At 67.5% G+C, this 221,914-nt stretch carries 212 protein-coding genes, 1 tRNA gene, 1 other RNA gene and 1 pseudogene (2 of these 215 running past the window's edge); 95 read left to right on the top strand and 120 right to left on the bottom strand.

Features of this window, described 5'->3' with window-relative positions:
• The 15 genes from ftsZ to rsmH form a co-directional block, all read right to left on the bottom strand.
• Positions 1 to 911 carry the 5' portion of a cell division protein FtsZ gene (gene ftsZ / locus AC07WJ_RS15705; protein ID WP_494935513.1) on the bottom strand. The gene continues 790 nt to the left of window position 1, outside the view, so the window shows 911 of its 1,701 coding nt (coding positions 1-911); its start codon is at positions 909 to 911; its stop codon lies beyond the left edge, outside the window.
• Between the two features lie 123 nt (positions 912 to 1,034).
• A complete protein-coding gene (gene ftsA, locus AC07WJ_RS15700) occupies positions 1,035 to 2,360 on the bottom strand; it encodes a cell division protein FtsA (RefSeq protein WP_494935512.1) in 1,326 nt (441 codons plus the stop codon).
• Positions 2,357 to 3,373 carry a cell division protein FtsQ/DivIB gene (locus AC07WJ_RS15695; RefSeq protein WP_494935511.1) on the bottom strand — a complete coding sequence of 339 codons (1,017 nt, stop codon included), beginning with the start codon at positions 3,371 to 3,373 and terminating at the stop codon, positions 2,357 to 2,359. The genes ftsA and AC07WJ_RS15695 overlap by 4 nt, the downstream gene beginning before the upstream one ends.
• Entirely contained in the window at positions 3,340 to 4,263 is a 924-nt protein-coding gene (locus AC07WJ_RS15690) for a D-alanine--D-alanine ligase (protein ID WP_494935510.1), read from the bottom strand. Before AC07WJ_RS15690 ends, AC07WJ_RS15695 begins: the two co-directional genes overlap by 34 nt.
• Positions 4,264 to 4,273: 10 nt before the next feature.
• Positions 4,274 to 5,209: a UDP-N-acetylmuramate dehydrogenase gene (gene murB, locus AC07WJ_RS15685; protein WP_494935509.1), complete on the bottom strand. Its 936-nt coding sequence runs from the start codon at positions 5,207 to 5,209 to the stop codon at positions 4,274 to 4,276.
• A 4-nt stretch (positions 5,210 to 5,213) separates the two neighbouring features.
• Entirely contained in the window at positions 5,214 to 6,626 is a 1,413-nt protein-coding gene (gene murC / locus AC07WJ_RS15680; RefSeq protein ID WP_494935508.1) for a UDP-N-acetylmuramate--L-alanine ligase, read from the bottom strand.
• Complete coding sequence (gene murG / locus AC07WJ_RS15675; protein WP_494935507.1) at positions 6,623 to 7,741, bottom strand: undecaprenyldiphospho-muramoylpentapeptide beta-N-acetylglucosaminyltransferase; 1,119 nt, start codon at positions 7,739 to 7,741, stop codon at positions 6,623 to 6,625. The genes murC and murG overlap by 4 nt, the downstream gene beginning before the upstream one ends.
• Position 7,742: 1 nt before the next feature.
• Complete coding sequence (ftsW, locus tag AC07WJ_RS15670) at positions 7,743 to 8,888, bottom strand: putative lipid II flippase FtsW (protein ID WP_494935506.1); 1,146 nt, start codon at positions 8,886 to 8,888, stop codon at positions 7,743 to 7,745.
• Between the two features lie 129 nt (positions 8,889 to 9,017).
• Positions 9,018 to 10,424, bottom strand: coding sequence for a UDP-N-acetylmuramoyl-L-alanine--D-glutamate ligase (murD, locus tag AC07WJ_RS15665; protein ID WP_494935505.1), 1,407 nt, complete (start codon positions 10,422 to 10,424; stop codon positions 9,018 to 9,020).
• Between the two features lie 5 nt (positions 10,425 to 10,429).
• Positions 10,430 to 11,512 carry a phospho-N-acetylmuramoyl-pentapeptide-transferase gene (gene mraY / locus AC07WJ_RS15660; protein ID WP_494935504.1) on the bottom strand — a complete coding sequence of 361 codons (1,083 nt, stop codon included), beginning with the start codon at positions 11,510 to 11,512 and terminating at the stop codon, positions 10,430 to 10,432.
• Positions 11,513 to 11,532: 20 nt separating this feature from the next.
• Positions 11,533 to 12,993 (bottom strand): UDP-N-acetylmuramoylalanyl-D-glutamyl-2,6-diaminopimelate--D-alanyl-D-alanine ligase, encoded by a 1,461-nt coding sequence (locus AC07WJ_RS15655; RefSeq protein ID WP_494935503.1) that lies wholly within the window; start codon positions 12,991 to 12,993, stop codon positions 11,533 to 11,535.
• Positions 12,990 to 14,474, bottom strand: coding sequence for a UDP-N-acetylmuramoyl-L-alanyl-D-glutamate--2,6-diaminopimelate ligase (locus tag AC07WJ_RS15650; protein ID WP_494935502.1), 1,485 nt, complete (start codon positions 14,472 to 14,474; stop codon positions 12,990 to 12,992). Before AC07WJ_RS15650 ends, AC07WJ_RS15655 begins: the two co-directional genes overlap by 4 nt.
• A 71-nt stretch (positions 14,475 to 14,545) precedes the next feature.
• Positions 14,546 to 16,321: a peptidoglycan D,D-transpeptidase FtsI family protein gene (locus AC07WJ_RS15645; RefSeq protein WP_494935501.1), complete on the bottom strand. Its 1,776-nt coding sequence runs from the start codon at positions 16,319 to 16,321 to the stop codon at positions 14,546 to 14,548.
• The gene (gene ftsL, locus AC07WJ_RS15640) at positions 16,321 to 16,728 is read right to left on the bottom strand and encodes a cell division protein FtsL (protein WP_494935500.1); all 408 of its coding nucleotides are present in this window, start codon (positions 16,726 to 16,728) and stop codon (positions 16,321 to 16,323) included. Before ftsL ends, AC07WJ_RS15645 begins: the two co-directional genes overlap by 1 nt.
• A complete protein-coding gene (gene rsmH / locus AC07WJ_RS15635; RefSeq protein WP_494935499.1) occupies positions 16,725 to 17,714 on the bottom strand; it encodes a 16S rRNA (cytosine(1402)-N(4))-methyltransferase RsmH in 990 nt (329 codons plus the stop codon). The genes ftsL and rsmH overlap by 4 nt, the downstream gene beginning before the upstream one ends.
• A gap of 465 nt (positions 17,715 to 18,179) precedes the next feature.
• On the opposite strand from rsmH, the gene AC07WJ_RS15630 reads away from it, so the two are divergent.
• The gene (locus AC07WJ_RS15630; protein WP_494935498.1) at positions 18,180 to 18,923 is read left to right on the top strand and encodes a GntR family transcriptional regulator; all 744 of its coding nucleotides are present in this window, start codon (positions 18,180 to 18,182) and stop codon (positions 18,921 to 18,923) included.
• A 1,075-nt stretch (positions 18,924 to 19,998) separates the two neighbouring features.
• Here the strand turns inward: AC07WJ_RS15630 and AC07WJ_RS15625 are convergent.
• The 4 genes from AC07WJ_RS15625 to AC07WJ_RS15610 all read right to left on the bottom strand — a co-directional run bounded on the left by AC07WJ_RS15625 (position 19,999) and on the right by AC07WJ_RS15610 (position 23,058).
• Positions 19,999 to 20,658, bottom strand: coding sequence for an HdeD family acid-resistance protein (locus AC07WJ_RS15625; protein WP_494935497.1), 660 nt, complete (start codon positions 20,656 to 20,658; stop codon positions 19,999 to 20,001).
• 85 nt (positions 20,659 to 20,743) lie between these two features.
• The gene (locus tag AC07WJ_RS15620; protein WP_494935496.1) at positions 20,744 to 21,493 is read right to left on the bottom strand and encodes a M15 family metallopeptidase; all 750 of its coding nucleotides are present in this window, start codon (positions 21,491 to 21,493) and stop codon (positions 20,744 to 20,746) included.
• A gap of 9 nt (positions 21,494 to 21,502) precedes the next feature.
• The gene (locus AC07WJ_RS15615) at positions 21,503 to 22,258 is read right to left on the bottom strand and encodes an N-acetylmuramoyl-L-alanine amidase (RefSeq protein WP_494935615.1); all 756 of its coding nucleotides are present in this window, start codon (positions 22,256 to 22,258) and stop codon (positions 21,503 to 21,505) included.
• Positions 22,259 to 22,326: 68 nt separating this feature from the next.
• Positions 22,327 to 23,058 (bottom strand): TerB family tellurite resistance protein, encoded by a 732-nt coding sequence (locus AC07WJ_RS15610; RefSeq protein ID WP_494935495.1) that lies wholly within the window; start codon positions 23,056 to 23,058, stop codon positions 22,327 to 22,329.
• Between the two features lie 128 nt (positions 23,059 to 23,186).
• On the opposite strand from AC07WJ_RS15610, the gene AC07WJ_RS15605 reads away from it, so the two are divergent.
• From AC07WJ_RS15605 to AC07WJ_RS15595, 3 genes are all read left to right on the top strand, one after another.
• Complete coding sequence (locus tag AC07WJ_RS15605) at positions 23,187 to 23,753, top strand: DUF4337 domain-containing protein (protein WP_494935494.1); 567 nt, start codon at positions 23,187 to 23,189, stop codon at positions 23,751 to 23,753.
• Between the two features lie 38 nt (positions 23,754 to 23,791).
• The gene (locus tag AC07WJ_RS15600) at positions 23,792 to 24,133 is read left to right on the top strand and encodes a DHCW motif cupin fold protein (RefSeq protein WP_494935493.1); all 342 of its coding nucleotides are present in this window, start codon (positions 23,792 to 23,794) and stop codon (positions 24,131 to 24,133) included.
• A 128-nt stretch (positions 24,134 to 24,261) separates the two neighbouring features.
• Complete coding sequence (locus AC07WJ_RS15595) at positions 24,262 to 24,630, top strand: hypothetical protein (protein WP_494935492.1); 369 nt, start codon at positions 24,262 to 24,264, stop codon at positions 24,628 to 24,630.
• Positions 24,631 to 24,653: 23 nt separating this feature from the next.
• On the opposite strand, the gene AC07WJ_RS15590 is transcribed toward AC07WJ_RS15595, so the two are convergent.
• The 4 genes from AC07WJ_RS15590 to AC07WJ_RS15575 form a co-directional block, all read right to left on the bottom strand.
• Positions 24,654 to 25,265: a GNAT family N-acetyltransferase gene (locus tag AC07WJ_RS15590; RefSeq protein WP_494935491.1), complete on the bottom strand. Its 612-nt coding sequence runs from the start codon at positions 25,263 to 25,265 to the stop codon at positions 24,654 to 24,656.
• A gap of 24 nt (positions 25,266 to 25,289) precedes the next feature.
• Positions 25,290 to 26,555 carry a M16 family metallopeptidase gene (locus AC07WJ_RS15585; protein ID WP_494935490.1) on the bottom strand — a complete coding sequence of 422 codons (1,266 nt, stop codon included), beginning with the start codon at positions 26,553 to 26,555 and terminating at the stop codon, positions 25,290 to 25,292.
• 23 nt (positions 26,556 to 26,578) lie between these two features.
• Positions 26,579 to 27,475, bottom strand: a complete 897-nt coding sequence (locus AC07WJ_RS15580) for a hypothetical protein (protein WP_494935489.1) — start codon at positions 27,473 to 27,475, stop codon at positions 26,579 to 26,581.
• Positions 27,476 to 27,633: 158 nt separating this feature from the next.
• The gene (locus AC07WJ_RS15575) at positions 27,634 to 29,052 is read right to left on the bottom strand and encodes an amidase (RefSeq protein ID WP_494935488.1); all 1,419 of its coding nucleotides are present in this window, start codon (positions 29,050 to 29,052) and stop codon (positions 27,634 to 27,636) included.
• Positions 29,053 to 29,351: 299 nt separating this feature from the next.
• Between AC07WJ_RS15575 and AC07WJ_RS15570 the strand changes: the two genes are divergently transcribed.
• The 8 genes from AC07WJ_RS15570 (at position 29,352) to AC07WJ_RS15535 (ending at position 35,899) form a co-directional block, all read left to right on the top strand.
• Positions 29,352 to 30,041, top strand: a complete 690-nt coding sequence (locus AC07WJ_RS15570) for a GNAT family N-acetyltransferase (protein WP_494935487.1) — start codon at positions 29,352 to 29,354, stop codon at positions 30,039 to 30,041.
• A gap of 72 nt (positions 30,042 to 30,113) precedes the next feature.
• Positions 30,114 to 30,440, top strand: coding sequence for a PadR family transcriptional regulator (locus AC07WJ_RS15565; protein WP_494935486.1), 327 nt, complete (start codon positions 30,114 to 30,116; stop codon positions 30,438 to 30,440).
• Positions 30,428 to 31,096: an HAAS signaling domain-containing protein gene (locus tag AC07WJ_RS15560; protein WP_494935485.1), complete on the top strand. Its 669-nt coding sequence runs from the start codon at positions 30,428 to 30,430 to the stop codon at positions 31,094 to 31,096. The genes AC07WJ_RS15565 and AC07WJ_RS15560 overlap by 13 nt, the downstream gene beginning before the upstream one ends.
• Positions 31,097 to 31,155: 59 nt before the next feature.
• Entirely contained in the window at positions 31,156 to 31,773 is a 618-nt protein-coding gene (locus tag AC07WJ_RS15555; RefSeq protein WP_494935484.1) for a hypothetical protein, read from the top strand.
• Positions 31,774 to 31,872: 99 nt separating this feature from the next.
• The gene (locus tag AC07WJ_RS15550; RefSeq protein WP_494935483.1) at positions 31,873 to 33,255 is read left to right on the top strand and encodes an aminotransferase; all 1,383 of its coding nucleotides are present in this window, start codon (positions 31,873 to 31,875) and stop codon (positions 33,253 to 33,255) included.
• A 163-nt stretch (positions 33,256 to 33,418) separates the two neighbouring features.
• Entirely contained in the window at positions 33,419 to 34,414 is a 996-nt protein-coding gene (locus AC07WJ_RS15545; RefSeq protein ID WP_494935482.1) for a flagellar motor protein MotA, read from the top strand.
• 1 nt (position 34,415) lies between these two features.
• Positions 34,416 to 35,444 (top strand): peptidoglycan -binding protein, encoded by a 1,029-nt coding sequence (locus AC07WJ_RS15540; protein ID WP_494935481.1) that lies wholly within the window; start codon positions 34,416 to 34,418, stop codon positions 35,442 to 35,444.
• A complete protein-coding gene (locus AC07WJ_RS15535) occupies positions 35,441 to 35,899 on the top strand; it encodes a GNAT family N-acetyltransferase (protein ID WP_494935480.1) in 459 nt (152 codons plus the stop codon). Before AC07WJ_RS15540 ends, AC07WJ_RS15535 begins: the two co-directional genes overlap by 4 nt.
• Here the strand turns inward: AC07WJ_RS15535 and AC07WJ_RS15530 are convergent.
• Positions 35,865 to 37,676, bottom strand: coding sequence for an ABC transporter transmembrane domain-containing protein (locus AC07WJ_RS15530; RefSeq protein WP_494935479.1), 1,812 nt, complete (start codon positions 37,674 to 37,676; stop codon positions 35,865 to 35,867). The genes AC07WJ_RS15535 and AC07WJ_RS15530 overlap by 35 nt on opposite strands.
• Positions 37,677 to 37,828: 152 nt before the next feature.
• Here AC07WJ_RS15530 and rpmE point away from each other — a divergent pair, with 152 nt between their 5' ends.
• Together rpmE and AC07WJ_RS15520 are read left to right on the top strand one after the other, a co-directional pair.
• Entirely contained in the window at positions 37,829 to 38,062 is a 234-nt protein-coding gene (gene rpmE, locus AC07WJ_RS15525; protein ID WP_494935478.1) for a 50S ribosomal protein L31, read from the top strand.
• Positions 38,063 to 38,320: 258 nt separating this feature from the next.
• Positions 38,321 to 38,926 carry a GNAT family N-acetyltransferase gene (locus tag AC07WJ_RS15520; RefSeq protein WP_494935477.1) on the top strand — a complete coding sequence of 202 codons (606 nt, stop codon included), beginning with the start codon at positions 38,321 to 38,323 and terminating at the stop codon, positions 38,924 to 38,926.
• 9 nt (positions 38,927 to 38,935) lie between these two features.
• Here the strand turns inward: AC07WJ_RS15520 and AC07WJ_RS15515 are convergent, their stop codons facing one another.
• From AC07WJ_RS15515 to AC07WJ_RS15465, 11 genes are all read right to left on the bottom strand, one after another.
• Positions 38,936 to 39,640 (bottom strand): AprI/Inh family metalloprotease inhibitor, encoded by a 705-nt coding sequence (locus tag AC07WJ_RS15515; protein ID WP_494935476.1) that lies wholly within the window; start codon positions 39,638 to 39,640, stop codon positions 38,936 to 38,938.
• A 122-nt stretch (positions 39,641 to 39,762) separates the two neighbouring features.
• Positions 39,763 to 41,100 carry a cell envelope integrity protein CreD gene (creD, locus tag AC07WJ_RS15510; RefSeq protein ID WP_494935475.1) on the bottom strand — a complete coding sequence of 446 codons (1,338 nt, stop codon included), beginning with the start codon at positions 41,098 to 41,100 and terminating at the stop codon, positions 39,763 to 39,765.
• A gap of 180 nt (positions 41,101 to 41,280) precedes the next feature.
• Positions 41,281 to 42,063 carry a succinate dehydrogenase iron-sulfur subunit gene (locus AC07WJ_RS15505; protein WP_494935474.1) on the bottom strand — a complete coding sequence of 261 codons (783 nt, stop codon included), beginning with the start codon at positions 42,061 to 42,063 and terminating at the stop codon, positions 41,281 to 41,283.
• A 104-nt stretch (positions 42,064 to 42,167) separates the two neighbouring features.
• Positions 42,168 to 42,353: a DUF2065 domain-containing protein gene (locus AC07WJ_RS15500; RefSeq protein WP_494935473.1), complete on the bottom strand. Its 186-nt coding sequence runs from the start codon at positions 42,351 to 42,353 to the stop codon at positions 42,168 to 42,170.
• A gap of 123 nt (positions 42,354 to 42,476) precedes the next feature.
• Positions 42,477 to 43,400, bottom strand: coding sequence for a protease modulator HflC (gene hflC, locus AC07WJ_RS15495; RefSeq protein WP_494935472.1), 924 nt, complete (start codon positions 43,398 to 43,400; stop codon positions 42,477 to 42,479).
• Positions 43,397 to 44,539 carry an FtsH protease activity modulator HflK gene (gene hflK, locus AC07WJ_RS15490; protein ID WP_494935471.1) on the bottom strand — a complete coding sequence of 381 codons (1,143 nt, stop codon included), beginning with the start codon at positions 44,537 to 44,539 and terminating at the stop codon, positions 43,397 to 43,399. The genes hflC and hflK overlap by 4 nt, the downstream gene beginning before the upstream one ends.
• 195 nt (positions 44,540 to 44,734) lie before the next feature.
• The gene (locus AC07WJ_RS15485) at positions 44,735 to 45,253 is read right to left on the bottom strand and encodes a dihydrofolate reductase (protein WP_494935470.1); all 519 of its coding nucleotides are present in this window, start codon (positions 45,251 to 45,253) and stop codon (positions 44,735 to 44,737) included.
• Entirely contained in the window at positions 45,250 to 45,561 is a 312-nt protein-coding gene (locus AC07WJ_RS15480; protein ID WP_494935469.1) for a nucleoside triphosphate pyrophosphohydrolase family protein, read from the bottom strand. Before AC07WJ_RS15480 ends, AC07WJ_RS15485 begins: the two co-directional genes overlap by 4 nt.
• A complete protein-coding gene (locus AC07WJ_RS15475) occupies positions 45,561 to 46,355 on the bottom strand; it encodes a thymidylate synthase (RefSeq protein ID WP_494935468.1) in 795 nt (264 codons plus the stop codon). Before AC07WJ_RS15475 ends, AC07WJ_RS15480 begins: the two co-directional genes overlap by 1 nt.
• A 156-nt stretch (positions 46,356 to 46,511) precedes the next feature.
• Complete coding sequence (locus AC07WJ_RS15470; protein WP_494935467.1) at positions 46,512 to 46,832, bottom strand: DUF2853 family protein; 321 nt, start codon at positions 46,830 to 46,832, stop codon at positions 46,512 to 46,514.
• A 163-nt stretch (positions 46,833 to 46,995) separates the two neighbouring features.
• Positions 46,996 to 47,466, bottom strand: coding sequence for a YHS domain-containing (seleno)protein (locus AC07WJ_RS15465; RefSeq protein WP_494935466.1), 471 nt, complete (start codon positions 47,464 to 47,466; stop codon positions 46,996 to 46,998).
• Between the two features lie 44 nt (positions 47,467 to 47,510).
• Here AC07WJ_RS15465 and AC07WJ_RS15460 point away from each other — a divergent pair, with 44 nt between their 5' ends.
• Positions 47,511 to 47,666: a hypothetical protein gene (locus AC07WJ_RS15460; protein ID WP_494935465.1), complete on the top strand. Its 156-nt coding sequence runs from the start codon at positions 47,511 to 47,513 to the stop codon at positions 47,664 to 47,666.
• Here AC07WJ_RS15460 and AC07WJ_RS15455 read toward each other — a convergent pair.
• From AC07WJ_RS15455 to AC07WJ_RS15420, 8 genes are all read right to left on the bottom strand, one after another.
• On the bottom strand, positions 47,656 to 49,164 hold the full coding sequence (locus AC07WJ_RS15455) for a tripartite tricarboxylate transporter permease (RefSeq protein WP_494935464.1): 1,509 nt from the start codon (positions 49,162 to 49,164) through the stop codon (positions 47,656 to 47,658). The genes AC07WJ_RS15460 and AC07WJ_RS15455 overlap by 11 nt on opposite strands.
• 10 nt (positions 49,165 to 49,174) lie before the next feature.
• Positions 49,175 to 49,666 (bottom strand): tripartite tricarboxylate transporter TctB family protein, encoded by a 492-nt coding sequence (locus AC07WJ_RS15450; RefSeq protein WP_494935463.1) that lies wholly within the window; start codon positions 49,664 to 49,666, stop codon positions 49,175 to 49,177.
• Positions 49,667 to 49,817: 151 nt separating this feature from the next.
• On the bottom strand, positions 49,818 to 50,048 hold the full coding sequence (locus AC07WJ_RS15445) for a ribbon-helix-helix domain-containing protein (protein ID WP_494935614.1): 231 nt from the start codon (positions 50,046 to 50,048) through the stop codon (positions 49,818 to 49,820).
• Between the two features lie 8 nt (positions 50,049 to 50,056).
• Positions 50,057 to 50,233, bottom strand: coding sequence for a DUF4169 family protein (locus AC07WJ_RS15440; RefSeq protein WP_494935462.1), 177 nt, complete (start codon positions 50,231 to 50,233; stop codon positions 50,057 to 50,059).
• Positions 50,234 to 50,557: 324 nt separating this feature from the next.
• Positions 50,558 to 51,130 (bottom strand): SspB family protein, encoded by a 573-nt coding sequence (locus AC07WJ_RS15435; RefSeq protein ID WP_494935461.1) that lies wholly within the window; start codon positions 51,128 to 51,130, stop codon positions 50,558 to 50,560.
• A gap of 102 nt (positions 51,131 to 51,232) precedes the next feature.
• Positions 51,233 to 51,589: a transfer-messenger RNA gene (ssrA, locus tag AC07WJ_RS15430) on the bottom strand.
• Positions 51,590 to 51,602: 13 nt separating this feature from the next.
• On the bottom strand, positions 51,603 to 55,214 hold the full coding sequence (locus tag AC07WJ_RS15425; protein ID WP_494935460.1) for an AsmA family protein: 3,612 nt from the start codon (positions 55,212 to 55,214) through the stop codon (positions 51,603 to 51,605).
• Positions 55,215 to 55,314: 100 nt separating this feature from the next.
• A complete protein-coding gene (locus tag AC07WJ_RS15420; protein ID WP_494935459.1) occupies positions 55,315 to 56,091 on the bottom strand; it encodes an extensin-like domain-containing protein in 777 nt (258 codons plus the stop codon).
• Between the two features lie 181 nt (positions 56,092 to 56,272).
• On the opposite strand from AC07WJ_RS15420, the gene AC07WJ_RS15415 reads away from it, so the two are divergent.
• Positions 56,273 to 57,082, top strand: a complete 810-nt coding sequence (locus AC07WJ_RS15415) for a 3'(2'),5'-bisphosphate nucleotidase CysQ family protein (RefSeq protein WP_494935458.1) — start codon at positions 56,273 to 56,275, stop codon at positions 57,080 to 57,082.
• A gap of 18 nt (positions 57,083 to 57,100) precedes the next feature.
• On the opposite strand, the gene AC07WJ_RS15410 is transcribed toward AC07WJ_RS15415, so the two are convergent.
• From AC07WJ_RS15410 to AC07WJ_RS15395, 4 genes and pseudogenes are all read right to left on the bottom strand, one after another.
• Complete coding sequence (locus AC07WJ_RS15410; protein ID WP_494935457.1) at positions 57,101 to 57,529, bottom strand: DUF6691 family protein; 429 nt, start codon at positions 57,527 to 57,529, stop codon at positions 57,101 to 57,103.
• Positions 57,526 to 57,942, bottom strand: a complete 417-nt coding sequence (locus tag AC07WJ_RS15405; protein ID WP_494935456.1) for a YeeE/YedE family protein — start codon at positions 57,940 to 57,942, stop codon at positions 57,526 to 57,528. Before AC07WJ_RS15405 ends, AC07WJ_RS15410 begins: the two co-directional genes overlap by 4 nt.
• On the bottom strand, positions 57,939 to 58,301 hold the full coding sequence (gene bigR / locus AC07WJ_RS15400; RefSeq protein WP_494935455.1) for a sulfite-sensing transcriptional repressor BigR: 363 nt from the start codon (positions 58,299 to 58,301) through the stop codon (positions 57,939 to 57,941). Before bigR ends, AC07WJ_RS15405 begins: the two co-directional genes overlap by 4 nt.
• Positions 58,302 to 58,305: 4 nt before the next feature.
• Positions 58,306 to 59,172, bottom strand: a pseudogene (locus tag AC07WJ_RS15395) (MBL fold metallo-hydrolase); the annotation flags it as partial.
• Positions 59,173 to 59,478: 306 nt separating this feature from the next.
• Between AC07WJ_RS15395 and AC07WJ_RS15390 the strand changes: the two are divergent.
• The 4 genes from AC07WJ_RS15390 (at position 59,479) to AC07WJ_RS15375 (ending at position 63,332) form a co-directional block, all read left to right on the top strand.
• Positions 59,479 to 59,955 carry a superinfection immunity protein gene (locus tag AC07WJ_RS15390; RefSeq protein ID WP_494935454.1) on the top strand — a complete coding sequence of 159 codons (477 nt, stop codon included), beginning with the start codon at positions 59,479 to 59,481 and terminating at the stop codon, positions 59,953 to 59,955.
• A 28-nt stretch (positions 59,956 to 59,983) separates the two neighbouring features.
• Entirely contained in the window at positions 59,984 to 60,304 is a 321-nt protein-coding gene (locus AC07WJ_RS15385; protein ID WP_494935453.1) for a superinfection immunity protein, read from the top strand.
• A 288-nt stretch (positions 60,305 to 60,592) separates the two neighbouring features.
• Positions 60,593 to 61,627, top strand: a complete 1,035-nt coding sequence (locus tag AC07WJ_RS15380) for a Fe(3+) ABC transporter substrate-binding protein (protein WP_494935452.1) — start codon at positions 60,593 to 60,595, stop codon at positions 61,625 to 61,627.
• A 4-nt stretch (positions 61,628 to 61,631) separates the two neighbouring features.
• The gene (locus tag AC07WJ_RS15375; RefSeq protein WP_494935451.1) at positions 61,632 to 63,332 is read left to right on the top strand and encodes an ABC transporter permease; all 1,701 of its coding nucleotides are present in this window, start codon (positions 61,632 to 61,634) and stop codon (positions 63,330 to 63,332) included.
• 6 nt (positions 63,333 to 63,338) lie between these two features.
• On the opposite strand, the gene AC07WJ_RS15370 is transcribed toward AC07WJ_RS15375, so the two are convergent.
• A complete protein-coding gene (locus tag AC07WJ_RS15370; protein ID WP_494935450.1) occupies positions 63,339 to 63,767 on the bottom strand; it encodes a nucleoside deaminase in 429 nt (142 codons plus the stop codon).
• Between the two features lie 131 nt (positions 63,768 to 63,898).
• Here AC07WJ_RS15370 and AC07WJ_RS15365 point away from each other — a divergent pair, with 131 nt between their 5' ends.
• Together AC07WJ_RS15365 and rsmD are read left to right on the top strand one after the other, a co-directional pair.
• Positions 63,899 to 67,123, top strand: a complete 3,225-nt coding sequence (locus AC07WJ_RS15365) for a pseudouridine synthase (protein ID WP_494935449.1) — start codon at positions 63,899 to 63,901, stop codon at positions 67,121 to 67,123.
• Positions 67,124 to 67,126: 3 nt separating this feature from the next.
• Positions 67,127 to 67,681 carry a 16S rRNA (guanine(966)-N(2))-methyltransferase RsmD gene (gene rsmD, locus AC07WJ_RS15360; RefSeq protein WP_494935448.1) on the top strand — a complete coding sequence of 185 codons (555 nt, stop codon included), beginning with the start codon at positions 67,127 to 67,129 and terminating at the stop codon, positions 67,679 to 67,681.
• Positions 67,682 to 67,747: 66 nt separating this feature from the next.
• On the opposite strand, the gene mscL is transcribed toward rsmD, so the two are convergent.
• Complete coding sequence (gene mscL / locus AC07WJ_RS15355) at positions 67,748 to 68,161, bottom strand: large conductance mechanosensitive channel protein MscL (protein ID WP_494935447.1); 414 nt, start codon at positions 68,159 to 68,161, stop codon at positions 67,748 to 67,750.
• A gap of 293 nt (positions 68,162 to 68,454) precedes the next feature.
• Here mscL and AC07WJ_RS15350 point away from each other — a divergent pair, with 293 nt between their 5' ends.
• On the top strand, positions 68,455 to 71,997 hold the full coding sequence (locus tag AC07WJ_RS15350) for a hybrid sensor histidine kinase/response regulator (protein ID WP_494935446.1): 3,543 nt from the start codon (positions 68,455 to 68,457) through the stop codon (positions 71,995 to 71,997).
• Positions 71,998 to 72,023: 26 nt separating this feature from the next.
• Here the strand turns inward: AC07WJ_RS15350 and AC07WJ_RS15345 are convergent, their stop codons facing one another.
• On the bottom strand, positions 72,024 to 72,983 hold the full coding sequence (locus tag AC07WJ_RS15345) for an alpha/beta hydrolase (RefSeq protein ID WP_494935445.1): 960 nt from the start codon (positions 72,981 to 72,983) through the stop codon (positions 72,024 to 72,026).
• 141 nt (positions 72,984 to 73,124) lie between these two features.
• Here AC07WJ_RS15345 and AC07WJ_RS15340 point away from each other — a divergent pair, with 141 nt between their 5' ends.
• Together AC07WJ_RS15340 and AC07WJ_RS15335 are read left to right on the top strand one after the other, a co-directional pair.
• Positions 73,125 to 74,030: a patatin-like phospholipase family protein gene (locus AC07WJ_RS15340; RefSeq protein WP_494935444.1), complete on the top strand. Its 906-nt coding sequence runs from the start codon at positions 73,125 to 73,127 to the stop codon at positions 74,028 to 74,030.
• Positions 74,031 to 74,112: 82 nt separating this feature from the next.
• Positions 74,113 to 74,802 carry an HAD family hydrolase gene (locus tag AC07WJ_RS15335; protein WP_494935443.1) on the top strand — a complete coding sequence of 230 codons (690 nt, stop codon included), beginning with the start codon at positions 74,113 to 74,115 and terminating at the stop codon, positions 74,800 to 74,802.
• Between the two features lie 92 nt (positions 74,803 to 74,894).
• Here AC07WJ_RS15335 and AC07WJ_RS15330 read toward each other — a convergent pair whose 3' ends face one another.
• The 6 genes from AC07WJ_RS15330 to AC07WJ_RS15305 form a co-directional block, all read right to left on the bottom strand.
• On the bottom strand, positions 74,895 to 75,974 hold the full coding sequence (locus AC07WJ_RS15330) for an alanine racemase (RefSeq protein WP_494935442.1): 1,080 nt from the start codon (positions 75,972 to 75,974) through the stop codon (positions 74,895 to 74,897).
• Between the two features lie 53 nt (positions 75,975 to 76,027).
• On the bottom strand, positions 76,028 to 77,143 hold the full coding sequence (locus tag AC07WJ_RS15325; RefSeq protein WP_494935441.1) for an amidohydrolase family protein: 1,116 nt from the start codon (positions 77,141 to 77,143) through the stop codon (positions 76,028 to 76,030).
• A gap of 81 nt (positions 77,144 to 77,224) precedes the next feature.
• Positions 77,225 to 78,097, bottom strand: a complete 873-nt coding sequence (locus AC07WJ_RS15320) for a substrate-binding periplasmic protein (protein ID WP_494935440.1) — start codon at positions 78,095 to 78,097, stop codon at positions 77,225 to 77,227.
• Positions 78,098 to 78,158: 61 nt separating this feature from the next.
• Entirely contained in the window at positions 78,159 to 78,836 is a 678-nt protein-coding gene (locus AC07WJ_RS15315; RefSeq protein ID WP_494935439.1) for an amino acid ABC transporter permease, read from the bottom strand.
• 9 nt (positions 78,837 to 78,845) lie between these two features.
• Positions 78,846 to 79,547 (bottom strand): amino acid ABC transporter permease, encoded by a 702-nt coding sequence (locus AC07WJ_RS15310; protein ID WP_494935438.1) that lies wholly within the window; start codon positions 79,545 to 79,547, stop codon positions 78,846 to 78,848.
• Positions 79,548 to 79,551: 4 nt separating this feature from the next.
• Positions 79,552 to 80,328, bottom strand: a complete 777-nt coding sequence (locus AC07WJ_RS15305) for an amino acid ABC transporter ATP-binding protein (RefSeq protein ID WP_494935613.1) — start codon at positions 80,326 to 80,328, stop codon at positions 79,552 to 79,554.
• Positions 80,329 to 80,389: 61 nt separating this feature from the next.
• On the opposite strand from AC07WJ_RS15305, the gene AC07WJ_RS15300 reads away from it, so the two are divergent.
• Positions 80,390 to 80,518: a hypothetical protein gene (locus AC07WJ_RS15300; RefSeq protein ID WP_494935437.1), complete on the top strand. Its 129-nt coding sequence runs from the start codon at positions 80,390 to 80,392 to the stop codon at positions 80,516 to 80,518.
• A 190-nt stretch (positions 80,519 to 80,708) separates the two neighbouring features.
• Positions 80,709 to 81,677 carry a LysR family transcriptional regulator gene (locus AC07WJ_RS15295; RefSeq protein WP_494935436.1) on the top strand — a complete coding sequence of 323 codons (969 nt, stop codon included), beginning with the start codon at positions 80,709 to 80,711 and terminating at the stop codon, positions 81,675 to 81,677.
• A 21-nt stretch (positions 81,678 to 81,698) separates the two neighbouring features.
• Here the strand turns inward: AC07WJ_RS15295 and mutL are convergent, their stop codons facing one another.
• Positions 81,699 to 83,537 carry a DNA mismatch repair endonuclease MutL gene (gene mutL / locus AC07WJ_RS15290; RefSeq protein ID WP_494935435.1) on the bottom strand — a complete coding sequence of 613 codons (1,839 nt, stop codon included), beginning with the start codon at positions 83,535 to 83,537 and terminating at the stop codon, positions 81,699 to 81,701.
• A gap of 31 nt (positions 83,538 to 83,568) precedes the next feature.
• Entirely contained in the window at positions 83,569 to 85,134 is a 1,566-nt protein-coding gene (locus tag AC07WJ_RS15285; RefSeq protein WP_494935434.1) for an EAL domain-containing protein, read from the bottom strand.
• A gap of 195 nt (positions 85,135 to 85,329) precedes the next feature.
• Here AC07WJ_RS15285 and AC07WJ_RS15280 point away from each other — a divergent pair, with 195 nt between their 5' ends.
• The 3 genes from AC07WJ_RS15280 (at position 85,330) to AC07WJ_RS15270 (ending at position 87,295) form a co-directional block, all read left to right on the top strand.
• Positions 85,330 to 85,716, top strand: a complete 387-nt coding sequence (locus AC07WJ_RS15280) for a RidA family protein (protein ID WP_494935433.1) — start codon at positions 85,330 to 85,332, stop codon at positions 85,714 to 85,716.
• A 97-nt stretch (positions 85,717 to 85,813) separates the two neighbouring features.
• Entirely contained in the window at positions 85,814 to 86,266 is a 453-nt protein-coding gene (locus AC07WJ_RS15275; RefSeq protein ID WP_494935432.1) for a MaoC family dehydratase, read from the top strand.
• A 129-nt stretch (positions 86,267 to 86,395) separates the two neighbouring features.
• On the top strand, positions 86,396 to 87,295 hold the full coding sequence (locus AC07WJ_RS15270) for a bifunctional riboflavin kinase/FAD synthetase (RefSeq protein ID WP_494935431.1): 900 nt from the start codon (positions 86,396 to 86,398) through the stop codon (positions 87,293 to 87,295).
• Between the two features lie 19 nt (positions 87,296 to 87,314).
• Here the strand turns inward: AC07WJ_RS15270 and ubiA are convergent, their stop codons facing one another.
• Both ubiA and AC07WJ_RS15260 read right to left on the bottom strand, forming a co-directional pair.
• Positions 87,315 to 88,256 carry a 4-hydroxybenzoate octaprenyltransferase gene (gene ubiA, locus AC07WJ_RS15265; protein WP_494935430.1) on the bottom strand — a complete coding sequence of 314 codons (942 nt, stop codon included), beginning with the start codon at positions 88,254 to 88,256 and terminating at the stop codon, positions 87,315 to 87,317.
• A gap of 6 nt (positions 88,257 to 88,262) precedes the next feature.
• Complete coding sequence (locus AC07WJ_RS15260; RefSeq protein WP_494935429.1) at positions 88,263 to 88,610, bottom strand: hypothetical protein; 348 nt, start codon at positions 88,608 to 88,610, stop codon at positions 88,263 to 88,265.
• Between the two features lie 321 nt (positions 88,611 to 88,931).
• Here AC07WJ_RS15260 and AC07WJ_RS15255 point away from each other — a divergent pair, with 321 nt between their 5' ends.
• Both AC07WJ_RS15255 and AC07WJ_RS15250 read left to right on the top strand, forming a co-directional pair.
• Positions 88,932 to 89,678 (top strand): 16S rRNA (uracil(1498)-N(3))-methyltransferase, encoded by a 747-nt coding sequence (locus AC07WJ_RS15255; RefSeq protein WP_494935612.1) that lies wholly within the window; start codon positions 88,932 to 88,934, stop codon positions 89,676 to 89,678.
• A gap of 267 nt (positions 89,679 to 89,945) precedes the next feature.
• Positions 89,946 to 91,067: a carboxylate-amine ligase gene (locus AC07WJ_RS15250; RefSeq protein WP_494935428.1), complete on the top strand. Its 1,122-nt coding sequence runs from the start codon at positions 89,946 to 89,948 to the stop codon at positions 91,065 to 91,067.
• Between the two features lie 147 nt (positions 91,068 to 91,214).
• Here AC07WJ_RS15250 and AC07WJ_RS15245 read toward each other — a convergent pair whose 3' ends face one another.
• Together AC07WJ_RS15245 and AC07WJ_RS15240 are read right to left on the bottom strand one after the other, a co-directional pair.
• Entirely contained in the window at positions 91,215 to 91,901 is a 687-nt protein-coding gene (locus AC07WJ_RS15245) for an alpha/beta hydrolase (RefSeq protein ID WP_494935427.1), read from the bottom strand.
• A gap of 39 nt (positions 91,902 to 91,940) precedes the next feature.
• The gene (locus AC07WJ_RS15240) at positions 91,941 to 92,753 is read right to left on the bottom strand and encodes a LytTR family DNA-binding domain-containing protein (protein WP_494935426.1); all 813 of its coding nucleotides are present in this window, start codon (positions 92,751 to 92,753) and stop codon (positions 91,941 to 91,943) included.
• A gap of 96 nt (positions 92,754 to 92,849) precedes the next feature.
• Between AC07WJ_RS15240 and AC07WJ_RS15235 the strand changes: the two genes are divergently transcribed.
• The gene (locus AC07WJ_RS15235; protein ID WP_494935425.1) at positions 92,850 to 93,833 is read left to right on the top strand and encodes an alpha/beta hydrolase; all 984 of its coding nucleotides are present in this window, start codon (positions 92,850 to 92,852) and stop codon (positions 93,831 to 93,833) included.
• 6 nt (positions 93,834 to 93,839) lie between these two features.
• On the opposite strand, the gene xseA is transcribed toward AC07WJ_RS15235, so the two are convergent.
• On the bottom strand, positions 93,840 to 95,429 hold the full coding sequence (gene xseA / locus AC07WJ_RS15230) for an exodeoxyribonuclease VII large subunit (protein WP_494935424.1): 1,590 nt from the start codon (positions 95,427 to 95,429) through the stop codon (positions 93,840 to 93,842).
• A gap of 73 nt (positions 95,430 to 95,502) precedes the next feature.
• On the opposite strand from xseA, the gene purD reads away from it, so the two are divergent.
• Positions 95,503 to 96,789 (top strand): phosphoribosylamine--glycine ligase, encoded by a 1,287-nt coding sequence (purD, locus tag AC07WJ_RS15225; RefSeq protein ID WP_494935423.1) that lies wholly within the window; start codon positions 95,503 to 95,505, stop codon positions 96,787 to 96,789.
• A gap of 75 nt (positions 96,790 to 96,864) precedes the next feature.
• Positions 96,865 to 97,773, top strand: coding sequence for an alpha/beta fold hydrolase (locus AC07WJ_RS15220; RefSeq protein ID WP_494935422.1), 909 nt, complete (start codon positions 96,865 to 96,867; stop codon positions 97,771 to 97,773).
• A 12-nt stretch (positions 97,774 to 97,785) separates the two neighbouring features.
• On the opposite strand, the gene AC07WJ_RS15215 is transcribed toward AC07WJ_RS15220, so the two are convergent.
• Entirely contained in the window at positions 97,786 to 98,244 is a 459-nt protein-coding gene (locus AC07WJ_RS15215) for a nuclear transport factor 2 family protein (RefSeq protein ID WP_494935421.1), read from the bottom strand.
• Positions 98,245 to 98,368: 124 nt separating this feature from the next.
• On the opposite strand from AC07WJ_RS15215, the gene AC07WJ_RS15210 reads away from it, so the two are divergent.
• On the top strand, positions 98,369 to 99,244 hold the full coding sequence (locus tag AC07WJ_RS15210; protein ID WP_494935420.1) for a TIGR01459 family HAD-type hydrolase: 876 nt from the start codon (positions 98,369 to 98,371) through the stop codon (positions 99,242 to 99,244).
• Between the two features lie 30 nt (positions 99,245 to 99,274).
• Here the strand turns inward: AC07WJ_RS15210 and AC07WJ_RS15205 are convergent, their stop codons facing one another.
• A complete protein-coding gene (locus AC07WJ_RS15205; protein ID WP_494935419.1) occupies positions 99,275 to 99,964 on the bottom strand; it encodes a protein phosphatase CheZ in 690 nt (229 codons plus the stop codon).
• Positions 99,965 to 100,072: 108 nt separating this feature from the next.
• Positions 100,073 to 100,456, bottom strand: coding sequence for a response regulator (locus AC07WJ_RS15200; protein WP_494935418.1), 384 nt, complete (start codon positions 100,454 to 100,456; stop codon positions 100,073 to 100,075).
• 270 nt (positions 100,457 to 100,726) lie between these two features.
• Here AC07WJ_RS15200 and AC07WJ_RS15195 point away from each other — a divergent pair, with 270 nt between their 5' ends.
• The 4 genes from AC07WJ_RS15195 (at position 100,727) to AC07WJ_RS15180 (ending at position 102,427) form a co-directional block, all read left to right on the top strand.
• Complete coding sequence (locus tag AC07WJ_RS15195; protein WP_494935417.1) at positions 100,727 to 101,098, top strand: DUF983 domain-containing protein; 372 nt, start codon at positions 100,727 to 100,729, stop codon at positions 101,096 to 101,098.
• Between the two features lie 23 nt (positions 101,099 to 101,121).
• On the top strand, positions 101,122 to 101,886 hold the full coding sequence (locus AC07WJ_RS15190) for an SURF1 family protein (protein ID WP_494935416.1): 765 nt from the start codon (positions 101,122 to 101,124) through the stop codon (positions 101,884 to 101,886).
• Positions 101,887 to 102,002: 116 nt separating this feature from the next.
• Positions 102,003 to 102,188, top strand: a complete 186-nt coding sequence (locus tag AC07WJ_RS15185; protein WP_494935415.1) for a hypothetical protein — start codon at positions 102,003 to 102,005, stop codon at positions 102,186 to 102,188.
• 11 nt (positions 102,189 to 102,199) lie between these two features.
• Positions 102,200 to 102,427 carry a hypothetical protein gene (locus AC07WJ_RS15180; RefSeq protein WP_494935414.1) on the top strand — a complete coding sequence of 76 codons (228 nt, stop codon included), beginning with the start codon at positions 102,200 to 102,202 and terminating at the stop codon, positions 102,425 to 102,427.
• 277 nt (positions 102,428 to 102,704) lie between these two features.
• On the opposite strand, the gene AC07WJ_RS15175 is transcribed toward AC07WJ_RS15180, so the two are convergent.
• The 9 genes from AC07WJ_RS15175 to coxB form a co-directional block, all read right to left on the bottom strand.
• On the bottom strand, positions 102,705 to 103,229 hold the full coding sequence (locus tag AC07WJ_RS15175) for an EF-hand domain-containing protein (protein WP_494935413.1): 525 nt from the start codon (positions 103,227 to 103,229) through the stop codon (positions 102,705 to 102,707).
• Positions 103,230 to 103,310: 81 nt separating this feature from the next.
• A complete protein-coding gene (locus tag AC07WJ_RS15170) occupies positions 103,311 to 104,645 on the bottom strand; it encodes a M16 family metallopeptidase (RefSeq protein ID WP_494935412.1) in 1,335 nt (444 codons plus the stop codon).
• Complete coding sequence (locus AC07WJ_RS15165) at positions 104,642 to 106,000, bottom strand: M16 family metallopeptidase (protein ID WP_494935411.1); 1,359 nt, start codon at positions 105,998 to 106,000, stop codon at positions 104,642 to 104,644. Before AC07WJ_RS15165 ends, AC07WJ_RS15170 begins: the two co-directional genes overlap by 4 nt.
• Before the next feature lie 211 nt (positions 106,001 to 106,211).
• Entirely contained in the window at positions 106,212 to 107,099 is an 888-nt protein-coding gene (locus AC07WJ_RS15160; protein WP_494935410.1) for a cytochrome c oxidase subunit 3, read from the bottom strand.
• A 56-nt stretch (positions 107,100 to 107,155) separates the two neighbouring features.
• Complete coding sequence (locus AC07WJ_RS15155) at positions 107,156 to 107,761, bottom strand: cytochrome c oxidase assembly protein (RefSeq protein WP_494935409.1); 606 nt, start codon at positions 107,759 to 107,761, stop codon at positions 107,156 to 107,158.
• 8 nt (positions 107,762 to 107,769) lie between these two features.
• A complete protein-coding gene (locus AC07WJ_RS15150; protein WP_494935408.1) occupies positions 107,770 to 107,934 on the bottom strand; it encodes a cytochrome c oxidase system small membrane protein in 165 nt (54 codons plus the stop codon).
• Between the two features lie 11 nt (positions 107,935 to 107,945).
• Positions 107,946 to 108,836 (bottom strand): heme o synthase, encoded by an 891-nt coding sequence (locus tag AC07WJ_RS15145; RefSeq protein ID WP_494935407.1) that lies wholly within the window; start codon positions 108,834 to 108,836, stop codon positions 107,946 to 107,948.
• Between the two features lie 194 nt (positions 108,837 to 109,030).
• Positions 109,031 to 110,656 (bottom strand): cytochrome c oxidase subunit I, encoded by a 1,626-nt coding sequence (gene ctaD / locus AC07WJ_RS15140; RefSeq protein ID WP_494935406.1) that lies wholly within the window; start codon positions 110,654 to 110,656, stop codon positions 109,031 to 109,033.
• A 51-nt stretch (positions 110,657 to 110,707) separates the two neighbouring features.
• On the bottom strand, positions 110,708 to 111,625 hold the full coding sequence (gene coxB, locus AC07WJ_RS15135) for a cytochrome c oxidase subunit II (RefSeq protein WP_494935405.1): 918 nt from the start codon (positions 111,623 to 111,625) through the stop codon (positions 110,708 to 110,710).
• A 470-nt stretch (positions 111,626 to 112,095) separates the two neighbouring features.
• Here coxB and AC07WJ_RS15130 point away from each other — a divergent pair, with 470 nt between their 5' ends.
• From AC07WJ_RS15130 to AC07WJ_RS15095, 8 genes are all read left to right on the top strand, one after another.
• Complete coding sequence (locus tag AC07WJ_RS15130) at positions 112,096 to 112,641, top strand: invasion associated locus B family protein (protein ID WP_494935404.1); 546 nt, start codon at positions 112,096 to 112,098, stop codon at positions 112,639 to 112,641.
• Between the two features lie 93 nt (positions 112,642 to 112,734).
• Complete coding sequence (tldD, locus tag AC07WJ_RS15125; RefSeq protein WP_494935403.1) at positions 112,735 to 114,150, top strand: metalloprotease TldD; 1,416 nt, start codon at positions 112,735 to 112,737, stop codon at positions 114,148 to 114,150.
• Positions 114,151 to 114,287: 137 nt separating this feature from the next.
• Positions 114,288 to 116,129 (top strand): monovalent cation:proton antiporter-2 (CPA2) family protein, encoded by a 1,842-nt coding sequence (locus AC07WJ_RS15120; protein ID WP_494935402.1) that lies wholly within the window; start codon positions 114,288 to 114,290, stop codon positions 116,127 to 116,129.
• The gene (locus tag AC07WJ_RS15115; protein WP_494935401.1) at positions 116,126 to 117,556 is read left to right on the top strand and encodes an MATE family efflux transporter; all 1,431 of its coding nucleotides are present in this window, start codon (positions 116,126 to 116,128) and stop codon (positions 117,554 to 117,556) included. Before AC07WJ_RS15120 ends, AC07WJ_RS15115 begins: the two co-directional genes overlap by 4 nt.
• Positions 117,557 to 117,624: 68 nt before the next feature.
• Entirely contained in the window at positions 117,625 to 118,464 is an 840-nt protein-coding gene (locus AC07WJ_RS15110; RefSeq protein ID WP_494935400.1) for a DUF937 domain-containing protein, read from the top strand.
• 125 nt (positions 118,465 to 118,589) lie between these two features.
• The gene (locus AC07WJ_RS15105) at positions 118,590 to 119,141 is read left to right on the top strand and encodes a Spy/CpxP family protein refolding chaperone (RefSeq protein ID WP_494935399.1); all 552 of its coding nucleotides are present in this window, start codon (positions 118,590 to 118,592) and stop codon (positions 119,139 to 119,141) included.
• Between the two features lie 189 nt (positions 119,142 to 119,330).
• Positions 119,331 to 120,791, top strand: coding sequence for a sigma-54-dependent transcriptional regulator (locus AC07WJ_RS15100; RefSeq protein ID WP_494935398.1), 1,461 nt, complete (start codon positions 119,331 to 119,333; stop codon positions 120,789 to 120,791).
• A 46-nt stretch (positions 120,792 to 120,837) separates the two neighbouring features.
• Positions 120,838 to 121,311 carry an META domain-containing protein gene (locus AC07WJ_RS15095; RefSeq protein ID WP_494935397.1) on the top strand — a complete coding sequence of 158 codons (474 nt, stop codon included), beginning with the start codon at positions 120,838 to 120,840 and terminating at the stop codon, positions 121,309 to 121,311.
• A gap of 37 nt (positions 121,312 to 121,348) precedes the next feature.
• Here the strand turns inward: AC07WJ_RS15095 and AC07WJ_RS15090 are convergent, their stop codons facing one another.
• Both AC07WJ_RS15090 and AC07WJ_RS15085 read right to left on the bottom strand, forming a co-directional pair.
• A complete protein-coding gene (locus AC07WJ_RS15090) occupies positions 121,349 to 123,448 on the bottom strand; it encodes an ABC transporter ATP-binding protein/permease (protein WP_494935396.1) in 2,100 nt (699 codons plus the stop codon).
• A gap of 112 nt (positions 123,449 to 123,560) precedes the next feature.
• Positions 123,561 to 123,839 (bottom strand): hypothetical protein, encoded by a 279-nt coding sequence (locus AC07WJ_RS15085; RefSeq protein WP_494935395.1) that lies wholly within the window; start codon positions 123,837 to 123,839, stop codon positions 123,561 to 123,563.
• Positions 123,840 to 124,101: 262 nt separating this feature from the next.
• Between AC07WJ_RS15085 and AC07WJ_RS15080 the strand changes: the two genes are divergently transcribed.
• The gene (locus AC07WJ_RS15080; RefSeq protein ID WP_494935394.1) at positions 124,102 to 125,586 is read left to right on the top strand and encodes a TolC family outer membrane protein; all 1,485 of its coding nucleotides are present in this window, start codon (positions 124,102 to 124,104) and stop codon (positions 125,584 to 125,586) included.
• A gap of 156 nt (positions 125,587 to 125,742) precedes the next feature.
• On the opposite strand, the gene AC07WJ_RS15075 is transcribed toward AC07WJ_RS15080, so the two are convergent.
• From AC07WJ_RS15075 to AC07WJ_RS15050, 6 genes are all read right to left on the bottom strand, one after another.
• Positions 125,743 to 128,892, bottom strand: coding sequence for an efflux RND transporter permease subunit (locus AC07WJ_RS15075; RefSeq protein WP_494935393.1), 3,150 nt, complete (start codon positions 128,890 to 128,892; stop codon positions 125,743 to 125,745).
• A gap of 34 nt (positions 128,893 to 128,926) precedes the next feature.
• A complete protein-coding gene (locus AC07WJ_RS15070; RefSeq protein WP_494935392.1) occupies positions 128,927 to 130,180 on the bottom strand; it encodes an efflux RND transporter periplasmic adaptor subunit in 1,254 nt (417 codons plus the stop codon).
• Positions 130,181 to 130,464: 284 nt separating this feature from the next.
• Positions 130,465 to 131,769, bottom strand: coding sequence for a carbohydrate porin (locus AC07WJ_RS15065; protein ID WP_494935391.1), 1,305 nt, complete (start codon positions 131,767 to 131,769; stop codon positions 130,465 to 130,467).
• A 218-nt stretch (positions 131,770 to 131,987) separates the two neighbouring features.
• Complete coding sequence (locus tag AC07WJ_RS15060) at positions 131,988 to 132,173, bottom strand: hypothetical protein (protein ID WP_494935390.1); 186 nt, start codon at positions 132,171 to 132,173, stop codon at positions 131,988 to 131,990.
• Positions 132,174 to 132,303: 130 nt separating this feature from the next.
• Positions 132,304 to 133,092 (bottom strand): ChbG/HpnK family deacetylase, encoded by a 789-nt coding sequence (locus AC07WJ_RS15055; RefSeq protein ID WP_494935389.1) that lies wholly within the window; start codon positions 133,090 to 133,092, stop codon positions 132,304 to 132,306.
• Entirely contained in the window at positions 133,092 to 134,144 is a 1,053-nt protein-coding gene (locus AC07WJ_RS15050) for a glycosyltransferase family 2 protein (RefSeq protein ID WP_494935388.1), read from the bottom strand. The genes AC07WJ_RS15055 and AC07WJ_RS15050 overlap by 1 nt, the downstream gene beginning before the upstream one ends.
• Positions 134,145 to 134,299: 155 nt before the next feature.
• Here AC07WJ_RS15050 and AC07WJ_RS15045 point away from each other — a divergent pair, with 155 nt between their 5' ends.
• The 5 genes from AC07WJ_RS15045 to AC07WJ_RS15025 all read left to right on the top strand — a co-directional run bounded on the left by AC07WJ_RS15045 (position 134,300) and on the right by AC07WJ_RS15025 (position 138,377).
• Positions 134,300 to 134,764, top strand: a complete 465-nt coding sequence (locus AC07WJ_RS15045; protein WP_494935387.1) for a GtrA family protein — start codon at positions 134,300 to 134,302, stop codon at positions 134,762 to 134,764.
• A 231-nt stretch (positions 134,765 to 134,995) separates the two neighbouring features.
• Positions 134,996 to 135,481, top strand: coding sequence for a hypothetical protein (locus tag AC07WJ_RS15040; protein ID WP_494935386.1), 486 nt, complete (start codon positions 134,996 to 134,998; stop codon positions 135,479 to 135,481).
• A gap of 52 nt (positions 135,482 to 135,533) precedes the next feature.
• Positions 135,534 to 135,977 carry an acyl-CoA thioesterase gene (locus AC07WJ_RS15035; protein WP_494935385.1) on the top strand — a complete coding sequence of 148 codons (444 nt, stop codon included), beginning with the start codon at positions 135,534 to 135,536 and terminating at the stop codon, positions 135,975 to 135,977.
• Between the two features lie 273 nt (positions 135,978 to 136,250).
• On the top strand, positions 136,251 to 137,762 hold the full coding sequence (locus tag AC07WJ_RS15030; RefSeq protein WP_494935384.1) for a L,D-transpeptidase family protein: 1,512 nt from the start codon (positions 136,251 to 136,253) through the stop codon (positions 137,760 to 137,762).
• 6 nt (positions 137,763 to 137,768) lie between these two features.
• Positions 137,769 to 138,377: a hypothetical protein gene (locus AC07WJ_RS15025; RefSeq protein ID WP_494935383.1), complete on the top strand. Its 609-nt coding sequence runs from the start codon at positions 137,769 to 137,771 to the stop codon at positions 138,375 to 138,377.
• A gap of 3 nt (positions 138,378 to 138,380) precedes the next feature.
• On the opposite strand, the gene AC07WJ_RS15020 is transcribed toward AC07WJ_RS15025, so the two are convergent.
• The gene (locus tag AC07WJ_RS15020) at positions 138,381 to 140,054 is read right to left on the bottom strand and encodes a formate--tetrahydrofolate ligase (protein WP_494935382.1); all 1,674 of its coding nucleotides are present in this window, start codon (positions 140,052 to 140,054) and stop codon (positions 138,381 to 138,383) included.
• Between the two features lie 165 nt (positions 140,055 to 140,219).
• On the opposite strand from AC07WJ_RS15020, the gene AC07WJ_RS15015 reads away from it, so the two are divergent.
• Positions 140,220 to 141,128, top strand: a complete 909-nt coding sequence (locus AC07WJ_RS15015; RefSeq protein ID WP_494935381.1) for a 2-dehydro-3-deoxygalactonokinase — start codon at positions 140,220 to 140,222, stop codon at positions 141,126 to 141,128.
• Between the two features lie 3 nt (positions 141,129 to 141,131).
• Here the strand turns inward: AC07WJ_RS15015 and arfB are convergent, their stop codons facing one another.
• The 4 genes from arfB to AC07WJ_RS14995 all read right to left on the bottom strand — a co-directional run bounded on the left by arfB (position 141,132) and on the right by AC07WJ_RS14995 (position 144,436).
• Positions 141,132 to 141,551: an alternative ribosome rescue aminoacyl-tRNA hydrolase ArfB gene (gene arfB, locus AC07WJ_RS15010; protein ID WP_494935611.1), complete on the bottom strand. Its 420-nt coding sequence runs from the start codon at positions 141,549 to 141,551 to the stop codon at positions 141,132 to 141,134.
• Between the two features lie 46 nt (positions 141,552 to 141,597).
• Positions 141,598 to 142,530, bottom strand: a complete 933-nt coding sequence (locus tag AC07WJ_RS15005; RefSeq protein ID WP_494935610.1) for a dihydrodipicolinate synthase family protein — start codon at positions 142,528 to 142,530, stop codon at positions 141,598 to 141,600.
• A gap of 111 nt (positions 142,531 to 142,641) precedes the next feature.
• Complete coding sequence (locus AC07WJ_RS15000; RefSeq protein WP_494935380.1) at positions 142,642 to 143,829, bottom strand: DUF418 domain-containing protein; 1,188 nt, start codon at positions 143,827 to 143,829, stop codon at positions 142,642 to 142,644.
• A 4-nt stretch (positions 143,830 to 143,833) separates the two neighbouring features.
• The gene (locus tag AC07WJ_RS14995; RefSeq protein ID WP_494935379.1) at positions 143,834 to 144,436 is read right to left on the bottom strand and encodes a TetR/AcrR family transcriptional regulator; all 603 of its coding nucleotides are present in this window, start codon (positions 144,434 to 144,436) and stop codon (positions 143,834 to 143,836) included.
• Positions 144,437 to 144,792: 356 nt separating this feature from the next.
• On the opposite strand from AC07WJ_RS14995, the gene AC07WJ_RS14990 reads away from it, so the two are divergent.
• The 3 genes from AC07WJ_RS14990 to AC07WJ_RS14980 all read left to right on the top strand — a co-directional run bounded on the left by AC07WJ_RS14990 (position 144,793) and on the right by AC07WJ_RS14980 (position 148,465).
• Positions 144,793 to 145,728: an N-carbamoyl-D-amino-acid hydrolase gene (locus AC07WJ_RS14990; RefSeq protein WP_494935378.1), complete on the top strand. Its 936-nt coding sequence runs from the start codon at positions 144,793 to 144,795 to the stop codon at positions 145,726 to 145,728.
• Between the two features lie 125 nt (positions 145,729 to 145,853).
• The gene (locus AC07WJ_RS14985) at positions 145,854 to 146,639 is read left to right on the top strand and encodes a hypothetical protein (RefSeq protein WP_494935377.1); all 786 of its coding nucleotides are present in this window, start codon (positions 145,854 to 145,856) and stop codon (positions 146,637 to 146,639) included.
• A gap of 194 nt (positions 146,640 to 146,833) precedes the next feature.
• Positions 146,834 to 148,465 carry an ABC transporter substrate-binding protein gene (locus AC07WJ_RS14980; protein ID WP_494935376.1) on the top strand — a complete coding sequence of 544 codons (1,632 nt, stop codon included), beginning with the start codon at positions 146,834 to 146,836 and terminating at the stop codon, positions 148,463 to 148,465.
• Positions 148,466 to 148,471: 6 nt separating this feature from the next.
• Here AC07WJ_RS14980 and pgi read toward each other — a convergent pair whose 3' ends face one another.
• Complete coding sequence (gene pgi / locus AC07WJ_RS14975; protein WP_494935375.1) at positions 148,472 to 150,112, bottom strand: glucose-6-phosphate isomerase; 1,641 nt, start codon at positions 150,110 to 150,112, stop codon at positions 148,472 to 148,474.
• A gap of 61 nt (positions 150,113 to 150,173) precedes the next feature.
• Positions 150,174 to 150,725 (bottom strand): RNA pyrophosphohydrolase, encoded by a 552-nt coding sequence (locus AC07WJ_RS14970; protein ID WP_494935609.1) that lies wholly within the window; start codon positions 150,723 to 150,725, stop codon positions 150,174 to 150,176.
• A 100-nt stretch (positions 150,726 to 150,825) separates the two neighbouring features.
• On the opposite strand from AC07WJ_RS14970, the gene AC07WJ_RS14965 reads away from it, so the two are divergent.
• On the top strand, positions 150,826 to 151,572 hold the full coding sequence (locus AC07WJ_RS14965) for a DeoR/GlpR family DNA-binding transcription regulator (protein ID WP_494935374.1): 747 nt from the start codon (positions 150,826 to 150,828) through the stop codon (positions 151,570 to 151,572).
• A 10-nt stretch (positions 151,573 to 151,582) separates the two neighbouring features.
• Here the strand turns inward: AC07WJ_RS14965 and AC07WJ_RS14960 are convergent, their stop codons facing one another.
• From AC07WJ_RS14960 to AC07WJ_RS14945, 4 genes are all read right to left on the bottom strand, one after another.
• Positions 151,583 to 152,494, bottom strand: a complete 912-nt coding sequence (locus AC07WJ_RS14960) for a copper resistance D family protein (RefSeq protein ID WP_494935373.1) — start codon at positions 152,492 to 152,494, stop codon at positions 151,583 to 151,585.
• A gap of 77 nt (positions 152,495 to 152,571) precedes the next feature.
• Entirely contained in the window at positions 152,572 to 153,780 is a 1,209-nt protein-coding gene (locus tag AC07WJ_RS14955; protein WP_494935372.1) for an MFS transporter, read from the bottom strand.
• A 105-nt stretch (positions 153,781 to 153,885) separates the two neighbouring features.
• Complete coding sequence (locus AC07WJ_RS14950; protein WP_494935371.1) at positions 153,886 to 154,512, bottom strand: glutathione S-transferase family protein; 627 nt, start codon at positions 154,510 to 154,512, stop codon at positions 153,886 to 153,888.
• A gap of 83 nt (positions 154,513 to 154,595) precedes the next feature.
• The gene (locus AC07WJ_RS14945) at positions 154,596 to 155,024 is read right to left on the bottom strand and encodes a hypothetical protein (protein ID WP_494935370.1); all 429 of its coding nucleotides are present in this window, start codon (positions 155,022 to 155,024) and stop codon (positions 154,596 to 154,598) included.
• 229 nt (positions 155,025 to 155,253) lie between these two features.
• Between AC07WJ_RS14945 and AC07WJ_RS14940 the strand changes: the two genes are divergently transcribed.
• From AC07WJ_RS14940 to AC07WJ_RS14925, 4 genes are all read left to right on the top strand, one after another.
• Complete coding sequence (locus tag AC07WJ_RS14940) at positions 155,254 to 156,273, top strand: Bug family tripartite tricarboxylate transporter substrate binding protein (protein ID WP_494935369.1); 1,020 nt, start codon at positions 155,254 to 155,256, stop codon at positions 156,271 to 156,273.
• Positions 156,270 to 156,686: a GNAT family N-acetyltransferase gene (locus AC07WJ_RS14935; protein WP_494935368.1), complete on the top strand. Its 417-nt coding sequence runs from the start codon at positions 156,270 to 156,272 to the stop codon at positions 156,684 to 156,686. Before AC07WJ_RS14940 ends, AC07WJ_RS14935 begins: the two co-directional genes overlap by 4 nt.
• Before the next feature lie 103 nt (positions 156,687 to 156,789).
• Positions 156,790 to 157,470, top strand: coding sequence for a leucyl/phenylalanyl-tRNA--protein transferase (aat, locus tag AC07WJ_RS14930; RefSeq protein WP_494935367.1), 681 nt, complete (start codon positions 156,790 to 156,792; stop codon positions 157,468 to 157,470).
• Positions 157,467 to 157,943 carry a GNAT family N-acetyltransferase gene (locus AC07WJ_RS14925; RefSeq protein ID WP_494935366.1) on the top strand — a complete coding sequence of 159 codons (477 nt, stop codon included), beginning with the start codon at positions 157,467 to 157,469 and terminating at the stop codon, positions 157,941 to 157,943. Before aat ends, AC07WJ_RS14925 begins: the two co-directional genes overlap by 4 nt.
• A 42-nt stretch (positions 157,944 to 157,985) precedes the next feature.
• Here AC07WJ_RS14925 and AC07WJ_RS14920 read toward each other — a convergent pair whose 3' ends face one another.
• Positions 157,986 to 158,663, bottom strand: a complete 678-nt coding sequence (locus AC07WJ_RS14920; protein ID WP_494935365.1) for a glutathione S-transferase family protein — start codon at positions 158,661 to 158,663, stop codon at positions 157,986 to 157,988.
• Positions 158,664 to 158,890: 227 nt separating this feature from the next.
• Positions 158,891 to 160,309 carry a M20 family metallopeptidase gene (locus tag AC07WJ_RS14915; RefSeq protein WP_494935364.1) on the bottom strand — a complete coding sequence of 473 codons (1,419 nt, stop codon included), beginning with the start codon at positions 160,307 to 160,309 and terminating at the stop codon, positions 158,891 to 158,893.
• A 233-nt stretch (positions 160,310 to 160,542) separates the two neighbouring features.
• Between AC07WJ_RS14915 and AC07WJ_RS14910 the strand changes: the two genes are divergently transcribed.
• The 6 genes from AC07WJ_RS14910 (at position 160,543) to AC07WJ_RS14885 (ending at position 165,779) form a co-directional block, all read left to right on the top strand.
• Positions 160,543 to 161,232: a GntR family transcriptional regulator gene (locus AC07WJ_RS14910; RefSeq protein WP_494935363.1), complete on the top strand. Its 690-nt coding sequence runs from the start codon at positions 160,543 to 160,545 to the stop codon at positions 161,230 to 161,232.
• Between the two features lie 472 nt (positions 161,233 to 161,704).
• Positions 161,705 to 162,613 (top strand): dihydrodipicolinate synthase family protein, encoded by a 909-nt coding sequence (locus tag AC07WJ_RS14905; protein WP_494935362.1) that lies wholly within the window; start codon positions 161,705 to 161,707, stop codon positions 162,611 to 162,613.
• 170 nt (positions 162,614 to 162,783) lie between these two features.
• Positions 162,784 to 164,121: an MFS transporter gene (locus AC07WJ_RS14900; protein WP_494935361.1), complete on the top strand. Its 1,338-nt coding sequence runs from the start codon at positions 162,784 to 162,786 to the stop codon at positions 164,119 to 164,121.
• A 129-nt stretch (positions 164,122 to 164,250) separates the two neighbouring features.
• Positions 164,251 to 164,985, top strand: coding sequence for an AzlC family ABC transporter permease (locus AC07WJ_RS14895; protein WP_494935360.1), 735 nt, complete (start codon positions 164,251 to 164,253; stop codon positions 164,983 to 164,985).
• Positions 164,978 to 165,301: an AzlD family protein gene (locus AC07WJ_RS14890; RefSeq protein WP_494935359.1), complete on the top strand. Its 324-nt coding sequence runs from the start codon at positions 164,978 to 164,980 to the stop codon at positions 165,299 to 165,301. Before AC07WJ_RS14895 ends, AC07WJ_RS14890 begins: the two co-directional genes overlap by 8 nt.
• Positions 165,302 to 165,383: 82 nt before the next feature.
• Positions 165,384 to 165,779 carry a hypothetical protein gene (locus AC07WJ_RS14885; protein WP_494935358.1) on the top strand — a complete coding sequence of 132 codons (396 nt, stop codon included), beginning with the start codon at positions 165,384 to 165,386 and terminating at the stop codon, positions 165,777 to 165,779.
• Positions 165,780 to 166,180: 401 nt separating this feature from the next.
• Here the strand turns inward: AC07WJ_RS14885 and hisG are convergent, their stop codons facing one another.
• The 3 genes from hisG to AC07WJ_RS14870 all read right to left on the bottom strand — a co-directional run bounded on the left by hisG (position 166,181) and on the right by AC07WJ_RS14870 (position 169,265).
• Entirely contained in the window at positions 166,181 to 167,161 is a 981-nt protein-coding gene (gene hisG, locus AC07WJ_RS14880; RefSeq protein ID WP_494935357.1) for an ATP phosphoribosyltransferase, read from the bottom strand.
• The gene (locus AC07WJ_RS14875) at positions 167,158 to 168,294 is read right to left on the bottom strand and encodes an ATP phosphoribosyltransferase regulatory subunit (RefSeq protein ID WP_494935356.1); all 1,137 of its coding nucleotides are present in this window, start codon (positions 168,292 to 168,294) and stop codon (positions 167,158 to 167,160) included. The genes hisG and AC07WJ_RS14875 overlap by 4 nt, the downstream gene beginning before the upstream one ends.
• A gap of 113 nt (positions 168,295 to 168,407) precedes the next feature.
• Positions 168,408 to 169,265, bottom strand: a complete 858-nt coding sequence (locus AC07WJ_RS14870; protein ID WP_494935608.1) for a LysR family transcriptional regulator — start codon at positions 169,263 to 169,265, stop codon at positions 168,408 to 168,410.
• 198 nt (positions 169,266 to 169,463) lie between these two features.
• Here AC07WJ_RS14870 and AC07WJ_RS14865 point away from each other — a divergent pair, with 198 nt between their 5' ends.
• The 3 genes from AC07WJ_RS14865 to AC07WJ_RS14855 are packed head-to-tail and all read left to right on the top strand — an operon-like array spanning position 169,464 to position 173,565.
• Positions 169,464 to 170,936, top strand: a complete 1,473-nt coding sequence (locus AC07WJ_RS14865) for an FAD-linked oxidase C-terminal domain-containing protein (protein WP_494935355.1) — start codon at positions 169,464 to 169,466, stop codon at positions 170,934 to 170,936.
• 13 nt (positions 170,937 to 170,949) lie between these two features.
• Entirely contained in the window at positions 170,950 to 172,128 is a 1,179-nt protein-coding gene (locus tag AC07WJ_RS14860; protein ID WP_494935354.1) for an FAD-binding protein, read from the top strand.
• Between the two features lie 6 nt (positions 172,129 to 172,134).
• On the top strand, positions 172,135 to 173,565 hold the full coding sequence (locus AC07WJ_RS14855; RefSeq protein WP_494935353.1) for a heterodisulfide reductase-related iron-sulfur binding cluster: 1,431 nt from the start codon (positions 172,135 to 172,137) through the stop codon (positions 173,563 to 173,565).
• A gap of 7 nt (positions 173,566 to 173,572) precedes the next feature.
• Here AC07WJ_RS14855 and AC07WJ_RS14850 read toward each other — a convergent pair whose 3' ends face one another.
• Positions 173,573 to 174,040, bottom strand: a complete 468-nt coding sequence (locus AC07WJ_RS14850) for a MarR family winged helix-turn-helix transcriptional regulator (RefSeq protein WP_494935352.1) — start codon at positions 174,038 to 174,040, stop codon at positions 173,573 to 173,575.
• Positions 174,041 to 174,221: 181 nt separating this feature from the next.
• Between AC07WJ_RS14850 and AC07WJ_RS14845 the strand changes: the two genes are divergently transcribed.
• A complete protein-coding gene (locus AC07WJ_RS14845) occupies positions 174,222 to 174,644 on the top strand; it encodes an organic hydroperoxide resistance protein (RefSeq protein ID WP_494935351.1) in 423 nt (140 codons plus the stop codon).
• 57 nt (positions 174,645 to 174,701) lie between these two features.
• Here the strand turns inward: AC07WJ_RS14845 and AC07WJ_RS14840 are convergent, their stop codons facing one another.
• A complete protein-coding gene (locus AC07WJ_RS14840; protein ID WP_494935350.1) occupies positions 174,702 to 175,658 on the bottom strand; it encodes a glycosyltransferase family 2 protein in 957 nt (318 codons plus the stop codon).
• Positions 175,659 to 175,880: 222 nt separating this feature from the next.
• Complete coding sequence (locus AC07WJ_RS14835; protein ID WP_494935349.1) at positions 175,881 to 176,636, bottom strand: DUF2259 domain-containing protein; 756 nt, start codon at positions 176,634 to 176,636, stop codon at positions 175,881 to 175,883.
• Positions 176,637 to 176,877: 241 nt separating this feature from the next.
• Here AC07WJ_RS14835 and aceB point away from each other — a divergent pair, with 241 nt between their 5' ends.
• From aceB to AC07WJ_RS14805, 6 genes are all read left to right on the top strand, one after another.
• Positions 176,878 to 178,488: a malate synthase A gene (gene aceB / locus AC07WJ_RS14830; RefSeq protein WP_494935348.1), complete on the top strand. Its 1,611-nt coding sequence runs from the start codon at positions 176,878 to 176,880 to the stop codon at positions 178,486 to 178,488.
• A gap of 256 nt (positions 178,489 to 178,744) precedes the next feature.
• Positions 178,745 to 179,632: a TorF family putative porin gene (locus AC07WJ_RS14825; protein WP_494935347.1), complete on the top strand. Its 888-nt coding sequence runs from the start codon at positions 178,745 to 178,747 to the stop codon at positions 179,630 to 179,632.
• Positions 179,633 to 179,918: 286 nt separating this feature from the next.
• Positions 179,919 to 180,878 carry a DUF2076 family protein gene (locus tag AC07WJ_RS14820; RefSeq protein ID WP_494935346.1) on the top strand — a complete coding sequence of 320 codons (960 nt, stop codon included), beginning with the start codon at positions 179,919 to 179,921 and terminating at the stop codon, positions 180,876 to 180,878.
• Between the two features lie 148 nt (positions 180,879 to 181,026).
• Complete coding sequence (locus AC07WJ_RS14815; RefSeq protein ID WP_494935345.1) at positions 181,027 to 181,434, top strand: NADH:ubiquinone oxidoreductase subunit NDUFA12; 408 nt, start codon at positions 181,027 to 181,029, stop codon at positions 181,432 to 181,434.
• Between the two features lie 201 nt (positions 181,435 to 181,635).
• Positions 181,636 to 182,331 carry a DUF2155 domain-containing protein gene (locus AC07WJ_RS14810; protein ID WP_494935607.1) on the top strand — a complete coding sequence of 232 codons (696 nt, stop codon included), beginning with the start codon at positions 181,636 to 181,638 and terminating at the stop codon, positions 182,329 to 182,331.
• A gap of 187 nt (positions 182,332 to 182,518) precedes the next feature.
• Positions 182,519 to 183,169 carry a flavin reductase family protein gene (locus AC07WJ_RS14805; protein ID WP_494935344.1) on the top strand — a complete coding sequence of 217 codons (651 nt, stop codon included), beginning with the start codon at positions 182,519 to 182,521 and terminating at the stop codon, positions 183,167 to 183,169.
• Positions 183,170 to 183,201: 32 nt separating this feature from the next.
• On the opposite strand, the gene AC07WJ_RS14800 is transcribed toward AC07WJ_RS14805, so the two are convergent.
• The 7 genes from AC07WJ_RS14800 to AC07WJ_RS14770 all read right to left on the bottom strand — a co-directional run bounded on the left by AC07WJ_RS14800 (position 183,202) and on the right by AC07WJ_RS14770 (position 191,427).
• Positions 183,202 to 183,501 (bottom strand): helix-turn-helix domain-containing protein, encoded by a 300-nt coding sequence (locus AC07WJ_RS14800; protein ID WP_494935343.1) that lies wholly within the window; start codon positions 183,499 to 183,501, stop codon positions 183,202 to 183,204.
• Positions 183,502 to 183,626: 125 nt separating this feature from the next.
• Positions 183,627 to 184,688 carry an FUSC family protein gene (locus AC07WJ_RS14795; RefSeq protein ID WP_494935342.1) on the bottom strand — a complete coding sequence of 354 codons (1,062 nt, stop codon included), beginning with the start codon at positions 184,686 to 184,688 and terminating at the stop codon, positions 183,627 to 183,629.
• The gene (gene tsaA, locus AC07WJ_RS14790; protein ID WP_494935341.1) at positions 184,685 to 185,200 is read right to left on the bottom strand and encodes a tRNA (N6-threonylcarbamoyladenosine(37)-N6)-methyltransferase TrmO; all 516 of its coding nucleotides are present in this window, start codon (positions 185,198 to 185,200) and stop codon (positions 184,685 to 184,687) included. The genes AC07WJ_RS14795 and tsaA overlap by 4 nt, the downstream gene beginning before the upstream one ends.
• Positions 185,201 to 185,559: 359 nt before the next feature.
• On the bottom strand, positions 185,560 to 187,299 hold the full coding sequence (locus AC07WJ_RS14785) for a peptidoglycan-binding domain-containing protein (RefSeq protein WP_494935340.1): 1,740 nt from the start codon (positions 187,297 to 187,299) through the stop codon (positions 185,560 to 185,562).
• 318 nt (positions 187,300 to 187,617) lie between these two features.
• Positions 187,618 to 188,847, bottom strand: coding sequence for a YeeE/YedE family protein (locus AC07WJ_RS14780; protein ID WP_494935339.1), 1,230 nt, complete (start codon positions 188,845 to 188,847; stop codon positions 187,618 to 187,620).
• A gap of 37 nt (positions 188,848 to 188,884) precedes the next feature.
• Positions 188,885 to 189,811, bottom strand: coding sequence for a sulfurtransferase (locus tag AC07WJ_RS14775; RefSeq protein ID WP_494935606.1), 927 nt, complete (start codon positions 189,809 to 189,811; stop codon positions 188,885 to 188,887).
• 470 nt (positions 189,812 to 190,281) lie between these two features.
• Positions 190,282 to 191,427, bottom strand: a complete 1,146-nt coding sequence (locus AC07WJ_RS14770; protein WP_494935338.1) for a serine hydrolase domain-containing protein — start codon at positions 191,425 to 191,427, stop codon at positions 190,282 to 190,284.
• A 1,020-nt stretch (positions 191,428 to 192,447) separates the two neighbouring features.
• On the opposite strand from AC07WJ_RS14770, the gene AC07WJ_RS14765 reads away from it, so the two are divergent.
• The 3 genes from AC07WJ_RS14765 (at position 192,448) to AC07WJ_RS14755 (ending at position 196,445) form a co-directional block, all read left to right on the top strand.
• Entirely contained in the window at positions 192,448 to 194,016 is a 1,569-nt protein-coding gene (locus tag AC07WJ_RS14765; RefSeq protein ID WP_494935337.1) for an ABC transporter substrate-binding protein, read from the top strand.
• A gap of 197 nt (positions 194,017 to 194,213) precedes the next feature.
• Entirely contained in the window at positions 194,214 to 195,065 is an 852-nt protein-coding gene (locus tag AC07WJ_RS14760) for a serine hydrolase (RefSeq protein WP_494935336.1), read from the top strand.
• 591 nt (positions 195,066 to 195,656) lie between these two features.
• On the top strand, positions 195,657 to 196,445 hold the full coding sequence (locus AC07WJ_RS14755) for a DUF3750 domain-containing protein (RefSeq protein WP_494935335.1): 789 nt from the start codon (positions 195,657 to 195,659) through the stop codon (positions 196,443 to 196,445).
• A gap of 339 nt (positions 196,446 to 196,784) precedes the next feature.
• Here AC07WJ_RS14755 and AC07WJ_RS14750 read toward each other — a convergent pair whose 3' ends face one another.
• The 4 genes from AC07WJ_RS14750 to AC07WJ_RS14735 form a co-directional block, all read right to left on the bottom strand.
• Positions 196,785 to 198,131, bottom strand: coding sequence for an MFS transporter (locus AC07WJ_RS14750; protein ID WP_494935334.1), 1,347 nt, complete (start codon positions 198,129 to 198,131; stop codon positions 196,785 to 196,787).
• A 177-nt stretch (positions 198,132 to 198,308) separates the two neighbouring features.
• Positions 198,309 to 199,421 (bottom strand): S-(hydroxymethyl)glutathione dehydrogenase/class III alcohol dehydrogenase, encoded by a 1,113-nt coding sequence (locus AC07WJ_RS14745; RefSeq protein ID WP_494935333.1) that lies wholly within the window; start codon positions 199,419 to 199,421, stop codon positions 198,309 to 198,311.
• 10 nt (positions 199,422 to 199,431) lie between these two features.
• Positions 199,432 to 200,445, bottom strand: coding sequence for a PDR/VanB family oxidoreductase (locus tag AC07WJ_RS14740; protein ID WP_494935332.1), 1,014 nt, complete (start codon positions 200,443 to 200,445; stop codon positions 199,432 to 199,434).
• A gap of 39 nt (positions 200,446 to 200,484) precedes the next feature.
• Positions 200,485 to 201,183 (bottom strand): hypothetical protein, encoded by a 699-nt coding sequence (locus AC07WJ_RS14735; RefSeq protein WP_494935331.1) that lies wholly within the window; start codon positions 201,181 to 201,183, stop codon positions 200,485 to 200,487.
• Positions 201,184 to 201,333: 150 nt separating this feature from the next.
• Between AC07WJ_RS14735 and AC07WJ_RS14730 the strand changes: the two genes are divergently transcribed.
• A complete protein-coding gene (locus tag AC07WJ_RS14730; RefSeq protein ID WP_494935330.1) occupies positions 201,334 to 202,293 on the top strand; it encodes a LysR substrate-binding domain-containing protein in 960 nt (319 codons plus the stop codon).
• A 48-nt stretch (positions 202,294 to 202,341) separates the two neighbouring features.
• Here the strand turns inward: AC07WJ_RS14730 and AC07WJ_RS14725 are convergent, their stop codons facing one another.
• Positions 202,342 to 203,007, bottom strand: coding sequence for a TetR/AcrR family transcriptional regulator (locus AC07WJ_RS14725; RefSeq protein ID WP_494935329.1), 666 nt, complete (start codon positions 203,005 to 203,007; stop codon positions 202,342 to 202,344).
• A 167-nt stretch (positions 203,008 to 203,174) separates the two neighbouring features.
• Here AC07WJ_RS14725 and AC07WJ_RS14720 point away from each other — a divergent pair, with 167 nt between their 5' ends.
• From AC07WJ_RS14720 to AC07WJ_RS14705, 4 genes are all read left to right on the top strand, one after another.
• Positions 203,175 to 205,103, top strand: coding sequence for a class I adenylate-forming enzyme family protein (locus AC07WJ_RS14720; RefSeq protein WP_494935328.1), 1,929 nt, complete (start codon positions 203,175 to 203,177; stop codon positions 205,101 to 205,103).
• A 41-nt stretch (positions 205,104 to 205,144) separates the two neighbouring features.
• Positions 205,145 to 206,395, top strand: a complete 1,251-nt coding sequence (locus tag AC07WJ_RS14715; RefSeq protein WP_494935327.1) for a cytochrome P450 — start codon at positions 205,145 to 205,147, stop codon at positions 206,393 to 206,395.
• 110 nt (positions 206,396 to 206,505) lie between these two features.
• On the top strand, positions 206,506 to 207,768 hold the full coding sequence (locus tag AC07WJ_RS14710; RefSeq protein WP_494935326.1) for a thiolase family protein: 1,263 nt from the start codon (positions 206,506 to 206,508) through the stop codon (positions 207,766 to 207,768).
• 128 nt (positions 207,769 to 207,896) lie between these two features.
• Positions 207,897 to 208,256, top strand: coding sequence for an alpha/beta hydrolase (locus tag AC07WJ_RS14705; protein ID WP_494935325.1), 360 nt, complete (start codon positions 207,897 to 207,899; stop codon positions 208,254 to 208,256).
• A 160-nt stretch (positions 208,257 to 208,416) separates the two neighbouring features.
• On the opposite strand, the gene AC07WJ_RS14700 is transcribed toward AC07WJ_RS14705, so the two are convergent.
• Positions 208,417 to 209,388 carry an acyltransferase family protein gene (locus AC07WJ_RS14700; RefSeq protein WP_494935605.1) on the bottom strand — a complete coding sequence of 324 codons (972 nt, stop codon included), beginning with the start codon at positions 209,386 to 209,388 and terminating at the stop codon, positions 208,417 to 208,419.
• Between the two features lie 404 nt (positions 209,389 to 209,792).
• On the opposite strand from AC07WJ_RS14700, the gene AC07WJ_RS14695 reads away from it, so the two are divergent.
• Entirely contained in the window at positions 209,793 to 210,005 is a 213-nt protein-coding gene (locus AC07WJ_RS14695; RefSeq protein ID WP_494935324.1) for a hypothetical protein, read from the top strand.
• Positions 210,006 to 210,099: 94 nt separating this feature from the next.
• Here the strand turns inward: AC07WJ_RS14695 and AC07WJ_RS14690 are convergent.
• The 4 genes from AC07WJ_RS14690 to AC07WJ_RS14675 all read right to left on the bottom strand — a co-directional run bounded on the left by AC07WJ_RS14690 (position 210,100) and on the right by AC07WJ_RS14675 (position 214,044).
• Positions 210,100 to 210,175 (bottom strand) — tRNA-Lys (locus AC07WJ_RS14690).
• Between the two features lie 156 nt (positions 210,176 to 210,331).
• Positions 210,332 to 211,237: an ROK family protein gene (locus tag AC07WJ_RS14685; protein ID WP_494935323.1), complete on the bottom strand. Its 906-nt coding sequence runs from the start codon at positions 211,235 to 211,237 to the stop codon at positions 210,332 to 210,334.
• Positions 211,238 to 211,246: 9 nt separating this feature from the next.
• Entirely contained in the window at positions 211,247 to 212,806 is a 1,560-nt protein-coding gene (locus AC07WJ_RS14680) for a 2-isopropylmalate synthase (RefSeq protein ID WP_494935322.1), read from the bottom strand.
• Positions 212,807 to 213,150: 344 nt separating this feature from the next.
• A complete protein-coding gene (locus AC07WJ_RS14675) occupies positions 213,151 to 214,044 on the bottom strand; it encodes a DMT family transporter (RefSeq protein WP_494935321.1) in 894 nt (297 codons plus the stop codon).
• Positions 214,045 to 214,265: 221 nt separating this feature from the next.
• On the opposite strand from AC07WJ_RS14675, the gene rpsT reads away from it, so the two are divergent.
• The 3 genes from rpsT to dnaA all read left to right on the top strand — a co-directional run bounded on the left by rpsT (position 214,266) and on the right by dnaA (position 217,284).
• Positions 214,266 to 214,532 carry a 30S ribosomal protein S20 gene (rpsT, locus tag AC07WJ_RS14670; RefSeq protein WP_494935320.1) on the top strand — a complete coding sequence of 89 codons (267 nt, stop codon included), beginning with the start codon at positions 214,266 to 214,268 and terminating at the stop codon, positions 214,530 to 214,532.
• Positions 214,533 to 215,330: 798 nt separating this feature from the next.
• Positions 215,331 to 215,711 (top strand): rhodanese-like domain-containing protein, encoded by a 381-nt coding sequence (locus AC07WJ_RS14665; RefSeq protein WP_494935319.1) that lies wholly within the window; start codon positions 215,331 to 215,333, stop codon positions 215,709 to 215,711.
• Between the two features lie 163 nt (positions 215,712 to 215,874).
• The gene (dnaA, locus tag AC07WJ_RS14660) at positions 215,875 to 217,284 is read left to right on the top strand and encodes a chromosomal replication initiator protein DnaA (protein ID WP_494935604.1); all 1,410 of its coding nucleotides are present in this window, start codon (positions 215,875 to 215,877) and stop codon (positions 217,282 to 217,284) included.
• Between the two features lie 119 nt (positions 217,285 to 217,403).
• Here dnaA and AC07WJ_RS14655 read toward each other — a convergent pair whose 3' ends face one another.
• Positions 217,404 to 217,826 carry a hypothetical protein gene (locus AC07WJ_RS14655; protein WP_494935318.1) on the bottom strand — a complete coding sequence of 141 codons (423 nt, stop codon included), beginning with the start codon at positions 217,824 to 217,826 and terminating at the stop codon, positions 217,404 to 217,406.
• A 306-nt stretch (positions 217,827 to 218,132) separates the two neighbouring features.
• On the opposite strand from AC07WJ_RS14655, the gene dnaN reads away from it, so the two are divergent.
• From dnaN to grpE, 4 genes are all read left to right on the top strand, one after another.
• Positions 218,133 to 219,251, top strand: coding sequence for a DNA polymerase III subunit beta (dnaN, locus tag AC07WJ_RS14650; RefSeq protein ID WP_494935317.1), 1,119 nt, complete (start codon positions 218,133 to 218,135; stop codon positions 219,249 to 219,251).
• Between the two features lie 6 nt (positions 219,252 to 219,257).
• Complete coding sequence (gene folD / locus AC07WJ_RS14645) at positions 219,258 to 220,169, top strand: bifunctional methylenetetrahydrofolate dehydrogenase/methenyltetrahydrofolate cyclohydrolase FolD (protein WP_494935316.1); 912 nt, start codon at positions 219,258 to 219,260, stop codon at positions 220,167 to 220,169.
• A gap of 15 nt (positions 220,170 to 220,184) precedes the next feature.
• Positions 220,185 to 221,210, top strand: a complete 1,026-nt coding sequence (locus AC07WJ_RS14640) for a 2-dehydropantoate 2-reductase (protein WP_494935315.1) — start codon at positions 220,185 to 220,187, stop codon at positions 221,208 to 221,210.
• Positions 221,211 to 221,303: 93 nt separating this feature from the next.
• Positions 221,304 to 221,914 carry the 5' portion of a nucleotide exchange factor GrpE gene (grpE, locus tag AC07WJ_RS14635; protein ID WP_494935314.1) on the top strand. 34 nt of this gene lie beyond the right edge of the window, so the window shows 611 of its 645 coding nt (coding positions 1-611); its start codon is at positions 221,304 to 221,306; its stop codon lies beyond the right edge, outside the window.

The following is a 221,914-nucleotide window of genomic DNA, read 5'->3' as shown; positions in this document are numbered from 1 at the left end:
GCGTCGAAGGTGGCGCCGAGGATGATATTGGCTTCCGGGTCCACCTCCTCGCGGATGCGGGTGGCCGCTTCGTCGACCTCGAACAGGGTCAGGTCGTTGCCGCCGGTGATCGAGATCAGCAGGCCGCGCGCGCCGCGCATCGACACGTCGTCGAGCAGCGGATTGGCGATCGCGCCCTCGGCCGCCGTGATGGCGCGCCGCTCGCCGGTCGCCTCGCCCGTGCCCATCATCGCCTTGCCCATGTCGCGCATGACGGCGCGGACGTCGGCGAAGTCGAGATTGATCAGGCCTTCCTTCACCATCAGGTCGGTAATGCAGGCGACGCCCGAATAGAGCACCTGGTCGGCCATGGCGAAGGCGTCGGTGAAGGTGGTCTTCTCGTTGGCCACCCGGAACAGGTTCTGGTTCGGGATGACGATCAGCGTGTCGACCGACTTCTGCAGCTCGATGATGCCGGATTCCGCCGTCTTCATGCGGCGCACGCCCTCGAAGTGGAAGGGCTTGGTGACGACGCCGACCGTCAGGATGCCGAGCTCGCGGGCAACCCGCGCGATGACCGGAGCAGCGCCCGTGCCGGTACCGCCGCCCATGCCGGCGGTGATGAAGGCCATGTGCGAACCGGCGAGCTGGTCGCGAATCTCGTCCAGCACCTCTTCGGCCGCGGCCGCACCGACTTCCGGGTGCGACCCGGCGCCGAGCCCCGAGGTGACCGCGATGCCCATCTGGATGATGCGATCAGCCTTGGCCGAGAGCAGCGCCTGGGCATCGGTATTGGCGACCACGAAGTCGCAACCGAGCAGGCCGCCCTCGATCATGTTGTTGACGGCATTGCCGCCGGCGCCGCCCACCCCGAACACGGTGATCCGGGGCTTGAGTTCCCGGATATCGGGCATCTTCAGGTTGATTGTCATCATGAGCCTCGTTCGAATCACTCACGCGACCGCCACATCGCGTTTCTAACTCAGGTTTCGCGGCCGGTGGCGCCCGGTCTGCGATTTTTTTATCCAGCCAGCCTTTCGGCGGGCCGGATGGTTTCAAAAACTCTCGCGGATCCACTTGCCGACGCGCGAGAAATAGCCGTCCGTGCCGGTCGCGGCGAAGAAGCGCCGCTGCGGCTCGAAATGTTCGATGCCTGCGATCTGCGGATAGACCGTGAGACCGACAGCCGCCGCGAAGGGAGGTCCCTTGGCGCTGTCGGGAAGTCCGGTGATGCCGACCGGGCGGGCAACCCGCACCTGGCGGCCGAGCACCTGGGCGGCGAGATCGGCGAGGCCCGGCAATTGCGAGCCGCCGCCGGTCAGCACGACCCGCCGGCCGGCTTCGGCCGCGGCGCCCGAGGCGACCAGGCGATCGCGGACCATTTCCAGGATCTCGTCGACGCGCGGGCGGATGATGCGGATGACCTGGGCGCGGGTGACCTGGTTCGGCAGGTCGCGCTCGTCCTCGGAGATCGAGGGAACGTTGATGATGTCGCGCTCGTCCGACTTGGCCGCGAAACAGGCGCCGTTCAGCACCTTGATGCGCTCGGCGTCGCTCAGGCGGGCCGACAGGCCGCGGGCGATGTCCATGGTCACGTGATGGGAGCCGACGGCGACGGCGTCGGCATGGACGAAATGGCTGCCGGCGAACACGGCGAGCGTCGTGGTGCCGGCGCCCATGTCGATGCACACCGTGCCGAGCTCGGCCTCGTCGTCGGTCAGCACCGACAGGCCCGAGGCGAAGGGGGCAGCCACCATGGCCTCGACGGTCAGGTGGCAGCGCTCGACGCAGAGCATCAGGTTGCGCGCCGAGGCGACGTCGCAGGTCGCGACATGCATGTCGACGCCGAGGCTGGAGCCGAGCATGCCGCGCGGATCCTTGATGCCCCGGGTCTCGTCGAGCCGGAAGCCGATCGGCATGGAATGCAGCACCGCGCGGCCCTGGCGGACCGAATGGTCGGAGGCCGCCTCCAGCACGCGGTGCAGGTCGTGGTCCTGCACCCTGGGCGTCGCGCAGGTGACCCGCGCCTCATATTGTTCGGAACCGATGCGGCCGGCCGAGACCGTGACGATGACACGGTCGACCTGGACCTCGGCCATGCGCTCGGCGGCATCGACCGCCTGGCGGATCGAGGCTTCGGCCTTGGCCATGTCGGCGACGCTGCCGGATTTCATGCCGCGTGCACGGGTGTGCCCGATGCCGAGCACCTCCGCCTTGTGGGTGCGGTTGGGCAGGATGTCGGATCCCTCGCGCGGCCTGAGCCGGGCGATCATGCAGACGATCTTCGACGTGCCGATATCCAGCACGCAGAGAATAGCGGAACGACGCGGCGAGATCGGCCGCATCTTCGGGGTCAGGCCGTATTTGAAGGGAGAGGTCATGTGTCCGTCCCCGCTCGCCTGCGGGCGCGCTGGCGCTCCTTCAGCGTCGCCTCATGGGCACGGAAGGCATCGTCCGACAGGCGGACCGTGACGCGGCCGGGCACGCGCAGGTCGATCACCGAGACGTCGCGGGTCATCAATTTCTTTTCGGCGTCGAGCCGGGCGAGCGTTGCCAGCGCCTGGTCGACGTCGCTGTCGGGCAGGCGCACGTCGATGCCGTTCTTCAGCACCAGGGTCCAGCGGCGCTCGGCGACCAGCACGGCCGCACGCACATTGCCGGCAATGCCGGGGCGCTCGTTCATCAGCCCGACGATCTCGCGCACGCGCTTCTCGGCGCCGCGCCCGACGACCAGCGGCAGGCTCTGGAAGCGGCTGTCGAGCCGATCGACGATGACCGTGCCGTCGGCGGCGATGACGGCGATCTTGCCGTCGCGCTGCCACAGCGCGAAGGCCTCGCGCTCGACGATCTCGACCAGCAGCTGGTCGGGATAGAGTTTCTGCACGGTGGCTTCCGCGATCCAGGGGTTGGCCGTCAGGCGCGTACGCGCCGCGGCCGGATCGAAGAACAGGACCGAGGTGGTCGGGCTGATGCCCGCCGCCTCGAGGATTTCGGGCTGGCTCAGCTTGGTATTGCCGGTGAGCCTGACGGCACGCACCTGCAGGCCGACGGCATTGGCCATGTCGTCGCCGAAGGCGAGAATCGCGCCGTTGAGCGCGGGCCAGTGGCCACCGCGCTGAACGCCGTAGAGACCGGTGGAGGCCAGGAGCAGCGCCGTCGCATAGGCCCCGGCATGACGCGGGATATGCAAATTGGCGATTCGCACCGAAAGACGGCGCAGCCAGAAATCCCAGGCGCTCGGACGCGCATAGGGTTCGGCAGAGGCGGCCTGCGCCGCGGCCATGCTGCGGCGATGGCGGGCGAGCAGGCTGCGATGCGCAAGCAGAAGCGCGTCCGCACCGACCCTATCGAGTCGTGCGATCAGCGATCTAGCGAAGCGTCCAACACCATCCATTCGACCAGCTCTGCGAACGAAATGCCTTCGTGAGCGGCCATGTCAGGGACAAGCGAAGTCCCGGTCATCCCGGGCTGCGTGTTGACTTCGAGACAGACGAGGTCCCCGGTTCCGCCGGGCGTGTCGTCGTATCGGAAGTCCGCACGGCTGACCCCTTTACAGCCGAGCGCATGATGCGCTGCGAGGGACAGTCTTTGGACCTCAGAGTAAATATTTGGTTTAAGCGGTGCAGGAATCAGGTGCTTCGATCCGCCGGGCGCATATTTCGCCTCATAGTCGTAGAAGCGGTTGTCCTGTACGATTTCGATCACGGCCAGCGCCCGGTCGCCCATGACGGCGCAGGTCAGCTCGCGCCCGGCGATGAAGGGCTCGACCAGCACGGTTTCATCGAGGCCCCATTCGGACGAATTCAGCTCCTGGGGCGGATGCTCGTGCTCGGCGGTGACGATGAAGACGCCGATGGAAGAGCCTTCGGCATTGGGTTTTACGACATAGGGACGCGCGATCAGGTGCTCGCGCGCCGCTTCCCGGCGGTGCACGCGCAAGCCCCCGGGCACGACGATGCCGGACGCCGCCAGGACGCGCTTGGCCATGGCCTTGTCCATGGCGAGCGCCGACGACATGACACCGGAATGGCTGTAGGGGATGCGCATCACCTCGAGGATGGCCGAGAGGGTTCCGTCTTCGCCGGGCCTGCCATGCGTGACGTTGAGGACCACATCCGGTTTCAACGCGGCCAGGCGCAGCGCGATATCGCGGCCGACATCGATTCGCGTCACCGGATAGCCAAGTGATTCGAGGGCATCGGCGCAGGCCTTGCCCGACCGCAGCGACACTTCCCGCTCGGCGGACCAGCCGCCCATCAGGACGGCGACGTGCGGTTTGTTCATGCCCTTGTCCTCACTCATCGCCCGGCCGGCCAGACTGGCCGACCCGCTTGATTTCCCAGTGCAGCTCGATGCCGCTGCTGTCCTTGACGCGCCGGCGGACCTCCTCGCCCAAGGCCTCGATATCGGTCGAGGTGGCCTCGGGCGAGGCGATCAGGAAATTGGTGTGCAGTTCGGAAACCTGGGCGCCGCCCAGGCGGAAGCCGCGGCAACCGGCCTGATCGACCAGCTTCCAGGCGGAATGGCCGTCCGGGTTCTTGAAGGTCGAGCCGCCGGTGCGGGTATTGACCGGCTGGGTCGCCGAGCGTTGCCGGGTGATCTCGTCCATGGCGGCGAGCAAGGCGGCAGGCTCGCCCGCGCTTCCCTGAAACAGCGCCGAGACGAAGATCATGTCATCGGGTACGGCGCTGTGGCGATAACCGAAACCCATGCCGGCATGATCGAAGATCTCGGTCCGACCCGCGCGGGAAACGGCGCGCGCCTCGACCAGGATGTCGGTGACCTCGCCGCCATAGGCGCCGCCATTCATCCTGAGCGCGCCGCCGATGGCGCCGGGAATGCCACGCAGGAAGGCGAAACCGGCAAGGCCCGCTTCGGCTGCCGCGCGCGCAACCTTGACGTCGGGGACGGCCGCGCCTGCACGCAGGCGGTGGTCCGGCAACAGTTCGATTTCGCCGAATGATTTTCCGAGTTTGATAACGACTCCGGCCACGCCGCCGTCGCGCACCAGCAGGTTGGAGCCGAGGCCGACGACCATGACCGGCCAGTCGAGCGGGATGTGGCGAAGGAATTGCACCAGGTCGAGTTCGCCCGCCGGCTCGAACAGAAGCTGCGCCGGTCCGCCGGTGCGGAACCAGGAGAACGGCTTCATCGAGGCATTGGCGGTGAGCTGGCCTTGCAGGCCCGGCACCAGCGCGCGAACGATCGGGGTCAGATCCTCGAAAGCCATCGGCTCACCCGGAGCTTGCCAGCTTGTCGAGCTCGCCCGGCAGGGCATAGGCCCATTGCGTGATGTTGCCGGCGCCGAGGCAAATGACATAGTCGCCGGGCTTGGCGAGGCCGGCGACGATGCCTGCCAGCTGATGGGCCCCGTCGAGCGCGATGACCGATTTGTGCCCGCGCGTCTTCAGGCCGGACACGAGATCCTCGCGTGAGGCGCCCGGAATCGGCTGTTCGCCGGCCGCGTAGACATCGGCAACGATCACCGTGTCGGCATCGTTGAAACAGGTACAGAACTCGTTGAACAGCGAGGCGAGCCGGGTGTAGCGGTGCGGCTGGACCACGGCGATGACCTGGTTCTCGGTCGAGGCGCGGGCCGCCTTCAGCACCGCCGCGATCTCGACGGGGTGATGGCCGTAATCGTCGAAAATGGTCGCGCCGTTCCACTCGCCGGTGCGGGTGAAGCGCCGCTTGACGCCGCCGAAACCGGCCAGCGCCTTGCGGATCTGCGGCCCGGCCATGCCCAGTTCCCTGGCCACCGCGATCGCCGAGGTGGCGTTCAGCGCGTTGTGCTTGCCGGGCATGGGCAGCACCAGGTCCTCGATCTCCTCGATGACCGCGCCGGCCCGATCGCGAAACTGGACCTTGAAGCGGCAGCGGCCGCCGGTCAGGTCGATATCGGTGATCCGGACGTCGGCCTGGGGGTTCTCGCCATAGGTGATGACGCGCCGGTCGGCGATCGAGCCGACCATGTCCTGGACCACCGGATGGTCGATGCACATGACGGCGAAACCGTAGAACGGGATGTTCTCGACAAAGGCGCGGAAGGCCGCCTTCACCGCGTCGAAATCGCCGTAATGGTCGAGATGCTCGGGATCGATATTGGTGACGATGGCGACATCGGCCGGCAGTTTCAGGAAGGAGCCGTCGGATTCGTCGGCCTCGACCACCATCCAGTTGCCGGCGCCGAGCCGGGCATTGGTGCCGAGCGCATTGATGATGCCGCCATTGACGATGGTCGGATCGAAGCCGCCGGCATCGAGCAAGGTGGAAACCATCGAGGTCGTGGTGGTCTTGCCATGGGTGCCGGCAATGGCGACGCAGGATTTCAGCCGCATCAGCTCGGCCAGCATCTCGGCCCGGCGCACCACCGGGATACGCCGCTCGCGCGCGGCGACCAGTTCCGGATTGTCCTTCCGGATGGCGGTCGAGACCACCACCACCTCGGCCTCGCCGAGGTTTTCGGTGGCATGGCCAATGGAAATGGTCGCGCCGCGGTCCTTCAGGCGCTTGATCGTATAGCCCTCGGCGGCGTCCGAGCCCTGCACCTTGTAGCCGAGATTGAGCAGGACCTCGGCGATGCCGGACATGCCGATGCCGCCGATGCCGATGAAATGGATGGGTCCGATGTCGCGGGGAAGTTTCATGGAACAGGTCCTGCCGGGGCAATTCCGGCGGTTTTAAGAACAAGGTCGGCCAGACGGTCGGCCGCATCCGCGTGGCCTTGCGCTTTTGCCGCTGCCGCCGCCGCGATCAGCGGCGAGGGATCGGCCAGAAGCCCGGTCAATTCGCCGGCCAGCCAGTCAGGGGTAAAATCGGCCTGTTTCACCACGGTCGCGGCCATGGCGGAGGCAAGCGTCGCGGCATTCATCAGCTGATCCTGGTCGAGCGCATGGGGCAAGGGCACCAGGATCGACGGGCGGCCGATGACCGAAAGCTCGGCAACCGTCGAGGCGCCGGAGCGGGCGATGACCAGATGCGACCTGGCGAGCCAGCCCGGCAGGTCGACGAAAAACGGCGCGACTTCGGCATCGACCCCGAGCCGCTGATAGGCGGCCTTGACATTGGCCTCGTCCTCGCCGCGCGCCTGCTGGACGACCAGGAGGCGTGCGCGCGCCGCCGGGTCGAGGCGCTCCAGCGCGGCCGGCAGGATTTCGCTCATGACGCGGGCGCCCTGGCTGCCGCCGAAGACGCAGAGGCGGAACGGGCCGCCGGCGACGGGGGGATCATAAGGCAGAGCGGCGGCGGTGATCACCATCGGCCGCACGGGGTTGCCGGTGAAGGTCGCCTTGCGCGCCAGTGCCGGGTCCTTGTCGAGCACGCCGGGAAAACTGGTGGCGATGGCGGTGGCGCGGGCGCTCAGCTGGCGGTTCGCCCGGCCCATCACGGCATTCTGGTCGTGAATGATGGTCGGCACGCCGAGCTGGCTCGCGGCGAACATCGGCGGCAAGGTGGGATAGCCACCGAAGCCGACGACGGCCTTCGGCTTCAGCACGCGAATGACCTTGCGCGCGTGCAGATAGCCGCGCCCGAGCGTCAGCCCGGTCTTCAGCAGGGCCAGCGGGTTCTTCGAGGTGACGGTGGCGGCCGCGACGATATGGGTGGCGCGCGCCGGGAAGGCGCGGCCATATTTCTCGGCCCGCTCGTCGGTCACCAGGTCGACCAGGCAGCCGCGCGCGGCGAGCGCCACGCTGAGCGCCTCGGCGGGGAACAGGTGGCCGCCGGTGCCACCGGCGCAGACCAGCACGAGAGGTTGGCTCATCTCACGCCCTGGCCTGGTAATGGCTCAATTCGGCGAGCGTCTCGGCCCGCGGCCGTCGCCGCGTCAGGGCGATCAGCATGCCCATGCCGAAGGCGAGCGCGATCAGCGACGAACCGCCATAGGAAACGAAGGGCAAGGTCATGCCCTTGGGCGGGATCAGATGCAGGTTGACCATCAGGTTGATGCAGCTCTGCAGGCCGAACAGCATGGCGAGCCCGGCCACCGCGAAGCGGCAGAACGGATCCTCGTCCTTATAGGCGTGGTTCAGCGAGCGCAGCACGATGAAGGCGAACAGCGCCACGATGACCAGACACAGGATGACGCCGAACTCTTCCGCCGCCACGGCGAAGATGAAATCGGTGTGGCTGTCCGGAATGATCCGCTTCACCGTGCCCTCCCCCGGGCCCTTGCCGAACCAGCCGCCCTGCTGGAAAGCGTCGATGGCGACATCGACCTGGAAGGTGTCGGCGGTGCCGGGCTCGAGGAATTTGTCGACGCGCCGGCGGACGTGGCCGAAGGTGTAGTAGGCGCTGATCAGGCCGGCCGCGCCGACCCCGGCCAGGCCGAAGACCCAGAGCCAGCGCATGCCGGCCATGAAGAACAGGGCGGCCCAGACCACGGTGATCAGCGTGGTCTGGCCGACATCCGGCTGCATGACCAGCGGCGTCACGGTGGCGAGCAGCAGCAGGATGGCCAGGATATTGGCCGGCATTTCCGGACGCTTGGCACTTTCGGCGAAGAGCCAGGCGGCCAGCACCACGAAGGCGGGTTTCAGGAATTCGGACGGCTGCAGGCCGATACCGGCGAAATTCAGCCAGCGCCGGGCCCCCTTGATCTCGGTGCCGATGAACAGGGTCGCGACCACCATGATCAGCGCGCCGACGAAAGCGGCGAAAGCCAGCCGCCGGATCCAGCGCGGCGGCAGGAACGAGGTGATGATCAGCACGGCCGTCGCCGGGATCAGGAAGAACACCTGCCGGTTGACGAAGTGAAAGGTGTCGAGACCGATGCGATGGGCGACCGCGGGCGAGGCCGCGAGCGACAGCACGATGCCCGACAGCATCAGGGCGAACAGGGCGGAGAGCAGCAGCCGGTCGACCGTCCACCACCATTCGCCGAAGGCCGTGCGTTCAGCCCGGGAGATCATGCGCTTTCTCCATCGATCTCATGCGTCAGCGCCCGGCCGGACCGGTCACTTGCCGATAATTTACGGCGAGCACCTCAACGCCCCGTTAACCCTAGAGCTCCGGCTGGACGGTTCGGACAGCCGGCGCGCTCACCTGGCCGCATCGATCGGCTGCAGGCCCGGCAAGGCGAGGACCAGATCGCGGAACGCCGTGCCGCGCACCTCGAAATTGGGAAACTGGTCATAGCTGGCGCAGGCCGGCGACAGGAGCACGACCGGATCCGGCGCGCCGTCGCGAGCGGCGTCGGCCGCGGCCAGCGCCACCGCCTTGTCGAGCGTGCCGGCGACGACATGTGGCGTGGCGCCGAGGGTCGCGGCGAATTCTTCGGCCGCGGCCCCGATCAGGTAGGCCTTGGCGATACGCGGAAAATAGCCGGCGAGAGGGGCGATGCCGCCCTCCTTGGGCTTGCCGCCGGCGATCCAGTAAATGGTGGAGAAGGCTGCCAGGGCCTTCTCGGTCGAATCGGCATTGGTCGCCTTGGAATCGTTGACGAACAGCACCTTGCCGATGCGGCCGACCTGCTCCAGCCGATGGGCGAGCCCCGGAAAGCTCCGCATCGCGGCGACGATCGCCTCCGGCGCCAGTCCCAGCGCCTCGCAGGCGGCATAAGCCGCCATGGCGTTCTGGGCATTGTGGGAGCCGCGCAGCGCGCCGACCCCGGCGATCGAGAAACGGAAGGCGACCGCGCCGGCCTTGATGCGCAGGATGTCGGTACCGTCGAGGCAGAGCCCGTCGGAGACGGGATTGCGGATCGACAGGCGGACGACCTGCCGGCCGGCGCGCTCCGCGCGGTCGGCCATGGCCTGGCTGTGCCTGTCGTCGACGCCGACAATGGCGGTGCCGCCGGCCGGCACGCCGGCGACCAGGCGTTCCTTGACGGCGGCATAGGCGTCGAGCGTGCCGTGACGATCGAGATGGTCCGGGGTGACATTCAGGCAGATGCCGACGCTCGGATCGATCGACGGCGTCAGGTCGATCTGGAACGACGAACACTCGATGACATGGGTCCGGCCGGGCGCCGGCGGCTGCAACGACAGGATCGCGGTGCCGATATTGCCGCCCATCTGGGCGTCGCGACCCGATTTCGCCAGGATATGGCTGATCAGCGCGGTCGTGGTCGACTTGCCGTTGGTGCCGGTAATGGCGACGAAGGGCGCGGCCGGCGCCTGGACCGCGCGCTCGCGGCAGAACAGCTCGATATCGCCGATGATCGCGACGCCGGCGAGCGCCGCCTTGCCGACCGTCCAGTGCGGCGCCGGATGGGTCAGCGGCACGCCCGGCGTCAGCACGAAAGCCGCAAGGCCCGTCCAGTCGATGCCGTTGAGGTCGACGGTCTCGTATCCCGCGGCCTTCGCCTTGGCGACGGAGGCCTGATTGTCGTCCCAGGCGACAACGTGGGCGCCGCCGGCGGTCAGCGCGGCGCAGGTGGCGAGCCCCGAGCCGCCGAGCCCGAAGACGGCGACCTTGGCGCCCTTGAACAGGGTGACCGGGATCATCCCGATCACCGCAGCTTCAGGGTGGACAGGCCGGCCAGCGCCAGCACGAAGGCGATGATCCAGAAGCGCACGACCACCTGCGGCTCCGACCAGCCCTTCTTCTCGAAATGGTGGTGGATCGGCGCCATCCGGAAGACGCGCTTGCCGGTCAGCTTGAACGACGCCACCTGGACGATGACCGAGACGGCTTCGAGCACGAACAGGCCGCCGACCACGGCGAGCACGATCTCATGCTTGGTGGCCACCGCAATGGTGCCGATCAGGCCGCCGAGCGCCAGCGATCCGGTGTCGCCCATGAAAATCTGCGCCGGCGGCGCGTTGAACCAGAGGAACCCCAGGCCCGCCCCGATCAAGGCGCCGATCACCACAACGATCTCGCCGGTGCCCGGCACATGGGTGATCTGCAGGTAATTGGCGAAAAAGGCATTGCCGGAGAGATAGGCGATGATGCCGAAGGTGCCGCCGGCGATCATGACCGGCACGATGGCGAGGCCGTCGAGGCCATCGGTCAGGTTCACCGCATTGCCCGAGCCGACAATGACCAGCGCGCCGAAGGCGATCATCAGGAAGCCGATATTGATCGACAGGTCCTTGATGAAGGGAAAGAAGATCGAGGTGTTGAGCGGCTCGCGGGTGACATAGACCACGGCGGTGACCGCCAGGCCGGCAATGACGAATTCCAGGGCCAGCCGGGCGCGAGACGAAAAGCCGGCATGGGTCTGCTTGGTCACCTTCAGATAGTCGTCATAGAAGCCGATGGCGCCGAAGCCGAGCGTGACGAACAAGAGGATCCAGACATAGGGGCTGCGGAGATTGGCCCAGAGCAATGTCGAGATGACCAGGCCGGCCAGGATCATCAGGCCGCCCATGGTGGGCGTGCCCTTCTTGGCCATGTGGCTTTCCGGGCCGTCGCTGCGGATCGGCTGGCCCTTGCCCTGTTTCAGACGCAGGAGCTGGATCAGGCCCGGGCCGAACAGGAAGACGAAGATCAGCGCCGTGACGGTCGCGCCACCGGTGCGAAAGGTGATGTAGCGGAAGATATTGAGCGGTCCGAAGACGCTGGTGAATTCAGCAAGAAAGGCGAACATCGCTCGATATCTCTCGTATCTCAGGCCGCGCCGAGATGGGCGTCGTCGGTGACCTCGGCGGCAAACTTGGCTTTCAGGGTCTCGACCAGCGGCGCCATCCGGCTGCCGCGCGAGCCCTTGACCATGACGATGTCGCCGGACCTGAGCGTGCGGATCACCTCGGGCTCGAGTTCGGCGGCGGTCGCGGCATAGGCGCCCCGGCGGCCGACTGGCAAGGCCTTCCAGAGATTTTCCATCAAGGGGCCCGAGCAGAAGACCAGGTCGACATGGGCATCGGCGAGCGGCCCGGCGAGGCCGGCATGCAGGGCCTTGCCGTCGGCGCCGAGCTCCAGCATGTCGCCGAGCACCACGATGCGCCGGCCGCCGGGGGCCGGCTGCACCGCGCCGAGAACGGCCAGGGCCGCCCGCACGGACACGGGGTTGGCGTTGTAGCTCTCGTCCAGCAAGGTGAAGCTACCCTGGGACAGACGGCGCTGCGAACGCTCGCCGCGGCCGGAAACCGCCCGCATGTCGGATAGCGCCAAGGCGGCGATCGCGAGATCGGCGCCGGCGAGCTTGGCGGCAGCGAGGACGGCGAGCGAGTTCATCGCCAGGTGCCGGCCGGGCGAGCCGAGCTTGTAGGTCACCTCCTGGCCCATGACGCGGGCATGGACCGTCGAGCACAGGGCCGAAAGCGAGACGCGCAGCAGCCGGACATCGGCCTCCTCGTGTTCGCCGAAGGACAGGATGGTGTCGATGCCGGCGGCCTTGGCGGCCCGCGCCAGCCGGTCGAAATGACGGCTGTCGCGCGGCAGCACAGCCGCCCCGCCATGTTCGACACCGGCGAAGATCTCGGCCTTGGCGTCGACGATGGCCTCGATCGAACCGAGATTTTCCAGGTGCACCGCCTCGATCGTGGTGACGACCGCGACATCGGGGCGAACCATGCGGGTCAGCGGGGTGATCTCGCCGCTGTGGTTCATGCCCACTTCGAACACGCCGAACTCGCTTGCCGCCGGCATGCGGGCCAGCGTCAGCGGCACGCCGATATGGTTGTTGAAGCTCTTCGGCGGGGCATGGGTGCGGCCTTCGCGCGCCAGCACATGGGCCAGCGCCTCCTTGGTCGAGGTCTTGCCGACCGAGCCGGTGATCGCGACGATGCGCGCAGCGGTGCGGGCGCGGGCGGCGACGCCCGCCTTTTCCAGGGCCTTGAGCGGATCGGCGACGACGAGATAGCGGCCGGCCGGGGCGCCGGCGGCCCAGTCCTCCGAGACCACGGCAAGGGCCGCGCCCTTGTCGAGCGCCGCGGCGACAAAGGCGTGGCCGTCATGGGCCAGCCCCTTGATCGCGACATAGGCCTCGCCCGGATTGATCGACCGGCTGTCGATGGAAATGTCGGTGACGACCGCAGCCGGAGCGCCGACGACGCGCGCGCCCATGGCCCGGGCCAGCGCCTCGGTGGTCCAGAGCGGATGGCCTTCGCTGTTGCCTGGCATGCTCATGCGGCGGACCCTTTCGAGGCGGCTTTCGTCTGATAATCACGGATGGCCTTCGCCGCGACCTCGTGATCGGAGAAGGGAAGCGTGATGGACCCGACGATCTGGCCGGTTTCGTGGCCTTTTCCGGCGATCACCAGCAGATCCCCTGATTTCAGGTCGCGGACGGCGCTGCGGATCGCCTCCGCCCGGTCGCCGATCTCCTCGGCTCCGGGCGCTGCGGCCAGGATCGCGGCGCGAATGACCGCCGGGTTTTCCGAGCGCGGATTGTCGTCGGTCACGATCACCCGGTCAGCCCGCTCGGCGGCGATGCGGCCCATGATCGGCCGCTTGCCGGCATCGCGGTCGCCGCCGCAGCCGAACACCACGACGAGGCGGCCGGTGGCGAAGGGGCGCGACGCCTCCAAGACCTTGTCCAGCGCATCGGGCTTATGGGCATAGTCGACGACGACCGGCGCGCCGTCCTTGGCGCCGACGAAATCGAGCCGGCCCTTGGCGCCTTCCAGATGTTCGAGCGCCGCGAAGGCCGCCTTCGGCGCGACGCCGCAGCCGATGGCGAGGCCGGCGGCGACCAAGGCGTTGTCGACCTGGAAACTGCCGAGCAAGGGAATCCGCGTGGTGAAAGTCTCGCCGAAACCCTCGGCGACGACGATCTGGCCGGCGCCGTCAATGGTTTCCGAGCGGATGGCGATGCCGCCGGTCCTGTCCTGGCCGGCCCGGCCGATCTCGATCAGCCGAAGCCCGCGCCGCCGCGCCGCCTCGGAAAAATAGCGGCCGTCGGGACTGTCCATCACCACGGCCGTGCCATCGGCGGGCAGCAATTCGGTGAACAGGCGCAGTTTCGCGGCGCGATAGGCCTCGACGGTCAGGTGATAGTCGAGATGGTCGCGCGACAGGTTGGTGAAGGCCGCGGCGGCGATCCTCACCCCGTCGAGGCGATATTGATCGAGACCATGGGACGAGGCCTCGAAGGCGAGATGGGTGACCCCCTCGCCGGCCAGCACGTCGAGCGTCTCGTGCAAGGTGACCGGATCCGGCGTGGTCAGCCCGCCATAGGCCTCGCCGGAGGGGCGCACCACGCCGACCGTGCCGATCGAGGCGGCCTGGAAACCCTGCGCGGCGAAGACCTGGCGCAGGAAGGCGGCGACCGAGGTCTTGCCGGAGGTGCCGGTGACCGCGGCAATGGTTGCCGGCTGGCGCGGATAGAACCGGCTGGCGGCGAGCGCCAGCGCCCGGCGGGCATTGGCGACCTGGATCACCGGTATGCCGGCGACGTCGGCCGGCGCATCCGTCCGATCGGTGACGATCGCCACGGCGCCGGCGCTCGCCGCCGCCCCCGCATGGGCCATGCCGTCGGTCTTCTCGCCCTTCAGTGCGAAAAACAGGCTGCCCGGTCCGACCCGGCGGCTGTCGGCGGTCAGACCGGTCACGGCCGTTCCTGCCCGGGCGGGCGGCGCATCGTCGTTCAGGAGCGTGGCGAGATCCATGGCGGCATCGGATGGAGAGAAGTGAGGAGCTCGGCCAGGCGAGCGTGAAAATGCACTAGGTGACGGCGAGTTTAGCGCCCGGTTCCGCGGAAGCCGACCTGGATCGTCTGCGCGGCTGGCCCGATGTCGAAGCGCGGCTGAAGGCCGAGCAGCGGGGCCGCCCGGGCGATCACCCGGCCGGCGGTCGGTGCGGCGTTGAAACCGGCGGTGGCCAGGCCATGGGTCTCCGGGATGCCCTTCGGCTCGTCGAGCATGATCAGCAGGATGTAGCGCGGCTGGTCGGCCGGGAACACCGCCATGAACGAGTTGAGCAGCTTGTCCTTGGCATAACGCCCGCCAATGACCTTCTCGGCGGTGCCGGTCTTGCCGCCGACGTAATAGCCGTCGACATCGGCGCGCCGGCCCGAGCCGCGCTCGGCATTGAGCCGCATCAGGAAGCGCATGTTGGCCGAGGTCTCGGGCCGGATCACCCGGGTGGCGGTGGCGCGGGCCTGCTCCTGGGTGCGGCGCAGGAAGGTCGGATTGATCAGCAGGCCGCCATTGACCAGGGCGGCGGTGCCCATCACCGCCTGCAGCGGCGCCACCGACAGGCCGTGGCCGAAGGACACCGTGGCGGTGGTGATGTCGGCCCAGCGGCGCGGCACCAGCGGCGCGGCGCTTTCCGGCAGCTCGGTCTGCAGCCGGTTGAGCTGGCCGAGCTTGCGCAGGAAGTTGCGCTGGTACTCGCCGCCGAGCGTCAGGGCCATGCGGCTGGTGCCGATATTCGACGAATAGGTGAAGACCTCGGGCAGCGACAGCACCCGGCGCTGGGCGTGGAAATCCTTCACCTGGTGCCGGCCGACGGTCAGCGGGAAACGCGCGTCGATCTGCGAATTGATGTTGAAGCGGCCGGAATCCATGGCCATGGCGGAGGTCAGCGATTTCATCACCGAGCCCATCTCGAACACGCCCGTCGTCAGACGGTTGATTCGGTCGTCGCCATGCGAGCCGCCCGGATGGTTCGGGTCATAGTCCGGGATCGAGGCCATGGCGATGATCTCGCCGGTGTCGACATCCATGATGACGCCGGCCGCCGCCTTGGCCCGGAACCGCGCGAAGGCCTTCTGCATCTCGTCGCGCAGCACGTGCTGGACGCGCAGGTCGATGGAAAGCTGGAGCGGCTCCTGGTTGCGGCTGGTGGCGAAGCCGGCGCGGTGCAGCTCAGCCAGGCCCCGTCCGTCGATATAGCGCTCGAGCCCGGCAATGCCCTGGTTGTCGACATCGACATGGCCGAGCACGTGGGACAGCGTCGGGCCGTTCGGATAGGAGCGCTTGGCCTCGCGCAGGAAGCCGATGCCGGGAATGCCGAGCCTGTGGATCTGTGCCTGCTGCTCGCGGGTGATCTCGCGGCGCAGCCAGACGAAGCCCTTGCCCGAACGCAGGCGCTCGCGCACCTCTCGCTGGTCGAGGTCCGGCAGCACGGCGGTCAGGAGTTCGGTCGCCTCGTCGACATCGAAGCTCGCCGCCAGCTTGCGCGGCTCGGCGAACAGCGACTGGGTGCGGATATCGGTCGCCAGCACCTCGCCGTTGCGGTCGATGATGTCGGGGCGCGCCGAGGACACCGCATCCTGGGTCCGGCCGGCATTGCGCTGCGACGGGTCGCCATTGACCGCATAGAGGATCATGCTCGTCGCGATGACGAGGTAGAGGCCGCCGAAACCGACCATGGCGAGCACGACACGGGCCTTGGCCTTCTTCAGCCGCTCGGCCTGCGGACCGGCGAGCAGCCAGGCGAAGAACAGCCGGGCGCGCATCAGGAACCGGGGTTTCGGCGCGCGGGCGGTCGGCTCGCTGGAATGAGACTCCATCAACGGGCTCCCTGCTGCGGCCGGCGCTGCGGCACGGGCGTCGGCCGGACCGAGCCGGTGGCGGTCGGGTCGGTGGCGCCGCTGCCGTCCATGGCCTCGAGCATCGAGCCGATCGGATCGGGATCGACGAAGGGCTTGTCCGGCAAATTGTTGAGATTGTTCAGTTGGTCGATCGAGGCCGGACGCAGGCTCAGATGGCGCTCGGCCAGGGCCTGCAGCCGGTCGGGGCGGTTGAGCCTGGCCCATTGCGCCTTGAGCTCGGCAATCGCCTCGCGCTCGCGGCTGATTTCCAGCTTGAGCTTGGCGACTTCCTCGGCATGGCGCGTCGCCTCGTATTTGACGCGATAGACCACGACGGCGGCGACGATCAGCGCCGCGACGACCAGGATGTTGAGGAAGCGCATCATGACCGCGTCTCCCGCGCAGGTGCCACGGTTCGTTCGGCGGCGCGCAGCTTGGCCGAGCGTGCGCGCGGATTGCCGGCGTTTTCGGCTTCGCCGGCGACGACCGCCTTGCGGCCGAGCAGCACGAAGGTCGGGTCCGGCACGCTGGCGGCCGGGGCATGGCGCGAGCCGCCGGCGGTCCTCGCCGAACGGTCGGCCAGGAACTGCTTGACGATGCGGTCCTCCAGCGAATGGAAGGTGACCACGACCAGCCGGCCACCGGGCCTGAGAATGCGTTCGGAGGCGGCCAGCGCCCGTTCGAGCTCGGCCAGCTCCTCGTTCACCGCGATGCGCAGGGCTTGAAAGGTACGGGTTGCCGGGTGAATGTCGCCGGGCTTGGACCGGACCACCTTGGCAACGATGTCGGCGAGCCGCCGGGTGGTGACGATCGGCTCCAGCACCCGTTCGCGCACGATGGCGCGGGCAATATGGCGCGACAGCCGCTCCTCGCCATAGGCGTAGATCAGGTCGGCGAGTTCGGCTTCCGGCAGCCGCTGGATCAGGTCCGCGGCCGTTTCGCCTGAGATCGCCATGCGCATGTCGAGCGGCCCGTCGAAACGGAAGGAGAAGCCGCGCTCGGCCTCGTCGATCTGCATCGACGACACGCCGATGTCGAGCACGACGGCGTCGACCGCCTCATGGCCGAGCGCCGCGGCGACCGTGTCGAGCCGGGAAAAGCGATCCTGCACCAGGGCCAGGCGGCCGTTCGCGCCGGCGACCAGGTCCTGGCCGGCGGCGATCGCGGTCGGATCCCGGTCGATGGCGACGACGCGCGTGCCCGGCACGTCGAGAATGGCCCTGGTATAACCGCCGGCGCCGAAGGTGCCGTCGATGACGAGGGTGTCCGGGCGCAACGCCAGCGCGGCGATCACCTCGGCCAGGAGCACGGGAACGTGACGGGCCGGTCCGCCGGCGGCATCGGTCCCTGTCATGCCGCGACCCGTCGTCATTCCTAAACTCCCACGCCTCGCCACGCTCGACCGCGACCGGGAACCAGGCCCGAGCCGCCGATGCCGAACCCAAGCGCTGGCCTCGCGCGGGAGTGGCGTCGGAAAATACAGCTCGTTCTCGACCGGCATGGCATCACGGGCGTCGGTGACGATCACGCCCGAGGACGCCCATGTCACAGGGTCCGTGTCGTCAACGCCTCATTAACGCGGCTCGCCGTTAACAAACGGTTTCCTAAAGACTTTGGTCACCATGTGTCTCACCCGCGATCGAGCCGCCCCGGCCTCGGCGATGCGGGGGTGGCCGGCGGCGCGCGGCGGGCCTGCCTGGCCGCAAGGAAGCCAGCCCCGATATCCCGCCGCCCGGCTTTTCCGATCGCGCCACGCCACGTTTACGCCACCGCGACGCAGGCTTAGACTGATAGGCTAGTACATTGTCAGCTGCACGCAGATCGGACTGGGCTCTTCATGGTCGCCGTACAAAAACACCCCGTCGACTTCAGCCGCAGTGCCGTCTCGCGTTATCTTCAGCTCGCCACGCTGTTCCGGCGCCGAATCGAATCCGGGCAATGGCCGCTCGGCAGCCAGATTCCGACCGTCGACGATCTCGCCAGCGAATGCGGCGTCGCGCGCGCCACGATTCGCCAGGCGCTCACCCTTCTCGAGGCCGAGCACCTGATCGAGCGATACCGGGCCAAGGGCACGTTTGTCCGGCGGCAGCCGCAGGAGGAATTGTGGTGCGAGGTCGGCACCGACTGGTCGGGCCTGCTCCGGCCCAATCATACCGCCCGTATCGAGATCCTGTCCGACGAGCCCGACATCCAGCTCGGCCCGGTGCTTTATCCAATCGGCACGCTGGCACCGTCCTATCGCCATCTGCATCGGCGGCATTGGCGGCACGGCAAGCCGTTCCTGCTGACCAATGTCTATATCGACGAACGCCTGCGCGAGCGCATCAGCCAGGAGGACGTCGAGACGAAGACCGCGCTGCGCCTGATCAACGATGTGCCCGGCCTCGAGATCCGCGACGCCCAGCAGACGCTGACCATCGGCACCGCCGATGTCGAGACCGCCGAGGCGCTGTCGCTGTCGCTGAACGCGCCGGTGGCCCTGGTGCATCGCCGGGCCGTCGACGCCGACGGCGTCTGCGTCCTCGTGGCGGAAGGCGTCTATCGCGGCGACGTCGTGCGGTTCGATATCAAACTGCGGTAATCGGCGGCCCCGCCGTGGCTCACGCCGGTTTGCGGTGGCCGGCGGCGCTCGATCGGGCCAGCCAGAAACACCCTGTACAGACACGCCACCGACACGATAAGGTCATATAATTGATCTTTAGGATGAAGCGATAAGACCTGCGGCGGGGGTTCTCGGCGCCCGCGCCGACAATCGCGTTCCACGCCGAAGGCGAAATTTGGGCGAGCTGCAGACGGCTCACAGGTCCTGTCGCAGGAGGCTGCCCGGATGTCCGGTCTCATGTCGCATGTCCGCGTGCTTGATCTGAGCCGGGTCTTTTCCGCCCCGGCGACCTTCGAACACAGTCGCGCATTTCGCTACCGCTCCGCAGCGGCAAGCGGCGGCCTCATCCTAAAGACGAGTACTATGATCTTTTATTGTCGAGAGGCGGCTGCGACGGTCGGGCGACGCCATGTCGATTGGCCGTGGCCGCGACAGCATTCCCCATGCCGCCAGAGTTCACGCACCTCGCGTCAATCTGCATCTTCTCAATGTGTTACGAGACGTTTCTTGCCCGCCGGGGTTCACGCTGGAACCACGGCCCACTCCTCTCCCCGGGGCTAGCGTTCGCACACATCTCGGAATGGCTATATGTTCAAGGCCTTGCACTACGGAAAGGCCGTCCTTCGAGGCTCGCAAGAGCTCGCACCTCAGGATGAGGATGGCCGGCGCAGCGCATTGATATTACTCATGAAACGCGACGGTTGAGGCGCATGTTGAACCGGGGCTGATGCCAATATCTACAGCCCTCATCCTGAGGTGCGAGCGCCCTTGCGCGAGCCTCGAAGGACGGCAAACCGTCGCGCAAAGCACTAAACATATAGCCGTTCCGAGATGTGTGCGAACGCTAGCGCGCCGGGGAGAGGTGACGAGTGATGGTTCCGGTGCGAGGCGGCGGATGGCCACGCATTCAGACTCATCGCAGGAATGCACGCGAAAACCGGCTCCCTTCGGGAGCATAGGTGGCGGCAAATGTCGGGACCAGGCGGCTAAGCAACCCGCCGCGGCGAACAGGGCGCGCCGCGGTTTTCCTCAGGAGTTTGCCGCTATCTCCGGGTCAGCTCGCCGGCGGCGGCGAAACCGGCGGATTGGCGGCGGGCGGAGCCTGGACCGGCGTCGGCGCCGGCGCCGGACGCGGCTTCACACCGTCGAAGGTCGAGCGCACCGCCTGGGCGAGCATGACGTAGGACCAGCCCTGGAAGATCAGCTCGATCGCCAGGAAGGTGCCGAGCACCCAGGTGGCCGACATCGGCCATTGCGCCACGATCAGGGCGCCGAGAACCAGCGACAGCAGCCCGGAAATGAGCACCCAGACCCAGACCGCCGCCGGCCGGAGCTGGAAGGCCATGATGATGCGCAGGATGCCGACGGCGATCAGCGCCGAACCGGCCAGCAAGGTCAGCGCCGCCACCGCCGAGATCGGATTGTAGAACACCACGGCGCCGGTGAGGATGTAGAGAATAGCGACCAGCAGCATCAGGATGCGGCTCTTCCAGCCTTCGCGGCGGAACGAGTCGACCAGCAGCACGCCGCCGCCGACCAGCATCATGGCGCCGAACGACAGGACGCTGGCGATGCTGAACAGGAAGGTCGCCACCAGCCCGAACATGCCGAGCAGGATCAGGATGACGCCCGCGCCCATCAGCCAGCCCCAGTTGCGGCGAAGAGGAATGAGATGAGAGCCGAGGGAATGCGCAGTGCGAGCCGTATCGGTCATGGTCAACTCTCCCAGTCGATCGCCGAACAATGCGCCTTCCGGTCGCAAAGTCCAGGCGCGCGCGGCTCGGCTGCCATGCCGGAACCTAGCGATTTTGCCGCGAAACGACCGGAAAATCGAAAATCTGGACAGGAAATGGTTCATTTCTCAGTTGAAAATGCCACCATTCCCTCGGATAGCCCCGAAAGCCGTGCCGGGTCATCGCCTGATGCAGGGTCAGGCGGTTTGCCCTTGCGACCGGCCCGATACGCGGGTCGGCGAGACCGGAGCGCGGATCGAAGCAGTCGAAGGCGGTGCCGAGATCGAGCGTGCCCTCATCCACCCTTTGTCCCGGAGGCGCCGTGCAGGCGCCCTGCCCGCTGCGGGCGCCGGGCGGCGCGCCGATGCGTGCCAGCCCAACATCCACCGTGCTGCCGCGCGAATGGGTCGAACGCGGCGAGATATAGCCCTCGACCGAGAGCCTTCGCTTGTCAGCCTCGGGATAGAACACCGCGCGCATCCGGTCATCGGCCGCGTCCGCGCTCCAGGCCATGAAATCCTGGACCGCCCGCGCCGGCCGATAACAATCCCAGACCACCAGCATCAGGCCACGGCCGGCGAGATCGCGCTGCACCGCGCTCAGGGCCCGGGCCGCCTTGTCGGTGAGAATGCATTCCGCGGCCCGGTAGCCGGCGACCGGCCGGCCGATGAAATTGAAGCCGCCGGCATAACGAATGTCCTGGCGAATGCCCGGATCGACCGCGGCGAGATGGACGAAACCCGCCGGCAGGCCGTCACTCAGGGCGAGTGCCGGCGCCGCCAGCACGATCAGCAGGACCAGGACAAGTCGGCGCATCGGTCAACCTCATCGCGCCGCGAGCAGATCCCGCAGGGTTTTCAGGGTCGAGGCGTCGGCGACGCCGTCGACCTTGTCCTGGCGCCAATGGCGCTGGAAAGCGCCGACGACCGCCTCGGTCGGCGCGTCATAGACGCCGGTGACCTCGATGCCGTAGCCGAGCATGGCGAACAGCGCCTGGATGGCCTGGACCGGCGGCCCTTCTTCGCCCCGCGAATAGGCCTTGCCGTCCTGCCAGGGAGCGGGCGGAACCCACAGGCCGACCCCCGCGGCGGCCAGCCGGTCCCAGGGGAACAGTTCGCCCGGGTCCTGCTTGCGGGCCGGCGCGATGTCGGAATGCGCCAGCACATGGCGCGGCACGATGCCGTGGCGCGCGACGATATCCGCCGAGAGCGCGGTCACCGCCCCGATCTGCTCCGCGGGGAACGGCCGGTAGCCGAATTCATGGCCGGGATTGACGATCTCGATGCCGATCGAGCGCGAATTGACGTCGCCGCGTCCCTCCCAGGATCCCAGCCCCGCATGCCAGGCCCGCCGGTCCTCGGCCACGCATTGGACGATCTCGCCGTCTTCGAAGACGACGTAATGGGCGGAGACGCGCGGCGGGCCGGGATCACAGAGCCGGCGCAGGGCCGATAGCCCGTCCGGCATCCCGGTGTAATGCAGGATGAGGATGTCCGGGCGGTCGACGCCCTTGCGGCAATCGTGGTTGGGCGATGCCGAAAGCGAGCCGACGAGCGCGGAATCCGGCCGCTCGACCGGCAGCGCCGCGTCATCCTCGCGATCCCGAGCCAGGTCATGATGGTGTTCGTGGTGGTCGTCCGGCCGGCCGCTCACGCAAATCCCCTCGCCTTGCGCAGGCTGTCATAGGCGGCGTTGATCGCGGCGATCTTGGCGGTAGCGAGCGCGATCATTTCGGCCGGCACGCCGCGCGCCATCAGCTTGTCGGGATGATGTTCGGTGACCAGCGCGCGCCAGGTGGTCTTGATCGTTTCGTTGGAGACGTCGGGCCCGATGCCGAGCACACGATAGGGATCGGCGCCGCCGCTGGTCACCACATGGCGCGCCGTCACGCATTCGAACTGCCGCTCGGTCAGGCCGAAAATCGCGGCGACCTCGCCGAGATAGGCCAGCTCCGCCTCATGCACCGCGCCATCGGCGGTGGCGATGCCGAACAGCCCGTCGAGCAGATCCTCCAGCGTTTTCGGCTCATCCTTCAGGAGATCGCGGAGCTGGCGGGCATAGGCGTCGTAACCGGCGACGCTCTGCTTGGCGAGATCGAACAGGGCGACGACGCGCGGCTCATCCTCGGGCGCGATCCTGACCAGCCGGCGGAAGGCATCGATCTCGTTGCAGGTGACCACGCCGTCGGCCTTGGCCATCTTGGCGGCGAGCGCCACCAGGCCGACGGTAAAGGCAATGGTTTCGCGCGGCGGCCGCGCCTCCGGCGCGAGCAGCCCCTCGTCGACCAGAAAATGGCCGGCCAGCGTGCCGACGAGAGCGCCGATCGGCCCCCCCAGTGCAAAGCCCGCGGCGGCCCCGCCGAGTTTTCCCCAGATTGTCATGAGTGCTGTTTAAGGCTGTTCGCGCCGGCAGGCAAAGGCAAGCGGCAAAACGCCGCTCACCCTTGCGCCCCACCGGCCGAAACGGCACACGGTTCTGCCTCGTCCTTCGCGCTACAGGGAATCACCAGATGTCCGGCGGTCACGCTCATCTCGACGCATCCAACAAGAAGATCGCGCTCTTGATCGCGGTCATGGCGCTGCTGCTGGCGATCGCCGAGACCGGCGGCAAGAGCGCCCAGACCGACGCGATCAATTCCAATGTCGAAGCCTCCAATCTCTGGGCCTTCTTCCAGGCCAAGACGATCCGCATGACCACCGTGCGCACCGCCGCCGAGGACATGACCATCACCCGCGACGCGCTGACCGACGAGGCGGCCAAGGCGGCGATGACCCGCCAGATCGACACCTGGCAGCGCACCGCCCAGCGCTGGGACAGCGAACCGGAGACCCGCGAGGGCCGCAAGGAGCTGGCGGCCCGCGCCGCCGCGGCGGAAGCCAAGCGCGACAAGAAATACAAGGCCTATCACGACTTCGAGATCGCCTCGGCGGCGTTCCAGATCGGCATCGTGCTGGCCTCCGCGACCGTCATCACCGGCGCCCTGGCGCTCGCCTGGCTTGCCGGCGGCCTGGGTATCGTCGGCCTCGGATTCATGGCTATTGCGGTGTTTGCGCCGGGGACGATCCACCTGTTCTGATCTATCCTGGCGGCCGCAGATTGAGACGAGGTACCGCCATGCGCATGTCCGACATTGCCTTCAACACCGTCGACTGGTCGACCGTCGAGCCGACCCGTCATGCCGGCGATGTCGGCCATGCGCTGTGGCGGACCCGCCATTTCGGGCCCGCCGACAACCCCATCCGGGTCCGCCTGGTCGACTATGCGCCAGGTTATGTCTCCGACCACTGGTGCTCCAAGGGCCACGTGCTGTTCTGCCTCGACGGAGAACTGGAGACGACGCTCGCGGACGGCCGCGTCTTCGTGCTCAAGCCCGGCATGAGCTACCAGGTCGCCGACAATGCGGAGGCGCACCGTTCGCAGGCGCCCAAGGGCGCGCGCCTGTTCATCGTCGACTGAACCGCGGCGATCGCCCGCGCCTGATACTTTAGTCCTAATACTTTCGTATAAGGATTTCACCGCTCTTGCGCCGCATATTGCAGCGCAACATATTCGTGGCGATCAGAACTCCACCCCTGGAGGTCGCCATGGAGCGGATCAGGGAACTCGCTTTTGCCTGGGCGGCGCGCGATTCCGGTTTGGCCGGGCTCGGCGTCATCGGCCTGATGTTCACCCTGGCGGCCGAGCCGATCGTCGCGCTGAAGGCCGGCGCCGTCGGGTTCACGCTGCTGGCGGCGCTGCTGATGTTCCGCGCCGACAGGGCGCCGCTGCGCGAGCCGGAATGCACCGAAGTCTGGGACGGCCTGAAACGCGACGAACGGCCGCCGCGTGCCGTCGCGCGCAAGCTGATCGGCATGGCGAACCGCGAGGCGGCCTCGACCTTCGGCTGGTATTCCGCCGGCACCGCCGTAGCGCTCTGGATGACCGAGATTGGCGTGGCGCTGTCGGGCTTCTGATCCGGCGGCGGCCGGCAAAGCCGTCAGAGCAGCGGATCGCCTTTGACCATGGCGAACAGGAGATGGTCCATCCAGACGCCGTTGATGCAGAGATATTGCCGGGCGAGCCCCTCGCGGCCGAAGCCCACCCGCTCGAGCAGGCCGACGGAAGCCGTGTTGTGCGGCACGCAGGCCGCCTCGATGCGGCGGAAGCCGAGCGGGCCGAAGATATAGGGCACCAGTGTCCTGACGCCGGCGCTCATATAGCCCTGGCCGGCGAAAGCCTCGCCCATCCAGTAGCCGAGCGACACGGTCTGCGCGACACCGCGGCGGACATTGGTCAGCGTGATGCCGCCGACCACCGCGCCGTCCTGGTTGCGGTGAATGAACAGGGCGTAGCCCTGGTCGTCGCGCCAGTCCTGCCGATAGCGCGCGACACGACGCCGGAACGCCTGGCGGGTCAGATCGTCGGGCGGCCAGGCCGGCTCCCAGGGCATCAGGAAAGCCCGGCTCGCGCCGCGCAGGCTGGACCAGGCCTCGAAGTCGGCCATGTCGGGCACGCGCAGCGTCACCTTGCGCCCGACGATCGGCTCCGGCGGCTCGTAGGCAAGGCCTACGGCACGCAGCAGCGACAGCCGGCCGGATGACGTGTTCATCGAGACCTGTTCATGGTGACGCGTTCATGTCGACCGGAATTGTTCGGCGATCCGCGCCACCTTGTCGAGCCCGCGTTTCGGACCGATGGCGGCAAAAGTGATCGGCGAGGAGCGCACCAGCTTCTCCGCGGAGGTCCGGACATCCTCCATGGTCACCGCCTCGATGCGCGCGGCGATGTCGTCGAGATCCAGCAGGCGGCCGAAGGCCAGGATCTGCCGGGCCATCTGATCGGTGCGCGCAGACGAGCTTTCCAGCGCGCCGAGCAGGCCGACCTTCATCTGCGCCTTGGCCCGGCCGATCTCCGCCTCGGTCGCGCCCGAGGCGGTCGCATGCAGGATATCGAGCGTCAGCGTCATCAGGTCGCTGACGTCCTTGGGATCGGTGCCGGCGGAAATGCCGAACAGGCCGGTATCGGCATAGGACCAGTGGAACGAATGGATCTCGTAGCACAGGCCCCGCTCCTCGCGGACCTCCTGGAACAGCCGCGAGGACAGCCCGCCGCCGAGCAGATTGGTGAACACGCCGATCGCGTAGATCGCCGGGTCGCGATAGCTGATGCCCTCGAAGCCGATGACGATATTGCTCTGCTCGAGCGGTCGGGCCACCGTCTTGATGCCGCCGCCGTAGCGGGCGCCCTCGTGGGCCGGCGCGGACGCGTCGGCAAAGGGCGCGAATTTCTCGGCGACGAGCGCGACCACCTGCTCATGATCGACCGCGCCGGCCGCGGCGACCACCGTGTTGCGCGCCGTGTAGGACCGGCCCATGTAGCCGCGCAGCTGGTCCGAGGTTGCCGCGCGCACGGCCTGCGGCGTGCCGAGGATGGTCCGGCCGAGCGGCTGGCCGGGAAAGGCCGCGGCGACGAAATGGTCGAACACCACGTCGTCGGGCGTGTCTTCGGCCGCACCGATTTCCTGGACGATGACGTTCTTTTCCTTGGCGAGCTCGCCGGCGTCGAACAGCGGATCGGTCAGGATATCGGCCAGCATGTCGGCGGCGACCGGCAGGTCCTCGCCCAGCACCTTGGCGAAATAGGCGGTGTTCTCGGAGGCGGTGGCGGCGTTGAGATCGCCGCCGATCGCCTCGATCTCCTCCGCCATGCCGCGCGCGGTGCGCCGGCTCGTGCCCTTGAACGCCATGTGCTCGAGCAGATGGCTGATGCCGTGTTCGTCGGGACGTTCGTCACGTCCGCCGACGCCGACGGTGACGGTGATGGCCGCGGTCTTCAGATGCGCCATGGCGTCCGTCACGACCGTCAGGCCGGACGGGAGCGTTGTCATGTGTGTTGTCATGACCGGACTTTAGCGAGACCCGATCAGAACCGGAAGCCGCCCGACACCATCAATCGACGCGCGACGATCCAATTTTCCGAGCGCAGCGTGGCAGTGCCGCTGGCTGAGACGGCCTGGCCGGTCGGCGCGCCGCCGGCTGTGACCATCGCCTGGTTGGCGAGCGTCCGCATCAGGTTCTGCGACGGCGCGAAGGCAGCCTCCACCTCGGCGTCGACGCGCGCGAAGAACCGGCCGAACGGGATTTCGAGCCCGGCGCCGAGCACCGCCGAGGGCAGCCAGCTCGATTTGGCATTGGCGACCGTGCCGCCGGTGGTGCAGGTGGGCGGCACGACCGTGCAGATCCGCGAGCCGGTCGCGTTGAAATCGACGCTTTCGGCGAGATGGGCGGCGCCCAGCCCGACCCGCACGAAGGGCAGGAAGCCCGAGATCGCATAGCCATAACGCAGCGACAGCGCCAGGCCACCGTCGAGCGCGGCCTTGTAGGCACCGGTCGCCGCGTTCACATAGGCCGGCACGCCCGGTGCGTTGACATTGGCGGTGCCGCCGAGGCGGCCGCTGCCGCCTTCGCGGCCGAGCCGCCCGCGCGCCTCGAAGCCCGAAACCCAGCCCTCGCCGCCCGACAGGTTCCAGCCGAAGATCGCGTGAGCGCTGATGCCGGTCATGTTGACATGGGTCGAGCAACCCGAGCCGCCGCCATAACCGACCGGCCCGACATAGGGCAGCGTCGCGCCCGGGCAGGCATAGCCGTCGGTGATCGAGAACGCGCGCGGCGGCGCCGAACCGTAACCCAGCCCGCCGGCGATATAGGGTCCGGCGACGCCGCGCGCGGCAGCGGCGATGCCGCCGAAATCCGGCATGGCCGACGGCCTGACATCCTGGGCTGCCGCCGGCGCGGCGATGACGGGGAGGATCGAAGACAACGCCGAGCAAACGGCAAGAACACGCGCGACGCGGCGAACCACGACCCAACCCCCACAGCCCAACGCAACCCCGGCCGGATTTAACACGCGATGACCGAAACGCGTGCAAAACCGTCGATCGAGGTCGATGAAGTGTTAAGGTTGACGGCCCAGCCGGCTCAGCCGCGCGGGTCGATCGGCCTGACCGTGCCGAGCGACAGGATGTCCTCGAGCATCTTGGCGCCGATCAGCACCTGGTCCTCGCCATGCGGGCGCGCCGCGACCTGCAGCCCGACCGGCCGGCCGTCGGCGGTGAAACCGCAGGGCAGCGACAGCGCCGGACAGGACACCGTGGTCAGCGCATAGGCGATCGACAGCCACTGGACATAGTCCGGGAAGGTGAAGCCGTCGCATTCGGCGACGTAACGCTGCTCGACCGGATAGGCCGCGACAATGGTCGCCGGCGTCAGGATCAGGTCGTAGGTCTCGAAGAATTTCAGCGTCCGCTGCAGCATGGTCTGGCGCTGCGCCTCGGCGCGGGCGAGCTGCTCCATGGTCAGCTGCATGCCCTTCTCTATGTTCCAGATCACCTCCGGCTTCAGCTGGTCGCGATGGGTACGCAGCAATTCGGCCTTGGTCACCGCGAAGGCATAGGCACGCAGCACGCCGAAACACTCGTGGACCTCGGAGAAATCAGGATGGGCCTCCTCGACGACCACGCCTGCCGCGGCGAAACGCTCGGCCGCCTTGCGGGTGATCTCCTTCACTTCCGGATCGACGGGGGTGATGCCGAGATCGGGCGAATAGGCGACCCGCGCCGGCTTCCAGGCCGAGCGCAGCGCCGCGCGGAAGCCGCGCTTGGGCAGCGGCAGCGAGCGCGGATCACGATGGTCGTCGCCGCTCATCGCGTCGAGCAGCAAGGCGAGGTCGGTCACCGTGCGCGCCATCGGCCCCTCGATGCCGAGGCTGGCGTCGATCTTGGTGCCCGGCGTGGTCGCGACGCGGCCGGGCGAGGGGCGCATGCCGACAATGCCGCAGAAACTCGCGGGATTGCGCAGCGAGCCGCCCATGTCGGAGCCGTGGGCGAGCCAGGCCTGGCCGGTGGCGAGCGCCACCGCCGCGCCGCCCGACGAGCCGGCCGCCGAAAGCTTGGTGTTATAGGGGTTCAGTGTGCGCCCGAAGACCTCGTTGAAGGTGTTGGCGCCGGCGCCGAATTCCGGCGTGTTCGATTTGGCATAGATGATGCCGCCCTTTGCCTCGAGATTCTCGACCAGAATGTTGGAGGTCTCGGGAATATGGTTGGCGAAGATCGGCGAGCCCTGCGTGGAGCGCACGCCTGCGACATCGGTCAGATCCTTGATCGGAACGGGAATTCCCATGAGGAGTCCACGCCCTTCCTTCGGGCGTTTCATCAAGGCCTTGGCGTGTTTGCGGGCACGATCGAAGCACAGAGTCGGCAAAGCGTTGACGTAACCGTCGACCGCCGAAATCCTCGCCTCGAGCGTATCGAGAAGATCGAGAGGACTGACCTCCTCTTTCTTCAAGAGCTTCAGAATGTCAGTTGCGCTCTTCTCGATAAGCGACAGATCAGCGGCCATGCAGTGCTCCCCCGGGGTTCCCCTGGTTAAGCGTTGCACTGGGTCCGGGCGGCCGGCAAGAGCTGTGCCGTGGCGGGACGCTATGCATGCTGGTCATGGGTCGTTTTGGAAGGGCTGGTCCCTCGGCGTCTCGAGACCGGCAAGCATCGATCCGTGATGCACACGCTTTGCGCAGTCGTCCAAAATGCTAAGAGAGAGCAGAGACCGGACGCCCCCAAAGGCAGACCATTGTCATGAATGCGAGCAGGACCGCCCCCAAAACCGGCAATGATGCCGAGCTCGAAGTCCGGATTCGACGGTTGCACCGGCGTGACCTCAACCGCACCTGGGAATTCCTCAAGCTGGTGTTCCGCGAGGTCAACCGGACAACGGTCGAATATCAGCGCCCGCGCTCGAAGAAGCGCTTTCTCGAGGTCTACGAGGAAAAGGGTATCGAACAGCTGCTGTTCGTCGCCGGCGCGACCGCCGGCGCCAAGGAGCGGATCGTCGGCTACGCCGAATGCGCCCTGGCTATTCTCGGCACCGACAACTGGATGAACGAGCGCTATTTCCGGATGCGCGACATGCGGCCGCTGTTCGTCGAGGAACTGGCGGTGCATCCCGATTTCCAGGGCCGCGGCCTCGGCTCCTTTGTCCTCGACCAGCTCGAGCACCTGGCGCGGCTGCGCGGCTGCACGCATCTCGTCCTGGAGGTCGCGGAGAACAACAACAACGCGCTGAAATTCTACCGCACCCGCAGTTTCTACAAGCTGGATGCGGCGGTGTTCCTCGCCAAGAAAGTGGTCAACGAAGCGGAACTCCTGCCGCCGCGCCCGCTGAGCAAGCGGACCAAGGCGCCGGCGCCGGCGGCGGTCCCGCCGGTCGTCCTGCCGACCGATGATCCTCAGGCCGCCCCCGAGCTTGCGCCGGCGGCGCGGCCGGTCAAGGCGCGCGCCACGCGGGCGACCACCACGCGACGGGCCAAGGCCAAGACCGAGGGCGCGCCGTAACCGCGTTCGGGCCGGCGCTCGCCTTGACACCTAGCGACACGAGGTATAGCGTTTCTAGGTATGGAACCGGAAATGCTCAAGGGTCACCTCGACACCATCGTCCTCGCCGCGCTGGAGGCGGGGCCGGCGCATGGCTACGCGATCATCGAGACGATCAAGCAGCGCAGCGACCAGACCTTCGACCTGCCGGAAGGTACCGTCTATCCTGCGCTGCATCGGCTGGAAGAGGCCGGCCTGCTGGCGAGTTCGTGGGTCATTCCGGCGGGCGGCCGGCGCCGGCGTGTCTATACGCTGACCGATGACGGCCGCGTCGCGCTGACCAAACGCCGCGATGTCTGGGACCGCTTCGCCCGGGCCGTACAGGCGCTGGTGGCAGGAGACCGGTCATGGCCAGCCTGATCGAGACCTATCTGGACGAACTCGAAAGCCAGCTGGATTTCGACCGCCGGCTGGCCCGCCGGGTCCGTGAGGAATTCGCCGACCATCTGGCCGAGGCGGTCGAGGCCGGCGGCGACCTCAGCCCCGAGACCGCCGAACGGCAAGCCCTCGCCCGCATCGGCCCGGCCCGCGCGATCGCCGCCGCCTTCACGCTTGATGCCTTGAGCCGCCAGACCGAACGCATCTGGCTGGTGATCCTGGCGACCTTCCTCGCGACTTTCCTGGCCATGCGCCTCAGGACCCTGGGGCTGGCCGAGGGATCGGCCGGACCGATCGCATTGCTGGTCGACCGCTACGCCTTTGTCGGCGCGCTCGCCATCGGCTGCGGCGGCTGGTTGGCCGCGCGCCGCCAGCCGCCGGCGGAGGTGCTGGACGCGATCGCCGCCCGTGGCTTCCGGATGGTGGCGCTGGTCGCCGCCGGCACCCTCGGCGCGCTGGCGCTATCGACCGCGGCGGGCGTCGCGCGCATCGCCACGAGCAGCGGCGATTTCGGCCTGCTGCAGGCGGCGGTGATCGCCGGCAGCCTGGCCGAGTTCGGCCTCGTCGTCTGGCTGATGGCACAGATCCAGGCCCTGCGACGACGCAGCCTGCGGGCAGAGGCGATCCTCGCCGGCTGAGCCGGCGGTACCGACAGCCATCCTCGACAGCACGTTCAACCGCCCCCTGGAGGCGCGGAATGCCGGTGTTTGTCTCGAAATCGATCGAAAAATGGCCGCTGCTCGGCCTCGTCGCGGTCGTCCTGACCGGCGCCAGCGCGGTGGCCTACGGCCTCGCCGCCAATGACAGCGACGGCTTGCGCGCGATCATCCGCCTGACAGCGCGGAGCTCGCTGACATTGTTCCTGACGACCTTCGCGACCTCGGCCCTGGCGCAGCTCCTGCCATCGGAACCGGCGCGCTGGCTCCGGCGCAACCGACGCCAGCTCGGCCTCGCCTTCGCCCTGTCGCATGGCATTCACCTCGCCGCCATCGTCCTCCTGGCGCGCCGCGATCCCCTGCTGTTCTGGCAATTGACCAATATCGGCAACATCGTCTCGGGCGGGCTCGCCTATCTGTTCATATCAGCCATGGCGGCGACCTCGTTTGACCGGAGCGCCGTCTGGATCGGCCTGCGCGCCTGGCGCCTGCTGCATTGGACCGGCGCCCATTTCATCTGGATCAGCTTCGTCGTCGCCAACGGCAAGCGCATCCCGGTGAGCGGCTGGTATCTCGTGCCGGTCGCATTGCTCGGCATCGCGCTCGCGTTGCGGCTCGCGGCGAAGCTGCGTGCCGGCAGCCGGCAGGCCGCCACCTGACGCGGCCCGGACCTCACGCGCCGATCAGGTCTCTCCTGCTTTGACTTCGGCCGGCCGGATCGGCTTCACTCGCAGCCGATCGATTGTCCGGAGGATGCCATGCCGCTGACGAACCTTCAGGTGCGGGATGTCGAGACGCTCGTCCATCCCTATACCAACCAGGCGACCATCCGCGAGACCGGCCCGCTGGTGATCGAGCGGGCCAAGGGCATCCATGTCTACGACGTGGATGGCAAGGCCTATATCGAGGGCATGGCCGGGCTCTGGTGCACCTCGCTCGGCTACGGCAACGAGGAACTGGCCGAGACCGCCTACGAGCAGATGAAGAAGCTCTCCTTCACCCATCTGTTCGGCGGCAAAAGCCACGACCCGGCGATCGAGCTGGCCGAAAAGCTGAAGGAGGTCGCGCCCGTGCCGATCTCCAAGGTGTTCTTCGTCTGCTCCGGCTCGGAGGCCAATGACAGCCAGATCAAGATGGTCTGGTACATGAACAATGCGCTGGGCCGGCCGAAAAAGAAGAAGATCGTCTCGCGCATCAAGGCCTATCACGGGGTCACGGTGGCGGCCGCCTCGCTCACCGGCCTGCCGGTCAACCATACCGATTTCGACCTGCCGATCGCCAATATCCTGCACACCTCCTGCCCGCATTTCTACCGCTTCGGCCTCGATGGCGAGACCGAGGAGGAGTTCGCGACGCGCTGCGCCAGGGAGCTCGAAGAGCTGATCATCAAGGAGGGCCCCGACACGGTCGCCGCCTTCATCGCCGAGCCGGTGATGGGCGCGGGCGGCGTGCTGGTGCCGCCCAAGGGCTATTTCGAGAAGATCATGGCGGTCTGCGACGCCTATGACATCTACATGATCGCCGACGAGGTGATCTGCGGCTTCGGGCGGCTCGGCGAATGGTTCGGCTCGCCGGTGCTCGGCTACAAGCCGCATGCGATCTCGATCGCCAAGGCCCTGACCTCGGCCTATATGCCTGTTGGAGCGGTGATGATCCCGGAGATCATGCATGAGGCGCTGGTCACCGAATCGAAAAAGATCGGCACCTTCGGCCACGGCTTCACCTATTCCGGCCACCCGGTCGGCGCGGCGGTGGCGCTGAAGACGCTGGAGATCTACCAGCGCGACAACATCATCCAGGGCTCGGCCGCCAAGGCGCCGCGGTTCCAGGGCCATCTGAAGGCCCTCGCCGACCATCCCCTGGTCGGCGAGGCCCGTGGGGTCGGGCTGGTCGGGGCGCTCGAGCTGGTCGCCGACAAGGCGAGCCGCAAGGCGTTCGACGCCAAGGCCGGGATCGGCGCCAAGGCGGCCAAATTCGCCGAGGACGAAGGTGTGATCCTGCGCAGCGTCGGCGATGCGCTGGCCTTCTGCCCGCCGCTGATCATCACGCCCGACGAGATCGACGATCTGTTCGCCCGCGCCACGCGTAGTCTCGACAGGACCCACGCCTATGCCAGGGCGGAAGGACTGATGGGAGCCTGATCAAGGGCCGCGGCCCGAAACCGCGGCTCTGGACCGTGACCAGGGAACCCGACGTCCGCCCCGCCATTATTATCAGCGTCATACCGCCGCCATACGCCTTGCTTCTCATCCGGGATGGCGCAGGTTAGTTTCCTGCGACACCGCAACCTACCGACGAGTGCCGATGGCCCGCGAACTCGATCCCTTCAAGGTCACATCCCCGCGGATCTTCCTGTTCCGGATGGTCGTGTTCCTCGTGCTCGTCGCGCTCGTCGCAGTGGTGCTGCAGCGCGAGATCAAGACCGCCTTCATGGCCAATCCCGGCCTCAACGGGCTGATCGTCGCGGTCTGCGTCATCGGCATCCTGCTGGCCATCCGGCAGGTGATCCGGCTGTTTCCCGAAGTCGCCTGGGTCAACTCCTTCCGCCTTGCCGACCCGGGCATCACGGTGGAGCGGGCCCCGGTGCTGCTGGCGCCGATGGCGACCATGCTGGGCGAGCGGGTCGGCCGCATGGCGATCTCGACCATGACCATGCGCAGCCTGCTCGATTCGCTCGCCACCCGGCTCGACGAGGGCCGCGATCTGTCGCGCTACCTCACCGGCCTGCTGGTCTTCCTCGGCCTGCTCGGCACCTTCTGGGGCCTGATCGACACGGTGACCTCGGTCGGCCGGGTGATCAACAGCCTCTCGACCCAGGGCGAACTCGGCACCATTTTCGAGGACATGAAACGCGGCCTCGCCGAACCGCTCGGCGGCATGGGCATCGCGTTCTCGTCCTCGCTGTTCGGCCTTTCCGGGTCGCTGGTGCTCGGCTTTCTCGACCTGCAGGCGAGCCAGGCGCAGAACCGCTTCTACACCGAGGTGGAAGACTGGCTGTCCTCGACCGTCCAGGACATGGCGGTGGTCAGCCCGGCCGCGGCGGATGCCGCCGGCGGGGTCGCCGTCGCCGACCTGCAGCGCGCGTTCGAGCGGCTGCGCGAAGCCATGGTCGACAACCCGGCGAACCAGCGTTCGACCGCGGCCATGGCCAACCTGGCCGAGGGTATCCAGGGCCTCGTCACCCATATGCGCTCCGAGCAGCAGATGATTCGCGACTGGGTCGAGGCGCAGGCCGGCGACCAGAAGGAGATCCGCAAGCTCCTGGAGCAGATGCTGCGCGAACGCGCGGGACGGTTCTGAGATGGCCCTGTCGCGAAACCGGCGCGGCGAACGGGGCATCGACTACTGGCCCGGCTTCGTCGACGCGCTGTCGACCTTCCTCCTGGCCATCATCTTCATGCTGTCGGTGTTCATGCTGGCGCAGTTCTTCCTGTCGCGCGAGATCGCCGGCAAGGACAATGTGATGACGCGGCTGAACCAGCAGATCGCCGAACTGAGCGATCTGCTGCAGCTGGAGCGTGGCCAGCGCCAGGGCCTTCAGGAAAACCTGTCGGCGATCAGCGCGACGCTCGGCACGACCGAACAGGACCGGCGCCGGCTGCAGGCGCTGGCCGACCAGGCCCAGGGGCAGGCGGGCGCGGCGAGCAGCCGGGCCCAGACGCTGGAAGGCGAGGTGACGCTGCAACGCCAGGCCGCCCAGGCGGCGCTGGCCCAGGTCGAGCTCCTCAACCAGCAGATCGCGGCCCTGCGCCGGCAGTTCGCGGCCATCGAAAACGCCCTGCAGGCGAGCGAAGCGCGCGACCGCGACTCGCAGACGCGCATTTCCGATCTCGGCCGCAGGCTGAACCTGGCGCTGGCCCAGCGGGTCCAGGAGCTGTCACGCTACCGCTCGGAATTTTTCGGCCGCCTGCGCGAAATTCTCGCCGACCGGCCCGATATCCGGGTGGTCGGCGATCGCTTCGTGTTCGGCTCCGAAGTGTTCTTCGCCTCCAGCCAGGCCGTGCTGGAACCCGGCGGCCGCGCCGAGCTCGACAAGCTGGCGGAAGCGCTGACCCAGGTCGCCCGCGATATTCCCGCCGATATTCCCTGGGTGCTGCGGGTCGACGGCCACACCGACGCCCGGCCGATCGGCGGAGGCCGCTTCGCCTCGAACTGGGACCTGTCGGCGGCGCGTGCCATTGCCGTCGTGCAATATCTGGTCAGCAAGGGCATCCCCCCGCAACGGCTGGTCGCCGCCGGCTTCGGCGAGTTCCAGCCGATCGAACAGGGCGACAGTCCCGAGGCGCTGGCGCGCAACCGCCGCATCGAACTGAGGCTGACCGACCGGTGACGATCAGGCTTGCCGCTTTCGATCCGGCCGCGCTCGGCACCATGTCGAGCCTCTGGGCGGCGACCTGGGCGGCAACCTATCCGGCCATCGATTTCGACAAGCGGCGCGGCTGGTTCACCGATCGGATCACCGCCTTCGCCGGCGCGGGGGTCGCGATCCCGCTGGCCTTCGTCGACACCGCGCTCGCCGGGTTCGTCACGGTCGATCCGGCTGGTGGCTGGATCGACCAGATGCTAGTCGGTCTCGCGCACCAGGGCTCCGGGGTCGGCCGGGCCCTGATGGACGAAGCCAAGCGCCTGTCGCCCAATGGCCTGTCGCTCGACGTCAATGCCGACAATGGCCGCGCCATCGCCTTCTACCGGCGCGAGGGCTTCGCCAAGACCGGCGCGCGCACCAACAGCCAGGGTTTCGCGATCGATGTCATGGTGTGGTCGCCGGGGCCTGACCGCCATTGAACTGCAGATCGGCGAGCCGGGCGTAAAGCCCGCCGCTGGCGGCGAGCTCGGCATGGGTGCCTTCCTCGACGATGCGGCCCTCGTCCATCACCAGGATGCGGTCGCAGCCGAGCACGGTCGCCAGGCGATGGGCGATGACCAGCGTCGTGCGGCCCTGCATCAGCCGCTCCAGCGCCGCCTGGACCATGGTCTCGCTCTCGGCATCCAGCGCCGATGTCGCCTCGTCGAGCAGCAGCAGCGGCGCGTCGCGCAGAATGGCGCGGGCAATGGCGATGCGCTGGCGCTGGCCGCCGGACAGGGTCACGCCGCGCTCACCGATCAGGCTCTCATAGCCGCCCGGCAGCTTCATGATGAATTCGTCGGCGAAGGCGAGCCTGGCGGCCTCCACGACCTCGGCGTCGCTCGCCTCCGGCCGGCCATAGCGAATGTTGTCGGCGACGCTCGCGGCGAACACCGCGACATCCTGCGGCACCATGGCGATGCGGCGGCGCAGGGCCTCTGGATCGGCCTGATCCAGCGCCACCCCGTCGAAGCGGATCACCCCGCCGACCGGGTCGTAGAAACGCAGCAGCAGGGCGAACAGCGTCGACTTTCCCGCCCCCGACGGACCGACGATCGCGACCTTTTCGCCCGGTTTCACCGTGAAGCTGACGCCATCGAGAACCTTGGTCTCCGGGCGCACCGGATAGGCGAAGCGCACCGCCACGAAACCGATCTCGCCATGCGGCGGCTCGGGCAGCGGCAGCGGACTGGCGGGCGCCTTCACCGCCGGCTCGATCGCCATGATCTCGGTCAGCCGTTCGGCCGCACCGGCCGCCTGGCTGATCTCGCTCCAGACCTGCGAGAGCTCGGACAGCGCGCCGGCGCCGAACACGGCATAGAGCACGAATTGCGACAGGCGGCCGCTCGACATGCTGCCGGCCAGCACCTCCTGGGCACCGGCCCAGAGGATCGCCACCACGCTGGAGAACACCAGGAAGATCACCACGGCGGTAAGGATGGCGCGCGCCTTGTTGGCGCTGCGCGCGGTGGCGAAGGCCTCCTCCGCGGCCGCGATGAAACGGGCCGACACCGTGCGCTCGGCGGTGAAGGCCTGCATGGTCCGCACCGCCTGGATATTTTCGTTGGCATAGGCCGAGGCGTCGGCGAGCCGGTCCTGGGCGATGCGCGAGCGGCGGCGCACGTCGCGGCCAAAGGCCACCAACGGCAGAACCAGGAGCGGGATCGCGGCCACCGCGTAAAGCGACAGCTTGGGGCTGGTGACGACCATCATCACGACCGCCCCGACGAACATGATCAGGTTGCGCAGGGCGATCGACACCGAGACCCCGACCGCCGATTTGATCTGGGTGGTGTCGGCGGTCAGCCGGGAGATCACGTCACCGGTCTTGGCGGTATCGAAAAAGCTCGGCGACAGCGTGGTCAGGTGCTGGAAGGCGGCCGAGCGGACATCGGCCACCACCCGTTCGCCGATCGTCGTGACCAGGTAGAAGCGCGAGGCCGAGGCGATCGCCAGGACCGCCGCGACGATGATCAGCATGCCGAAATACTGGGTGATCATGCCATCGGTGGAGAAGCCGAAATCGATCATCCGGCGAATCGCCAACGGCACCGCCAGCGTCGCCAGCGAAGCCACCGTCAGGGCGATCGCGGCACCGATCAGCAGGCCCGGATAGCGCAGCGCATAAGGCATCAGCCCGAGCAGCGGCCTGAGCCGGCGCTTCTTCCCGGGCGAGGCTTCCACCGGCTGATCTGCTGACGATGCGGCGATGCTCATGCTGCAATCCCATGGTTCTTGCGCGGGTGCGCTTATCAAGCGTCCATCGTGTCTTGAAAACCCGACGAACTTCGCGTATGAGCGCGGCTTCTCGTCACAGGACGACCCGCGTGCCGGCGTATGACCGATCCGGCGCCCTTTGAGGACGACCCATGAAGACCGGCATCCATCCTGAATACCACACCATCAAGGTCGTCATGACCGACGGCACCGAGTACACGACCCGCTCGACCTACGGCAAGCCGGGCGACACGCTGCAGCTCGACATCGATCCGAAGTCGCACCCGGCCTGGACCGGCGGCACGCAGCAGCTGATGGACCGCGGCGGCCGCCTGTCGCGCTTCAACCAGCGCTTCGGCAATCTCGGCGCCGCACTGAAGAAGTAAGCGTTCACCCCTGCTGGTGAAGCTCAACCCCGGCCTCGCGGCCGGGGTTTTCGTTTGCGTGCCCACCTGTTCATCTGGCGTTGGGCTCGCCGCCGCAGCAAGGACGCGATCACGCCCTTGTCATGCTGCACTGCAAAATTAGAGCTGGTTCCCGACGGAATGCCCGCGCTAAGAACGCCCGGTCGAGGGAAACGACGTTCAAGGCTCGAGGGTTCCACGTCATGAGCCGCCTGATGGCGGGCAAACGAGGACCATAGGATGACCGACGAGCTCACCGCGTCCGGCGTGATCCGCAAGCTGATGCCCTGGGAGACCGCGCTGCTGCGCGAGCATTTCCTGAGGCTCGATCCGGAAGCCCGGCATTGCCGCTTCGCCGCGGGCGTCTCGGACGACACCATTTCCGGCTATGCCGAGACCGCGCTCGGCGCGGATGCGCTGGTGCACGGCTTCCTGGTCGACGGGATCCTGCGCGGCGCCGCCGAATTGCGGCTGCTCGAGGACAATGCCGCAGAGGTGGCGGTCACCGTCGAGGAAGCCTGGCGGCTGACCGGCGTCGGCACGGCGCTGTTCGGACGCCTGCTGCTGACCGCCCGCAATCGCGGCGTGCGGAGCCTCGTGATGACCTGCCTGCCGGCCAACCGCGCCATGCAGCGGCTGGCCGCCCGATTCGACGGCAAGATCACCTATGCCTCCGGCGACGTCTTCGCCGACGTCAAGGCCGAGCCCGCCAACCCGCTGTCGCTCTGGCGCGAAGCCTGGCGCGACGGCTCGTCGGTCGCCGCGACCATGCTGGACGCCCAGCTCAACCTGATGAAGCGCGCCCGCAGGCGCCCCGCGGACCTCGGCAACCGGGGCGAAGGCTGACCTGGAGGGTCAGCGCGCCATCGTCACGGTAGCGCCGGTGGCGGTGGCGCCGGAATAACCCGAGCCTTGCGGGAAGAGCCGCGCCGCGACCCGGCCGCCCGGCTGCAGCAGCACCACTTCCGAGCCGCGCTGTTCCCAGGCATTGATGCGGGCCAGCGACGGCGCGCGGCAGTTCTGCGGGCTGGCGCGGTAGAACTCGAACAGCGGCGTCGAGGTCAGGGTGATCCGGCAGCGGTCTCCCGCGTCGCTCACCGTCCAGGTTCCGGCAATCGTCGTGGCCGACGGCGCTGCCGCGCGCGGAGCCTCCTGGCGCGGCAGGGCGGCAACCGCCGCCGGGGCGCCGGCGCTGCCACGCGGCGGCGGCTCCTCGACCATGATGCGCGGCTGCTCGGACGGGCTCGCCGGGCGCAGGGCCGGGTCGATGGCGGAGGGGCCGACATCGGAGGTGCGGCCCGTGCCGGGCGGCGGCGGGATATCCTCGGTGGCGACCGATTGGTCCGGCGCCTGCTGGCCGCCGGCAATGACGTCCTCGTCGGCGGCCGAAGGCCGGCGCTGAGGCGCCGGCGCCATGGGCTGCGGCTGGCCGTAGCCGCCGTCGATACGCTGCGACCCGGTCCTGGGCATCGACGCCGAGGAGAAGTCACCGAAACGGTCCGAAGTACAACCGGCAAGCGCGGCCGAGGCGAGAAGAAGGGCGACGGGGCGCGTCAGCATGAAGTGGTCCCGAAAAATGTCGGCGCGATACGGCGACACTGCCACGGTCGACGCAAGCTGCGGCGGATCCATGGCAGTGACGCGACATCGCGACGATGCTCAGCTTATCGTTAACCGATCCTTTACGACGTCGCAGCCGGTTTTTCCTCAACTGATTTTCCCGACAAGGCCGACCAGTCGGTCTTCACCGTGGCGAGCATAACGGTCGCCAGTGCCGCGAAGACCACGATCGCACCGGTGACCAGGGCGTAATCCTCCGAGCGCAGCACGATGAAGAGCAGCCCGTAGGCCAGGCCAAGCTCGCCGGCGACCATGGCCCCCTCCCTCAGCCGCCCGAAGGCCAGTCCGACATAGAGCGAGACGAGCCCGACGACGGCGGCGCTGGCCAGGGCATAGGCCCGGACGAAGCCGATATGCTCGGCGAAGGACAAAAGCAGCAGGTAGAACAGGGTCAAGGCCGCGCCGACCATGAGATATTGGATCGGATGGAACGACCGTGCCGCCAGGACTTCCAGAAGGAAGACCACCAGGAAGGCGGCGCCGATGACCAGAACGCCATATTTCAGCGCCCGCTCGACCAGGTGATAGATGTCGACCGGCTGGAACAGCCGCACGCCCGAGCGCGCGGCGACCAGCCGCTGGAACAGCGCGGGCTCGGCCACGAAGGCCTGCGCCACCGGCCGGGCATAGTGCGGCACCGACCAGTTCGCCGAGAAACCGGCCTCGCTAATCTCCCGCTCGGCCGGCAGGAAGGCGCCGAAGAAGCTCGGATGGCTCCAGTTGGAGCGGAGCGCGACCGTCGAGGTCCGGCCGATCGGCGCAAGGCCGAAAGCCTGCGAGCCCTTGAGATCGAACCGCGCGCTGACGTTGAACGGTGCCGCGCCGTCGACGCCGCCAAGGGCCGCGTAGAGGGTCGGCACCTGGAACGTCGCCGGCCCCGCCCCCGGCTCCAGCGGCGTCACGCTGTCGCCGATGCGCACCGGTACCTCGCGCTGCAGGCCGCGCGGATCGAGCACATGGAAGACGAGCGCCGCCTCTTCCCAGACCGGCGCGATGGCGGAAGGGTCGATGCGCGCGACGTCGACCGGCGCGAAACGGGCATCGATGTCGACCTCGCCCCGGTAGACCGGCACTTCGAAGATGCCGCGCCGGCGCTGCTCGACCTTGAGATCGCCGTTCTGCCGGAGCGTCTCCGGCAGAACGGCCAGGACGCGCCTGACGGTCCGCGCATCCTGGCCGCCGGAACGGCTGACATAGGGCAGCAGCAGGATGGGGCCGACGATCGTCTGTTCACCCGCCCAGGCGCCGGCGACCTCCCCGATCACCTCGGCCGCGCGTTGCGAACGCTCGCCGCGCAGGGATGAAATGGCGACGAGGGGAATGACGAGCAGCAGCGTCAGCACGCCGATGGCGGCGAGCTTGAACAAGGGGGACCGGATCAGTCGATATCCCGAAGCCATGGATGAACCTCCCGTGAACGGAGGTTCGAACTCACATGGAGGTGACGGCGGCTCCGCGGTGACAAACGGGAGCCGGCGCGGAGTTTCCGTGGCGGAAGGGCGGCGGAACGAACCGCCGCCGGAAGCGGCAGACCGGGCATCGCAGGTGAAAAGCGGCGGCAAGGGCCGCCGCGGGGAGCGTCAGACCTGACGCGACACCATCATCTTCTTGATCTCGGCGATCGCCTTGGCCGGGTTCAGCCCCTTCGGGCAGGCCTTCGAGCAGTTCATGATGGTGTGGCAGCGATAGAGGCGGAACGGATCCTCGAGATTGTCCAGCCGCTCGCCGGTCGCCTCGTCACGCGAATCGATCAGCCAGCGATAGGCCTGCAGCAGGATGGCCGGGCCGAGATAGCGGTCGCCGTTCCACCAGTAGCTCGGACAGGAGGTCGAGCAGCAGGCGCACAGGATGCATTCATAGAGACCGTCGAGCTTTTCGCGATCCTCCTTGGACTGGCGCCACTCCTTCTCCGGCTGGGCCGTCGTCGTCTTGAGCCAGGGCTCGATGGAGGCATGCTGGGTATAGAAGCGGGTCAGGTCGGGGACGAGGTCCTTGACCACGGGCATATGCGGCAGCGGGTAGATCTTGACCGCGCTCGCCTTCACCTCGTCCATGCCCTTGGTGCAGGCGAGGGTGTTGGTGCCGTCGATATTCATGGCGCAGGAACCGCAAATGCCTTCACGGCAGGAGCGGCGGAAGGTCAGAGTCGGATCGACCTTGTTCTTGATCCAGATCAGGCCGTCGAGGACCATCGGGCCGCAATCGTCACGGTCGACATAATAGGTGTCGATGCGCGGATTGGCGCCGTCATCCGGATTCCAGCGATAGATCTTGAACTCGCTGAGGTGATTGGAGCCGGCCGGCTTGGGCCAGGCCTTGCCCTCGGTGATCTTGGAGTTCTTGGGAAGCGTGAACTGAGCCATGGTATGTCTTCAAGTCTCGCGAGATGTAGCGAAGCTGCCCCTCCCATCAATCCTGGGGGCGCGCTTGTCAATCGGGTCTTTGGTCGGGCGCGATCAAGCGCGTGTCAGCTACGCATCCACCAGATGACGCCGAGGCCCAGAATCGCCGAGACGAGACCGATGATGCGCAATTGCTGGATCGGCGTCAGGCGCATGATTTCCAGCGCCTGGCGCACCCGCATCGGCAAGGCGGCGAGCAGGATGCCCTCGATGACGAGGACCAGGCCCAGGGCGGTGAGAAAGTCTTTCATGGCGCACTTTCATCGGGCGCGTTGTCAGCACGCTTGATTGGCACGTGTTCTTTGGCACGCTTTTTCCGGCGCGATGGAAAAAGGCCGCCGCGACGGGGTCGCGACGGCCTGGAGCGCAAGAGGTCAGCGGCTGGCGGGAGGTGTGTCCGCCGCGCGGGCCGGTGTCGGCCCGTTTCGCCGCCCGGTGGCGTCGCCGAAATAGCGGAAGAAATCCGAATTCGGCGAGAGCACCATGCGGGTATCGCCCTGCTTCATGCTCTGCTCATAGGCCTGCATGGTGCGATAGAACGAGAAGAAGTTCGGATCGCGGCCATAGGCCTCGGCGAAGATCTTGTTGCGTTCGGCATCGCCCGCGCCGCGCAGCTCGTCGGCCCGGCGATTGGCCTCGGCGAGAATGCCGGTGACCTCGCGATCGGCCCGGGCGCGGATGGTGACCGCGGCCTGGCTGCCGGTGGCGCGCAGGTCGGCCGCTTCCTGGCGGCGCTCGGTCTGCATGCGGTTGAACACCGCTTCCTGGTTGACCTGGGGCAGGTCGACGCGGGTCAGCCTGAGATCGACGATCTCGACGCCGAGCGTGCCGGCCTCGCGGTTCACCTCTTCCTGGATACGGTTCATCAGCAGGCCGCGATCGGTGCGGATCAGCGCCGACATGGTGGTGCCGGCGATGACGTTGCGCATCGACGAGTTCACGAAGCTGGCAAGCCGGGTATTGGCATTGGGCACCGTGCGCACGGTCTGGAAGAACCGCAGCGGCTGGGTGATCCGGTAGCGGGCGAAGGCGTCGACGTCGAGGTTCTGACGATCGGTCGAGAGCACCGACTGAACCGGCAGGTCGAGATCCAGCGTGCGCTTGTCGAGCGGCACGACATTGTCGATGAAGGGCATCTTGAAATAGAGCCCCGGCTCGCTGATCGGCTGGCGCACGACCTGGCCGAAACGCAGCACGATGGCGTGCTGGGTCTGCTGGACCACGAAGAACGAATTGGCCAGCGCGAAGACGACGACGGCGGCAATGATGCCGAGAACCAGTTTGGTGGTCGAGTTCATCGCGTCGTCCCCTGCGTGGTGCCGGCCTGCGGGCGACGGTTGGTGAGTTGGTCGAGCGGCAGGAACGGCTGGACGCCATTGCCTCCGGCCTGATCGATGATGACCTTGTCGGTGCCACCGAGCACCCGCTCCATGGTCTCCAGGAACATCCGCTCGCGCGTCACGTCGGGCGCCAGTCGATATTGCTCGTAGACCTGGGTGAAGCGGCTGGCCTGACCGTTCGCCTCGGCGACGACGCGGTCACGATAGGCCTCGGCCTCCTGCAGCGTCTGCGCGGCGCGGCCGCGTGCCTCCGGAACGACCTGGCTCGCATAGGTGCGCGCTTCGTTCTGAACCCGGCTCTGGTCCTGCTGGGCCGCGTTGACGTCGAGGAACGAGCCACGCACCTGCTGCGGCGGCAGAGCCGACAGCAGTTGCACGACACGCACGTTGACGCCGGAATGGTAGTCGTCGAGCGTCTTCTGCATGAGAGTGCGGATCTCGGCGGCGATCGCCGACTGATCGGTGGTCAGGATCGGCTGGATGTTGCGCCGGCCGACCGCCTCGCGCAGCGCGCTCTCGGCAACCGATTTCACCGTGCCTTCCGGATTCTGCATCTGGAACACGAAATCGGCGACCTGGGCCGCGTTGACGTCCCACTGCACTTCCAGATCGATGTCGATGATGTTCTCGTCACCGGTCAGCATCAGGCTCTCTTCGAGCACGTCACGATTGCCGCCGCGCGGGCCGCCGCCGGAGCGATAGCCGACCTCGGTCCGCCGCACGTCGGTGACCGGCACCCGGAACACCGCGCCGAACGGCGCCGGCGGGTTCCAGTTCAGGCCTGGCGCGGCATTGCCGATATGGCGGCCGAACACGGTGTTCACGCCGACCTCGTTCTGGCCGACCGTGTAGAAACCGGTCGCGGCATAGACAAGCGCTGCCAGAACCGCGATCAGCGCGATGCCTTTGGCGCCGATATTGCCGCCGCCGCCCGGCAGCACGCTCTTCAGCCGTTCCTGGCTCTTGCGGATCAGCTCCTCGAGGTCGGGGGGCTGGCCGCCGCTCTGGGGACCTTGTCCCCAGGGTCCTTTCGGACCGCCGCCGCCACCACCGCCGCCGCCCCATGGGCCGCCGCCGCCTTGATTGTTCCACGGCATGAAAATGTCCTCGCTGAGAAAGCCGGGCGGCGCTGGAGAGCGCCTGTGTTGCCCACGGATATAGAAGAGCCGCCCCTTCCTTTCAACGCGATGCCGTCTGCGTCATTGCCGCATTACGGCCCCGTGGTGAACGAGGGCAGCCGGGAAACTTCAGCAAAAACCATAGGCTGGGCTTCAGCCTTACGCCAGGGGAGATCAGGCGGGACGGGCGGCGCGGCGATATTCCACCACCCGGAAGGCATGATCGTCGACTGGCCCCGCGGGATAGGCGGATATGTCGCGCCCCGACCATGCCGCCGGATCGATCGCGGGGAAGAAGGCGTCCGCCGCGGGCGCATCGTCGACATGGGTGATCAGAAGCCTGTCGGCGAGCGGCATGGCCTGGGCGTAGATGTCGGCGCCGCCGATCACGACGATCTCGGCCGCCCCCGAACGCAGCGCCTCGGCATGCGCGACGGCGAGCGCATTGGCCAGTCCGGAGGTCACCACCGCCCCGGCCAGCGACAGGCCGGCGCGGCGCGAGATCACGATATTGAGGCGCTTGGGCAGGGGCCGGCCGACGCTCTCGAAGGTCTTGCGGCCCATGACCACGGGCTTGCCCAGCGTCGCCGCCCGGAACCCGGCCATGTCGGTCTTCAGCCGCCACAGCAGCGCGTTGCCGCGACCGATGGCGCCGTTCGATCCGACATTGGCGATCAGCATGACCGGCGTCATGGCCTGGCCTCGTAGCGCATCCACTTGGCTTCCAGCGCCGCGCCGGCATCGATGCCCAGGCGCTCGGCGAGCGCCAGGGTGAAGCCCAGCACATCGGCGATCTCGCGGGCCAGCGCCGCGCGTCCGCCGTCGCCCTCGGCCTTGTGCCGCGAGCGGGCGGTCGCCGCGAGATAGGCCTGGGTCAGTTCGCCCAGCTCTTCCTGCAGTTTGAAGACGATCCAGTCTTCGCCCGGCGCGATGCCGAATGCCGCCTCGTATTGCCGGCTGATGCGCTCGGCGCGCGCCTGCATCTCCGAGAGCTGCGACATCACACCGCCACCGGCGCCTTGATATGCGCGTCGGCCTCATAGCCGGTCAGCGTGAAGTCGTCATAGCTGAAGCCGAACAGATCCGTCACCGCCGGATTGAGCGTCATGGTCGGCAAGGGCCGTGGCTGGCGCGTCAGTTGCAGCCGCGCCTGGTCCAGGTGGTTCACATAGAGGTGGGCATCGCCGAGCGTGTGGACGAAATCGCCCGGTTTCAGGCCCGCCACCTGCGCGACCATGAGGGTCAGCAGGGCGTAGCTCGCGATATTGAAGGGCACGCCGAGGAAGATGTCGGCCGAGCGCTGATAGAGCTGGCAGGACAGCCGGCCGTCGGCCACGTAGAACTGGAACAGGCAATGGCATGGCGGCAGCGCCATGGCGTCGACATCGGCCGGGTTCCAGGCCGAGACGATCAGCCGGCGCGAATCCGGGTTCTTGCGCAGCATCGCGACGAGATTGGCCATCTGGTCGATGACGCGCCCGTCGGGTGCGGCCCAGGACCGCCATTGCTTGCCATAGACCGGGCCGAGATCACCGGCGGCGTCGGCCCAGTCGTCCCAGATCGAAACACCATTGGCCTTGAGATAGGCGATGTTGGTGTCGCCCTTCAGGAACCAGAGCAATTCGTGAATGATCGACTTCAGATGCAGCTTCTTGGTGGTCAGCATCGGGAAACCCGCGCCGAGATCGAAGCGCATCTGGTGGCCAAAGACCGAGAGCGTCCCGGTGCCGGTCCGGTCGTCCTTGCGGGTGCCGGTGTCGAGCACGCGCTGCATGAGATCGTGATATTGGCGCAACGGAGCCTCTCGGTCGGGCGAATCTCAGGCAGTATAGCCCGATCGAACGATGTCGGGCAGCGGCCTGATCGCGTCGCCCACAGGCGGGCGCCCCACCCCTGCGCCCATGAAAACGCCGCCCGACCGGGCGGCGCTTCGGGCAAGGCATGGCCCGCCTTATTTCTTGATGAACAGATCCAATTTCTTGAAGTGATCGGCCAGGAGGTAATAAACTGTCACGCGGTTCTTGGTCTTGTCCGCCTTCATCGCATCATGAACCTTGGCGAGCGCGGCGTCGATCGCCGGTTCGTCGGTGAGGCCGAGCTTCTTGATCGCGAAATTCTGTTTCACGCGATCGACTTCTTTCGGGTCGGTAAAGGAGACCAGCGACGAATCCCGGTTACGCAATGCGATTCCGAGATATTTGATGATCCCGGTCACGGCCGCTTCGTTCGCCTTAGGCGCATACTTCTTCACGTCTGCCAGCCAGTCGCTCATGGTGCTCCCTCTCGCCGTTGTGGCCCGCCCAGCCCAGTGGAGCCGCGCGGGCGCCAACGCTAGCACCAAGATTTCCCAGCGTCACCGGCTTGTTTCAATAGAAATCTGCCAAAAAAAACGCCGCCTCCAGGCTATTGTCACCACGGTTTCTTAAACCGCCAGCTCATTGTGCCGCGAGCGCCGGCCAATGCCGGTCGGCTGCGGCAATGAAGCCGGCAATATTGTTCTGCCAGGTCCGATGCACATTGGCGTCGTAATTGAGGAACAGGCGTCCCTCGACGATGCGCCACTGGCGCGGATCGCCCGCGGCGCGATAGCCTTGCGACGCCGCCCAGGCGCAATGGCCGCCATAGGCCGGCGCGTAGCGCTCCGGGGCCAACGCGAAAGCATCCCGGTTGGCGGCGCTGGCAAACCGCCAGGTCGCGCCCTTCCAGCGGTGGACGAAGGCCGGCGAACCGGCGACCGGCGCGCCTTCGGAAAAGTAGGCCACGACGTCGTAGCCGCCGGCTGCGAGCGACGACAGCGGTCGGGTGTAGATCTCGGCCGCGCTTGCGCGGCCGGTGCCGAGCGCCGCCGGGCCCGCGAGGCTCCACAGGACGAGCGCGCGGCGGGACGGCGAAAACGGGAGGCGCATGGCAAGCTCCGATCGTCAGGCGCGGCATCCGACATGCCGTCTTCTTGGACCTGTTCGAGACCGGAGAGCTGTTTCGTTACAATGGCTGCGAAGTCACCGCCGGCGCAGGCGGAAGCATCGACGGCAAGGCCGCCACGCGGCGGCGCAAAAACGATCCGGCGCGGGGCGAGCCCGCGCCGGATCGCAAAGTCACTCGGTGAAGACTTCGTCGCGGCTCTTGGTGATCGCCGGCAGGAACGACAGGATCACCAGGACGACGGCGATGACGATCAGGCCGGCCGAAATCGGACGGTTGACGAAATCGACGAACACCGACCAATCGCCGCGCGACATCAGGATCGAGCGCCGGAGATATTCCTCCATCAGCTTGCCCAGCACGAAGCCGAGCAGCAGCGGCGCGACCTCGAAGCCCATCTTCATCAGGCCATAACCGACAAAGCCGAAGAAGGCGGTGATCACCACGTCGAACGGGTTGTTGTTGATCGAGTAGATGCCGATCGAACAGAACATGATGATCGCCGGGAACAGCATGTTGTACGGCACTTTCAGGAGTTTCACCCAAAGGCCGATCAGCGGCATGTTGATGATCAGCAGCATCAGATTGCCGATCCACATGGAGGCGATCATGCCCCAGAACAGATCGGGCCGCTTTTCCATGACCTGCGGCCCCGGCACGATGCCGTGGATGGTCATGGCGCCGACCATCAGCGCCATCACGGCGTTCGGCGGAATGCCGAGCGTCAGCAGTGGAATGAACGAGGTCTGCGCGCCGGCATTGTTGGCGCTTTCCGGTCCGGCGACGCCCTCGATGGCGCCCTTGCCGAAGCGCGAGGGATCCTTGGCGATCTTCTTTTCGATCGTATAGCTGGCGAACGGCCCGAGCACGGCGCCGTTGCCGGGCAAGATGCCGAGCGCCGAACCGATAAAGGTGCCGCGCAGGATCGGCGCCGCCGATTCCTTGATGTCCTGCCAACTCGGCAGCAAGCGGCCGATCTTGTTCTTCAGGACGTCGCGGGTCTCGGGTGTCTCCAGGTTGCGCAGGATTTCGGCAAAGCCGAACATGCCCATGGCGATGGCGGCGAAGTCGAGACCGTCGGAGAGTTCCGCCCAGCGGAAGGTCATGCGGTCGGCGCCGGTCTCGAGATCCTGGCCGACGGTCGACAGCATGAGCCCGCAGAGCACCATGGCGATCGCCTTGACCACCGAGCCACGCGCCAGCACGACGGCGAAGATCAGGCCCATGACCATGAGCGAGAAATATTCGGCCGGGCCGAACAGCAGGGCCACCCGGGTGAGCGGCGTCGCCAGACCGGCGATGATGATGGTCGCCACCGTACCGGCGAAGAACGAGCCGATGGCCGAGATTCCCAGTGCCACGCCGGCGCGGCCGTTGCGCGCCATCTGGTGACCGTCCAGCACGGTGACGACGGATGTCGCCTCGCCGGGGATATTGACCAGGATCGCGGTGGTCGAACCGCCATACTGGGCACCGTAATAGATGCCCGCCAGCATGATCAGGGCGCCGACCGGATCGAGACCGAAGGTGATCGGCAGCAGCATCGCGATGGTGGCGATCGGGCCGACGCCCGGCAACACGCCGACAAGCGTGCCGATCATGCAGCCAAGAAAGCACAGCGCGATATTCTTCAGCGTCAGCGCAACACCGAAGCCGAGCGCCAGATTAGCAATCATGTCCATGGTGCGCCCCTCAATATCCGGCCCAGGGAGCGACCGGAATCGGAAGCCTCAGCCCAACCTTGAACAAAAGAATACAGAAGGCCGTCATCAGAACGGCAAAGATCAAATTCGGCAGCCAGCGCGTATCCTTGGCGGCAAAGGCCGAGATGATCAGCGCCAGTGGCCCGGCAATGACCAGGCCGAGCGGCCGGATCGAGACCGCGAACAGCAGCACGGCGCCGAGCACGAAAACCGGGCCGCGAATGGACCAGGCCTCGAGTTTCGGGCCGACCGTGGTCAGCGCCTGCACCACGACGATCGCGCCGACCGCCATCAGAAGGAAGGACAGGCCACGCGGGAACGAACCCGGGCCGAGATTGGCGCCGCGTCCACCCGAAAGGTTCGACGAGGCCCACAAACAGAAAAGCCCGAAGGCTACGAGAAAAAGGCCCGCCATCAGGTCCTGCGGGCTCTTGATCAGACCACGCGGCTCCGCAGTCACATTCATGTCGGTGTCAGGCATTTTCCCCCGCTCCGAGCACCTCGGGAATTCCCCAGTTTGGGAAGGTGCTTTCGCGCGCGGATGACATCACGGTGACCGCCGGAACACAAGCGCCCGGCTGCCGCCATACCGATGAATTTTATGAACCGCTCATAGGGCCCGGCTGTCGCCGTCAGGCCGGCTTGTCGTGGCGCGACCGATAATATTCAAGAACGAAAAGCCGGATTGACGAAGACAGATTTCCGTGTGTCCGGTCGCCGTCTATGTGACCGACCAGGTCCGACAAGGTTTCCCGCCGCTCGGAGGCGATTTCCTTGACGGCGGTCCAGAACTCATCCTCGAGGCTGACACTTGTTTTGTGACCTTCGACGACAATGGAGCGTTTGACGACATGGCTTTTCATGATCGTCGTCACTCCGTCCGCTTATGACCGTCGAGGCGATGCGCCTCGAGTTCTGCCCGCGCCTTTTCGATGCGCCGCTCGGCGCCGGACCTGCCAAAACGCAATCGATTGGCCTCGGCCTTCATTTCGTCAGCAGCGCGCGCGGTGTTTTTGCGCGCGCGCTTGAGGTTGACCACATCACCCATGACCCTGTTCCATGCTCGCGCCGGACTGCTTCATCCCTGTTCGGCGCTCCCGCTTGGCGGGTCGGCGGATCGCCCCCGATCCGTACCCCGCCGTGGCAAGCTCCTTAGCCGCTGAACCTTTCTTATCCGCCGAACAACCGTAAAGAAACCTTCCCTCGGTACCGCCATGAGCACCAATGGATACTTTCCGCACCGTAAGGTGAGCGTTGAGTCAAGACCCGGTAAAGAGAACCGCTAAAATTGCTCTAAAATTAGCGAGACATCAAGAGCGCCCCGGAACCCCCGGGCGCCTTGACGTCTTCCAGCGGGCGCCGCTCCGGCGGCTTATTTCTTGCGGAACTTGTCCAGGCTGACGACCTCGGCGCCGCCCTGCGGAGCCGCATCGGTCCTGACCTCGGCCTCAGGCTTCGGGCCCGCTTCTTCCGGCTCGGACGCAGCGCCACGCGCGGCACCGCGCGCCTTGCCGGCGGGCTCGGCCGTGGGCGGCTCGGCCGGCACGACGAATTCCTTGGGCCCGGTCGAGGCCGCCTCGGGCTCGGTGCCCGCCACTTCGAACTGCAGGCCGAACTGGACCGAAGGGTCGAAGAACCCCTTGATCGACTCGAACGGCACGAGCAGGCGTTCCGGGATGCCGCCGAACGACAAGCCGACCTCGAATGTGTGGTCGGTCACCGCCAGGTCCCAGAACTGGTGCTGCAGGACGACGGTCATCTCCTGCGGATATTTCTCGCGCATGCGGTTCGACAGGCGCACCCCGGGCGCGCGGGTGTCGAAGGTGATGTAGAAATGATGATCGCCCGGCAGGCCCTCGCGGACGGCGTCGGTCAAAACCCGCCGCACGACGCCACGCAGCGCATCCTGAGCCAGAAGGTCGTAGCGAATGAGATCGGTCGGCATGGGGCGCTATTTGGGTCTATTCGATCGCGGACTGGGATCAGTCCTATAACCGCGCGATCGGGATGACGTCCATGGTCCCGCTGCGCGGAATCGGCGGGAGGAAGTGGAGGCTTCTGTTGCCAGGTGCCTCCGAACCCCGCCTTACAGTGCTACCCGCAAGGACTTTGATTTCGGTACCTTTACCGCGTTACGCGGCAACGGCGACCGGAGCATAGTTGTCGTTGGCAACTATTGAGATAGCCCGATAACGGTGGAACCATGCCGAGCAAAAGAACACCCTTTACACCCTCGTCGATCCTGTTTCGCCCCCATCACCAGCACCCCTGAGGGGTCCTGATGGTGGAGGCGCCGGGTACTGCCCCCGGGTCCGATAGGCTTATTGCGATGGCCGTTTATTGCCATAGCCGGGTTGCCCCGGCGGGAATGAATATAGGCGAGGGAACGCGCGGTTGGAAGGGCGGCGTCGCAGCCATCAACGCCGCATGCCCGGCGCGGGGCCAATATCGACCGGCGGCGGCAGCGGCGGCAGGATCGACATGGGTTCGCCGGGGGTCGTGCGCTGGCCGTCCAGGGCGCGGCGGACCATCGAGGGCAGGTCCGCGGACGGCGGAGGCGAGCCCAAGGGCCGGGGCACGGGCCGCGGCTCGGCCGGGCGACGCAGCGGCAAGGGGGTCGGATCCGGCCGGGTTTCGGGCATTTCGATTCGCGGTTCGTCGACGGCCGCGGCGGGCTCCGGCTCCGCGGCGGCGGCCGGTGCCGGCGGCGGCTCCGGCACGGCCTCTTCGATCGGCCGGAACGGCAGGCGGCTGAAGGCTCGCTGGCGCGCCCGTTCCAACCGGTCGCTTTCGGTCATTTCGATGCGCAGCGCCTCACGCTCGACCAGGCGAAGGCCGAGCCAGCCGGAGACGTCGTCGGCGTCGAGCCGGCCCGCGGTCGCGCCGAGCGGACCGTCGAACCTCAGTGCGATCAGTGGGACCGCGTCGGTTCGCGGCGGCGGCTCGGAGGCGATCCTGGCGCCGGCGCCAAGTTCGCCAGCGGCGAGATCGACGCCGCCGCTCCAGGTAACCCGGCCACCGGCAAAGGCGAAGGCGGCCTCGCCGGCGCGCAGGCGCGAGCCGGACAAGGTCAGCGGGATGTCGATGGCGGGCATGTCGACGGGCCTGGCCAGTTCGCGCGTCAGGACGGCCGCGAAGCCGGCGTCGTCGAGCGGACGGCCGAGGTCCTGGGCGATTTCGGCCGCCCGTGTCGCCCGCGCCAGCGCGGCCGGATGGACACCGGCAACCGCCGTTCGCGGCCAGGCATGGCGGCCGTCGCCGCGCAGGCTCGCCAGGAGCGAAGCCGGGCTGGTGCCGTCGCCGTTCAGCGCGATCGACAAGGGCCCGGAGCCCGCCGCTCCCGGAAAGACCAAGGCCAGCGGGACGCGGTCGATGCCGAAACTCGCCTGGACCGCGGTGCTGAGCGCCGTTCGGTCAAGCGCGATGTCGCCGGTCACGGTGGCGGTGGCGAGCCGCGCGCGAAAATCCCTGAGCGTGGTTTTCCCGCCCTGGCGAACCAGGGTCGTCGTGACGCCGGTCAATGCCGGATAGCCGCCGAGCCCGACCGCCTCGGCGCCGACCGCGATCTCGCCATCGAGCCCGTCGAGCAAGGTCCGGCCGAACGAGGCGTCGGCGAGGCGGCCCGCCTCGGTATCGATCAGCCAGGCCGGCCCGGTCAGGAGGCTCGCCAAGGGCTCGAAACCGAGCTTGCCGAAATTGACGCTGCCGATGACGGTCCGGCCGCGTCCTGCCAGGGATGCCTTGACGCCGCTCGCTCCGATGCGGCCTTCCAGGCCCTCGACCCGCCAGTTGGCCTCACTCAATTCGAGCCGGGCCGACAGGGTCGCCGGCAGCAGCCCCGCCAGTTCCGCCGGCACGCCGGCCAGCGGCAGAACCGGCGCGATATCGGGCGAGGCCAAGGTGGCGGTCAGGCTGCCGCTGCCGTCGAGCGCGCGGCTGCCTGAGAAATGGACCAAGGTCTCGACCGCTTGGGCTTCGCCGCGAATGCCGACCGGGCCATGGGCCGGCTTGTCGAGCACGACCTCCAGGCGGCTCGGCGTCGCCGCGGCGATGCCGAGGGGAACGAGCCCGGCGCCGAGACCGAGAAGCTGATCGGCGCGCGGCGCCTCCAACACCAGGCTCGCCTGGCCGGCGAGGCGATCGAGCGACGTCAGGTCGCCCGTGCCGGCCGCATCGAGATGCATCCAGGCCGCGCCGACCTGCCCCTGGGCCCTGACCTTGAGGGCTGCCGCGGCGCCGGCGTCAAAACTGAAGGCGAGGTCGGTGCCGCCGAGCCATGCGGCGCGCTCGGCGACCAGGCGGGAAAGGCCGGCGGTATGCTCGCCGCGTGCCAGGAACGCCACCAGGGCATCGGCCTTGTCGGCCGTCAGCCGGCCGGCCAGGCGGCCGGTGAGCGGCCCGCCCAGGCCGTCGAGCCGGCCGGTCAGATCGAGGCCGAGGCCCGCGACATCGCGGATCTTCAACCGCTCGGCCTCGAAGCGATTGCCGTCGGAGGCAAGCGTCACATCGAGGCCGCGGGCGGTGACGCCGCCGAGGCTCGCCTCCTCGGCCTTCAGCTGCAGCCGGGTATCGGTGGCCGGATCGAGCCTGGCGCCGGCGCCGCGCGCCAGGCGCAGAAGCAGGTCGAGATCGAGCGCTTCCGCCGTCAGGTCGACCGCCAGCGCGTGGCGGCCGAGCGCCGGCATGTCGAGGGCGATGTGGCCCTTGGCATCGCCGGCGGCGGTCACCGCTTCCAATCCGTCGAGAACCAGCCGGCCGGGTTCCGCCGTCAGGGACGTCGACAGCCGGATCGGATCATCCAGCGTGCCGGCCGGCGTCACCTGGCCGTCGAGCCAGGACAGCAACAGTCCGGGCCGCGCCGATTGCAGCGCCAGCGTGCCGGAAAAGCCGAGATCCGGCCGCAACGCGATGCGCCCCTTCATCTCGACATGGCTGTCGCCCGGCAGCCGCGCGGTCAGCTGCTCGGCGGTCCAGCCGTCGGGACCGGATTGCAGGTCGCCGCGCAGGTCGGCGACCTGGCCGCCGCCGAGCATGAGGCCACTGACATCGAAGCCCACGGTGACCGGCAGATCGGACCCGCGCAGGGCCGGCACCGCCGTGATCAAGGCGGCGACGACCTCGCGCGGCGTGCGCGGCTGGCCGGCGGCGTTGTCGATCAACCGGTCGAGATCGACCTGGCGCGCGGTGACGACGGTGTCGAGCGTCGGCGCGCCGCCCCAGACGTAACGCAGCGAGCCGGTGGCACGGGCCGCGCGCTCGCCGGTGCCGAGCATGGCTTCGCCACGTTCGAAGACCAGCGCGCCGGCCGTCACCGTCGCAGCACCGGCGATCCGCCACGGCAGCGCGCCCGTGTCCCCGGACAAGATGACCGTGCCGTCGAAATGCGGATTGCCCGCACCGCCGGTCGTGCCCTCGGCTTCGACGACGAAGCCGCTCACCCGGTCGGTCGAGCGAAGCCGCAATGCCAGGCCGCCGGCCTCCGGGAAATTCGCCAGGACCTGCAGCGGCATCGACCGGCCGGCCACGACCGCCGAGCCCTCCAGGCGAACCGGGCCCCGGGTGCCGCGCGACTCGCCGGTCAGGGCGATGCGCTCGGCGATGAGCGTCCGCGTGCCCGCGCTGTCGGCAACCGACAGCCGGGCATTCTCGATGGCGATCTCCTCGACCGCCAGGCCTTGATGCGGCAGGCCCCGGTCGGACAAGGTTAGATCGACGTCGCGCACATGGACCGCGGTCAGGGAAGCCTCGCCGCGCAGCAGCGGCGCCACGCGCAGCTCGCCGCGCAGCCGACCGATCCGGGCGCCGCTCGCCGGCGCGCCAATGGTCACATCGCGGGCGTCCACCGCGATGGTCGGCAGCAGGCGGATGGTCAGGTCGCCGCCGATCGTGACCGGCAGGCCGAACAGACGCGCGGCTTCCGCCTCGATCATCGGCTTGTGGCGGTTCCAGTCGATCAGCCACGGCCCGACCAGGGCCGTGAGGATCGCAACGATCAAGGCGATCCCGATGGCGAGGAGCGTGTTCTGCACGTTGGCATGGTCCCGCGAGAGGCGAGACCCAATGTAAGCCATGGCGACGACAACCGAAAGGCGCAGGGCATTCGGCTGCGCCGCCGGGCCGCCGGTTCGATCAGCGGATCATATTGCCCTGGTTGCCGAAACCCCAGCCGAAGCTGCCGGCGGGCGCCGCCTGCGCGGGCATCTGGATCGTTTCCGGACGCGGCCGGCAGACGCGGCGGGTCCAGCGCGCGTCGTGGCGGGCGAGATCGAGGTGGAAATGGTCGTAGTGGAACGAGTTGTAGCCGGGGCCGAGCACGGTGGTGAAATGGTCGCAGGCGCGAATGAAGACCTCGCGGAGGAAGGCCGACTCGGCGCCCTCGCTGCGCCAATGGGTGCGGATCACCACGGTCTGCCCGTTGGACAGCACGAAGGCGAAGACATCGAGTGCGTTGCCATAGGCATGTTCCGACATGCGCGAGCCCGAGCCGCCGACCATGCCGCGGCAATTGAACGAGCCGGCCTTGACCTCGACGACATTGGCGCCGAACCAGCGTAGCGCCGCCGGCTGGACGACATTGTCGATCCACCGGTCGACGGTCGGCACCATCTGGCAGGCCAGCGTCTGGGGCCGGCTGTAGGCGACGGCGCCCTGCGACTGGGCGGCGACGCGCAGCGGATAGTCCATGCCGCAGCCACCGGGGCCGTTGATGGCGGTGGCGCGCTGGACGTAGCGCGACATCTGCACCGCGCCGGATGACATGCAGCGGCTCTCGAGCTCGGACCGCCACGCTTCGCGCCGCTCATAGGCATAGCGACCGCAGGCGGCGAGTGTCAGCCCGACCGCCGCGAAGATCACCCATTTCACTGCCTTGCGGCTGATCAATTCCCTGCCGAACACGATACTCACCGGCTTGTCCCGACAATTTTCGAGATGCCCCTAACCCGACATTCATCATGACCGGGCGGGGTGAACAGCAGCCCAAGAAAGGCGGTGAAGAAAGGCTGAACGATCTGCATCGGCCCGGGACGCATGGGTGCGTCCGCGGCGGACGCTTCCCCTCGCCCGGCGCCGGGCCTAAACAGGGGCCATGGCTCATCGGTTCAATGATTCCGCCCTCATCGACAGGCTTGGGACGCTGGCGGTCGCCGCCGGCCACCGGGTCATGGCGCATTACGGCTGCGGCAGCACCACCAAGGCCGACGGCTCGCCGGTGACCGCCGCCGACCAGGAGGCCGAGGAGATCATTCTGGAGGGTCTCGCGGCGCTTCTTCCCGGCGTGCCGGTGCTGGCGGAGGAATCGGCCGCCGCCGGCCGGCTGCCGGCCACGACCGATCTGTTCGTCGCCGTCGACCCGCTCGACGGCACGCGCGAATTCATCGCCGGCAATGGCGAGTTCACCGTCAATATCGGCCTCGTCTCCGCCGGCAATCCGGTCGCCGGCATCGTTTATGCGCCGGCCCGCCACCGGCTGTGGATCGGGGCCGCCGGCAAGGCCGAGGCCATGACGCTGGCGCCGGGGCAGGCCGTCACCGCCGCCGCCGACCGCGTGCCGATCCACACACGCCCCGTGCCCGCCGAAGGCCCGGTCGCGCTGGTCAGCCGCTCGCATCCGGACGCAGCCAGCGAAGCCTTCCTGGCGGAACATGGCGTGACCCGGCGCTTGGCGCTCGGCTCGTCGCTCAAATATGCCGTGATCGCCGAGGGCGGCGCCGATCTGACCGTGCGCTTCGGGCCGATCGCCGAATGGGACATCGCGGCCGGCCATGCGGTGCTGGTCGCGGCGGGCGGGCGAATGACCATTCCCGACGGCAGCCCGATCGTCTACGGGCGTGCCGAGGCCCAGTTCCGGACGTCGTCGTTCCTGGCCAGCAGCGGCGCCTTCGCGCTCGGCCGCTGACCGGCAGCCGCGACCGCGTCAGGCCCTGGCGGCCGCGACAAACCGGTCGTGAACGATCATGCCGGCGGCCATCGCGACAACGAACAGCACGGTCGGCGCGAGCCCCAGGGTGAGCGAGGCGATCGCCGGGCCCGGACAGAGGCCGGCCATGCCCCAGCCGATGCCGAACAGGGCCGAACCGGCGACCAGGCGCCGGTCGATCGCTGTTTTCGCAGGCAGGTGAAAGGTCCGGTCGAAGGCCGGATGCGGGAGCCGGCGCTGAAGCCACATGCCGATGCCCGCCACGGCCACGGCACCGCTGAGCACGAAGGCGAGGCTCGGATCCCAGGCCCCCGCGATATCGAGAAAGCCGCGGACACGGGCCGGATCGAGCATGCCCGAAAGCGACAGGCCGAAACCGAACACGGCGCCGGAAGCGAGAGCCGCGAGCAGGCGAAACGCGATCATGCTCCGAGGCTCCGCATCAGGTAGACGGTCAGCACGGCCGTGCCGAGAAAGGTGATCACCGCCACGATCGATCGCGGCGAGAGCCGCGCCAGGCCGGCGACGCCATGACCGCTGGTGCAGCCGGATCCGAGCCGGCTGCCGAAACCGACGAGCAGGCCGGCGACCACGATCAGCGGCCAGGCGCCCTGGATATGGACGGTGGGCCATTGGCCGAAGCCGGCGCGGTAGAGCAGCGGGCCGAGCAGCAGGCCGGCGACGAAGACGGCCGCCTCGGCGAGCCGGCGGTCGACCGGCCGAAACAGGCTCGCGACAATGCCGCTGATGCCGGCGATGCGGCCATTGAGCAGCACGTGCATGGCGACCGACAGGCCGATCATCATGCCGCCGGCAAGCGACGGCCAATAGATCGTCATTGCTTTGCTCCCTGTCCGTCTTCGGGCGCCTCGGCGCAGAAAATGGCGTAGAGCGCGCCGACCAACTCAGCGGCCTTGGCCTCGGCCAGCCGGTAGAAGATCTGCTTGGACAGCCGCCGGGTGACGACGATGCCGGCCTCGCGCAGCACGGTGAGCTGTTGCGACAGGGTCGGCTGGTGAATGCCGAGCCGCTCTTCCAGCGCGCCGACCGAGAACTCTCCCTCGACCAGGGTGCAGACCAGCATCAGCCGGTTGCGATTGGCGAGCGTGCGCAGCAGGCGCGCGGCCTCACCCGCCCGCTCCTGCATGACCGCCGCCGCTATCGCCGGCTTGACCATGGTTGCGCCGATCGCCGCCATGGCATTACCCCCAGGCCGCGCCGGCGAGCGCGTCCAGTGGAAACTTGAGATAGCGCCGGCCATTGGCTTCCGGTTCCGGCAGCCGGCCGCCGCGAATGTTCACCTGCAGGGCATGCAGGATCAGCTTGGGCATGGGCAAGGTGCGGTCGCGCGCCTGGCGCAAGGCGACGAACTCGGCCTCGGTCCGGCCGGCGACGTGACCGTTGTCGCGCTTCTGCGCCGCGACCGAACTCTCCCAGGCGGCGGCCCGCCCGCCCGGCTGGTAGTCGTGGCCGGTGAACAGCCTGGTATCGTCGGGTAGAGCCAGGATCGCCTGGATCGAGCGCCAGAGCTGATGGGCATCGCCGCCGGGAAAATCGGCACGCGCCGTGCCGCTGTCAGGCATGAACAGGGTGTCGTGGATGAAGGCTGCGTCACCGACCACATAGGTGACGGAGGCGAGCGTATGACCGGGCGAGAACATCACCCTGGCCTCGATATCGCCAATGGCGAACCTGTCGCCTTCGGCGAACAGCCGGTCCCATTGCGAGCCGTCGGTGGCCAGGTCCGGCAAGCCATAAAGCCCCTTCCAGAGCACCTGGACCTCGGTCACCTTGGCGCCGATCGCCGTCGGCGCGCCGGTCCTCGCCTTCAGATAGTGCGCCGCCGAGAAGTGATCGGCATGGGGATGGGTATCCAGGATCCAGGCGATCGAAAGCCCGCGCTCGCGCACATGGGCGAGAAGGGCATCGGCGCTGGTGGTCGCGGTCGCACCCGACTTCTCGTCGAAATCCAGTACGGGATCGATGATCGCGCAGACCTTGGTGGCGGGATCGACGACGACATACTGGATGCTCGACGTCCGCCGATCATAAAAGCCGGTGACCTCGGGGCGACCAACAACGCGGCCGGCATTCTCGCTCATGATAGTCTCCTTCGTCGACCGTCGATCGATCAACATTATATAGTTCGATATAATATATAGCATGGCTTCGCAAGGCGCTGACGGCGGCCCGTCCGGCCATCCGCAATCGCGGACGGCGTTCGGCTTCCGGAACCGAAGCAATCGGCGCAGTCTCGCGAAGATCTTCATGTCCGGTTCAGGCGAAACATCGCGTCATGCTCGCGCAGGTTGGCGAACGGATCGGACGCCGGCTCGCAGCGGCCGCCCGGACGGCTCTATGTCGCGAGGATTGCGATGGAACTGGCGATGAGCATTGTTTTCTGGCTGTTCCTGCTGGCGATCTGGGCTTTTTTCCGCTTCCTGCCGACGCTGATCGCCTGGAACCGCGGGCACCGCCAGACCTCGTCGATCTTCACGCTCGACCTTCTCGCCGGCGACACCCGCCTCGGCTGGGCCTTGGCCTATCTGTGGGCGAAGAGCGACAATGTGGAGGTCAGATACGACGGCGCCCCGATCATTCCGGCAGCGCCTCCATTGCCGGCCGGCGAGCAGTCTCAAATGTCCGCCGATTATGTATCGGCGACCCCTCCCCTCGCCCCGCCGGCAACGGCCGCCTACGTCATTCCGGCCTCGCAACTTCAGCCACCCGAAGCAAAGGAAGGCCGTGCGATGGTCGTCCCGGCACCACAACGCGCCAGGTTCAAGGACGCCACGGAAGAAGCACGCGACGCCTATGCCAGGAACCGGCCTCCAGGCGGCGGCGCGTGGTAGCTAAGGCGCGCATCGGCTGAGAGAACGCATGGACAAGACCGGAATCGTCATGCTGGCGGCCGTCTATTTCCTGCCCGCGATGATCGCGGTCATGCGCCATCATTCGTGTGCCGGCGGCGTTCTCGTGCTCAATCTCGTCCTCGGCTGGACGTTGCCCGGCTGGGTCGTGTCCTTCGTGTGGGCTTGCTCGAACGCCTGGCGGCAACCGGTCGCGATCTCCCGTCTCCCGGGCGGTCGCCCGCCGGGCCAAGATGCCGGCCGCTCATTCGAGGATCGCGGCGGTCGCGTGATCGCCTGTATCATCGGCGTCCTCGTGCTACTGATCGTCGCAGGCCTGGTCGTGAAATGACGTGGCCGACGCCTTGCCGCGCGCCGCTTGCCGCACCATTGGTGGCCGGCCCGGGCGAGATCGCCCGTCCGACGACCCCACGAGCGCACGTGAAGCCACGGAAGAGCTTGGTGAATTCGCCGCGACTGGATTTCTTCTAAACTGCAGTTTTGAAGAATTCCAATGTTTTTTCAGAGACTTGCACGAGGTATCGCGAACGCTAGGATGCGCCTCCCTGGGCACCCGGCCTCGCCGCCGGACTGCCCGCCCACCGCGCCGTGCTCGATGGCGCATGGCGGAGGCTGCACCATGACCCTGTCCCCCACCCGTCGCGCGCTCCTCGGTGGCGCCGCCGTTCTTGTCGCGACGCCGGCGATCCTGCGGGCGCAGGCGCGCGTGCTCAACCTCTATTCGTCGCGCCACTACGACACCGACGAGGCGCTCTATGCCGAATTCACCAAGGCGACCGGCATCACCGTCAACCGGGTCGAGGCCCAGCCGGACCCCTTGATGGAGCGCATGCGCTCGGAAGGCGCCAATTCGCCGGCCGACATCTTCGTGACCGTCGATGCCGGCCGTATCGAGCGGGCGCGCGAGGCCGGCCTGCTGCAGCCCTTCGCCTCCGAGGTTCTGGCCAGCCGGATTCCGGCGAGCTATCGCGACCCGGAGGGCAACTGGTTCGGCTTCTCGACCCGCGCCCGGGTCTTCCTGGTCTCCCGCGAGCGCGTCGCCGAAGGGGCGATCGCCAGCTACGAAGACCTCGCCGACCCGAAATGGAAGGGCAAGGTCGCCATCCGCTCGTCGACCAACGTCTACAATCAGTCGCTGACCGGCTCGATCTTGGCCGCCCATGGTGCCGAGAAGACCGAGGCCTGGGCCAAGGGCGTGGTCGCCAATTTCGCCCGCCCGCCGCGTGGCGGCGATACCGACCAGATCAAGGCGGTGGCCGCGGGCGAGGCCGATATCGGCGTCGCCAATACCTATTATTTCGGCGCGCTGGCACGATCCACCAAGCCGGAGGACAAGGCCATCGTCGACAAGGTGCGCATCGTGTTCCCGAACCAGGGCGATCGCGGCACCCATGTCAATATCTCGGCGGCCGGCATCGCCCGCCATTCGAAGAACCTGGAAGCGGCCCGCGCCTATCTCGAATATCTCTCGACGCCTGCCGCGCAGCGTTATTTCGCCTTCGGCAATTCGGAATATCCGGCGGTCGCCGGTGTCGACTGGCCGCCCGAAGTCGCCGCCTGGGGCAAGTTCAAGGCCGACAGCCTGAATGCCGGCGTGTTCGCCAAGAACAATGCCGAGGCGCTCAAGATCATGGATCGCGCCGGCTGGAAGTGACGGCGTGACCGACGTCCTGTTCGAACCCGCGCCCCGCGCGGCCTGGCGCCCGGCCCTGTTGGCCGGGCGTGGTGTTTTGACCTGCCTGGCGATCGGGCTGGCGGCGCTGATCTCGCTGCCGATCCTGTCGGTGGCGCTGAGCGCGCTGCAGCCTTCGGGCGGTGCGCTGGGCCATCTCGTCGAGACCGTGCTGCCGGAAATCCTGGTCAATACCGCCGGACTGATGGCCTTTGTCGGCATCGGCACGGCGGTGATCGGGGTCGGCACGGCCTGGCTGGTGACACTTTGCCGGTTTCCCGGTTCGCGCCTGTTCGAATGGCTGCTGCTGCTGCCGCTCGCCATTCCCGCCTATATCATCGGTTATGCCTATACCGACGCGCTGGCCTTCGCCGGTCCGGTGCAGGGCGCCTTGCGCGGCCTCACCGGTTGGGGCCATGGCGACTACTGGTTCCCCGACATCCAGTCGCTCTGGGGCGTCAGCACCATGCTGACCCTGGTGCTCTACCCCTATGTCTACCTGCTGGCGCGCGCCGCCTTTCTCGACCAGTCGGTCTGCGTGCTGGAGGCGGCCCGCACGCTCGGCGCCAATCCCTGGGGCGCCTTCTTCCGGGTCGGCCTGCCGATGGCCCGGCCGGCGATCGCGGCCGGCGTCGCGCTGGCGCTGATGGAGGCGCTGGCCGATTTCGGCACGGTGGAATATTTCGGCGTCACGACCTTCACCACCGCGATCTACCGGACCTGGTTCGGCATGGGCGACCGGGTGGCGGCGGCCCAGCTTGCCACCGCCCTCCTGGTCTTCGTGCTGGTGCTGGTGGCGATGGAGATGGCGGCCAGGCGGGGCCGCCGCTTCGGCGCCGGTGCCCGCCGGCATCGCCGGCTCGTGCCCTTGCGGCTGAAGCCGGTTGCAGCCGCCGCGGCGATCATCGTCTGCATCCTGCCGGTCATGCTCGGCTTCATCGTGCCGGTGGCGGCGCTCGTCCGGCTGCATCTCGACGGCGGCGATCCCTTCCTCGGACCGCGCTTCCTGCATTATGCCCGCAATTCCTTCGTGCTGGCGGGGCTCGCGGCCGTGCTCGTGGTCGCAACCGGCGCGCTGGTCGCCTATGCCGCGCGGCTCGCGCCGGGCGCCGTGACGGCAACGGCGATCCGAATCGCGAGCGTCGGCTACGCGGTTCCCGGCACGGTCATCGCGGTCGGCATCCTCGTGCCGCTCGGCGCCTTCGACAACGCGCTGGACGGCTGGACCAAGGCGCATTTCGGCTGGGGCACCGGCCTGATCCTGTCGGGCACGGCGGCGGCGCTGCTCTATGCCTATCTGGTGCGCTTCCTGGCGGTGGCGGTCGGGCCGGTCGAGTCCGGCCTGCACAAGATCCCCGCCACATTCGACGCGGCGGCCCGCACGCTCGGTTCCACGCCTTATGGCGTGGCCTGGTCGATCCACGCCCCCCTGCTGCGCCGCTCGTTGCTGACGGCGGCGCTGGTCGTCTTCGTCGACGTGCTGAAGGAGCTGCCGGCGACCCTGATCGTCCGGCCGTTCGATTTCGATACGCTGGCGGTCCGGGTCTATAACCTCGCTTCCGACGAGCGCCTGGCCCAGGCCTCGACCGGCTCGCTCGTCATCGTCGCCATCGGCCTGATCCCGGTGATCCTGATCACCCGCATGATCGCCCGGGAACGCAAGGCCGGCGAGCGGATCGCCTCCTGACGGCGATCAGCGCCGATCGCGGAAAAAATCCCTGAGCAGGGCCGCGGCCGCAGCCTCGCCGATGCCGCCATAGACATCCGGGCGATGGTGGCAGGTCGGATCGGCATAGAGCCGCACGCCGTTTTCGACCGCACCGCCCTTGGCATCGGCCGCACCGAAATAAAGGCGACGAATGCGGGCGAACGAAATGGCCGCCGCGCACATCGGACAGGGTTCGAGCGTCACGTAGAGGTCGCACCCGGGCAACCGCTCGGAACCGAGCGCCACGCAGGCGGCGCGGATCGCGACGATTTCCGCATGCGCGGTCGGATCCTTGTCGGCCAGCGTCCGGTTGCCCGCCCGCGCCAGGACGACACCGTCCCGAACCACCACGGCACCGACCGGGACCTCGCCGCGCGCGGCGGCGAGACGGGCTTCGGCAAGGGCCAAATCCATCGGTGTCGGGTCGCTGGACGTGCTGTCTCTCGCCATTTCCGATCGTTCGTGCTAAAGGCGCCCATTCCTGCCGGGGACCCCGGCCGCGCACGCCGGATGGCGCCGCGACAACCCGATCTCACGAGACCCCTATGCCCCGCAAGCGCGACGATGATCGTCCGGCCCCGAGCCGGACGCGGAAAACCGATTCCGAAACCGCTCCGAAGACCGCCAAGAAGGCCGGAACCAAGGCCGGAGCCAAGGCCGCAACGACCGCCACCGAGACGCTGGTCGTGACCGCGCCCGTCACCGAAACCAAGCCGAAGCACGCCGGGCGCAAGCCGGTCGCGGCGGCTGCAGCCGTCGTCGAGCCCAGGACCAAGGCCGTCAAGAAAGAGCCCGCCGCCGCGGTCGAGACGACCGAGGCCAAGCCGAAGCGCGCCAAGAAAGCCGCCGAGCCCGTCGCCGAAGTGGCCGCGGCCAAGCCGAAGGCCGCCAAGAAGACCGCCGCACCGGCCGCCGAGACCGCCGAGGTCAAGCCGAAGGCTTCCAGGAAGGCCGCCGCGCCCGCCGCCGACATCGTCGAGGCCAAGCCGAAAGCCGCCAGGAAGACCGCCGAAATCGCCGCACCGGTGGTCGAAGCCAAACCGAAGCGCGCGTCGCGCCAGACCGAGGCCGCCCCCGAGGTGGTCGCTGCGCCCGTCGCAGCCGAGACCCCGGCGCGCGCCAAAAAGGCCGACAGGAAGGCCGACAAGGCCGAGGCCGAAACCGCGCCGAAGCGCGGCCGGCAGGCTGTCGAAGCATCGGATGAGATGCCCGCCTTCCTCGAAGACATCGACGAGGATCCGGTGGTCAAGGCGCTGGCCGCCGAGGCCGGCATCGAACGGCCGAAGCATGGTGCGCGCGAGCGGGACGGCGAGCGTGGCGAACGGCCGCGCCGCTTCGAGGAGCGTGGCGAACGCCCGGCCCGGCCGGCCGGCCGCGACGAGCGTCCCGGCCGCTTCGGCGACCGCCAGGAGCGGCCGCGCTTCGACAAGCCGAAAGGCGACTGGAACGACGTCCGCGCCAACCGCGACCGCAACAACGTGCCGCGCGACCGTGACCGCTCGGTCGAGCCGGTCAACCGGGGCGACGAGCGCATTGCCCGCGTGCTGGCCCGAGCCGGCCTTTGCTCGCGCCGCGAAGCCGAGGAATGGATCGAGGCGGGCCGGGTCAGCGTCAACGGCCAGGTGCTGACCTCGCCGGCGCTCAACGTCACAGAGAGCGACGTCATTCTCGTCGACGGCGAGAGGCTGCCGGAGCGCGAGCGCACCCGGCTCTGGCTGTTCCACAAGCCGGCCGGCCTTGTCACCACGACGAGCGATCCGGAAGGGCGCCCGACGATTTTCGACGCCATGCCGGAAGATCTGCCGCGGGTGATCACCGTCGGCCGGCTCGACATCAATACCGAAGGCCTGCTGCTGCTCACCAATGACGGCGGGCTTGCCCGGGTGCTGGCGCTGCCGGCGACCGGCTGGCTGCGCCGCTACCGGGTCCGCGCCCATGGCACGATCGACCAGCCGACGCTCGACCGCCTGCGCGGCGGCATCGAGGTCGACGGTATCGAATATGGCCCGATCGAAGCTGAACTCGACCGCGTCCAGGGCACCAATAGCTGGCTGACCCTGTCGCTGCGCGAAGGCAAAAACCGCGAAGTCAAGAACGTGCTCGGCGCGATCGGCCTCGACGTCAACAGGCTGATCCGCGTTTCGTTCGGCCCGTTCCAGCTCGGCGAACTGCCCGAGGGTGAGGTCGAGGAAATCAAGACGCGGGTGCTGCGCGATCAGCTCGGCGACGACCTCTCGGAGCTCGCCGGCGTCGAGTTCGACCGGCCGGTGTTCGAACGGATCGGCGAACGCGAAGAGCGCGGCAGCCGCGGCGAGCGGCCGCGTCGTGCCGACGAGCGGAGCGAGCGTCCGCGCCGCTTCGAGGAGCGGGGCGAACGTCCTGGCCGTCCTGCCGGCCGCGACGAGCGGCCCTCGCGCTTCGGTGCCCGGGACGAACGCCCGGCCCGCTTCGGTGATCGCAGCGAGCGCGGCGAACGCCCCGGCCGCTTCGGCGACCGCGACGATCGTCCGAAGCGCTTCTCGCGCGACGACGACCGCGGTGGCCGTTTCGGCCGCGACCGCGACGGCGGTTTCGATCCGGCCGCCGATGACGGCCGTCCGAAGGGCAAGAGCCCCGAGCATCGCTTCGGTTCGCGCCCGCGCATCTGGCGTGATGCCGAGGCAACCGATGCCGGCCCGATCAACAAGGCGCGCCCCGGCTTTAAGGGCGAACGCGCCAGCGAAGCCCGCGCCGAGGGCGAGCGCGATTTCAAGCGCGACACGCCGCTGACCGATTCCAAAGGCCGCCGCGTCAAGGTCGAGCGCATCGCCGGTGAAGAGGCGCCGCGCGAGGAAGCACCGGCCCGCGACGAGGGCCGCTTCGGCGATCGTCCGCGCCGCTTCGAGGACCGCGGCGATCGTCCGCAGCGGGACTTCAAGCCTAGGGGCGAAAGGTCCTTTGGCGACCGACCCTATGGCGATCGCCCGTCCGGCGATCGTCCGGACCGTGGCTTCAAACCGCGCGGCGACCGCCCCTATGGCGATCGTCCGTCGGGCGACCGCCCGGACCGCGGCTTCAAGCCGCGCGGCGATCGTCCCTATGGCGATCGTCCGTCCGGTGACCGCCCGGACCGCGGCTTCAAGCCAAGGGGCGAGAGATCCTTTGGCGACCGTCCCTTCGGTGATCGCCCGTCAGGCGACCGGCCGGACCGTGGCTTCAAACCGCGCGGCGACCGTCCCTTTGGTGATCGTCCGTCGGGTGACCGGCCGGACCGCGGCTTCAAGCCGCGCGGCGACCGCCCCTTCGGTGATCGTCCGTCGGGTGACCGGCCGGACCGTGGCTTCAAGCCGCGCGGCGACCGCCCCTTCGGTGATCGTCCGTCAGGCGATCGTCCGGACCGTGGTTTCAAGCCGCGCGGCGATCGTCCCTTCGGTGATCGCCCGTCCGGCGACCGGCCGCAGCGCGACTTCAAGCCCCGCGGCGACCGTCCCTTCGGCGGCGATCGCGACGGCGGAGGCCGGGACTTCAAGCCGCGGGGCGAGCGTTCCTTCGGTGACCGCCCGTCCGGCGATCGTCCGCAGCGCGACTTCAAGCCGCGCGGCGAGCGCTCCTTCGGCGATCGCCCGTCGGGCGACCGGCCGGATCGCGGCAAGAGCTTCGGCGGTGGCAAGAGCTTTGGCGGCAAACGCGAGGGACGGCCGTTCGGCGACCGCCCCGGCGGCGGTGGCGGCAGGCCCGGCGGCGGCAAGCCATTCGGCGGTCGTCCCGGCGGGGGCAAGCGGGAGCGCTGAGGCTTGCGGATCGTCGGTGGACGTTTCAAGGGCCGCTCGATCGCGGGGCCGAAGTCGGACGGCATTCGTCCGACTTCGGATCGCCTGCGCGAAAGCCTGTTCAACGTGCTGGCCCATGCCTATGACGACGCCTGTGACGGCGCGCGGGTCATCGACCTGTTCGCCGGCACCGGCGCCCTGGCGCTGGAGGCGCTGTCGCGCGGCGCGGTCTTCGCCGCGCTGGTCGACCAGGGCACCGAGGCGCGCGGCCTGATCCGCGGCAATGTCGATGCGTTCGGCCTGTCGGGCGTGACCAGCGTGCTCAGGCGCGACGCGACCAAGCTCGGCGAGGTCTCGCCGTTCGAGCCTTTCACCTTGATGTTCTGCGACCCGCCCTATGGCAAGGGCCTGGCCGAGCGGGCGCTGGCCAGTGCCCGTGACGGCGGCTGGCTGACCCCGGCCGCGCTGGTGGTGGTCGAGGAATCCGCCGATGCGACGGTGGCCCTGCCCGAGGGCTTCACGCTCGAGGAGCGACGGGCCGCCGGCGACACCCAGCTGCTGATCGCCCGCCGGACCTGACGCGGCCCGAAGGCGACCGACATCCCGGGCACGGCCCGGGATGCCGCGGAAAACGACCGCTTCGGCTCACTTCTTCAGGAGATCGCGGATCTCGGTGAGCAGGACGACATCGGCCGGCGGCGGCGGCGGTACGGCCGGCGCGGCGACCTCCTGCTTCTTCAGCCGGTTCATGGCCTTTACCACCATGAACAGGACCCAGGCGATGATCGCGAAATTGATCGCGACGGTGATGAACCTGCCATAGGCGATCACCGCGCCCTGCTTCTGCGCGTCGGCCAGGTTGACGGCGGTCACGGCCTTGCTCAGGCCAATGAAGTAATTCGAGAAATCCAGGCCGCCGACGATCGCGCCGATGATCGGCATGAACACGTCGCCGACCAGCGAATCGACGATCCGGCCGAAGGCGGCGCCGATGATCACGCCGATGGCCAGGTCGACCACATTGCCCTTCAGGGCAAACTCCTTGAATTCCTTCAGCATCTCGATGCCCTCCTGTCGATGACCGCCGCCTGGGCGTCGCGCGCCCGACAGAGGCACGATCGGCAAATTCGTGCGCCTATGCAACCGCTTGTCCGTCCGCGTCCACCGCGGCGTCGCGTTCGAAGCCCCGGCAAGCCCCTCGCGCCGCACCGCGGGCGCCCGCGCGCGGCCTTGCCTCGCCGCCCCATTGGACAGCCGGCGTCACGCGTGATGAAGTCCGGTCGAGCCAGCCCAGCCTGGTTTGCCGCACGGCGCCGATCGGGCGCGGCGGCGGGGAGTGCTACGGGTCGTCGATGAGTCTGAGTTTCGTCATCATCGTCACCGCGCTCGCCTATCTCGGCGGGCTGTTTCTGGTCGCCCATCTCGGCGACCGCCGGCGGTCGCGCGACCGCGCCATGGCCAGCCGCACCTGGATCTATCCGCTGTCATTGGCGGTCTACTGCACGTCCTGGACCTTTTTCGGCTCGGTCGGGCTCGCCGCGCGCAGCGGCTTCGACTTCCTGGCGATCTATGTCGGGCCGATGATCATGTTCGGCCTGCTCTGGCCGCTGGTGACGCGCATGGTGCGCATCGCCAAGGCGCAGAACATCACCTCGGTCGCCGATTTCATCGGCGCGCGCTACGGCAAGAGCCAGGCGGTCGCCGGCATGGTCTGCCTGATCGTCACGGTCGGCACGATCCCCTATGTCGCCCTGCAGCTGAAAGCGGTGTCGTCGTCGCTGCTGACGACCATCAAGCCGGCCGAATTCGCCAACATCACCCATGACCTGCCGTTCTTCGGCGATCTCGCCCTGCTGGTCGCCATGGCGATGGCCGCCTTCGCCATGCTGTTCGGCACCCGCCATGCCGACGCCACCGAACACCAGGACGGCCTGATGCTGGCGGTGGCGGCCGAGTCGATCGTCAAGCTGGTCTGCTTCCTGGCGATCGGGATCTACGTCACCTATTTCATGTTCGATGGGTTCGGCGACCTTTTCGCGCAGGCCACGGCGCGCCCCGACATCATGGCCTCGACATTGCGCTGGCCGGATTTCAGCACCTTCTTCGCGATGAGCGTCTTGGCCTTCGTCTGCTCGATCCTGCTGCCGCGCATGTTCCATGTCGTGGTGGTCGAGAGCCATTCGGCGGGCGAGGTCCGGCGCGCCGCCTGGCTGTTCCCGATCTATCTGGTGCTGATCAACCTGTTCGTCATCCCGATCGCGCTGGCCGGCCGGATCCTGTTCGCCCCCGGCGGCTTCGACAGCGACATGACCCTCCTGCTGCTGCCGCTGTCGCGCGGCAACGACATCCTGACGCTGGCAGGGTTCATTGGCGGCCTGTCGGCGGCGACCGCCATGGTCATCGTCGCCTCGGTCGCCCTGTCGATCATGATTTCCAACGACGTGGTCATTCCCGCCGTGCTGACGCTGCGCGGCCAATTGCCCTCGAGCGCCGGTGCCAGCGACGAGCGCAGCGACCTCGGCTCGACCATTCTCAAGATCCGGCGCACGATCATCCTGGCCGTGCTGATCGCCGCCTATCTCTATTACCACGTGGCCGGCGATGCCCAGTTGGCCTCGATCGGCCTTTTGTCGTTTGCCGCGGTGACCCAGCTGGCGCCGGCCTTTTTCGGCGGCATGTACTGGAAACAGGCGACCGCGCGCGGCGCGGCCTGGGGCATGGGGGTCGGGCTCGCGGTCTGGGTCTATACCCTGCTTCTGCCGATGCTGGTGGAGACCGGCGCGATCAATCGGGCCCTGGTGACGCAGGGGCCGTTCGGCATCGCCGCGCTGCGGCCGCAGGAGCTGTTCGGCCTGGCCGACCTCAACCCGCTGGCCCATGGCGTGTTCTGGTCGCTGCTGCTCAATGTGACCGTGTTCATCGCCGGCTCGCTGTCGCGCCGGCCGATCGCCATCGAGACCCTGCAGGCCAATGTGTTCATGCCGGCCGAGCCTTCGGCCTATGCGCCGAGCTTCCGGCTCTGGCGATCCGCCGTCACCGCCGACGAGGTGCGCGGCACGGTGGGCCGTTATCTCGGAGCCGAGCGCACCGAGGCTGCCTTCGACAGCTATGCGCAGGAGCGCGGCCAGCCGTTCGATGGCCAGGCGGAGGCCGATATCGAGCTGCTGCGCTATGCCGAACGCCTGCTGGCCTCGGCCATCGGCACGGCATCCTCGCGCCTCGTCCTGTCATTGCTCCTGAAGAAGCGCTCGGTGTCGACCACCGACGCCCTGAAGCTGCTCGACGACGCCAACGCGGCGATGCAGTACAATCGCGAGGTCTTGCAGACCGCCCTCGAACACGCCCGCCAGGGGGTCAGCGTCTTCGACCGCGACGGCAAGCTGATGGTCTGGAACCGGCCGTTCGCCGAAGTGCTCGACCTGCCGCCGGAGACCCTTCATATCGGCGCCGGCATCGACGATGTCCTGCGCGGCCTGGCGGCGCGCGGCGAATTCGGCGAGGGCGAGGTCGAGACGCTCGTGGCCGAGCGGGCGCACCGGCTGCTCACCGCCACCGAGCCGCAGATCGAAAGGCTCGCCATGCGCGGCCTGGTCATCGAGATCCGCGCCGCGCAATTGCCCGACGGCGGCGTGGTGAGCACCTTCACCGACGTGACCGCCAGCGTCGACGCCGCCGAGGAGCTCGAGCGCGCCAACGAGACGCTGGAGCGGCGCGTGCGCGAACGCACCGAGGAGCTGACCCGGCTGAACGGCGAACTGGCGCGCGCCAAGGCGGAGGCCGACGAGGCCAATCTGTCCAAGACACGCTTCCTGGCGGCGGCCAGCCACGACATCCTGCAGCCGCTCAATGCCGCGCGGCTCTACACCACCAGCCTGGTCGAGCGGCGCGGCGAGAGCGCGGACGCCGACCTGGTGCAGAATGTCGACGCCTCCCTGGAGGCGGTGGAGGAAATTCTCGGCGCACTGCTCGATATTTCCAGGCTCGATGCCGGCGCCATGAAACCGGAGGTCACCAGCTTCCGGATCGACGACCTGTTCCGCCAGCTGGCGGTCGAGTTCTCACCCATGGCGAAGCAGAAGGGCCTGACGCTGCGCTTCGTCCCTTCGACGCTCGCCGTGCGGTCGGACCGGCGGCTGTTGCGCCGGCTGCTGCAGAACCTGGTGTCCAACGCGATCAAATATACCGCCAGGGGCGGCGTGCTGGTCGGCTGCCGGCGCCGCGGCGCGAAACTGTCGCTCGAGGTCCATGACAGCGGCCCGGGCATCCCGCAGAGCAAGCAGCGCATCATCTTCCACGAGTTCCAGCGCCTCGAGCAGGGATCCAAGACGGCGCGCGGCCTCGGCCTCGGCCTGTCGATCGTCGAGCGCATCGCCCGCGTCCTCGACCACAAGCTGACCGTCCGGTCGAGGCTGGGCAAGGGTTCGACCTTCGTGGTGGAAGCGCCGATCGCACCGGCCTTGCCGGCGGTGGCGGCAGGTCCGGCGCCGGCGCCCTTGCGCGCCGCGCCGCTCGACGGGCTGGTCGTGCTCGCCATCGACAACGAGCCCAAGATCCTCGAGGGCATGCGCGCGCTCCTGTCCGGCTGGGGCTGCCGGACACTGATCGCGTCCGGCTGGCGCACCGCCCATGATCAGCTCAACGAGACATTGGCAATCCCGGACGTGCTGATCGTCGACTACCACCTGGACGAAGGCAATGGCCTCGACGTGGTCATGCAGTTGCGCTGGCGTTTCGGCGCGACCCTGCCGGCCATCCTGATCACCGCCGACCGCTCGCCCGAGGTCCGCGACCGGGCGCAGGAGAAAAACGTCCATCTCCTGCACAAGCCGCTGAAGCCGGCGACGCTCAGGGCGCTCCTGGCGCAATGGCGGGTGCAGAAGCAGGCGGCCGAATAGGCTTCGACCGCCATGGCCCGCACGGATCAGGCGCAGGCCTTGGTCATGAAGCCCTCGATGCGGGCCAGGCAGCGGTCGGTGTTCGACCCCGGGAACCCGATGAAGACGTGGCAGCCGGCCGGAAACACCTCCAGCGCCGCCTGGTTGCCGGAGGCCGCCCAGCGCGACGCCATGAACAGCGAATCGTCGACGAGCGGATCGCGCGAGCCGACGGTGAACAGCGCCGGCGGCAGCCCCTTCAGCTCGGCATGCAGCGGCGAGATGTCAGGGCTCCTGACGTCGCCGCCCCGGATCAGGAAATGGCGGACGAACATTTCGATGTCGCGGGTGTTGAGCACCAGCTTCTCGGCGCCCCAGCGGCGCACCGAGGGCGTCAGCGCCAGATCGTAGCAGCCGGCATGCAGGTTGGCGCCACGGAACGGCGTCAGGCCGTGCCGGTCGCGCAGCCGGAGCAGGGTCACGGTGGCAAGGTGCGCGCCGGCGCTCTCGCCGCCGATCACCAGCCGGTCGGTGCCGAACCGCGCCTTGGCCTCGCGGACCAGCCAGAGCGCGGCGCTTTCGCAATCGTCCGGTCCCATCGGATAGGGGTGTTCCGGCGCCAGCCGGTACTCGACCGAGACACAGGCCATGCCGGCGCGGTCGGCGAAGCGCTCCAGCCACATGTCGTGCTGATCGGCACCGCCGAGAACCCAGCCGCCGCCGTGAATATGCAGGTAGACGCCCTTCGGCCTGGACGGCGCGATGATGCGCAGGCCGATCGGGCCATGCTTGCCGTTGATTTCGATGGTTTCGGCGCGCGCCGAGACGGCCGGTGGCGGAAACGGTCCGTTGCCCTCGCGCCGGAGCTGCCGGATGACACCGGTGGGTGCCGCCCAATTGTCCCAGGTTTCCAGACGCTTCAGGATGGCGGCGTTGACCGCCAGCGCATCGGCCGGTGCATTGGCCGGATCGAAGGGCGAGGGATCGAACTGAAGGGGGCTGGCCATGCGCGCGGGCACCGTTTGACAGCGGAACGAGAACCAACCGCTAAGCCAATTGGCCGCCAAGCTCAACCGAACTGATCATGGCGCCCCTGCCGCGCCGCCGTGCGGCTGGCCGGGATTTCCGCCACGGGTTAGGCTCGGCTCATGCAACAGACAGGTCCCCTCTCCGACGGCAGGACACGCTACCCCACCGCGCCTTTCGCGCTGGTGCTGGGCGGCGGCGGCGCCAAGGGGCTGGCCCATATCGTCGTGATCGAGGCGCTCGACGAACTCGGACTGCGGCCCCAGGAAGTGGCCGGCACGTCGATCGGCGCGATCATCGGATCGTGCTATTGCGCCGGCATGGCGGGGCGCGACATCCGCGCCTATGCGCTCGACATGCTGCAGGTTCGCCCCGACATCCTGCGCCGCCTGCTGACGACACGGGTCGGGCGCTTCGCCGACCTGATCCGCACCGGCCTGACCAACCCCATGCTGATCGACCCGGAGAAATTCCTGCAGGTCTTCCTGCCGCCGGCCGTGCCGCTGCTGCTGGAAGACCTCGTCATCCCGCTGACCGTGGTGGCGACCGACTATCACGCGCGTCTCGACATCGGCTATTCCAACGGGCTGCTGATCCCGGCGGTCGCCGGCTCCATGGCGATCCCGGGCGCGCTTCGGCCGGTCGTCCACGGCGGCCGCGTGCTGATCGACGGCGGCATCATCAATCCGGTGCCGGTGGACAAGGTCAACGCCTCCGTCGTGCTGGCGGTCGACGTATTGGACGGTTCCTCTCACGACGGCATGATCGACGAGACCGTGCCGGCCCCCTGGGATGCCCTGTTCGGCTCGGTCATGCTGATGATGCAGGTGCTGAGCGGCGTGAGGCTCGCGGAACACCGGCCGACGATCCACATCCGGCCGCCGGTCGAGCCGTTTCGCGTGCTCGACTTCCTGAAGGCGAAGGACATCCTGGCGGCCTGCGATCCGATCAAGGACGAGGTCAAGCGCCGCCTCACCCGCGCGCTCGAATCGAGCCCGGCGGAATTGCTGGAAGGGCCGCCGCGCTGAACCGCGACCGGCCATGAAACCACGAAGCGGCCCCGGCGCCGGCCGGGACCTCGCCGCATCAGACACAGGACGGGCGGCGGGCATGGCGGCACAGTGGGACTTCAGCGCGATCCTTCTGGATATGGACGGCACCCTGGTCGACACCGAGACGATCTATCTGGCGAGCCTCGTGGCCGCCGTCGGCGCGGTCGGCTATCCCGACGCCACGGCTCTCGGCCACGCCATGATCGGGCTTCCGGCGCCGGACTGCGACGCCATGCTGCGCGCGCGCTACGGTTCCGATTTCCCCTTTGCCGCCTATGACGCGGCGTTCGCCGGGCACAGGGACCGGCTGCTCGAACAGGGAATTCCGCTGAAGCGCGGCGCTCTCGCACTGCTTGATGCGTTGCGCGAGACACGCTGCCCGATGGCGATCGCCACATCGTCATCGCGGCGCACGGCCGAACTGCATCTGTCGCGGGCCGGGATCCGCGACCGTTTCGAGATGGTGGTGACCCGCGACGACGTCGCCAGGGGCAAGCCGAGCCCGGACCTCTATTTGCTGGCCGCAGCCCGGCTCGGTGTCCCGCCGGAAGCCTGCGTCGCCGTCGAGGATTCGAACCCGGGCATTGCCGCCGCCCATAGCGCCGGCACCATTCCGATCATGGTGCCGGACATTCTCGAGCCGACGGCCGAGACCCGGGCGAGATGCGCCGCCATCCTGCCCGACCTCCACGCCGTGCTGGCCCTGTTGCGGGACAGGCTTCCGCGCCATGGCGGGCAGTCGTCGTGAGAGCACGCGGCCTGCAAGACCGGCCGGACGCGCACGCCTGACGGCGCCCCCTTTGCGAGACACGGCGCTTGACCGGCCAATGGCGGGGCTACCTACCGGGCGTTGCCCAGCTGGGCCCGGCGCTCCCAGGAGCCCGCCTTGGTCTTCACCAGGCCCTCGTCATAAAGATAGGCCGTCGTGCAGGCGTGCTGCGGCATCAGGAACACCCGGTCGCCGACCCGCAGGCCGTCGCTTTCCACCACCGTATGCTCTTCGTTCATCAGAATGATCCGGCCATCCCAGCGGAAGCGTTCGGCCAGCGGCTTGTCCGGCGAGATCGCCTTCGAACCGGCGTCGAGCGTCGCGGTGCCGGCATGGGTGGCGATCACGGTGGCGAGCACGAAGGCTGCCGGTTGCCAGCCGAGATCGGCGAGCTCCAGGTCATGCTGGGCGCTCGAATAGGTCCAGCTGCCCGGCGAAACGAAACGCGCGACGTCGTGCGGCCAGAGGTCGAAGGTATAGCTGCCGCCGGCAATGGCGTCGGTTTCGATGCCCTCGGCCCGCAGCCGCGCGCCCAGCGCCGCCACCGCCGCGGCCTCGGCCTCGACCTGGCGGCGGCGCTCGGCCCGGTCGCCTTTCACATGGCCGTCATAGACATGCCAGCCGTCGAGGCGGCCGAGCTCGTGCACGGCGCGGGCGAGATCGAGCGCCGGATCCGACATGGCCACGCCGGTCCGCCCCAGGCCTGGATCGAGGTCGACCCTGAGCCGGATGTTGGGCGGCGCATCGCGCAGCAGCGGCCGCCAGGCGTCGAGGCCGCGTTGCGAATCCACCATGCCGACCAGCGTCACCGTCTCATCGGCCGCGGCGAGGCCGACCAACCGGCGGATATGGGCGAGATTCGACGTCGGATAGGCCCAGGTGACATGGCGGGCCCCGGCCGACACCGCCATCTCGACCTCGGCGGTCGTCGCCGCCTTGAAGGCCGTGACGCCGTTGGCCAGGAGCAGCTGGACGATCCAGGGCGCGCGATGGGTCTTGAGATGCGGCATCAGCCGCGCCACGCCGCCACAGGCACGCGCCGTCTGGCGCAGGTTGTGCAGCACCCTGTCCTCGAAAATCGTGAAACAGGGAGTCGCAACCTCCTCGTTCGGCAGTTCCGGGGCGTCGAGGCTGGCTTTGGCGGGGTGCATGGCGGTCTCCGGCGGGAATGGTCGCGTCTCAAGACATCAGGGCTGGCGACGGGTCAGGCGGCCGTCGACGCGCGCCGGGCGCTGACGCCGAGCATCGCGTCGAGATTGCCGCCGAGGACGGCATCCTTTTCGCCGGCGCTGAGGAACGTACAGTGACGGCGCACATAGTCCAGGCTTTGCCGATAGGTGCAGAACCGTTCGACATTGGGCATGTCGGACCCCCAGATGAGCTTGGCCGCGCCGAACAGGTCGCGCATCTCGCGCACCAGGCCCTGCGCCTCGACATAGGGGTATTCCCAGGCGCCGCCCCAGGTGATCGGGAACATCAGCTCGATCAAGAGATTGTCGTGGCGATAGGCGGCCAGCACCTCCTCGGGGAAATTCCACGAACCGGAGCGGCCGAAAAAGCCGACCGGCGGGCCCATGACCAGCACCCAGCGGATATTCTTGAAGCGATTCATCAGGCCGTGCAGGCGCACCACGTTGCTGATGTAGCTCGCCTCGTCATAATGCGGGATGGCGGTGATCTCGAAGAAGACCGGCAGCGACGCGGCGTCGATCTTCGACCAGAAGACATCGAAACGGCGATCGTCGAAGGTGACGTCGAAGCCGTAGCGGGCAAAGGCGTCGAGCGCGAAATAGACCCCCTTCAGCCCGAGCCGGCGATGCGCCCGGTCGAACTCCGCGAGCGCGTCCTCGGTAAAGGCGCGGGCCTCGTCGACATTCAGGAGGGCGGTGAAGCGGTCGGGATACTGGTTCTGCGCGAAGGCGTTGTAATCGTTCATCGCGCCATAACCCCAGCCGGTCTGCAGCAGGCTGTGGTCGACGCCGGCATAATCCATCTGGGCCAGCATCAGTTCCGGCGGCGCCACCATCTGCTGCATGCCGACCGGCATGTACTGGGAATGGTAGTCCTCGCCGTCGATGGTGAAGTCGAGACGGCCATAATTGCCGACCCGGAAATCGACATCCTTCAGGCCGGCCCAGGAATTGTCGCCGGCATTGAACAGCACGGCCCCGGAAACCTCCTTGCCGTCGCATGCCCGGAAAACCCGCGCGGAGGTCCGGGTCTGCACCTTCTGCATATATTTGCGGTGGATCTCGCTCGACGGATGGCCGCAGGCGCCGGCCCAGTGCTGAAAGACATGGGCGTGACAATCGATGATCATTTTGGTCTCCGGGCATGAAGGGGCGTTCGGCCCGCCGGCGTCGCGGCGGACCGTTTTCGACGGCTGCGGCCTGGACCGCCGTTACGTCAGGTTGCGCAGGTAGGTGTCATAGAGGCGCTGAACCTCGCCATTGGCGATGATGTAGGAGCTCCACATGTCGAGGAAATTCTTCCAGGCCGGGTCTCCATGGCGGATCAGCCAGGTGTTGGGCCGCTTGTCGAAAGGATTGGCCTGATCGACGATATGGGCCCAGGCGGCATTGCGCTTGGCCAGAACGATCGCATCGACATCGCCGGTCACATAGACCGTCGCGCGGCCGGTGCGCACCGGCTCGGCCGCCATCGCCTGCTGGCCCGCGACCGCCGTCACCTTGGCCTTGGGGAACAGCAGCGGAATGCGCTGCTCCTCGCTGGCGCCGGCATTCACCGAGAAGGTGACGTCGGGCGAATCGAGATCGGCGACGGTCTGGTATTTGCCGGCATCCTGCTTGCGCACGATGGCCAGGCTGCCCTTCGACCAGAGCGGGCCGACAAAGTTGCAGGCCAGTCCGCGGGGAACGGTATAGACCGCCGACGAACCGAACAGGTCGAAGTCGCCCTTGCGCAGGCCGACGGTGGCATTGGCGAAGGTCACCTCATGCCAGGCGACCGTCATTTCCAGGTCGCGGGCGAGCATCTCGACCAGGTCCTTGTAGACCCCTCTGAGCTCGCCGCTCCTGGCATCCTTGTAGAACCAGAGCGGCGTCTGGGCGTAGCCGACATTGAGCGGCTCGCCCTTCTTGACCTTGGCCAGCACCGATTTCGGATCGATGCCGCTGTCGAGCAGCTGGGCATGCGCCGCCGGCATCGCGGCGCCGGCCATGGCCGCGCCGGCGCCCGCGGCGAGGGCGGCTGCCATCAGCGCGCGCTTGTTGAAGCCCGATGGCCCCGGCCTGGCATTCGTGTCTTCGGTCATGTCGGTCCCCTTCTGGTTGGTATTCGCGAGCAAGACGCAGCAAGAACGCCGGCGGCCCCGGCTACAGCCGCTGCGCCACGCCGAATTTCCGGTGGAAATGGTCGGCGACCCGGTTCGCCGACAGGGAAATGAGGAAGATCGCGACAAAGTAGATCATCGCGGTCGAGGTCAGGATCTCGACCGGTTCGAACCACTGATTGACGATCTTGAGGGCCTGATACATCAGGTCGGGAATGGCGATGACCGACACCAGCGTCGAGGATTTGACCACCACGGTCAGCTGGTTGATCAGCGAGGGCGCCATGACCAGCAGGACCTGCGGCGCGATCAGCCGGCGCATGATCTGCGGCTGGCTCAGGCCGACCGACAGGCCGGCTTCGATCTGGCCGCGCGGCAGGCCTTCGATGCCGGAGCGAAACGTCTCGGCCAGATAGCCGCTCGACTGCAGCGCCAGGGCGACGATGCCGGCGCCGATGACCGTGCTCGGGAAACCGAACAGGTCGGGCCAGACATAGTTGACCCAGAGCAGTTGAACCAGGATCGGCGTGGCGCGGCAGAACTCGATATAGCCGATCGCCAGGAAGCGCAGGCCGGGCACGTAGAGACGCACCAGGCAGGCGGTGATGCCGAGCACGATCGCCAGCAGGAAGGCCCAGAGGCAGACATAGGCGGTGATCCCCAGGCCCTGGAACAGGACGCCGGCATTGGCCACCACGAAGCGGAGGAAATTGTCGATCATCGCCAGCCCTCACGCCCAGCCGCGACGACGCCAGCGATCGGTGAGGCGCTGGACGATGAGGGACGCGGCGATGATGATCAGGCAGAAGGTCAATGCCGCGCCGGTATAGAGCGGCAAGGGCCGCATCTCCTCGATATTGACCATCGAGACCCGGTACATGATGTCGGGCACCGAGATCAGCGAGACGATCGAGGTCGCCTTGAACAGCGAGATGAACTGGTTGAGCATTTCCGGCAGCATGCGGCGCACCGCCTGCGGCAGCACGATCCGCCGGACGATGGCCGCCTCCGACAGGCCGAGCGCGAGCCCCGCCTCGCGGTGTCCCGCCGGGACCGAGAGCAGGCCGGCACGGACCGTTTCCGACATGAAGCCGCTATAGGCGACGCCGAGCGCGATGATGGCGGCGGCCTGCGGGTTGAGGTCGAACTTCGCGGCCACGAGCCGGCTGATCAGCACCGGCAGGATGTAATAGACCCAGACCAGAAGGATATATTCGGGCGTATTGCGGAACAGTTCGGCATAACCCGTCGCCGCCCAGCGCAGCGGCCGGTGCCGGCTGAGCCGTGCCGTGCCGATGGCGAAGGCCAGCGCCACCGCCAGCACGGCGGCGCCGAGGAAGATCAGGGCATTCTGGCCGAGCCCGGCGAGCAGCATGGCCCGGTAGTCCCAGAACAGCGCCAGATCGAGGGAATCGCTGAGACGTTCGAACATCGGATCACTGCAGGATCGAGGACAGAAAGCGCTGGCAGCGCTCGCTCTTCGGCGCGCCGAACACCGCGGCGGGCGCGCCGTCCTCCTCGATGCGACCGGCATGGAGGAAGATCACCCGATCCGAGACTTCACGCGCGAAGGCCATTTCATGGGTCACCACCACCATGGTGGTGCCGTCGCGGGCGAGCCCCTTCATCACCTCGAGGACTTCGCCCGTCAGCTCGGGGTCGAGTGCCGATGTCGCTTCGTCGAACAGCATGACGCGCGGACGCATGGCGAGCGCCCGGGCGATCGCCACCCGCTGCTGCTGGCCGCCGGACAGCCGCGCCGGATAGACGTCCTGCTTGTCGAGCAGATTGACCCGCGCCAGCAGGGCGCGTGCCTGTTCGACCGCCTCGCGGCGCGGCGTCCGGGCGACCAGGAGCGGCGCCTCGATGATGTTTTCCAGCACCGTCATGTGCGGCCACAGGTTGAACTGCTGGAACACCATGCCGAGCTTGGCACGCATGCGGCTGATATTGGCGGCGCTGTCGGGCAGGAGAACGCCGTTCGGACCGAGGCGATGGCCGATCGGCTCGCCATCGATGAAGACCGTGCCGGATGTCGGTTTTTCCAGGTGGTTCAGGCAGCGCAGGAAGGTGCTCTTGCCGGATCCGCTGGCGCCAATGACGGTGACGACCTGGCCTTCGGCAACGTCGAGCGAGATCTCGGAGAGGACCGACAGGGCTCCGAAGCTCTTGCAGAGCGCCTTGACCGCGATGACCGCCGCTTCACTTGCCATCGCCGTCCTTTCGGGCCGCGGCACCGGCCGCGCGAGATCATCGAGCTCGGAAGGTCTGTTCATGAACGGCAACATTCGGCATTTTGATTTTAGCGGCAAGCCTGTTTGCGGAGCAGCCATCGAGCTGAAAGATCGAAATGGAGGCAATCGGAAGGATCCGGCAGCCAGCAACCATCGCCCACCCCTGTGATCGGACTTTCATGATTCGTCATATTTTACATAATCTTATTGACTGAAGACCGAAACAGATCGACGTCTTCGAGCGCTCCGCCGTCCAGGCTGCGCAACCTCCCGCGCCCCGGCAGAATAGCGAAGAACTCTGGATAGAATTGATTATTATTATGATATGCCGTGAAGGCAACCCATGAGGCCAGCGCGCGATGAAACCGGCATCGGGATATGATCTGCGTGCGCTCGAGATCTTCGGCGCGGTTTCCGAACTGCGCAGCATGACGCTCGCCGCGCAGCGGCTGAACATGACCCAACCGGCGGTCTCGCAAGCCGTCCAGCAACTCGAAGAGACCCTCGGGGTCATGCTGATCGACCGCAGCCGCCGCCCGCTGCTGGTCACCGCGGCGGGCGAATGGCTGGGCCGGACCGCCGCCCGCATCCTCAACGAGGCGCATCAGGTCGGCATCACGATCCGGCAGCTGGCCGACGGCTCGGCACTGCAATTGCGGGTGGGCCTGGTGGAATCGCTGTCCGCCCCCTTCGTCCCCGCGCTGGTGCGGCGCCTGAGGTCGTCGATCCATACCTTGTCGATCTCGTCGGGCCTCGCCCGCACGCTGAGGACCGGCCTCCTCGAACACACGCTCGACCTGATCATCACCAACGAGCAGATGGATGACGTCGACGGCATCGAGCGGCAGGTGATCCTGACCGAGCCCTATCTTCTGGCCCTGCCCAGGACCATGGCCGCCGAGACGGCGGATCTTGCCCATCTCGGCGCGACCATGGCGCTGATCCGCTGGGCGGCGCGCTCGCATATCGGTGCCGATATCGAGCGGCAGCTGCGCCGCATGCGCCTCGACATTCCCCGCCAGTTCGAGTTCGACTCGGCCCGGACCATCCTCGGCATGGTGGCGGCGGATCTCGGCTGGGCGATCATGACGCCCCTGTCGATCTTCGAGATGAAGCCGCTTCTGGCCAATGTCCGGCTGCGGCCATTCCCGGGGCCGAATTTCTCGCGGCAATTGGCCATCGTGGTCCGGCGCGGCGAATTCGGCGCGCTGGTGCCGCAGATCGCCCAGGCGTCCTCGGCCATCCTGCGCGACCTCTACCTGCCGGAGGTCCTGACCTCGCTGCCATGGCTTTCACCCAGCCAGTTCCGGGTCGAGGACGGCCCATGAAGCGCCGGCCGGACAGCAGGTTCAGCGTCGGCCGAACAGGCGCTCGATATCGCCGAGCGACAGCGACACCGAGGTCGGGCGGCCGTGATTGCACTGGGCCGAACCCGGCGTCGCCTCCATCTCGCGCAGCAGCGCGTTCATCTCGGCCGGCTTCAGGAGCCGCCCGGCCCGGACCGAACCGTGGCAGGCCATGGTGGCGGCGACCGACAGGAGGCGCCGCTCGAGCGGATCGGTCGTATCCCATTCGGCGAGATGTTCGGCGAGGTCGCGGGTGAGCGCCTCGGCATCGACTTCGCCGAGCAGCGCCGGCGTCTCGCGCACCACCACCGCGCCGGGCCCGAACCCTTCGATCACCAGGCCGAAGCGTTCGAGGTCATCGGCCCGCGTCAGCAGACGGGCGGCGTCGGCCGGGTCGAGCTCGACCACGATCGGGATCAGCAGGGCCTGGCGGCCGATGCCGGTCTCGGCCATCTGCCGCTTGAGCCGCTCGTAGACGAGGCGCTCATGGGCGGCGTGCTGGTCGACAATGACCAGCCCGTCGCGCGTCTGCGCCAGGATATAGGTGCCATGCACCTGGGCGCGCGCCGCGCCCAGCGGCTGGTCGAGATCCTCCGGCTCGGGTGGCGCAGCACCTGCCCGCGCATCCGCGCCCGGCGCGATGTCCATGTCGAAGGCGGCCTGCGCAAAGGCGGGCTGCGAGAAACCGGCCTGTGCGAAGGCGGCCTGGCCCGGTTCGGCAAAGCCGGCGCCGCCGGGCCTTGCCGGCGACTGGCGCCAGTCCCAGCCACGCACCGGCGCGCCTCGCCCGGGCGGCGCCCGGAAAGCGCTGATCGTCGCGGTCGCGATGGTCGTCGCCGTGGTCGGCGCGGCGCGGGCGATGGCCTCCCTGATCCCGCTGACGATCAAGCCGCGGACGAGCGCCGAATCGCGGAAGCGCACCTCGGTCTTGGCAGGATGGACATTGACGTCGACCTCGTGAGGGTCGAGCTCGAGAAACAGCGCCACGGCCGGGTGTCGATCGCGTGGCATGACGTCGGCATAGGCGCCGCGCAGGGCGCCGAGCACCAGCCGGTCACGGATCGGACGGCCGTTGACGAACAGGAATTGCGCGCCGGCGGTGGCCTTGTGGAAGGTCGGCAGGCCGGCAAAACCGAACAGCCGGACGCCATGGCGCGAAACGTCGAGAGCAAGCGCGTTGTCGGCGAAATCGCGGCCCATGACGTCGCCGATACGCGCCAGCAGTCCGGCCTCGCCGAAGGCCTGGGCGGCATAGGTGCGGGTGCCCGCGGCATCGTCGGCGAGCGAAAAGGCGACCGTCGGGTGCGAGAGGCACAGACGCTTGACCACATCGACGATGGCGGCGGCCTCGGCCCTGTCGCTCTTCAGGAATTTCAGCCGGGCGGGCGTCGCGTAGAACAGATCCTCGACCTCGACGCGCGTGCCGCGCGCAAGGGCCGCCGGCATGGTCTCACCCTTGTCGCCGGCGTCGACGGCCAGCGACCAGGCGTGCGGCTCGTCGGCATGGCGCGTGCTGATGGTCAGAGTCGCGATCGCGCCGATCGACGGCAGCGCCTCGCCGCGAAAGCCGAGGGTGCGGATATCGAGCAGGTCCTCGCCTGATAGCTTGGAGGTGGCATGGCGTTCGACACAGAGCGCAAGATCGGCACGGGTCATGCCCGCGCCGTCATCGGCGACCCGGATCAGCCGGCGGCCGCCGCCGCCAATCAGCACGTCGATGCGCGTCGCCCCCGCGTCGATGGCGTTTTCCACCAGTTCCTTGACCACGGCCGCCGGCCGCTCGACGACTTCGCCGGCTGCGATGCGGTTGACGATCCCTTCGGGAAGCTGGCGGACAGGCATGATTCGATCCTAGCGCGTTCGCGCGGCCAGGTCAGGAGCGTTCGCGGATCAGCGCGCGCAGGCCCTGGCCGAGGCCGCCGGCCCGGCGCGCCTCACGCGGCGCCCCCACGGCCCCGTGCGCCAGCGCGGCCGCGCCCAGCGACTGCGGTGGCTCGGCGGAGCGCGGATCGACACGCGGTTCGCTCCGCGCGGCGCGCGCGGCCGGGGCCGGGGCCGTCTGGGCCGGGATGGCTTCGCTGAGCACCTCGGCGCGCACCGGACGGGCCGGCGAGAACAGCGGCCCCTGGGCGAACTTCACATCATAGTCGAGCAGGTCGACCACCAGCGGTTCGGTGTCGATGTCCTCGACCACGAAATCGATGCCGTAGCGGGCAAACAGGCCGGCGAGATCGGCCGGGTGGATGGCGGCGCCGGCATCGGCCGAGCGCGCCAGCATCAAATCGGCCGAGACCCGCACCTGGCGGAAGCCCTTTTCGGCGAGATCGCGCGGTTCGATGCGCAAATCGCCGACGCCGTCCATGGCGAAACGGAAGCCGAGGTCGGACAGGGCACCGAGGGTTTCGACGTCCAGCGGCGACAGGTTGCGCACCGCCTCCTGCCGGAAGCCGAGAACCAGGGCGCCGGCGAGCACCCGGTTGGCGTCGAGCAAGGCGACGAGTTCGGTGGAGAAGGCGGCATCGGCCAGCGACACGCCGGAGAGATCGCAGACCAGCCCGACATCGCGATTGCGCGACGTCAGCCGCCTGACCACCTGGATGCAGCGGCCGAGCGTCTCGGCATCGAGCGTCGGCATCAGGCCGGCGGTCTCGGCCAGGCCGCGATAGTCGGCCGGCAGGAACAGGTCGCCATCGGCGCTGCGCAGCCTGACGGAGGCCTGATACCAACGCACCTTGCGCTGTGGCAGCGTGACGATCGGCTGCAGGTAGAGGTCGCTGCGCCTGTTGTCGATCGCCGCCTTGATCGCCGCCACGGCCTCGGTCCGCGACAGGCCGCCAAAGGCCTCGGACAGCGCCACGGTCTCGGCCGATGCCATGTCGGCCCGGTCCAGGCGCTGGCGAAGTGTGTCGGCGAGGCGGTGCGCGCGATGGCCTTGGGCCTGGGCGGGAACGATCGTCGGGGCATCGGCGACCGCCTGCGGCGGCTCGGGCGCGGCGGAAGGCGCCAGGAGCGCCGCCGCGGGCTGCGCCGCCGGCGCGCTGGCGCGCACGATCGCCGCCTCGTGAACCTGCAGCGTCTCGGCGAACTGCTTGACCAGCGCCCCCAGCTCGCCAATTTCCTCGGCGATCGGCTCGGTGGCGGCCCTCGCCTTGTCCATGGCCATGGTCTCGAAGCGTTCGACCCGCCGTGCCAACTCGGCGAGATCATGCGCCATGTCGCCGGTGGACCGGGTCAGATCGACCAGCCGCGCCTCGACGACGAGACGATCGCCGGCGCGCTGCGCGCCGAGGTGACCGATCACCATGGCCAGCAGCAGGCCAAAGGCGATGGCGGCCGAAAAGCCGGCTTCGACATTGGCGACGAGATAAGCCAAGGTTGCGATCGAAACGGCGATCGCCACCATGCAGAGCGCGACAAAAAAGGAACCCGAACGAGGCATGGCTGAGCGGTCTTCATCCCCCGGCGCGAAGATCTAAGCTGGCATCCACGACAGGATCGCGACATGTGTGGCTGCAAGCTCGCGCGACAGTGCCCCGAATCAGCCTGATTCGTCTCGACCGAACCACGGACAAAAGGCCGGGTTCCCCCATATTAATGCCGGTTTGCCCGTACCATCGCACCAGCAGGAGTGAACATGCCGACCTTCTTCGATCCGCCGACCGTCCACGCCCCCGCGCCGAGCTATCGCCACGGTGCGATCCACCCGTTGGCGGGCCGGCGCCTGATCATTTCCGGCCAGGTGGCGACACGGCCCGACGGCAGCGTCGCCGAAGGCCTGGAAGCGCAGTTCGAACAGGCCTTCGACAACCTGATCGCGGTGGTCAAGGCCGGCGGCATGGAGATCGGCAACCTGGTCAAGATCGTCACGCTGGTCACCGTGCCCGACGCCGTCGCGGCGTTCCGGGCCGTCAGGGCGCGCAAGCTCGGCGACCATGTCTGCGCCGCGACCTATATCCAGGTCGCCGGGCTCGCCCGGGCCGATTTCCTGGTCGAGATCGAAGGCGAGGCGGTGCAGGACTGAGGCGGCCGCCGGCGAACCGGGTGCGCGGCCCTTCGCCCTTGGTCCTATTGCATTGCAACATGAAACTGGTGATGGTGCCGGCCCCCGGAGGTCCACCATGCCCGTTCGCGCGATCCGCTCCATGGCTTTCGAAGACCTGACGCTCGGCCTGTCCGAGCTGGTCTTCAAGACCGTCACCGACCAGGACGTCGTCGGCTTCGCCGATATTTCCGGCGACCAGAACCCGATTCACCTGAACGAGCTCTATGCGTCGAAGACCCGGTTCGGCCAGCGCATCGCGCACGGGCTCTATACCGCCAGCCTGATTTCGGCGGTGATCGGCACGCGCCTGCCGGGCCCGGGCGCCATCTACATGTCGCAGACGCTGAACTTCAAGGCGCCGGTGAAGATCGGCGACGTGGTGCGCATTCACGTCGAGGTGGCCGAATTGATCGAGGGCCGGCAAAGGGCGCGGCTCGCCTGCGAATGCGCCGTCGATGCGACCGTCGTGCTCGACGGCGAAGCCTGGGTCAGGGTGCCGTCGCGGCGCGAACTCATGGCGGCGGCTTGACGATCGGAGCGCCGAACGGCAGGGTCCGCCCGCGCTGACCGTCTTTCCCGTGACCCGAGTTCCATGGCCCTGATCCTGCCGCCCGAGCGGCCATCCCCAAGCTTTCCCGTGCTCGCCCGGACCATGCCGATGCCTGAGGCACTGGCCGGTGGCGTGATCGCGATCGGCAATTTCGACGGGGTGCATCGCGGCCACCAATATGTCATCGAGCAGACGGTCGGGCTTGCGCGGACACTTGGCCGCAAGGCCCTGGTGCTCACCTTCGAGCCGCATCCACGGCTGTTCTTCCAACCCGACCGGCCGCTGTTTCGCCTGGCCGATGCGCCGACCAAGGTCCGGCTGCTTGCCGCCCTTGGCCTCGACGCGGTGGCGGTCGCCGGCTTCGACAAGGCCTTTGCCGCATTGTCGGCCGAGGATTTCGTCACGCAGGTGCTGGTCGGCTGGCTCAAGGCCGCCCATGTCGTCATCGGCCAGGACTTCCACTATGGCGCGGGCCGCACCGGCAATGCCGAGAGCCTGATCGAGGCCGGCCGCGGCCACGGCTTCGCCGTGACCCGCATGACCGCCTTGTGCGACGGCGACGCGACGGTGTCCTCGACCGCCATTCGCGACGCGCTGGCCGGCGGCCGGATCGCGGAAGCCAACGCGCTGCTCGGCCATGCCTGGTTCATATCGACCGAGGTGATCCATGGCGACAAACGGGGCCGGACCCTCGGCTATCCCACCGCCAATCTCAGGCTCGCCCCGGATGTGCGCCTCGCCCACGGCATCTATGCGGTGAAACTCGGGCTCGACGGCGTCTGGCACGATGCGGTGGCGAGCTTCGGCCGGCGACCGACCTTCGACAACGGCGCACCGCTGCTGGAGGTGCATGTCTTCGACTTCGCCGGCGATCTCTACGGCCGTCAGGTCGATGTCGCTTTCGCCGGCTATATCCGGGAAGAGCTGAAATTCGACGGACTGGACGCGCTGATCGCGCAGATGGACCAGGACAGCGCCAAGGCGCGCGCGATCCTGGCAGCGGCCTGACCGGCTCGCGCGGCGGCGATCAGCCGGCCGCGCGCAGGGCCGCTTCGGCCATCAGGCCGGCCAGGAAGATCAGGCCGGCATCGCGGTTCGACTGGAACAGCCGCAGGCACAAGGCGGGATCGGCAATGTCGATGCGCGCCACCTGCCAGGCCAGGTGCAGGGCGAAGGCGGCGAGGCCGCAATAGGCCAGCACCGAGCCGCCGAGCGTCCAGAGCGCGGCAGCGAACAGGAAGACCGCCCCCGAATAGAACAGCGACAGGTAGAGCGGCGTACGCTCGCCGAACAGCAGCGCCGTCGACCTGACGCCGACAATGGCATCGTCCTCGCGGTCCTGATGGGCATAGATGGTGTCGTAGCCGATGACCCAGAGGATCGAGCCGGCATAAAGCAGGACGGCCGGCAGATCGAGCCGGCCGAAGGCCGCCGCCCAGCCCATCAGCGCACCCCATGAGAAAGCCAAGCCTAGCACCGATTGCGGCCACGAGGTGATGCGCTTCATGAACGGATAGATCGCGATGATGGCGATCGAGGCGATGCCCAGCGCCCAGGCGAAGGGCTTGGCCAGCGCCAGCAGCACCAGCGCGCCGACCACCACCTGGGCGATCAGGAACAGCTTGGCCTGGCGGCCGGTCACCTGGCCCGACGGCAGGGGCCTGGACCGCGTTCTTTCGACCATGGCGTCGATGTCGCGGTCGACCAGGTCGTTATAGGTGCAGCCGGCGCCGCGCATGGCGACAGCGCCGATGGCGAACAGGGCCATGTGCCAGAGATTGGGCAGGACGTGGCCGGCGGCGATCGCGGCGAAGGCGGCGGACCACCAGCACGGCAACAGGAGGAGCCAGGAGCCGATCGGCCGGTCGGCCCGCGCGAGCCTCAGATAAGGACGCCATGAGGCAGGGGCGAGCGTGTCGACCCAGGAGCCGCGGACGGCATCGGCGACCCGGCCCTCGGTCATCGTCATGAGGGCTTACAAGGCGCCGGGTGTGCGCAGGTCGAGCTGCGGCCGTCGGCCCGCCTGGGGCGCGAAGGGATTGGCGCCCCCGGCCTCGGCCTGGCGACGTTGGCGGTCGAGGGTCGCGACGCCCTGGCAAGCCTGGGTGCGATTGCGGCTGACATTGGCGAGGCCGGTGGTGACGTCGTTCAGCATGGTCTCCGGCAGGCGGCAGAAGTCGGCATTGTCGGCAACCCACTTCTTCAGCCGCTCGAACGAGGCCTGGGCATTGCCGAGCGCGGTGCAGGCGCGCTGGGCATTGGCGCGGGCCTGGTCGAAGCTGGTCGGACGGCCGCGCGGCATGGCCGCCTGGGTCTGCTGCATGACCCGCTGATGCCCCTGCAGCAGGGGCTGGAATTCATTCTGGCAAATCTCGTTGGCACTGGCCGGCACGGCAGCGGCAAAAGCTGCGGCGGTGATCAGCCCGAGAAACAAACTGCGGTTCGGCAGAACACATCGCATCAGTCGGCCCCGGAAGGTGTCCGCAGGAAGGCGGAACTGCAAAAAGCGGCATTCTCCATATCAATCCGACAGGATCGTGGCAATGCGGTACCCCGACACGGGGGGCGCGGCGCTGCCGCTCCATCTTGCCAGCAAGGGATCGCGGGGTTATCCGCCACCTGCGGCGAGGCGAGGTTTTCGATCATGGCGCTCTATGATTTCGGCGCGACGCGGCTGTTCGTGCGGGTGCCTCTCGGCCCCGGCGCGGTGATCCCCTGCGATCGCGACCAGACCAACTATCTCGTCAATGTGATGAGGCTCGCCGACGGCGCGGCCCTGCATGTCTTCGACGGGGTGAACGGCGAATGGCTGGCGCGGCTCGAACGCGTCGCCAAGAAGGCCGTCCAACTGGTCGCCGAGGAGCAGATCCGCCCGCAATCCGATCCGGGCGACCTCTGGCTCGTCTTCGCCCCCCTGAAACAGGCGCGTCTCGACTACATGATCCAGAAGGCGGTGGAGATGGGCGCGTCGCGGCTGGTGCCGGTGGCCACGCGCTACACCCAGGTCGGCAGGCTCAACCTGGAGCGGATCGGCGCCAATGCTCTCGAGGCGGCGGAACAATGTGGCATCCTGTCGGTTATCACGTGCGACGACCTGAAGCCGCTCCCGGCCGTGCTCTCGGCACTGCCGGCGGACCGGTTGCTGGTCTTCTGCGACGAGGATGCACCCATGGCCAATCCGGCCGAGGCGTTGCGGCCTTTTGCATCCGCGCCGCCGCCGCTCGCCGTCCTGATCGGTCCGGAGGGCGGCTTCTCGCCCGAGGAACGTAGCATGATCATGAAAAGGCAACCGTCGATCGCCCTGTCGCTGGGTCCCCGCATCCTGCGCGCCGACACCGCCGCGGTGGCGGCGCTGGCGGTTGTCCAGGCCGCTCTCGGCGACTGGCGGTAGATTCGGCAAGACCCGATCGGGCGACCAAATGACGCGGCGCGGACGCCGTCGCGGCCGGAAAAGTCAACCGATTTAAGTTCACGCAATCTTTCAGTTAGTTACAGAACTGTGGCAGCGCGTGACCGGTTAGGCCACATTTTCGCCCTGCCCGGCTCCAGCCTGTCGCTCGTCGCGGCCCGTTTCGACTGGGGTCGGCCGCGACTTTGCGCGGCTTCGCATCCTCGCGATCCGCGCCAACATTTTGTGCCCGAACAGATGGAGACAATCATGTCGGACACCTGCCGTTTTGGTATCGAGGAAGAGTTCTTCGTCGTAGACGCCGAGACCAAGGCCGTGATGCGGCGAATGCCGCAGGCCTTCTTCGACGCCGCCAAGCAGCGCCTCGGCGATCGCTTGAAAGGCGAATTGCTGCAGTCGCAGGTCGAGCTCGCGAGCTCGGTCCATTCGTCCTTCGACACGGCGCGCAACGAGCTCAAGGCCATGCGCGGCGCCCTGGGCCAGGTCGCCGCCGAGCATGGCCTGGCGATCCTCGCCTCGGGCACGCACCCGACCGCGCTGTGGGCGACGCAACGGGCCAATGACACGCCGCGCTCCGACAGCGTCATGCACGACCTGCAGATGCTCGGGCAGCGCAACATTGTCTGCGGCCTGCATGTTCATGTCGAATTCGACGACCTGTCGCGCCGGGTGGACGTGATGGGCCGGATCATGCCCTATGTGCCGCTGCTGGTGGCGCTGTCGACCTCCTCGCCGTTCTGGCAGACGCGCGCCACCGGCCTGATGGGCTACCGGCTGGCGGCCTATGACGAGTTGCCGCGCACCGGCCTGCCGGAAATGTTCCGCAGCGAAGCCGACTACAACGACTATATCTCGCTGCTGGTGGAAACCCGGGTGATCGAGGATTCCAGCTATGTCTGGTGGGCGGTCCGTCCGTCGCGCAAATACCCAACGCTGGAACTGCGCGCGCCCGATTGTTGCACCCGTGTCGAGGACACCCTGGCGATCGCGGCGCTCTACCGCACCCTGGTGCGGCACCTGATCCGCAATCCCGAGATCAATGCCCATCTGTCGCCGGTGTCGCGCGCCCTGATGCAGGAGAACAAGTGGCGCGCCCAGCGCTACGGCGTGCATGGCAGTTTCGTCGACGAGCAGCGCCGCATCACGCTTTCGGTGCGCGACGTGGTCGCCGAGACGCTCGACCAGGTGATGGAGGAGGCCGAGGCGCTGAATTGCGCCGCCGAGGTTGCCCATTGCATGAATATCGCGACGCGCGGGACCAGCGCGGACGGCCAGCTGGCGGTGTGGAAATCGGCGCTCAGCCTCGCCGAGACGCCCCATGACGCGCTCAGGGCGGTGAAGACCTGGATTGCCCAGGAGACGCTTCAGTAAAGCATGACGCGGCAGTAAAACAGGACGCGGCAGGAGAGCGCCGCGGAACGCGGCCGGATTGAAAATACCCCGTGAACCCGTGCCGCAAGGCGCGGGATCACTTTTTTTCGAGCCGCGGGATGGCCGGCGACGGCCTGGAGCACGCCGTCAGCGCGACACCCTGAGAGAACTCGCGAAGGCGACGATCTGCGAGACGACCTGTCCGTCGAGGCCGGCGAAACCATGGTGCCCGCCGGCCTGGCACGGATCGCCCCGGTCGACCCCGCCGGTGAGCCAGACGACGCGGACGCGCCCGCCGGCCCAGGCCGCGAAAGGCTCGACCAGCGAGGGTGGCGTCACCCGGCAGCCGTCCTGGCGGTGATGAATGACCAGGGTTCGCGGCAGGGCTGCGGGCGAACCGGCATAGGCCTGGAACGTGTCGAGCATGGCCGAGGTCAGGACCAAGCCATCGGGACGGCCGGCAAGCGCGGCCGGCGCGCGGGTGGCGCCCCGGCTCGTCGCCACCACCACGACGGGGCGCGCGATCGTCCGCATATAGTCGACCGCCTGGGCCGGGCTGGCACCGGCATCGAGCGTCAGCGTGGCGAAGCCCCTGGCCGCATAGGCCTGGCGCGTACGGACCAGCTGGTTGCCGCGCAACGCCATGACGCTGCCGTCGCCCTGGATGGCCAGGCGCCCGTCACCACCCGGCATGAGGATGATGCTGCCACGCGGACGGCCCGCCGGCCTGTCGAGCGTGGCCGAATTGCCGAACTGGGGAACCAGTTCGGAGGCCTGGGCAAGCGCACATGTCGACAACACCGCGACCAAGGTCGCCAGGGCCCACCTCATCATGTCATCTCCGATGGTCTTTTTCGGGGTTCATGGGCCGGATCAGCCGGCTTCGGCGAGCAGCCGGCGGCCGCTGCGGCTCACCGGCAGGACAAGACCGCAATCGAGCGTCAGAGCCGTGGCAGCGGCGCCGCGCCTGCGTCCGGCCAGCGCCTCGGACGCGACCCAGTGTGAGCGATGGATGCGCAGGCCCCGCTCGGACCCGAGGCTCTCGATCGCCTGGGACAGGCCCATGAGGATGAGGGCATTGCCGCGATCGGTATGGACGCGCAGATAGTGGTCCTCGGCGCTGAGCGCGATGAGCCTTGCATGGCGCAGCGCGGCCGGGAGCTTTGCCCTCAGCGCATCGTCGCCGCCACGGACCTCCGATGCCGGCCCAACCGCGGCAACCACCGGAACGGCCTCCGGCCGCTGCGGCGAGGCCGGTCGCCGATAAGTTCGGACGGTCCAGGCGAGACCGCTCATCAGGACGTTGACGGTGAGCGTCTGCAGGGTCAATTCGCCCCATGTCACATAGGGAAGCACCTGCGGCGCCCAGAGCTGCAGCTGGGCCCTGACGATCAGCGCGCCCGGCGGGGCCATGACGACCGCGATCGCGAGCATGGCCCACAGCGGCAAGGGCTGGCCCTGGAACAGCAGCCGCCGCGTCAATGCGGAGACCAGCACGACCAGGGCGCCGATCACGATGACATTGGCGACGAAATGCATGAGCCTGACCGGCAGCCCCATGCCGAGATAAGTGCCGAAGGGGCCGACCAGGCCGAGCGTCAGGCCGAGCCCGACCAGACAGGCCGGAACCAGGAGGTGCCCCGCCAGGGGGTGGGAGCGCAGACGCGCCGGGGCGAGACTGGTCATTGGCGAAGAAACCATGCCGTTGGCGAAGTTTGCGCAGACTAGGCCGCGCCTCCTGGCTAGGCAATCGGGCCTCGCGCCAATCGAAGGGGCCCTGTCTTGAAATATCTGATCGTCATTCCCGTCGCCCTCATCGCCTGCGTCGTCGCGGCCTTCGCCGCGACGCTCGGGCTGTCCCGGCCGGCGACGCCGCCGCCGCTGCCGGCCATGTCGCAGGCCGACGAGAAACTCGGACGCCTGGCCGGCGCCACCCCGCCCTATGCGTTCTTCACGGCGCGCGACGGCACGCGGCTGGCCTACCGGTTCTACGAGGGACGGCCGGGCGGCGGCGTCGCCATCGCGGTGCACGGATCGACCGGACTGGCGATTGCCGTGCACGCCGTCGGACAGGCTCTCGCGGCCGAAGGGATCAATACCTACGCCATCGACGTCAGGGGGCATGGCGAGAGCGGAACGCTCGGCGATATCGGCTATCGCGGCCAGCTGGAGGATGACCTGGTCGATCTCCTCGGCGTCGTCACGCAACGGTTCCCGGCGGAACGGCGGCTGCTGCTCGGGCATTCGCTCGGCGGCGGCTTCATCCTGCGCGTCGCCGGCGAGCCGATCGCCGACCGGTTCGATGCCTATCTCGCCCTGTCGCCCTTCATCTCGGCAAGGTCGCGCACCAATCGACCGGATACCGGCGGCTGGGCCAATGCGGCGGTTCCCCGGATCGTGGCGCTGTCCCTGCTCAACCGGCTCGGCATTTCGGCCTTCGACGGCCTTGCGGCCGTTGCCTATGCCGTGCCGCCGGACGCCCAGGGCAAGCGCGCGCGGGTCTATTCCCACCGCCTGCTGGCCAATATGAGCCTGCCGCGCGACTGGCAGGAGGCGCTCGGCCGCATCGACCGGCCGACCGCCGTGCTGATCGGCGCCGACGACCAGTTGTTCGTCGCCTCGGCCTATGCCGCCGAGATCAGCGCCGCCAATCCGCGCATCGGCGTCGAGGTGCTCGCCGGTGTCGATCACATGGGCATGGTGATCGAGCCGGCCGCGACCGAAGCCATCGTCCGCACATCCCTCAGGCTGCTCCGGGCGCGATAACCAGGCTCAGAACAGGCTGCCCTGGCCTTCGCCACCCGTCTTGCGCGCCGGCTTCGGTTCGGCGCGCGCCGGCACAGGCCGCGGCGGCTCGTCGCCCTCGACGCGGGCCGCGACCCGTCCGTCCGCGAACTCGATCGACAGGGCGAGGCCGGGTGTGACCGCGCCGACGCTGCGCAGCGGCCGGCCGGCGGCATCGCGCACCAGCGCGAAGCCGCGCGCCAGCACACCTTGATAAGACAAGGCGCCGAGCAGCTTGGCGGCGGCCTCGAGCCGGTCGCCGCGGCGCCGGACGATCAGGTCGAGGGCACGCGGCGCGCGCGCGAACAGGCTCGCCAGGCGCTCGCCGTCGCGGGCGATGCGGTGGCTCTGCGCGGTCGCATAGACGCCGAGCGAACGCGACAGCCGGTCCGACAGGGACGAAAAGCCCTGACGGCGCGTTTCCACCCGCCGCCCCAGGGCGGTTCCGGCACGGGCGCTCAGCGCGGCGATGCCGTCCCTGGCGCGGCCGAGCCGCAGCATCAGCACACCCGGCGCGAGCCGCCCGGTCGCGCGCACCAGCCGGGTGCGATGCGCCGCGGCATTGGCGCGCAGCGCATTGGGCAGGCGCTCGCTGGCCCCGTCGAGGCGCTGGCGGGCGGCCTCCAGCAGCCGCTCGGCATCCGGCAGCGCGCGCATGGCGGCGCGCAACTCGGTGCGGCGGTCCTCGAACAGGCGCCGGATGCCGGCGCCGTGCCGGCGGGCGAGGTCGCCGATCTCGAGGATCAGGTCGGCACGCACCGGCACCGCCATTTCGGCGGCCGCGCTCGGCGTCGGCGCGCGCCGGTCGGCGGCGAAATCGATCAGCGTGGTATCGGTCTCGTGGCCGACCGCCGAGATCAGCGGGATCCGGCTCTCGGCCGCGGCGCGGACGACGATTTCCTCGTTGAAGCCCCACAGGTCTTCCAGGCTGCCGCCGCCGCGGGCGACGATCAGCACATCGGGCCGTGGCAGGTCGCTGTCGGCATCGATGGCGTTGAAGCCCCGGATCGCGGCGGCGACCTCGGCCGCGCTGCCCTCGCCCTGGACCCGCACCGGCCAGACCAGGACGCTGCGCGGAAAGCGATCTTCCAACCGGTGCAGGATGTCGCGGATGACCGCGCCGGTCGGCGAGGTGACGACGCCGACGACCCCGGGCAAATAAGGCAAGGGCCGCTTCCTGGCGGGATCGAACAGGCCTTCCGCGGTGAGTTTCTTACGACGCTCCTCCAGGAGCGCCATCAGCGCGCCGACACCCGCCGGCTCCAGGCTCTCCACCACGATCTGATATTTCGATGAGCCCGGAAAGGTCGTGACCCGGCCGGTGGCGATCACCTCCAGGCCTTCCTGCGGCTTGAACCGCAGGCGCCCGAACACGCCCTTCCAGATCACCGCCTCGATGACGGCGCCCTGGTCCTTCAGGCGGAAATAGACGTGGCCCGACGGGCTCGCGCCGCGGAAACCCGAGATCTCGCCGCGCAGGCGGACGAAACCGAAGGCGTCCTCCACCGTCCGCTTGATGGCGGAAGCGAGTTCCGTGACCGATATTTCGGAGGCATTCGAAGGCGCTATGTCGGTCATTCCTGCCGAATCCGTTGCCGGAGAAGAGATCCTTGTCTAAGCCACGCGGGCGACGACGTCATCGAGGTCATCCATGAACGTGCTCCTGATCGGCGGCGGTGGCCGCGAACATGCGTTGGCCTGGGCGATCTCGGCCAGCCCGCTGCTCACCACACTCTATTGCGCGCCCGGCAATCCCGGCATCGCCGAAATGGCGACGCTGGTGCCCGTCGACGTGACCGATCACGCGGCGGTCGTGGCCTTCTGCCTGTCCGCCAGGATCGACCTGGTGGTGGTCGGTCCCGAGGCGCCGCTGGTCGCGGGCCTGGTCGACGACCTCAACGCCCAGGGCATCAAGGCCTTCGGGCCGACGCGGTTCGCCGCCCAGCTCGAAGGCTCGAAGGGCTTCACCAAGGACCTCTGCCGGGATTTCGGCATTCCGACCGCGGCCTATGAGCGCTTCACCCAGCCCGAGCCCGCCAAGGCCTATATCCGCGCCCAGGGCGCGCCGATCGTGATCAAGGCCGATGGTCTCGCCGCCGGCAAGGGCGTGGTCGTCGCCATGACGCTGACCGAGGCGCTGGATGCCGTCGACATGATGTTCTCCGGCGGCCTGGGGGAAGCCGGCGCGGCGGTGGTGGTCGAGGAATTCATGACCGGCGAGGAGGCCTCGTTCTTCGCGCTCTGCGACGGCGGGAGCGCGCTGGCGCTGGCGACCGCCCAGGACCACAAGCAGGTCGGCGACGGCGATACCGGGCCGAATACCGGCGGCATGGGCGCCTATTCTCCGGCCGCCGTGATGACGCCCGCGCTGATCGACCAGACGATGACCGACATCATCCAGCCGACACTCGCCGCGATGGCGGCCAAGGGCCATCCGTTCCAGGGCGTGCTGTTCGCCGGCCTGATGATCACGGCCGAAGGGCCGAAGCTGATCGAATATAACTGCCGCTTCGGCGACCCCGAGTGCCAGGTGCTGATGATGCGCCTGAAGGACGATCTTCTGACGCTGCTGTTCGGCGCGGTCGACGGGCAGCTGAAGACCATGAGCGCGCGCTGGTTCGACGAGGCGGCGCTGACCGTGGTGATGGCGGCCAAGGGCTATCCGGCGGCGCCGGAGAAGGGTTCGGTCATTCGCGGTCTCGATCAATTGACGGCGCTCGACGGCGCCGAGATCTTCCATGCCGGCACCGCTCTGAAGGACGGCCAGCTGGTGGCCAATGGCGGGCGCGTGCTGAACGTCACCGCGACCGGCGCGACTGTCGCGGAAGCCCAGGCCAGGGCTTATGAGACGGTCGCCAGGATCGACTGGCCGGGCGGCTTCTTCCGCCACGATATCGGCTGGCGCGCGGTGGAACGGGAGCGTGCCGCCAAGCGTTAGGGTTGCGCCGGATCAGCCGGACTATCGTTGCCCGCGGGGACTGCTAGTCTGGCCTGACCGCTAGCTGGAGCAACCATGGCCACCTCCGATCTGTTTCCGAGCTTCGCGTCCCACTGGATCGACACCTCGATCGGCAAGATCTTCGCCCGCTCGGGGGGCAAGGGGCCGCCGCTCCTGCTCATCCACGGCTTTCCGCAGACCCATGTGGAATGGCACCGCATCGCGGCCGAGCTTGCCGGCGCCTTCACGCTGGTGATGCCGGATCTGCCGGGCTATGGCTGGTCGGTGGCGCCCGCCGAGGGCAGCAATCATTTTCCCTATGCCAAGAGCGACATGGCCGCGATCCTGATCGAGGTGATGGAACAGCTCGGCCACGTCCATTTCGCCGTGGTCGGCCATGACCGCGGCGCGCGGGTCGGCTACCGCATGGCGCTCGACCACCCCGGCCGGATCGAGCGGCTGGCGCTCCTCGACATCGTGCCGACCATCGTCATGTGGGAGCGGATCAAGGCCGCGCCCTCGCCGAGGACCGAACACTGGATTTTCCTGTCCGGCCCGAAAGGCGTGCCCGAGGCCGAGATCCTCAAGGATACGACGCGCTATCTCGAATCGAAGCTCAGCCTCTGGAGCAAGGACGGCACGCTGAAGCCGTTCGACCCCCGGGCGCTGCAGCACTATCGCGACTTCTTCAACGAACCGAGCCGCGTGCATGCCTGCTGCGAGGACTATCGCGCCGGCGCCACCGTCGACCTCAGGGCCGACGAGGCCGACAAGGCGGCGGCCAGGACCATCGATTGCCCCGTGCATGCCGTCTGGGGCTCGGCCGGCATTCCCTCCGCCGGCGCCAGCCCGCTCGATGCCTGGAAGCTGTTCGCGCCCAAGGTGAGCGGCGAGGCGGTCGACGCCGGCCATTTCCTTCCCGAGGAGAACCCGCAGGGGACGTTGGCCGCCCTGCTGCCGTTCCTGCGGAAGCCGATCAGCTGACGCGAAGAAGCGCTAAAGTCCAATCGTCTTGCGCGCCCTGGCGCTGACCTTGGCCTGGAGGAACGGGGTCCAGCCGATGAGCAGCCCGGGCAGGCCGAGCGCCTGACGCGACCAGCGCCAGAAACTGAACACGTCCTTGTGGCTGATGATCAGGCCGTCCCGGCACACCAGCGTGCCGGTGACGTTGTTGACCACCGGCCGGCCGGTCTGGCTGAACGTATAGCCGGCGGTCCAGGCGACGCGCGCCGTCGTCTCGTCCGCCGCCTCGATCGTGTAGGAGACGGCGAGATCCGTGGACCGCCCGAGCAGCAGCCGCCACATGATGCGGGTGCGCGCGGCATCGAGGCGGCCGAAGACCGCGTCCTCGAACGTCGCGTCATCGGCATAAAGCGCGCCCATCGCCTTGGCATCGCGGGCCGCGAAGGCCTCGTAGAATGCTTCCGCGATGTCTCGCGGCGACGTGCCTGGCATCATGCCCTCCCCCGGTTTCCGGCAAACCTCATCCAGAACCGGGCAGCGGGCAAGCACGATCTGGCGGCATCGCGCGCTTCGCTCACTTGACCGCGACGCCCTCGACCCCTTAACCCCCAAGGCCATGACGAGCACCATTGCCTTGCCGCCGAGCCTCGACGGCCTTTCCGCCATTGCCAGCCAGTACGATCTCGTCCTGTCGGACGTCTGGGGCGTCCTGCATAACGGCATGAAGGCGCATCCGGCCGCCGCCGCCGCCCTGATGGCAGTGCGTCGCCAGGGCGTGCCGGTGGTGCTGATCTCGAACGCGCCGCGGCAGAGCCCGGTGGTGGTCGGCCAGCTGGACCGCCTGGGCATTCCGCGCGCGGCCTATGACGCGGTGGTCACCTCGGGCGACGTGTCGCGCGACTATATCCGCACCCGGCCGGGCGAGCCGGTGCATCATGTCGGGCCCAAGCGCGACCTGGTGCTGTTCGAGGATATCGGCACCCGCCTCGTCGACATCGAGGATGCCGCCTATGTGGTCTGCACCGGCCTGACCGACGACCGCAACGAGACGCCCGAGGATTACGACGAGCGGCTCGAGCGCATGCGCGCCCGCAACCTGTTCTTCGTCTGCGGCAATCCGGACAAGGTCGTGGAGGTCGGCGACAGCCTGATCTATTGCGCCGGCGCGATCGGCGACCGCTATCAGGCCATGGGCGGCGAGGTGCTTTATGCCGGCAAACCGTTCGAGCCGGCCTATGAGGCCTGTTTCGACTTTGCCCAGCGGATCACCGGCAGGCCGGCCGACCGCAACCGTGTCCTGGCGATCGGCGACGCCATGCGCACCGACGTGGCCGGCGCCGCGCGGATGGGGCTGGATTGCCTGTTCCTGGCCGAGGGCATTCACGCCGAGATGCTGCTCGGCCCGGACGGCCTGAAACCCGAGGGCCTCGCCGCCCTGCTGGCCGAGACCGGCCTGCATCCACGCTATGTCATGCCCAGGCTGAGCTGGTGAGCGCCTGACCGCGGGCAACCCGCCCCGGGTCTATTTGAACAGGGCGTCGATGGTGTCCTGGTTGGTCGCGGCGGGCAGCGGCTTGTCGAACAGGGCATCGACGTCGCCCTGGCCGACGCCTTCGCCGTCCAGCTGCGGACCGTGCAGGATGTTCTGCAGCTTGCGCTCCTCGCGCTGGCGCTCGGCATCGGTCATGTAGCCTTCGGCGTCCGCCGCGTTGATCGCTTCGGCGAAACGCGAGACGCGCGCCTCGATGTGTTTCAGCGTCTCGACCACCTTGGCGACCCGCTGGCCGGTGATGTCCTGGAACGAGCAGGCCTCGAAGATCAGCATCATCCGGTCATCGACGATGGTCTTGTAGGCCGCCGGGTCGGACATGTCCGCCGCCATGACCTCTTCGGCCGCGCTCATGATCGTGTCGGTCGCCTTTTCGGTCGCCTTGACGATGGCGTCGAGCTCGAGGCCGGCGGCGGGAATGCGGCTCTGTTTGAGATCGTTCGGCTGCAGCCGGCCGATCTCCGCCTTCATATTGGTGATGAAGGCCGCGATATCGGACAATTCCCGGTAGACCGACATATCGATCGAGCGGAAGAAGCTGGAAAGCGATTCGACCGTCACTTCGGCCAGGCCGACGACGTCGGCCAGGGAGACGTCGCGCTCGCGCTTGGCGCGAACAAACTCGACGATCCGGTCCAGATGCTCGGTGGAAACGCTCTTCATGGCATTACCCATTCCTTGGGGCCGGGCGGTGGCGATGGCCCGATCGGCGCAAGCCGTCACGGCTCGCCGCGCGCCGGAGGCGGAACATGCGGGGATGCCTCGCGGCCGTCAGTCGGCGAAGACCGCGTCGATCTTGGCTTTCAGGGTCTGGGCGTTGAACGGCTTGACGATGTAATTGTTCACGCCGGCCTTCTTGGCGGCGATGACGTTTTCGGTCTTGGATTCGGCGGTCACCATGATGAACGGCGTGCGCGCCAGGAAGCCGTCGGCCCGGACCTCCTTGAGCAGCTCGTAACCGGTCATCGGCTCCATGTTCCAGTCGGAGATGACCAGGCCGTATTTCTTCTCCTTCATCTTCGCCAGCGCGGCCGAGCCATCCGACGCGTCGTCGATGTCGTCGAAGCCGAGCTGCTTCAGAAGATTGCGGATGATACGGATCATCGTGTTGTAATCGTCGACCACGAGGATCGGCATCGAGAGATCAACAGCCATCTAACCTGCTCCAAGGCCGCGACGATGCTGGTAGCCCCGTCGGAATGTCGTGGAAGCCCAGTCGAGCGAGGCTTCTTGCCCGGAAAACTAGAGATCAGCGTTGAAGAAGCGGTTAACGGGACGGTATTCGGCTGGTGAAAAGCGGCGCCTTTCAGGCGCGGCGCGCGGCAGATTTTCTTAAGGTTACAGATTGGTTGGACCGGATTCCGCCAGGGCGCTCGCGCCATCAGGGCTTCCGCGATAGACTGCCGCCTTCGTCGGAGCCGCCGCATGACCTATTACCAAGAGCAATCGCCATTCTCGACCGGGCTGCGCTGCCGCTGCCCGCGCTGCGGCGAAGGTGCGCTGTTCGACGGCTTCCTGACGCCCAAGGCCCAGTGCAGCGCCTGCGGGCTCGACTATTCCTTCGCCGACGCCGGCGACGGCCCGGCGGTCTTCGTCATTCTCATCGCCGGCTTCCTGATCTGCGGATTGGCCCTGTTCGTCGAGTTTCGCTACCAGCCGCCATTCTGGCTGCATGCCCTGCTCTGGGGGCCGCTGATCCTGATCGCGACGCTCGGCCTGCTGCGGCCGATGAAGGGCGTGATGATCGCTCTCCAATATGTCAACAAGGCCCATGAGGGACGGCTCGACAACCAGTGACCGAGCCTTTACGCGCAAGCCCCATGACCGCCTCCCGCCTCCGTCCGCTTCTCGTTCCGGGCCTTTTCACCTTCGCGGCACTTGCCGTGCTGATCGGGCTCGGCTCCTGGCAGCTCTCGCGGCTCGCCTGGAAATCCGGCCTGATCGCCCAGGTCGAGGCCCGCGCGCATGGCTCGCCCGCGGCCTTGCCGCCGCCGGCGGCATGGCCCGCCATGACCGCCGATGCCGACGAATACCGGCGCGTCTCGATCACCGGCTCGTTCCGCCATGAGGCCGAGGCCTATGTCTACACGCTGGCGGGCGACAGCGAACGGCCCGGCCAGGCCGGACGCCCGCAGGGCCAGGGCTATCTGGTGCTGACGCCACTGGTGACCGCCGACGGCACCACGGTGCTGGTCAATCGCGGCTTCGTGCCGACCGACCGGCGCGATCCCGCGACCCGTGCCGCGGGACAGGTGACCGGGCCGGTCACGATCACCGGCCTCCTGCGCTTTCCCGAGCCGCGCGGCTGGTTCGCCGCCCCCGACGACCTGACGCGCCGGCTGTTCTACACCCGCGACACGCCCCTGATCATCCGGACCCTCGGGCTCGACGCCGGCCGCACCGCCCCGTTCTCGATCGATGCCGACGCCATGGCCGTGCCGGGCGGCCTGCCGCAGGGCGGCGAGACACGCCTGGTCTTTCCGAACAAGCATTTCGAATATGCCCTGACCTGGTTCGGGCTGGCGCTGACCCTGATCGGCGTGTTCGTGGCTTTCGCCATCCAGAAATGGCGCGGCACCGCCTGAGCGGCGGCGGCGCCCGTCCCGGCGTCTTTGTACGCCGCTTATGCGGCGGCCCCCGAATCCGAATGGCGGCCTGACGGTGCCGGCTCCTACATCCATGGCGACCGAAGGAGGTCGACATGGTTTCGATGGTTCACGAGCCCCGGCGGCTACGCCCGCACATCCCCGCCCGCGTGGAATTGCCGATCCGTCCGATTGCGTCGGCGACGCGGCGGGTCCTCGGCTTCGCATTGCTCGCCGGCTGCCTGGCGCTGCCGCTCATCGCGGCACTTGCGCTGCGTGCCTATGTCTTCGTGCTGCGTTGAGGCCGACCGACATGCCCCAATCCATCGCCCGCTCCCGCCCGCCCCAGGCGCATCTCTTCGTCGTTGGTCCGTCCTCCCATGGCCTGTGGACGGCGCGCGACCTCGACGGCAGCGCCGAGGGCGTCTTCCGGACCCGCAAGGATGCCATCCGCTTCGCCCTTGCCGAGGGTGGCCATGACAATGTCGTCACCCTCAGCGCCGAGCCGATCGAACCGTCCTTCATGCGGGGGACGTCCTGAGCGCCGCCGCGGCCGTCGCGGCCGAGCCCCGCCGGCCCGGATGCGACGAGCAGCAGCTCTGGGCCGAAGTCTTCGCGGCTTTCGTCGAGGCGACGCTGCCGCTCATTCGCGACTACCTGGCGCGCGGCGTCGGCCATCACGCCATTATCGCCAACTTGCTCAATGCCAGGGGCATTCCCTGTTTCGGCCACGCGCGCTGGACGGCGACCGACATTCGCATGGTCCTGAGCCATGGCGCGTGCCGGGCGCCGGACTAGCCGGCCGCCACCAGGCGGTCTCAGACCGCGGTGGCGGGCGGCGGCGTGACGGTCGCCGGCGTGACGCTGGTGCTCGCCTGGACCGCCTGGATCGGCTGAACGGCGTTGGCGTGATGATGCTGGCGACGGGTGCCGGTGCTGCTGGTGGGCTGGCCGCTGCCGAACTGCTCCTGGATGCTCAGGAGCGCGGCGCGGGCCGCCGTCTTCTGGGCCGAGAAGGCGGAGGCCTCTTCCTTCGAGATATTGCCGTCGCCATTGGTGTCCATCGCCTTGAACAGATTGCGGCGCGCGCTGGACGAATTGGCCGAACCGGCACCGTCCGACGGGGTGCCGGTGGCGGATTCTGCCGAGCCGGGCTGCAGATTTTGCCCAGAGACCATGAACTCGGCCTGCGAGATCTGGCCGTCCTTGTTGGTGTCGAGCCGCTCGAACATGCGGTCGAGCTTCTTGGAACCCCCTGAATTGCCTGAGGAACCGGCGGAATTCGCCGCAGAACCGATGCTATTTCCCGCGCCGGCCATCAGGCCGAGTGCCAGTCCGTACATGACCGCTCCCTTGGGATCGTCCGTGGTAATGGGACGAGCCTCGCAGGATATGTGCCAGCGCCAGGCGCTGGGCCGATATGGTCAGAATCCGATCGGCCGGCCGACAGCCACCACCAGGAGCCTCGGGTCGCCGAGGAGGCGTTTCGCCACCCGGCGGACGTCCTCGATCGTCACCGCCTCGATCAGGCCGTTGCGCCGGTCGAGATAGTCGGGCCCGAAACCGTCGAGCTGGATGCGAATCAGGTTGGAAGCGATGGCGTTCGAGGTCTCGAAACGCAGCGCCCAGGAGCCGACGAGATAACGCTTGGCCTGATCGAGCTCGGCCTCGGTCGGGCCGTCCGCGCCCATGCGCGCCAGCTCCGCCTCGATGACGGCCAGGCTCTCGGCGGCCCGGTCGTTGCGTGTCGAGGTCCCGCCGGTCATGAGGCCCGCCGCGTCGAGCGCGGCAAGACCCGAGGAGATCGAATAGGCCAGCCCACGCTTCTCCCGGACCTCGGTATAGAGCCTCGACGACAGGGAGCCGCCGCCGAGAATGTGGTTCATCACGAAAGCCGGAATGAAGTCGGGGTCGCTGCGCTTCAGGCCGGCGAGGCCGAACGAAATAACCGTTTGCGGCACGTCGAGCGCGATCACCCGGCGCTCGCCGCCGGCCGCCATGGTCACCTCCGGCACCGGCGTCAGGTCGGCCTTGGCCGGCAGGCCGGCGAAGACATCGTCGAGCACCACCGCCAGGGCTTCCGGCGTGATGTCGCCGACGACGGCGATCTTCAGATATTGCCGCGAAACGACCCGCCGGTGCATGGCGACCAGCTCGTCGCGGGTGATCGCCTGGACGCTCTCGGTCGTGCCCATGGTGCGATGGCCATAGGGGTGTCCGGGGAAAGCGGTCGCCCAGAAGGTCTCGGCCGCGATGGCATTGGCATTGGTCGAGGCGCGCCGGATATTGGCCAGCACGGATTGCCGGATGCGCTCCATCGGCGCGCCGTCGAAGCGCGGCCGGCTGAGCGCCAGCTTGAGCAGCGCGAAGGCTTCACCCTGGTGCTCGCTCAACATCCTGACCGCGCCGGACAAGGTGTCGCGCCCCGCCGAGAACGACATCTCGATCGCCCGGTCCTCGAGCCGCTTGCTGAACGCCTCGCCGTCCAGATCGCCGGCGCCCTCGTCGAGCAGCGCCGCCATCAGGCTGGCCGTGCCCGGCCGGCCGGGCGGGTCCTGCGCCGCGCCGCCACGCATGGAGAAATCCATCGCGATGATCGGCAGGTGGGTCTGCCGGACCAGCCAGGCTTCGATCCCGCCGGGCGAGATCACCCGCTCGATCCGGCTGGCGGCTTCGGCGGCGGGGGGAGCGGACAGGAGAGCGGCGGTCATGGCGAAAGCCCCCGACAGGAAACGGCGAAACGTAAGAAGCGAAGTCATCCGTTGTCCTGGCGCACGAGTTCAGCGGTCACCGCACGGTCCAGATCCAGCGCCCGTCCAGCGATCGCGTGGACATCGGCGACGGTGATCCTGCGCACCCGATTGGTCCAGTCCTGCAGGTCGGCGACGGTGGAGCCGCAGACCAGGGCGGCGCCGTACATGCGCGCCATCGAGGCCTGGCTGTCCTGGGAAAAGATCGAGTCGGCGATCAGGCGCGTCTTGGCGCGCGTGAGCTCCTCCTCGGTGAGGCCGTCGCGCACGAGCCGGCCGGTCACCTCGATCATCGCCGCCTCGAGGCGATCGAGCGACACGCCCGGACGCGGCGAGGCATAGACGCCGAAGCGGCCGTCGCCGAGCGCCGCGCCGGCGTAAAAGGCCCCGGCACCGGCGGCCAGGCCCTGGTCGGTGACCAGCGCCTTGAAGATCCGGCCGTTGGGGCTGCTGCCGGCCACCTGGCCGAGGATTTCGATGGCTTCCGCCTCGCCCGGCGCCGCCGTCGCATAAGACGGCACGATCACCGAATGGGTCATGCTGGGCTGGGCGACCCGCGCATCGGCGAGGCGCACCCGCTCGCGGGCGGCATGGACGGGCGCCGGCGGCCGCGACCGCGGCCTGATCGCCGGATTGGCGGCGACGCGGCCGTAACTCGCCTCGGCGAAGCGCAGGATCTCGTCGGCCGTGACGTCGCCGGCGACCACCAGGACGGCATTGTTCGGCGCGTAGTGGCGCCGGTAGAAAGCCAGCGCATCGTCCCGGTTCAACAGGCGGATCTCGCGCTCCCAGCCGATGACCGGCACGCCATAGGGATGGCCGCGCCACAGCGTGTTGGAGAACATTTCCGACAGCCGGGCGCCCGGATCATTGTCGGTGCGGCTCTTGCGCTCCTCCAGCACGACGTCGCGTTCGGGATCGACCACCGCGTCGGTCAGGACCAGGCCGGTCATGCGATCGGCCTCGAACTCCATCATGGTCGACAGGTGCTCGCGCGCGACGCGCTGGAAATAGCCGGTGTAGTCGTAGGACGTGAAGGCATTCTCGGTGCCGCCGACCGCGGTGACCGCCTTGGAGAAGGTGTCGCCGGGGGCCCGCGCCGTGCCCTTGAACATCAGATGCTCGAGGAAATGGGCGATGCCGGACTTGCCGGGCACTTCATCGGCGGAGCCGACCCGATACCAGATCATATGGGTGACCACCGGTACCCGGTGATCGGGGATGGCGATGACCTCGAGGCCGTTCGGCAGAACGTGGCGGACCACCCGTTCGATCGGCACGGCGCCCGCCGCCAGTTGCGGCATCAAGGCGGGCAGCGAGCTCGCGGCAAGGGTCGAGGTGAAGGAGCGGCGCGTGATCGGCATGGGAAGGGTCACCGCGGATAAGAGGTCGGAACTCTAGATAGTATATTTTTTCATCAAGCGCGGCACGATGGCTAAAGCGTGATCACCGCCACCGGCAAGGCGGCGCCATTGGCCGGCCTTGCCTCGCCAGCAGCAAGCCTTACGCCACAAAACGAAGGGGCGGCCAAAGCCGCCCCTGTCCAAGATATCGAAGCCTTGCGCGTCGGCCGCGTCAATGGCCGCCGGCGCCCGTCGCAGCGCCCGCCGCGGCCCCGGCCCAGCCGTAGCCCCAGACATAGATGCAGGCGAACAGGAACAGCCAGACCACGTCGACGAAGTGCCAGTACCAGGCGGCCGCCTCGAAGCCGAAATGCTTTTCCGGCGTCAGATGCGTGTCCCGGTAGAGGCGCAGCACGCAGATCAGCAGGAAGATCGTGCCGATGATGACGTGGAAGCCGTGGAAGCCGGTCGCCATGAAGAAGGTGGCGCCGTAGATATGGCCGGAGAAGCCGAAATGGGCATGCGAATATTCGTAGGCCTGCAGCGTGGTGAACAGGGCGCCGAGCGCCACCGTGAACCACAGATACATCTTCGCGGTCTGCCGCTCGCCGGTGACGATATAGTGGTGGGCGGCGGTGACCGTGGTGCCCGAGAGCAGCAGCACCATGGTGCCAAGCAGCGGCAGGTGCAGCGGGTTGAAGGTCTCGATGCCCTTCGGCGGCCAATGTCCGCCGGTCAGCTCGGTGCGCAGGTACTGGTGCGTCTCGCCGGGAAACAGCGAGGCGTCGAAATAGGCCCAGAACCAGGCCACGAAGAACATCACCTCGGAGGCGATGAACATGATCATGCCGTAGCGCAGGTGCAGCGAGACGACCCGGGTATGATCGCCCTGCTGGCCTTCCTTGATCACGTCCGACCACCAGCCGAACATGGTGTAGAGCACGCCGATGAAGCCGGCGAAGAACAGCACCGGGCCGAGCTTCAGGCCGGCGAGCGGCATGGCCTTCATCCACATGATGAGGCCGACCGCCATGACGAAAGCCGACATCGAACCGATGAACGGCCATGGGCTCGGGGGCACGAGGTGATAGTCGTGATGCTTGGTATGGGCCTCGGCCATTGCTGGTCTCTCCGGTTTCCCTTGTCGGGGCTCGCGCCCGCTTGTCTCGTCTATGGTCAGTTCACCCGGACGGAGGTCGCCGCTCCGGCCACCGGCCGTGCTGCTTGCGCCTGTCGGAAGAAGGTATAGCTCAGCGTGATGGTGTTGACCGTGCGCCCTTCCGGATCGTCCGCGATGGCCGGATCGACGAAATAGACGACGCTGAATTCACGCGTTTCATGGGGGCCCAGCGTCTGCTCGGTGAAGCAGAAGCATTGCAGCTTGTTGAAGAAGCGGCCGGTGCCGAGCGGCGCGACATTGTAGCTCGCCATGCCGGTCACCGGCTGGTCCGACAGATTGGTGACCTTGTAGGCCATGGTATGGGTTTCGCCGGCCTTGACGGTCTGGCGCGGCGTCTCGGCCTGGAACCGCCAGGGCAGGCTCGGCGCCACATTGGCGTCGAAGCGCACGTCGATCGCGTGGTCGACGACGCGGTCGGCCGGGCGCTCGGCCACCATGGTGGCGCCGCCGAAGCCGGTCAGCCGGCAGAACATGTCGTAGAGCGGCACCATGGCGTAGGCCGCGCCGAACATGAACAGGCCGAAGCCGAGAGCGGCGCCGCCGACCTTCAGGTCGCGTGCCCAGCTCCGTTTGGCAGTCTCTTTGGTCGATGGTTCGCTCATGTCGCGCCTTACATCGGACGAATGAACATGGCCGGGCCCTTCACCAGGGTCACCGCCCAGAACAGCACGCAGAGCGCGGCAAGCGTCAGCGCGATGGCGACATTGCGCTGCCTGCGACGCTTCTTTTCCTCGTCGGTGAGGATGATCCCCGGCTCGCGGTCTTCACTGGCCATGACACGCCCCATTACAGATACCGGGCGATCAGGCCCTGCTCGACCAGGAGCACGGCGAAGAGCGCGAACAGGTAGATCAGCGAGAAGCCGAACAGCCGGCCGGCCGCCTTGCGGGCCGGCGCGCCCTCGCGCAGCCGATAGACTTCGATGGCTCCGACGAGCATGCCGAGGCCACCGGCGATGGCGGTGATCGCATAACCGATGCCGGCAAAGCCGAGGAACCAGGGCGCGACGCCGAGCGGCGCCAGCAGGATGGAATAGATCAGGATCTGCTTGCGGGTCTCGGCCTCACCGGACACCACCGGCAGCATCGGCACGCCGGCACGCGCGTAGTCGTCCGACTTGATGAGCGCGAGGGCCCAGAAATGCGGCGGCGTCCAGAAGAAGATGATCAGGAACAGCACCGTCGCCTCGAGCGACACGGTGCCGGTCACCGCGGCCCAGCCGATCATCGGCGGGAAGGCGCCGGCGGCGCCGCCGATGACGATGTTCTGCGGCGTCGAGCGCTTCAGCCACATCGTATAGACGACGACGTAGAAGAAGATGGTGAAGGCGAGCAGGCCGGCGGCCAGCCAGTTGGCGACCAGGCCGAGCACCAGCACGGAAAAGGCCGAAAGGATCAGCCCGAAGGCGAGCGCCTCGCTCAGCGAGACCCGGCCGGCGGGGATCGGACGCTTGGCGGTGCGCGTCATCAGCGCATCGATATCGGCGTCGTACCACATGTTGAGCGCGCCCGAGGCGCCGGCTCCGACCGCGATGCACAGGAGGCTGGCGGCGGCCAGCACCGGATGCAGCGAGCCAGGTGCCAGCACGATGCCGACCAGCGCGGTGAACACGACGAGCGACATCACGCGCGGCTTCAGCAGCGCAATGAAATCTCCCGGCGTCGCTTGGCTCACCATGGCCGCGCGGCTTGCTCCACTTGTATCGTCGACGAAAGCCAAAGCGTGCTCTTTACCCGTCTCGTGCCGGCTGCAGGTTGCATCCGGCCCTGTCAGATGATCTCGGAACGGCCTGCGCCGTCCGGGTGGTCAGGCAGCCCGGAGCATGAGCCCCGGGCTGCCGCTTGTCGATAAGCCGGTTCGCCCGATGGCGCTTACTTGATGCGCGGCAATTCTTCGAACTGGTGGAACGGCGGCGGCGAGGACAGCGTCCATTCGAGCGTCGTCGCACCCTCGCCCCACGGATTCTCGCCGGCCTTTTCCTTGCGGGAGAAAGCGAGCACGATACCGGTCAGGAAGATCAGCACGCCGACGCCGGCGATGTAGGAACCGATCGAGGAGACGAAGTTCCAGGTCGCGAAGGCATCGGGATAGTCGACATAGCGGCGCGGCATGCCCTGCAGGCCGAGGAAGTGCTGCGGGAAGAACACCAGGTTGACGCCGACGAAGGTGACCCAGAAGTGCAGCTTTCCGAGGAACTCGGAATACATGTAGCCGCTCATCTTGGGGAACCAGTAATACCAGGCCGCGAAGATGGCGAAGACGGCGCCGAGCGACAGCACGTAGTGGAAATGGGCCACCACGTAATAGGTGTCGTGCAGCGCGCGGTCGATGCCGGCATTGGCCAGCACCACGCCGGTGACGCCGCCCACGGTGAACAGGAAGATGAAGCCGATGGCCCAGAGCATGGGCGTCGTCACCCGGATCGAACCGCCCCACATGGTGGCGATCCAGGAGAAGATCTTCACGCCGGTCGGCACCGCGATGACCATGGTCGCGGCGACGAAATAGGCCTGCGTCGCGGTCGACAGACCGGCCGTGTACATGTGGTGGGCCCAGACGACGAAGCCGACGACACCGATCGCGACCATGGCATAGGCCATGCCGAGATAGCCGAAGACCGGCTTCTTGGAGAAGGTCGAGATGATGTGGCTGACGATGCCGAAGGCCGGCAGGATGAGGATATAGACCTCGGGGTGGCCGAAGAACCAGAACAGGTGCTGGAACAGGATCGGGTCGCCGCCGCCGGCCGGATCGAAGAAGGTCGTGCCGAAATTGCGGTCGGTCAGCAGCATGGTGATCGCGCCGGCGAGAACCGGGAGCGACAAGAGCAGCAGGAAGGCCGTGACCAGGATCGCCCAGGCGAACAGCGGCATCTTGTGCAGCGTCATGCCGGGGGCGCGCATGTTGAAGATGGTTGTGATGAAGTTGATGGCGCCGAGGATCGACGAGGCGCCGGCCAGGTGCAGCGACAGGATGACGAAGTCCATCGCCGGGCCCGGATGGCCGGAGACCGACAGCGGCGGGTAGATGGTCCAGCCGCCACCGAAACCGTGGGTGCCGGGCGCGCCTTCGACGAACAGCGAGATGAGCAGCAGTCCCAGTGCCGGCGGCAACAGCCAGAACGAGATGTTGTTCATGCGCGGGAAGGCCATGTCCGGCGCACCGATCATGATCGGCACGAACCAGTTGGCATAACCGCCGATCATCGCGGGCATGACCATGAAGAAGATCATGATCACGCCGTGGCCGGTGGTGAAGACGTTGAACGTCTGCGAATTGGTGAAGTACTGCATGCCCGGCTCCATGAGCTCGAGCCGGATGCCGATCGACAGCGCGAAGCCGAACAGGCCCGCGAGGATCGCGAACCCGAGATACATCGTGCCGATGTCCTTGTGGTTCGTCGAATAGACGTAGCGACGCCACCCGGTCGGATGGGCATGATCATCATGCGCGTGGTCGTCATGCGCGTGATCGGGGGACGCGTGAGCCTGAGCCATTAGTTCAAGTCCTCGACAGCTGGTGTCGGTTATGAATTCAGGAGCGGCGCGTCAGCGCGCCGCGGGAAGGTCGGTGGTGGCGGCGGCGACAGCGGTCGGCTGGTCGGCGGCGGCGAACTTCTTCTTGGCCTCTTCGAGCCAGGCCGCGAAAGCCTGTTCGGACACGACCCGGAAGGCGATCGGCATGAAGGCGTGGTCCTTGCCGCAGAGCTCCGAGCACTGGCCGTAGAAGATGCCCTCGCGGGTGGCCTGGAACCAAGTCTCGTTGAGCCGGCCCGGAACCGCGTCGACCTTGACGCCGAAGGACGGCAGCGCGAAGGCGTGGATCACGTCGGACGAGGTGACCTGAACCCGGATGACCTTGTTGACCGGCACGACCACTTCATTGTCGACGGCCAGCAGGCGCGGCACTTCCGACCGCGGCGTGCCCTTGGCGACGCGCTCGGCGATCTCCTGCTCGCTCTGCATGGTCGAGACGAAGCTGAAATTGCCGTTGTCGGGATATTCGTAGGACCATTTCCAGGTCGAGGCGATCGCCTTGACGGTCAGGTCCGAGCGCGGGATCGTCAGCTCCTGGTAGAGCAGGCGGAACGACGGCACCGCGATGATGATCAGGATAAACACCGGAATCACCGTCCAGGCGACCTCGAGGCCGACATGGTGGGTGGTCTTGGAGGCCACCGGATTGCGCTTCTCGCTGAACCGGTAGACGCACCACAGCAGCAGGCCCGCCACGAAGACGCAGATGATCACGATGATCGGCAGCAGGAAGGCGTTATGGAACCAGTGAATGAATTCCATGATCGGCGAGGCCGCGACCTGGAAGTTGATACCCCCCAGTTCGGGCTGGCCCAGACCCGGGGTTTGCGCCATGGCCGGACCAAGGGCGCCAAGCAGCGCGACGGCGCCGAGGAGCGCGATGGCTCCGCTCCGTCCCGCCGACGCGCCGTTCCGCATCGCCTCACGCATGTTCTTCCGCTCCATATCCTCGACCCGAACACATAACGTGATTTCGAGCCCGATCTTGTTCATCCGTTCGCGTCTTGCGCACCGCTCGGGTGCTGCCTCGCGGGCAAAGACCCTTCACTTCCCGGCCGGGCGCGCACCGTCAAGGGATACGCCGCACACTGTGAAAGGAGGGGCTTTCGGCCCCCTTGAAACACAAAAACGCCATGCTCGCAATGCGACCGATGGGGCCCTGTGCGGCGCCCCGATCACATCTAGCCTAAACTCGTTATAAACTCGACGACAGCATCATGAAATCCGCCCAAAGGCGACATTCACGGCCAAATCGGCATGACGCACGGGCATTTGGCTGTCAGCCTTGACAGGGTTACGGTGGGATGGTCCCTCCCTTGCCTGGAGAGGTCCGGCCGTCCGGCCGAGCGATTCGATCAGGCTTTCGCTCCAGCGAATTCCAACTCTTGGGAGCCCTACCAATGACCAAGCCGTTCTCGATCCGGCTGCCTGGGCGATCCGGCCTCGGACCGATGGCGATGGCGTTCGGCCTGTCGCTCGCGGCGCTGGTCGGCGTGTCCAGCGCCCCCGCGCGCGCCCAGGGCGCGGTCCGCACCACCCATGGCGACTGGCAGATCCGCTGCGACACGCCGCCCGGTTCGCGCGCCGAGCAATGCGCGCTGGTGCAGAACGTCGCGGCCGAGGACCGGCCCAACGTCGCCTTGACGATCATCGCGCTGAAGACCGCCGACGGACGCGCGCGGCTCCTGCGCGTGCTGGCGCCGCTCGGCGTGCTGCTGCCGTCGGGGCTCGGCTTGAAGATCGACAATGCCGATGTCGGGCGCGCCGGGTTCGTCCGCTGCCTGCCCTCGGGCTGTGTCGCCGAGGTGGTCATAGAGGACGCCCTGCTCAACCAGCTGTCGGCTGGCCAGACCGCCACCTTCATCATCTTCCAGACGCCGGAAGAGGGCATCGGCGTGCCGGTCTCGCTCAACGGCTTCAAGGACGGCTTCGCCGCCCTGCCCTGACCGGCTCGCGCCGGGGCGGCTGGCCGCCTACATATATAGAGACCATGGACGGGACCCGCCGGCAGGCGGCCCGCATTGCCCCGGAACGCCCCGATGACCGATCTCTCGCTGCTCGCCCGTGCAGACCTCGACGCCGCCGATGTCAAGGCGATCGTCGCCAAGGCGCTCGAGGGCGCCGATGACGGCGAACTGTTCCTGGAATATCGTCAGTCGGAGTCCCTGCTGTTCGACAACGGCCGGCTGAAACAAGCCGGGACCGACAATTCGCAAGGCTTCGGCCTGCGCGCGGTGAAGGGCGAGGCCATCGGCTATGCCCACTCCTCGGACGTTTCGGAAGCGGCGCTGAAGCGCGCCGCCGAAACCGTGCGCGCGGTCGCCGGCGGTTATTCCGGCACGCTCGCCGCCGCCCCCGGCCGCACCAATGTCCGTCTTTACGGCGACGAAAACCCGCTCGACGGACCGCCCTTCGCCGAAAAGGTCAAGCTGCTCGAAACGATCGACGCCTATGCCCGCGACCAGGAGCCGAGGGTGCGCCAGGTCACCGCCTCGCTCGCCGCGTCCTGGCAGGTGGTGGAGATCCTGCGCGCCGACGGCGGCCTTTATCGCGATATCCGGCCGCTGGTGCGGCTGAACGTCTCGGTGGTCGCCGGCTCCGGCGACCGGCAGGAGACCGGGTCGCATGGCCTCGGCGGACGCGCCGGCTATGCCGGGTTCATCACCGAGGGGCGCTGGAAGGACGCCTGCGACCAGGCGATCCGCCAGGCGCTGGTCAATCTGGACAGCGTTCCCTCGCCCGCCGGCGAAATGGACGTGGTGCTCGGTCCCGGCTGGCCGGGTGTGATGCTGCACGAAGCCGTCGGCCATGGCCTGGAAGGCGATTTCAACCGCAAGGGCACTTCGGCCTTTGCCGGGCTGATGGGCGAGATCGTCGCGGCCAAGGGCGTGACCGTCGTCGACGACGGCACCTTGTCGGGCCGGCGCGGCTCGATCTCGATCGACGACGAAGGCACCGCCTCCCACCGCACCGTGCTGATCGCCGACGGCGTGCTGGTCGGCTATATGCAGGATCGCCAGAACGCCCGGCTGATGGGCGTCGCGCCGACCGGCAACGGCCGGCGCGAGAGCTATGCCCATACGCCCATGCCGCGCATGACCAATACCTATATGCTGGGCGGCGAGCACACCAAGGACGAGATCATCGCCAGCGTGAAGAACGGCCTCTACGCGGTCAATTTCGGCGGCGGCCAGGTCGATATCACCTCGGGCAAATATGTGTTCGAATGCACCGAGGCCTATCGGATCGAAAACGGCAGGGTCGGCGCGCCGGTCAAGGGCGCCATGCTGATCGGTTCGGGCCCCGCGGACATGAAGCGGGTCAGCATGATCGGCGACGACATGGACCTCGACACCGGTATCGGCACCTGCGGCAAGGCCGGCCAATGGGTGCCCGTCGGCGTCGGCCAGCCGACCCTCAAGATGGAAAAGATCACGGTCGGCGGCACCGGCTGACGCCGGGGCCGGTGACCGGGCCCGCCCCGTCCCCGAGGCCGGCGCGGCACCCTCGGGATAACACCAGGGATGCCGATGCGCGGCGCGCCGCATAAGTTAGGGTCTGTCTTCTCCTTCCTTCCGAACATCGCGAGCGCATGGCCGTCGAACATTCTCCCACCGCCTTTGTCGTGCCGGCCGTGACCTTGCTCGCGGCCGCGGTTATCGCTGTTCCGCTGTTCCGCCGGCTACGGCTCGGCTCGATCCTCGGCTACCTCGCCGCCGGCCTCGCCATCGGACCGTTCGGCCTCAGGATCTTCTCCGACCCGGCGGCGATCCTGCACGTCGCCGAACTCGGCGTGGTGATGTTCCTGTTCATCATCGGCCTGGAGATGCGGCCGGCGCGGTTGTGGAGCCTCCGGCGGCAGATCTTCGGGCTCGGCGTGCTGCAGGTCAGCGTCTGCTCGGTGCTGCTGACCGCGGCGGGTATCGCCGGCGGCTTCCCGGTGGCGGTCTCCTTCGTCGCCGGCGCCGGCTTCGTGATGACCTCGACGGCCATCGTCATGCAGACCCTGGAGGAGCGCGGCGAGATCAACACCCCGACCGGCCAGAAGATGGTCTCCATCCTGCTGCTCGAGGATCTCGCCATCGTGCCGCTGCTGGCGCTGGTGGTGTTTCTGGCGCCGACGGTCTCCGGCGCGCCGGAAGGCGGCCTGGCCTCGCGGCTGATTCCCGTCGCCATCGGCATCGCGGCGATCGCCGGGCTGATCGTCGCCGGCCGCTATCTGCTCAACCCGTTCTTCCGGCTGCTCGCCAGCTACGGCGCCCGCGAGGTGATGACCGCGGCCGCCCTGCTGGTCGTCCTCGGTTCGGCGCTGGCGCTGCAGCTGGGCGGCCTGTCGATGGCGATGGGGGCGTTCCTGGCGGGCGTCCTGCTGTCGGAATCGACCTTCCGCCACCAGCTCGAAGCCGATGTCGAACCGTTCCGCGGCATCCTGCTCGGCCTGTTCTTCATGGCCGTCGGCATGTCGCTCAACCTGTCGGTCGTCATCGCCGAATGGCAGACGGTGGCGACCTATGTGGCGGCCTATATGCTGGCCAAGGCGGCCGGCATCTATGCCGTGGCGCGCCTGCTGAAATCCGACCACGCGGAAGCGCTCGAGCGCACCGTGATGATGGCCCAGGGTGGCGAATTCGCCTTCGTGCTCTATGCGGCGGCGAGCAGCGCCGGCCTGATCGACGCGAACGCCAATGCCGTCCTGACCGCCATCGTCATCATCTCGATGGTCTTGACGCCGCTCGCCCTGATGGCGCTCGGCGCCCTCACGACGGCGCCGTCCCAGTCGCTCGACGACGTCGAGATCGCCGAAGGCCTGTCGGGCGACGTGCTGCTGATCGGCTTCGGCCGGTTCGGCCAGGTGATTTCCCAGGCGCTGCTGTCGCAACGCGCCGAGGTGACCATCATCGACAACGACGTCGAGATGATCCAGGCCGCCGGCACTTTCGGTTTCCGCATCTATTACGGCGACGGCACCCGGCTCGACGTGCTGCGCGCCGCTGGTGCCGGCGCCGCCCGGCTGATCTGCGTCTGCGTCGACAAACGCGACGTCGCCGACAAGATCGTCGAGCTGGTGAAGGCCGAGTTCCCGCTGGCCAAGCTGTTCGTCCGCTCCTTCGACCGACAGCACACCCTGGCCCTGCGGGCCCAGGGTGTCGATTTCGAGACGCGCGAGGTGTTCGAAAGCGCCCTGGTGTTCGGTCAGGAGGCGCTGGTGGCGCTCGGCATCGAACCGGACCAGGCGGCCGAGGTCGTCGCCGACTTGCGCAAACGCGACGCGGCCCGCCTCGAACTGCAGCAGCATGACGGTATCCAGGCCGGCGCGCACCTGATGCATCCCCAGGTGACCCCGACGCCGCTGGTCGAGCCCGCCCGACGCGCCCGCGCGCTCAACGCCGAGGCCGAAGACGTGCTCACCGACGAGACGAGATTTTCCGGATGACCCTGGCGCCCCCGGCCAAATTCACCCAGGGCTCGACGATGCGCCACGTGATCGACATGACGGTCACCGGTGCCGTCGGCCTGATCGCGATCTTCGTGGTCGACCTGCTGAACCTGTTCTATATCGCCCGGCTCGGCGAACAGGAGCTGGCGGCGGCGATCGGCTATGCCGGCACCGTGCTGTTCTTCCTGACCTCCTTCGGCATCGGCCTGTCGATCGCCGGAACCGCCCTGGTCGCCCGGGCGCTGGGCGCCGGCGACCGCGAGCGGGCGCGCCGGCTCGGCACGTCGAGCCTGATCTTCATGGCCATCGGCATGACCGTGATCAGCCTCGGCCTGCTGCCGGTCTCGGGCGCCGTGCTCAGCCTGCTCGGTGCGACCGGACGGACGCATGCCATTGCCGACCGCTTCCTGTGGATGGTCGTGCCGGCGACCGGCTTTCTCGGCCTCGGCATGATGTATTCCAGCATCCTGCGCGCGGTCGGCGATGCCAAACGGGCCATGTGGGTGACGCTGGCCGGCGGCATCATCACGGCGATCGCCGATCCGATCCTGATCTTCCTGTGCGGGCTCGGCGTCGACGGCGCCGCCATCGCCTCGATCATCGCGCGCATGGCCATGATGGGGCTCGGCTATTACGCGGTGACCAAGGTGCATCGGCTGACCACCCGGCCGACGCTGGCCGGCACGCTCGCCGACGCCAAGCCGCTGGCGGCGATCGCGGTGCCGGCGGTGCTGACCAATCTCGCCACGCCGGTCGGCAACAGCGTCGTGACCGCCATGATCGCCCGCTACGGCGATGGCGCGGTCGCCGGCTGGGCGGTGGTCGGGCGGGTGGTGCCGGTGGCCTTCGGCGCCTTCTTCGCGCTGTCGGGCGCGGTCGGGCCGATCATGGGCCAGAATGTCGGCGCCCGGCTGTTCCCGCGCGTCCGCCAGACGCTCATCGACTCGCTGATCTTCATGAGCCTCTATGGTGTCGTCGTCTGGCTGATCCTGCTGATCATGACGCCTTATGTGGTCAAGGCCTTCGACGCGACCGGCACGGCGGCCGCGGTGATCAGCTTCTTCTGCGTCTACGCCTCGCTCGCCTGGGCGTTCAACGGCGCGGTTTTCGTCGGCAATGCCGCTTTCAACAATCTCGGCTTCCCGACCTATTCCACGGCGCTCAACTGGGCGCGGGCGACACTCGGCACCATTCCCTTCGCCATGCTCGGCGCCTGGCTCGGCGGCCCGTCCCATGGGGCGGAAGGCATTATCGCGGGCCAATCGATCGGCGGCATCGTGTTCGGCATCATCTCGGTGCTGATATGCTTCAAGGTGATCGACCGCAGCGCCGCCAGGCCGGTCGAGGATCCGCCGGTTCCCGTCGGCCCGCCGACCGCGCAGTCGCCCTTCACCTCGGGCAAGGGCGCAACCGCCGGCCAGTGACGATCCCGCGAGGGCATGATTAGATAGCCGCACGGCCCGAGGAATCGGCTGCCCGGGGGAGCGCTGCCATGTTCAATCTCGCCGACATCCTGGCCCAGGCCCAGGGCAAGCAGAGCTTCGACGCCATCATCCGGCAATTCGGCTGGTCGCCGGATCAGGCCCAGTCGGCGATGACGGCGCTGCTGCCGGCCTTCACCATGGGCATGAACCGGGCGACCCAGTCGCCGACCGGCATGGCCGACCTGTTCGGCCTGTTCACCAGCGGGCCGAATTACGCGCAGATGTTCGACAATCCAATGGCCGCCGCGCCCGCCATGATGAGCGCGGGCCAGGACGTCCTCGGCAAGCTGTTCGGCTCCCCCGACCTGACCCAGGCGATCGCCCAGCAGGCCGCCGCGGTCAGCGGCATCGGCCAGGAGATGATGAAGCAGGTCATGCCGGTCATGGCCTCGATGATCATGGGCGGGCTGCTGAAGGGCGCCATGGACGGCCAGAACCCGCTCGGCGCGATCCTCGCCGGCAGCCTCGGCCAGATGATGCCGAAGATGATGCCGGGCGCGGCGAGCGACCCGGTCAGCGGCATGATGGGCGCCTTCACCAATGCCATTGGCGGCCTGATCGGCGGCAAGCCGCAGCAGGCGGGATCCGGCTTGCCGGGGTTCGACCAGTTGATGGCGCTCGCCAAGCAGTTGCAGGCGGCCAACCCCTTGCTCAACGGCGCAATGGCGGCGGGCTCCGCCGCGGCCCCATCCGAGTCCTCGGGACCGCGCACCCTCGGCCAGCAGGCGGCCGATACCTGGACCGCGACCATGGGGCGCCTGTTCGAGAACGGCCGCGACATGCAGGACCAGCAATTGGCGCAGCTCGAGCAGTTGTTCGAGCAATTTAAACCCAAACCGAAGGCCTGACCGGCGGCGGCTGGCCCGGCCGGCTCGCGCGGCGGGCCACATGAACGAAGTTTAACTCGGGTCCCGTGCGGTTCCGCCCTATGATGCCTGCATTGCTGCGGGGGTGGCGCACGAGGAGAAATCCGATGAACAAGTTTGTTGTCGCAGGCGTCCTGGCGACCATGGTGACGGCGGCCGCCGCGCCGGTCTTTGCGCAGGCGCCGCAGCCCGGCGCGACGCAGGCCGCTCCGGGACCGCGGGAGCCGGAACGTGGCCGCAGGGCGCAGATGACGCCGGAGGACCGCGCGGCCTTCCTCGACGCGCGCATCGCGGGCCTGAAGGCCGCGCTGAGGCTGAACCCCGACCAGGAGAAGCTGTGGCCGCCGGTCGAGGCGGCGCTGCGCGAATCGGCGACGCTGCGCGCCCAGCGCATGCAGCAGTGGCGCGAGATGCGCAACAATCCGAACCCGGCACAGCTCGATCCGATCCAGCGCCTGCGCACCGCCGCGGACCGCATGGCGGAGAGCGCGGCCTCGATGAAGAAGCTGGCCGATGCGGCACAGCCGCTCTACGCCTCGCTCGACGCCAACCAGAAGCGCCGGGCCGACGCCATGCTCAGCCGCGGTCGCGGCGTGATGGGCGCCGGCATGATGGGCCATGGTCCCCGCCGCGGCGGCCACGGCGAGAACCGCCAGTAACGCCACTGCCCCGTCACAATGTCGGGCCCGCCTCGTGCGGGCCCGCTCTTTTTTGGGCGGCGCGCGCCGGGCTCGCGCGAAATCGCAGTTGCGGACGATTTGAGGGGTCCTGGAAACCCTCCGTTTACCCTGATCGCGTCAAAGTGACGGTGACAAATCCGTCCGGTTGGTGTGAGGGGTCGCCCGGCCATGATGCCTGACATGGGCTCGTCCGAGCCTGAATTGCAGTCCTGTGCGCGTAGCGTTCTGGTGGTCGACGCCGACCCGACGTCGCGGCGTATCATCGTCCAGAGCCTGAAGGACGTCGCCCGGATTACCGAGGCCGGGGACTGCGACCAGGCGCTCGCCGTCTTCGACCGGATGACACCATCGGCCGTCATTGCCTGCCTCGACAAGGGCGACGGCGCATCGCCAGACGCCATCGAGGCTCTGCGCTTCGGTGGCTATGAAGGGCCGATCATCGCGATCAGCGCGCGCGGATCGCTATCGGTCGCGGTCGAGGCCATGCGGGCGGGCGCCTGCGACATGCTGATCAAGCCGATCGCGCCGGCCGAAATGGTCCGCCGGCTGATGACCCAGCTCGGCGGCGATGTCCGGGCCCCCGGCCGGGCTGCCCCGGCGGAGCCGGACCGGCGGGATTTCGAGGGCTTCATCGGCCAGTCCGCCGCCATGCTGGCCGTCTATGACCAGATCCGGCGGATCGCGCCGTCCAGGGCGCCGGTTTTCGTCACCGGCGAAAGCGGAACGGGCAAGGAAGTGACCGCGCAGGCGATCCATCGCCGCTCCGGACGGCCGGCCAATCGCTTCGTCGCGCTGAATTGTGGCGCCATCCCCAAGGATCTGATCGAAAGCGAGATCTTCGGCCATGTGAGAGGCGCCTTTACCGGCGCCATCGACGACCGCGTCGGTGCAGCCGAACTCGCCGACGGCGGCACGCTGTTCCTCGACGAGATCTGCGAAATGGATCTCGCGCTGCAGACCAAGCTGCTGCGCTTCATCCAGACCGGCGAGGTGCGCCGGGTCGGCGACACGCGCATGCGCCGGGTGGATGTCCGCTTCGTCTGCGCGACGAACCGCGATCCGCTGGCCCAGGTGGTGGCGGGGCGGTTCCGCGAAGACCTCTACTACCGGCTTTGCGTGCTGCCGCTGCACCTGCCGCCGCTCCGGCAGCGCGGCGACGACGTGCTGGTGCTGGCACGGGCTTTCCTCGAGCGTTTCGCGGCCGAGGAAGACCGGCATTTCGCCGACTTCGAACCGGATGCCGCCAGAATCGTCGCCGGCTTCGAATGGCCCGGCAACGTTCGGCAGCTGCAGAACGTCATTCGCCGCCTCGTCGTCATGCATGACGGCAGCCGGGTGAACGCCCAGATGTTGCCGCTGGCGCTCGCCCACGGATCGGCCGACACCAGCCACGATCTGCCCCGGACCGGCACGGACCCGCACAATCCGGTCTCGACCGTGGAACCGTTCGCCGTGCAGGAACGGCGCATCATCGAGGGGGCCCTCGCCGCCTTCGACGGCAACCTGTCGCGGGCCGCGGCGGCACTCGAGATCAGTCCCTCGACGATCTACCGCAAGCGCGAGAGCTGGGCCCGGGAGGGCGAGGCCGCCGTCGAGCCGGCTCCGGAGAGCGCGCGCCTGCGCGCCTGACCGGCAGATCTTGATGATTGGCCCGCTGTCGTCCTAAACGGAAGGCATGCGTCAAGACCCATGCAAGATCCTCGCTGTCGCCGCCCTGGCCCTGATCGGATTGACCGCGACCGCCGAAGCCCAGCGCTCGCGCCGGGAGCCACCGCGGCCGCGTCCACCGAGCCGGGCCGAGGTGGAGACCTATATGCGGTTTCCCGTCGGTGAGCGGCTGACCGTCGTGACCATCAACGGTGCCAGGCCGGTCGCCCCCGACCGGCCGATCTTCACCTTTACCGCCGGGCTCCGCATGACCGGTTTCGGCGGCTGCAACCCGGTCAATGCCGACTATCGCCGCGGCGTCGACGACATCCGCTTCGGGCCGCTCAATTTCGTCGAGCGGCGCTGCGGCGGCGAGATCGACCGGCAGGAGCGGGCGATCTTCTGGGCGATCCAGGGCGCGACCCGCTGGCGCCCCGTCGGCCAGCGCGGCATGACCTTCACCGGCCGGCGCGGCACGGTGACCTTCGCCCGGGCCTTCTGAGGCCCGGCGCCGGCTCGAGCGGGCAAGCCGGCCGGCGTCAGGCCTTGGCCATCAGCATCAGCGGTGCGTCGGCGGCGACATGGGTGCCGTCGTCGGCCGGCGACAGATGCACCCGCCGGTCGTGGAAATTGGCCAGCGTCGAACGATGGCCGATCGAGACCAGCGTCGCCTTCGGCAACCACTCGCGAATGGTATTGTAGAGCGCCGCCTCGCCGGCCTCGTCGATCGCCGCCGTCGCCTCGTCGAGGAACAGCCAGTCCGGCTTGGTCAGGAGCGCGCGTGCCATGGCGAGGCGCTGCTGCTCACCGCCCGACAGGATCATGTGCCAGGACGCCTCCTCGTCGAGGCGCGTGGCCAGCCCCGGCAGCTTGACCGCTTCCAGCGCCTTGACGATGTCGGCATCGGAATAGTCGCCGCGCCCGCCCGGGTAGCTGACGGCATCGCGCAACGTTCCCACCGGGAAATAGGGCCGCTGCGGCAACAGCAGCAAGGAGGCGCCGGCTGGCACCGTGACCGATCCGGAACCGTGAGGCCAGATGCCGGCCAGGGCGCGGAACAGGGTCGACTTGCCCGATCCGGAGGGGCCGGTGACCAGAACATGGTCGCCCGGGGCCACCGTCAGGCTCGGCGCGGTGACCACCGGCTTGCCATCCGGCAAGGTCACCGCGAGATCGGTGAGGCGCAGGGCGTCGCCGCTGGTCTGCGTGGCGATGGCCGGCGTCGGCGGCGTCTGGACCGCCGCGGCGGTCCGGTTGAAGCCGGTCAGACGATCGATCACCGACTTATATTCGGCGAGCGAGCTATAGAGGTTGGTGAACAGCGACAGCGAGGCCTCGACCCTGCCGAAGGCGCCCGCGGTCTGGGTCAGCGAGCCCAGCTGGACCGCCCCGGTGAAATAGGCCGGCGCCAGGATGACATAGGGGAAAATGATCGAGGTCTGGTTCAGGAAGGCGGTGAACCAGGTCAGCCGCTTGGTGTAGCGCATATAGTCGAACCAGTTCGACACGATATTGCCGAACCGGCGGGCGAGCCCGCTGCGCTCGGCCTCTTCGCCCTTGAGCAGCGCGATCTGCTCGTCGTTCTCGCGCACCCGCACCAGGCTGAAACGGAAATCGGCCTCATAGCGCTGGCGCTGGAAATTGATCACGATCAGCGAACGGCCGATGAGGTGTGCGAAGACGGTTCCGACCACCGCGAAAATCAGCGCCGCCCAGACGAGATAGCCGGGTATCGACTCCAGATTGAAGCCGGCGACCTGGTAGGTGAAGCTTTTCGACAGCCCCCACAGGATCAGCACGAAGGCATAAAGCGACAGCACGGCGGAAAAGAAACGGATCATCAGCTCGAGCGTCGTCGAGGTGAACATCCGGACGTCCTCGGCGATGCGCTGGTCGGGGTTGTCGGTCTGCGATCCCGTCAGGCGCATGCGGTAATGCACGCCGCCCGACAGCCAGTGGTCGGTCAGCTGGGCGGTCATCCAGCGGCGCCAGCGGATCTGCGTATATTGGGTGAGATAGAGCTCGTAGACGGCCAGCACGACCCAGAAGAAGGCGACGATCGTGAAGAAGCGCAGCTCGATCCAGAAGGTCGCCTCGGCGCGCTCCTGCAGCGCCGTGTAGAAGCGATTGTTCCACTGGTTGAGCAGCACGGTCGCCAGGACCTGGGCGATATTGATCGCCAGCAGGATGAACAGCAATCCATGCGCGATATAGCGTTCCTGCATCGCGATCTTGAGCCCGAAGGGCAAGCTCACGACACCCCGGTCGCGCGCCTCGAAGAAGGGATCGGCCAGCGTGGTGATCTGCCTGATGGTGCCGAGGAAGCTCAGGCCGTAGACGGCAACCGCGAACAGCACCGACAAGAGGACGCTCGCCCGTGTCGGCAGGTAGGGCGCCCAGCTCGCCGGCATCAGGCCGCCTTCGTTGGTCACCAGCATCGCGACAGCGGCAAGATGCCAGACCACCAGGAAGCCGATGATGGCGCGGATGAGGGTGCCGGCCGACCGTCCGAAATAACTGACGGCGGCGGCCACCAGCGTGAGGATGAAGACGTAGGGCGGAAGATCGATCGTCCCCGCGAGCTTGGCGCCTCCAAGCGCGATACCGGCAAGGCCAGCGACGGCGGCGATGGGAAGCATGGGCAACCTCAGAAACAGGCGAGGAGACGGCGACGGATTGTCGGCCGTTTCAGCGGCATGACGCGTGAGCCCGCACAGGACCACGCAAGCGCCACGAAAGAAAGAGCAGAAATCACGTCGGCGCGCCCACCAGAGCGGCGCGCAGGTCGTCCTCGGTGACCAGCCGCATCGCCTTCAGGACCTTGACCGCCTCGGTCTTGCGCCCCAGGCGCATGATCAGGACGACCGTTTCGGCGTCGCCGCATTCGGGATGCGAACAGGCGATTTCGCTCACTGTCACCCCGTCGTCAGGTCCAAGTGCTAAAATCTCACGAACGGTCAAGGTCAGCCGCCGCGAGGCATCGGCGATCTCGGGGTCCGCCCCACGGCGATTGAAAAAGAAGCGTGCCATGAAGTGCCTTTTCGCGATGAGTTATGGCCGATCCGTGGCGATGCGCGCTGACCATTGCTATCAGACATCACAGTCCCGTCAGCCGATTCGGGCGCGGGATCGGCACGATATCTGGGGATCGGAGCCGGTATTGCCGAATGGCGCGCGACTGTCGCTCCGGCGTCATTGACAAATGTCCGTCGAACCGTTGTTAACGAATGTTCGGTGCGACCGTCCTGCCGCGGCAGGAGCGGGCTCGCCACGCAAGGGTGCGGAGCCGGGGATGTCTCGCCAGAAGGCCATTGGCGTCGGGAGCCGCCTGATCGCCGCGACGGCGGCGACGATGATGGCTGCCGTACCGGTCCTGGCCGAGCAGCGTCCGAACCGCGCGCCGCAGCAGCGGGCGCGGGCGGAAAACGGAGCCATCGGAAGCCTGGCCGCCGCCTTCCAGCGCGCCCTTCGCACCAATCCCGATATTCTCGCGCAGCGCGCCTCGGTGCGCGCGACCCAGGAAAACATCCCGCAGGCCCGCGCCGGGCTTCTGCCGCAGGTCAGCGCCACCACCTATGCCGGCGTCCTGTCGGCGCGCTCGCTCCTGTCCGGGCCGCCGAACATGTTTCAGAGCACCTCGGCCTTCCAGCGCGGCGTGGCGCTCACCGCGACACAGACTTTGTTCGACGGGTGGCGCACTCAGAATTCGGTGCTGCAGGCCCAGTCGCAGGTCGGCAGCCAGCGCGAGCAGATGCGTGCCATCGAGCAGTCGGTCCTGCTCGATGTCGCAACCACCTATCTCGCGGTCTCGACCGGCCAGGCGCTGGTCGCGGTGCAGCGCCAGAATGTCGGCTTCCTGCGCGAGACCTTGAACACCACCCGGACGCGGCTGGCCTCGGGCGTGGCGACGCCGACCGACGTGTCGCAAGCCGAAGCGCGGCTGAGCCGTGGCTTGGCCGACCTGAGCTCGACGGAAACCGACCTGTCGATCGCGCGCGATCGCTTCCTGAGGATCGTCGGGGCGCCGCCGGCCGCAAGGCTCGCGCCGGTCGGCGCGGTGGATCGGCTGATTCCTGGTTCGCGCGATGCCTCGCGCGACGTCGCCGGCCGTGAAAACCCGGTCGTCCTCGCGGCGGTCTCCACTGTCAAATCCGCGGAATCGGCCATCCGCGTCGCGCAGGGCCAGATGCTGCCGCAGGTCAGCCTGCAGGCGCAGGTGGCGCGCGATATCGGCATCGACGTGAGCACGCTGCGCACCGACAGCGCCCAGGTCGTCGGCCGGGTGACGGTGCCGCTCTATGCCGGCGGCGCTCCGGAATCGCAGGTGCGCCAGTCGCGCGAACTGCTCGGCCAGGCGCAGATGCAGCTCGATGGCGCACGGGTGCAATCGCGCTCGGCGGCCTATGCAGGCCATGCCGCGCTCGACAATGCCACTTTCACGATCCGCGCCGCGACCGCCGAGGTTCGCGCCGCCGAGCTGACCGTCGACGGCGTCCGCAAGCAGGTGGATGCCGGCCTGCGGACCCTGACCGACCTCTTGAACGCGCAGCAGGACATGGTGAATGCGCGGGCACGCCTGCTGCAGGCGAGCAGCGACCGGCTGGTCGCCTCCTATACCGTCCTGGCGGCAACCGGCCGGCTCGAACTGCCGCGCCTCGGCATCGCCCAACCGGCCATCGGCTCGCCGCCGCCGCAGTCCGATCTCGGCGTGCGCATCGATGCCTGGGGCGAATTGCGCAACCCGACGGGAGCGCCGCGTCCGGCCAGCACACGCTGAAACGCCGCCGCCCTGCCCTCGAAGCGCGTTGTCGCGCGAAATGACCCCACATCCCGCGTGCCGGTTCCACGCTTTTGGCCAAGCTCGGCTTTGGCCGAGCTTGGCCGATCGCCGCACCCGGGATCGCGGTCCGGCGCGAAGCCCCGGGCGCGTGCGTCAGGCCAGCGCGTTCTCGTCCTCTTCAGCCTTTTCGCGGCGCGAGAACATGACGATCAGCGCCGGCAGGATGACCAGGATCAGGAACGGCGCGACCAGCACGCCGCCGACCACCACATAGGCCAGCGGCTTCTGCACCTGGCTGCCGATGCCGGTCGACAGCGCCGCCGGCGTCAGGCCGACGCAAGCGGCCACGCAGGTCATCATCACCGGCCGCATGCGCACCTTGCCGCATTCGATCGCCGCCGACACGCGCTCGCGCCCCTGCGCCACCAGATGATTGAAATAGGTGATGACGATGATGCCCTCCATCACCGACACGCCGATCAGCGCGATGAAACCGATCGCGCCCGACACGCCGAAGGGCGTGCCGGTCAGGAACAGCGAGAACACGCCACCGACCATCGCGAGCGGGATGACCGACAGGGCCAGCACCGTGTCGGTCAGCGAGTTGAAATTGGCGAACAGCAGGAAGGCGATGAGCAGCAGCGTCAGCGGCACGACCACCTGCAGCCGCGCGATCGCCGCCAGCAGGTTCTCGAACTCGCCGGCCCATTCGATGCGCATGCCCGGCGGCAGCACGATCTCGCCGGCGACCCGGCTCTGGGCCTCCGAAATGGTCGAACCGAGATCGCGGTCGCGGACGCTGAAGCGGATCGGGATATAGCGCTGCTGCTGTTCGCGATAGATCGTCGAGGCGCCCGAGACCAGCGTCACCGCGGCGACCTGGCTGAGCGGAATCTGGGTGACCGTGCCGCTCTGGTCGGCGACGCCGATCCTCAGGTTCTGGATCGCCTCCGGCGTCTGGCGAAATTCCGGCGCCAGGCGCACGATGATCGGGAAGCGGCGGTCGCTGCCGGGTTCGAAGAAATCGCCGGGCGTATCACCGCCGACCGCGGTGCGGATCGCGGTGTTGATGTCGCCCGGCGACAGGCCGTAGCGGCCGGCCGCGACCCGGTCGATGGTGATCGCGATGGTCGGCTGGCCGAGCACGGTAAAGACGGCGAGGTCGTCGATGCCGCGGACATTGGCCAGGATCTTGCGGATGCGCTCGGCATAGTCGGTCACCTGCTGCAGGTTGTTGCCGAACAGCTTGATGGCGTTCTCGCCCTTCACGCCGGAAGCCGCCTCGGAGACGTTGTCCTCGAGATATTGCGAGAAGTTGAAGTCGACGCCGGGAAACTCCTTCTGCAGCGCCGCCAGGATTTCTTCGACCAGCTTGGTCTTGTCGACACCCGGGCGCCATTGCTCGCGCGGCTTGAGCGGCGTGAACATCTCGACATTGTTGAAGCCGGCGACCTCGGTGCCGTCATCGGTGCGGCCCTGCTGGGAGACCACCGACGAAACCTCGGGGAATTGCGCCACGATGCGCCGGATGCGGTTGGCGTAGGTATTGCCCTCTTCCAGCGAGATGGTCGGGTGCAAGGTGGCCCGGATCCAGAGATTGCCCTCCTCGAGCTTCGGCAGGAATTCGAGCCCGAGGCTGCGGCCGGCGAGCAGCGAGACCGCCATCAGGCCCGCGGCGAACAGCAAGGTGACGCCGCGGCGGCGGACTGCCCGTTCCAGCAGCGGCTCATAGGCCGCGCGCAGCACCCGCACCACCGGGGTCTCGCGTTCCGACAGCTCGCCCTTCAGCAGGAAGGCCGCGAGCGCCGGGGTCACGAAGAAGGCCGCCGTCAGGCCGCCGGCCAGCGCATAGGCATAGGTCTTGGCCATCGGGCCGAAAATGTAACCTTCCACGCCCTGCATGGTGAACAGCGGAATGAAACTGGTCACGATGATCAGGCAGGAGAACAGGATGGCGGTGACCACCTGGTTGGAGGCGCCGAGAATGGTCTGCAGCCGGCGCTTCAGGTCGGTGGGGCCGTCCTCGACCACCCCATGCACCCGCTTGTGGTGACTTCGTTCGGCGAGCAGCCTGAAGATATTCTCCGTCATGATGACGGTGGCGTCGACGATCAGGCCGAAATCGATGGCGCCGACCGACAGGAGATTGGCCGATTCACCCCGCAGCACCATGATGGTGACGGCAAAGGCGAGCGCGAAGGGAATCGTGGCGGCGACCGTGATGGCGCAGCGCAGATTGCCGAGAAACAGCCACTGGACGAAAAAGATCAGGGTGATGCCGAACAGCGCGCTGTGCAGCACCGTTCCCGTGGTGACGTCGATCAGCTCCTTGCGGTCGTAGATGCGCTCGATGCGCACGCCCGGCGGCAGCACGCCGCCGGCCGAAAGGCGTTCGACCTCGGCCTGGACGCGCAGGATGGTCGGCATGCTCTGCTCGCCACGGCGCATCAGCACGATGCCCTGCACCACGTCGTCGTCATTGTTCTGTCCGGCGATGCCGAGGCGCGGCTGATTGCCGATCGTCACCGTCGCGATATCGCGCACCCGGATGCTGGTATTGCCGACGCTGGCGATGAAGGTATCGTTGAGGTCGTCGACCGAGGAGATCAGACCGACGCCGCGGACGACGCCGGCCTGGACGCCGATCGAGACGGTATTGCCGCCGACATTGAGATTGGCGTTCTGCAAGGCCGTCATGACCTGGGGCAGCGTCAGCCCATAGGCGAGCAGCTTGTTGAAATCGATCGAGACGTCATAGGTCTTGTTCTTGCCGCCCCAGCCGACCACGTCGACGACGCCGGGAATGGCGCGGAAGCGGCGCTGCAGGATCCAGCTCTGGATCGTCTTCAGGTCGGTGATGCTGTAGTCGGGCGGCCCGACCACCCGGTAGCGGAAGATCTCGCCGATCGGGCTCATCGGCGAGATCTGCGGCTGTGCCCCATTGGGCAAGGGCGGCAGCAAGGACAGCTGGTTGAGCACGCGCTGCAAAGCCAGCTCGTAGGTCACGTCATAGGTGAACTGCAGCTTGACGTCGGACAGGCCGAAAACCGAGGTGGTGCGGATCAGCCTGAGGTTCTGCAGGCCGGCGGTGACGCCCTCGATGGGAATGGTGATGTAGCGCTCGATCTCTTCCGCCGACAGGCCGCGCCCCTGGGTGATCACATTGACCATCGGCGGCACGGGATCGGGATAGGCTTCGATATTGAGCCGCATGAAGCAGATCGCGCCGACCAGGCACATGGCGCCCAGGGCGAGCACCATCAGCACCCGCTGCTTCAGGGCGAATTCGACGATGGCGTTCATAACGGGAGCTGCCTTGGCGGGAACTGTCTGGACATCATCGGCGGAAGGCCGCGGTCATCTGATCGATGAACAGCGCGCCGCGCACCACCACCTCTTCACCGACCTTCACGCCGTCGGTGATCTGGACCAACTCGCCGCGGATCAGCCCGACGGTGATCCGGCGCAGCTCCACCGACCGGTCGGGATAAGCCACCCAGACCCGCGCCACCTCGCCCTCATAGATGATGGCATTGCGCGGAACCGCCGGAGAATTGACGGGGTCGCCGATCTGGATCGCGACATTGGCGAACATCTGCTGCTTCAGTTCGCGGTCCGGGTTCTCCACGGTGGCGCGCACCAGCAGGCGCCGGTTGGCGGCGTCGATCGACGGTGCGACGAAGTCGAGCTTGCCGACAAAGACCCGGTCACGGAAGGCCAGCACGCGGAATTCGATCAGGGCCCCGCGGGCGATCCTGGGGGCTTCGTCCTCGCGGACATAGGCGTTGAGCCAGAGCGTATCGAGATCGTCGATGACGAAGATCGGATCGCCGGCGCCGCCGGTGATGAACTGGCCGGGGCCGATCTTGCGCGAGACGACGGTTCCCTCGATCGGCGACAGCAGCGCCACTTCCGGATCGATCCGCCGGCCGGCGCGGAACCGCTGGATATCGGCATCGGACTTGCCCAGCAGGCGCAAGCGGTTCTCCACCGCTTCGAGCGCGGTGATGCCCGCCCGATGGTCGGCACGCGCCGCATCGAGATCGGCGCGCGCCTGGTCGACATCGCGCTGCGGCGCGGCGCGGCCGGCCAGCAGGTCCTCCTGACGCTTGGCGTTGATCTCGGCGAGGCGCAGCTGGGTCTGCGCCTTGTCCAGCGCGGAGATCGCGGCAATGAAGTCGTTCTGCGTCTGAACCATGTCATTGGCTTCGAAGAACAGCAGAGCCTGGCCGCGGCGCACGATGTCGCCGGGCAGGACGTTGATGCGGGTGGTGCGGCCCGAATAGGGCGAGATGACCGGCGTCGCGCTGTTTTCGTCGATCGCCAGCCGGCCCTCGGTGACCACCTGTTCGCGGAAGGTCGTCTCGGCCACGGCGACGCGCCCGAAGGTCGACCAATCCGCCTCCGAGACGACGAAACGGCCGTCGCGCGGCTTGACCCGGTCGGCCGAAGAGGTTTCGGCCGGCGCCTCGCCGCCGAAGCCGAACAGCCGGGATATGAACGACAGGTCGAAGGCCGAAGCCGGCATCTGGCTTGCCGGCGAAACGATCAGCACCGAGGCGAGGCCCAAGGCGCGGGCGACACGCATCATCGCCGTGCGGTCGCAAGAACCGGCCCAACGCGCTTTCGATCGATCCATGACGCCGCCTGCGATCAAGAAAATTCACCCGGGCAAGCGATAAGGTCCGGCCCGGGGAACCGATGTCCGATCCACCGGCCCGACCGTCGCGAACGGCCCTGCCGGCGATCATGTCACATGGCACGAATCCACGCGGCCGCGGGCGTGACCCTTGGCGGCGCGACAATAAGCATTCAACCTGACAGTTCGATTACCCGCTTGCAATTCCCTGACGGCGAACCGGGCCGGTCGACGTTTCAGTAGCGGGCGTGAATGCGCATGCCGAAGACATGCACCGGTCCGGCGCGATCGCGGTTGTAGCCGGGATTGTGGACGAGCTGGTAATTGGCCGCGACGAACAGGTTCTCGCGGATGACCGGCAACTCGTAATAAGCCTCCATCAGCCGCTCGCTGCCATACCGCAAGGCACCGTCGCCAATGATGATGCCGGTGCCGCCGGAGGCCAGGAACTGCTTGTGGAAGCGCGACAGGTCGTTCTGCGCCACCGCGATGCCGGCGGAATGGCCCGGCCGATTCCACAATTCACCCTTGAGGCTCAGGCCGAAGGACACCGACCGGTCGATCTGGGTGAAGGCGAAGGTCTCGGTCTTGCCGTCGCTCCAGCTGGCGCGCAGGAAGGCACCGACATTGTCGGCGAGCTCCTGGTCGACCAGCACGCCGAAACCCCATTTCTGATTGCCGAAACGGCGCGTCGTGGCGATGGCCTCGTCGGGCGTCAGGCCGCCGCCCGAACTGATCGAAACGGCCTGACTGTAATTGCCCATGGCGCCGACCGAATAGAAGGCGAAAGGCTTGATCGTGCCGGGACGGCCGAACCAGCGCTGCTGATAGGCCACCTCCAGGATATGGTTGAGGTTGTTCATGCGGAACGGCAACTCGCCGCCATTCGGCTGCGAGGGCAGAAGCAATGCGCCGTAGCGGATCGCCCAGGCCGGATCGGGGATCACCTCGACGGCGACGCCCTGGGTATAGCCGCGCACGTCGGCGGCGACGTCCCAGGCCCCCGGCGCCCAGATCGACCAGTTCCAGAACTGGCGACGCGGATCGCCGGCATAGGTGCTGGCCTGGAAGATATCGAGGGCGGCAAATTTGCCGACGGTGACGACCACCCGGCGGGTCGGCACGAAGCCGGCCAACTGGTTGAAGTCGCCCGGCCGCCACTCGGTCTCCGGACCGAGCGCGAAGGTCTGGCGCAGGAACAGGCGGGCGACCGACAGGACGCCGACGCGGTTGCCGGCCTTCTGGGCATCGCCATTGGTGAAGCCGGCAATGCCGACCGTCCCGGCCAGGCCGAAGCCCTGGAAATATTCCGGGTTGAAATAAAGTTCGCCACCGGCCCACGGCATCCGCACCCCCAGATAGGCGGTGATGCTGGTGGTCTGGCGGCCCATGCCGCCGGGCGGCAGGCTCATGTCGCCGCTATAGGGCGCGCGGAAGCTCGGATAACCCTGGATGAATTCGGTCAGCTGCGCATTGAGCCTGATATCCTCGGGCACCTGTTCGCCCGATGGCGTCGACCAGCCCTGCGCCTGGACCGGCATGGCCAGGATCGACAGGAAAGCCGCGCCGGCACCCGCCAGGAGATAGCGCGACCAGATAGCCCTGCGCTTGCCGCCGATCCCCTGGGCTACGGCCCTCCCGCCCCCGCTCCGCGCGCACGTTTCCGCTCGCTCCACCCCCACCTGCTCCCCCACGACGCGCCCCGCTCATACGCAATTGCAAATCATTTGCATTAACGTGGCGAAGCTTCGCCGTGACGTCAAACAGTTTTTGGGAATCGTTTGCAATTTGTGGCGGACTCCCGATCGATGCGGGCAAGCTGCGCACAATCGCCCTCATGCAGCCGGATCAGCGCGTCGACGCCGAAGCGATCCCGAAATGCCTGACCGGTGACCGTGCGCTCGCCCGCCGCGTCGCTCACGCCGACATGGGTCATGTTGGACAATGGTAGATCGCCATGGGCCAAGGTAGCCCCGTCCTTGAAGGACGTCGCCGGCTTCCCGCCGTCGGACGGCCAAGGCGCCAGACGTCGGACCGTGAACATTGACGGCGGCCGGGCGATCGCGGCCTGAATCTCAGCCGAGCGCGAAGCCGGCTGCCGCCAGCGCCCGGGGGAACCGGTCGCCGGCGAGATAGGCGAGCTCGGCCGCGCGCGGCTGATGCACGGGATCGACACGTTTCAAGGCGTCGTCGACATGGCCGGGATGCACCATGACCAGGCCGCCGTCGGGAAGCCCGACCAGGAAGCGCGGAAAGATTTCGGCAAAACCCGCGGCGCGGCCGAATTCATAGGCGCCGGAGAAGCCGGGATTGGTGGCGAAACCGGCCGCCCGCGCATCCGCGATCAATCCGCCCGACAGGCCCGAGATGATCCGGCCCTTCAGCCCCTCCCCCGCGCCCTGGCATTGGCGCAGCCAGGCTGCGGGAGCGTGGCGCCGCGCGGCATCCAGCACCAGTCCGCGCACGACCGGCAGGAGATGGACGTGCTGGTGTCCGTCGATGAAATCCGGGGCACGCCCGAAAGCCGCGGCGAAGGCCACGAATTGCGCCTCGATTTCGGCGGCCAGCATCGCCTGGTCGATCGCGCGGGTGAAACAGCGCAGCATCAGGCCGGTCAGGCCGAAGAACTGTGGCAGGCGCGGCGCGGTCAGGGGCGTCAGCCCGCCGGTGAGAGTGACATGCAGGCCGATCTGGAAACCAGGACCGGCGAGCGCCAGGAGCCTCGAGGACTCCTCCCGCAGGTCCGGGCCAGCCGACATCACCGATGTCGCGTTGAGCCGCCCGGCCGTGGCCAGCTCCCGGATCGCCAGCGACACGCCGGGGCTCAGCCCATAATCGTCGGCGCAGAGAATGAGGTGCTTCATCAGTCCGACTGGTTCGCGGCGTTGCCGGCCTTGTCGGTGCTGGCCGGAGTGTCGGCGGCGCGCTTCAGCAGATGCTCACCGATCAGGTAGACCGGCCGGCCCTTCAGCTCCGACAGGATCTTGCCGATATATTCGCCGAGCACGCCGATCATCAGGAGCTGCACGCCGCCGATGAACATCATGCCGACGAACAGCGAGGGATAGCCCGGCACGACATGGCCGAAGACCAGGGTCTCGGCCATGATCACCAGGCCGTAGACAAAGGCGATCGTCGCCAGAATGGCCCCGAACAGGCTGGCCATGCGCAGCGGCACGATGGAAAACGACGTCAGCCCTTCGATCGAAAAGGCGAGCAGGCCGAGAAAGCTCCATTTGGCTTCGCCCTGGCGGCGCGGGTCCGGCTCATAAGGCACGCCGATCTGGCGAAACCCGACCCAGCTCGACAGGCCCTTGAAGAAGCGGCCGCGCTCCGGCAGATGGCGCAGCGCCTGGGCGGCGCGCGGCGACAGCAGCCGGAAGTCGCCGGCATCGGCCGGAATCTTCTGGCGGACGCCGGCATTCACCAGCCCATAAAAGGCATTGACGAACAAGGTGCGCAGCTTCGGCTCGTCGCGCCGGTGCGCCTTGTAGGTGAAGACGACGTCGTAGCCGTCGTCCAGCCAATGGGCGATCAGCGTTTCGGCCACGGCCGTCGGGTGCTGGCCGTCGGCGTCCATGAACATGACGGCGCCGTAGCGGGCCTGATCGAGGCCGGCCAGCAGGGCCGCCTCCTTGCCGAAATTGCGCGAAAACGAGACGACCTGGACATCCGCGCCCTCGGCCTTGAGGCCACGGGCGACCGCAAGCGTGCCGTCACGCGAACCGTCGTCGACATAAAGCAGCTCGACCGACAGCCCGCGCGTCTCCTTCAGCAGGCGCGCCAGGGCGAGAAGCTTGGCATGGGTATGCGGCAGCGCCTCGGCCTCGTTATAGGCCGGAACCACAATGGTCAGCCCGAAGGGCTGAGCTTCGGCACCCGGGAAGGCAATCACGCGCCCGTCATTGGCAGTCATCGTATCTGGCGGTCCCCGGCCATTTCTGAACATTCCACAATGATGCACTGTCTTCACGGCTGCGTGAAGGCATGCTCCTCCAAGCCGGCTGTTTCGTGACGCAAAAGCGTGTAGACCACGGCCCCATGATGAACGACAGGCAACAGGATCGGCCGATGACGGCCCGGCTTTTCGATTTCGTGGCGCGCGAAGCGCCGAAATTCGTCTCCTTCGGTCTCGTCGGCCTGGTCAACGCGCTGGTCAACTACGTGATCACGGTCGGCCTGACCATGGTCGTGCTGATCCCGCTCGGCCTGGGCGCATCGGATGCGGCGCTCGGTGTCATCAAGGCGGTCGGCTGGGCCGTCGCGGTGACCAATTCCTATGTTCTCAACACGATGACGACCTTTGCCGCCGAAAGCGGACGGCGGCTCGCCTGGGCAACCTATGGGCGCTTCGTGGCGTCGGGCACGCTCGGGCTGGTCGTCGAGGTGCTGAGCTTCCTGGTGGCGGTGCGCTATCTGCCGTTGACGCTCGCCGCCATCGTGCCGATCGGCTTTGCCTTCGTGACCAATTTCGCCATGACCCGCCTGATCGTGTTTCCGGGTGCGAAATCGGCCGACGACATACACCGCCGGTGATCCAGTCCCCCCGGGCTCGCGTAACTGCCACAGGAGGTTCTGCTGAACCTCCGTCCCGTGGCTGATCCTGCCCCCCGGGTCAGTCACCCGTTGTCGCGGTCGCCTCTGCCCCGAGGCGACCGCACTTTTTTCCGGGCATCGAGGCGGCGATTTCCCTTGGCGCCGGGGGCAGGCTAGCTTGCCTGAGACGGGCCGCGGATCGGCCGCGCCGTCACCAACGGACCTGACGGCATGGGCATGCAGACACCCGGGCGGAGCTTTCCGCCCTTCGCCTCCGAGGCGCAGATCGATGCCGTCGTGCAGGGCTTCCGGAACCGCACGCTGCCGGTCGCCGACTGGACCCATCAGGCCCATCTGGCCGTCGGCCTGTGGCACGTCGCGCATTTCGGCGAAACGGCCGCGAAAGCGCTGCTGCGCGACGGCATCCGCAGCTATAACGAGGCCGTCGGCACGCCGAACAACGACATGCGTGGCTACCACGAGACGGTGACGCTCTATTATGCCTGGGCGGCGGCGCGCTATCTGGACATGATGCCGCCGCCGGCACTGGTCGACCGGGTCAACGGCTTCGTCGAAAGCCCGCTCGGTTCCAAGGACGGCATCTTCACCTTCTGGAGCCGCGACCTCATCCTGTCGGTCGCAGCGCGGCGTGCCTGGATTGCCCCCGACATCATGCCGCTCGACGCCGCCAGGCTCGCCGCCGCGGCGATGACCTGACACGCCTTCCCGCCGAAACCCCACAATCCTCATTGCGAGCCGAGCCGAATTGATGACCGCACGCCCGACGCCCCGCGCCCGCAGCGATTTCCGCTGGTTCAGCCCGATCCAGACGCGCTGGTCGGACAACGACCAGTATGGCCATGTCAACAATGTCGTCTATTACGCCTATTTCGACACGGTGGTGAACGCCTTCCTGATCGGCGAGGCCGGGCTCGAACCGGTCGGCGGCTCCTGGATGGGCCTGGTCGTCGACACTCGCTGCTCGTTTTTCGCACCGGCGAGCTATCCCCAGGCGCTGGAGGCCGGCCTCGCCTTCGCCGAGCGCGGCCGGTCGAGCCAGCGCTACGAGATCGGCATCTTCAAGGCCGGCGGGGCCGAGACGCTGGCCCACGGCCATTTCGTCCATGTCTATGTCGACGCCGCCAGCCGCCGCCCCATCGCGCTGCCCGGGAGCCTGACGGCGGCCATCGACCGGACCATGGCCAGAACCTGAGCGGCCTCGGCGCGATCGCGCCGAAAGGTTCGCTGCGCCCGCCCGCGCAAGACGACGGCCGGCCGCGCCAGCGCGGGCCCGAGGCCCGGCCAAGTCGTCGCGGCGAACCGCCGCTGACCCGGCACGTCATTTGCGACCTTTCCGCCACGGCAGCGGCCAAAACGGCAGTCTCGGACACTTCGAGGGTTGTAAGCGGCTGCCTTATTTGCGCTAAGGAACGCTCCTATCATTCCGGACCTGATCCGATTCATGGCTTTCCGCTTGGCTCTTCGCATGCTCCCGAGGCTGATACCGGCGGTGCTCTTCAGCGCCGTGTCGGTGCTCGCCCTCAGCGCGGCATCGGCCCAGACGCCGGTCGCGCCGGTCAATTCGCCTGCCGCACCCTCCGCTCCGGCGGCCCCGGCCACGCCTGAACCCGCCCCCGCGACGGCGGCCCCGGCCCAGCCCGCGGCCGACGCCGCACCGGCGGCGGCTCCCGGCACGACAGCGGCGACGCCGGCGGCAGCACCGCGGCCGCGGCGTCCGGCGCCGCCGCCGGCACCCCGCGTCACCGCCATTTCCAGCGACCCGCAGCCGACCTATGCGCCGCAGACCGTCGCGATGACCCAGGCGGCCGTTGCCCGCTATCGGCAGATCGCGCTCGCCGGCGGCTGGGGCACGCTGCCGGCCGGCGCTCGCTTCACCAAGGGCCAGCAAGGCCCGCAGGTGCTGGCCCTGAAGCAACGGCTCGCCGCCGAGGGCGATCTCCATCTGGCGCAAAGCCCCGGCCCGATTTTCGACGAGGCGACGGCGGAAGCGGTGCGCCGCTATCAGCGCCGGGTCGGCCTCGTGGCCTCCGGCGTGGTGGCCGGCGCCACCATCCGCCAGCTCAACGTTCCCGTTCAGATCCGCATCGCCGCGCTGGAAAAGTCGCTGGAGCGCCTGTCCGACAGCCGGTTCCAGTTCGGCCCGCGCTACGTCATCGTCAATATTCCGGCGGCAGCGGCGGAATCGATCGAGGGCGGCATCGTCCGCCGCCGTCACGTGATCATCGTCGGCAAGCCGGAACATGCCTCGCCCATGGTCGAGACCCGGCTCACCGTGGTGAATTTCAACCCGACCTGGACCATCCCGACATCGATCATCCGGCGCGACATCATCCCGAAAATGCGCCGCAATCCGGCGACGCTTGCCTCCATGCGCGTGCGCATGCTCGACGGCCGCGGCAACGAGGTCGATCCGCGCAGCATCGACTGGTCGACCGAGCGGGCAGTGAACTACACGCTCCGCCAGGACCCCGGCGTCGGCAATTCGCTCGGCCGCGTGCGCATCGACATGCCGAACCGCGAAGCCGTCTATATGCACGACACGCCGTCGCGGCGGCTGTTCACCTCGGATGCGCGCTATTTCTCCTCGGGCTGCGTCCGGGTCGCCGACGTCAACGAATTCGTCACCTGGCTTTTGGCCCCGCAAGGTTATGACCGGGCGCGGGTCGATGCCGAGATGACCCAGACCCAGCGCAAGGACGTGCGGCTGACCCAGCCGGTGCCGGTCGCCTGGGTCTATCTCACCGGCTGGGCGGCGCCCGACGGCACCGTGCAGTTCCGTGACGACATCTACGGCTACGATGCTCCCGGCGCGCCGCCGGTGCGCGTGGTCCGCGCCGCCGACCGACCGCCGGCCGAGCCGGCGCAGATCGCGCCGCAGGTGCAGCAGCAACCGGCGCCGCCGCCGAACATCCTGGAGAGCCTGTTCGGCGGGCGCCAGCCGCAGCGGCGCGATCCCTCGGCCGATCTGAGGTACTGAAGCGCCATGGCCCTGAGGAACCGCGTCGATCCCTTCGGGGGCATCCAGGCGGTTCCGGAGCGCGGCCTGATGTTTGGCAATCGCGGCGGCCGGTTCCATCGCGACGACCGGACGCTGCTGCCCCGGCCCTGGGCCTCCCGGCAATGGCTCTGCTGCGTGCTGTCGTTCAAGAACCGCCGCCGCGCGGTGATGGGCCGCGGCTATACCGAGTTGTTCTTTCTCGACGAGCCAACCGCTTTTGCCGCCGGCCATCGGCCCTGTTTCGAATGCCGCCGCGCCGCTGCCCTCCGCTTCGCCGGCGCCTGGGCGACAGCCAAGGGGCTGGCCGCGCCTCCGCGCGCACCGGCGATGGACCTGGTGCTGCAGACCGAGCGCCTGGACGGCCGGGTCAAGCGAACCCGGCGCGCGGCCATCGACGGCCTGCCCGACGGCGCCATGATCGCCCTGGGCGGCGAAGCCTTCGCCATCAAGGGTGGCGCATTGCTGCCCTGGTCATTCGCCGGCTACGGCCGGCCCAGGTCAAAACCGCGGGGCGAGGCCGAGTTGCTGACGCCGCCGTCGATCGTGGCGGTGCTCGCCACGGATTATGATCCGCTCTGGCACCCGAGCGCCTGACGATCAGAACAGGCCTTCGATCTCGCCGTCGCGGTTGACGTGGATCGCTTCCGCCGCCGGCAGCCGGGGCAGGCCGGGCATGGTCATGATGTCGCCGCAGATCGCCACGACGAAGCCGGCCCCGGCCGAAAGCCTGACCTCGCGCACGGGCACGACATGGCCGCTCGGCGCACCGAGCAAGGTCGGATCGGCCGAGAAGGAATATTGCGTCTTGGCCATGCAGACCGGCAGGTTGCCGAAGCCGGCCGCCTCGAAGGCCGCGAGATCGGACGCCGCCTTGGCCGAAATCGCCACGTCGGCGGCGCCATAGATGCGCGTCGCCACCGTGCGGATCTTGTCGGCGAGGCCGAGATCGTCGGGATAGATCGGGGCGAAGCGGGCCGTGCCGGCCTCGCACAGCGCCACCACCTTCTCAGCCAGTTGCTCGGCGCCCTTGCCGCCCTCGGCCCAGTGCCGGCACTGGATCGCCTCGACGCCGAACTCCGCCGCGCAGACCCGGGCGATCAATTCGTGCTCGGCATGGCTGTCGGAGGTGAAATGGTTGATCGCCACCACCACGGGAACCCCGAAGGAGCGGACATTGGCGACATGGCGGCCGAGATTGACCAGGCCGCTCCTGAGCGCCTCCAGGTTCTCGCGCCCGAGATCCGCCTTGGCCACGCCGCCATTCATCTTCAGCGCACGGACGGTGGCCACGATCACCGAGGCCGATGGCTTCAGGCCGGCCTTGCGGCACTTGATGTCGAAAAACTTCTCGGCCCCGAGATCGGCGCCGAAACCAGCCTCGGTCACCACATAGTCGCCGAGCTTGAGCGCCGCCTTGGTGGCGATCACCGAATTGCAGCCATGGGCGATATTGGCGAAGGGACCGCCATGGATGAGCGCCGGCGAACCTTCGATGGTCTGCACGATATTCGGCTTGATGGCATCCTTCAGCAGCGCGGTCATCGCCCCGGCGGCGTTGAGATCGCCGGCGGTCACCGGCTTCTTGGCGCGGGTATAGGCGACCACGATGCGCGACAGCCGTGCCTCCAGATCGGCGAGATCATCGGCGAGGCAGAAGCAGGCCATCACCTCGGAGGCGACCGTGATGTCGAAGCCGTCCTCGCGGGCGAAACCGTTGGTGACGCCGCCGAGCCCGACGGTGGTTGCACGCAGCGCCCGGTCGTTCATGTCGAGCACCCGGCGCCAGACGATCCGGCGGACGTCGATGCCCAGGCTGTTGCCCCAATAGACGTGATTGTCGATCAGCGCGGAGAGCAGATTGTGCGCCGAGGTGATGGCGTGGAAATCGCCGGTGAAATGGAGATTGATCGCCTCCATCGGCAGGACCTGGGCATGGCCGCCGCCGGTAGCGCCGCCCTTGACGCCGAAGACCGGCCCGAGCGAAGGCTCGCGCAGGGCGATGACGGCCCGCTTGCCGATCCGGTTCAGCCCGTCGCCGAGCCCGACCGTCGTCGTGGTCTTGCCTTCGCCTGCCGGTGTCGGATTGATCGCCGTCACCAGCACCAGCTTGCCGTCGGGACGCCCCTTCAGCCCGGCAAGGAAATCGCCGTCGAATTTGGCGATATATTTGCCGTAGGGCTCGAGAGCGTCCGCGGGAATTCCAATCTTCTCGGCGATCGCGGCGATCGGCTGCAGGGTCGCGGCGCGGGCGACGGCAAGATCATGGGACATGGGCTATCGGATCTGCGCTTCACGTGACGGGATGAGGCTCTATAGGGTCCCTACCCTAGGGCGCTCAAGGCCTAAGTCCACGAAAGGCCGCCATGCAGGCCGGGCCTGCAGGCGCCCGGCGGCGGATCGGATAGAAGAAGCGGGAGCAACGGGGATGACAGCGTCATGGCCGACGGCAAGCTGATCGGGATCGACTGGGGCACCAGCACGTTTCGCGCGGTGCTGATGGACGATACGGGCGCGGTGCTCGCGCGGACCGCCAGCGCCGACGGGCTGCTGTCGGTCAAGGACGGCGCTTTCGAGGCCGTTCTGGCGCGGTCGATAGCCCCCTGGGAGACCGCCGGACAATTGCCGATCATCGCCTCCGGCATGGTGACCAGCCGCACCGGATGGGTGGAGACGCCTTATTTGCCCTGCCCGGCCGGCCCGGCGGATCTCGCCCGCGCGCTGAAACATCTGGAGACGCCGGCCGGCCGGCGCCTCGCCTTCGTCACCGGCCTGTCGTTTCGCGATGTCCAGGGCGAGCCGGACGTGATGCGCGGCGAAGAGACTGAGATCGCCGGCCTCGGGCTCGACGGCTCGCGGCTTGCGGTCATGCCCGGCACGCATTCGAAGTGGGTGCATGTGATCGACGGCCGCATCGCCGGCTTCCGGACCGCCATGACCGGCGACGTCTTCGCGGCGGTGAAGGACCACAGCGTGCTGCGATTGACCACGGCGGAAGCGGCCGGCGCGCCGGAAGCCTTCGCCGCGGCGGTGAGAGCCGGCGCGGCCAATGCCGGCGCCGGCCTGCTCGGCAAGCTGTTCCGGCTGCGCGCCGGCAGCCTGTTGGGTGATTTTCCCGCCATCGAAACCGTCGAGCGCCTGTCCGGCCTGCTGATCGGCGCCGAAATCGCCGAGGCCAGAAGCTTCGTGCCGGACATCTCGTCCAAGATCCTGATCGTCGGCGGCGAAGCCCTGGCGGCGCGCTACGCCGCCGCCTTCGCGGCTCTGGGCATGGCCGCCGAACCGGCCCCCGCCGACGCGGCCTTTGCCGGCCAGTTCAGCATCGCCCGGGCCGCCGGCCTGGTCTGAGCCTCAGTCCATTCCCGGCTTGGTATTGCGCATCTTCTTGACGCCCGAGCGCAGCGACTTGCCCACCAGCCGGCGCTCCTTGGAGGCGCGCGTCGGCCGGGTGGCGATGCGCCGCTTCGGCCGGACCGCGGCGCGCCGGACGAGCTCGACGAGGCGCGCCACCGCGTCTTCGCGGTTCATCTCCTGGGAACGGAAGCGATCGGCCTGGATCACCACCACGCCGTCCTTGGTCAGCCGCGAGCCGACCAGCGGCACCAGCCGCGCCTTGACGTCGGGCGGCAGGTCGGCGCCGGCGAGGTTGAAACGCAGCTCGCAGGCGGTCGAGACCTTGTTGACGTTCTGCCCGCCGGGCCCGGAGGCCCGGACATAGGTCACCGTGATGTCGTCGGGATGCAGCGACAGCGAGGACGTGACTTCGATCATGTCGACCATGCCACGCCCTCCCCCCGGCTCGCGGATCCCGAAGCGATCAGGCCGCCTTGGCGCGCGCGTCGTGGCGGGCCAGGCGCTCGAACAGATAGTCGACCTCGGCGCGTGCCTTGGCCGACAGGCCGGCACCCGGCTTGCGCTGGGCGTCGGAGGCGATCACGCCGCGCTTTTTCATCAGGTATTTGCGCACGGCCAGGCCCGCGCCCGGCTGCTGCTCGTAGCGGACCATCGGCAGGTGGGCGTCGAACAGGTCGTGGGCGGCGTCGCGCTTGCCGGCCTGCTGCAGCTTGACCACGTCGACCAGCATGTCCGGGAAGGCGTAGCCGGTCATCGCGCCGTCGGCGCCGCGCTCGCATTCGAAATCGAGGAACAGGCCGCCATTGCCGCACAGGATCGAGACGTGGCGCATCGAGCCGTCGGCCTCGAAGCCGCGCAGCGTCGAGATCTTTTCCAGGCCCGGCCAGTCCTCATGCTTCAGCATGACGCAGGACGGCAGTTCCTGGATGATCGACCGGATCACCTTGGGCGCCATGACCACCGAGAAGGTGATCGGGAAATCCTGAATGACGAAAGGCACGTCGTCGCCGATCGCATCCACCGCCTGCTTGTAATAGGTGATGATCTGGTCGTCGGTGCGCAGCGTGTTGGGCGGCGCGATCATGACGCCGGCGGCGCCGGCATCCATGACGGTGCGGGCGAGCGAGCGCATATTGGCGAAGCCGGGCGCCGAGACGCCGACGATGACCGGCATGGACGGGCCGGCGCGCTTGATGATGTGCTTGGACAAGGAGACCGATTCCTCCTGGTCGAGCTTCGGGGCCTCGCCCATGACGCCCAGGATGGTCATGCCGGTGGCGCCGCAGGCGCGATAGAAATCGACCATGCTGTCGGTCGATTTCAGATCGATCCGGCCGTCGTCATGGAACGGGGTGGCGGCAATCACATAGACGCCGTTGGCCTTGGTGAGGTCGATGCCGTTCGCCTGCATGGGAATTCCTCTCGTCACGATCTTCGCCGGGGCGATGCCATGAAAAAGCATGCGGGTCAAAGGCGCCCGCCGCAAGGCTTCCATCCCGGCCGGCGTTCAGGCCCGCCTGACCCGCATGGCTGGACGCCGGCCGATGGTCAAGGCGCGCAGCAACCATTCCAGCGGACCATAAGCGAAACGGCGCAGCCACCAGGCGCTGGCGATCACCTGAACGGCGAAGACGGCGAAGGCCAGAAGCAGGACCAGCCAGGACGGCAGCCGGCCGATCAGGCCGAGACCATAACCGTGGAAGATGAAAGCCGAGATCAGCGACTGCAGGAGATAGTTCGACAGGGCCATGCGGCCGGCCGGCGCCAGCACCTGCGCAAGCCGCTGCCCGGGACCGGTCCGGAACAGCAGCATGGCCGCGCCAATATAGCCGCCGGTCAGGAACGGCGCGGTCAGGATGCCCAGCACGAGACCGGGCAGCTCCCATGGCGTGCCGATCCAATAGATCGAGGCCGTGGCATAGAGGGCCGCGGCCGGCAGGCCGATGACAAGGCCGAAAGTGACCAGATGGCCGGCGAGCGAGCGATGGCGGTCGATGTGACGCAACAACTCGTTCCGGCCGGCCACCATGCCGAGGCAGAACATGGCGAGCGCGCAAGGCCCCTGCAGCAGCAGGATCGCCACCCAGGCGCTGGCGAGCTGCCGCAGGTTCTGGCCGATCACCGCCGTGAACGAGCTGCGATAGGCCGTCTCCGCGGCGCGCGCCGCGGCCGCCAGCGCGGTCTTGTCGGCGGTATCGCCGAACACGGCGAGCAGCAGCGCGAGGGCCCCCCAGGCGAGTGTCGTGGCCAGTACCAGCGCCTTCGCGATGGCGAACAGGCGCTCGTCGGGCTGGTGGCGCAGCGCCAGCAGAATGAGGCCGAGCACGGCATAGGTGGTCAGGATATCGCCGTAGAACAGCAGCACGGCATGGACGGCGCCGATCAGCCAGAGGCCGGCCTGCCGGCGCAGAATGCGCGGAATGAAGGCCGCTCCGGCCTGTTCGGCCGACTGCATCTGCAAGGTGAAGCTGTAGCCGAACAGGAACGAGAACATCAGATAGAACTTGGTCTCGAACAGCCAGGAGACCAGCCATTGCACGGCCCGGTCGAAATCCGACGCCAGGGCCGGATCGGCGATGCCGGTGCCATAATAGGCCGAGGCGAAGGCCTTCATGTTGACGACCAGGATGCCGGCGAGCGCAAAGCCTCGGAGGGCATCGACATCGACGATCCGTTGCGTGATTGCGGCGGCCATGGCGTCAGCGTTCGCGCGGCGCGAGAAAGCGGCTGATCAGCAGCCGCAGCGTTGCCGCCTGCTGTTTCGGCCGGAACGTGGGATCGACCGCGACCCGCCCGAAAATGCCGTCGATGAGTGCCCCGATCCAGGTCGCCGCCGCGGCCGGATCGAGGGTCGGGTCGACCTGCCCGCGGGATGCGGCGGACGCCAGCAGCGCGCGCAGCGCCACCTGGATCTCGGCGTCGTTGCGCGCCACCCGCTCGCCGATATCGGCGTCGCGCATGGCCTCGCCGGAAATATCGAGCGCCAGCCGCGCATAGGCCGGGTCTGCCGCCAAGGCCAGGACGATGTCCATGAAGCCGAGCAGCTCGGCGAACAAGTCGTCGGCCTTGATCGCATCCTCGAAATAGGCCGCGGTATCCTGCCGCTCGGCATCGACGATGGCCGCGATGATCGCCTGCTTGTTCGGAAAATAATGGAACAGGTTGCCGGGGCTCATGCCCGCCTCGGCGCAGATTTCCGCAGTGCTGGTGCGGTGGAATCCCTTGGCGCTGAAACAGGCGATCGCCGCCTTGAGGATCTGCTGGCGTTTCGCTTCGTGCTTGCCGGGATCGACCTTGCGCATCGCATCCTCTTCGGACCGGTGACGAATCATTAATAGATAGACTAGTCAGTCTAATAATGACTCAACCACACGGAAGCAAGCCGCGGTTCGCCGCGGTGGCATCGGCGCGTGCAAACCGGCCGGGCGAAGGCACAATCGACCATGGGCCCCAAGGCGTGTCGGCACGGGCAGTCCCGGATCGGCGGCGCGTGGCAGCGCGGGTGCCGGGCGGCATGCGACCCATTCCACGGTCACGAGCCGGCTTTCGATCGATCGATGCCCGCACGTCGCGACTTGTCTCCGCTTCCGTCGGCGCCCTAGAATCGGCTTCGAGCGAGCGCCGCCGAGGGGAGCGCTCCCGCCATCCAGGAGCCGCCATGTCCCGCATCCTCACCGTCGCCGCCGCCCAGCTCGGGCCGATCTCGAAGGCCGAGGGACGGCAAAGCGTGGTCGCGCGGATGATCGCCCTGATGGAGGAGGCGCATGCCAGGGGCGCGCGCTTCATCGTCTATCCGGAACTGGCGCTGACCACATTCTTCCCGCGCTGGTATCACGAGGACCGGGCCGAGGCCGACGGCTGGTTCGAGGCGGCGATGCCGAATGCCGCGACCGAGCCACTGTTCGCCAGGGCCAAGGCCTTAGGGATGGCGATGAGCTTCGGCTACGCCGAGCTGACGCCCGAGGGCCGGCACTTCAACACCTCGATCCTGGTCGATCACACCGGCGGGATCACCGGCAAATACCGCAAGGTGCACCTGCCGGGCCATGTCGACTATGACCAGACGCGCTCGCACCAGCACCTGGAGAAGCGCTATTTCGAGCCGGGTGATCTCGGCTGGCCGGTATGGAATTTCGAAGGCGGCCTGGTCGGCATGGCCATCTGCAACGACCGCCGCTGGCCGGAGACCTACCGGGTGATGGGGCTCCAGGGCGTCGAGATGGTGGTGCTCGGCTTCAACACTCCGTCGGTCAACTCGCAGCGCGGCGGCGAGGGGCTCGAGGACCGGCTGTTCCACCACCGCCTGTCGGTGCAGGCCGGCGCCTACCAGAACTCGACCTTCGTGGTGGCGGTGGCCAAGGCTGGCGACGAGGATGGCAATCACCTGATGGGCGGCACGCTGGTGGTCGATCCCAACGGCAAGATCCTCGGCGAACTCGACCACGAGCAGGACGGCGTGCTGGTGGTCGCCTGCGACCTCGACGAAACCCGCTTCGGCAAGGACACGATCTTCGACTTCGCCAGGCATCGCCGGGTCGAGCATTACGGCCTGATCGTCGAACGCACCGGGGTCGGGGCGCCGCTCGGAACCTAGGACGGACGGCGCGTGGCCGGGCGCTTCCGGCCGGCCGTCTGCGACATTGAGTCCCGGCCCCTGTCGCTCCGTCCCGCCCGCGCCATCTAGCTTGCCTCAGGAGGGGTCACCGACCGGGGTCGCGCATGGTGCTCAAGCCGATCGTCAAGGACTTGAACACGTCGATCGAAAACCTGCGCCTGGCCTGGCGGAAGCCGTGGGTGCGGGTGGCGACCGTGCTGACGGTGATCGGCTACGTCCTTTATGCCTGGGTGCTGTTCCCGACCTATACGGCGCGCGTGCGCATCGGCATGGACGTCACGGTCAACGGCGTGACCCGTTCGACGTCCAACGTGATCGAACTCAAGGCCCGTGTCGGCCCGAGCTTTGCAAGTTCCGGCCGCGCCGCCGACACCGCGATACGGGGCGAGGCGGCGGTCCTGACACTGGGGGCCCGGGCCGCGGTGGTCATGCTGGTCACGCCCCTGCGCAACGGCGCATCCGACTGGATCATCCGCCAGGTCATCGCGGCGATGGGCGGCGACCTGCGCGAGCCGGTCGAGGCCGGTCTCCAGCATGTCGCGGCCCAGTCGCGGCGCTTCGAGTTCAGCTCCGCCACGACCGAAGTCGACGGGCGCGAAGAGCACCCGCTGCAACCGGACGTGATCTTCCTGGCCGACCGGTACAATTTCCAGCCGGACCGCAACGGCGCGGCGGACTGGGCCGAGGTGCCGATCCATCACCCCGACGCGGTGCTCGGGACATCCGGCGCCACCATCGTGCTGTGGGCCGAGACGGTGTCGCGGCTCAGGCCGCTGACCCGCGGCGAGGTGACCGCCAAACTGCCCTTCTTCAATAGCTTCTGGGCCCGCAATCACGTCACGCCGCCGCTGCCTCCGGCGCTCCGGCCGACCAATTTCAAGGTCGATTGAGGCGCCTGCGCGCCGCCGCATCTGCCCGCCGAACGCAGGTCGCTGCCTTGAATCAAGGCAACTCTCCGTCATTGCATGCATGCGGCGAACCGGCTGGCCGACTGAATATCCGCTATTTCCCGGTACCTTAAGCCGCCACGCTGGACTGGCACGGAACTTGGAACGCCTTCGGCAGAGCCACCCGGAGGTCTGCCATGCCCCGCCTCGCCCTTAGCCGCCGCAGCGTCCTAAAGAGCGCGGCGGTTCTTGCCGGCGCGACCGCGCTCACCGGACCGGTCGAAGCCCAGGCCGGCATGCAGCCCCTGCGCATCGGCATTTCGCTTTCGGATGTACCGCGCATGTGGGGCGGTCCGGAGGGCGGTTTCGAAGGCGTCCGCTTCGGTGGCTACATGGTCTTCGATGCCTTGATCAACTGGGATATGACCAGGGCCGACGTGCCGTCGCGGCTGACGCCGGGCCTGGCCGAAAGCTGGCGCGTCGACCCGGCCGACAAGAAGCGCTGGATCCTGACACTGCGCCAGGGCGTGACATTCCATGACGGCACGCCGTTCGATGTCGCCGCCGCGATCTGGAATCTCGACTCGGTGTTCAAGCCGGATGCGCCCCATTACAATGCGCCGCGCTCCGGACTGATCCGGTCGCGGCTGTCATCGCTGGCGAGCTATGAAAAGGTCGATGACCGGACCATCGCCATATCGACGCTGTTCGTCGACGGCGCTTTCCCGTTCCAGCTCGCCTATCTCTGGTTCGCCAGTCCGTCCCGGCTGAAGGAACTCAACGGAGACTGGCAGAAATTCGCGGTGTCGCCGGCCGGCACCGGCCCCTACAAAGTGGTCTCGGTGACGCCGCGCGAGCGGACCGAGCTCGAGGCCAATACCGCCTATTGGGAGCCTGGACGCGTGCCCAGGACGGCGCGCACGGTGCTGATCCCGATCCCCGACGGCAATGCCCGGATCGCGGCGCTGCGCGCCGGCACGATCGACATCGCCGAGACCCTGCCGCCCGACGCCATTCCCTCGCTCAAGGCCGCCGGCATGGCGATCGTGCAGAACTCTTATCCGCATGTCTGGGCCTGGCGCCTCAACGTCAATCCGGGCACGCCCTTTGCCGATGTCCGGGTGCGCAAGGCAGCCAATCTCGCCATCGACCGCGAGGCGATGGTGCAATTGCTGTCGGGCACCGCCGAGCCGGCCAAGGGCAAGGTGCTGCCCGGGGATCCGTGGTTCGGCAAGCCGGGCTTCGACATCCGCTACGACGTCGCGGCCGCCAGGACGCTGATGATCGAAGCCGGCTACGGACCGACAAAGCGTCTGCCGGTGAAGGTCGTCATCGCCTCCGGCGGCGGCGGCCAGATGGTGCCCATGCCGATGAACGAGATGATGCAGGAGAACCTGAAGGACATCTTCATCGATGTCGGCTTCGAGGTGGTCGATTTCACCACCATCATCAACATGCTGCGCGGCGGCACGCGGAGTGACGCGCAGCGCGGCTTTCACGCCCTCAATATCGCGATCCCCTCGATCGAGCCGACCGCCGGCTGGACCATCTATGACAGCGCGCTGACCGCGCCACGCGGCAACAATTGGGGCTGGTACGGCAATCCGGCGGTGGACCAGCAGATCAAGGTGATGCGCGAGGCAGTCGACCAGCCGGCGCAGGACGCCGCCATGGCGCGGCTGCATGAATTGCTGGTCGACGATGCCGCCGCGCTGTTCGTCGTGCATGACCTGAACCCGCGCGGGCTCAGCCCGCGCGTCAAGGGTTTCGTGCAGGCCCGCAACTGGTTCCAGGACTATACGCCGGTGACCGTCGGTCCGGCGGCCTGACCGGTCTCAGAGGCGCAGGCGCCGGAGCGCGGCGACCAGGCCGGAGGTCGAGCCGTCGAGCCCGTCGATCGCGTGAACGCGCCCGGCCACCACCGGCTCCAGTTCGGTCGCCAGTTCCTTGCCGAGCTCGACCCCCCATTGGTCGAAGGCATTGATACCCGATATCGCCGCCATGACGAAGACCTTGTGCTCGTAGAGCGCGATCAGCATGCCGAGCGTCGCGGGATCGAGCTTGCGGTAGAGGAAGGTGGTCGACGGGCGATCGCCGGCAAAGACCCGGTGCGGCGCGAGAGCGGCCGCCTCCTTGGCGCTCAGCCCCTTGTCGAGCGCCTGCGCGGTCGCCTCCTCGAGCGTGCGGCCGCGCATCAGCGCCTGGCTCTGGGCCAGGCAATTGGCGATCAGCAGGTCGTGGTGCTTGCGGCCGCGCTCGTGCGGGCTGGCGGCGATCAGGAAGTCGCAGGGCACGACATCGGTGCCCTGGTGCAGCAGCTGGAAAAAGGCGTGCTGGCCATTGGTGCCGGGCTCGCCCCAGATCACCGGGCCGGTGGCGCGCTCGACCGGGGCGCCGGCCAGCGTCACCGACTTTCCGAGGCTCTCCATGTCGAGCTGCTGCAAATGCGCGGGAAAACGCGCGAGGCGCTGGTCATAGGGCAGCACCGCATGGCTGGCGTAACCCCAGACATTGCGGTGCCAGAGGCCGATGAGCGCCATGATGACCGGCATGTTGCGGGTCAGCGGCGCCGTGCGGAAATGCTGGTCGACCCGCTCGGCGCCGGCCAGGAAGCCCTGGAAGTTGCGCGGCCCGATGGCGATCATCAAGGACAGGCCGATCGCCGACCAGACCGAATAGCGGCCGCCGACCCAGTCCCAGAAACGGAACATGCTCTGTTCGGGAATGCCGAAGGCGTTGACGGCCGCCAGATTGGTCGACACCGCCGCGAAATGATGGCCGACCGCCGCCTCACCCAGCGCCTGGGCGACAAAGGCCCGGGCCGTGGTGGCATTGGTCATGGTCTCGACCGTGGTGAAGGTCTTGGACGAGATGATGAACAGGGTGCGTGCCGGGTCCAGCCCCTTCAGCGTATCGGCCATATGGGCGCCGTCGACATTGGAGACGAAACGCACGCCGAGCCCGCGCTTGGCATAAGGCGAGAGCGCCAGCGTCGCCATGGCCGGGCCGAGGTCGGAGCCGCCGATGCCGATATTGACGACGGTCGAGAAGCGCTTGCCGGTGGCGCCGCGCAGCGCGCCCGAGCGCACCGCGTCGGCGAAGGCGGCGCAACGCTCGCGTTCGGCGGCGACCGCCGGCATGACGTCGCGGCCGTCGACCGGCATGGGCGTGCCGGAGAGGTTGCGCAGCGCCACATGCAGCACCGCGCGGTTCTCGCTGACATTGATCCGTTCGCCGGCGAACATCGCGTCCCGCTTGGCCTCGACCTCGCCGGCGCGGGCAAGCTCGGTCAGGAGCCGCATCGTCTTGGCCGTCACCCGGGTCTTGGAATAATCCATCAGGATCGGCCCGAGCTTCATCGACAGGCGCTCGAAGCGCTTCGGTTCGGCCTCGAACAGGGTCCGGAGCGACGTCGGTTCGAGCGAGCGCTTGTGGTTGTCGAGAACGGCGAAGGCGGCGGCAACGGCGTCGGTCATGGAAGCGAGATTCCGATCTTGGATGCGATTCGCGCGGGGACCATCGTGGCGCATCATGACCTTAAGATGATGAATTGCGGCATGACGCCGTGGCCGCCGCGGCCGCGGCATCCGACGCGAAGACCGCGAAGGCGGCCGCCACCTCGACATAGACGGCGCGCTTGTAGGCAATGACCAAATCCGGCAGGCGCTCGAGCCGTTCCCAGCGCCAGCGATCGAATTCCGGGGGTTCACCTGGCGCGGCGTGCGAGAGATCGATCTCGTCGTCCGATCCGGTGAAGCGGAAGGCGAGCCAGGTCTGCCGCTGGCCGCGCCAGCGGGCGAGCCGGTGCGGCGGGCCGTGATAGGGCGGCCAGTCGTAACTGAGAGCCTGCGGCAGAATGTCCAGCAGGTCGGCGCCGACGACGCCGGTTTCCTCGGCCAATTCCCGCCGCGCCGCCGCCTCGATGTCCTCGTCAGGCTCGATCCCGCCTTGCGGCATCTGCCATTCGAAACCCGGCGCGATGGTTTCGGGTCCGTCATCGCCGGTGCGGCGCGCGATCAGAACCCACCCGCAGCGGTTGAAGAGAGCAATCCCAACATTCGATCGGTAGGTTGCGTCAGCTGCGCACATGAGTAGAACTCCGGATGCGACGATCACGCGTCCGTGATCGTCTCCGCATTCCCTCGTTTTGCATAACTGGGTTGCGCTTGCTATGGCCAGACCGCTTGCCGTGAACCGTCATGACCGCATCAGAGAGCGGGTCGAGCTCTCCGGATCGGCAACGGTGGGCGAGCTCGCCGACGCGCTCTGCGTCTCCCGCGAAACCATCCGGCGTGACCTGAAGATGCTGGCCGATCGCGGCGAGCTGGACATCGTCCATGGCGGCGCGACCCGCAGGCTGACGACCGAGCCGGTCGTCCTGCATCGCCAGGCCGACAATGCGACGGGCAATGCCGCCATCGCCCGGGCCGCCGCGGCGCTGGTCGAGGACGGCATGGTGGTGCTGCTCGATTCCGGCGCCACCGCCCTGCTCGTCGCCGAGGCCCTCACCGTCAAGAGCCAGCTGACGGTGGTCACCAACGGCTTGGCCAATGCGCTGCTTCTGTCGCGTGTGCCCGGTTTCCGGGTGGTGGTGCTGGGCGGCGAGATCGATACCGCCGATCAGGGCTCGGTCGGCATCGACACCATGGACATGCTGAAGAACTACCATGTCGACATCGCCTTCGTGACCGCCGGCGGGCTGACCGCGGATGGCCAGCCGACCGATTTCTGCCGGGTCTGGGCCGAGCAGCGCAAGCAAATGATCGGCGCGGCGAAACGTGCCTATTTCATTGTCGACTCGTCGAAATTCGACCGGCAGATGCCGGTGCGCATCGACGGCCACGACCTGGCCACGGGCATTATCGTCGATACCGCGCCCGCCCGCCACCTGAGCCAGGCCGTGTCGGCCCGCGGGCTCGACATGCTGGTCGCCTGATCCACCGCTCTCAGCCGGCGAGGCGGTGGCCGTAGTCGGTCGGATTGACCGAGACGAGTTCGGCGGTCGCATAGAAAATCAGGATGCCGAGCAGGATTTGCCGGCCGAGCGAGCGGCGCAGACCGGAGGCCGCCAGCACGTCGCCGCGCATCATCAGCCTGGCGTGGTGGAAACGGGCGCTGAAAGCCGAAACCAGCAGCAGTCCGACGAGGGCGAGCTTGGCGATCAGCGCCCAGCCGAACCACGAGCCCGTCAGGTTCCGGACCGAGCCGACGAGATACCAGCTGATCAGCATGCCGCTCGCCAGAAGCAGGATGACCAAGACCGTGGCATAACGCGACCAGACCGCCACCGCCTCGGCCGCCGAATGCGGGTCGCGCCGCAGCGCGACATTGCGCAAGGGGAACAGACTGCCGAACCAGAAGGCGACGGCCGTCAGATGCAGCACGGTGAGCGCCGCCAGCTCCTGGCGCGGCCGATATTGCGTCGTGTGGCCGATGGCGACATAGCTGGCGGCGATCGTCACTGCGCCGATGGCGGCGATGCCGGTGCCCCAGGTCCGGCGCACCAGCGCGAACAGCACCAGGACCAGGCCCCCCATGCGCAGCAGGGCGGCATCGCCGAAACGCGAGCGGACGATGCCGGCATAGATCTCGAAGCGGAATGCCGCCTCGGGCATGCGGGCGAGCGTCAATGCCCGCATCGGCCAGGCGGCAAGCGTCGCGAGCAGGCCGACCAGGACCAGCACGGCCAGCCAGCGCCGCGCCGCGGTCGCCTCCTCGGCGGTCAGCTCGCCGCTCATGAACAGCAGGAACAAGGCGACGCCGGCGCCGCCGAACGTGCCGACATAGCCGGCGGCACGCAGGATCACGGCAAGACCGTTCCAGAGGTCGCCCGAGCCTTGCCATATCTCCAGGATCATTCGGTCTCTCGCCGCGAATCCATTCGTCGCGCCTCAGCTAGCCCGAAATTCGCGCAAGCGGCTACGGTCATGGCCGATCATGGCAGCGGCGGACGGGCGCCGGCACGAAACCGCCAGGCCAGCGCCGATGTCGCGGCAAAGGAGGCGAGCGCGATGCCGAACAGGATGACGAAACCCCAGCGGGGCCCGATGCTGTCGAGAATGAAGGCATAAGCGGTCGGCGCCACGGCGGTGACCACCAGGCCGGGGGTGGCGATGGTCGCGAGCACGCTCGCATAGCCGTGCTTGCCGAACAGCACCAGAGGCACCGCGCCGCGCACGATGGTGACCAGCCCGATGGAAACGCCGAACAGGACCGAGAAGGCCAGCAGCGCCGGAGTGGACGCACCGCCGCCGGCCAGCGGCACGAAGGCCAGCACCAGGATGCCGGTCGCCAGCATGGCGAAAGCGAAGGGATCGAGATTTCGCCCGAAGATCATTTCGGCGAGGCGGCCGAGCGTCTGAAACACGCCGCGGATCGAGGCGATCCAGACGGCGGTGGCGGTGGAGGCGCCGAGCATCACCACGGCGGGAATGAAATGGGCGTTGAGCGCGACGGTGATGAAGGAATTGCAGGCCAGCGCAATGGCCAGAAGCAGGATCGCCGACGACCGGCGCGAGGCCGGCACCAGCGGCTCGGGATCGCCGCCATTGCCGTTCAGGCCGTTGGCCGTGGCCGAAACCGCGCCCTTCTTCGGCAAGGCGAGATGCAGCGGCGTGCACAGGACCAGGACCGCGAGGGCACAGACCAGCCAGGCGGCGCGCCAGCCATGGGCCTCGTTGACATAGTGGCAGATCGGCCAGAACACCGTCGAGGCAAGCCCGCCGAACAGCGCCAGCACGGTGATCGGCCGGCGCGCGGCGGTGCCATGGATCTCGACCAGGGTGGCGAAGGCGGTGTCGTAGAGGGTGAGGCGCGAGGCGAGGCCGAGCACGACCCAGGCGGCGATATAAACGGTCGCCTCGGTCACCTGCGACAGCATGGCGAGGCCCAGCGCCGCCACCACCGACCCCATGGTCATGGTGACGCGGCCGCCACGCTTTTCCAGGAACAGCGCCGCCGGCTTGGCGACGAGGCCGCCGACCAGCAGCGACGCCGAAAACCCCATGAAGATGAAGGTCTGGTTCCAGCCGAGTTCGGCCGCCATCGGTTTCGCCAGCACCGAAATGGCGTAAACGATGGTGCCCCAGGAAATGATCTGGGTGATGCCGAGGGCAACGATGATGAAGGCGGGGGATGCGAACATGGCGAGGTGGCGACAACCTAGCCGAGCCGGCCCGGCTTAGACATCGCCGTTTCGGCAGAGGCCGGCTGCACCGCGCGCTCGGCGCGGCCGGACCGGCGGCTGCACTCAGGACGGCGGCACGAAGGGTTGCACGATCGCCCGGAACGGCTCCAGCGCCTCGCAGCGGGCGGCATGGGCCGCGAGCGCCGGCCAGCGCCGCGCATCGAACAGGCCGGGATTGGCCTCATCGGCGATCCTCAGGACACAGGCGACCGCGATATCGGCATGGCCGATCGCGGTACCGAACCAGAACGGCGTGGCCAGGGCCGCCCGTTCGGCCTCCAGAGCGTCGAGGACGCCGTGGATCTGGGCATACAGGCGATCGACCCAGGGCTGCGACGTCTCGGGATGCAGGATGCGCTCATAGATCAGGCTCACCACCTTGTCGCCGAGACCGGTGGCGAGCGCGCAGATCTTCAGGGCGCGACGCCGTTCGCCGCCGTTATCGGCGATCAGGGCCCTGGACGGGCCGACTTGCTCGTCGAGATGGTCGAGAATGGCCGTGCTCTCGATCAGCACCTCGCCATCGTCGAGAACCAGCGTCGGCACCCGGATGACCGGATTGTAGCGGGCCACCGTGTCGGCATCGCCGAATACCGACCAGGGCCGATGCTCATAGGCCAGGCCATAGAGACGCAGCGCAATGGCGACACGCCGGACGAAGGGTGAATCATATTGACCGATCAGCATCATCGCGGTCGTCTCCGATCGAGGTGTCGGCGAGGCCTGGTTCTCAGCCGGACGATTGCCGGAACCGGATCGCGTTTTCGTCGCGATCAGCGCCGGCCCGCACCCGCGCCGCCGCAGCGGGCATAGACCATCATGCCGTAGCGGCCATGGGCCTCGTCATTGGTGTAGCGGGTAATGAAGGTGTTGGCATCGACGACAATGAGCTCGCGGTTGGCGCGATTGCCGGGTTCGGGATTGCCGGGAGGCACCAGATAGGTCTTGCCGCTGGCCGAAGCGACGCGCAACTCGCTCGGCGCCGCGGCATCGGCGGCATGCATCATGACGCCGCCATTCGGTCCGCGGGCGATGACATAGGGATGGCCGCAGGAGCCGCGCGCGCCGGCGATCGACTTCGCCCGGTCGGCGTCGTTCCAATAGGACACGAAGCCCCAGCGGCCGACGAATTGCTCGGCGTTCTGGGCAAGCGCCGGCGCGGCGGAAAAGACAGCAAGGAGGGCAAGGGCGAGACGGCGCATGACGGGCTTCCGGACGAGACATTCGATGGTCGAGAATTAGGCGAGGTCCGGGGTCCGGCCAAGGCTCCACGCGGCGCAGGACGCATATCGCGGCCGGGCGTGGCCGGGAAACAACGTCGCTTCGCCATGGCGACGGCGACAGTTGCCTTCGCCGGCAAAGCCACTAGGGTCCGACGTCAAAGGCAACGGGCGCACCAGTCGCCCGGGCGCATGATCACGGGAGGTCCGCATGACTGAGGAATTGGGCAAGGCACGGATGTTCGGAGCCCGGGCATTCGCCAGGTCACTGGCGCTGATCGGCGCCCTGGCGATACCGGGCGCAATGATCGCCGCCGGCCCCGCGGCCGCGCAGAATTATCCGAACCGGCCGATCCGCGCGATCGTGCCGTTCGCCGCCGGCAGCGCCACCGACATCGTGGCGCGCGCCTTCGGCGACCGGATGAGCCAGACGCTCGGGCAGTCCCTGGTGATCGAGAACCGGCCCGGCGCCAATGGCATGATCGGCGCCAGCGCCGTCGCCAAGGCCGATGCCGACGGCTACACGATCCTGATCGGCACCAATTCGACCAATGCGGCCGCCCCCGCACTGTTCAACAACGTGCCCTTCGACATGCACCGCGACTTCCAGCCGGTGTCGTTCCTGTGCTCGGTGCCGTTGATCGTCGCGGTATCCAACGACGTGCCGGCCAAGACGCTGGCGGAACTGATCGCGCTCGCCAAGACCCGCACGGACCTGACCTTCGCCTCGGCCTCGGCCTCGCAGCGCGTCTCCACCGAAATGCTGCTGGCCATGACCGGCATCAAGATGACCCACGTGCCCTATCGCCAGGGCCCGGCCGCGATGCAGGACCTGATCGCCAACCGCGTGACGCTGTTCACCGCTGATCTCGGCGTGATGCTGCCGCAGGTGCGCGCCAATACGGTGCGGGCGCTGGCGGTGACATCGACGACCCGTTCACCGCAATTTCCCGACCTGCCGACCGTCGACGAGGCAGCGGGCATCAAGGGTTACGAATTGATCGCCTGGTTCGCCATGTTCACCCCGGCGGGCGTGCCGCCCGACGTCGTCGCCAAGCTCAATGCCGCGGTCCGCGCGGCGGCGACCTCGCCCGAACTGCAGAACGCTCTGACGGCTTCGCTCGGCATGCAGATCGCGCCGTCGTCACCGGAAGAGCTCGCCGAGCGGGTTCGGGTCGAGGCGGTGAAATGGATGGAAGCGGCCGCCGTCGCCGGCATCGAGAAGCAGTGATCCGCGTCGCCACCCGGGCGGATCTCGCGCGCATCGGCGAGATCCGCATGGCGGTTCGCGAAAACCGCCTGAGCAATCCCGACAAGATCGTCGATCAGGTCGCCTGGCTGATCGACCGCGACGGTTTCTGGGTCTGGGATGAGGCCCATACGGTCCTGGGATTTGCGTCGGCCGACCCGCGCGACGGCTCGATCTTCGCCTTGTTCGTCGATCCGGAGTGCGAGGGACGCGGCATCGGCCAGGCCCTGCTCGCCGAAGCCTGCGCCGCGCTGCAGGCCGCCGGCCATGCCAAGGCCTGGCTGACCACGGGCCACGGCACCCGCGCCGAACGTTTCTATCGCCGCAACGGCTGGGCCGAAACCGGCCTGACCGACAATGGCCAGATCATTTTCGAACGGCCCCTCGCCACCTGATCCGGCCGCGCCCGCCATGCCCGGCGCCGTGGCAACGGGGGGGATCATTGGCCGTGATGCCGGTCTCCCCGTCCCCGGCGAACTGCGGTAGAATCGCGACGTCATGACCCGCCATACCGACGACCTCGCCAATGCGATCACTCCGGAGGTGCTGCTCAGGGCTTATGCCTGCGGCATTTTCCCGATGTCGGAAGGCGCCGACGATCCCGGCCTCTACTGGGTCGAGCCGGACCGGCGCGGCGTCATCCCGCTCGACGGTTTCGACGTGCCGTCGCGGCTTGCCCGCACGGTCAAGGGCGAGCGCTTCGAAATCCGCATGGACCACGACTTCGAGGCCGTCATCGACGCCTGCGCCGCACCGGCGGAAGGACGCACGACCACCTGGATCAACGGCCGCATCCGGGCCCTTTACGGCGCCCTGTTCCGCATGGGCCATTGCCACACGGTCGAGGCCTATCAGGACGGACGGCTGGTCGGCGGTCTCTATGGCGTCCGGCTGGGCGCCGCCTTTTTCGGCGAGAGCATGTTCCACACCGAACGCGACGCTTCCAAAGTGGCGCTGGTCCACCTGGTCGCGCGGCTGATCGCCGGTGGCTTCATGCTGCTCGACACCCAGTTCGTCACCGACCATCTGCGCTCGCTCGGCGCGGTCGAGCTGCCACGGCGGCAATATCAGAAGCGGCTCGACGAGGCCGTCGCGACCCAGGCGACCTGGACGCCGGCGCCGCTCGCCCCGCTCGACGCCCTCGCTCTCATTCAGGCGACAAGGACCATCCTGTCATGATCATCCGCCCCGCGACCGATGCCGACGGCGCCAGTCTTGCGCGCCTCATCGCCCGGATCTTCGCGGAATATCCCGGCTGCCAGTTCATCGACGCCGAATTTCCCGAACTCGAGGCGCCCGCCAGCCACTATCGGAACAAGGGCGGCCAATTGTTCGTCGCCGAAAACGACAACGGCCTGGTCGGCTCGCTCGCCGCCGTGATGACCACGGCGCCCGGCGTGGCCGAACTGTTCAAGGTCTATGTCGCCGCCGATGCCCGTGGTTCGGGCCTGGCCCAGCGGCTGTTCGCCGCGGGCGAGGCGCTGGTCCGCGACAAGGGCGCGCGCGACATCGTGCTCTGGTCGGACACCCGCTTCGCCCGCGGTCACGGCTTCTATGAGAAGCTCGGCTTCAGCCGCGAACCGGTGGCGCGCTATCTCGCCGATGTCAGCGAGAGCTGGGAGTTCTGCTTTCGCAAGGCGCTCGCGGGCTGAACCCGAAGGCTCGGCCCGCGTGATCTTGTCTTCGATCGGTGATCAGGCGGCGCGCTTGAGCACCTGGGCGTCCTGGTTGCGCAGCCGGGTGAGATAGAGCGAGGGATAATCGGCAGGCGCCGCCGCCTTGACGCTCGGCCGCGCGGCGAGCGCCGCCCGCCAGGCCGAGACCTTCGGGAACTCCTTGGTCAGGTCGACCCCCGTGGCCGCTTGCAGCGCGTCGATCTGCCGGAAAGCCGGTGCGAAGACGGCGTCGACATAGCTGAAGGCGGGGCCGGCGAAATAGGGGCCGTCGCCCAGCGTGATTTCCAGACGCTGGAACTTGGCGATCGCCGCATCCCTGGCCGCGGCGAGATCGGCCTCGGTCTTGGCGGTGGCGAAGCGAAACAGGTCGCCGAGCACCGTCGAGCCATATTCCATCCAGGCGCGATGCTGCGCGCGCTCCAGCGGATCGGCCGGATGCAGCTTCGGGCCAGAGGCGGTGTCCTCGATATATTCGACGATCACCGAGCTCTCGAACAGGATCGCTTCCTTTTCACCTGGCCGCTCGATCCTCAGCACCGGCACCTTGCCGAGCGGCGAGATGGCCAGGAACCAGTCGGGCTTGTTGGCGAGGTCGATATAGACGACGTCGAAATCGACGTTCTTTTCCTTCAGCGCGATGATCGCGCGCTGGACATAGGGGCAGGTCGGGAAGCTGATCAGCGTGAGCTTGGCCATGGGATCGCTCTCTCGGGGGTCCGTTGTCTCGGGATCGTTCTCCGCGGCTGGCCGAGCGGGCCGGCGCGGATGAGCCTGAAAGCCGGCAGGCGCCGGCGACGACCTAAGGTGGGCACCGGCCGCTCACGAACCAAGCGGGCAAAAGGAGAAAATTCCGGCAAATTCGCGCCGCCGCGGAGATGGATCTGCGCCGCGGACAAACCGCGGCGCAGCCAGCCAAATGCGGCTCAGCCGAGCGACATGGTCAGCGGCGGCTTCACCGCATCCGGAATCGGGCTGACATAGGGCGTCTTGCGCGTCCGCTCGGCGAGATCCGCCTTGGCCGCGGCGCGCAAGGCCGGGTCGGTCAGCACCGCCGCACCCGTCGCCACCATGGCCTTGGCCACCTGCACCATGGCCTTGTGGGCGGCCGGCGCCTTGCCCTGGGCCACCACCTGCCAGGTGTGGAAGGGCGTGCCGATGGCCACCGTCGGCGCATGGGCCTGCACGGTCGGCACCACCCAGCTGACGTCGCCGACATCGGTCGAGCCGATCATCGGGTTGCGCGGCGCGTCGAGCGGCACCAGGAAGTCGGCGAGCGGCGCATCGGTCTCCGGCATGCCGATCGAGCGATAGACCGCGGCGATGTCCTGGGCCGACAGGGTTGAGCGGATCTGGCTGGCGAAAGCCCGGTCCTGCTCGTCGAAATGCGGCGGCCCGAGATCTTCCAGGATCGAATGCATGGCCTTTTCCAGGGGACCATTGCCGAGCACGTTGGAGACCGCGCTGACGATGCGCATCTCGACCTCGGTCTCGGTCATCATGGCCGCGCCCTTGGCGACCTTGTGGACCCGCTCGACCAGTTCGAGCATGCCCGGGAGATCGCGGGCGCGAATGGAATAGCGCACCCGGGCGGTCGCCTGCACGACGTTCGGCGCGATGCCGCCGGTATCCAGCACCGCATAGTGGATGCGCGCGTCGCTCGGCATGTGCTCGCGCATATAGTTGACGCCGACGCTCATCAGCTCGACCGCGTCGAGCGCGCTGCGCCCGAGATGCGGTGCCGCGGCGGCGTGCGCGGTCCGACCGGTGAACAGGAAGTCGGCACGGGTATTGGCCAGCGACAAAGGCGGCGTAACCTCCCAAAAGCTCGACGGATGCCAGGAAATGGCGACGTCGGCATCGGCGAAGGCGCCGGCGCGCACCATGAAGGCCTTGGCGGCGCCGCCCTCTTCGGCCGGGCAGCCGTAATAGCGCACGCGGCCCGGGATCTTGTTCTCGGCCAGCCAGTTCTTCATGGCGGTGGCGGCGAGCAGCGCCGCCGAGCCGAGCAGGTTGTGGCCGCAGCCGTGACCATGGCCGCCGGTCTCGACCGGACGGTGCTCGGCGACGCCGGCCTCCTGGCTCAAGCCCGGCAAGGCGTCATATTCGCCGAGGAAGGCGATGACCGGTCCGCCCTCGCCGGCCTCGCCGATCACCGCCGTGGGAATACCCGCGACGTTCTCGGTGACACGGAACCCCTGGTGCTTGAGCTCCGCGACATGTTCGGCGACGGAGCGCGCCTCGGTGTAGCAGACCTCGGGCATGCCCCAGACGCGGTCGCTGAGCGCGATCAGCCGGTCCTTCGAGGCGTCGACGTGGCGCCACAACTCGTTACGATTGTCCATCTCGACCTCACTCGATTTCGATCCGCCATTGTCCCGATGCGGCCCTCCGGTGTCCAGCTTCACGAGGGGTCGAAGAGGACCTGCGCGCGTCGCGCATGGCGGACCGGCCGGGCGCATGCGATGGCCACGGGCACGGCGGCCCGGGATTGCCGGCCGGCACAATCTGACCGATTGAGGGAGCGGCGGCGCCGGATCGGGCGACGCCGAAGGCATCGAGCATGAAGGGGCAGTCCATGACGCGTGCGACCGCAGCCGAGGAAGTGGTCCGGATCCTTCGCGACCGGATTCTCTCCGGCGTGCTCGAAGAGGGCATGGCGCTTCGGCAAGAAAAGATCGCGAGCGAGCTCGGCGTCAGCCGGATCCCCGTGCGCGAGGCGCTGAAGCAGCTCGAGGTCGAAGGCCTCGTCAAGATCGTCTCGCATTCCGGCGCGGTGGTCGCCGAGCTCTCGCTCGACGAGATCCGTCAGACCTTCGAACTGCGCGCGGTGGTCGAAAGCTGGCTGCTGTCGGCCGCCATCCCCTTCATGTCCGGCGAGGACCTGGCGGACGCCGAGGCCATCATCGCCGAGATGGACCATTCCGGCATCGAGACCTGGGGCGAAATGAACTGGCGCTTTCACGAGAGGCTCTATCGGCCCGCCAGGCGCGACCATATCACCGCGATGATCCGCAAGATCCACGAAGGCACCGACCGCTACATCTACATGCATATGAAAGTCACCGATGGCCGGCGGAAGGCCCAGGCGGACCACCGGCATATTCTCGAGCTTTGCCGCGCCAAGGACCTTCATCGCGCGGTCGCGGTTCTGGAGGCGCACATTCTCGACGTCGCGGACCGGCTGGCCGAGAGCGTCGAAGCCGCGCGACAGTCGGCCATGGCGCGGCGCCCCAGGCGCCGCCGGCGAAGCGGCCCGGCGCAATGATCGCCTGCGGGCGGCCAGGCCTGCCGGCCGGCCGCGCGATGGCGGACCCGGCATCGCCGGCGGCCCGAACCGCCATCGCCCGAAGGCGCGCCTGAAGATCAGGCGCTTGCCGGTCGAAGCTTACGCCACGCCGGCGCCGCCGGCGGAAACACCCTCATTTTTCGCCTGGCCTGCCCTGCAGGCGTCCGGCCCATCGGACGAGCGGTCTTGGTGGACCGCGGCGCGCAGCGGCCATTATTGTATCCAATAATGGCCCGCCACGCAGGCTCTATTGCCATTCGGCGATTGCATGCCGGCGCCCGTTCCGCCCAGCTGGTGACAAGACAGCCATAATCCCTCGTGCTTCATCGACGATTGCGGACATGGCGAATGACTCTTGACGTCATCCGTAAACTTGACAAAATTGGATCCAATTTGGCGCATATTTGCGCATCGCGGTGATGCGGGTGCCAAAGCCCTTCAGGAGATCCTCATGGCCCCTTGGTCCGGCGTATTCCCCGCGGTGACGACAAAACTGAAACAGGACGGCGCGATCGATCTGAGCGCGACGCAAGCCAGCATCGAACGCCTGATCAACAACGGTGTTTCCGGGGTCATCGTGCTGCCCATGCTCGGCGAGAACGCCTCGATGCGCATGGAGGAAAAGGAAACCGTCATCCGCGCCGCGAAGGAGGTGGTCGCCGGCCGGGTGCCGCTGCTCTCAGGGCTTGCCGAGATCTCGACCGAGGCCGCGACGACCTCGGCGCGGCTGTTCGAGCGTTATGGCGCCGAGGGCCTGATGGCCTTCCCGAGTCTCGGCTACAAGACCGATCCGCGCGAGACCGCCGCCTGGTACAAGTCGCTCGCCGGCGCCTGCGGCCTGCCGATCATGATCTACAACAACCCGATCGCCTATGGCGTCGACGTCACGCCGGCGATCCTCGCCGATCTCGCCGAGACCCCTGAAATCGTGGCGATCAAGGAAGAGACCGGCGACATCCGGCGCGTCACCGATCTCTACAATGCCCATGGCGACCGCTTCCGCATCTTCTGCGGCGTCGACGACCTGATCCTGGAGAGCATGGCGCTCGGCGTCGTCGGCTGGGTCTCGGGCATGACCAATGCCTGGCCGAAGGAATGCGTCGAGATCTTCGATCTCTGCGCCGCCGGCCGCTTTGCCGACGCGCTCGGCCTCTACCGCCTGATGACGCCGGCCTTCCATCTCGACACCCATGTCAAGCTCGTCCAGTACATCAAGATGGCCGAGCACCTGGCCTATGGCGCGCCGGAATGGACGCGCGCACCGCGCCTGCCGCTCGCCGGCGCCGAGCGCGAGGGCGTCATCGCCGTGATCAGGCAAACGATCGCCGATCTGGCGGCGCGCGAGAAGCGCGCGGCCTGATCACAGAGCCTTCGACCAGGGTGGGACCGCCGGCGATGCGGTCCCGCCGGCATCATCCACCGACAATGAACCCGAACGTCCGGCCGATGCGGCCGTCGCGACCAGGGGACCGCGCATGACGTCCGGCTGGCGCCGGCCGAGCACCATCCAACGAACAGAATGAGGGGATCATGTTCAACGACAATACTTCCGTCCTGCCTGCGGCCGGCGCGGCCGGCCCGACCGCCGCCGCGCCGGCCACAGCTGCCACTGCCGGCGTCGAACGCCGCGTCCTGATCGCCAGCCTCACCGGCAGCGCGATCGAATGGTTCGACTATTTCCTCTACGGCACCATTGCCGCGCTCGCCTTCAACCGGCTGTTCTTCCCGAATTTCGACCCGGTGGTCGGCCTGATGCTGTCCTACCTGTCGTTTTCGCTGACCTTCTTCATCCGGCCGTTCGGCGGCTTCCTGTTTTCCCATATCGGCGACCGCATCGGCCGCAAGCGCACACTGGTGCTGACGCTGTCGCTGATGGGCGGCTCGACCGTGCTGATCGGACTTTTGCCGAGCTATGACAGCATCGGCGTCTGGGCGCCGATCCTGCTGGTCACGCTGCGCGCCATCCAGGGTCTCGGCATCGCCGGCGAATGGGGCGGTGCGCTGCTGCTCGCTTATGAATATGCCCCGGCCAACCGCCGCGGCTTTTTCGGCGCCATTCCGCAGATGGGCATCCCGCTCGGCCTCGTCATGGCGACCCTGTCGCTGTCGCTCATGGGTCTTTTGCCGGATGACCAATTCCTCGCCTGGGGCTGGCGCGTGCCCTTCGTCGCCAGCGCCGTGCTGGTGTTCCTCGGCCTGTGGATCCGCAACGGCATCGACGAGACGCCGGCCTTCGAGAAGGCCAAGCGCGACGGCGACGTCGCCAAGGTGCCGTTGTTCGAGACGCTGCGCTACCACTGGCGCGAGGTGCTGATCGCCACCGGCGCCAAGGTGGTCGAGACCGCGCCCTTTTATGTCTTCACCACCTTCGCGGTCAGCTATGCGACGACCAACCTGAAGATCGAGCGCTTCACCATCCTCAACTCGATCACGGTGGCGACCATCATCACCACCATGATGATCCCGGTGATGGGCCGCCTGTCCGACCGCTACGGCCGGCCGGCGGTGTTCCTCACCGGCACCGTGCTGATGGCGCTGTTCGCCTTCCCCTATTTCATGCTGCTCGATCTCAAGCACTACTGGGCAGTGGCGCTCGCCACCATCGTCGCCGTCGGCCTGATCTGGGCGCCGATCAATGCCACCTTGGGCACGCTGATGTCGGAGATCTTCGCCACCCGGGTCCGCTATACCGGCATCACGCTCGGCTCGCAGATCGGCGCGGCGCTCGCCGGCGGCACCGCGCCGCTGATCGCCACCTGGCTCCTGGTGACGTTCAACGGCAACTGGTCGGCGGTGGCGATCTACATCATCGGCTGCTCGCTGGTGTCACTGATCGCGGTCCTGAGCATCCGGCGCCTCGGCCGCTGAGCTTCGGGCCCGCCGGCGCGATCGCGGGGGCTCGCAAGCCTCCGCTGTCCGACATCCGCGAAAAACGCCCGTCGCCCTTGCAGTTTTCCGCCTGGACGAAGGCGGTACGAGGCGGCATGGCTCGCGGTCATGCCGACCTCGTCCTCATCCTCTCCCATCAGCGCGCCCGCCGGCTTCAGCCTGGCCGGCATGGCCGAGGGCGTCCGGCTGTCGCTGCCCATGCTGCCGGGCATCCTGATGGCGGCGGGCGCGGTCGGCGCCGCCTCCGCCGAGAAGGGCCTGTCGCTCGGCGAGGCGACGCTGATGAGCTTTCTCGTCTATGCCGGCGCCTCGCAGCTGCTCGCCCTGCAGCTCTGGCCGTCGACCTGGACCGGACCGGCGCTGGCCGCCCTGGTCCTGGTGGTCTTCGCGGTCAATCTCCGGCTCGTCCTGATGGGGGCGGCGCTGCAGCCGTTTCTCTCCCGCGGCATGCCACGCGGCACGCCCTATCTGGCGCTGGTGACGCTCACCGACGCCAATTTCATCATCGGCTCGCGCTACAGCGCCGAAGGCGGCCGCGACACCGGCGTGTTTCTGGGCGCCGGCCTGTTCATGTGGCTGATCTGGGTGGCCGCGACCATTCCCGGCCATATGCTCGGCTACATGCTGACCGATCCCCGGCGCTACGGCCTCGACCTGGTCATGCCGCTGCTGTTCACCATCATGGCGGTCGGACTGTTCCGCCTGAAACGCGACCGCATGGTCTGGCCGATCGCGGCCGGCGTCGCCGTCGTCACCGCGCAGCTGGTCTCCGGCTACTGGTTCATCATCGTCGGCGCCATCGCGGGTTCGGTCGCCGCCGGACTGTTCCGCCGTCATGACTGAGTGGCTCGGCCAGGGCCTGGTCGGGCCGATCAGCGCCATCCTGGCGATGGCGGCCGCGACCTATTTCATCCGCATCCTCGGCTACTGGATCATGGGCCGGGTGCCGTTGACGCCCTTCGTGCGGGCGGCGCTCGAGGCTCTCCCCGGCGCCATCGTGGTCGCGACCATCGTGCCGCTCGTCGTGCGCGGCGGACCCAGCGCCTGGGTCGGCATGGCCTGCGCCGCCGGCACGATGATCCTGGTGCGTCGCGACGTCGTCGGACTCGCCGCCGGCCTTGCCGGTGCTATCCTGGTGCGGGCGCTCGGCCTGCCTTGACGATATCGGGGCGACGCCCCACGTCTTGAAGATGCATCGCATCGTTGATCACGGCGGACGTCGCGCACGAGGGCCTGACCGCATGACCATGCTTCCGCAAGGCTTTCACCGGATCCGCCTGAACCTCGCCCGCTCCAGGGATTTTCCGGAGGGCTCGAACCGCCACGGCTACGAGTTCGTCGCGCCGCTCGATGCCGACGGCCATATCGACGTGGCGGCCTGGAAGACCCACAAGGGCCTGTGCAAGGTCAGGCGCTTCTGGGCGGGCGAAGCGGACGAGCACGGCCTGCTCACCCACCGCCAGGGCGGCACCCGCGGCGCCACCTGGATTTTCGACTATGACGGCGCCGCCGCCGATGACGACGAAGCCGGCTATCGCTTCGGCGAGCATCCCTTCGAGATCGGTGAATATGTCTCGATCAAGGACGAGGACGGATCGCTGCGCACCTTCATCGTGACCAGCGTCAACGCGGTCTGAATAGGCGCCGGGCGCTCGCTGATCAGAGGGGCTGGCGGCGTGATCTCGCTCTACGTCACCCCCGGCCGAGGCGAAGCCGAGGGGAAGGGGGTCCAGGAGCCAACAGGCCGCGCGCTCGACGCATGCGTTGATGTGATTTCGCCGTGCCAACCGTCGTGCTCTGTAACCGATGGATCCCCTTCCCCTCGCCTCCGCAGAAGCAAGAGCTTCTGCTCCGGCTCGGCCCCCGGCAAAGCAATTGCTTTGCCTTGGGGATGACGTCTTGACCATCCGGCAGCCGGCTTCACTTCGGCTCGCGCTCGCGCTCGCGGCGCAAAGGCGAAGGCTTTTGCTTGGAACGGCCGCAGCGTCAGCCGGCACCGGGTCCTGAGATCGCGGCGGGATTCTTGCCCCGCCCCCGCTCAAGCCAGCGCCGCGGCGAGCTTCTCGTAGAGCGGATTCTCGGCCGAGAAGACATAATCGAGCTCGCTGACCGAGACGCTTTCCGCGCCCTTGTCGCGCAGGTAGCGCGACAGGCCGAACAGGGCGGCGGGCGGGCAGTGCAGGGTCAGCATGCCCGACGAGGTCGGCCCGCCGAAGGGTGCGGCGACGCCGAAGCGGGCCTTGGCCTCCTCCACCAGCTTGTCGTCGGCGGCCTTGAAGCGGGTGCGCACCTCGCGCACCTTGCGGGCGCGCGCTTCCGAGGCGATGCGGTCCAGCATGTCGCGGGCGCTGGCGCGCGCCGGCTCGCTCCAGGCGGCCGTGCGCGAGGCGACCAGATGCGCCTCCGATTTCAGGATCACGCCGTCGTCGAGCACTTTCAGCGCATTGGCGGCGAGCGTCGCGCCCGTGGTGGTGATGTCGACGATCAGTTCGGCGGCACCCGAGGCCGGCGCGCCCTCGGTCGCCCCGGCCGATTCGACGATGCGGTAATCGGCGATGCCGTGGCGGTCGAAGAAGCCGCGGGTCAGGTTGAGATATTTGGTCGCGACCCGCATGCGCGTGCGGTTGCGGCTGCGGAACTGGCTGGCGACATCGTCGAGATCGGCCATGCAGCGCACGTCGATCCAGGCCTGCGGCACGGCGACGATGACATCGGCGCGCGAAAAGCCGAGCGCCGACAGCGAGATCATCTTGGCGTCGGGATCGGTGGTCGCCTCATGCATCAGGTCGAGCCCGGTGAGCCCCAGGTGGACCGAGCCGGCGACCAGCTCGCGGGCGATCTCGGAGGCCGAGAGGAAAGCGACCTCGACCCCGTCGAGGCCGGGAATGGTGCCGCGATAGTCGCGCGCGCCGCGGCCCTGCACCGGCTTGAGGCCGGAGCGCTCGAGAAAGCCCTGGGCGCTTTCCAGGATGCGGCCCTTGGACGGAATGGCGAAGACGAGCGTCGATGGCTGGCTCATGCGCGGCCTCCGGCAACGGCGAGCCGCTCGACCCAGAAGGCGCAGCCGACCGCCGGCACCTTGATGTCGAGGCCGAGCCGCGCGGTCATCATCTCGGTCAGCCGGTCGTAGCGGCCGCCGCCGACCAAGGGCTTGGCGGTCCGGCCCGCGCCGTCGTGAATCTCGAAGACCAGGCCGGTGTAATAATCGACGTCGCGGCCGAAATGGGTGGAGAAGCGCACGGTGGACAGGTCGACGCCGCGCTCGGAGAGCAGCGTGTTGCGCCGCGCCAGCGCGTCGAGGGCCACCGACAGGTCGAGCCCGGCCGCGGCCGCGATCGCCCGCAATTGCTGCTCGGCGGAGACCGGATCGCCGGCGACGCTCAGTACCTGCTGCACCACGGCGACCTTGTCCGGCCAGAGGCCGCCGGAGCCGAGCGCCGCCTGTTCGAGGAACCGCTCGGCGATATCGGCCGCGGACCGGCCGCCAACGGTGGCGATGCCGGCGATCGACAGGAGGTCGGTGACCAGCGCATGGGCCGCCTTCGGGTCGGCGCCTTCGAGGGCGGCGAGGAGGCCGGCATGGGGCGGCGCATGGGTCGATGGATCGGCCAGCCGCTTCAGGTCGTCGGCCAGCATGTCGTTGCGGCGAAAATCCTTGATCAGGCGGCGGCGCCAGGCCGGCGACACGTCGAGGGCGCGCAACAGCGCCAGGAAAATGCCGATATCGCCCATGGCGACATCGAGCGGGCCGTCGGCATAGAGCCTCGCGCCCTCGAGCCCGAGCGCCACCACCTCGGCATCGGCCGCCTCGCGGTCGGCGCGGCCGAGCAGCTCGATGCCGGCCTGGCTGAATTCGCCGGGCAGGCCGGGGCGGTGACGGAACACCGGGCCGAGATAGGAATAGGCCGCTTCCGAACCGGCGGCGGGGCTCTCCAGATGGGCCTGGACCACCGGGATCGTGTAGTCGGGACGCAGGCACATCTCGGTGCCGTCGGCGTCCGAGGTCAGGAACAGCCGGCGCGCCATGGTCTCGCCCACCAGATCGCGCACCAGGTCGGCGGCGATCAGCAAGGGCGGCTCGGCGCGCGCGAAGCCGGCCCCGGCCAGGAGGGCAGCGAGCTTGTCGTCCAGGTCAGAGACGGGCGCAGTCATCGTGGGTCCGAACAGAGGTAAGGGCTCCGGTCATCGTCGCCTCGCAGATCGGTCGGCCGAAATGCAGGGCTCCTTCCGGCCGGAGCTGCAAACTGCACGTCCCTCTAGCCTTCTCAGGCCGGAAGGTCGAGCCCTTCGTCCCAATAGGGCACCGGCCCGTAGAGCGTGGCGAGCCAGTCGATGAACACCCTGACCTTCTGCGGCAGGAACCGGCGGGTGGGATAGACGGCGTGCACGCCGACCCGGCGCGAGGCGCGCCATTGCGGCAGCACCACCTGCAGCCGGCCGTCCTTCAGCTCCGGTCCGACATCCCAGGTCGAGCGCAGGGAGATGCCGATGCCGGCCAGCGTCGCCTCGCGGATCACCTCCGACGAATTGGTCTTGAGCGGTCCGTGCAAACGAACGGTCTGGGCGCCGTCGGGGCCCTCCAGCCGCCAGGTATCGGTATTGTGCGAGAGCAGTGCGTGGCCGGACAGGGCGGCGATGGTCGCCGGCGCGCCGCGTTCGGCGAGATAGCCGGGGGCCGCCACCAGCAGGCGATGATTGGGCGCCAGCCGGCGCGCGACGAAGGAGGAATCGTCGAGCTCGCCGATGCGGATGGCGAGATCGTAACCCTCGCCGACAATGTCGACGAAACTGTCGGACAGTTCCAGATGGACCACCAGATCCGGATTGGCCGTCAGGAACGACCTCAGATGCGGCGCGATGTGGAGCCGGCCGAACGAGGTCGGCGCCGAGACCCGGAGCGTGCCGCGGGCGAGCGACGAGCGCCGGGTGACGAAGGCCTCGGCCTCGTCGATGGAGGCGAGGATCGCCACCACCCGCTCGTAATAGCCCTGCCCCGCCTCGGTCAGCGACAATTGCCGCGTCGTGCGTTGCAAGAGCCGGGTGCCGAGGCGATCCTCCAGCCGCTTGATGCGCTTCGAAATGACCGCGGGCGACAGGCCCATTTCGCGGCCGGCGGCCGACATGCTGCCGGCCGTGACGACGCGGGCAAAGACTTCGAGATCGGCAAGGGGTGTCACGAAAGGCTGACCATCTTTTCCGTTGAGGAAATAATCTTGACCCTTTCAATCACATTCCGCCAGTCTCGAACCGCGCTATAATTGGAAGAGATCAAAGGTGCCAAGACGCCGCAGCCCGGGGTCCGGACCCTTGTGGAGGAACCGATGACCATCGCCTTTCCAGAACCGCGACCGGATGTTCTCGCCAAACTCGACCTGGTGATCGCCCGGCTGAAGGAGATCGTGCCCGGTGAGGGCGTGATCACGGCGGAAAACGAGCGCCGGGCCTTCGAGACCGACGCCCTGACCTCCTACCGGCGCGTGCCCATGGTGGTGGTGCTGCCGGAGACCACCGAGCAGGTCGCGGCCATCCTCCGCTTCTGCCACCAGGAGGGCGTGCCGGTGGTGGCGCGCGGCGCCGGAACTTCGCTGGCCGGCGGCGCCATTCCGCAGGAAGACGCCGTCGTGCTCGGCGTCGCCAAGATGAACCAGGTGCTGGAGACCAATTTCGCCGACCGCACCATGCGGGTGCAGGCCGGTATCACCAATCTCGCCATTTCCGGCGAAGTCGCCCATGCCGGCTTCTTCTACGCGCCGGATCCCTCGAGCCAGCTCGCCTGCACCATAGCCGGCAATGTGGCGATGAATTCCGGCGGCGCCCATTGCCTGAAATATGGCGTCACGGCCAACAATATCCTCGGCCTGAGGCTGGTGACGGTCGAGGGCGAGGTGGTCGAGATCGGCGGCGATGCGCTCGATTCCGGCGGCTACGACCTGATCGGCCTGATCGTCGGCTCGGAGGGCCAGCTCGGCGTGGTGACCGAGGTCACCGTGCGCATCCTGCGCGCGGCGGAAGGCGCGAGGCCGGTGCTGTTCGGCTTCGAGGAAATCGGCCAGGCCGGCCAGACCGTCGCCGACATCATCGGGGCCGGCATCATTCCGGTGGCGATCGAATATATGGACCGCCAGGCGATCGAGATCTGCGAGGCCTTCGCCCATGCCGGCTATCCCCTCGACGTCGAGGCCATGCTGATCATCGAGGTCGAGGGATCGGATGCCGAGATGGACGCGACGCTCGCCCGCATCGTCGCCATCGCCAGGGCCCATGACGTCAAGGTGATCAAGGAATCCAAATCCGCCATGGAGACGGCGGCGATCTGGAAGGGCCGGAAGTCGGCCTTCGGCGCCACCGGCCGCGTCGCCGACTATATCTGCATGGACGGCACCATTCCGACCGGCCGGCTGCCCGAGGTGCTCGACGGCATCGACCGGATCGTCAAGGGCTACGGGCTGCGCGTCGCCAATGTCTTTCATGCCGGCGACGGCAACCTGCACCCGCTCGTCATGTTCAACGTCAACGACCCCGACGAGCAGGTGAAGGCCGAACATGCGGGCGAAGATATCCTCAGGCTCTGCGTCCAGGTCGGTGGCTGCCTGACCGGCGAGCACGGCGTCGGCATCGAGAAGCGCGACCTGATGCGCGAGCAGTTCAACGACACCGACCTGTTGCAGCAGACGCGGATCAAGTCGGCGCTCGATCCGAAATGGATCCTCAATCCGGCCAAGGTGTTCCCGCTCGACGCGCCGCGGGACCCCGCCGTCGCGACCTACCCGCAAACGCCCCGGCAGGCGGCGTGAAAAGCCAGAGATCATGACACTTCACAGCCCCGCCACTTCGGCAGAACTCGCCGCCCTCGTCGCCGAGGCGCGCGCCGCCGGCACGCCGCTCGCCATTGGCGGCGGCCAGACCCGCAGCGGCCTCGGCCGGCCGGTCCAGGCGGCGGCCGAGATCTCGACCAAGGGTCTCACCGGCATCACGCTCTATGAACCGGCCGAGCTGGTCATCGCCGCCCGCGCCGGCACGCCGCTCAGCGAGGTCACCGAAGCGCTGGCAGCCCGTGGGCAGCGGCTGCCGTTCGAGCCGATGGATCACCGCGGGCTCTACGGCACGAGCGGCGAGCCGACGGTCGGCGGGGTCGCCGCCGGCAATGTCTCCGGCCCGGCCCGGATCAATCTCGGTGCGGCGCGCGATGCGATGATCGGGCTGAAATTCATCAATGGCCGGGGCGAGGACATCAAATCGGGCGGCCGGGTGATGAAGAACGTCACCGGGCTCGACCTGGTCAAGGCTCTGGCCGGATCCTACGGCACGCTCGGCATCTTTCACGAGGTCTGCTTCAAGGTGCTGCCGATGGCCGAGCAGGAGACAACCTTGCAATTGAGAGGCCTCGCCGACGGGCCGGCGATCGAGGCCCTGTCGGCGGCGCTCGGCTCGCCCTTCGAACCGACCGGGGCGGCCCACCTGCCGGCCGGCGACGGCGAGACCGCGCGCACGCTGATCCGGATCGAGGGTTTCGGTCCGTCGATCGGCTATCGCAGCGGCGAGCTTAGCCGGCTCCTGAAGCGCTTCGGCGGGCTCGACACCCTCGCTCCCGCGGAGGCGGGCCGGCTGTGGCGCGCCATTCGCGACGCCGCCTTCGTCGCCGAGGCGGACCGCGCGGTCTGGCGCATCTCGGTGGCGCCGAGCAAGGCCGCGGCGCTCGGCGCCAGGCTCCGGGAGCGCGGTGCGCGCCTGTTCTACGATTGGGGCGGTGGCCTGATCTGGGCGGCCCGCGAGGCCGCCGGCGATGCCGGGGCACGCGAGGTGCACGCGCTCGCCAAGGCTTCCGGCGGTCACGCGACCCTGATGCGCGCGCCCGATGCCATCCGGCTCGCCGTCGATGTCTTCGATCCGCCGGCGGCCCCCCTGATGACCATGCAGAAGAAGCTCAAGGCGAGCCTCGATCCCGATGGCATCCTCAATCCCGGCCGCATGTACGCAGGCGTGTGACATCAGATGCAGACCAATTTCAGCGCCGAACAGCTCAGCGACCCGAAGCTTGCCAGCTCGGAAAAGATTCTGCGCAGCTGCGTGCATTGCGGCTTCTGCACCGCCACGTGCCCGACCTATCAGCTGCTCGGCGACGAACTCGATTCGCCGCGCGGCCGCATCTACCTGATGAAGGAGATGTTCGAGACCGGACAGCCGGCGACGGAAGAGGTGGTCAAACATGTCGACCGCTGCCTGTCCTGCCTCTCCTGCATGACCACCTGCCCCTCCGGCGTCAATTACATGCACCTGGTCGACCACGCCCGCGCGCATATCGAGGAGACCTATGCGCGGCCCTGGCAGGACCGGCTGATCCGCGGCCTGCTCGCCCGGGTGCTGCCCTATCCGAACCGGTTCCGCCTGGCGCTCGCCGGCGCCTTCCTCGCCAACAAGGCGCTCAGGATCGCCTCGGTCCTGACCTGGAAGGGCCGGGTGCCGGTGGCGCTGACGCGCCGTGCGCTCGGACCCATTTCGGAAAAGGTCGGCCTGATCAAGCGCACCCGCGCCATGCTGGCGCTGGCGCCCGAGCGGCTGCCGACCCGCTCGCCGATCGACCGGCCGGCGGTTCACGCGGCCGAAGGCGCGCGCAAGGGCCGGGTGGCGATCCTGCAGGGCTGCGCCCAGCCGGTGCTGCAGCCTTCCATCAACGAGGCGGCGCTCAGGCTTCTGACCCGCAACGGCGTCGAGGTGGTGTTCGCCGCCGGCGAGGGCTGCTGCGGCTCGCTGGTCCATCACATGGGGCGCGAGCAGCAAAGCCTCGTCCAGGCCCGGCAGGCGATCGATGCCTGGATCAGGGAAATGGACGGCGCGGGCCTCGACGCCATCGTGATCACCGCCTCGGGCTGCGGCACGACCATCAAGGATTACGGCTTCATGCTGCGCGACGATCCCGCCTATGCCGACAAGGCGCGGCGGGTCTCGGCGATCGCCAAGGACATCACCGAATATGTCGCCGGACTGACGCTCGAGGCGCCGGTGCGCCAGGTCGACCTGGTGGCGGCCTATCATTCGGCCTGCTCGATGCAGCACGGCCAGCAGATCAGGGAGCAGCCGAAGACCTTGCTGAAGGCCGCCGGTTTCACCGTCAAGGAGCCGCCCGAGGGCCACCTGTGCTGCGGCTCGGCCGGCATCTACAACATCATGCAGCCGGAGATCGCCGAGCGGCTGCGCGACCGCAAGATCGGCAATCTGGAGAAGGTTCGTCCCGACCTGATCGCGACGGGCAATATCGGCTGCATCACCCAGATCGCCAAAGGTTTCGCCGAACGGGAGAAATCCATCCCGATCGTTCACACCGTCGAACTGCTCGACTGGGTCACCGGCGGACCCTTGCCGCAGGCGCTGGCCGAGGCCGGCCTCGGCGAAAGACCGGCGGCCACGCTGCGAGCCGCGGAATGATGGGGAGCTAGGCGTTCTCCGCCACGGCCTCGCGGGACGCCGCGTCGAGCGCCTCGCGCAAGGCCGCCAGCTCGTCCTTCAGCCGCGCGACCTCGGGCAGGCTGCGGCCCATGGCGCAGGCCATGGCGATGGGCAGGCCGCGCGCCTTGTCGCGCAATTGCCGGCCCTGGTCGGTCAGCGACACCCTGACCGAACGCTCGTCGGCCGGATTGCGTTGACGCCGGACCATCCCGGCGGCCTCCAGGCGCTTCAGCAGGGGGGTCAGGGTTCCCGAATCGAGCGCCAGATGCTCGCCGATCGCCTTGACCGGCCGATCGTCATTTTCCCACAGCACCAGCATGACCAGATATTGCGGGTAGGTCAGGCCGAGCCGCTCCAGATGCGGCTTGTAGACACGGTTGAAGGCATGCGCCGCGGAATAGACCGCGAAGCACAGCTGGTCGGACAGGTTCAGCCCATCGTTGCGGTCAGCCATGGGCGTCTCCTCGATCAATCGCATCCGGCGAGCTTCATGCGCCACGCCGTTGAATTGCACAAAATCGAATTGCGCATCCCTGTTATCTCAAATTTCAATTGCGCACAATTTAATTGTCTGCAATGAATGTCATCGCCACGGGGCACCGTTCGGCCCAAGACGTCAACAAGGATGGATCGCCATGAAGGTTCTCTATACGACCAAAGCCACCGCCACCGGCGGCCGCGAGGGCATCGCAGCCAGCGAAGACAATCATCTGTCGGTCAAGCTGAACACCCCGAAAGAACTCGGCGGCGGCGGCGGCGACGGCACCAATCCCGAGCAATTGTTCGCGGCCGGCTATTCCGCCTGCTTCCTTGGCGCGCTGAAATTCGTCGCCGGCAAGGCCAAGGTTGCGATCTCGGACAGCACGACGGTGACCGGCACGGTCGGCATCGGTCCGCGCGACGACGGCCAGGGTTTCGGCCTCGACGTGGCGCTGGCGATCAGCCTGCCGGGCGTCGAGCGCGCTGTGGCCGAGGATCTGGTCGCCAAGGCCCATGTGGTCTGCCCCTATTCGGAAGCGACCCGCGGCAACCTGAACGTTCGCCTGTCGGTGGTCTGATCGACACCGCGGTCGATCCCGGGCCCTGGCGCGGTCGCTGCCGTGCCGGGGCTTTCGTCACGCCGAAACCGGCTCGCCGAGCTGATAGCGCATGACGAATTCGGCGAGATCGGCATCGGTGACGTGCTCCTTGGCCATCGCCCGGGCGCGGTTGCCGATCAAAGCCCATTTGTCGAAGGGGATGCGGCTCATCACCGCCGCGCGCATGGTCGGCATGGCCTCGGCCACCTCGGCGACGGTGATCACCTCGCGGCGCGAATGGAAATCCTTTTCCTTGCGGGCGAAGCGCCGGTTGCGGCCCTTCTGGATTTCGTAATTGGCGAAGCCGAGGCCGGATTTCAGATATTTCATGTGCCAATAGGCAAAGCCGGCGAAGACCCGGTCGAAATAATATTTGCGGAAATCCTCGAAGCGCCGGTCGTGGACGAAATAGGCGTCCGGCGTCATGGCGAAGAAGCCGATATCGCCATTGCCCGAAAACGGTGTCCCGGCATGCACGCCGACACGGCCGTCGGCATCGCGCGCCAGATTGAGGCCGGAGAAGCAGTTCATCCGGCCGGGCTTCAGGCCGTCGCGGCGCAGATCGGCGATCATCGGCTGCAGCAGGCGATCGAAGGCGATGTGATCGTCGTCGAGCTTGACCACGATCTGGTGCGCGGTCTGCGCCAGCGCGAAGTTCGAATAATTGACCACGCTGTGCGGCGAGTTCCCGGGCTCCGCCGCATGTTCCTTCGAACCCGGCGGATGAACCCGCGGCAGATATTCGAACAGCTTCAGCTTGCCGGGACCGAGTTCGTCCTGCAGGCGCCGCAGGATAGCTTCAGTCGCATCGGTACACTGGTTGTAGACGGCGATGATCTCGTCGACATAGGGCGCGTGGCTGAGAATGGTCGGCGCGATGAAATCGGCACCGTTCCTGGTCCGCACGAAAGCCGAAATGCCCGGCAGCCGGCTGTCGACTTTCAGGTCGGTCGGATTGAACGAATAGGTCTCGATCGAAGTGACGTGCGCCATGGGCTCGACGTTTGCGGCGGGCGCGCTGACATAGACGGGCGGCGGACGAAAAGCCAGCCACGCCCCTGGGCGGCCGGAACGATTGCGTGGTCCAGACGGCCGAACAGCCGTTGCGCCGGCGCCGTGCCGCCCTATTCCCGCAAAAAACGCCAGCCGGGCGGCGGCGTCACCAGCGCTTGCCCGGGAGGTGTTCGGCCGCGTCCAGGCGGCGCGAATCGGCGCTCAGTCGGGCAAGGGGACGGGAATGGCGAGATAGCGCCGGTCCGGTTCTTCCCAGGTGCGGGGATAATAGGCGACCAGCGCAACCAGACGCGGCGCGGCATTGGCGGCCTTGTAGAAATGCAGCGCGGCCAGTCCGTAGCGGGCCGGGCAATTGCGTTCGCTGCCATTGGCGCGGTCGCTATGGACGGTCGACCGCGCCCCCGTCGGCGAGACCCGGGCCAGCGCGAAACCGTGGACGTCGTCGCGGCCGAGCGCCGCGCAGGCCGCATCCGCCAGGACAGAGGACTCGATCTCGACAGCCAGGCGTCCCGTGGGCAGAACCCCTTCGATCTCCAGGCGGCTCGCCTGCGCGCGCATGGCCTCATAGGCGCGATCGGGGGTGACGCCCTCGGCCAGTTCACCGCGTGGATCGGTGACGCTGATCGTCGGCCTGGCGCCGATGTCGAGCCCGGCCAGGGTGGCCTGGGCCTTTGCCAAGGCCTGTGCCCGGGCCATGTCCTCGGAGGCCTCTTCATTGCCGATCTCCACCACGAAGGGGGAGCCCGGCGCCGGCCGGCCGCTGTCGAGATCGACAATGTGAACCGTCGCATAGGGATGGACCGATGCGTCCCGCGTGCCGGATTCCCGGAAGGCGAAATAGCGGCCGTCCCGCGAAAAGCCGAGGCTCTCGACGATCGCGAAGTCGCCGGCCAAGGCCGTGCCGGCGGCCGCGAGTTTCAGGCAAATGGCGATGAGAATGGCGGGTAACCAACGCAATTGGCAGTCCTCGCATTGTCGCTTCGTCCGATCCGGCAGGTTGGATATCGCCTCCGGCGGCCGGAAATGAGGCGCCGCTGAAACAACCCGTACGGCGCGGCCGAACTTCGATGGCGTCGCCGATCTTTTCCCTCACGGAACAAGTGCTCGTCGCTCTCATCCATTCTTGCACAGGCGGCGATCGGCTAGATTGCGGGAACAGAAACGGGCGGAGGCCCGCGGACAACGGAGGACCAGCGTCATGACCACGGCCAAGACAATCGAGAACGCCCTGCCCGGTGTCGTGCTCAAGGCCCCGATGGGCCCGCGCTTCGACGAAATCCTGACGCCCGAGGCGGTCGGTTTCGTCGTCGAGCTGCAGCGTAAATTCAACGAGACGCGCAAGCGGCTGTTGAAGCTGCGCGCCGAGCGCCAGAAGCAGTTCGATGCCGGCGCCCTGCCGGATTTCCTGCCCGAGACCAAGCATATCCGCGACGGTGCCTGGACGGTCGCGCCAATCCCCGCCGACCTGCAGGATCGCCGCGTCGAGATCACCGGTCCGGTCGACCGCAAGATGGTGATCAACGCGCTGAACTCAGGCGCCAAGTGCTATATGGCCGATTTCGAGGACGCCAACTCGCCGACCTGGGTCAACCAGATCGACGGCCAGATCAATCTCAGGGATCGCTGGGCCGGCACGCTGGCCTTCACCGATCCGAAGAGCGGCAAGTCCTACGCCGTCAACGACAAGGTGGCGGTGATCATTCCCCGGCCGCGCGGCTGGCACCTGCCCGAGGTCCATGTCGAGGTCGATGGCGAGGCCATGTCCGGTGCGCTGTTCGATTTCGGCCTCTACATGTTCCACAACGCCAAGAATGCCCTGGCCCAGGGGTCGGGCCCCTATTTCTACCTGCCCAAGATGGAGAGCCATCTGGAGGCCCGGCTGTGGAACGACGTGTTCGTCCATGCCCAGGACAAGCTCGGCATCGCCAAGGGCACGATCAAGGCGACCGTGCTGATCGAGACCTTGCCGGCCGCCTTCGAGATGGACGAGATCCTGTTCGAACTGCGCGACCACATGGCCGGCCTCAATGCCGGCCGGTGGGACTACATCTTCTCGTTCATCAAGAAGCTCGCCAAGAACCAGAACTATGTGCTGCCCGACCGCAGCCAGGTGGTGATGAGCAAGGCCTTCCTGAAGGCCTATGCCGAGCTCCTGGTGAAGACCTGCCACAAGCGCAACGCCTTCGCGATGGGCGGCATGGCGGCGCAGATCCCGATCAAGAACAATCCGGAAGCCAATGCGGCGGCTTTCGCCAAGGTGAAGGCGGACAAGGAGCGTGAAGCGACCATCGGCCATGACGGCACCTGGGTCGCCCATCCCGACCTGGTGCCGGTCGCCATGGAAGCCTTCGACCGCCTGATGCCCACCCCGAACCAGGTGGCCAAGCAGCGCGACGACGTCGTCGCGGGCCAGAAGGAGCTCCTGACCATCCATGAGGGCGCGAAGACGGAAGCCGGCTACCGCGAAAACATCCGCGTCGGCGTGCAATATATCGAAGCCTGGCTGCGCGGCCGCGGCGCGGTGCCGATCTACAACCTGATGGAAGACGCCGCGACCGCCGAGATCTCGCGGGCGCAAATCTGGCAGTGGACCAAATATGGCGTGACACTGGAGGGCGGCATGGCCTGCACCCCGGCCTATTTCGAAAAGGCCCTGCCCGAGGAAATGGACAAGGTGAAGAGCGAAGTCGGCGCCGAGGCCTTTGCCAATGGCCGTTTCCCGGAAGCCATCTCGCTGTTCAAGACCCTGTCGCTGGCCGCCGAGTTCGAGGAGTTCCTGACCTTGCCGGCCTACAAGATGCTGGTCTGAGCCGCGGCCCAAGCTGACGGCCGGCTGACAACAGCCTGACATCCACCTGACATCGAACGGCTGTGGCGGATCCGCCACAGCCGTTTTTGTTTCGCCCAAATTGCACCACATTTGGGCAAAGTTACCAGGAGATGCCAACTTTATAATCTTGCTGGAAACGCTCGAAACGTGTGCTCTCAACTGGTGTTTCAAGGTGAATCCGACAAATTCGAAGTTCTGTCGGATCCTTTCGAGAATGCCGATGGGAGAACAATACATGGCGCGCATGACCATCCTGGCCGGCCTGATGGCCGTGACCTTCGCGGGCCCGGCCCTCGCGGCCGACGCCGCTGCCCCGGCCGTGCCCGCGGCTCCGGCTGCGACCTCGCCCTGGGATTTCGCCTTCGGCGGCAAAGTGATGACCGACGACAATTTCCGCGGCATCTCGCAATCGGCGCGCGGGCCCTCGTTCAACGCCTATGGCGAGCTGCGCTACAACTGGCTCTATGCCGGCGCGTCCTACTGGTACACCAAGCTGCCGACGGCTCCGATCGGCGAGATCGATCTTTATGGCGGCATCCGGCCGGTCTTCGGCAACCTGACCCTCGACCTCGGCTTCATGTACTATCTCTACACGCCCCAGACCCAGTTCCGCACCGATATCGTCACCCCGCCGGGCGCGCTTTCCGGGGTCTGGTCGCCGCGCAATTTCAGCTTCTGGGAATTCTACGGCAAGGCCGGCTATGACTTCACGCCGCAGCTCAATGTCGGCGCGGCACTCTATTACGCGCCGAGCTGGCTCGGCACCGGCGCCTCCGGCACCTATGGCGAGCTGAACGCCAAGTACAAGCTGCCGAACGATTTCGCGATTTCCGGCGCCCTCGGCCACTACTGGTTCGGCACGACCAGCGTGTTCGGCCCGGGCAACGACTTCAAGATCAAGGACTATCTCTACTGGAATGCCGGCGTGTCCTGGACCTACAACGAGACCGTCACGCTCGACCTGCGCTATCACGGCACCAATCTGAGCCCCGGCAATTGCTTCGTGACGACGGGCGACCCGCGCGGCGTCTTCACCGGCACGCCGAAATCCAGTTGGTGCGGACATTCCATCGTCGCCACGCTGTCGGTCGACCTGCAGTGGTCGAAGCTGCCGATGCGCTGACGCGCCGCAGCGCCCGAAAGACCAAGAGAGGCCGGGTCTTGCCCCGGCCTTTTCTTATGGCGCAGCCGGACGCCGGCCCCGCCGGCGCGATGCGACTTCACGCCGCGCCCATGGAGCCCCTGGCAGATCGCCCCGGCCTGACCCATGTTCAGCGGGCAGTGGGTCCGCCTTGGTCTTGTCACGACTGAATGATGTGGTGACATCACCCGGCAATGTGACGGTGCGAAACCGGCTGCCGATGCGGGGACGCCCCCGCCACGAATGGTCTTCCGGAGGATCTTTCCCCATGAATGAACAAGAGCGCGACATTCTCGCCGGCCTGTTCGACCGTTTGCGGTCGGCCGAGGGCCAGCAGCGCGACCCACAGGTCGACGCCTTCATCAGAGAGCGTCTGGCCCAGCAACCCGGCGCCGTCTACGCCATGCTCCAGTCGATCTACGTCTCCGACCAGACCATCGCCGAGATCTCGCGACAGAACGAAGACCTGCAGGGCCAGCTGCGCCAGGCGCAGGTCCAGGTGCAGCAGTTGCAGCACCAGGCCCAGCAGGCCCAGGCCGCGCCGCAGCAAGGCTCCGGCGGCGGTTTCCTGTCGGGCATTTTCGGCTCCAAGCCATCGGTTCCCCCCTCGCCGCCGCGTCCGATGGGCGCGCCGCAGGGCGGCCCCTGGGGCCAGCCGCAACCGGGGCCGCAGGGTGGCGGCTATGGCGCGCCGCCCCCCGGAGCCTTCGGCGCACCGCCTCCCGGCGCTTATGGCGCCCCGCCGCCCCAGGCCATGGGCCAGCAGCCCGGCGGTTGGGGTGGGCAACAGCAGCCCGGCCCGTGGGGCGGCCAGCAGCAGCCGCAACAGGCGCCCCAGCGCCAGGGCGGCGGCTTCCTCGCCACGGCCGCGACCGCGGCGGTGGGCGTGGCCGGCGGCATGCTGGCGGCCAATGCCATTTCCAGCATGATGGGCGGCGGTTCGCGCGCGGCCCAGGCGCTTGGCGGCACGCCGGCGACGCCGGCGGCCGGTGCGACGCCGGCATCGACCCCGGCAGCCGGCTCGACCCAGGCTTCCGCCGACGACAAGGCGACCAGCTCGCAGGACAGCATGACCGGCAGCGATGGCGGCTATGACAAGAGCGGCAACCAGAATGCCGATTATGGCGCCGACAGGAATTACGACAACGCCGCCTATGACAACGGCTCTTACGACAACGCCTCCTATGACGACGGCGACGATTACGGCGGCGACAGCGAAGACGTCTGACGTTCAGTGCCGGGTCTCGCCGGCGTTCAAGCCATGCAACGGCCGCCCATCGGGCGGCCGTTTGCCTGTCCGGGGCTCGTCATGCTGGACAAGGCCCCTGACGGGTGGCATGAACCAGCGCGAATGACGAACCAAAAGCGGACGGGCGATGAAGACCTTCTTCCTCAAGTTCTTCACCTGGTGGAACAGCCAGACCTTCGGCACGCAATACACCGTCTGGCGCTATGGCGTGTTTGTCGGGGAAGACGAGACCGGCAATAAATATTACCGCTCGCGCTATGCCAAGGATCCGGCGCTCGGGCACGAACGGCGTTGGGTCGTCTACAAGGACCAGGCCGAAGCTTCCGCGATCCCGCCGGGATGGTGGGGCTGGATGCATCACAAGAGCGAAAAGCCGCCGACCGAAGAGGCCTATGAGGCGCGGTCGTGGCAGAAGCCGCACCTGCAGAACATGACCGGCACCGCGCTGGCCTATCGGCCGCCGGGCTCGACGCTGGCCGGCGGCAAGCGGCCGCATGCGACCGGTGACTACGAGGCCTGGACCCCAGGCCGCTGACGCGGCGAGGGTGCAGTGACCGGCGGGCGACGGCTCAATCCACGGCCGAAATCCATGGCTTGGGCTTGGTTCCGCCACGATCGACGTGATAGTTCCAGGCCCACACCGGGCGTCAGCGCCCTTGTTTTCATGCCGCGTCCCGGGGCCCCGACAGGGCCCGCTGTCCGCGCGGCGTAGCAGAGACGGTAGTCCCGCTTGGCGATGCCCCTTGTCCCGCGCTTCGCGCTCCTGACCGCCGGTCTTGCCGCCCTGCCTTTGCTCGCGACGAGCGCCCTGGCGCAATTGCAGCTCGGGCCGCCGCCTCAGCAGCAGCAACAGCGCCCGGCGCAGCCCGGCCAGCCCGGCCAGCCCGGCCAGCCGCAACAATTGAACCCGCAGGCGCCACGTCCGCCGCAGCAGGCACGCCCCGCGAGGCCGGCGACGCCCTCCGATACGCCGCCGTCCAGCCAGCCCGATGCGTCGCGCGACCAGCGCCGGCGCGCGCTGCCGGGCGAGACCGTGGCGCCGGCGCCGGACGAAACCGTGATCGCGCCGCCGCGCCAGCGGATCGCCAATCCGACCGCGGTGTTCTCCGGCCTCGACAAGATCACCGGCCGCATCATCGCTTTCGACGTCGCGATCGACGAGACCGTGCAATTCGGCGCGCTGCAGGTGACGCCACGGGTCTGCTACACCCGGCCGCCGACCGAAACGCCGCAGACCACGACCTTTGTCGAGGTCGACGAGGTGACGCTCGGCGGCGAGGTGCGGCGGATCTATTCCGGCTGGATGTTCGCCGCCAGCCCCGGCCTGTCGGGCGTCGAGCACGCCGTCTATGACGTCTGGCTGACCGACTGCAAGCAGAGCGCGCCGCTGATCCCGGGCCAGGCGCAGAACCGGCCCCCGGCGACACGCTGAGCACCGCCGCGACCGGCCGCGTGCCGGTCGTCGCAATCTCCGCGGATCCCGGAATGCCATGCGGGACCGTCGGCGAGACGCGGTCCTGCATCGCGGCAGGGGCGCCGAATTATGGGTTGAAACCACCGAAGATGCAGGGTGAATAGGGGACCCCACGCCCGGGGCCGGATGACCAGGTGCCGCCTGCATGACCATGCGCTCGATTGCCCTCGATACGCTGCCCGACGACCGCGTCTACAAAATCCTCTGTTCCCTGGTGATTCCGCGGCCGATCGCGCTGGTGTCGTCGATCAGCGCCAAGGGCGAGGTCAATGCCGCGCCCTTCTCGTTTTTCAACGTCTTCTCCGAAGCCCCGCCGCTGGTGGTGCTCGGCCTGCAGCACAAGCCGGATCATTCGGCCAAGGACACGACGCTCAACATCCAGGCGACCGGCGAGTTCGTGGTCAACCTGGTCGACGAGGCGCTGGCCGAGGCGATGAATATCTGCGCGACCGACTTCCCGGCCGAGGTGTCGGAGATCGCCGCCGCCGGCCTGACCACCGCGGCCTCGACCCTGGTCAAACCGCCGCGCATCGCCGAAGCCCCGGCGGCGCTCGAATGCCGGCGCGAGGTCTCGCTGTGCTTCGGGCCGCAGCGCGAGCTGCTGATCGGCCGGGTGCTCCATGTACATGTCCGCGAGGACGTGATGAACGAGCGCTTCGATGTCGATATCGAAGCCTATAGGCCGATCGGCCGCCTCTACGGCAATCTTTACACCCGCCAGCAAGATGTCTTCGCGCTGAACCGCGTCAGCCATGCCGACTGGCAGGCTGGCCAGGCCGGCAGGAAGACCGGCTGAGCCCGGCCGGGCGCCGCGCCAGACCTCGCCGGTCAGGGCACGTCGTCATCGGCGGCGCGGCCACCCTCGCCTTCCCAGCGGCCGATCTGGCGTGTCTCGAGTCGGGTGAATTTCAGCCTGACGCCGGCCCCCAGGCCGTCCTCCGGGATGAACACGGCGCCGGCCTGCTCGAGCGCCGCCCGTACCGCCGCGATCGCCTCGGCGGGGCCGACAGCCGCGCCACTGGCCGATTCGATCTGGCGCAGCGTCTCCACGGCAATCCCGGCCTCGGTTGCCAGTTCGGCCTTGCTCAGGCCGACAAGGGTACGGGCGGCCGCGATCTGGCGCCCCAATATGTGATCCTCAGCCTGTGCCGTGGGATATCCGTCGCTCCGGTTCGTCTCGGTCGACCGAGAGCATAGCGTCGAACCAGCGTGGTTGCGACCTGACCGCGCGGGTTGCGCGGCAGTGACGCGGGTCAGATCAGCGGCGCACGACGGGTCAGGCGAATCCTGAGCACGGTGCGGCGCAGGCCATGTTCCAGCAACAGGGCGAACAAGGCGAAGCCGCAGCCGAGCGCGGTATCGGCAATGCGCGCCTCCAGCAGCGGCAGGGCCTGGCCCGAGGAAATCGCGGTTATCTCGATGGTCAGCATGACGAAAGCGGTCATCGAGGCGACGCCGAGGACGCCATGCTGCTGCTGCGCCGGCCAGCGCAGCAGCGCGACCAGGATCAGGGCCGGCATCATGGCGTGATGGGATGGGGCGACATAGGCGAGCAGGCCCGCTGCCAGCACACCCAGCAAGGTGCCGATGAAGCGATCCAGCATTTGCCGGCGGCTCGACAGGAAATCGACACGCAGCACCAGGACCAGGGTGAGCATGGTCCAGTAGGGCTTGTGCAGGCCGAGAGCCGTGCTGGCCAGAAAGGCAAGGGGGATGGCGACGGCGGTCGCTACCGCGAAGGTGATCCGCTTCAGCTCGCGGGCATGCAGCGCGCGCAGCACCTCGGTCCAGTGCGGCACGGTGGAAGCGCGCCAATGGCCCGCGGCGAGGTCCCAGGCAACCGATATGACCCAGGCGAGCAGTGTCACGCCGGCGAGAATCGCCAGATCGAACAGGCCGAGCGGCGCCTGCAGCGCACTGAGCGCCAGGGCGAAACAGGCGAAGCGCGACATGGTGAGCGCAATGGCATGGGCGCTTTCGGTCAGGGCGTAGAGAATGCCTGCCAGCGCGAAGGCCAGACAGAGCAACAGCGGCGAGCCCTGAACCCAGGTGCCGATGGCACCGCCGACGGCCAGCGCGCCGACGGCGGCGGTCATCCAGGCCAGGCGCGGCCACGGCCGGCCGCCGGTGTCGCCGCTGAAGGCGACGATCGCCGTCAGCATGCCATAGGGCAGCCACGCGCCGCCGCCGGGCGACAGACCGACCAGCACCGGCACCAGAACGGTCGCGGTGAAGCGCAGCGACCGCGCCCAAAGCGGATCGCCGGACGCCGGCGGCGCAGCCGGCCGCGTGGCCGCGTCGTCCTGCGCGGTCATTCCGATAGATCCGGTTTCGGCCCGTCCACGTCGAAATCGCCCTTCTGTGGCCGGGCCAGCGGCGTGAACAGCCCGCGATCGGGTTTCAGGTCGATCAGCGGCGTGCCGTCGAGGCAGTCGAGGCCGCGCACCGACAGGATCGCTCCCTCGATGGCGACAAGCGTGACGATCGCGGTGCCGATCGGGTTGGGCCGGGCCGGCGAGCGCAGCGCGAAAGTGCCGCGCGTGACACCATCATCGGCCGGACTCTGGCGCACCAGGTCGCGGCGCGACAGATGCATCCAGTAGAGCACCTCCAGTCGCTCGAAAGCGGCGACGCCGTCGAGCGCCCCGGTCCATGGTTCGAAGAGCTCGATACGGCAGACCGGGCCGTCGGGACGGCCGAGCCGCGGACATTCGAGCCGCGAGGTCCAGGGCGTGCGGATGCGGCCGATAAAGACCAGCCCGGCATCGGTCGGCGGCGGCGCCTCGACGGTGATCTCGCCGGAGCGGATTTCATTGAGCCTGACCATGATGCCGCGGGTCCTTCCGATGCGATGCGCCGTTTCCGCCGCTCACCCGACCGGTCCCAGCAGGGACAACCGGTCCGGCGAGCGCGCCAGGGCCAGACTAATCCAAAACGCCGGCCGCGAAACATGGTGTCGCGCCGGGCCGGCGTGGCGGCGGAAATGGCACGGGACGAACCATGAGCGTCCAGGCCCGCGCGGGCCGACCGATGGCGACCGGCCAGACATGGTCCTGGCCGCCGGTCCGGCCATCCCGTTGATGGCATCAGGCGGCGGCCCGGGCCCGCGGCCGAAACCGCGAGGCCTGGGATCGGGCCCGAACGCTTACGCGCCGCGCCTGGCAATGACGGACGCCGCCGCTCCGGTCAGACCTTGAAGCCGTTCATCACGCCGCTGGCCGCGAGCCTGTCGACCGCCGACGCAACCGTCTGGATCCGCGTCTTGTATTTCGGCCAGCCGAGGCGCCTGAGGCCCCCTTCCGGATCCCCCGCGGCGAGCGCGGCGGTCATTTCACGAAAGCTGCCGCGCCCCTGGTGCATGATGTCCATGATCCAGAGGGCAATGCGCCAGTCATCGCCGTCGAAGCCCCGCACCTCGGTCTTCGCCAGCTTGAACCTGGCCTGGGCGTGGCCGATGAAGACGCTGATCTGAAGCTCCTTGGCCTTGGGATCGGTCCGCAGCCAGTTCATCAGCCGCGCCGACGCCGAGAGTTCGGCGGCGTCGATGGCGGTCGGCGACGGATTGAGATAGGCCATCAGCAGAGCAAGCTGGCGTTCCCGCCTGCCGTTCGGACGCTCCACGACGACGACCTGTTCCAGGTCCTCGAAACCGCCGGCGGTGGCCCGATGGACCGTCGTCCTGCCCGCCGCATTCCTGCGCAGCGAAAGCTCCGGGAAATGCTTGTCGGCATCGGCGAGGCCGAGCAATCCCTTCAGATAGACGATGAAATTCTCGCCTGGCGTATGCGCGGCGAGCTGGGGCGCGCCGAAGGTGAAGGCCGCCCGGTCATAGGTGTTGAGCGTCGCAAAGCGACCGCCGCCCTCCGCCGTCAAGGTCGGCTCGATGAAATGCGCCCATTGCCCGAAGACAGCGGCGTAGTCGGCGGTCTTGTAGACGCCGAATTTCAAGCTGTCCTCGATCGCCGTCTGGCCCTGGAACAGGCCGACGCGGTTCATGTCGTCGGTGAACTGGGTCGTGGAGGCGATGATGAAGCTGAAGCCCGATGCCGCCTTCGCCTTGAAGCTCCTGCCGGCCTGAACGATGTCGACGATCGCATCGAGCGTTGCGGTCGCCGGCGGGAACGTGACGGAGCCCGGCCCCCTGGGCGTTCGCGCGTCCCGGTAGATCTGCTCATCCTCGGCGCTCGGCACGACGGGAAAGACGAGCCCGAGGGCGCCCGCCGTGTTGGGGCCGACCACGCCATCGACCTCCAGCCCCTTCACCACCTGGAACGAAATGATCGCGGAATTCGTCATGGGCCCGTATTCGCCGTCGATCGGGCCAGGATCGATGGCCTTCGCCTTCAGCGCCCGCTGCAGCGCGACGATGGCCGCCCCCTTGAAATTGGGCGTTTTCAGCCAGAAATAGCCAGGCGGCAGAGCGGGCGACTTGTCGCCGGGCGGCACCAGCACCGGCGGCCTGGCCCCGTTCGCATAGTCCACCCCGGGCAGCAGGCAACCGATGCTCCAGGAGCGGCTGGCCGCTCCCTTGAAAATGCCGACCCCGAAGGCCGCGCCCCTGGCCTCCAGCGTCCGGTCCCCATCGCCGAGGGCGAAAGCGACATGGCCGATCTTGCCGGGCGCGGGCGCCCTGATCAACGCGGCGCCCGGGATCTTGAGCGCTTCCTTCGCGCTGATGACCAGGCCCTTCTTCCTGGCGTCGGAATACCAGTGGCCGGAATAGGGCTCGGCCTTCGCCACCTTGGTGACATTGCCCGCGCCGAAGATCGTTCCATAGGCCTGATAGGCGCACCAGGAGGTGAATTCGGCGCAATCCCAGGGCCCACGCCAATTGGGATTGTCGAGCGGCACCCGCGCGCCCAGCACATATTTCTGGCTCAGCCGTGTCGACCCGATATCGATGACGTCCTGACCAAGCAATGCCATGTTCGCCTCCTCCACCTGCGGCACCGCGACAACCGGTGCCGGAACGACCTCATCGCCTCGCTGGGGGAACCTGGAGGTCCCGACCGGCCGCGTCGCCGGCTTGCTCGCCGACGCGCTGCGGCGGAGCATGGAAGGGAGAGCGTGATCCGAGCGTGAAAGTCGTCCATGCGCGCAATCCGGGTGTCGTGAACCCGCGGCCGCGCGACCGGATGGCTCGGGTCCGCCGCGTGTTCACCGGCATGCTGGCGGCTTCGATGCGCGTCTCGTCTGGGAACGGCGGCCCGTTGCGATGCCTGCCCGGCTGAACGCCGCCCGGCCTTACCGGACGACAGGTCCTTCCAGCACGCCGAGCCTGCGCCCGACCCGCAATGTCAACGTCGTCCCGGCCATCAGTGCGGCGAGATAGAGCCAGCCGGAGACAGCGCCGGCCATGACGCCGGAGAGCAGCGTGCCGACGGTGCAGCCGAGCCCGATCATGGCACCGAAGCCGAGCAGCACTCCCCCCAGCAATCCCCGGGCGATATCCCCCGGTCGCGGACGGGCCGGCCGGAAGGCGCCGGACAGGAGTGCTGCGACGAAAGATGCCGCGACCAGACCGGCGATGAACAGGCCATTCGGCGTCCAGATCGCGTCGCGCACCACAGTGGCGCAGCCGCGCAGGGTATCGAGACCTTCCAGCCGCGACGGCAGCAGTCCCACCACATCGGCCGCCTGGCGCATGCGCGAGCCGATCTCGGCGGTGACGCCCAGCGGGCTGAGCCGGAGATAGGCGGCGACCGCGATGGCGCCGACGGCAAGGCCGCCGATCCAGGCCGGCCAGCGCTGGACGAAGACGGCCTTGATCGGATCGATCGCCGCCAGCGGCGCCGTCCTCGGCGGCAGCCGCCGGATCAGGAAAATCGCCGCGCCCGCCACGACGCCCAGGCTCAGCGTGAGAGCGCCGGCATAACCGAGGTGGCGCGGCAGCCAGAGCACCGGCGCCTCCGCGATGGTTTCGAGATAGAGCCAGTTCCAGCTGAGAAATCCGAGAATGAAGCCGAAGCCGGACCCGATCAGGGCGAAAGGCGCGGTCGGCGCCCCCTCGCCGAGACGGTAGAGATGAGCGCTGATGCAGGAGCCGGAAATGGCCATGCCGGCGCCGAAAATCAGGCCGCCGAGAATGAGCGCCGGCCCGACCGGTCCGATATGGGCCGTGGGCGGCAAGCGAGTTCCCGTCGGATCCGGCAGCCAGGCGCCAAAGACCAGCGTGTAGCCGGCAAGCCCGACGCCGAGCGCGGCGATCACGCCGAGCAGGCCGCGTGGATCACGCCGGTCGAGCCAGTCGCGCCAGATGCAGAGGAAGCAGAAGCGCGATCGCTGCAGGACGAAGCCGAAGGCGACGCCCAGAATGAGCGAGAGCTGCAATTGCGGCCCCGGGCCCGGTTGCTCGCCGAGCCAATGGGCGGCCGCGATCAGGGCCAGGCCGGCGATCGCCGCCGCGCCGTAACGCAGGGCGGCGGACGGCGCTTGCGCGCCACCCGCCAATGTCGTCTGAACCGTCGATGTCATGCCTGTGCGGTCCGGTGCCCGAAAAGATCGACGCCGCTCACTTGCCGCCCCAGACGGTGCCGGCCGGATTGGCGATGGGAACGCCGACCAGGTTGCCATATTCGGTCCAGGAGCCGTCGTAATTCGCCACCTGATAGCCGAGCAGCCGGGACAGAATGAACCAGGTGTGGCTGGAGCGCTCGCCGATCCGGCAGGTCGTGATGATCGGTTTGCTGCCGTCGATGCCGACCTCGGCATAGAGCTTGCGCAACTCTTCGATCGGCTTGATCGTACCGTCCGCGGCGTTCACCGCCCGCGCCCAGGGCACGTTCACCGCGCCCGGGATATGGCCGGCGCGGATCGCCAGTTCCGGCACGCCCGACGGCGCGATGATCTTGCCGCTGAACTCATCCGGCGAGCGGATGTCGAGGATGCGGGCCTCCGAGCGTTTCTCCACCACGTTCAGCACGTCGGTGATGCGCGCGCGGAGCGACCGGTTGGGCTCGGCGAGCGTGATCGTGCTCGCGGCGACCGGCGCGACATTGGTCGCATAGGGCCGGCGCTCCAGCTCCCATTTCCGGCGGCCGCCATCCAGCAGCTTCACATTGTCGCGCAGGCCGTAGATGTCGAACACCCAGGCGCCCCAGGCGGCAAACCAATTGTTGTTGTCGCCATAGAGGACGACGGTCGTGTCCTTGTCGATGCCGAGGCGGCGCAGCAGCGCCTGGAACTTCTCGCGGCTGGCGATGTCGCGATTGACCGTCTCGACCAGGTCGGTATGCCAGACCACGTTCTGGGCGCCCGGAACATGGCCGCGCTCGAACAAGCCGGGCTCGACGCTGACCTCGATCACCCGCACCTTCGGATTGGCGAGGTTCTGCTCGAGCCAATCGGTGGTGACGAGCGGGCCTGAATTCGCACGCGCGATCGTCGCGCTGGCGACGACAAGGGTCGTACTGGCGATGACGACGGCCAGCGCCGGCATGAGGCGCCTGAGCTGCTGAATGATAGACATGATCGACCCTCCAATCTTCACCCCGGCAGGTGGGCTTCACCTTGCCGGGGGGTGGAGGCTTATCTTCGCGGGTGTCCCATTCTTGCCAAGGCGATCAATTGTTTTTTGTTCACGACTTGGCTGGTTCGGATCTATCGCCACGGCTGGCGCAAGGAGAATACGCTCTCACCTTGCGGTTATTTTTGGAATGACGTGCGAAATCGCGGTGCGCTCGACAGCAGGGCGATCCGCGATGCGCATCATCCAGCATCGCCGACGGCCGCTCGGCGCCTGTCGTCTTCCGCCGCCGGCGGATCGGCGAGACCGCGCCGGCATGGTCCGCGCAGGCGGCCCATCTTGGTGGAGGCGCCTCCAGGCGCAGATCCGGTTCGGCCGCGATCGGCACCAACGACCAAGGCGCGAGCGCCTTCGTCTCCACGGGGCCGGACCGGTCACGGCGGTCAGGCTGCCGACACCGCCTTCATCATCGCGATAGCCAATTGCGTAAGCCCCGCGTCAACCGGCAAAGCCTGCGACGACAACCGGACGGCGACCGTTTCCGACCGCCGGTCGATCCACACGCACTGTCCGAAGATGCCCAGGCCGGCCAGCGCACCGGTGCCGGTTTCGTACCAGTAGGCGCGATAGCTTCCGCCCGGATAGAGCAGTTTCTGGCTCCCCTCGGCCCAGACGCCGCGGTCGCCGCCACTCCAGAGCCGCTCGACGAATTCCGCCGGCACGATTCCCTTGCCGCCCAGCCGGACCAGCTCTCCGAGACGGGCGAGGTCGCGTGCGGTGACGGAAATGCCACCGGAGGAGCGCGGAGAGCCGGCGCGATCGAGGGTGATGAAGGCGTCGCTATGGGCGCCCATGGGCTGCCACAGGAGCTCACTCAGCAGATCGGCGTAGCGTTTGCCCGAGGCGGCCTCGAGCACGAGGCCGGCCATGTCCGAATTGGGCGAGCGATAGGCATGCGCCGTGCCGTGCGGATGGGCCGCCTTGGGCAGCGAGCACAAAAACTGTCGCATTGTCGGCGTCGGCTCGTCGGCGCGATCGGGTTTCCACAGCATGGCCCGGCGATAGCGATCGAAACCGCCCGTGGTGTCGAGATAGCTTTCCTCGAAATCGAGGCTCACGGTCATATTGAGCAGGTCACCCACCGTGACATCGCCATAGGCCGAGCCCAGGGCGTCGGGGATATAGGCGGACACCAGCCGGTCGAGCGAGAGCACCCCCTTGGCTTCGAGCATGCCGGCGAGCAGCCCGGTGACCGATTTGGAGATCGAGAAAATCAGGTGCGGCCTGAATGGATCGCAATGCGGGGCATACCATTCCGCAACGACCTCGCCGCGGCGCATGATGACGAGGGCGTCACTGTCCATGCCACGCAGGAAATCGGCGAGCGCGACCTCGTTATCGGCCTGATCCTTGACCATGACGGCAGCAAACCGGCCGAGCTCCAGCGGAGCCGCCTCCGGCTTGCGCGCGCCGCGCACCTGCGCCGAGGGCACGAATTCGGCGACATTCTGGAATGCCCAGGTCGAGTATGGCCGGTCGCGCCAATTGCCGAGATTGATATCGGACCGTTTGAAGGACTCAGACGTCATTTGTTCCCGCCTCACATAACCGAGCGTCATGGCGGAAAGCCGCCGCCAGAGGCCCAGGCCTCTCATCGACGCGCTTCACGCCTCCCGACAGACCTCGCTCTCCCTCGTTCGGAGACGATCACCGCGGCTGTCGATTGCGTCTATAGAGTGCGATCGCCGATCGCACAATTGCCATCTCGTATTTTTGTTGCCGCGAAATTCAAAGCACGTCGAACATCCAATAAATACATGCTCTTGTGAACCATAAGAGCGACATTATTGAGCCACCGAAGCCTCCAGGGAGCGCCAAAAACTGGTCCATCAATAACTCTTTGGTCGATCCCGTGCAACCATTGGCCAAGTCGCGCGAGCGTGCGGAAAAGGCGAAAACCGCAGATGAACCTGTGCGCCGGGGATCGGCCAGACGCTTCACCACCATGGCGCCACCCATTGGTGGCCTGGCACTCCGCTGCCCCGCCTGATTGCCGCGCAGGGCGGCAGGGCCATGCGGGTCGCCCCGGAAATCCAGTCAGCGCTCGCAGCGCTTCAGGCGGAGCGTGCGAAGCCGCTGGAAAAAGTGACTATCGGATAATCGCGCGAGATTTATCGACGCCAGTATCTCGGCATGAGCCGGCAGCCGGATGGCCGTGCCGTTTTCGGCATCCAGGCTGCGCAGATCCGCCCCCGATGCCCCACTGAAGGCTCCGCGATCATTTTTCCGCGCAGTTTTCGCCCGAGGATTTGTCGCTTCGTCACCCGAGGCGACAGCATGACAATGCTCGACTTCAAAAAATATCCTATAATAAACAAATGGATAGATCGACTACCCCGACGCGTCCGCGGTCCACCAAAAAACATCCGTCGTCATTATTGTGCGATCGTCGATCGCAAGTTAGAGTTCCGACAAGGCTCGCCTTGTCGACGAAACCCAACAGGAAGATCTGGGTCGGCGCTCGCGACGCAACCGTTTCGCGGGGCGCCCAGGAAAGCGTATCGGCGACACACTATAAATAAGACAATCGAGAGGGGCTTTGGATCAAAATGCGGATAAAATTCTTCCTGGCGACGTTATTCGCCATCACCTTTTTACTAAACCCTGTCTCTGCCGAAGAACCACGCCGCGGCGGCACGTTGCGCATCACTTTGACCGCGGATATCCGCAGCATCGATGGGAGCCGCAACGATGCGAATACCGATACGGTTCTCCACCATATCTTCGAGACGCTGATCGCGCTGAAGAGCGATATGACCATCGGGCCGGCACTCGCGGACAGCTGGCAGGTGCCCGCGGACGGCAAATCCTACAGCTTCAGACTGAGGGAGGGCGCGACCTATCACAATGGCGACAGAGTGCTGGCCGCCGACATCAAATGGCTTTGGGAGCGCCGCATGGGCGGCGCCGCGGGTCCGTGGCTCTGCAAGGCGTCGTTCGACGGCTCCCGCGGGCTGAAGGTCGAGGCGGTCGAGGCGCCGGACGAGCGCACCGTCGTGTTCAGGATCGATGCCCCCAACACGCTGTTCCTGACCCGGCTCGCCGACCCCATCTGCAATTTCTGGGCGGCAAGCCCGAAGAATGTCGGCCCGGACGGCAACTGGATCGCCAATTCGGCGATCGGCAGCGGCCCGTTCAAACTCAAGGAGTGGCGCAAGGAGCAATATATCGCGCTGGAGCGCTTCGCCGGATATGTCCCCTCCCGGGAAAAGCGGGACGGCTATAGCGGCGACCGCACGGCTTATGTCGACGAAGTGCGCTTCGTGATCATTCCGGACAAGACGGCCGCCGAGACAGCGCTCATCGCCGGCCAGATCGATGTGGTGTCCACGCTGCAGGCTTCGCGCATGGAGGATATCAGGAAGCGTGGCGTCAGCATCCTCTCCGCACCCGGCCTGTCGCTGTCCGCGATCCTGATCCAGACCAACGATCCGCTGCTCTCCAATGTCAAATTGCGGCTGGCCATGGCGCATGCGCTCGATCTTGCCCTGATCGCGGAGGTCAAGACGGATGCGATGACGCAGCACAACCCCTCCGGCGTGCCCCAGGCGAGCGCCTATTTCGACCCCTCCTTCCAGGCCAGCTGGCCCGCCTACGATCCAGAAGCCGCCAAGCGGCTGGTGGCCGAATCCGAATACCGGGGCCAGGTGATCAAGCTGCAGACCAATAAGCGCTATATCGGCATGTACGAGAATGCCGTGCTGGTGCAGTCGATGCTCACCGCCGTGGGGATCAAGGTGGAACTGGATGTGATCGACTGGGCCGCGCAGCTGGAGAACTACTTCAGCGGCAAGTTCCAGCTGCAATCATTCGGCTATGGCTCGCGCGCCGACCCCATGGTCATCTACGGAATGCTGATCGGCCAGAAGGCCACGACGCCGAATGCCCAGTGGGACAACCCGGACGTCTATGCGCTCTATCTCAGGGCCTTGGCCGTCACTGAATTCGACGAGCGCCGGGCGCTGCTTCGCCAGCTCCAGACCATGATGGCGGAACAGGTGCCGATCCTCGGCCTGTATTACTACCCGGTCATCGAGGCGGTTTCGCCCAAGCTCGTCGGTTATGAATCCTGGGCCCTCGACAAGCCGCGCGCCTGGGGCGTGTGGCGGAGGCCTTAGTCTCTCGTCAGTTTCTTTTCTGCGGCGGGCGCCGGGCGCATCGGTTGTACGGGTCCGGCGCCAGCCTGGTCATGCGGAAGACGATGGTCGCGGCCGGAGCCTGCTCACGTCGTGGCTCGCGGGTGAGCAGCCGTTAGAATGCCGGCTAATGATACGCCGACCCAGGCTGAATTTCTTTTCGATATATGGATGGTGACGTGAAAACATCGGAATTGGAAACACGACTTCAGGACCTGTCGAGCGACCGAGGCTTCGAGGTTTACTGGCATGTTCGGCTGGCGGCGACCGGCGAAGAACTGACACGCGGCGGCGATGCGGTTTTGCCCTCCGCAAGCGTTCGCAAGATATCGGTCATGATGGCGGCGCTTCATGCCGCCGCCGAGGGCCGCCTCGACCTCGATCGGCCCGTCACGATCGAGAAGGAATTGCAGGAAGGGATCCTCTCCGGCGTCTGTCAATACATGACCCCCGGCCTGACTTTCCCGATGCGGGACGCGATCCTGCAAATGATCATCACCAGCGACAATATCTGCACTCATGAAGTGATGAAGGGTTTCGAGATCCCCGAGTTCACCGACTATTGCCGCCGCATTGGAATGGACCGGACGACGCACCGCACCCGATTGCCGCCGGTTGGACTGTCGGCGGGCCATTCGCTCGATATGGTCACGACGACGACGGCACGCGACCAGGTGTTGCTGCTGCAGCTGATCCTTGCCGCCGCGAAGGGGGACCCGGCCGCAATCGAACGTCTGGGCGTCGATGCCGCGATGTGCGCCACCGCTCTGCGCTTCCTCACCTGGCAGCGCTTTCGCAGCATGATCCCCGGGCATCTGCCGACGATGACCACGGTCGCCAACAAGACCGGTTGGGGCGAGCGCGGATGGATGGACGCCGGGATCGTTTTCAAGGGGGAGGCGCCGCTCTACATCATGAGCGTGACGACCGACGAAGTGCCGAAGACCATGCCCGACGGCATGCCGGGCCGTGTCGCCGCGACCGGGCTGATCGCGGAACTTTCGCGCGCCTGCTGGGATGCCCTGAGCTGAGCGCCGGCGATCGGCCGGCGGCTCGAGCTGACGTCACGTGGCTCATGGCCACTTGTCCGCGCCCAAAAGGATTTCGCTCCCGGGGCTGCCGAGATCATGGCCTGCTGGCCTCGGCTGTGGGCCTGCAGAACTTCCACGGCATGCCAGCGGCGGGCGGTGGGTTGCCCATCGCGATTTCGGAGCTCGCTGATCGTCACGCTCACAACCGCGTGACCGCCGGGGTGCCGAGACAGGCGCGGCAATTGAGGCGGCGAACGCCTCTGCTCGACCTCCCGCATCCTCGACCAGCGCGGCCAGGGCCGGGTTCGCCGGCGAAACGCCGCCAGGTCGGCGGCATCGGCCTGCGCGGCGATCAAATGTGCGGCGCCGCGCCCCAGCAATGCGCGCGGGAACAGCGTCCAGGTCCGTGTGTCGCCGGGCGTTGCCACCCGGAGGCCGACATTGGCGACGACGGCGCGACCGTAGCACGGCCACGACCTCTGGCACGAGATCGGCCTGGTTCCGGATCGCGGCGTTCCGTCGCTCTCGCACCATCTCAATTCCGACACGGAACGACGGCGTGATGGCGCCACCTTTCTGTCCCGGAAGACCATGACGACAATCGACGGCAGTTCCCTTCCCCGGCCGCTCCTTTCCCGCCTGACGAGGCGGCTCGGCCTGGCTTTCCTGATCCTGTTCCTGGCGCCCATCGGCGTCTCCGCCGGCCTCTATCTGGCGAGTGATGCGACGCGCGACTGGCGCAGCGCCGACCGGTCCAGCGCCGGCCTGCTGCCGGCAGCCGACGGCAACCGGAAGGCCGTCATTCGCGTTTTCGCGGCGCGCACCGTGCGATGGCGCGGGATCTTCGCCACCCATTGCTGGATCGTGGTGAAGGAAGAAGGCGCCTCGACTTACGAGCGCTACGACTACACGGCATGGGGCGGCCCGATCCGCGTCAACGGCTTTCCACCCGACGGCCGCTGGTTCGGCCGCGCGCCGGAGATCGTGCTGGCGGTGGACGGCGCTGACGCCGCCGCGGCCATCCCGCGGATCAAGGCGGCCATCGCCAATTACCGCTACCGCGGCACGGGCGATTATCAGGCGTGGCCGGGGCCGAACAGCAACACCTTCGTCGCCCATGTGATGGCGGCCGCACCGGAACTCGGCCTGAAGCTGCCGACCACGGCGATCGGCAAGGACTATCCCGCCGACGGCCGCTGGCTGGCGCTGACGCCGTCGGGCACCGGCATCCGGCTCAATCTCGGTGGTTATGGCGGGTTCACCTTTGGGTGGCTGGAAGGGATCGAGGTCAACCTGTTCGGCGCGGTGGCGGGCATGGAGTTCCGCCGTCCGGCGATCAACCTGCCGGGTCTGGGCCGGTTTGGAATGAAGGCGGACTAGTATCGCCGCACTGTGGTCATGACGGGTTGATTGCCGAGAGCGCAAGAAGTGCGTGGATGCCCGGGCCAAGCCCGGGCAAGACGACATGATGCGAACATGAGGAAGCGCGGCCAAGCCGCCGTTACTGCACTGCCTTCCATCAGCGCTGCGCCCATCCGGCCAAAGGGTCATAATCACCGTGCAGCCGTACGAGGCCTGGGCCCGCTTGCGAATGGAACGCGCAAAGGAGGCTTGCCGATCGACAGGCCTCACCTTTGATCAGCCGGAGGTCGGGTCCAGGCGCCGGATGACGGCCGTGCTCGCGGTATCGAGCCGCAGGCACGACCGCCGGAATGCGCGTCAGGTTGTTCGTGTCATGGCGGCCACCTGGCGCGGCGCGGACGGCGTGGGCGCCGGCGCGGTTTCCTCGGCGAAGCTTTTCGGCATGCGGCCGTGCAGGATGGCGACCGAAACGATGCTCAGCACCGCCATGCCGGCAATGTACCAGCCGATCGAATGCGAGCCATAGCGGGCGGCCATGTCGGTGGCGATGATCGGCGCGAGGGCACCGCCAAAGATGCCACCGAGGCTATAGGCCAGCGCGGCGCCGGTATAGCGCACGTTCGGCCTGAACAGTTCCGGCAGATAGGCGCCCATGGGGCCATAGACGCCGCCCATGATGGCCAAGGTCGTCGACATCGCCAGGGCGATGATCACGGGATTGCGGGTATCGAGCAGCGGGAAGAAGAACATGGCCCAGATCGCGGCGATGGCGGCCGAAATCATGATCACCCGCGATCGTCCGTACCGGTCGCTGAGCATGCCGCAGAGCAGCGTCGAGACCCCCATGGCGATCACGGCGACCATTGTCAGCGCCAGCATATGCGGCCTGGAGAGCCCCAGCGTGTCGACGCCATAGCTCAGGCCGAAAGTGCCGGTCGTGAAGAACAGCACATAGGTAATGGCGGTCGACAGGCCACCGAGCACGACCTGGAGGAAGTCGGACCTGAGAACGTCGACCATCGGCGCCTTGGACTGCTGCTCCTTCTCGATGACCTTCTGGAAGACGGGCGTCTCGGCGATGGTCAGGCGGATATAGAGGCCGAAGATGATCAGGACGGCGCTCAGCAGGAAGGGAATTCGCCAGCCCCAGTCCAGGAACTGAGCTTCCGACAACATCATGCTGAGGAACAGGAAAATGCCGTTGGACAGCAGGAAGCCCGGCGCGCTGCCGAGCTGCGGGAGCGCGCCGAACAGGCCGCGCCGTCCCGGGGGAGCATATTCGGTGGCCAGCAGCGCAGCGCCGCCCCATTCGCCGCCGAGACCGAACCCTTGGGCGAAGCGCAGGACGCACAGAGCAATCGGAGCGGCGATCCCGATGGATGAATAGGTCGGCAACAGCCCGATGAAGACGGTGGCGACACCCATGGTCAGCAGCGAAGCGACCAGCATGGCCTTGCGACCGATCCGGTCGCCGAAATGACCGAAGACAACGGCGCCGAGCGGCCGCGAAACGAAGCCGACGGCGAAGGTGGCAAAGGCCGCGATCGTGCCGGTCACCGGATCGAGGGTCGGGAAGAAAACGGTCTTGAATACCAGCGCCGCGGCAATGCCATAGATATAGAAATCATAAAATTCGATCGTCGTGCCGACCAGGCTCGCGACAGCGACCTTCGTTCTCGATACGTCATTTGAATTCGTGCTCATCACTTTGTCCTCTCGGTTCCCGTCTGGATTTTCTGCATTTTTTGCAGAGCGCCGATCTTTTCGACCGAACGTTATTCATCTCGTTGCAATGCCCGGGCACCCGGGATTTGCCTGCTTGTTCAATGCGAACGGCTCCGACGCCCTTGCCGCCCGGGCCGCGAGGCCCGCCGGCCGGGATCAGAACGTGACGACGGAGCGGATCGATTGTCCGTCCCGCATCAGGTCGAAGGCGGTGTTGATGTCGTCGAGCGGCATGGTGTGGGTAATCAGGTCGTCGATGTTGATCTTGCCCTCCATGTACCAATCGACGATCTTGGGGACATCGCTCCGCCCCCTCGCTCCACCGAATGCCGTGCCCTTCCAGGTGCGCCCGGTGACGAGCTGGAACGGCCGCGTGGAAATCTCGGCGCCGGCCGGCGCGACGCCGATCACGATGCTGGTGCCCCAGCCGCGATGGCACGCTTCCAGGGCCTGCCGCATCACCGCGACATTGCCCGTGCAATCGAAGGTGAAATCGGCGCCGCCATCGGTCAGGTCCTGGATGGCCGCGACAATCCGGTCGTTGCCGACCTCGCGCGGGTTGACGAAATCGGTCATGCCGAACCTTTCCGCCACGGCGCGCTTGTCCGGATTGAGGTCGACGCCGATGATCCTGTCGGCCCCGACCATGCGGGCGCCCTGGATGACGTTGAGGCCTATGCCGCCGAGGCCGAAGACCACGACATTGGCGCCGGGCCAGACCTTGGCCGTATGGATCACGGCGCCGATGCCGGTAGTGACGCCGCAGCCGACATAGCAGATCTTGTCGAATGGAGCGTCCGGCCGGACTTTGGCCAGCGCGATTTCGGGCAATACCGTGAAATTCGAAAAGGTGGAGCAGCCCATATAGTGAAAGATCTCGCCGGCATCGCAGGAGAAGCGGCTGGTGCCATCGGGCATCACGCCTTGTCCCTGGCTGGCGCGGATCGCGGTGCAGAGGTTCGAGCGCTGCGACAGGCAGGTTTTGCAGGCGCGACACTCGGGCGTGTAGAGCGGAATGACGTGATCGCCGGCCGCCAGCCCGGCCACACCGGCCCCGACCTCACGGACGATGCCGGCGCCTTCATGGCCGAGGATCGCCGGGAACCGGCCTTCGGCGTCGAGGCCGGACAGCGTATAGGCATCGGTGTGGCAGACGCCGGTCGCCATGATCTCGACCAGCACTTCGCCGGCCCTCGGGCCGCCGACGTCGATGGTCTCGATGGTCAAGGGGCTATCCGCCTTCCAGGCGATGGCCGCGCGCGATTTCATGGATGTCCCCTCAGAGGTCGAGCACGAGAAGTTCGGATTCGGCACGCGAGACGCAGGTCAGGATCACCGTCCCCGAGGCACGTTCGGCATCGCTGAGGACGTCGTCGTTATGCTCGGGAGTGCCGGCGAGAACCTTGACGAGGCAGGTGCCGCATATGCCCGCCCTGCAGGAATTGGTGACTTTCTGGCCCGCATCTTCCAGCACCGCGAGCAGGCTGCGCCGGGCGGGCACGGTGAGCCTTTGTCCGGAGCGTGCGAGATGGACCTCGAAAGATCCCGGTTCGCGCGCCGGCCTGGCGCCGGGCGCGAACCGCTCGCGATGCAAGGCCCCGGCGCGCCAGGTCCGACAGATGTCTTCCACCGCATCGATCAGCGGCCCGGGACCGCAGCAATAGACCACCGTGTCGGCCCCGGGGGCGCCGAGAAAACCCTGGAGATCGAGAAGGCCGCGTTCGTCCTGCGGGACAATATGGACCTCGCCACCGGCCAGGCCGTCGATCTCCGCCAGGAAGGCCATGGAGCCACGCGTGCGGCCACCGTAGAGCAGTGCCCATGGCCTGCCCGCCAAAGCCACCTGCCGGAGCATCGGCAGGATCGGTGTCACTCCGATGCCACCGGCGACGAAGAGATAGCGGCCGGCTCCGGCCAATTCGAAATTGTTCCGGGGTCCGGCGACCTGAAGGATGTCTCCCGGCCGAACCTCGTCATGGATGAACCGGGATCCGCCGCGGCTGCCCGGCTCGCGCAGCACGCCGATACGCCATCTGTCGGCATGCCCGGGATCGCCGCACAACGAGTACTGCCGGATCAATCCGCCCGGCAGGACCACGTCGATATGCGCCCCCGGCGTCCAGGCCGGCAGCGGCCCGCCCGTAGCGGCGGCCATGTCCAGGGACAGGACCCCGTCCGCCTCGACGTTCACCGACATCACCTTGACGTCGAAGACGGCATTGGCCTGCCCCGTCCGGGGTGATCGGCCTGGCGCCATGTCGTTCATCACCTTGAACCTTTCCGAGCGGGTCATCGAAAGCGTGGGACCTCGCCATGGCGAAGCCCCGGCGCGTCAGCCGGCGGCGCGCCGGGCTCCGGCCACGGATTCGGGCGTGAAGGTCTTCCAGGCGATGTCGCGCATGCCTCTCATCGCCCGCAGGATTTCGTCGCGGTCGTGGTCGGTCCTGGCATAGGCGGACAGGATCTGGCGGCCGAGGCCGACGTGGAACTTCTCATCGATCTCGATCTGCTTGTAGATCCGGACGACCTCGTCAAATCCGTGCCGCTCGCCGGCCAGGAATGTCGGCTCGAAACTGCCCGACGCGGAGGTCTCGGAGGTGTTCCAGGCGGCGATCGCCGCCAGCGGGTGACGCTCGAGGCAGTCCCACAGGAACTCGCTCCAGGGCCGGGCCTCCGGCGGCACGGAGGTCGGTACGGTCCCGCCCAGCGATTCAATCGCCTTGCCGACCGCCTCGTAGTGCTCGGCCTCCTGAAACGACTGCTTGGCGAGGAGCGTGATATGGCTGCGCGAGAAGCCCATGCCATAACGGCGGATCTGCTCGTTCAGCAGAAAGACATAGTCTATTTCTCGCCACGCGCGCGGCTCCAGCCACGACGCCAAGATCTTGGGGTCCGGATTCTTGTCATAGGAGGCGAAGAACGATTCCGTCGCTCGCCGGGTTGACTGGAAGACTGAATCCAGAATCTGGTCGACCTCGTCGCTGATTCCATCGAGCCCGTTTCCACCCCGAACTCTTCTGACATCCACCATGTTTCCCTCCAGAATTCGCCGATACGTGCTCGGCGCTTGATCTCTACTTGGAGCATGATGGTAGGTCGGGCATTGCGACGGACACAGCGTTTAGAATTGTCTTCTGTTTTAGAAATACTAAAATGAGGACATGCCGCGCGGGAGGACAGGTTGGTCAAGCTGCCACCACTAAAGGCCCTGCAGGCCTTTGAGGCCTTCGGCCGGCTGGGCAGCGTCACCGACGCCGCCGCCGAGCTCGGCGTCACCCCCGGCGCCGTCAGCCAGCAATTGCGCAAGGCCGAGGAAGCGCTCGATCTGCATTTGCTCGAGCGGCGCGGAAAGAGTGTCGAACTGACCGCGTGGGGCCGGCATTATCACGGCCAGATCGCCGCCGGGTTCGACAAGCTCCGCAGTGCTCAGGACGACCTGTTTCGCCTGCGGGCCAAGGGCGGCCTGGTGTTGAGCTGCCTGCCGTCACTGGCGAACAAGTGGGTGGGGCCTCGCCTGGTCGATTGGCAATTGTCCCATCCCGACGCGAATGTCCGGCTGCTGGGTACGGGATCCGAACCGCTTCTCGGCGACGGCTCGATCGACTTCCGCATATCCTATGGCAACCGGATCCGGGCCTTCGACCACTATGTCGTGCTGTTCACCGATTGGGTGGTCCCGGCCTGTTCGCCGGCCTTCCTTGACCGGCATCCGCTCGCCGGCCCCCTGGACATCCTGGAGCTGCCGCTTCTGGGCATCGAATGGGACGCCGATCACAAGGCCGCACCCAACTGGTCCGACTGGGCGGAAAGCATCGGAGCGAAACCGCGCGGCCCCCACGGCGAATTGACCTTTTCCCTGTCCAGTTCGGCCATCGACGCGGCCATGAACGGGCGCGGCTTTGTCCTGGCGCAGCTCTCGATGATCGCCGACGATCTCGACGCCGGCCGTCTCGTCGTCCCCTTCGACCGCCGCCTGAAACTGTCCGAACCCTATTTCCTGGCCTGGGATCGCTCCGCCCTGGCCAAGCCGTTCGGACCCGACCTGCGGGCCTGGATCGTTTCGATCGCCAGGGAACAGAGCTCCCTGTCGGCGGGCCTGCGGCATGGGGGTGGTGCGCGGCAGGTTGTGCAAGATCGCTGAGAGAGGGGCGGCCGCGGCAAGCCGGCGGCGTGCAGCGCCCCAGTCCGGCTATTCGCGCCGGAGCGCGCCGAGGAGCTTCCGAGCGATTTCCGCCGGCGTTTCGCCATCGGGGCGATACCAGGTGATCGCCCAGTTCAACGCGCCGAGCAGGCCCAGCCTGAAGATGCGCCGGTCGACTTCGGCCGGCAGCGGCAATTCCGCGACCAGGTTCTTGAACACGGCCTCGTAGCTGTCGCGCAGAACGACCGTCTGCTCGCGCCGCGGCAGGCTGTCGGTCGACAGGTGTGAGATCAGGACCACGGCAAAGCGGTTCTTCTCCAGGAGGCTGCGCAGGTGCGCGATGCACGCGGCCTCCAGCCGCGCCCAGGGATCGTCATAGCCCGCCATGGCCCTGGTGACCGTGTCGAGCGTCTGCGCGACGGCAAATGCATAGACGGCGACGAACAGATCCTCCTTGGACGGGAAATGGTGGTACAGCGAGCCGGGCAGGATGCCGACGGCCGCCGCTATGTCGCGCATCGAGGTGTGCTCATAGCCCTTGCTGGCAAACAGCCGCGCCGCCTGGTTGATCAGGACCTGCCGGCGGGCCCCCGTCGAGCCCTGCCGTTCATCGCCCCCCGACCACGCCGCCGCCTTCGCGGGACGAGACCGGCGAGGCGATGGGGAACGGGCACGCTTGGGCTCTGTCGAGGTCATCTGCTTGGCTCCGGCCACGTGCGGCACCGAGCGAACCTATTACCGTGCGGGGCACGCCTCGTCGATAACGCCGGTTGACTCAAAAAACAAATGATTGTTTGGTTTGCGCCGACGCGCAGAGCCATGTCGCTAACGCCCGCTTCCATGTCGGGCGACGTCGTGTCTAGGGAAAGGGAAGAGAAGTCATGGGTGCCTGGGACGTGAGAGGGCCTGCCAGCGGCAGGGGCAAATCCTGGCGCGACGCCTATCCGGAGCTCGCCGAGACCGTCACCCGGATCAAAGCGCCGATGGGACGCGGCATCGTCTGGGAGGGCACCGAGATCTGGGCCTATCGCGACCGGCCGCGCAACATCGTCGCCTGCCTGGCGGCCAATGTCGCCCGCCTGCCGGACCGCGAAGCCTATGTCTTCCATCCCGGCGGCCAGAGAATGACCTGGCGCGAGGTCGGAGTGCAGGTCGACCTTGTCGCGGCCCGGCTCAAGCGCGACCATGGTTTCGCCAAGCGCGACCGCCTGTGCCTGCTGACCGCGGGCTGTCCCGAATACGTCATCGGCTACCTCGCCATCCTGAAGCTCGGCGGGATCGCGGTGCCGGTCAATCTGGGCCTCACCGCGGAAGGGCTGGCGGCCCAGATCAACAAGGTCGGAGCCAAGGCGCTGATCGTCTCGCCTGATATCTGGGGTGACAAGCTGCAGGCAGTGCGGGCCCAACTCGATAGCGTCCAGGTCGTCTTCGCCACCGGCGAGGCCGCGCCGGCCGGAACCCTCCCCTTCTCCCTCCTGACCCAGCCGGGCGTCGAACCTGTGCCGGAAGAGACGATCGATGAATGGGATCCCTGCGCGATCTCCTTCACCTCGGGCACGACCGGCGCGCCCAAGGGCACGACGGCGATGCATATCAACGCGCTCGGCTGCGCGCAGAACATCGTGGTCGTCGCCAAGGGCCTCGACGCGAACGACATCAACCTGTGCATGCCGCCGCTCTATCACAACACGGCCGTCTACGCCGACTTCATGCCGGCACTGCTCACCGGCGGCACATGCGTGGTCATGGCCGCATTCACACCCTTGGACGCGATCAGGCTCATCGAGAAGGAGCGGGCGACCTGGGCGGTGGCGGCGCCGATCATGCTCTGGATGATGATGAATCACCCGGAATTCCGCAGCCACGATTGCTCGACGCTGAAGAAGATCATCTTCGGCGGGCACGCCGCCTCGGAAACCTATATCAACCAGTTGAACGAGGAATTCTCACCCGTTGCCATGGTCAATGCCGGCTCGGTTTCCGAAAGCACCGCGCTCGGCTTCGCCTTGCCCACCGAGGATGCGATCCGCAAGATCACCAGTTGCGGCCTGGCGACACCGAACACCGACATCGCGATCTTCGACGATGCCGGCAACGAGATTGTCGAACCCAATGTGATCGGCGAAGTCGCCTATCGCGGCCAGCAGACGAACGCCGGCTACTGGGAAGAGCCGGGCAAGACCGCCGAGGTCTTCCGACGCGATGGTTTCGTGTTGTCGGGCGACTGGGCCAAGATCGACGACGAGGGTTATCTCTGGCTGCTCGACCGCAAGAAGGACATGGTCGTGCGCGGCGGCCAGAACGTCTATTGCATCGAGGTCGAGAACAAGCTGTTCCTGCACCCGAAAGTGCTGAGGGTGGCGGTGGTCGGAGTGCCCGATCACGTTTTTTCGGAGCGCCTCAAGGCGGTGATCGTGCTCAAGCCGGGGCAGAGCGCCACCGAGCAGGAGATGCGCGACCATTGCGCTGAGCATCTCGCACGCTACGAGACCCCCGAATATATCGTCTTCGCCAAGGCCTTGCCGACCAACCCCGCGGGCAAGACGCTCAAGCGACCCCTCGTCGATTTCTGGGGCGACACGGACGACGAGGTTTCGTCGCGTTTCGGTGCGTTCTGCGGGAGCATGCCGCCTGCCCTGATGGACATGCCGCATTTGAAGATCGACGGCGAAGCGATGACCCCGCGCGCGGCCCTGTCGGAGCTGGCCCAGCGCAGCACGACGGGACGGAGCATCGCCGGAATTGTCGAGACGCACGGCGTCACGGCGCTGACCACGCCGAGCGAAGCCCGGTTCCGCCGGGACCGCTGAGCCGGGCCGTGGCCTGCGCTGACGGCAACGACCCGAGACACATGCGCATGAAGAGGACACTTCTTCCGATGCCGAGTTTTGACTTCGCCGACCCTGCGATCAACGCGGATCCATTTCCTCAGTTCGCGCATTTGCGCGCGACGGATCCAATCCATTGGTCGCCTTCCATGAAGGCCTGGATCATCACCCGCTATGACGATGTGAAGCGCCTGGCGGTCGCCAATTCCGACATTTCCGCGAACCGCCTGGCGCCGTTCTTCGCGGCCACCTCGGCCAATGGTCCCGGGACCTATGCCAACCTGATGACCTATCTCGGACATTGGATGGTCTTCCGCGATCCGCCCGAACACACGCGGTTGCGCCGGCTGTTCACCAAGGCGTTCACGCCCCGCTCGGTGAAGGCGCTTGCGACCACCATCGAGCAGATCGTCGGATTGCTCCTCGACGACATGGAAGCGAAGGCGCGCCGGACCGGTGCCGTCGACTGGATCGCGGATTTCGCCTATCCGCTGCCCGCGACGGTCATGATGGACCTGATCGGCGTGCCTCGAAACGACCTTTACGACGTCAAGCGGTGGTCCGACGATATCGCGCTCTTCATCGGCACGTCCCGAGCCTCTGCCGACAAATACGCGCGTGCCGAAGCCGGAGCCAAGGCGATGGCGGACTACTTTCGCGGCATCCTCGTGGAACGCGCAGCCACCCCTCGGGACGACATCATCAGCCAGCTCGTCGCGCCGCAGGACGACCAGGACAGGCTGAGCGCGGACGAGGTGATCGCGACCTGCATCCTGCTGCTGTTCGCGGGCCACGAGACGACGACCAACCTGCTCGGCAACGGCTTGTATTATACCCTGACATTTCCCGACCAATGGGCGCGCCTGAAGTCCGATCGGGCGCTGATCGAGCCCGCCGTCGAGGAGTGGCTTCGCTACGACGGTCCGAGCGGTGCCCTGGCACGCGTCGTGACCGCCGATGTCGAGTTCGGCGGCAAACGCCTGCTGCAAGGACAGCGCGTCTTCGCCTTCGTGAACGCGGCGAACCGGGATCCCGAACAATTCGCCGATGCCGACCGTTTCGATATCGGCCGCACGCCCAACGCCCACCTGACATTCGGGCACGGCATTCACTTCTGCCTGGGAGCCGCGCTCGCCAGGCTGGAAGCGCAGATCGCGCTGTTGCGACTGATCGAACGCTTTCCCGGTATCGCCATGGTCAACGCCGAGCCGTTGGAGTGGCGCGATTCGCTCATTTTGCGCGGGCTGAAATCGATGCCGGTGCGCCTGTGGTGAGGCCCCATCTCCACCTCGTGCCATGACGCGCCAAGCCACGGCAGCGCTCCGATTTCACCGTGGCCGGCGTACCGGCACGTTCGATCAACGCCCGGACATGGAGGGCAACGATGCGCGACGCCTATGTGATCGCGACCGCCTGCAGCGCTTTCGGGAAAAAGCCTGAGACGGGCTTCAAGGCGCTGACGCGCGAGATCTATCTCGCCGTCCTGAACGACGCCGGATTGGACGATGGCCGGGACATTGCGATGGCCTGGTTCGGCAATTGCGGAATGGGCTCGTTCGGGCAACGCAACATCCGCGGACAGGTCTGCTTCGCGCCGCTGGTGCGGGATCGCCTGTTTCCGGAACGTGTTCCCATGATGAACGTCGAAGGGGGTTGCGCCACCGGATCGCAGGCCCTCCACGGCGCCTGGAAAGACATCGTCTCGGGCGATGCCGAACTGTCGCTGGCGATTGGCGTCGAGAAAACGTTCGTCCCGGACGATCCGGGCCGCACCCGGGAGCTCTTCGCGGGCGGCATCGATTGCCTCGATGCGGACGAATGGCGGACCTATTACCAACAGGCCGGAGCCGCTTGCGGCAAGCCCTTCGCGCCGGAAGAAAAGGGCGGCACGATCTTCATGGATACCTATGCCATGCAGGCCGCCTATCACATGAAGCGCCATGGGACGACGCAACGCCAGATCGCGGCGGGCGCATCGAAGAATCATGCCCATGGCAGCCTCAACCCGCTGGCGCAGTACCGTTTCAAGGTCACGACCGACGAAGTCCTGGCCGATCGTGACGTGAGCCATCCGTTGACGCGCAGCATGTGTGCCCCGATCGGCGACGGCGCGGCGGCCGCGCTCGTCTGCTCGGAAGACTATCTGGCCGGATTGCCGGCGCGGGTCAGGCAGCGCGCGGTCAAGATCCGGGCCAGCGCCATGGCGGGAGGCAAGTATCGCTTGCTCGACGAGCCCGGCCTTTCGCGTGTCGCCGCGGCCAAGGCCTATCGCATGGCGGGGCTGACCGCCGCGGATATCGACATCGCCGAGGTCCATGACGCGACATCGTTCTGCGAGATCTATCAGGTGGAGATGCTCGGGTTCTGCGCGGAGGGGCAAGGTGGCGCCTATGTGGCCTCCGGCGCCACCACGCTGGGCGGGGAACGTCCAGTCAACCTCTCCGGCGGCCTCGTCTCCAAGGGGCATCCGATCGGAGCCACCGGCCTGTCGATGATCCATGAACTCGTGCTGCAGCTGCGTGGCGAAGCGGGCGCGCGACAGGCCAGGAACGCGCGGATCGGACTTGCCGAGAACGGCGGAGGCGTCGTCGGCTTCGACGAAGCCGCCTGCGCGGTCACGATCCTCGAAGGTCCTGCCGCCGGTTGATGCGGCGGGACCGCGTCGTGGCCCAATCCGGCCGCCGGCATTCCGGCGCGGGAAACCGCCGTCGGGTTCATCGCCCGGACATGCGCCGACGGCCGCATCCGATCTCGTCATTCCCGATCGAGGTTTCCATGTCGCCCCATTCGCGGCCCGTGACTTTCGCGGGGATCGAAGACAACAGGCTCGAAGGCGATGTCTATGGCCATGGCGAGCGGGTCGCGCTGCTGCTGCATAGCGGCGGCCAGACCCGTCAAGCCTGGCAGGGCACGGCGCGCAGACTGGCCGAGCGTGGCTTGACCGCCATTGCCGTGGACCAGCGCGGTCACGGCGACAGCGCCTGGGTCGACAGCGGCGCCTACGGTTGCCGCGAGTATGGGACGGAAGCGGCGTCTCTCGGGCAACAGATCGAACGGCGTTTCGGCGCCAGGCCAGTCGCCATCGGCGCCTCTCTCGGCGCGATCCCCGGCAAGGCGGCCGACCGGCTGGCCTGAACGGCGGGTCTGCGGCCGGACAGCTCACAGCCCCGGCAAATCCAGCCGGCGCCGGAAGCCTTTGACCCCATCATCCATGCCATGAGCATGGAGAAAGCCACGAGAGTTCGATGGCCTTTTGCGCCAGCACGAGGGCGGGGTTGTCCTTGCCAGCCTCGGTCTAAGCCGCGGCGGCGGCCGGCCTCGCTTCGCGACGCGATAGCCGCGCGCCGAACCGGATCAGCGGTTGCTCGAAATATCGAAACGACAGCCAGCACCAGACGAGGCAGACGGCCATGGTGAGCAAATAAAAGCCCGTGCCAGCGCCGGCATATGGACCCGTCGCCAATTGCTGCCAGAGATATATGCCGTAGGACCTGCGACCGATCTCGACCAATGGCCGCCAGGAGAGCGCGACGCCGAGCCACTGAACCGGCCGAAGCCACCCTATCAGCCAGCGCAGAGGCGTCTCCAAGACGGCAGCCAGCACGCCGATCGATATGAAAACAAACCCGCGCAAGGGGTAGAGGATCTCGCCCTCGATTGCGTAGACCCAAGCAAGTCCGGCAATGACGAGCCCCACGACGACGATACGCCCCAGCCACCTTCCTTTGAAACCGAAAACGAATATCAAGGGGAATAACAGGTAGAACTGCTCCTCGAACGCGAGAGACCAGGTGTGAACGACCCACCAGTCGCACCACGTCAGATTGCAGGTAAAGAGCGCGGCCCGCATCACGTCCTGGTTGCTCAACTCTATGGCGCCCAGGCCGGCCATGGCCTTGGCCACCAGCAGATACAGGGCCAGCGGAGGCAAGATGCGGCATGCGCGGCGGATGAAAAAGCCCGCGATCGAGATCCTGCCTTCCCGTGCGTCCTCGGCGATCATGTTCCGGGCGATGACGAAGCCGGAGATGACAAAAAATATGTAAACCCCAACGCGCCCCAGAACGACCCATGGATGGTTGAAGTAATCGTCGGGTAGCGGCACGGCGATGGATGAGTGGGTCGCCAGATGGTGGGCGATCACCATGCCCACGGCGATCGCACGCAGGCCGTCGAGGGCACCGATACGTTCATGCCCTGCCATTCCCGCCCCGCGTCGTCGCGTCTGATTGTCAGCCCGGCCGCATTGATAGAGCCCGACGATCATCGCGCGCAAGCTGCGCCGGCGCCAAAAAGGCCGTCGCGTGCCCCGAGCGACACGCCGCGCCAATCGAAGACGGAGACGCCCGCAGGGTCATGCACCGCACCGAACCTCACGACAGCCGACAGGTCGCGCGCTCCAAGATCCGTCTGACGAGCAGGATATCTACCCTGATGGCGGCGTCGTCCTCAGTGGTGCAATCGAGCCTCGCCGCGACGGCATAGAGTGGCGCGTGACCCGACTTTCGCGGTCGCGGATATGGGTCATCATCTGAGCGTCGAGGGCCTCTGGATCGTGGACATCGGATCTTCACCGAGGCGCGATAGCCGAAGAAGAGGACGGTACCGCCGAAAATCAGGCCGCGACAATGCCGCGGACGATCGGCGAGATGCTTACAGATATTGCCGGTTTTGGGCGCCCCTATCGCCGACTTGGTCACCCTGGGCCTCGATCCGCTCTATGTTGAGCTGTGGGACGATGCCAAGGCCGCGAGCAAGATCCGCTTCACCTGCCCCGGCTGCGACCAGCACGCATGGGCAAAGCCCGGCGCCAAGCTGATCTGCGGCGAGTGTGAAATGCCAATGGTGGCGGACGAACAGCCCGAGGGCGAGAACGAGGCGTGATCAAAAGTCTTACGTAAGACTTTTTCGAAGTCTTACGTTCTCACATCGTTCTTTTGGGAAAACCCGAATTCGCCAGCAGCGACAAGGGGTTAAGTGGTGGGTGATGAAGGACTCGAACCTTCGACCCGCTGATTAAGAGTCAGCTGCTCTACCAACTGAGCTAATCACCCATCCGTCCCGCCGCGACCGAGACCGTTGCGGGAGCGCGGTGACTAGCAGAGACGAATACGCATGTCCAGAACACCACCGCAGGATTTTTCACAAGATGTGTGGATCACCCTGGACAGGGTTAAACGCGATGGCCGTCGCCGGCGCCCGACCGGGCCTCACGAGGCCGGCGGCCAGAGCCAGGCGGCGCCACGCACGCCGGAGGAATCGCCGTGGAGCGGCTTGGCGACCGGCGTGTCCACCGCATCCGAAAAGACATGGGCGCGCATCGCCTCGCCCAGGTCGGCATAGAGCCGGTCGACATTGCCCATGCCGCCGCCGAGGAGAATGACATCCGGATCGAGAATGTTGATGACATGGGCCAGTGCCCGGCCGAGCCGGTCGACATAACGCCAATAGGCCTCGGCCGCGGCCGCCTCGCCCCGCTCCGCCGCGGCGACGATCTCGGGGGCGGCCAGCCGGCGGCCGGAGGCGCGGCCGAAATCGGCCGCAAGCCCGGGCCCCGAGAGCCAGGTCTCGATGCAGCCGCGCTTGCCGCAATAGCAGCCGGGCGCGTTGACCACCTCCTCGACCGAGGGCCAGGGCAAGGGGTTGTGGCCCCATTCCCCGGCGATCAGGTGGCGCCCGCGCAGGATCCGCCGGCCGATCGCGATGCCGGCGCCGACGCCGGTGCCGAGAATGACGCCGAACACCACATGGGCCTCGCGGCCGGCGCCGTCGACCGCCTCGGACAGCGCGAAGCAATTGGCGTCGTTTTCCAGCCGCACCGCGCGGCCCAGCAGCAAGCCTAAGTCCTTGTCGAGCGGCTTGCCGATCAGCGCGACCGAATTGGCGTTCTTGACCAGGCCGGTCGCCGGCGAGACGGCGCCGGGAATGCCGACGCCCACCGTGCCCCTCTCGCCGAGCTCGGCCTCCACGCCGTCGACCAGGCCGCCAATGGCGCGCAGGATCGCGGGATAATCGCCCTGGGGCGTCGCCACGCGGCGGCGCACGAGCTCCCGGCCCCCATCGTCAAGGGCCAGGATCTCGATCTTGGTGCCGCCGAGATCGATGCCGATACGCATCGGGGACGGCTACTCCGCCGCCTCGATGGCGCGCTGGGGGTGCAGCCGTTCCTGCTTGGCGATCATCTTGTTGAGCGCCGAGAGATAGGCCTTGGCCGAGGAGACCAGGGTATCCGGGTCGGCGCCCTTGCCGGTGAAGCTCTGGCCCTCGGCCTGCAGGCGCACCGAGACCTCCGCCTGGGCATCGGTGCCGGCGGTGACCGCGTGGACCTGGTAGAGCTCGAGGGTCGCGTCATGCGGCACGATCGCCTTGATGGCGTTGAACACCGCGTCGACCGGGCCGTTGCCGGTCGCCTGCACCGTGCGATGCGTACCGTCGAGGTCGAGCGTCAGGGTCGCCGCCTGCGGGCCCATGGTGCCGGCCACGACCAACAACGACATGACCTTCATGCGGTCATGGGAGTTGGCCAGCTTCTCGTCGACCAGCGCCTCGATATCCTCGTCGTAGATCACCTTCTTGCGGTCGGCGAGATCCTTGAAGCGGACGAAGGCGTCCTCCAGCTGGTTGTCGGACAGGGTGTAGCCGAGGTGCTTCAGCTTGTCCTTGAAGGCGTTGCGGCCGGAATGCTTGCCCATCACCAGCGAGGTCGATTTCACGCCGACCGAGTCGGGCGTCATGATCTCGTAGGTCTGGGTGTTCTTCAGCATGCCGTCCTGGTGGATGCCGCTCTCATGGGCGAAGGCGTTCCGGCCGACGATCGCCTTGTTGTACTGGACCGGGAAGGAGGTGACGGCGGCGACCAGCTTGGAGGCGCGGGTGAGCATCTTGGTCTCGATGCCGCAGTCGTAGCGGAAGATGTCGTTGCGCGTCTTGATCGCCATGACGATCTCTTCGAGCGCGGCATTGCCGGCCCGCTCGCCGATGCCGTTGATGGTGCATTCGATCTGGCGGGCACCACCCTCGACGCCGGCCAGCGAATTGGCGACCGCCATGCCCAGGTCGTTGTGGCAATGCACCGAGAAGATCGCCTTGTCCGAATTGGGCACGCGGGCGCGCACCATCTCGAACAGCGCCTTATATTCGTGCGGCGCGGTGTAGCCGACCGTGTCGGGGATGTTGATGGTGGTGGCGCCGGCCTTGATCGCCGCCTCGACGCAGCGGCAGAGGAAGTCGTGCTCGGTGCGGGTGCCGTCCTCGGCCGACCATTCGACGTCGGGAACCAGGTTGCGGGCGCGCGCCACCGAGGCGATGACCATGTCCAGGACCTGGTCGGGCTCCTTCTGCAGCTTGTGCTTCATATGCACCGGCGAGGTCGACAGGAAGGTATGGATGCGCGGCTTGACGGCATGGCGTACCGCTTCGCCCGCCCGGTCGATATCGGCCATGCCGGCGCGGGCAAGGCCGGTGACGGTGGCCTGCTTGATCCGCCCGGCGATCGCCTGGACGGCCTCGAAATCGCCGTTCGAGGCAATCGGGAAACCGGCCTCGATGATGTCGACGCCCATTTCGTCGAGCAGGTCGGCGACCTGCAATTTCTCTTCCAGCGTCATGGTCGCGCCGGGGCACTGCTCGCCGTCGCGCAGCGTGGTGTCGAAGATCAGAACGCGGTCCTTGGACGAGGTGGTCATGGCTTGGTCCTTCCTAGAGGCGGGCCGGCGGCTGCGCTCTCAGGCGCAGGACATCGCGAGCCCGAGGATTCGGGTGCGTGGCATTTCCCCTGAGCGCCAAGGCCGGACGGCCCTGTCGGTGCTCAGGGGCCAATAAGCAGAAGGAGCGAAAGCGAGGGGGTGGCGCAGAATGCGCGAATGCGGACCGGTGCTGGAGCACGCGCGATCGGCACGAAAACCATCCTCGACAGATGCGGGCAAGGCCGCAGTTGGCTTCCTGCCTAACCGATCCAGGGGGACCGGCGCAAGAGGCAAGACGGCCGGGCGGCGCGATCGGCCCGCCAAGAACCCGCGCGCCCACGGCCTCACGCGCGGGCGCGCGCCTCGGCATAGATATTGATCAGCACGCCGGAAATGACGATGGCCGCGCCGATCAGCACGGCCAGCTCCGGCTGCTCGGCATAGACGAGCCAGCCGATCAGGCCGATCAGCGGCACGCGCAGGAAGTCGATCGGGATCACCACGATGGCGTCGCCATGGCGGAAGGCGTTGGTCAGGCAGTAATGCGCGGTGAGGCCGCAGATGCAGATGCCGGCCACCGGCAGCCAGAGCGACGCATCGAGCTTGGCCAGGAAGAACAGCGGCTGGCCGATCGCGACATCGGCGGCAAGGTTCAGCGGCAATTGCATCAGGTTCATCCAGAACAGGATGGTCCAGGTCGAATTCGAGCTGGTGAGGAATTTGGTGGTGGCGATCTGGATGCCGAAACAGACCGCGGCAAGCGCCACCAGCAGCGCCTCGGGGCGGAAGCTGTCCATGCCCGGCCGCAGGATGACCAAGACCCCGGCAAAGCCGAGGATGAGCGCGATCAGCCGCGAGACATTCATCCGTTCGCCCAGGAACAGCACGGCAAACAGCGCCACCCAGGCCGGCGTGGTGAATTCGATGGCGAAGACGGTGGTCAGCGGCAGCACCGTCAGGCCATAGGCCCAGAGCCCCTGGCCGGCGAAATGCGGCACGTTGCGCAGGACATGGATCCACGGCTTGGCGGGCCTCAGCCGCATGCCCGGCTCGCGCGCGATCAGCACCATGGCGCCGAGAATGACCAGGCCGCCGATATTGCGCAGCGCCAGGATCTCGAACACGGTCAGCCGGACACTGAGCGCGCGGACCGACACGGCGACGGCACAGAAGGACAGGAGCGATCCGGCCATCCAGAAGGCGACCAGGCCGAAATTGCGGGAGGACGATAAAGCCATCGGATCTCGAGATGCGCCTGTGCGGCCGAACGCGCCGGGTTCCCCCTTCTAGATGGGCCGCCACCGGCGGTCCTCCGCGATTTTCGCAGGGCCGGCCCGTTTGCTGTTGACGACCGGGGGCCTGTTGCGTATAGACCGCCCTCCGTGGCGGCCTCGTGCCGCCGCTCTCATTTTCTTCGGGCGGCGACTCCGTCGACGCCAGCCACCGGGACAGGAAACCCATGGCCAACACCGCTTCTGCCAAGAAGGCTACCCGCGTCATCGCGCGGCGCACCGCAGTCAATCAGTCGCGCCGTTCGCGCATGCGCACCTTCCTGCGCAAGCTCGACGAGGCGATCGCCAGCGGCGACAAGACCGCGGCAGCCGCCGCGCTCAAGGTCGCGGAGCCGGAAATCATGCGCGCTGCCCAGAAGGGTGTTCTTCATAAGAATACGGCTTCGCGCAAGGTCTCGCGCCTGGCTCACCAGGTCGCCAAGATCGGCGCCTGACGCCTCGATCACTGCAACCATTGCAGGACTACCGAACCCGGCCTCGCGGCCGGGTTTTTGTTGTCCGACAGGCGCCGGAACGACCTGCCGTAAGGGCTTCCCCAAGGGAGCCGTTGCGGCCTTGCCACAGGGCGAAGAGAAGCAATGCAACCTAAATTTTTCGTTTCACACAGGACCGGCCGACCGTGACCCGGCTCATAATCTCTCAGAAAAACGCAAGCAATATCAAATGACTACAATGGGGACAGTTCGTATCGCATCCGCAACGAACGATCTGGAGGTACCCCAAAACCTCTGTTCGGGGCGAAATTTTGTCCCGTCCGCACCCAGGAAAGCCCGATCGGGATTCGGATTTCAACGATTCGTCAGTGGGTTGAAAGCCGGCTTATCGCGTGCCGAAAACGCGTAGCCTGTCAAGGCCGCGCCGTTTACCATTTCTTAATTGAAATCCGTTGCCCAGGCCGGGGCCGCTGTGTATCGTTCAAAGCACTCGGGGGGGCCACTTCGAGTTTCACGAAACATCTGAAGTAACAGCCCGTCGCGAGGCGGGAACGGAAAGCTTGTCCCTGTATCCGGGACAATTAATCCAGGTAAAACTTTAGAAGAATTGTTGGAACTTCGTGGTTCGATCGCTGCAGCGGCACCAAGACTAAGCGGCAATCGGACCCTTGAGCAAGAACGTACCATTGGAATTGAGGCGTGCGGGCGCAACGACGTTCGCATGGGGGTCATATGTCGTCTTTGAATGATGCCGGTTATGCCGGCGATGCTGGACCGCGAACCTGCCTGGAAGCGCTGATGCAGGATGCATCGGCCCAGCTGGTCGACGTGCGCACGACTGCCGAGTGGGCCTATGTCGGCTTGCCCGACCTGAAGGCGGCGGGCAAGGAGCCGATCCGGGCCGAATGGCAGGTGTTTCCCGCCATGAAGATCGATGCCGATTTCGTCGCCAAGCTGGACGCCGCGCTCGCCGGGCGCGGGATCGGCAAGGAGGCGCCCCTCTATTTTCTGTGCCGTTCGGGCGTTCGCTCGAAGGCCGCGGCCATCGCCATGACCGCAGCCGGGCATGCCAGATGTTTCAACGTCGCCGGAGGCTTTGAAGGCCCTCCCGACCCCGACGGCCACCGTGGCCGGGTGGCGGGGTGGAAGGTCGACGGGCTCCCTTGGACCCAGACCTGATTTCCACTGCGCCCGCCTCATAAGCCGTTTCGATCCGCCGCCCGGATCACCTGCGTTTCGCCCCGTTAATTGCCGCATACCGACGATGGAGAATCTCGTGTTCGCCACCCCCGAACTTGTCCGTGACCTGACCGAAGACAAGACCGAGACGATGAACGATGCCATGCGGGCGGGCGCTGTCTGGGAGAGGGTGCGCCGTCGCTTGCGCGCCGAGTTCGGCGAGGACGTGTTCAACAGCTGGTTCAAGAGCATCGAGATCGATCAGGCCGCCGACGATGCCGTGCGCCTGTCGGTGCCCACGCGCTTCCTGAAGAGCTGGATCGACAATCACTATCGCGACCGCATCATCGCCCGCTGGAGCGAGGAGGCCGCGCAGCCGGTCCGCATCGACATGACGGTGCGCACCGCGGTCACCAATCGCGCGCCGCTGAAGCCGAAGACGCTGCCGGAAGCGGTCCGCCCGATCATCCAGTCGAGCGCACCGCGGACGCCCGACCAGGCACCCGTCGCCCATGGCCACAGCGATGCGCTGGGCGGCTCGCCGCTCGACCCGCGCCTGACCTTCGACAGCTTCGTGCAAGGCCGCTCCAACACGCTGGCCCGCGCCGCCGCGCTGCAGGTCGCCCAGTCGCGCGCCACCGACAGCGTGCTGTTCAATCCGCTCTACATCCATGCCGGCGTCGGCCTCGGCAAGACCCACCTGCTGCAGGCCATTGCCGGCACCGCCCAGGCCGCCGGCCGGCGCATTCTCTATCTCACCGCCGAGAAGTTCACCTTCGGCTTCGTCGCGTCGCTGAAGAACCAGACGGCGATCGCCTTCAAGGAGGCGCTGCGCAATATCGACCTCTTGATCATCGACGACCTGCAATTCCTCCAGGGCAAGCAGACCCAGGCCGAGTTCTGCCACACGCTGAATGCCCTGATCGATGCCGGCAGGCAGGTCGTGGTCGCCGGCGACCGGCCGCCGTCGGACCTGGAGAACCTCGATGAGCGCGTTCGTTCGCGGCTCGCCGGCGGCCTGACCGTCGAGATCGGCGCGCTGGACGAGAATCTCCGACTCGACATCCTCAAGCAGAAGCTCACCCAGGCCCGGACCCAGCACCAGGGCTTCGACGTGCCGCTGGCGGTGCTCGGCTACGTCGCCAAACATGTGACGCAGAACGGCCGCGACCTCGACGGCGCCTTCAATCGCCTGCTGGCGTCCAACCGCCTGACCAATCAGCCCGTCACGGTCGAGATGGCGGAACGGTCGATCCGCGATCTCGTCCGGGTCGCCGAGCCGAAGCGCGTCAAGATCGAGGAGATCCAGAAGATCGTCGCGCAGCACTACAATGTCAGCCGCTCGGACATCCTGTCATCACGGCGCACCGCCACCGTGGTCCGGCCGCGCCAGATCGCCATGTACCTGGCCAAGACCATGACGCTCCGGTCGCTGCCGGAGATCGGTCGCCGCTTCGGCGGTCGGGATCACACGACCGTGCTGCATGCGGTGCGCAAGATCGAAGGCCTCGTCGGCCAGGACCCGGCCCTGAACGAAGAAGTGGAAGTGCTGAAGCGCCGGCTGAACGACTGAAGCCCGCGGCATGCGGCGTCGCGGGGAGATCGCCCCGCGACATCAGCCGATGGCAAGCGACGGACCCGGTCGTCTCGCGGTGAAACGCCCGGCCGTTTCGCGCTCAGCCTCCTGGACGTTCAGAGGCAGTCGGCAGGGCTGCGCCGGAAGGGCGCGGCATCGCGCTGCGCATATTCCAGTCCGTGCAGGGCATCCTGCTCGGTGCGGGCGCTGGCCAGGGCATTTTCATAGGCCGTCACGCCGAGACTGGCCATGACACCGGAATTGAAGCGCACCCGATAGAGCCGCTGGTTGAGCCTGGGGTCGTAGCCGACCGCCTCGACCGCCCGGACGCAGAAGGCGCCGACCGGCACAGTGCGGACCGATACGGTGACGCGATTGCGCGGATCATCGGTCTGCAGGCGATCCCCGCCCGGGCCGCCGAAGCGGTTGGCGGAGGCGGGCAGCGCCAGCAGCAGCGGAGCCATCGCTGCCGCAACCACCAGCGCCAGCAGGCTGCCGCGCAGCAAGGGCGAATGCCGTTCAAGCCGTTCCTTGGACATCACGAACTCCTTCCGCCATTCGGCGGCATGCAAAATATCCTGGCGATTCTTCCTCCCTTTCAATGGCCAATTCAAGGCCCATCGCCACCCGACATCGGACACAAGCTGCTGATTTCAGTCAAAAAAGCGCCGAGAATCCGGACTCCCGCCAACGCGAGCTTGCGCAATCGGTCAAACCGGGCTTGAAAGCTGTTCGCAGTGCAGCGTGCGCCCTTGAAACATGTGCGCGCGCAGGCTTGACTGTCGTCCCTTGTTTTTCGGCGGCGGCTTGATCGCACGCCCCGGCCATGTCTTGGAGCAGCGTTGATGAAGGTGACCGTCGAGCGGGCCCAGCTCCTGAAATCCCTCGGACACGTGCATCGCGTCGTCGAGCGGCGCAACACGATTCCGGTTCTGTCCAATGTGCTGATGCGCGCCGACGGCGCCTCGCTGCGCCTGAAGGCCACCGATCTGGACATCGAGGTGGTCGAGAGCCTGGCGGCCGAAGTCGGCCAGTCCGGCGGCACCACCGTTCCCGCCCACATGATCTATGACATCGTGCGCAAGCTGCCCGACGGCTCGCAGGTGGTGATCGAAACGGTCGGCGACAAAGGCACGCTGGCAGTCAGGGCCGGCCGCTCGCGTTTCACCCTGCAGACCATCCCGGAAAGCGATTTCCCCGATATCGCGGCCGGCGAAATGAGCCACAGCTTCGAGGTCGCGGCGAAGAACCTGAAGCGGCTGATCGACAAGACGCAGTTCGCCATCTCGACCGAAGAGACGCGCTATTATCTGAACGGCATCTATATCCACACGGTCGAAAAGGCCGGTGTCAGCCTGCTCCGGGCGGTCGCGACCGACGGCCACCGGCTTGCCCAGGTCGAGTTCGAGGCGCCCCAGGGCGCCGTCGGCATGCCCGGCGTCATCGTACCGCGCAAGACGGTCGCCGAGGTGCAGCGCCTCGCCGATGATCCAGACGCCGCGGTCACCGTCGAGCTCTCGACGGCGAAGATCCGCTTCCGCTTCGGCGAGACCGTGCTGACCTCCAAGCTGATCGACGGCACCTTCCCCGACTATGCGCGGGTCATCCCACTCGGCAACGACAAGATCCTGACCGTCGAGAAGTCCGAATTCGCCGCCGCGGTCGACCGCGTGTCGACGGTTTCGTCGGAGCGCGGCCGGGCGGTCAAGCTGTCGGCGGCCGACGGCAAGCTGACGCTGTCGGTGACCAACCCGGATTCGGGGAGCGCGACCGAGGAGGTCGAGGTGTCCTACGAGGCGGACGCCATCGATATCGGCTTCAACTCACGCTACCTGCTCGACATCACCGGCCAGGTCGACGGCGATACGGTCGAGCTGAAACTCGCCGACCCCGGCTCGCCGACGCTGATCCAGGATCCGACCGGCCCGGGCGCGCTCTACGTGCTCATGCCGATGCGGGTCTAGACCCCGATGACCGCCAGCATCATCGACGGCAAGGCCGTCGCCCAGACCGTGCTGGCCAAGGCGCGCGCCGCCGCCGGCACGTTCAGCGCCAAGGCCGGACGCCCGCCGGGGCTGGCGGTCGTGCTGGTCGGCGAAGATCCGGCAAGCCAGGTCTATGTCCGCAACAAGGGCCGCGAGGCCGATGCCGCGGGCTTCCGCTCCGAGCAGCACAACCTGCCCGTCACCACCACCGAGGCCGAACTCCTGGCCCTGGTGGCCAAGCTCAATGCCGATGCCGGCATTGACGGCATCCTGGTGCAATTGCCCTTGCCCAAGACGATCGATACCGATCGGGTGCTGATGGCGATCGATCCGGCCAAGGATGTCGACGGCTTCCATCCGGTCAATGTCGGATTGCTCGGCAGCGGCGCCACCGCGCGCGCCCTGGTGCCCTGCACCCCGGCCGGCTCACTGATCCTGATCGAGAGCGTGCTGGGCGCCTCGCTCGCCGGCAAGACCGCGGTGGTCGTCGGCCGGTCGAACATCGTCGGCAAGCCGATCGCCCAATTGCTGCTGCAGCGCGACGCAACCGTCACCATTGCCCATTCCCGGACCGCCGATCTCGCCGCCGTCTGCCGCGGTGCCGATGTGCTGGTGGCCGCCGTCGGCCGACCCGAAATGATCCGCGGCTCCTGGGTCAAGCCCGGTGCCGTGGTCATCGATGTCGGCATCAACCGGATCCCGGCGCCCGAGCGCGGCGAAGGCAAGACCCGCCTGGTCGGCGACGTCGCGACCGCCGAGGCCGCGGACGTCGCGCGCGCGATCACGCCGGTGCCAGGCGGGGTCGGGCCCATGACCATCGCGCTGCTGATGGCCAATACGGTGACCGCCGCGCATCTGCGCGAGGGCCTGCCACGGCCCGCTTTCGGGGCGACCTGACCGGAGCAACCGACAATGGCAGCCGGGTTCGTCATTGTCGGTGCCGGCGCCATCGGCTGCCATGTCGGCGGCCGGCTCGCGGCGGCCGGCGAAGACGTCGTGTTCGTCGCGCGGCCGCAGATTGCCCGGTCCCTGGACAGCCAGGGCCTCATCGTCAGCGATCTCGACGGCTTTCGCACCGAACTCACGCCCAGATCCCTCGTCGTGGTCGACAGCGTCGCCGAGGCGGCCATGGGCCGGCGGCCCGGCCTCGTGCTGCTGTGCACCAAGGGCGGCGCCACGGCCGCAGCCGCGGCGGAGATCGCCCGGGCCTTTCCGGCCGGCACACCGGTGCTGTCGCTGCAGAACGGCGTCGACAATATCGCGCGTATCAAGGCGGCGGCGCCCGGCCTGCTGGCTCTCGCCGGCATGGTGCCGTTCAATGTGGTGCTGACACCGGACGGCACGGGACGCCTGACCGCCCATCGCGCGACCTCGGGCGACCTGCGGGTCGAGGATCATGCCGCCAGCCGCTCGGCGGAAGCCGCCTTCGCGCGTGCCGGGCTGCCGCTGCGCTTTGCCGCCGACATGGCCGCGGTGCAATGGGGCAAGCTCCTGTTCAATCTCAACAATCCCGTCAACGCCCTGGCCGGCCTGCCCTTGCGCGACGAACTGCTCGAAACCGGTTACCGGCGGGTCCTGGCGGCGCTTCAGGAGGAGGCGCTGGAGGTGATGGCCAAGGCCGGCATCACGCCCGCCCGGATCGGCCCTGCCCCGCCACGCCTCGTCCCAGCCATCCTGCGGCTGCCGACCTGGGTGTTCCGGCGCATTGCCGCCGGCATGCTGAAGATCGACCCGCAAGCCCGGTCGTCGATGTGGGACGACCTGCGGGCCGGGCGTCCGACCGAGATCGACGATCTCTGCGGCGCGATCGTGGCGCTGGCCGCGACGCGCGGCATGGCGGCGCCAAAAAATGCCGCGACGACCGAACTGGTGAAACAGGACGGAGGATCCCGGCGTTATTCGGGTGCGGAGCTGCTACAGCGGCTCGGCATCAGGTGATCGGGGCCTGCTCCGCGCGTCGCCAACCTTGATTTCCGGCGCGCAAGGCTCGATATCGGGCCCAACCCCTTTGTCCGCAGCCAGCGAGTTTCCATGAACAACCCGAACAAAGCGCATGAGTTCGCGCCCCGCGACGATGCCCCCGCCCACGAGAACCCGCCCGGCGCCGACCCGGCCCAGGACGTGCCCAAGCACGAGGAGCCCGAGGGCGAGACCGGCGATGCGCGCGAGGCGGAGCTTGCCGCCGCACGCGCCGAGGCCCGCGAGATGAAGGACCGCCTGCTGCGCACGCTCGCCGAGATGGAAAACCTGCGCAAGCGCACGGAGCGCGAGGTTGCCGACGCCAAGGTCTATGGCGTGACCTCGTTTGCCCGCGACATGCTGAGCGTCGCCGACAACATGCGCCGCGCCTTCGAAAGTGCGCCCGCCGAGGCCCAGGCCGAGGACGGGCCGCTCAAGGCCTTTGTCGACGGCATCAGCCTGACCGAACGTGAATTGCTCAAGACGCTGGAGAAACACGGCGTCAGGAAGATCGAGCCGAACGGCCAGAAATTCGACCCGAACCTGCATCAGGCCATGTTCGAACTGCCCAATCCGGAGCTGCCCAACGGCACGGTGGTGCAAACCGTGCAGGCCGGTTTCGTGATCGGCGAGCGGGTGCTGAGGCCGGCACTGGTCGGCGTTTCCAAGGGCGGGCCGAAGGC

Source organism: Phreatobacter sp. GW821-FHT04C01, from assembly GCF_059420385.1.
This window is presented reverse-complemented; position numbering and strand designations above follow the sequence as displayed.

What these genes read in the sequence shown, in the direction of transcription:
- ftsA (WP_494935512.1), bottom strand. Translation starts at nt 2,360, where the DNA reads ATGACCTCTCCCTTCAAATACGGCCTGACCCCGAAGATGCGGCCGATC.
- AC07WJ_RS15695 (WP_494935511.1), bottom strand. Translation starts at nt 3,373, where the DNA reads ATGGATGGTGTTGGACGCTTCGCTAGATCGCTGATCGCACGACTCGAT.
- AC07WJ_RS15690 (WP_494935510.1), bottom strand. Translation starts at nt 4,263, where the DNA reads ATGAACAAACCGCACGTCGCCGTCCTGATGGGCGGCTGGTCCGCCGAG.
- murB (WP_494935509.1), bottom strand. Translation starts at nt 5,209, where the DNA reads ATGGCTTTCGAGGATCTGACCCCGATCGTTCGCGCGCTGGTGCCGGGC.
- murC (WP_494935508.1), bottom strand. Translation starts at nt 6,626, where the DNA reads ATGAAACTTCCCCGCGACATCGGACCCATCCATTTCATCGGCATCGGC.
- murG (WP_494935507.1), bottom strand. Translation starts at nt 7,741, where the DNA reads ATGAGCCAACCTCTCGTGCTGGTCTGCGCCGGTGGCACCGGCGGCCAC.
- ftsW (WP_494935506.1), bottom strand. Translation starts at nt 8,888, where the DNA reads ATGATCTCCCGGGCTGAACGCACGGCCTTCGGCGAATGGTGGTGGACG.
- murD (WP_494935505.1), bottom strand. Translation starts at nt 10,424, where the DNA reads ATGATCCCGGTCACCCTGTTCAAGGGCGCCAAGGTCGCCGTCTTCGGG.
- mraY (WP_494935504.1), bottom strand. Translation starts at nt 11,512, where the DNA reads ATGTTCGCCTTTCTTGCTGAATTCACCAGCGTCTTCGGACCGCTCAAT.
- AC07WJ_RS15655 (WP_494935503.1), bottom strand. Translation starts at nt 12,993, where the DNA reads ATGAGCATGCCAGGCAACAGCGAAGGCCATCCGCTCTGGACCACCGAG.
- AC07WJ_RS15650 (WP_494935502.1), bottom strand. Translation starts at nt 14,474, where the DNA reads ATGGATCTCGCCACGCTCCTGAACGACGATGCGCCGCCCGCCCGGGCA.
- AC07WJ_RS15645 (WP_494935501.1), bottom strand. Translation starts at nt 16,321, where the DNA reads ATGGAGTCTCATTCCAGCGAGCCGACCGCCCGCGCGCCGAAACCCCGG.
- ftsL (WP_494935500.1), bottom strand. Translation starts at nt 16,728, where the DNA reads ATGATGCGCTTCCTCAACATCCTGGTCGTCGCGGCGCTGATCGTCGCC.
- rsmH (WP_494935499.1), bottom strand. Translation starts at nt 17,714, where the DNA reads ATGACGACGGGTCGCGGCATGACAGGGACCGATGCCGCCGGCGGACCG.
- AC07WJ_RS15630 (WP_494935498.1), top strand. Translation starts at nt 18,180, where the DNA reads ATGGTCGCCGTACAAAAACACCCCGTCGACTTCAGCCGCAGTGCCGTC.
- AC07WJ_RS15625 (WP_494935497.1), bottom strand. Translation starts at nt 20,658, where the DNA reads ATGACCGATACGGCTCGCACTGCGCATTCCCTCGGCTCTCATCTCATT.
- AC07WJ_RS15620 (WP_494935496.1), bottom strand. Translation starts at nt 21,493, where the DNA reads ATGCGCCGACTTGTCCTGGTCCTGCTGATCGTGCTGGCGGCGCCGGCA.
- AC07WJ_RS15610 (WP_494935495.1), bottom strand. Translation starts at nt 23,058, where the DNA reads ATGACAATCTGGGGAAAACTCGGCGGGGCCGCCGCGGGCTTTGCACTG.
- AC07WJ_RS15605 (WP_494935494.1), top strand. Translation starts at nt 23,187, where the DNA reads ATGTCCGGCGGTCACGCTCATCTCGACGCATCCAACAAGAAGATCGCG.
- AC07WJ_RS15600 (WP_494935493.1), top strand. Translation starts at nt 23,792, where the DNA reads ATGCGCATGTCCGACATTGCCTTCAACACCGTCGACTGGTCGACCGTC.
- AC07WJ_RS15595 (WP_494935492.1), top strand. Translation starts at nt 24,262, where the DNA reads ATGGAGCGGATCAGGGAACTCGCTTTTGCCTGGGCGGCGCGCGATTCC.
- AC07WJ_RS15590 (WP_494935491.1), bottom strand. Translation starts at nt 25,265, where the DNA reads ATGAACACGTCATCCGGCCGGCTGTCGCTGCTGCGTGCCGTAGGCCTT.
- AC07WJ_RS15585 (WP_494935490.1), bottom strand. Translation starts at nt 26,555, where the DNA reads ATGACAACACACATGACAACGCTCCCGTCCGGCCTGACGGTCGTGACG.
- AC07WJ_RS15575 (WP_494935488.1), bottom strand. Translation starts at nt 29,052, where the DNA reads ATGGCCGCTGATCTGTCGCTTATCGAGAAGAGCGCAACTGACATTCTG.
- AC07WJ_RS15565 (WP_494935486.1), top strand. Translation starts at nt 30,114, where the DNA reads ATGCTCAAGGGTCACCTCGACACCATCGTCCTCGCCGCGCTGGAGGCG.
- AC07WJ_RS15560 (WP_494935485.1), top strand. Translation starts at nt 30,428, where the DNA reads ATGGCCAGCCTGATCGAGACCTATCTGGACGAACTCGAAAGCCAGCTG.
- AC07WJ_RS15555 (WP_494935484.1), top strand. Translation starts at nt 31,156, where the DNA reads ATGCCGGTGTTTGTCTCGAAATCGATCGAAAAATGGCCGCTGCTCGGC.
- AC07WJ_RS15550 (WP_494935483.1), top strand. Translation starts at nt 31,873, where the DNA reads ATGCCGCTGACGAACCTTCAGGTGCGGGATGTCGAGACGCTCGTCCAT.
- AC07WJ_RS15545 (WP_494935482.1), top strand. Translation starts at nt 33,419, where the DNA reads ATGGCCCGCGAACTCGATCCCTTCAAGGTCACATCCCCGCGGATCTTC.
- AC07WJ_RS15540 (WP_494935481.1), top strand. Translation starts at nt 34,416, where the DNA reads ATGGCCCTGTCGCGAAACCGGCGCGGCGAACGGGGCATCGACTACTGG.
- AC07WJ_RS15530 (WP_494935479.1), bottom strand. Translation starts at nt 37,676, where the DNA reads ATGAGCATCGCCGCATCGTCAGCAGATCAGCCGGTGGAAGCCTCGCCC.
- rpmE (WP_494935478.1), top strand. Translation starts at nt 37,829, where the DNA reads ATGAAGACCGGCATCCATCCTGAATACCACACCATCAAGGTCGTCATG.
- AC07WJ_RS15520 (WP_494935477.1), top strand. Translation starts at nt 38,321, where the DNA reads ATGACCGACGAGCTCACCGCGTCCGGCGTGATCCGCAAGCTGATGCCC.
- AC07WJ_RS15515 (WP_494935476.1), bottom strand. Translation starts at nt 39,640, where the DNA reads ATGCTGACGCGCCCCGTCGCCCTTCTTCTCGCCTCGGCCGCGCTTGCC.
- creD (WP_494935475.1), bottom strand. Translation starts at nt 41,100, where the DNA reads ATGGCTTCGGGATATCGACTGATCCGGTCCCCCTTGTTCAAGCTCGCC.
- AC07WJ_RS15505 (WP_494935474.1), bottom strand. Translation starts at nt 42,063, where the DNA reads ATGGCTCAGTTCACGCTTCCCAAGAACTCCAAGATCACCGAGGGCAAG.
- AC07WJ_RS15500 (WP_494935473.1), bottom strand. Translation starts at nt 42,353, where the DNA reads ATGAAAGACTTTCTCACCGCCCTGGGCCTGGTCCTCGTCATCGAGGGC.
- hflC (WP_494935472.1), bottom strand. Translation starts at nt 43,400, where the DNA reads ATGAACTCGACCACCAAACTGGTTCTCGGCATCATTGCCGCCGTCGTC.
- hflK (WP_494935471.1), bottom strand. Translation starts at nt 44,539, where the DNA reads ATGCCGTGGAACAATCAAGGCGGCGGCGGCCCATGGGGCGGCGGCGGT.
- AC07WJ_RS15485 (WP_494935470.1), bottom strand. Translation starts at nt 45,253, where the DNA reads ATGACGCCGGTCATGCTGATCGCCAATGTCGGATCGAACGGCGCCATC.
- AC07WJ_RS15480 (WP_494935469.1), bottom strand. Translation starts at nt 45,561, where the DNA reads ATGTCGCAGCTCTCGGAGATGCAGGCGCGCGCCGAGCGCATCAGCCGG.
- AC07WJ_RS15470 (WP_494935467.1), bottom strand. Translation starts at nt 46,832, where the DNA reads ATGAGCGACTGGCTGGCAGACGTGAAGAAGTATGCGCCTAAGGCGAAC.
- AC07WJ_RS15465 (WP_494935466.1), bottom strand. Translation starts at nt 47,466, where the DNA reads ATGCGCCTCCCGTTTTCGCCGTCCCGCCGCGCGCTCGTCCTGTGGAGC.
- AC07WJ_RS15455 (WP_494935464.1), bottom strand. Translation starts at nt 49,164, where the DNA reads ATGGACATGATTGCTAATCTGGCGCTCGGCTTCGGTGTTGCGCTGACG.
- AC07WJ_RS15450 (WP_494935463.1), bottom strand. Translation starts at nt 49,666, where the DNA reads ATGCCTGACACCGACATGAATGTGACTGCGGAGCCGCGTGGTCTGATC.
- AC07WJ_RS15445 (WP_494935614.1), bottom strand. Translation starts at nt 50,048, where the DNA reads ATGAAAAGCCATGTCGTCAAACGCTCCATTGTCGTCGAAGGTCACAAA.
- AC07WJ_RS15440 (WP_494935462.1), bottom strand. Translation starts at nt 50,233, where the DNA reads ATGGGTGATGTGGTCAACCTCAAGCGCGCGCGCAAAAACACCGCGCGC.
- AC07WJ_RS15435 (WP_494935461.1), bottom strand. Translation starts at nt 51,130, where the DNA reads ATGCCGACCGATCTCATTCGCTACGACCTTCTGGCTCAGGATGCGCTG.
- AC07WJ_RS15415 (WP_494935458.1), top strand. Translation starts at nt 56,273, where the DNA reads ATGGCTCATCGGTTCAATGATTCCGCCCTCATCGACAGGCTTGGGACG.
- AC07WJ_RS15410 (WP_494935457.1), bottom strand. Translation starts at nt 57,529, where the DNA reads ATGATCGCGTTTCGCCTGCTCGCGGCTCTCGCTTCCGGCGCCGTGTTC.
- AC07WJ_RS15405 (WP_494935456.1), bottom strand. Translation starts at nt 57,942, where the DNA reads ATGACGATCTATTGGCCGTCGCTTGCCGGCGGCATGATGATCGGCCTG.
- bigR (WP_494935455.1), bottom strand. Translation starts at nt 58,301, where the DNA reads ATGGCGGCGATCGGCGCAACCATGGTCAAGCCGGCGATAGCGGCGGCG.
- AC07WJ_RS15390 (WP_494935454.1), top strand. Translation starts at nt 59,479, where the DNA reads ATGGAACTGGCGATGAGCATTGTTTTCTGGCTGTTCCTGCTGGCGATC.
- AC07WJ_RS15385 (WP_494935453.1), top strand. Translation starts at nt 59,984, where the DNA reads ATGGACAAGACCGGAATCGTCATGCTGGCGGCCGTCTATTTCCTGCCC.
- AC07WJ_RS15380 (WP_494935452.1), top strand. Translation starts at nt 60,593, where the DNA reads ATGACCCTGTCCCCCACCCGTCGCGCGCTCCTCGGTGGCGCCGCCGTT.
- AC07WJ_RS15370 (WP_494935450.1), bottom strand. Translation starts at nt 63,767, where the DNA reads ATGGATTTGGCCCTTGCCGAAGCCCGTCTCGCCGCCGCGCGCGGCGAG.
- AC07WJ_RS15365 (WP_494935449.1), top strand. Translation starts at nt 63,899, where the DNA reads ATGCCCCGCAAGCGCGACGATGATCGTCCGGCCCCGAGCCGGACGCGG.
- mscL (WP_494935447.1), bottom strand. Translation starts at nt 68,161, where the DNA reads ATGCTGAAGGAATTCAAGGAGTTTGCCCTGAAGGGCAATGTGGTCGAC.
- AC07WJ_RS15350 (WP_494935446.1), top strand. Translation starts at nt 68,455, where the DNA reads ATGAGTCTGAGTTTCGTCATCATCGTCACCGCGCTCGCCTATCTCGGC.
- AC07WJ_RS15345 (WP_494935445.1), bottom strand. Translation starts at nt 72,983, where the DNA reads ATGGCCAGCCCCCTTCAGTTCGATCCCTCGCCCTTCGATCCGGCCAAT.
- AC07WJ_RS15340 (WP_494935444.1), top strand. Translation starts at nt 73,125, where the DNA reads ATGCAACAGACAGGTCCCCTCTCCGACGGCAGGACACGCTACCCCACC.
- AC07WJ_RS15335 (WP_494935443.1), top strand. Translation starts at nt 74,113, where the DNA reads ATGGCGGCACAGTGGGACTTCAGCGCGATCCTTCTGGATATGGACGGC.
- AC07WJ_RS15330 (WP_494935442.1), bottom strand. Translation starts at nt 75,974, where the DNA reads ATGCACCCCGCCAAAGCCAGCCTCGACGCCCCGGAACTGCCGAACGAG.
- AC07WJ_RS15325 (WP_494935441.1), bottom strand. Translation starts at nt 77,143, where the DNA reads ATGATCATCGATTGTCACGCCCATGTCTTTCAGCACTGGGCCGGCGCC.
- AC07WJ_RS15320 (WP_494935440.1), bottom strand. Translation starts at nt 78,097, where the DNA reads ATGACCGAAGACACGAATGCCAGGCCGGGGCCATCGGGCTTCAACAAG.
- AC07WJ_RS15315 (WP_494935439.1), bottom strand. Translation starts at nt 78,836, where the DNA reads ATGATCGACAATTTCCTCCGCTTCGTGGTGGCCAATGCCGGCGTCCTG.
- AC07WJ_RS15310 (WP_494935438.1), bottom strand. Translation starts at nt 79,547, where the DNA reads ATGTTCGAACGTCTCAGCGATTCCCTCGATCTGGCGCTGTTCTGGGAC.
- AC07WJ_RS15305 (WP_494935613.1), bottom strand. Translation starts at nt 80,328, where the DNA reads ATGGCAAGTGAAGCGGCGGTCATCGCGGTCAAGGCGCTCTGCAAGAGC.
- AC07WJ_RS15300 (WP_494935437.1), top strand. Translation starts at nt 80,390, where the DNA reads ATGAACGGCAACATTCGGCATTTTGATTTTAGCGGCAAGCCTGTTTGC.
- AC07WJ_RS15295 (WP_494935436.1), top strand. Translation starts at nt 80,709, where the DNA reads ATGAAACCGGCATCGGGATATGATCTGCGTGCGCTCGAGATCTTCGGC.
- mutL (WP_494935435.1), bottom strand. Translation starts at nt 83,537, where the DNA reads ATGCCTGTCCGCCAGCTTCCCGAAGGGATCGTCAACCGCATCGCAGCC.
- AC07WJ_RS15285 (WP_494935434.1), bottom strand. Translation starts at nt 85,134, where the DNA reads ATGCCTCGTTCGGGTTCCTTTTTTGTCGCGCTCTGCATGGTGGCGATC.
- AC07WJ_RS15280 (WP_494935433.1), top strand. Translation starts at nt 85,330, where the DNA reads ATGCCGACCTTCTTCGATCCGCCGACCGTCCACGCCCCCGCGCCGAGC.
- AC07WJ_RS15275 (WP_494935432.1), top strand. Translation starts at nt 85,814, where the DNA reads ATGCCCGTTCGCGCGATCCGCTCCATGGCTTTCGAAGACCTGACGCTC.
- AC07WJ_RS15270 (WP_494935431.1), top strand. Translation starts at nt 86,396, where the DNA reads ATGCCTGAGGCACTGGCCGGTGGCGTGATCGCGATCGGCAATTTCGAC.
- ubiA (WP_494935430.1), bottom strand. Translation starts at nt 88,256, where the DNA reads ATGACGATGACCGAGGGCCGGGTCGCCGATGCCGTCCGCGGCTCCTGG.
- AC07WJ_RS15260 (WP_494935429.1), bottom strand. Translation starts at nt 88,610, where the DNA reads ATGCAGCAGACCCAGGCGGCCATGCCGCGCGGCCGTCCGACCAGCTTC.
- AC07WJ_RS15255 (WP_494935612.1), top strand. Translation starts at nt 88,932, where the DNA reads ATGGCGCTCTATGATTTCGGCGCGACGCGGCTGTTCGTGCGGGTGCCT.
- AC07WJ_RS15250 (WP_494935428.1), top strand. Translation starts at nt 89,946, where the DNA reads ATGTCGGACACCTGCCGTTTTGGTATCGAGGAAGAGTTCTTCGTCGTA.
- AC07WJ_RS15245 (WP_494935427.1), bottom strand. Translation starts at nt 91,901, where the DNA reads ATGATGAGGTGGGCCCTGGCGACCTTGGTCGCGGTGTTGTCGACATGT.
- AC07WJ_RS15240 (WP_494935426.1), bottom strand. Translation starts at nt 92,753, where the DNA reads ATGACCAGTCTCGCCCCGGCGCGTCTGCGCTCCCACCCCCTGGCGGGG.
- xseA (WP_494935424.1), bottom strand. Translation starts at nt 95,429, where the DNA reads ATGACCGACATAGCGCCTTCGAATGCCTCCGAAATATCGGTCACGGAA.
- purD (WP_494935423.1), top strand. Translation starts at nt 95,503, where the DNA reads ATGAACGTGCTCCTGATCGGCGGCGGTGGCCGCGAACATGCGTTGGCC.
- AC07WJ_RS15220 (WP_494935422.1), top strand. Translation starts at nt 96,865, where the DNA reads ATGGCCACCTCCGATCTGTTTCCGAGCTTCGCGTCCCACTGGATCGAC.
- AC07WJ_RS15215 (WP_494935421.1), bottom strand. Translation starts at nt 98,244, where the DNA reads ATGCCAGGCACGTCGCCGCGAGACATCGCGGAAGCATTCTACGAGGCC.
- AC07WJ_RS15210 (WP_494935420.1), top strand. Translation starts at nt 98,369, where the DNA reads ATGACGAGCACCATTGCCTTGCCGCCGAGCCTCGACGGCCTTTCCGCC.
- AC07WJ_RS15205 (WP_494935419.1), bottom strand. Translation starts at nt 99,964, where the DNA reads ATGAAGAGCGTTTCCACCGAGCATCTGGACCGGATCGTCGAGTTTGTT.
- AC07WJ_RS15200 (WP_494935418.1), bottom strand. Translation starts at nt 100,456, where the DNA reads ATGGCTGTTGATCTCTCGATGCCGATCCTCGTGGTCGACGATTACAAC.
- AC07WJ_RS15195 (WP_494935417.1), top strand. Translation starts at nt 100,727, where the DNA reads ATGACCTATTACCAAGAGCAATCGCCATTCTCGACCGGGCTGCGCTGC.
- AC07WJ_RS15190 (WP_494935416.1), top strand. Translation starts at nt 101,122, where the DNA reads ATGACCGCCTCCCGCCTCCGTCCGCTTCTCGTTCCGGGCCTTTTCACC.
- AC07WJ_RS15185 (WP_494935415.1), top strand. Translation starts at nt 102,003, where the DNA reads ATGGTTTCGATGGTTCACGAGCCCCGGCGGCTACGCCCGCACATCCCC.
- AC07WJ_RS15180 (WP_494935414.1), top strand. Translation starts at nt 102,200, where the DNA reads ATGCCCCAATCCATCGCCCGCTCCCGCCCGCCCCAGGCGCATCTCTTC.
- AC07WJ_RS15175 (WP_494935413.1), bottom strand. Translation starts at nt 103,229, where the DNA reads ATGTACGGACTGGCACTCGGCCTGATGGCCGGCGCGGGAAATAGCATC.
- AC07WJ_RS15170 (WP_494935412.1), bottom strand. Translation starts at nt 104,645, where the DNA reads ATGACTTCGCTTCTTACGTTTCGCCGTTTCCTGTCGGGGGCTTTCGCC.
- AC07WJ_RS15165 (WP_494935411.1), bottom strand. Translation starts at nt 106,000, where the DNA reads ATGCCGATCACGCGCCGCTCCTTCACCTCGACCCTTGCCGCGAGCTCG.
- AC07WJ_RS15160 (WP_494935410.1), bottom strand. Translation starts at nt 107,099, where the DNA reads ATGGCCGAGGCCCATACCAAGCATCACGACTATCACCTCGTGCCCCCG.
- AC07WJ_RS15155 (WP_494935409.1), bottom strand. Translation starts at nt 107,761, where the DNA reads ATGAGCGAACCATCGACCAAAGAGACTGCCAAACGGAGCTGGGCACGC.
- AC07WJ_RS15150 (WP_494935408.1), bottom strand. Translation starts at nt 107,934, where the DNA reads ATGGCCAGTGAAGACCGCGAGCCGGGGATCATCCTCACCGACGAGGAA.
- AC07WJ_RS15145 (WP_494935407.1), bottom strand. Translation starts at nt 108,836, where the DNA reads ATGGTGAGCCAAGCGACGCCGGGAGATTTCATTGCGCTGCTGAAGCCG.
- ctaD (WP_494935406.1), bottom strand. Translation starts at nt 110,656, where the DNA reads ATGGCTCAGGCTCACGCGTCCCCCGATCACGCGCATGACGACCACGCG.
- coxB (WP_494935405.1), bottom strand. Translation starts at nt 111,625, where the DNA reads ATGCGTGAGGCGATGCGGAACGGCGCGTCGGCGGGACGGAGCGGAGCC.
- AC07WJ_RS15130 (WP_494935404.1), top strand. Translation starts at nt 112,096, where the DNA reads ATGACCAAGCCGTTCTCGATCCGGCTGCCTGGGCGATCCGGCCTCGGA.
- tldD (WP_494935403.1), top strand. Translation starts at nt 112,735, where the DNA reads ATGACCGATCTCTCGCTGCTCGCCCGTGCAGACCTCGACGCCGCCGAT.
- AC07WJ_RS15120 (WP_494935402.1), top strand. Translation starts at nt 114,288, where the DNA reads ATGGCCGTCGAACATTCTCCCACCGCCTTTGTCGTGCCGGCCGTGACC.
- AC07WJ_RS15115 (WP_494935401.1), top strand. Translation starts at nt 116,126, where the DNA reads ATGACCCTGGCGCCCCCGGCCAAATTCACCCAGGGCTCGACGATGCGC.
- AC07WJ_RS15110 (WP_494935400.1), top strand. Translation starts at nt 117,625, where the DNA reads ATGTTCAATCTCGCCGACATCCTGGCCCAGGCCCAGGGCAAGCAGAGC.
- AC07WJ_RS15105 (WP_494935399.1), top strand. Translation starts at nt 118,590, where the DNA reads ATGAACAAGTTTGTTGTCGCAGGCGTCCTGGCGACCATGGTGACGGCG.
- AC07WJ_RS15100 (WP_494935398.1), top strand. Translation starts at nt 119,331, where the DNA reads ATGATGCCTGACATGGGCTCGTCCGAGCCTGAATTGCAGTCCTGTGCG.
- AC07WJ_RS15095 (WP_494935397.1), top strand. Translation starts at nt 120,838, where the DNA reads ATGCGTCAAGACCCATGCAAGATCCTCGCTGTCGCCGCCCTGGCCCTG.
- AC07WJ_RS15090 (WP_494935396.1), bottom strand. Translation starts at nt 123,448, where the DNA reads ATGCTTCCCATCGCCGCCGTCGCTGGCCTTGCCGGTATCGCGCTTGGA.
- AC07WJ_RS15085 (WP_494935395.1), bottom strand. Translation starts at nt 123,839, where the DNA reads ATGGCACGCTTCTTTTTCAATCGCCGTGGGGCGGACCCCGAGATCGCC.
- AC07WJ_RS15080 (WP_494935394.1), top strand. Translation starts at nt 124,102, where the DNA reads ATGTCTCGCCAGAAGGCCATTGGCGTCGGGAGCCGCCTGATCGCCGCG.
- AC07WJ_RS15075 (WP_494935393.1), bottom strand. Translation starts at nt 128,892, where the DNA reads ATGAACGCCATCGTCGAATTCGCCCTGAAGCAGCGGGTGCTGATGGTG.
- AC07WJ_RS15070 (WP_494935392.1), bottom strand. Translation starts at nt 130,180, where the DNA reads ATGATGCGTGTCGCCCGCGCCTTGGGCCTCGCCTCGGTGCTGATCGTT.
- AC07WJ_RS15065 (WP_494935391.1), bottom strand. Translation starts at nt 131,769, where the DNA reads ATGCCGGTCCAGGCGCAGGGCTGGTCGACGCCATCGGGCGAACAGGTG.
- AC07WJ_RS15055 (WP_494935389.1), bottom strand. Translation starts at nt 133,092, where the DNA reads ATGAAGCACCTCATTCTCTGCGCCGACGATTATGGGCTGAGCCCCGGC.
- AC07WJ_RS15050 (WP_494935388.1), bottom strand. Translation starts at nt 134,144, where the DNA reads ATGACTGCCAATGACGGGCGCGTGATTGCCTTCCCGGGTGCCGAAGCT.
- AC07WJ_RS15045 (WP_494935387.1), top strand. Translation starts at nt 134,300, where the DNA reads ATGACGGCCCGGCTTTTCGATTTCGTGGCGCGCGAAGCGCCGAAATTC.
- AC07WJ_RS15040 (WP_494935386.1), top strand. Translation starts at nt 134,996, where the DNA reads ATGGGCATGCAGACACCCGGGCGGAGCTTTCCGCCCTTCGCCTCCGAG.
- AC07WJ_RS15035 (WP_494935385.1), top strand. Translation starts at nt 135,534, where the DNA reads ATGACCGCACGCCCGACGCCCCGCGCCCGCAGCGATTTCCGCTGGTTC.
- AC07WJ_RS15030 (WP_494935384.1), top strand. Translation starts at nt 136,251, where the DNA reads ATGCTCCCGAGGCTGATACCGGCGGTGCTCTTCAGCGCCGTGTCGGTG.
- AC07WJ_RS15025 (WP_494935383.1), top strand. Translation starts at nt 137,769, where the DNA reads ATGGCCCTGAGGAACCGCGTCGATCCCTTCGGGGGCATCCAGGCGGTT.
- AC07WJ_RS15020 (WP_494935382.1), bottom strand. Translation starts at nt 140,054, where the DNA reads ATGTCCCATGATCTTGCCGTCGCCCGCGCCGCGACCCTGCAGCCGATC.
- AC07WJ_RS15015 (WP_494935381.1), top strand. Translation starts at nt 140,220, where the DNA reads ATGGCCGACGGCAAGCTGATCGGGATCGACTGGGGCACCAGCACGTTT.
- arfB (WP_494935611.1), bottom strand. Translation starts at nt 141,551, where the DNA reads ATGATCGAAGTCACGTCCTCGCTGTCGCTGCATCCCGACGACATCACG.
- AC07WJ_RS15000 (WP_494935380.1), bottom strand. Translation starts at nt 143,829, where the DNA reads ATGGCCGCCGCAATCACGCAACGGATCGTCGATGTCGATGCCCTCCGA.
- AC07WJ_RS14995 (WP_494935379.1), bottom strand. Translation starts at nt 144,436, where the DNA reads ATGCGCAAGGTCGATCCCGGCAAGCACGAAGCGAAACGCCAGCAGATC.
- AC07WJ_RS14990 (WP_494935378.1), top strand. Translation starts at nt 144,793, where the DNA reads ATGTCCCGCATCCTCACCGTCGCCGCCGCCCAGCTCGGGCCGATCTCG.
- AC07WJ_RS14985 (WP_494935377.1), top strand. Translation starts at nt 145,854, where the DNA reads ATGGTGCTCAAGCCGATCGTCAAGGACTTGAACACGTCGATCGAAAAC.
- AC07WJ_RS14980 (WP_494935376.1), top strand. Translation starts at nt 146,834, where the DNA reads ATGCCCCGCCTCGCCCTTAGCCGCCGCAGCGTCCTAAAGAGCGCGGCG.
- pgi (WP_494935375.1), bottom strand. Translation starts at nt 150,112, where the DNA reads ATGACCGACGCCGTTGCCGCCGCCTTCGCCGTTCTCGACAACCACAAG.
- AC07WJ_RS14970 (WP_494935609.1), bottom strand. Translation starts at nt 150,725, where the DNA reads ATGTGCGCAGCTGACGCAACCTACCGATCGAATGTTGGGATTGCTCTC.
- AC07WJ_RS14960 (WP_494935373.1), bottom strand. Translation starts at nt 152,494, where the DNA reads ATGATCCTGGAGATATGGCAAGGCTCGGGCGACCTCTGGAACGGTCTT.
- AC07WJ_RS14955 (WP_494935372.1), bottom strand. Translation starts at nt 153,780, where the DNA reads ATGTTCGCATCCCCCGCCTTCATCATCGTTGCCCTCGGCATCACCCAG.
- AC07WJ_RS14950 (WP_494935371.1), bottom strand. Translation starts at nt 154,512, where the DNA reads ATGATGCTGATCGGTCAATATGATTCACCCTTCGTCCGGCGTGTCGCC.
- AC07WJ_RS14945 (WP_494935370.1), bottom strand. Translation starts at nt 155,024, where the DNA reads ATGCGCCGTCTCGCCCTTGCCCTCCTTGCTGTCTTTTCCGCCGCGCCG.
- AC07WJ_RS14940 (WP_494935369.1), top strand. Translation starts at nt 155,254, where the DNA reads ATGACTGAGGAATTGGGCAAGGCACGGATGTTCGGAGCCCGGGCATTC.
- aat (WP_494935367.1), top strand. Translation starts at nt 156,790, where the DNA reads ATGACCCGCCATACCGACGACCTCGCCAATGCGATCACTCCGGAGGTG.
- AC07WJ_RS14925 (WP_494935366.1), top strand. Translation starts at nt 157,467, where the DNA reads ATGATCATCCGCCCCGCGACCGATGCCGACGGCGCCAGTCTTGCGCGC.
- AC07WJ_RS14920 (WP_494935365.1), bottom strand. Translation starts at nt 158,663, where the DNA reads ATGGCCAAGCTCACGCTGATCAGCTTCCCGACCTGCCCCTATGTCCAG.
- AC07WJ_RS14915 (WP_494935364.1), bottom strand. Translation starts at nt 160,309, where the DNA reads ATGGACAATCGTAACGAGTTGTGGCGCCACGTCGACGCCTCGAAGGAC.
- AC07WJ_RS14910 (WP_494935363.1), top strand. Translation starts at nt 160,543, where the DNA reads ATGACGCGTGCGACCGCAGCCGAGGAAGTGGTCCGGATCCTTCGCGAC.
- AC07WJ_RS14905 (WP_494935362.1), top strand. Translation starts at nt 161,705, where the DNA reads ATGGCCCCTTGGTCCGGCGTATTCCCCGCGGTGACGACAAAACTGAAA.
- AC07WJ_RS14900 (WP_494935361.1), top strand. Translation starts at nt 162,784, where the DNA reads ATGTTCAACGACAATACTTCCGTCCTGCCTGCGGCCGGCGCGGCCGGC.
- AC07WJ_RS14895 (WP_494935360.1), top strand. Translation starts at nt 164,251, where the DNA reads ATGCCGACCTCGTCCTCATCCTCTCCCATCAGCGCGCCCGCCGGCTTC.
- AC07WJ_RS14890 (WP_494935359.1), top strand. Translation starts at nt 164,978, where the DNA reads ATGACTGAGTGGCTCGGCCAGGGCCTGGTCGGGCCGATCAGCGCCATC.
- AC07WJ_RS14885 (WP_494935358.1), top strand. Translation starts at nt 165,384, where the DNA reads ATGACCATGCTTCCGCAAGGCTTTCACCGGATCCGCCTGAACCTCGCC.
- hisG (WP_494935357.1), bottom strand. Translation starts at nt 167,161, where the DNA reads ATGAGCCAGCCATCGACGCTCGTCTTCGCCATTCCGTCCAAGGGCCGC.
- AC07WJ_RS14875 (WP_494935356.1), bottom strand. Translation starts at nt 168,294, where the DNA reads ATGACTGCGCCCGTCTCTGACCTGGACGACAAGCTCGCTGCCCTCCTG.
- AC07WJ_RS14870 (WP_494935608.1), bottom strand. Translation starts at nt 169,265, where the DNA reads ATGTCGGCCGCCGGCCGCGAAATGGGCCTGTCGCCCGCGGTCATTTCG.
- AC07WJ_RS14865 (WP_494935355.1), top strand. Translation starts at nt 169,464, where the DNA reads ATGACCATCGCCTTTCCAGAACCGCGACCGGATGTTCTCGCCAAACTC.
- AC07WJ_RS14860 (WP_494935354.1), top strand. Translation starts at nt 170,950, where the DNA reads ATGACACTTCACAGCCCCGCCACTTCGGCAGAACTCGCCGCCCTCGTC.
- AC07WJ_RS14855 (WP_494935353.1), top strand. Translation starts at nt 172,135, where the DNA reads ATGCAGACCAATTTCAGCGCCGAACAGCTCAGCGACCCGAAGCTTGCC.
- AC07WJ_RS14850 (WP_494935352.1), bottom strand. Translation starts at nt 174,040, where the DNA reads ATGGCTGACCGCAACGATGGGCTGAACCTGTCCGACCAGCTGTGCTTC.
- AC07WJ_RS14845 (WP_494935351.1), top strand. Translation starts at nt 174,222, where the DNA reads ATGAAGGTTCTCTATACGACCAAAGCCACCGCCACCGGCGGCCGCGAG.
- AC07WJ_RS14840 (WP_494935350.1), bottom strand. Translation starts at nt 175,658, where the DNA reads ATGGCGCACGTCACTTCGATCGAGACCTATTCGTTCAATCCGACCGAC.
- aceB (WP_494935348.1), top strand. Translation starts at nt 176,878, where the DNA reads ATGACCACGGCCAAGACAATCGAGAACGCCCTGCCCGGTGTCGTGCTC.
- AC07WJ_RS14825 (WP_494935347.1), top strand. Translation starts at nt 178,745, where the DNA reads ATGGCGCGCATGACCATCCTGGCCGGCCTGATGGCCGTGACCTTCGCG.
- AC07WJ_RS14820 (WP_494935346.1), top strand. Translation starts at nt 179,919, where the DNA reads ATGAATGAACAAGAGCGCGACATTCTCGCCGGCCTGTTCGACCGTTTG.
- AC07WJ_RS14815 (WP_494935345.1), top strand. Translation starts at nt 181,027, where the DNA reads ATGAAGACCTTCTTCCTCAAGTTCTTCACCTGGTGGAACAGCCAGACC.
- AC07WJ_RS14810 (WP_494935607.1), top strand. Translation starts at nt 181,636, where the DNA reads ATGCCCCTTGTCCCGCGCTTCGCGCTCCTGACCGCCGGTCTTGCCGCC.
- AC07WJ_RS14805 (WP_494935344.1), top strand. Translation starts at nt 182,519, where the DNA reads ATGACCATGCGCTCGATTGCCCTCGATACGCTGCCCGACGACCGCGTC.
- AC07WJ_RS14795 (WP_494935342.1), bottom strand. Translation starts at nt 184,688, where the DNA reads ATGACCGCGCAGGACGACGCGGCCACGCGGCCGGCTGCGCCGCCGGCG.
- tsaA (WP_494935341.1), bottom strand. Translation starts at nt 185,200, where the DNA reads ATGGTCAGGCTCAATGAAATCCGCTCCGGCGAGATCACCGTCGAGGCG.
- AC07WJ_RS14785 (WP_494935340.1), bottom strand. Translation starts at nt 187,299, where the DNA reads ATGGCATTGCTTGGTCAGGACGTCATCGATATCGGGTCGACACGGCTG.
- AC07WJ_RS14780 (WP_494935339.1), bottom strand. Translation starts at nt 188,847, where the DNA reads ATGACATCGACGGTTCAGACGACATTGGCGGGTGGCGCGCAAGCGCCG.
- AC07WJ_RS14775 (WP_494935606.1), bottom strand. Translation starts at nt 189,811, where the DNA reads ATGCCGGCGCTGGCCGTCGTCATCGCCAGTACGACCCTTGTCGTCGCC.
- AC07WJ_RS14770 (WP_494935338.1), bottom strand. Translation starts at nt 191,427, where the DNA reads ATGACGTCTGAGTCCTTCAAACGGTCCGATATCAATCTCGGCAATTGG.
- AC07WJ_RS14765 (WP_494935337.1), top strand. Translation starts at nt 192,448, where the DNA reads ATGCGGATAAAATTCTTCCTGGCGACGTTATTCGCCATCACCTTTTTA.
- AC07WJ_RS14755 (WP_494935335.1), top strand. Translation starts at nt 195,657, where the DNA reads ATGACGACAATCGACGGCAGTTCCCTTCCCCGGCCGCTCCTTTCCCGC.
- AC07WJ_RS14750 (WP_494935334.1), bottom strand. Translation starts at nt 198,131, where the DNA reads ATGAGCACGAATTCAAATGACGTATCGAGAACGAAGGTCGCTGTCGCG.
- AC07WJ_RS14745 (WP_494935333.1), bottom strand. Translation starts at nt 199,421, where the DNA reads ATGAAATCGCGCGCGGCCATCGCCTGGAAGGCGGATAGCCCCTTGACC.
- AC07WJ_RS14740 (WP_494935332.1), bottom strand. Translation starts at nt 200,445, where the DNA reads ATGACCCGCTCGGAAAGGTTCAAGGTGATGAACGACATGGCGCCAGGC.
- AC07WJ_RS14735 (WP_494935331.1), bottom strand. Translation starts at nt 201,183, where the DNA reads ATGGTGGATGTCAGAAGAGTTCGGGGTGGAAACGGGCTCGATGGAATC.
- AC07WJ_RS14720 (WP_494935328.1), top strand. Translation starts at nt 203,175, where the DNA reads ATGGGTGCCTGGGACGTGAGAGGGCCTGCCAGCGGCAGGGGCAAATCC.
- AC07WJ_RS14715 (WP_494935327.1), top strand. Translation starts at nt 205,145, where the DNA reads ATGCGCATGAAGAGGACACTTCTTCCGATGCCGAGTTTTGACTTCGCC.
- AC07WJ_RS14710 (WP_494935326.1), top strand. Translation starts at nt 206,506, where the DNA reads ATGCGCGACGCCTATGTGATCGCGACCGCCTGCAGCGCTTTCGGGAAA.
- AC07WJ_RS14705 (WP_494935325.1), top strand. Translation starts at nt 207,897, where the DNA reads ATGTCGCCCCATTCGCGGCCCGTGACTTTCGCGGGGATCGAAGACAAC.
- AC07WJ_RS14700 (WP_494935605.1), bottom strand. Translation starts at nt 209,388, where the DNA reads ATGATCGTCGGGCTCTATCAATGCGGCCGGGCTGACAATCAGACGCGA.
- AC07WJ_RS14685 (WP_494935323.1), bottom strand. Translation starts at nt 211,237, where the DNA reads ATGCGTATCGGCATCGATCTCGGCGGCACCAAGATCGAGATCCTGGCC.
- AC07WJ_RS14680 (WP_494935322.1), bottom strand. Translation starts at nt 212,806, where the DNA reads ATGACCACCTCGTCCAAGGACCGCGTTCTGATCTTCGACACCACGCTG.
- AC07WJ_RS14675 (WP_494935321.1), bottom strand. Translation starts at nt 214,044, where the DNA reads ATGGCTTTATCGTCCTCCCGCAATTTCGGCCTGGTCGCCTTCTGGATG.
- rpsT (WP_494935320.1), top strand. Translation starts at nt 214,266, where the DNA reads ATGGCCAACACCGCTTCTGCCAAGAAGGCTACCCGCGTCATCGCGCGG.
- AC07WJ_RS14665 (WP_494935319.1), top strand. Translation starts at nt 215,331, where the DNA reads ATGCAGGATGCATCGGCCCAGCTGGTCGACGTGCGCACGACTGCCGAG.
- dnaA (WP_494935604.1), top strand. Translation starts at nt 215,875, where the DNA reads ATGCGGGCGGGCGCTGTCTGGGAGAGGGTGCGCCGTCGCTTGCGCGCC.
- AC07WJ_RS14655 (WP_494935318.1), bottom strand. Translation starts at nt 217,826, where the DNA reads ATGTCCAAGGAACGGCTTGAACGGCATTCGCCCTTGCTGCGCGGCAGC.
- dnaN (WP_494935317.1), top strand. Translation starts at nt 218,133, where the DNA reads ATGAAGGTGACCGTCGAGCGGGCCCAGCTCCTGAAATCCCTCGGACAC.
- folD (WP_494935316.1), top strand. Translation starts at nt 219,258, where the DNA reads ATGACCGCCAGCATCATCGACGGCAAGGCCGTCGCCCAGACCGTGCTG.
- AC07WJ_RS14640 (WP_494935315.1), top strand. Translation starts at nt 220,185, where the DNA reads ATGGCAGCCGGGTTCGTCATTGTCGGTGCCGGCGCCATCGGCTGCCAT.